193 protein-coding genes, 6 tRNA genes, 1 rRNA gene, 1 pseudogene and 1 riboswitch (1 of these 202 cut by a window edge) are annotated in these 230,686 nt (G+C 55.5%); of the genes and pseudogenes, 86 read left to right on the top strand and 115 right to left on the bottom strand.

All coding sequences use genetic code 11. The features are described 5' to 3' along the window. The 5 genes from PAT9B_RS01005 to pepQ all read right to left on the bottom strand — a co-directional run. Positions 1-356, bottom strand: a 16S ribosomal RNA gene (locus PAT9B_RS01005) (it extends 1,186 nt beyond the left edge of the window). Between the two features lie 381 nt (positions 357-737). Continuing rightward, the gene (hemG, locus tag PAT9B_RS01000; protein ID WP_013507393.1) at positions 738-1,274 is read right to left on the bottom strand and encodes a menaquinone-dependent protoporphyrinogen IX dehydrogenase; all 537 of its coding nucleotides are present in this window, start codon (positions 1,272-1,274) and stop codon (positions 738-740) included. Between the two features lie 17 nt (positions 1,275-1,291). After that, positions 1,292-2,743, bottom strand: a complete 1,452-nt coding sequence (gene trkH, locus PAT9B_RS00995) for a Trk system potassium transporter TrkH (RefSeq protein WP_013507392.1) — start codon at positions 2,741-2,743, stop codon at positions 1,292-1,294. A gap of 14 nt (positions 2,744-2,757) precedes the next feature. Beyond that, positions 2,758-3,390, bottom strand: a complete 633-nt coding sequence (locus tag PAT9B_RS00990) for an IMPACT family protein (protein WP_013507391.1) — start codon at positions 3,388-3,390, stop codon at positions 2,758-2,760. Continuing rightward, positions 3,390-4,721 (bottom strand): Xaa-Pro dipeptidase, encoded by a 1,332-nt coding sequence (pepQ, locus tag PAT9B_RS00985; protein WP_013507390.1) that lies wholly within the window; start codon positions 4,719-4,721, stop codon positions 3,390-3,392. The genes PAT9B_RS00990 and pepQ overlap by 1 nt, the downstream gene beginning before the upstream one ends. A 187-nt stretch (positions 4,722-4,908) precedes the next feature. Here pepQ and fadB point away from each other — a divergent pair, with 187 nt between their 5' ends. Further along, positions 4,909-7,092: a fatty acid oxidation complex subunit alpha FadB gene (fadB, locus tag PAT9B_RS00980; protein ID WP_013507389.1), complete on the top strand. Its 2,184-nt coding sequence runs from the start codon at positions 4,909-4,911 to the stop codon at positions 7,090-7,092. A 10-nt stretch (positions 7,093-7,102) separates the two neighbouring features. After that, entirely contained in the window at positions 7,103-8,266 is a 1,164-nt protein-coding gene (gene fadA / locus PAT9B_RS00975) for an acetyl-CoA C-acyltransferase FadA (protein WP_013507388.1), read from the top strand. A 67-nt stretch (positions 8,267-8,333) separates the two neighbouring features. Here fadA and fre read toward each other — a convergent pair whose 3' ends face one another. The 3 genes from fre to pepE form a co-directional block, all read right to left on the bottom strand. Then, a complete protein-coding gene (gene fre, locus PAT9B_RS00970) occupies positions 8,334-9,035 on the bottom strand; it encodes an NAD(P)H-flavin reductase (RefSeq protein ID WP_013507387.1) in 702 nt (233 codons plus the stop codon). A gap of 47 nt (positions 9,036-9,082) precedes the next feature. Further along, positions 9,083-10,567: a 4-hydroxy-3-polyprenylbenzoate decarboxylase gene (ubiD, locus tag PAT9B_RS00965; RefSeq protein WP_013507386.1), complete on the bottom strand. Its 1,485-nt coding sequence runs from the start codon at positions 10,565-10,567 to the stop codon at positions 9,083-9,085. Positions 10,568-10,640: 73 nt separating this feature from the next. Next, complete coding sequence (gene pepE, locus PAT9B_RS00960; protein WP_013507385.1) at positions 10,641-11,372, bottom strand: dipeptidase PepE; 732 nt, start codon at positions 11,370-11,372, stop codon at positions 10,641-10,643. A 209-nt stretch (positions 11,373-11,581) separates the two neighbouring features. On the opposite strand from pepE, the gene rfaH reads away from it, so the two are divergent. Next, positions 11,582-12,070: a transcription/translation regulatory transformer protein RfaH gene (gene rfaH / locus PAT9B_RS00955; RefSeq protein ID WP_013507384.1), complete on the top strand. Its 489-nt coding sequence runs from the start codon at positions 11,582-11,584 to the stop codon at positions 12,068-12,070. Here the strand turns inward: rfaH and tatD are convergent. The 10 genes from tatD to udp all read right to left on the bottom strand — a co-directional run bounded on the left by tatD (position 12,067) and on the right by udp (position 21,380). Next, entirely contained in the window at positions 12,067-12,849 is a 783-nt protein-coding gene (gene tatD, locus PAT9B_RS00950; RefSeq protein ID WP_013507383.1) for a 3'-5' ssDNA/RNA exonuclease TatD, read from the bottom strand. The genes rfaH and tatD overlap by 4 nt on opposite strands. 91 nt (positions 12,850-12,940) lie before the next feature. Beyond that, entirely contained in the window at positions 12,941-13,711 is a 771-nt protein-coding gene (gene tatC / locus PAT9B_RS00945) for a Sec-independent protein translocase subunit TatC (RefSeq protein ID WP_013507382.1), read from the bottom strand. 2 nt (positions 13,712-13,713) lie between these two features. After that, entirely contained in the window at positions 13,714-14,223 is a 510-nt protein-coding gene (gene tatB, locus PAT9B_RS00940; RefSeq protein ID WP_013507381.1) for a Sec-independent protein translocase protein TatB, read from the bottom strand. Between the two features lie 2 nt (positions 14,224-14,225). Further along, positions 14,226-14,480 (bottom strand): Sec-independent protein translocase subunit TatA, encoded by a 255-nt coding sequence (gene tatA, locus PAT9B_RS00935; protein ID WP_013507380.1) that lies wholly within the window; start codon positions 14,478-14,480, stop codon positions 14,226-14,228. A 110-nt stretch (positions 14,481-14,590) separates the two neighbouring features. Continuing rightward, positions 14,591-16,228, bottom strand: coding sequence for a ubiquinone biosynthesis regulatory protein kinase UbiB (ubiB, locus tag PAT9B_RS00930; protein WP_013507379.1), 1,638 nt, complete (start codon positions 16,226-16,228; stop codon positions 14,591-14,593). Beyond that, positions 16,225-16,830: an SCP2 domain-containing protein gene (locus tag PAT9B_RS00925; protein ID WP_041525885.1), complete on the bottom strand. Its 606-nt coding sequence runs from the start codon at positions 16,828-16,830 to the stop codon at positions 16,225-16,227. Before PAT9B_RS00925 ends, ubiB begins: the two co-directional genes overlap by 4 nt. 12 nt (positions 16,831-16,842) lie before the next feature. Further along, positions 16,843-17,601 carry a bifunctional demethylmenaquinone methyltransferase/2-methoxy-6-polyprenyl-1,4-benzoquinol methylase UbiE gene (gene ubiE, locus PAT9B_RS00920; RefSeq protein ID WP_013507377.1) on the bottom strand — a complete coding sequence of 253 codons (759 nt, stop codon included), beginning with the start codon at positions 17,599-17,601 and terminating at the stop codon, positions 16,843-16,845. Positions 17,602-17,676: 75 nt separating this feature from the next. Further along, positions 17,677-19,191 carry a DNA recombination protein RmuC gene (rmuC, locus tag PAT9B_RS00915; protein ID WP_013507376.1) on the bottom strand — a complete coding sequence of 505 codons (1,515 nt, stop codon included), beginning with the start codon at positions 19,189-19,191 and terminating at the stop codon, positions 17,677-17,679. Positions 19,192-19,273: 82 nt separating this feature from the next. Then, on the bottom strand, positions 19,274-20,542 hold the full coding sequence (locus tag PAT9B_RS00910; protein WP_013507375.1) for a hypothetical protein: 1,269 nt from the start codon (positions 20,540-20,542) through the stop codon (positions 19,274-19,276). A gap of 76 nt (positions 20,543-20,618) precedes the next feature. Continuing rightward, entirely contained in the window at positions 20,619-21,380 is a 762-nt protein-coding gene (gene udp, locus PAT9B_RS00905) for a uridine phosphorylase (RefSeq protein ID WP_013507374.1), read from the bottom strand. 301 nt (positions 21,381-21,681) lie between these two features. Here udp and PAT9B_RS00900 point away from each other — a divergent pair, with 301 nt between their 5' ends. Then, the gene (locus PAT9B_RS00900) at positions 21,682-22,518 is read left to right on the top strand and encodes a dienelactone hydrolase family protein (protein ID WP_013507373.1); all 837 of its coding nucleotides are present in this window, start codon (positions 21,682-21,684) and stop codon (positions 22,516-22,518) included. A 56-nt stretch (positions 22,519-22,574) separates the two neighbouring features. On the opposite strand, the gene metE is transcribed toward PAT9B_RS00900, so the two are convergent. Further along, positions 22,575-24,845, bottom strand: coding sequence for a 5-methyltetrahydropteroyltriglutamate--homocysteine S-methyltransferase (gene metE / locus PAT9B_RS00895; RefSeq protein WP_013507372.1), 2,271 nt, complete (start codon positions 24,843-24,845; stop codon positions 22,575-22,577). Positions 24,846-25,022: 177 nt separating this feature from the next. Between metE and metR the strand changes: the two genes are divergently transcribed. Next, positions 25,023-25,955: an HTH-type transcriptional regulator MetR gene (metR, locus tag PAT9B_RS00890; protein ID WP_013507371.1), complete on the top strand. Its 933-nt coding sequence runs from the start codon at positions 25,023-25,025 to the stop codon at positions 25,953-25,955. Positions 25,956-26,008: 53 nt separating this feature from the next. Then, complete coding sequence (locus tag PAT9B_RS00885; protein ID WP_013507370.1) at positions 26,009-26,488, top strand: DUF1456 family protein; 480 nt, start codon at positions 26,009-26,011, stop codon at positions 26,486-26,488. Positions 26,489-26,616: 128 nt separating this feature from the next. Here the strand turns inward: PAT9B_RS00885 and PAT9B_RS00880 are convergent, their stop codons facing one another. The 3 genes from PAT9B_RS00880 to pldB form a co-directional block, all read right to left on the bottom strand. Next, positions 26,617-27,495 carry a carboxylate/amino acid/amine transporter gene (locus PAT9B_RS00880; RefSeq protein WP_013507369.1) on the bottom strand — a complete coding sequence of 293 codons (879 nt, stop codon included), beginning with the start codon at positions 27,493-27,495 and terminating at the stop codon, positions 26,617-26,619. A 165-nt stretch (positions 27,496-27,660) separates the two neighbouring features. Next, positions 27,661-28,461 carry a sugar/pyridoxal phosphate phosphatase YigL gene (gene yigL / locus PAT9B_RS00875; protein ID WP_013507368.1) on the bottom strand — a complete coding sequence of 267 codons (801 nt, stop codon included), beginning with the start codon at positions 28,459-28,461 and terminating at the stop codon, positions 27,661-27,663. Positions 28,462-28,513: 52 nt separating this feature from the next. Beyond that, positions 28,514-29,506, bottom strand: a complete 993-nt coding sequence (gene pldB, locus PAT9B_RS00870) for a lysophospholipase L2 (RefSeq protein WP_013507367.1) — start codon at positions 29,504-29,506, stop codon at positions 28,514-28,516. A 104-nt stretch (positions 29,507-29,610) separates the two neighbouring features. Between pldB and rhtB the strand changes: the two genes are divergently transcribed. Next, positions 29,611-30,234, top strand: a complete 624-nt coding sequence (gene rhtB, locus PAT9B_RS00865) for a homoserine/homoserine lactone efflux protein (protein ID WP_013507366.1) — start codon at positions 29,611-29,613, stop codon at positions 30,232-30,234. 81 nt (positions 30,235-30,315) lie between these two features. On the opposite strand, the gene rhtC is transcribed toward rhtB, so the two are convergent. Genes rhtC through pldA form a run of 3 tightly spaced genes read right to left on the bottom strand, consistent with a single transcriptional unit; the run spans position 30,316 to position 33,675 of the window. Beyond that, positions 30,316-30,939 carry a threonine export protein RhtC gene (gene rhtC, locus PAT9B_RS00860; protein WP_013507365.1) on the bottom strand — a complete coding sequence of 208 codons (624 nt, stop codon included), beginning with the start codon at positions 30,937-30,939 and terminating at the stop codon, positions 30,316-30,318. A 12-nt stretch (positions 30,940-30,951) separates the two neighbouring features. After that, the gene (gene recQ, locus PAT9B_RS00855; protein ID WP_013507364.1) at positions 30,952-32,775 is read right to left on the bottom strand and encodes an ATP-dependent DNA helicase RecQ; all 1,824 of its coding nucleotides are present in this window, start codon (positions 32,773-32,775) and stop codon (positions 30,952-30,954) included. A 21-nt stretch (positions 32,776-32,796) separates the two neighbouring features. Next, complete coding sequence (pldA, locus tag PAT9B_RS00850) at positions 32,797-33,675, bottom strand: phospholipase A (protein ID WP_013507363.1); 879 nt, start codon at positions 33,673-33,675, stop codon at positions 32,797-32,799. A 189-nt stretch (positions 33,676-33,864) separates the two neighbouring features. Between pldA and PAT9B_RS00845 the strand changes: the two genes are divergently transcribed. Both PAT9B_RS00845 and rarD read left to right on the top strand, forming a co-directional pair. Beyond that, the gene (locus PAT9B_RS00845) at positions 33,865-34,335 is read left to right on the top strand and encodes a thioesterase family protein (RefSeq protein WP_013507362.1); all 471 of its coding nucleotides are present in this window, start codon (positions 33,865-33,867) and stop codon (positions 34,333-34,335) included. A 6-nt stretch (positions 34,336-34,341) separates the two neighbouring features. Then, entirely contained in the window at positions 34,342-35,241 is a 900-nt protein-coding gene (rarD, locus tag PAT9B_RS00840; RefSeq protein ID WP_013507361.1) for an EamA family transporter RarD, read from the top strand. On the opposite strand, the gene PAT9B_RS00835 is transcribed toward rarD, so the two are convergent. The 10 genes from PAT9B_RS00835 to PAT9B_RS00795 form a co-directional block, all read right to left on the bottom strand. Next, positions 35,212-36,264 (bottom strand): AbrB family transcriptional regulator, encoded by a 1,053-nt coding sequence (locus PAT9B_RS00835; RefSeq protein ID WP_013507360.1) that lies wholly within the window; start codon positions 36,262-36,264, stop codon positions 35,212-35,214. The genes rarD and PAT9B_RS00835 overlap by 30 nt on opposite strands. Positions 36,265-36,366: 102 nt before the next feature. After that, entirely contained in the window at positions 36,367-37,320 is a 954-nt protein-coding gene (gene corA, locus PAT9B_RS00830) for a magnesium/cobalt transporter CorA (protein WP_013507359.1), read from the bottom strand. Positions 37,321-37,502: 182 nt separating this feature from the next. Continuing rightward, positions 37,503-37,559: a YsgD/CorL family protein gene (gene ysgD, locus PAT9B_RS31440; RefSeq protein ID WP_367617716.1), complete on the bottom strand. Its 57-nt coding sequence runs from the start codon at positions 37,557-37,559 to the stop codon at positions 37,503-37,505. A gap of 75 nt (positions 37,560-37,634) precedes the next feature. Then, positions 37,635-39,797, bottom strand: coding sequence for a DNA helicase II (gene uvrD, locus PAT9B_RS00825; protein WP_013507358.1), 2,163 nt, complete (start codon positions 39,795-39,797; stop codon positions 37,635-37,637). Between the two features lie 53 nt (positions 39,798-39,850). Continuing rightward, entirely contained in the window at positions 39,851-40,567 is a 717-nt protein-coding gene (gene yigB, locus PAT9B_RS00820; protein WP_013507357.1) for a 5-amino-6-(5-phospho-D-ribitylamino)uracil phosphatase YigB, read from the bottom strand. Beyond that, entirely contained in the window at positions 40,567-41,475 is a 909-nt protein-coding gene (gene xerC, locus PAT9B_RS00815; RefSeq protein WP_013507356.1) for a tyrosine recombinase XerC, read from the bottom strand. The genes yigB and xerC overlap by 1 nt, the downstream gene beginning before the upstream one ends. Beyond that, positions 41,472-42,176, bottom strand: a complete 705-nt coding sequence (locus PAT9B_RS00810; RefSeq protein ID WP_013507355.1) for a DUF484 domain-containing protein — start codon at positions 42,174-42,176, stop codon at positions 41,472-41,474. The genes xerC and PAT9B_RS00810 overlap by 4 nt, the downstream gene beginning before the upstream one ends. Further along, the gene (gene dapF, locus PAT9B_RS00805) at positions 42,173-42,997 is read right to left on the bottom strand and encodes a diaminopimelate epimerase (protein WP_013507354.1); all 825 of its coding nucleotides are present in this window, start codon (positions 42,995-42,997) and stop codon (positions 42,173-42,175) included. Before dapF ends, PAT9B_RS00810 begins: the two co-directional genes overlap by 4 nt. A gap of 30 nt (positions 42,998-43,027) precedes the next feature. After that, a complete protein-coding gene (locus tag PAT9B_RS00800; protein ID WP_013507353.1) occupies positions 43,028-43,231 on the bottom strand; it encodes a lipoprotein in 204 nt (67 codons plus the stop codon). Between the two features lie 121 nt (positions 43,232-43,352). Further along, positions 43,353-45,911 (bottom strand): class I adenylate cyclase, encoded by a 2,559-nt coding sequence (locus PAT9B_RS00795; protein WP_041525718.1) that lies wholly within the window; start codon positions 45,909-45,911, stop codon positions 43,353-43,355. Positions 45,912-46,349: 438 nt separating this feature from the next. Here PAT9B_RS00795 and hemC point away from each other — a divergent pair, with 438 nt between their 5' ends. The 4 genes from hemC to hemY are packed head-to-tail and all read left to right on the top strand — an operon-like array spanning position 46,350 to position 50,384. Next, a complete protein-coding gene (hemC, locus tag PAT9B_RS00790; RefSeq protein WP_013507351.1) occupies positions 46,350-47,291 on the top strand; it encodes a hydroxymethylbilane synthase in 942 nt (313 codons plus the stop codon). Beyond that, positions 47,288-48,028: a uroporphyrinogen-III synthase gene (hemD, locus tag PAT9B_RS00785; protein ID WP_013507350.1), complete on the top strand. Its 741-nt coding sequence runs from the start codon at positions 47,288-47,290 to the stop codon at positions 48,026-48,028. Before hemC ends, hemD begins: the two co-directional genes overlap by 4 nt. Before the next feature lie 23 nt (positions 48,029-48,051). Further along, entirely contained in the window at positions 48,052-49,185 is a 1,134-nt protein-coding gene (gene hemX, locus PAT9B_RS00780) for a uroporphyrinogen-III C-methyltransferase (RefSeq protein ID WP_013507349.1), read from the top strand. A gap of 2 nt (positions 49,186-49,187) precedes the next feature. Further along, positions 49,188-50,384: a protoheme IX biogenesis protein HemY gene (gene hemY / locus PAT9B_RS00775; protein WP_013507348.1), complete on the top strand. Its 1,197-nt coding sequence runs from the start codon at positions 49,188-49,190 to the stop codon at positions 50,382-50,384. 615 nt (positions 50,385-50,999) lie between these two features. Here hemY and PAT9B_RS00770 read toward each other — a convergent pair. The 16 genes from PAT9B_RS00770 to trxA form a co-directional block, all read right to left on the bottom strand. Continuing rightward, positions 51,000-51,076, bottom strand: a tRNA-Pro gene (locus tag PAT9B_RS00770). A 25-nt stretch (positions 51,077-51,101) separates the two neighbouring features. Further along, positions 51,102-51,188 (bottom strand) — tRNA-Leu (locus tag PAT9B_RS00765). Positions 51,189-51,204: 16 nt separating this feature from the next. Beyond that, positions 51,205-51,280 (bottom strand) — tRNA-His (locus PAT9B_RS00760). A gap of 64 nt (positions 51,281-51,344) precedes the next feature. Beyond that, positions 51,345-51,421: transfer RNA gene (locus tag PAT9B_RS00755), tRNA-Arg, on the bottom strand. Between the two features lie 158 nt (positions 51,422-51,579). Beyond that, on the bottom strand, positions 51,580-52,329 hold the full coding sequence (gene wecG / locus PAT9B_RS00750; RefSeq protein ID WP_013507347.1) for a lipopolysaccharide N-acetylmannosaminouronosyltransferase: 750 nt from the start codon (positions 52,327-52,329) through the stop codon (positions 51,580-51,582). A gap of 24 nt (positions 52,330-52,353) precedes the next feature. Next, positions 52,354-53,697: an ECA oligosaccharide polymerase gene (wzyE, locus tag PAT9B_RS00745; protein WP_013507346.1), complete on the bottom strand. Its 1,344-nt coding sequence runs from the start codon at positions 53,695-53,697 to the stop codon at positions 52,354-52,356. Beyond that, positions 53,694-54,764: a TDP-N-acetylfucosamine:lipid II N-acetylfucosaminyltransferase gene (locus tag PAT9B_RS00740; RefSeq protein WP_013507345.1), complete on the bottom strand. Its 1,071-nt coding sequence runs from the start codon at positions 54,762-54,764 to the stop codon at positions 53,694-53,696. Before PAT9B_RS00740 ends, wzyE begins: the two co-directional genes overlap by 4 nt. Next, positions 54,761-56,014 carry a lipid III flippase WzxE gene (gene wzxE, locus PAT9B_RS00735; protein ID WP_013507344.1) on the bottom strand — a complete coding sequence of 418 codons (1,254 nt, stop codon included), beginning with the start codon at positions 56,012-56,014 and terminating at the stop codon, positions 54,761-54,763. Before wzxE ends, PAT9B_RS00740 begins: the two co-directional genes overlap by 4 nt. Further along, a complete protein-coding gene (gene rffA / locus PAT9B_RS00730) occupies positions 56,014-57,144 on the bottom strand; it encodes a dTDP-4-amino-4,6-dideoxygalactose transaminase (protein WP_013507343.1) in 1,131 nt (376 codons plus the stop codon). Before rffA ends, wzxE begins: the two co-directional genes overlap by 1 nt. After that, entirely contained in the window at positions 57,131-57,838 is a 708-nt protein-coding gene (rffC, locus tag PAT9B_RS00725; protein ID WP_013507342.1) for a dTDP-4-amino-4,6-dideoxy-D-galactose acyltransferase, read from the bottom strand. The genes rffA and rffC overlap by 14 nt, the downstream gene beginning before the upstream one ends. A 21-nt stretch (positions 57,839-57,859) precedes the next feature. Continuing rightward, on the bottom strand, positions 57,860-59,119 hold the full coding sequence (wecC, locus tag PAT9B_RS00720) for a UDP-N-acetyl-D-mannosamine dehydrogenase (protein ID WP_013507341.1): 1,260 nt from the start codon (positions 59,117-59,119) through the stop codon (positions 57,860-57,862). Positions 59,120-59,121: 2 nt separating this feature from the next. After that, positions 59,122-60,246 carry a non-hydrolyzing UDP-N-acetylglucosamine 2-epimerase gene (wecB, locus tag PAT9B_RS00715; RefSeq protein WP_013507340.1) on the bottom strand — a complete coding sequence of 375 codons (1,125 nt, stop codon included), beginning with the start codon at positions 60,244-60,246 and terminating at the stop codon, positions 59,122-59,124. 10 nt (positions 60,247-60,256) lie between these two features. Next, positions 60,257-61,306, bottom strand: a complete 1,050-nt coding sequence (gene wzzE, locus PAT9B_RS00710) for an ECA polysaccharide chain length modulation protein (protein ID WP_013507339.1) — start codon at positions 61,304-61,306, stop codon at positions 60,257-60,259. A gap of 27 nt (positions 61,307-61,333) precedes the next feature. Next, positions 61,334-62,410, bottom strand: a complete 1,077-nt coding sequence (gene wecA, locus PAT9B_RS00705; protein ID WP_013507338.1) for a UDP-N-acetylglucosamine--undecaprenyl-phosphate N-acetylglucosaminephosphotransferase — start codon at positions 62,408-62,410, stop codon at positions 61,334-61,336. Positions 62,411-62,685: 275 nt separating this feature from the next. Beyond that, on the bottom strand, positions 62,686-63,945 hold the full coding sequence (rho, locus tag PAT9B_RS00700; RefSeq protein ID WP_013507337.1) for a transcription termination factor Rho: 1,260 nt from the start codon (positions 63,943-63,945) through the stop codon (positions 62,686-62,688). Between the two features lie 347 nt (positions 63,946-64,292). Beyond that, positions 64,293-64,625, bottom strand: coding sequence for a thioredoxin TrxA (gene trxA / locus PAT9B_RS00695; RefSeq protein WP_013507336.1), 333 nt, complete (start codon positions 64,623-64,625; stop codon positions 64,293-64,295). Positions 64,626-64,741: 116 nt separating this feature from the next. Between trxA and rhlB the strand changes: the two genes are divergently transcribed. Next, entirely contained in the window at positions 64,742-66,037 is a 1,296-nt protein-coding gene (rhlB, locus tag PAT9B_RS00690) for an ATP-dependent RNA helicase RhlB (protein ID WP_013507335.1), read from the top strand. A 7-nt stretch (positions 66,038-66,044) separates the two neighbouring features. After that, the gene (gene gppA / locus PAT9B_RS00685) at positions 66,045-67,529 is read left to right on the top strand and encodes a guanosine-5'-triphosphate,3'-diphosphate diphosphatase (protein WP_013507334.1); all 1,485 of its coding nucleotides are present in this window, start codon (positions 66,045-66,047) and stop codon (positions 67,527-67,529) included. Between the two features lie 37 nt (positions 67,530-67,566). On the opposite strand, the gene PAT9B_RS00680 is transcribed toward gppA, so the two are convergent. Both PAT9B_RS00680 and rep read right to left on the bottom strand, forming a co-directional pair. Continuing rightward, positions 67,567-68,685 (bottom strand): hypothetical protein, encoded by a 1,119-nt coding sequence (locus PAT9B_RS00680; RefSeq protein WP_013507333.1) that lies wholly within the window; start codon positions 68,683-68,685, stop codon positions 67,567-67,569. An 18-nt stretch (positions 68,686-68,703) separates the two neighbouring features. Further along, on the bottom strand, positions 68,704-70,725 hold the full coding sequence (gene rep / locus PAT9B_RS00675) for a DNA helicase Rep (protein WP_013507332.1): 2,022 nt from the start codon (positions 70,723-70,725) through the stop codon (positions 68,704-68,706). A gap of 153 nt (positions 70,726-70,878) precedes the next feature. On the opposite strand from rep, the gene ppiC reads away from it, so the two are divergent. Next, entirely contained in the window at positions 70,879-71,160 is a 282-nt protein-coding gene (gene ppiC, locus PAT9B_RS00670) for a peptidylprolyl isomerase PpiC (protein WP_013507331.1), read from the top strand. On the opposite strand, the gene PAT9B_RS00665 is transcribed toward ppiC, so the two are convergent. Both PAT9B_RS00665 and pdeH read right to left on the bottom strand, forming a co-directional pair. Then, positions 71,161-73,221: an AsmA family protein gene (locus PAT9B_RS00665; protein WP_013507330.1), complete on the bottom strand. Its 2,061-nt coding sequence runs from the start codon at positions 73,219-73,221 to the stop codon at positions 71,161-71,163. It abuts the gene before it with no gap. A gap of 62 nt (positions 73,222-73,283) precedes the next feature. Next, positions 73,284-74,057: a cyclic-guanylate-specific phosphodiesterase gene (gene pdeH, locus PAT9B_RS00660; protein WP_013507329.1), complete on the bottom strand. Its 774-nt coding sequence runs from the start codon at positions 74,055-74,057 to the stop codon at positions 73,284-73,286. A 275-nt stretch (positions 74,058-74,332) separates the two neighbouring features. On the opposite strand from pdeH, the gene PAT9B_RS00655 reads away from it, so the two are divergent. Both PAT9B_RS00655 and PAT9B_RS00650 read left to right on the top strand, forming a co-directional pair. Beyond that, positions 74,333-75,265 carry a sugar kinase gene (locus tag PAT9B_RS00655; protein WP_013507328.1) on the top strand — a complete coding sequence of 311 codons (933 nt, stop codon included), beginning with the start codon at positions 74,333-74,335 and terminating at the stop codon, positions 75,263-75,265. Between the two features lie 356 nt (positions 75,266-75,621). Continuing rightward, complete coding sequence (locus tag PAT9B_RS00650; RefSeq protein ID WP_013507327.1) at positions 75,622-76,494, top strand: alpha/beta hydrolase; 873 nt, start codon at positions 75,622-75,624, stop codon at positions 76,492-76,494. 3 nt (positions 76,495-76,497) lie between these two features. Here the strand turns inward: PAT9B_RS00650 and PAT9B_RS00645 are convergent, their stop codons facing one another. From PAT9B_RS00645 to bcsE, 6 genes are all read right to left on the bottom strand, one after another. After that, the gene (locus PAT9B_RS00645; protein ID WP_013507326.1) at positions 76,498-78,006 is read right to left on the bottom strand and encodes a pitrilysin family protein; all 1,509 of its coding nucleotides are present in this window, start codon (positions 78,004-78,006) and stop codon (positions 76,498-76,500) included. A 244-nt stretch (positions 78,007-78,250) separates the two neighbouring features. Further along, positions 78,251-79,537, bottom strand: coding sequence for a dicarboxylate/amino acid:cation symporter (locus tag PAT9B_RS00640; RefSeq protein ID WP_013507325.1), 1,287 nt, complete (start codon positions 79,535-79,537; stop codon positions 78,251-78,253). A 228-nt stretch (positions 79,538-79,765) separates the two neighbouring features. After that, complete coding sequence (gene hmsP / locus PAT9B_RS00635; protein WP_190274648.1) at positions 79,766-81,778, bottom strand: biofilm formation regulator HmsP; 2,013 nt, start codon at positions 81,776-81,778, stop codon at positions 79,766-79,768. Between the two features lie 196 nt (positions 81,779-81,974). Next, positions 81,975-83,630, bottom strand: coding sequence for a cellulose biosynthesis protein BcsG (gene bcsG / locus PAT9B_RS00630; RefSeq protein ID WP_013507323.1), 1,656 nt, complete (start codon positions 83,628-83,630; stop codon positions 81,975-81,977). Further along, complete coding sequence (gene bcsF / locus PAT9B_RS00625; protein WP_013507322.1) at positions 83,630-83,818, bottom strand: cellulose biosynthesis protein BcsF; 189 nt, start codon at positions 83,816-83,818, stop codon at positions 83,630-83,632. The genes bcsG and bcsF overlap by 1 nt, the downstream gene beginning before the upstream one ends. Further along, positions 83,818-85,365, bottom strand: coding sequence for a cellulose biosynthesis protein BcsE (gene bcsE, locus PAT9B_RS00620; protein WP_013507321.1), 1,548 nt, complete (start codon positions 85,363-85,365; stop codon positions 83,818-83,820). Before bcsE ends, bcsF begins: the two co-directional genes overlap by 1 nt. A gap of 197 nt (positions 85,366-85,562) precedes the next feature. Between bcsE and bcsR the strand changes: the two genes are divergently transcribed. Genes bcsR through bcsC form a run of 5 tightly spaced genes read left to right on the top strand, consistent with a single transcriptional unit; the run spans position 85,563 to position 94,891 of the window. Continuing rightward, positions 85,563-85,757, top strand: coding sequence for a cellulose biosynthesis protein BcsR (gene bcsR, locus PAT9B_RS00615; protein WP_013507320.1), 195 nt, complete (start codon positions 85,563-85,565; stop codon positions 85,755-85,757). Continuing rightward, positions 85,757-86,488, top strand: coding sequence for a cellulose biosynthesis protein BcsQ (gene bcsQ, locus PAT9B_RS00610; RefSeq protein WP_013507319.1), 732 nt, complete (start codon positions 85,757-85,759; stop codon positions 86,486-86,488). Before bcsR ends, bcsQ (PAT9B_RS00610) begins: the two co-directional genes overlap by 1 nt. Continuing rightward, positions 86,485-89,094: a UDP-forming cellulose synthase catalytic subunit gene (bcsA, locus tag PAT9B_RS00605; RefSeq protein WP_013507318.1), complete on the top strand. Its 2,610-nt coding sequence runs from the start codon at positions 86,485-86,487 to the stop codon at positions 89,092-89,094. The genes bcsQ (PAT9B_RS00610) and bcsA (PAT9B_RS00605) overlap by 4 nt, the downstream gene beginning before the upstream one ends. 15 nt (positions 89,095-89,109) lie before the next feature. Then, positions 89,110-91,407 (top strand): cellulose biosynthesis cyclic di-GMP-binding regulatory protein BcsB, encoded by a 2,298-nt coding sequence (bcsB, locus tag PAT9B_RS00600; protein ID WP_041525717.1) that lies wholly within the window; start codon positions 89,110-89,112, stop codon positions 91,405-91,407. Then, complete coding sequence (gene bcsC / locus PAT9B_RS00595; RefSeq protein ID WP_013507316.1) at positions 91,400-94,891, top strand: cellulose synthase complex outer membrane protein BcsC; 3,492 nt, start codon at positions 91,400-91,402, stop codon at positions 94,889-94,891. The genes bcsB (PAT9B_RS00600) and bcsC overlap by 8 nt, the downstream gene beginning before the upstream one ends. Positions 94,892-95,681: 790 nt before the next feature. Here the strand turns inward: bcsC and PAT9B_RS00585 are convergent. The 16 genes from PAT9B_RS00585 to PAT9B_RS00510 form a co-directional block, all read right to left on the bottom strand. Beyond that, positions 95,682-96,689, bottom strand: a complete 1,008-nt coding sequence (locus PAT9B_RS00585) for a glycosyl hydrolase family 8 (RefSeq protein ID WP_013507314.1) — start codon at positions 96,687-96,689, stop codon at positions 95,682-95,684. A gap of 9 nt (positions 96,690-96,698) precedes the next feature. Then, positions 96,699-97,145 carry a cellulose biosynthesis protein BcsD gene (bcsD, locus tag PAT9B_RS00580; RefSeq protein ID WP_013507313.1) on the bottom strand — a complete coding sequence of 149 codons (447 nt, stop codon included), beginning with the start codon at positions 97,143-97,145 and terminating at the stop codon, positions 96,699-96,701. Then, positions 97,145-100,948: a cellulose biosynthesis protein BcsC gene (locus tag PAT9B_RS00575; RefSeq protein WP_013507312.1), complete on the bottom strand. Its 3,804-nt coding sequence runs from the start codon at positions 100,946-100,948 to the stop codon at positions 97,145-97,147. Before PAT9B_RS00575 ends, bcsD begins: the two co-directional genes overlap by 1 nt. A gap of 11 nt (positions 100,949-100,959) precedes the next feature. Continuing rightward, positions 100,960-103,485, bottom strand: coding sequence for a cellulose biosynthesis cyclic di-GMP-binding regulatory protein BcsB (gene bcsB / locus PAT9B_RS00570; protein ID WP_013507311.1), 2,526 nt, complete (start codon positions 103,483-103,485; stop codon positions 100,960-100,962). Further along, positions 103,482-105,587: a UDP-forming cellulose synthase catalytic subunit gene (gene bcsA, locus PAT9B_RS00565; RefSeq protein ID WP_013507310.1), complete on the bottom strand. Its 2,106-nt coding sequence runs from the start codon at positions 105,585-105,587 to the stop codon at positions 103,482-103,484. The genes bcsB (PAT9B_RS00570) and bcsA (PAT9B_RS00565) overlap by 4 nt, the downstream gene beginning before the upstream one ends. Before the next feature lie 52 nt (positions 105,588-105,639). Then, on the bottom strand, positions 105,640-106,440 hold the full coding sequence (bcsQ, locus tag PAT9B_RS00560) for a cellulose biosynthesis protein BcsQ (protein ID WP_013507309.1): 801 nt from the start codon (positions 106,438-106,440) through the stop codon (positions 105,640-105,642). Further along, positions 106,431-107,126: a cellulose biosynthesis protein BcsO gene (bcsO, locus tag PAT9B_RS00555; protein WP_013507308.1), complete on the bottom strand. Its 696-nt coding sequence runs from the start codon at positions 107,124-107,126 to the stop codon at positions 106,431-106,433. Before bcsO ends, bcsQ (PAT9B_RS00560) begins: the two co-directional genes overlap by 10 nt. A gap of 473 nt (positions 107,127-107,599) precedes the next feature. Then, the gene (dppF, locus tag PAT9B_RS00550) at positions 107,600-108,610 is read right to left on the bottom strand and encodes a dipeptide ABC transporter ATP-binding subunit DppF (protein ID WP_013507307.1); all 1,011 of its coding nucleotides are present in this window, start codon (positions 108,608-108,610) and stop codon (positions 107,600-107,602) included. Continuing rightward, positions 108,600-109,586: a dipeptide ABC transporter ATP-binding protein gene (gene dppD, locus PAT9B_RS00545; protein WP_013507306.1), complete on the bottom strand. Its 987-nt coding sequence runs from the start codon at positions 109,584-109,586 to the stop codon at positions 108,600-108,602. The genes dppF and dppD overlap by 11 nt, the downstream gene beginning before the upstream one ends. A 12-nt stretch (positions 109,587-109,598) precedes the next feature. Beyond that, the gene (gene dppC / locus PAT9B_RS00540; RefSeq protein WP_013507305.1) at positions 109,599-110,501 is read right to left on the bottom strand and encodes a dipeptide ABC transporter permease DppC; all 903 of its coding nucleotides are present in this window, start codon (positions 110,499-110,501) and stop codon (positions 109,599-109,601) included. Between the two features lie 9 nt (positions 110,502-110,510). Further along, positions 110,511-111,530 (bottom strand): dipeptide ABC transporter permease DppB, encoded by a 1,020-nt coding sequence (gene dppB / locus PAT9B_RS00535; protein ID WP_013507304.1) that lies wholly within the window; start codon positions 111,528-111,530, stop codon positions 110,511-110,513. Positions 111,531-111,731: 201 nt separating this feature from the next. After that, a complete protein-coding gene (gene dppA / locus PAT9B_RS00530) occupies positions 111,732-113,342 on the bottom strand; it encodes a dipeptide ABC transporter periplasmic-binding protein DppA (protein WP_013507303.1) in 1,611 nt (536 codons plus the stop codon). Between the two features lie 653 nt (positions 113,343-113,995). Beyond that, positions 113,996-114,072, bottom strand: a tRNA-Pro gene (locus PAT9B_RS00525). Between the two features lie 124 nt (positions 114,073-114,196). Further along, positions 114,197-115,891, bottom strand: coding sequence for a kdo(2)-lipid A phosphoethanolamine 7''-transferase (eptB, locus tag PAT9B_RS00520; protein WP_013507302.1), 1,695 nt, complete (start codon positions 115,889-115,891; stop codon positions 114,197-114,199). 320 nt (positions 115,892-116,211) lie between these two features. Continuing rightward, positions 116,212-116,640 carry an organic hydroperoxide resistance protein gene (locus PAT9B_RS00515; RefSeq protein ID WP_013507301.1) on the bottom strand — a complete coding sequence of 143 codons (429 nt, stop codon included), beginning with the start codon at positions 116,638-116,640 and terminating at the stop codon, positions 116,212-116,214. Positions 116,641-116,726: 86 nt separating this feature from the next. Beyond that, positions 116,727-117,191, bottom strand: a complete 465-nt coding sequence (locus PAT9B_RS00510; RefSeq protein ID WP_013507300.1) for a MarR family winged helix-turn-helix transcriptional regulator — start codon at positions 117,189-117,191, stop codon at positions 116,727-116,729. Positions 117,192-117,253: 62 nt separating this feature from the next. Between PAT9B_RS00510 and PAT9B_RS00505 the strand changes: the two genes are divergently transcribed. Then, positions 117,254-117,844 carry an HD domain-containing protein gene (locus PAT9B_RS00505; protein ID WP_041525883.1) on the top strand — a complete coding sequence of 197 codons (591 nt, stop codon included), beginning with the start codon at positions 117,254-117,256 and terminating at the stop codon, positions 117,842-117,844. 781 nt (positions 117,845-118,625) lie between these two features. Here the strand turns inward: PAT9B_RS00505 and PAT9B_RS00500 are convergent. From PAT9B_RS00500 to PAT9B_RS00470, 7 genes are all read right to left on the bottom strand, one after another. Next, positions 118,626-118,922: an HTH-type transcriptional regulator gene (locus PAT9B_RS00500; RefSeq protein WP_013507298.1), complete on the bottom strand. Its 297-nt coding sequence runs from the start codon at positions 118,920-118,922 to the stop codon at positions 118,626-118,628. 251 nt (positions 118,923-119,173) lie between these two features. Then, positions 119,174-122,773, bottom strand: a complete 3,600-nt coding sequence (gene uca, locus PAT9B_RS00495; RefSeq protein ID WP_013507297.1) for an urea carboxylase — start codon at positions 122,771-122,773, stop codon at positions 119,174-119,176. Between the two features lie 79 nt (positions 122,774-122,852). Continuing rightward, positions 122,853-123,488, bottom strand: coding sequence for an urea amidolyase associated protein UAAP2 (locus PAT9B_RS00490; protein WP_013507296.1), 636 nt, complete (start codon positions 123,486-123,488; stop codon positions 122,853-122,855). Continuing rightward, complete coding sequence (locus tag PAT9B_RS00485; protein ID WP_013507295.1) at positions 123,488-124,198, bottom strand: urea amidolyase associated protein UAAP1; 711 nt, start codon at positions 124,196-124,198, stop codon at positions 123,488-123,490. The genes PAT9B_RS00490 and PAT9B_RS00485 overlap by 1 nt, the downstream gene beginning before the upstream one ends. 11 nt (positions 124,199-124,209) lie before the next feature. Beyond that, positions 124,210-124,971 (bottom strand): ABC transporter ATP-binding protein, encoded by a 762-nt coding sequence (locus tag PAT9B_RS00480; RefSeq protein ID WP_013507294.1) that lies wholly within the window; start codon positions 124,969-124,971, stop codon positions 124,210-124,212. Positions 124,972-124,981: 10 nt separating this feature from the next. Then, complete coding sequence (locus PAT9B_RS00475) at positions 124,982-125,794, bottom strand: ABC transporter permease (protein ID WP_013507293.1); 813 nt, start codon at positions 125,792-125,794, stop codon at positions 124,982-124,984. 15 nt (positions 125,795-125,809) lie between these two features. Continuing rightward, positions 125,810-126,868 (bottom strand): putative urea ABC transporter substrate-binding protein, encoded by a 1,059-nt coding sequence (locus PAT9B_RS00470; RefSeq protein WP_013507292.1) that lies wholly within the window; start codon positions 126,866-126,868, stop codon positions 125,810-125,812. Between the two features lie 61 nt (positions 126,869-126,929). Beyond that, a riboswitch (guanidine-I (ykkC/yxkD leader) is annotated at positions 126,930-127,024 on the bottom strand. A 459-nt stretch (positions 127,025-127,483) separates the two neighbouring features. Between PAT9B_RS00470 and PAT9B_RS00465 the strand changes: the two genes are divergently transcribed. The 12 genes from PAT9B_RS00465 to PAT9B_RS00410 all read left to right on the top strand — a co-directional run bounded on the left by PAT9B_RS00465 (position 127,484) and on the right by PAT9B_RS00410 (position 141,078). Further along, positions 127,484-128,206 (top strand): FadR/GntR family transcriptional regulator, encoded by a 723-nt coding sequence (locus PAT9B_RS00465; protein WP_013507291.1) that lies wholly within the window; start codon positions 127,484-127,486, stop codon positions 128,204-128,206. Further along, on the top strand, positions 128,203-129,198 hold the full coding sequence (locus PAT9B_RS00460) for an ABC transporter ATP-binding protein (RefSeq protein WP_013507290.1): 996 nt from the start codon (positions 128,203-128,205) through the stop codon (positions 129,196-129,198). Before PAT9B_RS00465 ends, PAT9B_RS00460 begins: the two co-directional genes overlap by 4 nt. Continuing rightward, complete coding sequence (locus PAT9B_RS00455; RefSeq protein ID WP_013507289.1) at positions 129,195-130,256, top strand: ABC transporter ATP-binding protein; 1,062 nt, start codon at positions 129,195-129,197, stop codon at positions 130,254-130,256. The genes PAT9B_RS00460 and PAT9B_RS00455 overlap by 4 nt, the downstream gene beginning before the upstream one ends. 53 nt (positions 130,257-130,309) lie before the next feature. Further along, on the top strand, positions 130,310-131,782 hold the full coding sequence (locus tag PAT9B_RS00450; RefSeq protein ID WP_041525882.1) for an ABC transporter substrate-binding protein: 1,473 nt from the start codon (positions 130,310-130,312) through the stop codon (positions 131,780-131,782). Between the two features lie 17 nt (positions 131,783-131,799). Then, positions 131,800-132,741: an ABC transporter permease gene (locus PAT9B_RS00445; protein ID WP_013507287.1), complete on the top strand. Its 942-nt coding sequence runs from the start codon at positions 131,800-131,802 to the stop codon at positions 132,739-132,741. Positions 132,742-132,743: 2 nt separating this feature from the next. Then, entirely contained in the window at positions 132,744-133,625 is an 882-nt protein-coding gene (locus PAT9B_RS00440; RefSeq protein ID WP_013507286.1) for an ABC transporter permease, read from the top strand. A 9-nt stretch (positions 133,626-133,634) separates the two neighbouring features. Further along, the gene (locus PAT9B_RS00435) at positions 133,635-135,233 is read left to right on the top strand and encodes a gamma-glutamyltransferase family protein (RefSeq protein WP_013507285.1); all 1,599 of its coding nucleotides are present in this window, start codon (positions 133,635-133,637) and stop codon (positions 135,231-135,233) included. 306 nt (positions 135,234-135,539) lie between these two features. Continuing rightward, positions 135,540-136,256: a DUF3053 domain-containing protein gene (locus PAT9B_RS00430; RefSeq protein ID WP_013507284.1), complete on the top strand. Its 717-nt coding sequence runs from the start codon at positions 135,540-135,542 to the stop codon at positions 136,254-136,256. Positions 136,257-136,698: 442 nt separating this feature from the next. Continuing rightward, positions 136,699-138,633, top strand: coding sequence for a PTS mannitol transporter subunit IICBA (locus PAT9B_RS00425; RefSeq protein WP_013507283.1), 1,935 nt, complete (start codon positions 136,699-136,701; stop codon positions 138,631-138,633). A 92-nt stretch (positions 138,634-138,725) separates the two neighbouring features. Further along, the gene (gene mtlD, locus PAT9B_RS00420; RefSeq protein WP_041525881.1) at positions 138,726-139,871 is read left to right on the top strand and encodes a mannitol-1-phosphate 5-dehydrogenase; all 1,146 of its coding nucleotides are present in this window, start codon (positions 138,726-138,728) and stop codon (positions 139,869-139,871) included. 174 nt (positions 139,872-140,045) lie between these two features. After that, a complete protein-coding gene (gene mtlR / locus PAT9B_RS00415; protein WP_013507281.1) occupies positions 140,046-140,591 on the top strand; it encodes a mannitol operon repressor MtlR in 546 nt (181 codons plus the stop codon). Positions 140,592-140,715: 124 nt separating this feature from the next. Next, the gene (locus PAT9B_RS00410) at positions 140,716-141,078 is read left to right on the top strand and encodes a YibL family ribosome-associated protein (RefSeq protein WP_013507280.1); all 363 of its coding nucleotides are present in this window, start codon (positions 140,716-140,718) and stop codon (positions 141,076-141,078) included. 4 nt (positions 141,079-141,082) lie between these two features. Here the strand turns inward: PAT9B_RS00410 and PAT9B_RS00405 are convergent, their stop codons facing one another. Together PAT9B_RS00405 and sodA are read right to left on the bottom strand one after the other, a co-directional pair. Next, a complete protein-coding gene (locus tag PAT9B_RS00405) occupies positions 141,083-142,051 on the bottom strand; it encodes a VirK/YbjX family protein (RefSeq protein WP_041525714.1) in 969 nt (322 codons plus the stop codon). Positions 142,052-142,226: 175 nt separating this feature from the next. Continuing rightward, complete coding sequence (gene sodA / locus PAT9B_RS00400) at positions 142,227-142,853, bottom strand: superoxide dismutase [Mn] (protein WP_013507278.1); 627 nt, start codon at positions 142,851-142,853, stop codon at positions 142,227-142,229. A 499-nt stretch (positions 142,854-143,352) separates the two neighbouring features. Between sodA and PAT9B_RS00395 the strand changes: the two genes are divergently transcribed. Beyond that, a complete protein-coding gene (locus PAT9B_RS00395; RefSeq protein ID WP_013507277.1) occupies positions 143,353-144,183 on the top strand; it encodes a hypothetical protein in 831 nt (276 codons plus the stop codon). 44 nt (positions 144,184-144,227) lie between these two features. Here PAT9B_RS00395 and PAT9B_RS00390 read toward each other — a convergent pair whose 3' ends face one another. Beyond that, entirely contained in the window at positions 144,228-145,568 is a 1,341-nt protein-coding gene (locus tag PAT9B_RS00390; protein ID WP_013507276.1) for an aspartate aminotransferase family protein, read from the bottom strand. Positions 145,569-145,741: 173 nt separating this feature from the next. Here PAT9B_RS00390 and PAT9B_RS00385 point away from each other — a divergent pair, with 173 nt between their 5' ends. Continuing rightward, on the top strand, positions 145,742-146,518 hold the full coding sequence (locus tag PAT9B_RS00385; protein ID WP_013507275.1) for a DeoR/GlpR family DNA-binding transcription regulator: 777 nt from the start codon (positions 145,742-145,744) through the stop codon (positions 146,516-146,518). Here PAT9B_RS00385 and fdhD read toward each other — a convergent pair. Next, entirely contained in the window at positions 146,515-147,255 is a 741-nt protein-coding gene (fdhD, locus tag PAT9B_RS00380) for a formate dehydrogenase accessory sulfurtransferase FdhD (RefSeq protein ID WP_223300490.1), read from the bottom strand. The two genes, PAT9B_RS00385 and fdhD, sit on opposite strands and share 4 nt — an antisense overlap. Positions 147,256-147,485: 230 nt before the next feature. Between fdhD and fdnG the strand changes: the two genes are divergently transcribed. The 9 genes from fdnG (at position 147,486) to PAT9B_RS29555 (ending at position 157,543) form a co-directional block, all read left to right on the top strand. Then, on the top strand, positions 147,486-150,533 hold the full coding sequence (gene fdnG / locus PAT9B_RS00370; protein WP_083810303.1) for a formate dehydrogenase-N subunit alpha: 3,048 nt from the start codon (positions 147,486-147,488) through the stop codon (positions 150,531-150,533). A gap of 11 nt (positions 150,534-150,544) precedes the next feature. Beyond that, the gene (gene fdxH / locus PAT9B_RS00365) at positions 150,545-151,420 is read left to right on the top strand and encodes a formate dehydrogenase subunit beta (RefSeq protein WP_013507271.1); all 876 of its coding nucleotides are present in this window, start codon (positions 150,545-150,547) and stop codon (positions 151,418-151,420) included. Next, the gene (fdoI, locus tag PAT9B_RS00360) at positions 151,420-152,061 is read left to right on the top strand and encodes a formate dehydrogenase cytochrome b556 subunit (protein WP_041525880.1); all 642 of its coding nucleotides are present in this window, start codon (positions 151,420-151,422) and stop codon (positions 152,059-152,061) included. The genes fdxH and fdoI overlap by 1 nt, the downstream gene beginning before the upstream one ends. Beyond that, on the top strand, positions 152,061-152,990 hold the full coding sequence (gene fdhE / locus PAT9B_RS00355; protein WP_013507269.1) for a formate dehydrogenase accessory protein FdhE: 930 nt from the start codon (positions 152,061-152,063) through the stop codon (positions 152,988-152,990). Before fdoI ends, fdhE begins: the two co-directional genes overlap by 1 nt. Positions 152,991-153,031: 41 nt before the next feature. Beyond that, a complete protein-coding gene (locus PAT9B_RS00350; protein ID WP_013507268.1) occupies positions 153,032-153,643 on the top strand; it encodes a glutathione S-transferase in 612 nt (203 codons plus the stop codon). A 12-nt stretch (positions 153,644-153,655) separates the two neighbouring features. Then, positions 153,656-155,035, top strand: coding sequence for an L-seryl-tRNA(Sec) selenium transferase (gene selA / locus PAT9B_RS00345; RefSeq protein WP_013507267.1), 1,380 nt, complete (start codon positions 153,656-153,658; stop codon positions 155,033-155,035). After that, complete coding sequence (selB, locus tag PAT9B_RS00340; RefSeq protein WP_013507266.1) at positions 155,032-156,876, top strand: selenocysteine-specific translation elongation factor; 1,845 nt, start codon at positions 155,032-155,034, stop codon at positions 156,874-156,876. Before selA ends, selB begins: the two co-directional genes overlap by 4 nt. Positions 156,877-156,984: 108 nt before the next feature. After that, complete coding sequence (locus tag PAT9B_RS00335; protein WP_013507265.1) at positions 156,985-157,263, top strand: type II toxin-antitoxin system ParD family antitoxin; 279 nt, start codon at positions 156,985-156,987, stop codon at positions 157,261-157,263. Continuing rightward, positions 157,235-157,543: a type II toxin-antitoxin system RelE/ParE family toxin gene (locus PAT9B_RS29555; protein ID WP_013507264.1), complete on the top strand. Its 309-nt coding sequence runs from the start codon at positions 157,235-157,237 to the stop codon at positions 157,541-157,543. Before PAT9B_RS00335 ends, PAT9B_RS29555 begins: the two co-directional genes overlap by 29 nt. A gap of 50 nt (positions 157,544-157,593) precedes the next feature. Here PAT9B_RS29555 and glyS read toward each other — a convergent pair whose 3' ends face one another. Next, the gene (gene glyS / locus PAT9B_RS00330) at positions 157,594-159,663 is read right to left on the bottom strand and encodes a glycine--tRNA ligase subunit beta (RefSeq protein WP_013507263.1); all 2,070 of its coding nucleotides are present in this window, start codon (positions 159,661-159,663) and stop codon (positions 157,594-157,596) included. Positions 159,664-159,672: 9 nt separating this feature from the next. Beyond that, the gene (gene glyQ, locus PAT9B_RS00325; RefSeq protein ID WP_013507262.1) at positions 159,673-160,584 is read right to left on the bottom strand and encodes a glycine--tRNA ligase subunit alpha; all 912 of its coding nucleotides are present in this window, start codon (positions 160,582-160,584) and stop codon (positions 159,673-159,675) included. 335 nt (positions 160,585-160,919) lie between these two features. On the opposite strand from glyQ, the gene PAT9B_RS00320 reads away from it, so the two are divergent. From PAT9B_RS00320 to PAT9B_RS00275, 10 genes are all read left to right on the top strand, one after another. Beyond that, positions 160,920-161,312: a RidA family protein gene (locus PAT9B_RS00320; RefSeq protein WP_013507261.1), complete on the top strand. Its 393-nt coding sequence runs from the start codon at positions 160,920-160,922 to the stop codon at positions 161,310-161,312. Between the two features lie 9 nt (positions 161,313-161,321). Next, on the top strand, positions 161,322-162,293 hold the full coding sequence (locus PAT9B_RS00315; RefSeq protein ID WP_013507260.1) for a D-2-hydroxyacid dehydrogenase: 972 nt from the start codon (positions 161,322-161,324) through the stop codon (positions 162,291-162,293). 128 nt (positions 162,294-162,421) lie between these two features. Then, on the top strand, positions 162,422-163,315 hold the full coding sequence (locus PAT9B_RS00310) for a transporter substrate-binding domain-containing protein (RefSeq protein WP_013507259.1): 894 nt from the start codon (positions 162,422-162,424) through the stop codon (positions 163,313-163,315). A gap of 33 nt (positions 163,316-163,348) precedes the next feature. Continuing rightward, the gene (locus PAT9B_RS00305) at positions 163,349-164,875 is read left to right on the top strand and encodes an amino acid ABC transporter permease/ATP-binding protein (protein WP_041525879.1); all 1,527 of its coding nucleotides are present in this window, start codon (positions 163,349-163,351) and stop codon (positions 164,873-164,875) included. Further along, positions 164,862-165,914 (top strand): alpha-hydroxy acid oxidase, encoded by a 1,053-nt coding sequence (locus tag PAT9B_RS00300; RefSeq protein WP_013507257.1) that lies wholly within the window; start codon positions 164,862-164,864, stop codon positions 165,912-165,914. Before PAT9B_RS00305 ends, PAT9B_RS00300 begins: the two co-directional genes overlap by 14 nt. Next, a complete protein-coding gene (locus PAT9B_RS00295) occupies positions 165,914-166,840 on the top strand; it encodes an ABC transporter substrate-binding protein (protein ID WP_013507256.1) in 927 nt (308 codons plus the stop codon). Before PAT9B_RS00300 ends, PAT9B_RS00295 begins: the two co-directional genes overlap by 1 nt. After that, a complete protein-coding gene (locus PAT9B_RS00290) occupies positions 166,837-168,213 on the top strand; it encodes a dihydroorotase family protein (protein ID WP_013507255.1) in 1,377 nt (458 codons plus the stop codon). Before PAT9B_RS00295 ends, PAT9B_RS00290 begins: the two co-directional genes overlap by 4 nt. A gap of 14 nt (positions 168,214-168,227) precedes the next feature. Next, positions 168,228-168,983, top strand: a complete 756-nt coding sequence (locus tag PAT9B_RS00285; RefSeq protein ID WP_013507254.1) for a GntR family transcriptional regulator — start codon at positions 168,228-168,230, stop codon at positions 168,981-168,983. A gap of 36 nt (positions 168,984-169,019) precedes the next feature. After that, positions 169,020-170,135: a mandelate racemase/muconate lactonizing enzyme family protein gene (locus tag PAT9B_RS00280; protein ID WP_013507253.1), complete on the top strand. Its 1,116-nt coding sequence runs from the start codon at positions 169,020-169,022 to the stop codon at positions 170,133-170,135. Positions 170,136-170,245: 110 nt separating this feature from the next. Beyond that, positions 170,246-171,241: an acyltransferase gene (locus PAT9B_RS00275; protein WP_013507252.1), complete on the top strand. Its 996-nt coding sequence runs from the start codon at positions 170,246-170,248 to the stop codon at positions 171,239-171,241. Here PAT9B_RS00275 and PAT9B_RS00270 read toward each other — a convergent pair. From PAT9B_RS00270 to xylA, 3 genes are all read right to left on the bottom strand, one after another. Then, complete coding sequence (locus tag PAT9B_RS00270) at positions 171,226-172,158, bottom strand: GlxA family transcriptional regulator (protein ID WP_013507251.1); 933 nt, start codon at positions 172,156-172,158, stop codon at positions 171,226-171,228. The genes PAT9B_RS00275 and PAT9B_RS00270 overlap by 16 nt on opposite strands. A 198-nt stretch (positions 172,159-172,356) precedes the next feature. Further along, complete coding sequence (gene xylB / locus PAT9B_RS00265; RefSeq protein WP_013507250.1) at positions 172,357-173,799, bottom strand: xylulokinase; 1,443 nt, start codon at positions 173,797-173,799, stop codon at positions 172,357-172,359. Positions 173,800-173,816: 17 nt separating this feature from the next. Next, positions 173,817-175,139, bottom strand: coding sequence for a xylose isomerase (xylA, locus tag PAT9B_RS00260; RefSeq protein ID WP_013507249.1), 1,323 nt, complete (start codon positions 175,137-175,139; stop codon positions 173,817-173,819). Between the two features lie 366 nt (positions 175,140-175,505). Between xylA and xylF the strand changes: the two genes are divergently transcribed. The 6 genes and pseudogenes from xylF to PAT9B_RS00230 all read left to right on the top strand — a co-directional run bounded on the left by xylF (position 175,506) and on the right by PAT9B_RS00230 (position 182,004). Then, on the top strand, positions 175,506-176,498 hold the full coding sequence (xylF, locus tag PAT9B_RS00255; protein WP_013507248.1) for a D-xylose ABC transporter substrate-binding protein: 993 nt from the start codon (positions 175,506-175,508) through the stop codon (positions 176,496-176,498). Between the two features lie 20 nt (positions 176,499-176,518). Beyond that, the gene (locus PAT9B_RS00250) at positions 176,519-178,045 is read left to right on the top strand and encodes a xylose ABC transporter ATP-binding protein (RefSeq protein ID WP_041525713.1); all 1,527 of its coding nucleotides are present in this window, start codon (positions 176,519-176,521) and stop codon (positions 178,043-178,045) included. Beyond that, positions 178,038-179,219: a xylose ABC transporter permease XylH gene (gene xylH, locus PAT9B_RS00245; protein WP_013507246.1), complete on the top strand. Its 1,182-nt coding sequence runs from the start codon at positions 178,038-178,040 to the stop codon at positions 179,217-179,219. The genes PAT9B_RS00250 and xylH overlap by 8 nt, the downstream gene beginning before the upstream one ends. Positions 179,220-179,312: 93 nt before the next feature. Next, positions 179,313-180,491, top strand: coding sequence for a D-xylose utilization transcriptional activator XylR (gene xylR, locus PAT9B_RS00240; RefSeq protein ID WP_013507245.1), 1,179 nt, complete (start codon positions 179,313-179,315; stop codon positions 180,489-180,491). Between the two features lie 61 nt (positions 180,492-180,552). Beyond that, positions 180,553-180,647 (top strand) — tRNA-Sec (locus PAT9B_RS00235). Between the two features lie 150 nt (positions 180,648-180,797). After that, a pseudogene (locus PAT9B_RS00230) lies at positions 180,798-182,004 on the top strand (tyrosine-type recombinase/integrase). 41 nt (positions 182,005-182,045) lie between these two features. Here PAT9B_RS00230 and PAT9B_RS00225 read toward each other — a convergent pair. Together PAT9B_RS00225 and PAT9B_RS00220 are read right to left on the bottom strand one after the other, a co-directional pair. Beyond that, a complete protein-coding gene (locus PAT9B_RS00225; protein WP_013507244.1) occupies positions 182,046-183,131 on the bottom strand; it encodes an ImmA/IrrE family metallo-endopeptidase in 1,086 nt (361 codons plus the stop codon). Then, positions 183,115-183,741, bottom strand: a complete 627-nt coding sequence (locus PAT9B_RS00220) for a hypothetical protein (protein WP_013507243.1) — start codon at positions 183,739-183,741, stop codon at positions 183,115-183,117. The genes PAT9B_RS00225 and PAT9B_RS00220 overlap by 17 nt, the downstream gene beginning before the upstream one ends. A 440-nt stretch (positions 183,742-184,181) precedes the next feature. Here PAT9B_RS00220 and PAT9B_RS00215 point away from each other — a divergent pair, with 440 nt between their 5' ends. From PAT9B_RS00215 to PAT9B_RS00205, 4 genes are all read left to right on the top strand, one after another. Then, positions 184,182-185,225 (top strand): retron St85 family RNA-directed DNA polymerase, encoded by a 1,044-nt coding sequence (locus PAT9B_RS00215; protein WP_223300455.1) that lies wholly within the window; start codon positions 184,182-184,184, stop codon positions 185,223-185,225. Beyond that, on the top strand, positions 185,225-186,868 hold the full coding sequence (ptuA, locus tag PAT9B_RS00210; protein WP_013507241.1) for a retron Ec78 anti-phage system effector ATPase PtuA: 1,644 nt from the start codon (positions 185,225-185,227) through the stop codon (positions 186,866-186,868). The genes PAT9B_RS00215 and ptuA overlap by 1 nt, the downstream gene beginning before the upstream one ends. Beyond that, entirely contained in the window at positions 186,868-187,644 is a 777-nt protein-coding gene (gene ptuB / locus PAT9B_RS29550; protein ID WP_013507240.1) for a retron Ec78 anti-phage system effector HNH endonuclease PtuB, read from the top strand. Before ptuA ends, ptuB begins: the two co-directional genes overlap by 1 nt. Before the next feature lie 197 nt (positions 187,645-187,841). Beyond that, positions 187,842-188,690, top strand: coding sequence for an AraC family transcriptional regulator (locus PAT9B_RS00205; RefSeq protein WP_013507239.1), 849 nt, complete (start codon positions 187,842-187,844; stop codon positions 188,688-188,690). On the opposite strand, the gene PAT9B_RS00200 is transcribed toward PAT9B_RS00205, so the two are convergent. Next, positions 188,647-189,045: a helix-turn-helix domain-containing protein gene (locus PAT9B_RS00200; protein ID WP_013507238.1), complete on the bottom strand. Its 399-nt coding sequence runs from the start codon at positions 189,043-189,045 to the stop codon at positions 188,647-188,649. The genes PAT9B_RS00205 and PAT9B_RS00200 overlap by 44 nt on opposite strands. Positions 189,046-189,160: 115 nt before the next feature. Further along, entirely contained in the window at positions 189,161-190,126 is a 966-nt protein-coding gene (locus PAT9B_RS00195; RefSeq protein WP_223300454.1) for an alpha/beta hydrolase, read from the bottom strand. Between the two features lie 247 nt (positions 190,127-190,373). On the opposite strand from PAT9B_RS00195, the gene PAT9B_RS00190 reads away from it, so the two are divergent. Continuing rightward, positions 190,374-191,483: an EpsG family protein gene (locus tag PAT9B_RS00190; RefSeq protein WP_223300453.1), complete on the top strand. Its 1,110-nt coding sequence runs from the start codon at positions 190,374-190,376 to the stop codon at positions 191,481-191,483. 237 nt (positions 191,484-191,720) lie between these two features. Continuing rightward, positions 191,721-192,755, top strand: coding sequence for an acyltransferase (locus PAT9B_RS00185; RefSeq protein ID WP_013507235.1), 1,035 nt, complete (start codon positions 191,721-191,723; stop codon positions 192,753-192,755). A gap of 45 nt (positions 192,756-192,800) precedes the next feature. Here the strand turns inward: PAT9B_RS00185 and PAT9B_RS00180 are convergent, their stop codons facing one another. Continuing rightward, entirely contained in the window at positions 192,801-193,793 is a 993-nt protein-coding gene (locus tag PAT9B_RS00180) for a LacI family DNA-binding transcriptional regulator (RefSeq protein ID WP_013507234.1), read from the bottom strand. Between the two features lie 391 nt (positions 193,794-194,184). Between PAT9B_RS00180 and PAT9B_RS00175 the strand changes: the two genes are divergently transcribed. Next, on the top strand, positions 194,185-195,648 hold the full coding sequence (locus tag PAT9B_RS00175) for a sugar porter family MFS transporter (protein ID WP_013507233.1): 1,464 nt from the start codon (positions 194,185-194,187) through the stop codon (positions 195,646-195,648). A 34-nt stretch (positions 195,649-195,682) separates the two neighbouring features. Here the strand turns inward: PAT9B_RS00175 and PAT9B_RS00170 are convergent, their stop codons facing one another. The 5 genes from PAT9B_RS00170 to PAT9B_RS00150 all read right to left on the bottom strand — a co-directional run bounded on the left by PAT9B_RS00170 (position 195,683) and on the right by PAT9B_RS00150 (position 199,737). Then, positions 195,683-196,816 carry an ROK family protein gene (locus PAT9B_RS00170; protein ID WP_013507232.1) on the bottom strand — a complete coding sequence of 378 codons (1,134 nt, stop codon included), beginning with the start codon at positions 196,814-196,816 and terminating at the stop codon, positions 195,683-195,685. Between the two features lie 116 nt (positions 196,817-196,932). Continuing rightward, positions 196,933-197,673, bottom strand: a complete 741-nt coding sequence (gene dnaC, locus PAT9B_RS00165; RefSeq protein WP_013507231.1) for a DNA replication protein DnaC — start codon at positions 197,671-197,673, stop codon at positions 196,933-196,935. Then, positions 197,673-198,209 carry a primosomal protein DnaT gene (dnaT, locus tag PAT9B_RS00160; RefSeq protein ID WP_013507230.1) on the bottom strand — a complete coding sequence of 179 codons (537 nt, stop codon included), beginning with the start codon at positions 198,207-198,209 and terminating at the stop codon, positions 197,673-197,675. Before dnaT ends, dnaC begins: the two co-directional genes overlap by 1 nt. Positions 198,210-198,311: 102 nt before the next feature. After that, positions 198,312-198,968 carry a hypothetical protein gene (locus PAT9B_RS00155; protein WP_013507229.1) on the bottom strand — a complete coding sequence of 219 codons (657 nt, stop codon included), beginning with the start codon at positions 198,966-198,968 and terminating at the stop codon, positions 198,312-198,314. Between the two features lie 73 nt (positions 198,969-199,041). Beyond that, on the bottom strand, positions 199,042-199,737 hold the full coding sequence (locus PAT9B_RS00150; RefSeq protein WP_013507228.1) for an autotransporter: 696 nt from the start codon (positions 199,735-199,737) through the stop codon (positions 199,042-199,044). A 142-nt stretch (positions 199,738-199,879) separates the two neighbouring features. Between PAT9B_RS00150 and PAT9B_RS00145 the strand changes: the two genes are divergently transcribed. The 9 genes from PAT9B_RS00145 to PAT9B_RS00105 all read left to right on the top strand — a co-directional run bounded on the left by PAT9B_RS00145 (position 199,880) and on the right by PAT9B_RS00105 (position 209,053). Then, on the top strand, positions 199,880-200,440 hold the full coding sequence (locus tag PAT9B_RS00145; RefSeq protein WP_013507227.1) for a DNA-3-methyladenine glycosylase I: 561 nt from the start codon (positions 199,880-199,882) through the stop codon (positions 200,438-200,440). 109 nt (positions 200,441-200,549) lie between these two features. Continuing rightward, entirely contained in the window at positions 200,550-201,212 is a 663-nt protein-coding gene (locus PAT9B_RS00140; protein WP_013507226.1) for an OmpA family lipoprotein, read from the top strand. Positions 201,213-201,366: 154 nt separating this feature from the next. Beyond that, the gene (locus PAT9B_RS00135) at positions 201,367-202,359 is read left to right on the top strand and encodes a LacI family DNA-binding transcriptional regulator (protein ID WP_013507225.1); all 993 of its coding nucleotides are present in this window, start codon (positions 201,367-201,369) and stop codon (positions 202,357-202,359) included. A 66-nt stretch (positions 202,360-202,425) separates the two neighbouring features. Next, positions 202,426-203,451 carry a LacI family DNA-binding transcriptional regulator gene (locus PAT9B_RS00130; protein ID WP_013507224.1) on the top strand — a complete coding sequence of 342 codons (1,026 nt, stop codon included), beginning with the start codon at positions 202,426-202,428 and terminating at the stop codon, positions 203,449-203,451. Between the two features lie 130 nt (positions 203,452-203,581). Then, positions 203,582-204,328 (top strand): sugar phosphate isomerase/epimerase, encoded by a 747-nt coding sequence (locus PAT9B_RS00125; protein WP_013507223.1) that lies wholly within the window; start codon positions 203,582-203,584, stop codon positions 204,326-204,328. A gap of 10 nt (positions 204,329-204,338) precedes the next feature. Continuing rightward, positions 204,339-205,280: a sugar kinase gene (locus PAT9B_RS00120; RefSeq protein ID WP_013507222.1), complete on the top strand. Its 942-nt coding sequence runs from the start codon at positions 204,339-204,341 to the stop codon at positions 205,278-205,280. A 108-nt stretch (positions 205,281-205,388) separates the two neighbouring features. Continuing rightward, positions 205,389-206,669: an MFS transporter gene (locus PAT9B_RS00115; RefSeq protein WP_013507221.1), complete on the top strand. Its 1,281-nt coding sequence runs from the start codon at positions 205,389-205,391 to the stop codon at positions 206,667-206,669. A 68-nt stretch (positions 206,670-206,737) separates the two neighbouring features. After that, complete coding sequence (ghrB, locus tag PAT9B_RS00110) at positions 206,738-207,712, top strand: glyoxylate/hydroxypyruvate reductase GhrB (RefSeq protein WP_013507220.1); 975 nt, start codon at positions 206,738-206,740, stop codon at positions 207,710-207,712. 93 nt (positions 207,713-207,805) lie between these two features. Further along, positions 207,806-209,053, top strand: coding sequence for a valine--pyruvate transaminase (locus PAT9B_RS00105; protein ID WP_013507219.1), 1,248 nt, complete (start codon positions 207,806-207,808; stop codon positions 209,051-209,053). On the opposite strand, the gene PAT9B_RS00100 is transcribed toward PAT9B_RS00105, so the two are convergent. After that, positions 209,050-210,504 (bottom strand): PLP-dependent aminotransferase family protein, encoded by a 1,455-nt coding sequence (locus tag PAT9B_RS00100; protein ID WP_013507218.1) that lies wholly within the window; start codon positions 210,502-210,504, stop codon positions 209,050-209,052. The genes PAT9B_RS00105 and PAT9B_RS00100 overlap by 4 nt on opposite strands. Positions 210,505-210,730: 226 nt before the next feature. Between PAT9B_RS00100 and PAT9B_RS00095 the strand changes: the two genes are divergently transcribed. The 6 genes from PAT9B_RS00095 to PAT9B_RS00070 are packed head-to-tail and all read left to right on the top strand — an operon-like array spanning position 210,731 to position 216,449. After that, positions 210,731-212,197 carry a hypothetical protein gene (locus PAT9B_RS00095; RefSeq protein ID WP_013507217.1) on the top strand — a complete coding sequence of 489 codons (1,467 nt, stop codon included), beginning with the start codon at positions 210,731-210,733 and terminating at the stop codon, positions 212,195-212,197. A 17-nt stretch (positions 212,198-212,214) separates the two neighbouring features. Beyond that, a complete protein-coding gene (locus PAT9B_RS00090) occupies positions 212,215-213,492 on the top strand; it encodes an acetyl-CoA carboxylase biotin carboxylase subunit family protein (protein WP_013507216.1) in 1,278 nt (425 codons plus the stop codon). Then, complete coding sequence (locus tag PAT9B_RS00085; protein ID WP_013507215.1) at positions 213,480-214,187, top strand: class II glutamine amidotransferase; 708 nt, start codon at positions 213,480-213,482, stop codon at positions 214,185-214,187. The genes PAT9B_RS00090 and PAT9B_RS00085 overlap by 13 nt, the downstream gene beginning before the upstream one ends. 5 nt (positions 214,188-214,192) lie before the next feature. Then, entirely contained in the window at positions 214,193-214,993 is an 801-nt protein-coding gene (locus PAT9B_RS00080; RefSeq protein ID WP_013507214.1) for a hypothetical protein, read from the top strand. Between the two features lie 29 nt (positions 214,994-215,022). After that, a complete protein-coding gene (locus PAT9B_RS00075; protein ID WP_013507213.1) occupies positions 215,023-215,523 on the top strand; it encodes a YbaK/EbsC family protein in 501 nt (166 codons plus the stop codon). A 20-nt stretch (positions 215,524-215,543) separates the two neighbouring features. Then, positions 215,544-216,449 (top strand): O-acetylserine/cysteine exporter, encoded by a 906-nt coding sequence (locus PAT9B_RS00070; protein WP_013507212.1) that lies wholly within the window; start codon positions 215,544-215,546, stop codon positions 216,447-216,449. 83 nt (positions 216,450-216,532) lie between these two features. On the opposite strand, the gene ibpA is transcribed toward PAT9B_RS00070, so the two are convergent. Continuing rightward, positions 216,533-216,949 (bottom strand): small heat shock chaperone IbpA, encoded by a 417-nt coding sequence (gene ibpA, locus PAT9B_RS00065; protein WP_013507211.1) that lies wholly within the window; start codon positions 216,947-216,949, stop codon positions 216,533-216,535. Between the two features lie 284 nt (positions 216,950-217,233). On the opposite strand from ibpA, the gene PAT9B_RS00060 reads away from it, so the two are divergent. Further along, positions 217,234-217,593 (top strand): YceK/YidQ family lipoprotein, encoded by a 360-nt coding sequence (locus tag PAT9B_RS00060; RefSeq protein WP_049792194.1) that lies wholly within the window; start codon positions 217,234-217,236, stop codon positions 217,591-217,593. Here the strand turns inward: PAT9B_RS00060 and PAT9B_RS00055 are convergent. The 10 genes from PAT9B_RS00055 to dnaA all read right to left on the bottom strand — a co-directional run bounded on the left by PAT9B_RS00055 (position 217,571) and on the right by dnaA (position 230,189). Then, the gene (locus PAT9B_RS00055) at positions 217,571-218,833 is read right to left on the bottom strand and encodes a DUF3748 domain-containing protein (RefSeq protein WP_013507209.1); all 1,263 of its coding nucleotides are present in this window, start codon (positions 218,831-218,833) and stop codon (positions 217,571-217,573) included. The genes PAT9B_RS00060 and PAT9B_RS00055 overlap by 23 nt on opposite strands. Positions 218,834-218,941: 108 nt before the next feature. Further along, positions 218,942-219,751, bottom strand: a complete 810-nt coding sequence (yidA, locus tag PAT9B_RS00050; RefSeq protein ID WP_013507208.1) for a sugar-phosphatase — start codon at positions 219,749-219,751, stop codon at positions 218,942-218,944. A 90-nt stretch (positions 219,752-219,841) separates the two neighbouring features. Further along, positions 219,842-221,131, bottom strand: coding sequence for an MFS transporter (locus tag PAT9B_RS00045; protein WP_013507207.1), 1,290 nt, complete (start codon positions 221,129-221,131; stop codon positions 219,842-219,844). Then, positions 221,128-221,622 (bottom strand): YhcH/YjgK/YiaL family protein, encoded by a 495-nt coding sequence (locus PAT9B_RS00040; protein ID WP_013507206.1) that lies wholly within the window; start codon positions 221,620-221,622, stop codon positions 221,128-221,130. The genes PAT9B_RS00045 and PAT9B_RS00040 overlap by 4 nt, the downstream gene beginning before the upstream one ends. 114 nt (positions 221,623-221,736) lie before the next feature. Then, a complete protein-coding gene (locus PAT9B_RS00035; protein ID WP_013507205.1) occupies positions 221,737-222,663 on the bottom strand; it encodes a dihydrodipicolinate synthase family protein in 927 nt (308 codons plus the stop codon). Between the two features lie 36 nt (positions 222,664-222,699). Beyond that, positions 222,700-223,899 (bottom strand): PfkB family carbohydrate kinase, encoded by a 1,200-nt coding sequence (locus tag PAT9B_RS00030; RefSeq protein ID WP_013507204.1) that lies wholly within the window; start codon positions 223,897-223,899, stop codon positions 222,700-222,702. Positions 223,900-224,086: 187 nt separating this feature from the next. After that, positions 224,087-226,495, bottom strand: a complete 2,409-nt coding sequence (gene gyrB / locus PAT9B_RS00025; RefSeq protein ID WP_013507203.1) for a DNA topoisomerase (ATP-hydrolyzing) subunit B — start codon at positions 226,493-226,495, stop codon at positions 224,087-224,089. 17 nt (positions 226,496-226,512) lie between these two features. Beyond that, complete coding sequence (recF, locus tag PAT9B_RS00020; RefSeq protein WP_013507202.1) at positions 226,513-227,598, bottom strand: DNA replication/repair protein RecF; 1,086 nt, start codon at positions 227,596-227,598, stop codon at positions 226,513-226,515. A gap of 85 nt (positions 227,599-227,683) precedes the next feature. Then, complete coding sequence (gene dnaN, locus PAT9B_RS00015; protein ID WP_013507201.1) at positions 227,684-228,784, bottom strand: DNA polymerase III subunit beta; 1,101 nt, start codon at positions 228,782-228,784, stop codon at positions 227,684-227,686. Between the two features lie 4 nt (positions 228,785-228,788). Then, entirely contained in the window at positions 228,789-230,189 is a 1,401-nt protein-coding gene (dnaA, locus tag PAT9B_RS00010; protein ID WP_013507200.1) for a chromosomal replication initiator protein DnaA, read from the bottom strand. Between the last annotated feature and the right edge of the window lie 497 nt (positions 230,190-230,686).

Raw genomic sequence — 230,686 nt, 5'->3', positions numbered from 1 at the left:
TGCTGCCTCCCGTAGGAGTCTGGACCGTGTCTCAGTTCCAGTGTGGCTGGTCATCCTCTCAGACCAGCTAGGGATCGTCGCCTAGGTGAGCCGTTACCCCACCTACTAGCTAATCCCATCTGGGTTCATCCGATGGTGTGAGGCCCGAAGGTCCCCCACTTTGGTCTTGCGACGTTATGCGGTATTAGCTACCGTTTCCAGTAGTTATCCCCCTCCATCGGGCAGATCCCCAGACATTACTCACCCGTCCGCCACTCGTCACCCAAGGAGCAAGCTCCTCTGTGCTACCGTTCGACTTGCATGTGTTAGGCCTGCCGCCAGCGTTCAATCTGAGCCATGATCAAACTCTTCAATTTAAGTTTGATGCTCAAAGAATTAAACTTCGTAATGAATTACGTGTTCACTCTTGAGACTTGATATTTTTTAAGTCCGTAGACTTTTGATATCAATCCTGCGAGTGCCCACACAGATTGTCTGATAAATTGTTAAAGAGCAGTGCGAGCAGCGGGTTAACCGTCTGTCGCGAGGTGGCGTATATTACGCTTTCCTCCTTCAGAGTCAATCACTTTTTTCAGCGATTTTCTCTGGCGGGATGAATCACTTCGTCCCTCGCTGACCGTCTGCGTTACCGCTTTGCCGTGTCAGTGGAGGCGCATTATAGGGAGATAATTCTGACTGACAAGCGTTTATTGCAAAAAAATTATCGTTCGGCCTAAATTTCACCAAAGTGGCTTATTTCACAACGATTTGCCTGGTAACTGCACAAAATCCTGGGCAAAAAGCGCGACTTTTTGCCAATCGGTGTATTCCACTTCTTTTGATGTATCCGTTTCCCCACCCGTCATACGCATAATCAACTGAATCATGATGCGATCGAACCAGCGATAGCGCGGATAACGCAGCGCTCCGGCAAACACCGCACAGCAGTCAGGCTGCCAGGGAGACTGGGCCAGAAACTTATGCGTATAAGCATTGGTTTCCGGCGTACATTTATCGGCTTTGCGTGCCGTCAGGTTCACACTAAAGAAACCACTGACACGCTGCTGCAACTCTGCCCGGTGCTGAGTAACAAACTTCATTAATGCCGGATGAAAATGGCCATAGCGGATCGACGCACCAATCAGCACCCGATCATACTGCGCCCAGTCAAGCGTCGCTGCCTGTGATATCTCAATCACATCACACAACTGCTGCGGTGCCAGACTTTGCGCAATGCGTCCGGCAATTTTCTGGGTTTGCCCGTCACGGCTGGAATAAACAATCAACGCTTTCATTACACTATCCCGTGTTTTCACTCGCGCCAGAAGGTCGGGGTGAAGAGAACCAGCAAAGTAAACACCTCAAGGCGGCCAAACAACATGGTCGAAATCAAAATCCACTTCGCCACATCATTCATCGAAGCAAAGTTATCGGCGACCACCCCTAATCCCGGTCCGAGGTTATTGAGGGTCGCGGCAACAGCAGCAAAGGCAGAGAAGTCATCCACACCGGTGGCGATGATTGCCAGCATGCTCACCAGGAACACCAGCGCATAAGCAGAGAAGAAGCCCCATACCGCTTCCAGAATACGCTCCGGTAACGCACGGTTGCCTAACTTAATAGTGTAAACCGCATTGGGATGCACAAGACGCTTCAGCTCACGAGAGCCTTGTTTGCACAGCAACAGAATACGAATGACCTTCAGACCACCGCCGGTAGACCCCGCACAGCCACCGATAAAGGCGGAACACAACAACAGCACCGGCAAGAACAGCGGCCAACGGGCAATGCTGTCCGTGGTGAATCCGGCGGTGGTGGCCATGGAGACCACCTGGAAAAAGGCCTGGTTCAGGGTTTGTAAGCCACTGGAATAAACGTCATGGAACCACAGCACCACGGTGCAAATCACCACCAGCGTCAGCTGCACACCAATAAACATGCGGAACTCAGGATCGCGCCAGTACACTTTCAGGCTACGGCCGCTTAATAAAGAGAAGTGCAAACCGTAGTTACAGCCTGAGATCAGCAGAAATATCGCGACGATGGTATTGATCGTCGGGCTGTTGAAGTAACCAATGCTGGCATCATGCGTCGAGAAGCCACCGATGGCGATGGTAGAAAAACTATGGCCGATAGCGTCGAACACCGGCATCCCCGCCAGCCACAGCGCCACAGCACAGGCCACGGTCAGCAGAACATAGATCAGCCACAGGGTTTTAGCCGTCTCTGCAATACGCGGGCGCATTTTGTTATCTTTCAGGGGGCCGGGCATTTCCGCACGATACAACTGCATCCCACCCACCCCGAGGATCGGCAGAATCGCCACCGCCAGTACGATGATCCCCATCCCCCCCAGCCATTGCAGCATCTGACGATAGAACAGAATCGCTTTGGGTAACGAATCCAGCCCCACCAGCGTTGTCGCACCGGTGGTGGTTAAACCGGAAAAGGATTCAAAGAACGCGTCGGTCACTGACAGGTGTGGCTGCTCGGCAAACATAAACGGCATCGCCCCCACACTGCCCAGCACGGTCCAGAACAGCACCACAATCAAAAAACCTTCACGCGGCTTCAGCTCGGTTTTCTGTTTGCGGTTTGGCCACCACAGCAGTGAACCAATGACGATGGCCATCATAAAGGTCTGACTGAACGCCCGTCCGGCACCGTCACGATAAATTAAGGCCACCAGACCAGGCAGGATCATGGTTACTGAGAACAAAATCACCAGCAGGCCCACAATGCGGGTAATGGCGCGAAAATGCATTCAGCCTTTTCCTTTCAAAGAGATATGCTTGAATTTTCCAGCGGGATGAGCGTCAGCACGCCCCGACTGTAATCAGAGAGGTTTTGCCGAAAGCCATCGATCTGACTATGCGGTAATGCCAGGCGCAGCGTAATGCGATCCAGATAATGGCTCTCTTCGACCTTGCCGTCAAAACGCTGCAACAGGCGCTCAATATCGCTGAGCTGCGCATAGTCGCATTGCAGGGTAAAAGATTGCATCGGCACCTTACGACAACGCACCAGCTGTTTTAATCCCTGCTGCACCCCGCCGCCATAGGCTTTCACCAGCCCGCCGGTGCCCAGCATGATGCCACCGTAATACCGCACTACCACTGCGGTGATTTCACCGACACCGCTGCCCATCAGCTGCGCCAGCATCGGTTTTCCCGCCGTACCCGAGGGTTCCCCATCATCAGAAAAACCCAACTGCTGCGAATCATCGGGCGCGCCCGCCACCCATGCCCAACAATGATGCCGTGCCGTCGGGTGTTCAGCTTTGACCTGCTGAACAAAGGCGCGCGCCGCTTCGACGCCGTCGGTGTGTGCCAACAGCGTGATAAAGCGGCTTTTTTTGATGGTTTCCTCGCTGAGGCTAACCGCCTCAGCGGGAATGTCATAAGCGTCCATCAGGCCAGATGCAGATCGCGCGTCATGTTTTCAATCCGGTTGGCGTGGATGACCACGTTATCCTCAATGCGAATACCGCCATACGGCTTCAGCGCATCAATCGCCTGCCAGTCAAAGTGCGCCTGGTACTTACCAGTACGCAGGGTGGCCAGCAGTGAATCGATAATGTAGAAGCCCGGTTCGATGGTCATCACCATGCCTGGTTCAAGCACGCGGGTGCAGCGCAGATACGGATACTGTGCCGGAGCGGCCAGATGCGTACCGTTATCATCCTGCATAAAACCGGCCACGTCATGCACCTGAAGGCCCAGTGGGTGACCCAGGCCATGCGGCATAAACGGCCCGGTTAAGTCTTCCGCTACCAGCGTCTCTTCGCTCAGTCCTTTCACCAGTTCAAACTTCAGCAGCATACGCGCAATACGTTGATGCATCTGTAGATGATAATCGGTATAACGCACGCCCGCCTTGAGGGTAGCGATCAACGCCAGTTCCTCTTTGTTCATCGTCTCGACCATCTCGGCATAGCGCGATTTCGTCTGCCCGGCATAACTGCGCGTCAGATCGGCTGCATAACCCAGGTACTCGGCACCGGCATCAATCAAAAAGCTGTGGCGTTTCGCGGGCGGCTGATGATCCAGTTTGGTGTAATGCAGCACGGCGGCATGTTCATTCAACGCGATGATGTTGCCGTAAGGCACATCGATATCACGGTGGCCGGTCGCGCTCAGGTAGGCGATATTGATATCGAACTCGCTCATGCCAGAGAAGAAGGCTTCTTTGGCGGCACGGTGTCCCGCCACCGCCAGCTTCTGCGCTTCACGCATACAGGCCAGTTCATAATCGGTTTTGATGCTGCGATGGTAATGCAGGAAATCAATTACCCCTTGCGGGTTGATGCTATCTGCCTTGATACCCAACTGAGTGGCACGCGTCGGTACAGGCCCGATATAGGCCACATTGTCGCGCTGGGCCGGAAGTAGCTGTGCAATTTCATCAGCATTTTTCAGACCGATAACCTCAACGTCACCGGTCCAAAAGCTGTTTGGCAGCGGCTCCACGTTGTGCCAGTAGTCCACCGGCGAATAGAACCACAGTTTCGGTTTATTCACGCCGTCGATCCATAACCAGCAGTTAGGCACCTGCGTCACCGGCACCCAGGCTTTGAACTGCGGGTTAACCTTAAACGGGTAGTCGTGATCGTCGAGGAACACGGTCAGCAGCTCGCCAGAATGAATCAGCATGGCATCGAGTTTAAAACGCGCCAGCACCTGCTGCGCACGCTGTTGCAGCGTATTGATATGCGCATGATACAGGCTTTTCAGTGAATCCATGAACTTGTCTCCAATATCGCGAAAATGGCCGCAGTGTAGCATAGCCGCGTTCGTGATGCCGTGCCCCTGCACGCTGTGATCGCTGTATCAAATAAGCAAACTCTCGTTTGCAAAAAATTAACATGGAACCCACACTCTCGATCATCTGGTATGACCAGATCAACTTTCGCGGTTTCAGGAGACGGACATGCTCTACCAAGGCGATACCCTTTCTGTTCGCTGGCTCGACGATGGCATCGCCGAGCTGGTTTTCGACGCGCCCGGTTCGGTGAATAAACTCGATACCAAAACCGTTGCCTCACTGGGTGAGGCGCTGGGTGTACTGGAGCAACAACCCGCGCTGCGCGGCCTGCTGCTCACCTCAGCCAAGCCGGCGTTTATTGTCGGGGCCGACATCACCGAATTTCTTTCCCTGTTTGATGCACCGGTGGAGAAACTGAGCCAGTGGCTGGCCTTCGCCAACAGTATTTTTAATCGTCTGGAAGATCTGCCCGTCCCTACTGTTTCCGCTATCGATGGTTATGCGCTGGGCGGCGGCTGTGAGTGCGTATTGGCAACCGACTTCCGCATCGCAACGCCGCAACTGCGTATTGGCCTGCCGGAAACCAAACTGGGCATCATGCCGGGCTTCGGCGGCAGTGTGCGTTTACCACGCCTGCTGGGTGCCGACAGCGCACTGGAGATTATCGCCGCAGGTAAAGATGTCGATGGCAACAGCGCCCTGAAACTGGGCCTGGTCGATGCCGTCGTCAGCAGCGACAAACTGCGCAGCGCGGCGTTAACCGTGTTACAGGATGCCATGGTGCAGGGCAGCTGGCAGGCACGTCGCGCTCCGAAACTGGCCCCGCTCAAACTCAGCCCGATTGAAGCAGCAATGAGTTTCACCATCGCCAAAAGTATGGTGCTACAAACGGCGGGCAAACATTACCCGGCCCCGATCACTGCAGTGAAAACCATTGAAGCCGCAGCAGGTCTGGGGCGCGATGATGCCTTGCAACTGGAGACGGCGGCGTTTGTGCCGTTAGCGCAAAGTGATGTAGCACGGGCGCTGGTTGGTATCTTCCTTAATGATCAATATGTTAAAGGCGTGGCGAAAAAACGCGGCAATGCCACAGCGACCCCAACGCAGGCAGCAGTATTGGGGGCGGGCATCATGGGCGGCGGTATTGCGTATCAGTCGGCATGGAAAGGCGTGCCGGTGCAGATGAAAGATATCAATCCACAAGCGCTGGCGCTCGGCATGAAAGAAGCCAGTAAGCTGCTGAACAAGCAACTGGAACGCGGCAAAATTGATGGCGCGAAACTGGCCAGCGTGCTGACCACCATCCAGCCAACGCTGGACTACGCCGGATTTGAACGTGCGGATGTGGTGGTGGAAGCGGTAGTGGAAAACCCCCAGATCAAAGCCAAAGTGCTGGCCGAAACCGAGCAGCATCTGCGCGACGACGCCATCCTGGCCTCCAACACCTCGACCATTCCGATCAGCCTGCTGGCGCAGTCGCTGCAACGACCGGAAAATTTCTGCGGCATGCACTTCTTCAACCCGGTGCCGCGTATGCCGCTGGTTGAAGTGATTCGCGGCGAAAAAACGTCCGAAGAAACGCTCGGTAAAGTCGTCGCCTGGGCCAGCAAGATGGGCAAAACGCCGATTGTGGTCAATGACTGCCCCGGCTTCTTTGTTAACCGCGTGCTGTTCCCTTACTTCGCGGCCTTCAGCCTGCTGTTACGTGACGGTGCCGATTTCCGCCAGATCGACAAAGTGATGGAGAAACAGTTTGGCTGGCCGATGGGACCGGCATGGTTGCTGGATGTAGTAGGGATCGATACCGCTCATCACGCCCAGCAGGTGATGGCACAGGGTTTCCCCTCCCGGATGCAGAAAGATTATCGCGACGCCATCGACGTACTGTACGAAGCCGGACGCTATGGGCAGAAAAATGGCCTCGGATTCTGGCGCTGGACCGAAGATAAAAAAGGTAAAGCGCAGAAACAGGCCGATACCGAAGTGGACACGCTGCTACAGCACGTTTGCCAGCCGAAGCGCGTCTTCAGCGATGAAGAGATTGCTAACCGCATGATGCTGCCCATGCTGAACGAAGTGGTGCGCTGTCTGGAAGAGAAGATTATCGCTTCCCCGGCCGAAGCGGATATGGCGCTGATATACGGCCTCGGCTTCCCGCCGTTCCGTGGGGGTGCCTGCCGTTATATGGATACGCTCGGCAACAGCACAGTGGTTGATCAGGCTAAACGCTACACCGTGCTCGGTCCGCTGTATGCGCTGCCGGAGCTGCTGCTACAGAAAGCCCATCAGCATCAAAGCTGGTATCCCGCAGCTCAACCGATTGATGAAGCCGCGCTGCAAAGTGCCTGAGGATAATAAAATGGAAAATGTCGTTATTATCGATGCCGCCCGCACGCCAATGGGCCGTTCCAAAGGTGGTGCATTTCGCCAGGTACGCGCGGAAGATCTCTCTGCTCACCTGATGCGTGAACTGCTGAGCCGCAACCCGGCGCTTGATCCTGCCTCGCTGGATGACATCATCTGGGGCTGCGTACAGCAAACGCTGGAGCAAGGTTTCAACATCGCCCGTAATGCCGCGCTGCTGGCAGAAATCCCGCATCGTGTCCCTGCCAGCACCGTTAACCGCTTATGTGGTTCATCGATGCAGGCGCTGCACGATGCTGCCCGTGCCATTATGGTCGGCGACGCGCAAAGTTGCCTGATTGGCGGCGTGGAGCATATGGGCCACGTGCCGATGAATCACGGTGTGGATTTCCATCCCGGTCTGAGCCGCACGGTCGCCAAAGCGGCGGGCATGATGGGCCTGACCGCCGAAATGCTGGCGCGCATGCACCATATCAGCCGCGAACAGCAGGATGCCTTTGCGTTGCGTTCACACCAGCGCGCCTGGCAGGCCACCCAGCGTGGTGATTTCAAACGCGAAATTATCCCCACCTATGGCCACGACGCTGATGGCGTGCTGAAACGCTATGATGCCGATGAGGTCATCCGCGAAGACGCCAGTCTGGAAGGGTTGGCGGCGCTGAAACCAGCCTTTGACCCGGTCAACGGCACCGTAACTGCGGGTAGCTCCTCGGCGCTTTCCGACGGTGCGGCCGCCATGCTGATCATGAGCGAAAGCCGGGCGCGCGAGCTGGGCCTGACGCCACGCGCACGTATTCGCAGCATGGCGGTGGTGGGTTGCGATCCGTCAATTATGGGATACGGCCCGGTCCCGGCCAGTAAGCTGGCGCTGAAGCGTGCTGGTTTAACCGTGCAGGATATTGATCTGTTTGAACTGAATGAAGCCTTTGCTGCCCAGACGCTACCGTGCCTGAAAGACCTGGGTTTGCTGGAGTTGATGGACGAGAAGGTCAATCTGAATGGTGGCGCGATTGCGCTCGGTCATCCGCTGGGATGTTCCGGTGCGCGTATCAGTACCACGTTGCTGAATCTGATGGAGCGCCGTGATGCGCAGTTTGGCCTGGCAACCATGTGTATCGGTTTAGGTCAGGGCATTGCCACCGTATTTGAGCGTCTGTAATACGTTGACCACCTGCATGATTTCCCGCCCTTACGGGCGGGCTTTTTTTGCCGATGCACGGTCGTCATTAGATAAACGCGAAGGCATCGCCATACATCTGCGCTTCCAGCGCGCCACGTTCTGCGCAGAAGCGTTCACGGGCAATCTTCGCCATCTCGAAACGACCGGCGATATAGATATCATGGCCACTCAGCGTCGCGTAGTCCTGCATTACCGCCGTCAGCACCGTACCGGTACGGCCCTGCCAGCTCGCCTCGGGCTGCTCCACCACCGGAATCACCTTCAGATGTGGGTGCTTCACCGCCAGCGCATTCAGTTCGTCAAGATCGTACAGATGCGTCAGTTCGCGGCCACCCCAGTAAATGGCGATATCACGATCGGGCTGCTGCGCCAGCGCCGTGAGCAGAATGGAACGGGCGTAGGAGAACCCCGTGCCGCCTGCAATCAGGATGATGGGACGATCGCTCTCTTCGCGAAGCCAGGCATCGCCGTGTGGCATATCCACGGTGATTTCACGTTGGTTCTGGATACGTTCCATCACCGCCATGGCATAGAGATTCAGCTCAGAAGCGCCGATATGCAGCTCAATGATGTCTTTTTCCATCGGCGTTGAGGCGAGGGAAAACGGACGTTTATCGCGCTCATCCATCACCACCATCAGGTACTGTCCGGCACGAAAGCTAAAATTCGCTTCCGGGATCAAACGGACACGGTAGACGGTATCAGTAATCGCTTCAACCGAAGTCACTTTGCAGCTTAACGTTGTCATGCGTTCCCTCTGTCGGGTCGTTTGTTTTTATGGTTTGCTCGCCACCATCAGCGCTGTGGTGGCTCGGCAAAGATGCCTAACTCATCCCAAATGGCGTCAATACGCGCCGTGACCGCCGGATCTTTAACGATCGGGGTGCCCCACTCACGCGTGGTTTCACCCGGCCATTTATTGGTGGCATCAAGCCCCATCTTCGAACCCAGCCCGGAAACCGGTGACGCGAAGTCGAGATAATCGATTGGCGTATTTTCAACCAGTACCGTATCGCGCGCCGGGTCCATACGGGTGGTAATCGCCCAGATCACATCGTTCCAGTCACGCGCATTGACGTCATCGTCACACACAATAACAAATTTGGTGTACATGAACTGCCGCAGGAACGACCAGACACCAAACATCACGCGCTTGGCATGGCCGGCGTACTGCTTTTTCATCGTCACCACGGCCAGCCGATACGAACAACCTTCCGGTGGCAGATAGAAATCCACAATCTCCGGGAACTGCTTAATCAGGATGGGCACCAGCACTTCATTCAGCGCCACGCCCAGCACTGCCGGTTCATCCGGTGGGCGACCGGTATAAGTTGAGTGATAAATCGGGTTACGACGTTGCGTTATGTGCGTCACGGTAAATACCGGGAAGCTATCTACTTCATTGTAGTAGCCGGTATGGTCGCCGTAAGGCCCTTCAGGTGCCATATCGCCGGGTTCGATGTAGCCTTCCAGTACGATTTCAGCGCTGGCGGGCACTTCCAGGTCGTTGGACAGGCACTTCACGACTTCAGTTTTATTGCCGCGCAGCAGACCCGCGAAAGCATATTCTGACAGCGAGTCCGGTACCGGTGTCACGGCACCGAGGATGGTCGCCGGATCGGCACCCAGGGCTACTGCGACCGGGAAACGTTCACCAGGATGGGCTTTACACCACTCCTGAAAATCGAGCGCACCACCGCGATGCGATAACCAGCGCATGATCAGACGGTTTTTGCCAATCACCTGCTGACGATAGATACCAAGATTCTGACGCTCTTTGTGTGGCCCACGCGTCACGGTTAAACCCCAGGTAATCAACGGCGCGGCGTCATCCGGCCAACATTTCATTACCGGGATGCGCGATAAATCGACCTCGTCACCGCTAAACACTTCTTCCTGACACGGCGCATTCCGCAACCGCTTGGTCGGCATGTTCAGTACCTGCTTAAACTGCGGCATCTTGTCGAACAGGTCACGAAAACCTTTTGGCGGCTCTGGCTCTTTGAGGAATGCCAGCAGCTTACCCACTTCGCGCAGCGCGCTGACCTCTTCCTGGCCCATGCCCATGGCGACGCGCTTCGGCGTACCAAACAGATTGCACAGCACCGGCATGTCATAGCCTTTCGGGTTTTCAAACAGCAGCGCCGGGCCACCGGCACGCAAGGTGCGGTCGGCAATTTCGGTCATCTCCAGTTCGGGATCGATCGCCTGAGTGATGCGCTTTAACTCGCCCCGCTGCTCCAGCAGCGTGAGGAAATCACGTAAATCCTGATATTTCATGTAGGGTTAACTTCCAGCCCAGAGGAATCGGCCATTATAGGGCCGATTGTGCGGGCATGTTGAGGTTTCTGCGTCAGGCGGGCTGACAGGAAAAGGGCACCAGTGATTGTAGCGCCAACACGTCATGGAAGGCGGCGATCGGCTCGCCGTGGCGGAATACTTTAAAATCTTCTCCGCGTGCGCTGTAGTAGCGCAGACGATTTTCGCTGACGTGCAGGAAGCTGCCTTCACGCAGCGCAATAACCGACTCATGCGGGTTCACCGCACAGAACTCCGCCAGACGCTCATCACGGGTTTCCCCCATATGACCGCTGACGTGTGCATCGAGATAATGTGGGTTGATTTGCACCGGAAACAGCCCCAGCGCCGGTAACACCACACTGCTCCGCACCGGCATATCATTGGTGGTACGAATCGACGGGGTCGCGACATTACAACCGGCACTCCAGCCGACGTAAGGCACCTGACGTTCGCGCACCGCACGCTGAATCGCCACAATCAGGCCCTGTTCATGCAGCATCTGGTTAAGCAGCCAGGTATTGCCGCCGCTGACCAGAATCAGTTCTGCCTGTTCAATCGCGGCCACCGGCGAAGCGAACTCGTGGACGGTACGCACCTTGATACCGAGCGAATCGCTGAGGTCCTGCGCGCGCTGGGCATGATCACCGCGAATAACGGCGTAAGGCACCAACACGGCGGAGGTAATACCGCGTTGCGCAATCATCGCATGCAGTTGCGGGTGGGCGTAGCTCAACAACGGGGCATCATCAGCCAGTTTGCCATTACTTAACAGGAACAGTTCCATCAGACGGTCCTTTTCATTCATAAGATGGAGAAGGAGTCTGATACAGATTATCGCCAGACGTCAATTTTCTTACGATAAACGACAGTAAAGGGTTAAGACTCAGAAAAATCGTAGTGAAATTTATTTCGCAGCTGCGTTTAGCCGGGTGGATGCGCTATAACTCTGAAAGCAGGTTTGCTATTCTTAGCGTCCATTCTTTGGGAGCAGTTATGGAATCCTGGTACTTACTCTATTGCAAACGTGGACAACTGTTGCGCGCGAAAGAACATCTTGAGCGGCAGGCAGTGAATTGCCTCAGCCCAATGATTGCGCTGGAAAAAATTGTCCGTGGTAAACGCACCACCGTGAGTGAGCCGCTGTTTCCCAACTATCTGTTTATTGAGTTCGATCCGGAAGCGATTCACACCACCACCATCAGCAGCACGCGCGGTGTCAGCCACTTTGTTCGCTTCGGAACAATGCCAGCAACCGTCCCTTACGAAGTGATCGAGGCGCTGCAATGCGACGCCCCACAGATCCTGATCGATCCGGAGACGCCACAGGTCGGTGATGAAGTGATCATCACCGAAGGCACCTTCGAAGGTCTGCGTGCCATTTTTGCCGAGCCGGATGGCGAAACCCGTTCAATTCTGCTGCTGAACCTGCTGAATAAACAGGTGATGCGCAGCGTCGATAACAAACAGTTCCGCAAAGCCTAAGCCAGCCTGAACAACTGACGCGCATTATGATCGACTTGCGCGCCCAGCGTCTCTGCCGCCTCATTACGCCATAACGCCACCTGCTGCACGATGTGCGGCAGAAAGCAGGGTTCATTGCGGCGCGACGTCGGACGTGGATGCATATCGCGCGGCAGCAACCAGGGCGCATCCGTCTCCAGCAACAGGCGTTCTGCCGGGATCAGCGGCAGCAGTTCTCGCAGCTCCATGCCTCGACGTTCGTCGCACACCCAGCCGGTAATGCCGATCGACAAACCCATCGCCAGACAGGCTTCCAGCTCCTCTCGCGTACCGGTAAAGCAGTGCGCCACCGCGCCCACCAGTTTCGGTAACCAGGGTTGCAGGATGGCGGCAAAACGATCATGGGCTTCACGGCAATGCAGGAAAACTGGCAATTGCAGTTCGGCAGCCAGTTGCAGCTGCGCATCGAAGGCGTATTCCTGCTGATCATGCGCCGAAAAGTTGCGGTTAAAATCCAGCCCGCATTCGCCAATCGCCACCACCTGTTCACTCTCCGCCAAACGGCGCAGGGTGTTGGCGGTTTCTGCTGACCATGCGCTGGCATGGTGTGGATGCACGCCCGCGGTTGACCAGCAGTAGCCTGGATGCCACTCCGCCAGTCGTTGCGCCTGTTGGCTTTCCAGTGCGTTGGTGCCGGTGATTAACAGCCCGGTGACGCCCGCGTCGCGCGCACGTGCAACCACCTGCTCTCGATCTTTCGCAAATTGCGTGCTGGTCAGGTTTACACCGATATCAAACATGTTTCTTCCCAAATAAAAAACCGCCCAACTGTCGGGCGGTTCAGATTCATCGTCATCCCGCTCGCACGCGGGATCTGCTGCAAGAAGCGCATCAGGATTCGGTGTGATTTTCCTCATCCACCGATTCTGGTTCCGCCTTGCGTCCTTTCCCCACATAGTAACGGGAGAAGAATACGCCGACTTCAAACAGGCAGTACATCGGAATAGCGAGCAAAGTTTGTGAGAAAACATCCGGTGGTGTGAGCAACATCCCAACCACGAATGCGCCAACCAGAATGTAAGGACGTTTCTTTTTCAGGTCTTCCGGCGTGGTGATCCCGGTCCAGCACAGCAGCACAATCACCACCGGCACCTCAAACGCTACCCCGAACGCCAGGAACAGCGTCATGACGAAGTCGAGATAGTGGGTGATATCGGTAGCGATTTGCACACCTTGCGGCGCGGTTTTAGCAAAGAAACCAAACGCCAGCGGGAACACGACGAAGTAAGCAAAGGCCACGCCGACGTAAAACAGAAAAGTACTGGAGAACAACAGCGGCATCACCAGCCTGCGCTCATGACGATAGAGCGCGGGCGCAATGAAGGCCCATACCTGATACAGAATCACCGGCACGGCCAGAAACACCGACACAATGATGGTGAGCTTGATCGGGGCAAAGAACGGCGACGCAACTTCGGTGGCGATCATGCTGGCACCGGCGGGCATCTGGCTAATCAACGGCTCTGCCACCAAATGGTAGATGTCGTTGGCGAAATAAATCAGTGCCAGAAAGATGACAAATACCGCGATGATGCAGTTTAACAGACGCTTGCGCAGCTCAATCAGATGGCTGATGAGCGGTTGGGTATCTTCAACGGCCATGTTTATCGTTCATCACTTGCGGGAGGAGTTGGCGCGGTGTTGCGCGGCGCGCTGGTGGTATCGGTTTTGTCCACGGCAGACGTCGTTGCTTGCGGTGCCTGCGCCGGGGCGCTGGCCTGATGCTCCGCTGTCGCAGGCGTTACCGGTGGCACCGGGGCAGCAGGTGGCGGCGTATGAATGGTATTGGCTTCATCTTCCGCTTTCTCTACATCGATGCTCTGCTGATAAGAACGCTTCATGGAGTCTGCGGTTTTACGCAACTCTTCCATCGATTCTTTCAGTTCCGGTGACAGCGTGCCACGGCCCGCCTCTTCCACCTTCTTCAGGCTATCCTGCAGCTCCTGCAGTTTCAGTTCCTGCGCCAGTTCATGCTGGACGTTAGCCGCCAGCGAGCGAATCGCCCGGATCCAGCCCACTACGGTTTTTACCGCAACCGGTAATCGTTGCGGGCCGAGAACAATCAGCCCGATAACGAACACCAATACCAGTTCACTAAAACCAATGTCGAACACAGTTATACCTGCTTGTCGTTCCTGGCGTCGTCTTTACTAGCCGAGGTTTGCTGTTTGTCTGCCAGGGTTTTGGCGTTGAAGTCAGCGTCCTGCTCTTTCGGTTGATCCTTTTTTTCGTCCTCATCACTCATGGCTTTTTTGAAGCCGCGAATGGAAGAACCTAAATCCGAACCCAGGTTGCGTAGCTTATTGGTACCGAACAGAAGTACTACAATGACGGCAATGATTAACAATTGCCAAATACTGATACCGCCCATGAGATATGCCTCTAATATTCTGTGAAAAACTGTTGAATGTAACACACAGAAAGCCCATATGATTTCGGGCCTTAGCATGCGACATTACGCGTTTTAGATCTGGCTGACAATCAGTTTGTCTTGCGCCAGCCTATCAACCAGGTCACGATGCCTGCGGCCATTAAAATCGCCGGGAAGAAATCCCAGTCAGGCCGACTCAGCAGCACGGCGGTGCCACTTAATAACAGTGTAGCCCCTACCCCGAACAGATAACGCGCCTGATGATGACGGCTACGTTGCGCGTTCATATCAGTGACCAGTTTATCGACGCTGTGCTGCAACAATTTATGCTGACGCATGCTGTCGTAGAACAGTTCCGGCAACTCCGGCAGTTTTTCTGCCCAGAACGGTGCTTTATCTTTTACCGCGCGCAGTATCGCCGGAATACCGATCTGATCCTTAATCCAGTCTTCCAGGAAGGGCTTCGCGGTTTTCCACAAATCAAGCTGTGGATAGAGCTGGCGACCAATGCCTTCAATGTACAGCAGCGTTTTCTGCAACAACACCAGTTGCGGCTGCACTTCCATATTGAAGCGGCGCGCGGTGTTGAACAGGTTGAGTAGCACATGGCCGAAGGAGATTTCCGCCAGCGGCTTCTCAAAAATCGGCTCACACACGGTACGAATCGCGAACTCAAAATCTTCCACATTGGTATCCGGCGGTACCCAGCCAGAATCCACATGCAACTCAGCCACTTTGCGGTAATCGCGGTTAAAGAAGGCGATAAAGTTCTCCGCCAGGTAGCGTTTGTCCTCTTTGTTCAGCGAACCCACAATGCCGCAGTCGATCCCGATATATTGCGGATCTTCCGGATGGTCATAGCTGACAAAGATATTGCCGGGGTGCATGTCGGCGTGGAAGAAGCTGTCGCGGAACACTTGGGTAAAGAACACCTGTACGCCACGCTCAGCCAACAGTTTCATATTGACGCCATGCTGCTCCAGCGTCGCGACATCAGAAATCGGGATGCCGTAAATGCGCTCCATCACCAGCATCGATTCGCTGCAATAGTCGGAGAAGATCTCCGGTACATACAGCATGCGGCTCTGGTCAAAGTTGCGCCGCAACTGGATGGCGTTGGCGGCTTCGCGCAACAGATTGAGTTCATCAATCAGGGTTTTTTCATAGTCGCGTACCACTTCCAGCGGGCGCAGACGACGGCCATCCGGCAGTAAACGCGGCACCCAACGCGCCAGGCGGTAGATGAGCTTCATATCCGCTTTGATCACCGGCAGGATGTCGGGGCGGATAACTTTGATCACCACCTCGCGGCCATTCTCTTTCAGCGTGGCGGTATGAACCTGGGCAATCGATGCTGACGCCAGCGGGGTGATCTCAAAATCGTCAAACCAGGTTTCCACCGGGCCACCAATCGATTTCTCAATCTGCGCTTTGGCTTTCACACCATCGAACGGCGCAACGCGGTCCTGCAAAATCGCCAGTTCATCGGCAATCGCCGGGGGAAACAGATCTCGGCGCGTTGACAACATCTGACCAAACTTGATCCACACCGGACCCAGCAGCTCCATCGCCAGACGGATGCGCACACCCATTGATTCGTTTTTGTGTTTGTTGGGGAGCCAGAAAATGCAGCGCCGCCATAATCGCAGCGGCAGTGTGATGCGCATGTGTGGGATCAGTTCATCAAGGCCGTAAGTGAGAAAGACCTTAACGATAAAATATAAGCGCCGAATTTCTCCCAGCGTCATTTCGCCTCCAGCTGTGCTAAACGCGCATCGAGCGCATCAAGCGAACGGTCCATCGCTGCCACTTCCTCGCAAAACCACGCCAGTTCCAGCGCACCGGGTGCCAGTCGCCACTCTTCAGTCAGCGTTTGGCCGAGATAATCCTGGCGGCGCGTCACTTCGTGCTTTACAAAACTCAGCGCCCGTTGTGCGGCTTGGCTGATGCCTTGCGCGGCGATATCACCAATCCACGGCGCGAGATATTCCGCCGGGTCCAGCTCCGCCAGATCCATCAGCGCCGAAAATTGCTGCACCACCTGCAAATCGCCCTCCACTGCCAACTCGCCACTGCGAATCAAGCTGGTGAGCTGCTGGCGGTCACGTAATTTCGGCAACGTGCTGAAGCGCAGGCTAACGGTGCAATCGCTGCTGTCCTGCCAGTCACTCAACACATCCAGCTGGTTTTCACTGAACACCAGCACCAGCGGGAAAGAGAGTTCCTGCAAGCGCAGCATCAGTACTTTGCCCGCCAGACGCTGGCGCGCGGCTTTCAGGCTGCGATCGCGGTACAAAACACGATTGAGGGCGGTCTCAAGACCGCCGGTAATCAAAGGAGTGAAAGTCATGGCCATGATGTGTCAGAACTTAAAGCCGCGATGCAGCGCGACAATGCCGCCAGTCATGTTGAAATAAGTGGTATTTTCGAAACCGACGTCGTTCATCATCGTCTTCAGGGTTTCCTGATCGGGATGCATACGGATGGATTCCGCCAGATAGCGATAGCTTTCCGCATCCTTCGCCACCAACTGACCAATGCGCGGCAGAATATGGAACGAGTAAGCATCGTAGGCTTTGCTGAGCGGTTCCAGCAGCGGTTTGGAGAACTCCAGTACCAGCAAGCGTCCACCCGGCTTCAACACGCGGAACATGGAGGCCAGCGCCTTCTCTTTTTCCGTCACGTTACGCAAACCGAAAGAGATGGTAATGCAGTCGAAATAGTTATCCGGGAATGGCAGCGCTTCAGCATTAGCCTGCACATAGCTGACGTTGCCGGAAATGCCGAGATTGCGCAGTTTCTCGCGGCCCATCTTCAGCATCGAGCTGTTGATATCCGCCAGTACCACCTGGCCCGTTTCACCGACCAGACGCGAAAATTTTGCTGTCAGATCGCCGGTCCCACCGGCCAGATCCAGCACGCGCTGACCACGACGCACACCACTGCTGTCGATGGTGAAACGCTTCCAGACACGATGGATGCCAAACGACATCAGATCGTTCATCAGGTCATATTTTGCCGCTACGGAGTGAAACACGTCGGCGACTTTATCTGCCTTTTCGCTTTTCGCGACGGTCTGAAAGCCAAAGTGGGTAGTTTCCTGCTGTGATTCATCTGCCATGGGTTTTACCTGTTCCACAAACAATACTTGGCGAAGTGTATCAGAGTTGCGCTGGCCGGGCACGCGACCGGCGCGTTATTCGTTGATGCGGCGCAGGGAAGCAGCGGAAGAATCTGTTGTTTTTTCATCAGGCTGGTCATCATCGGCCCAATCATTATCAGACTCCTCCGGCTGTGCCTGGGCCACCAGTTGCGGATTAATCGGACGTTTGATCTCGACGCCCAGTGAACGAAACGCCTCACTTTGCGCAATCAAATTGCCACGCCCCTCCGCCAGCTTTTTCATTGCCAGATGATAACTCTGCTGCGCCTTATCGAGGTTGTGACCAATGCCGCTCATGTCATCGACAAACAGGCGCATTTTGTCATACAAGCGCGCAGCGCGATCCGCGATACGTTGGGCATTGCGGCTTTGATGCTCATAACGCCACAGATTATTGATGGTGCGTAGCGCCACCAGCAACGTCGTGGGGCTGACCAGCATGATGTTCTGCTGCAACGCTTCGCTGATCAGTTCCGGCTGACGATCAATCGCCAGCAAAAAGGCCGGTTCAACCGGGATAAACATCAACACATAATCCAGGGAGCGTAAACCGGGCAATTGTTGATAATCTTTTCGTCCCAGCAAGCGAATATGGCCGCGCATCGCGTTGACGTGCTCCTGAATCGCCTGTTCGCGCGTGGCCTCATCATCGGCGTTGAAGTAGCGTTCATAGGCGATCAGCGTCATTTTTGCATCGATCACCACGTCTTTACCCTGCGGCAGACGCACGATCACATCCGGTTGCATCCTGCCTTGCGACTCCAGCTGCACGCTGACCTGGGTTTCGTACTCATAACCCGCGCGCAGGCCGGACGCCTCCAGCACCCGGCTGAGTACCACCTCACCCCAATTGCCCTGAATTTTATTGTCGCCTTTCAATGCCTTAGTGAGGTTGATGGCTTCCTGCGCCATTTGCGCATTCAACTGTTGCAGCTGGCGGATTTCATGCGCCAGCGTGTGACGCTCGCGTGCTTCCTGGCCAAAGCTGTCGTTAACCTGACGGCGGAACCCGTCCAGTTGCTCACGCAACGGACCGATCAGGCTGTTCAGGCTTTGCCGGTTTTGCTCATCAACACGGCGACCGCTGTTTTCAAAGATGCGATTGGCAAGATTCTCGAACTGCGCGCTCAGGCGCTGTTCGCTGTTGGTCAGCAGACGCTGCTTCTCCTCGGCGGCCAAGCGCGTCTCTTCGAGGCGGATGGTGACTTCACGTAACTCAGCTTCCTGCGCGCTGTTCACCTCCAGCTGGTTGCGCAGTTCGCGGCTAAGTTGCTCGCTTTCGCCACGCCAGTAATCGAGTTGTTGCAGGCGTTCCTGCGCGCCACTGAGCGCGCCGTGCAGCTGACGCAGCTCCTGCTCGCGCTGCTGTACCTGCTGCTGCGCCAATTCCAGTTGCTGCTGCTGACGCTGCTGCGCCGCTTCCAATAAACGGCGTTCGGTTAAGAAGCTGGCCTGCTGATGACCGGCACGCATCTGCGCCACAATCCAGCCGATGCCGAAACCGGCCAGCGCCAGCGCGCCGCTGATGATGATAAGTTGCTGCTCCATAATTCCCCCGCGGATCGTCTCGCTGAGGGAAAAGGTAGAGGCGTACTGTATGAATGTCCAGACAATTTTGCCGGATGGCGGCTTATAACGTCTGCACGGTTAACTCACCCGCTCTCCACGCCTCAATCAGGAAGAATGGCATCGGCAGCTCCCATTGGCCGTTGCGTACCCTGGCAGGGTAGCTCCAGCTCTGCCCGGCATAGGTCAGTTCAACCTGCTGCCACTCGGCATCCACCACGCTGGCCTTCCCCGCCATGCTGGAGAATCCGGCATTGCTGCCAACGTGGAACTTGTCCGTCTGCCAGCGGATGGGGGGATGCGCAGGCCACGGCTGGGCGTGATGAAAACAGAAAATAGCGTCGTGATTAAGGATACTGTCGCGCACCGTCGGCCACAGCACCCGTTTGAGGAAGTACTGGTCGGTGAAACGCTCGCTGCCCTGATATTGCGCGATGAAATCACGTATCTGCTGTTCCACCTGACTGAATACGCCATGACAGCCGCCCCACATCCCTGCCAGCAGCAGTTCAGTGTGGGTGAAGTAGTCGCGCATATGGTGGAACCAATACGGTGAGTGCAGCCAGGCTTCGACAGCCGCCACTTCACGCTCGGACAGCAGCGAATCGGCGTCGCGCACGATGTAGCGTTTGACGCTGGCATCGTCGATCACCAGGAAACGCCACAGCGTCGGGAACACCGTTTTTTCCTCTGACATATCCACCAGCTGCACGTTGGGCTGCTGCAAACGTTGCCAGACATGTTGCGGTACGCTGTCATCCAGATAAATGCGGCAGGTCCACGCCGGATAGAGTTCGCGCGCCACCTCAACGTTTTTTATCAGGGTTTCACAATAACGCGGTTGGTTGCCATACAGACTAAAGGCGATGACGTTTTCCAGCGGGTTGCTGGCATCGAAGGCCGGAGGAGCTTCAGTCGGAAACGGGTATTTCTGCCCGCTACTGAACTTCGCGTCAGATTGCTGCAACGATTCCAGCCCGTAACGCACCACTTCATCGGCTTTATGCAGCCAGCCACACACTTCAGCCAGGCCATCGAGCCAGGTTTCAGACGCCTGCGCCCGCTGTTCGGCGGCAGCTTGATAGATTTTCTGGTAGGTCTTGTACGATTTTTGGTAATCACCGGTGCGCATCAGCGTCAGTGCGTAGTCACTCAACACCTGCATGTTATGCGGCATCACGCGTAACACCTCTTCACAGCAGCGACGCGCAGCAGGGTAATCTGCTGCCGCCATCGCCTGACGAAAGCGCGCAGCCGCGCCTTCGACACGGGATTGCATCGCCGCAGGATTGGTCATAAAGGCCGGACGTTGAACAGCTACAGTTTTGCGCATAAAAAGACTCTCAGTAATCCGCTGAACTTGCGCGCATCCTTCACTGGCAGCGGACTCTGGCCCGCTGCCGGGCGCGCTACATTAACCGGCGCGCAGCTTCAACGACAATTTTCACCGCATCGCTTTCGGTTTGTTTCATGGTCGCCGCATCCGGGATCTCCTTCTGCGTCCGGTTCACGATGACCCCCGCCACCATCCCGGCTCGCAGCCCCTGGCTGGCGCACATGGTTAACAGTGTAGCGGATTCCATCTCATAGTTGAGGACACCCATCTGCTGCCACTCTTGCATTGATCCCTGGAAGCGGCTGACGACACGCCCGGAAAAGGTGTCGTAGCGTTCCTGGCCCGGATAGAAGGTGTCTGATGACGCGGTGATGCCAATATGGGTTTTCGCGCCGCACGCTTCTGCCGCTGCCACCAGCGCCGTGGTGCAGGTGAAATCCGCCACCGCCGGGAACTCCATCGGTGCGAAATGCAGGCTGGCACCGTCCAGGCGTACTGACGCGGTGGTGACCAGAACGTCGCCGACATTGATGTCAGGCTGAATCGCACCGGTGGTACCCACACGCAGGAAGGTGCGCACACCGAGTTGCGCCAGTTCTTCAACCGCAATCGAGGTAGAAGGCCCACCGATGCCGGTAGAGCACACCACTACCGGTTTGCCATCCAATTCCGCCAGGTAAGTGGTGAATTCACGGTGCGACGCCAAATGTTGCGGGTTTTCCATCAACGCCGCGATTTTCTTCACGCGCTCCGGGTCACCGGGAACGATGGCCAGTGTGGCTCCTTTCAGGCTGGCTTTGGTGATGCCAAGGTGGAAAACGTCAGACTGGGCCATAACAGACTCCTGGTAGCTATAGGGATATGCGCGCCACTTTACGTCAGCAGTCGCGATAAATATGTGAGTAATTTCACTATAAATAATGAAAATTACATTAACAGAAAATATTTTAGTGATCTAAATCACACATCAGCGGTCTGCCATTCTGAATTGCTACATCCGGTGCTGTGTAAGTTCGGGCGGCGGTGTTAATAGAGAAGAAGAATTCATGCGTATCCCCTCTGAAACCTACACCCGCCCGGCCTCTGCGGCCAGGCTATAGTTACGTGATTGCGCACTTGCCAGCATGGAGAGAACAATGAAAACCGAAGACAATATGGCACAAAAATCTGCAACGGGTGGCTTTGCGGCTGCCGTCCAACCGACCGCCAGCAGCACCATCCTCACCCACAGCGAGGCGATCCATGCCGGGGAGACCTCGGTCCCGAGCCAGGGGGAAAATCTGCCCGCGTTTTATGCCCGCCCGAAAGAGTATCAAGGGACATTGCCGGTGGTGTTAGTGGTGCAGGAAATTTTCGGTGTGCATGAGCATATCCGTGATATCTGCCGTCGTCTGGCACTGGAGGGCTATCTGGCGGTGGCACCGGAACTCTATTTCCGCGAGGGTGATCCGAGCGAATACACCGATATCCCTACCCTGTTCAAAGAGCTGGTCAGTAAAGTGCCGGACTCTCAAGTGCTGTCCGATCTCGACCATGTTGCCAATTGGGCCGCCCGCAACGACGGCGATATTCGTCGCATGGGGATTACCGGTTTCTGCTGGGGTGGCCGTATCAGCTGGCTGTTTGCAGCACATAATCCGCAGGTGCGAGCGGCGGTCGCCTGGTATGGCCGACTGGTGGGGGATAAGACGCTGAAGCAGCAGAAGCATCCGATTGATATTGCGGTTGATCTGAATGCGCCGGTGCTGGGTCTGTACGGTGGTCAGGATGAAGGCATTCCGCTGGAGAGCGTTGAGCTGATGCGCCAGGCGCTACGTGCCGCCAATGCCAAAGCAGAGATTGTGGTGTATCCCGAGGCGGGTCATGCGTTCAACGCTGATTATCGCCCGAGCTACCACGCGGAATCGGCCAAAGATGGCTGGGCAAGGATGTTGGCGTGGTTCCAGCAGTATGGTGTTAAGCCTGAAGCGTGATAAAAAAGGGGGCGCTGATGCGCCCCAACGTGTCAACACAACATATTACACAACGATTACGCCGTTTCACCGCGCAGCTTTTTCGCCGCGGTGACCATGTTTGCCAGTGCCTGACGGGTTTCTGTCCAGCCACGGGTTTTCAGACCGCAGTCCGGGTTAACCCACAAACGTTGTTCCGGGATACTCAGCGCGGCTTTACGCAGCAGATCTTCCATCCATGCGACACTCGGTACGTTCGGGGAGTGGATGTCATACACGCCTGGACCGATTTCGTTCGGGTATTCAAACGCTTTAAACGCATCCAGCAGGTCCATATCGGAACGTGAGGTTTCGATGGTGATCACGTCAGCATCCAGAGCGGCAATCGAGTCCATGATGTCGTTGAACTCGCAATAACACATATGGGTGTGAATCTGGGTGTCATCCTGCGCCACGGCGGCATTGAGACGGAACGCATCCACCGCCCAGGTGAGGTACGCCGCCCAGTCAGACTGGTGCAACGGCAGCCCCTCACGCAGTGCCGGTTCATCAATCTGGATGATACCGATACCGGCTTTTTCCAGGTCGGCCACTTCGTCGCGCAGCGCCAGCGCAATCTGTTTGGCAATGGTTTCACGGCTGACGTCTTCACGCGGGAACGACCAGCACAGGATGGTGACCGGGCCGGTCAGCATGCCTTTCACCGGTTTGTCAGTCAGCGACTGCGCATACTTCGCCCACTCCACGGTAATGGCGGCCGGACGGCTGATGTCGCCGATGATCACCGGCGGTTTCACGCAGCGTGAACCGTAGCTCTGGACCCAACCGTTCTGGGTGAAAACGAAACCGTCGAGATTCTCCCCAAAGTACTCGACCATGTCGTTACGCTCTGCTTCACCGTGTACCAGCACATCGAGGCCGAGGCGTTCCTGCTCGACAATCGCCTGTTTGATGTGTTCAGCGATGCCGGTGCGATAGCGCCCCCCATCAATGTTGCCTTTCTTGAAGTCGAGGCGCAGGCTGCGGATTGCCGTGGTTTGCGGGAATGAACCGATGGTGGTAGTGGGCCATGCTGGCAGATTGAAGCGGTGACGTTGCGCTTTAGCACGTTCGCGGTAGGCGCTATGACGTTCGATGTCGCTGGCCTGAATATGAGCCAGACGCTGCGCCACAGCGGCATTGTGCACCCGGCTGGATTGGGCGCGGGCGCGGATCGGGGCGCTCCAGGCGGCCAGCGATTGCGCATCATTGTTATTCAATGCCTTGCTCAGCAGCGCCAGCTCCGCGCATTTTTGCAGGGCGAAGGCGAACCAGCTTTTGACTTCATCATCCAGACGGGTTTCCACGCTCAGGTCGATCGGGCTATGCAGCAGGGAGCAAGAGGAGCCAATCCACAACTGTTGGCGAAGCCCTACCAGCGGTTGCAGACGTTCAAACCAGCGGGTCAAATCCGCCCGCCAGACATTGCGCCCATTGATCACACCGACAGACAGCAGCCACTCGGCAGGCAGTTGTTGGTTGAGCTGTTGGATATCGTCTTTGCCATGTACCAGGTCAACATGCAGACCCTGCACCGGCAGCGTTTTGATCACATCAAGGTTTTGCCCAATGCTGTCGAAGTAGGTGGTCAGCAGCAGTTTGGTTTTACCCTGTAAGGCGTCGTAAGCGGGTTTGAATGCCGCACGCCATGCCTGCGGCAGTTCCAGCACCAGCGCCGGTTCATCAATCTGTACCCATTCGATGCCACGTTTTTTCAGTTCAGCCAGCACCTGTTGGTAGACCGGCAGGATATCTTGCAGCAATGACAGGCGGTCAAACGGCGTGCCTTTTACTTTACCCAGCCACAGGTAAGTCACCGGGCCGAGCAGCACAGGTTTGACGTTGTGGCCGAGCGCCAGCGCTTCGTCCACTTCGTCCAGCAATTGCGTCCAGGTCAGTTTGAACTGCTGACCCTCGGTGAATTCCGGCACCATATAGTGATAGTTGGTGTTGAACCATTTGGTCATCTCAGCCGCCGCCGCCGGTTCACCGGTCGGTGCGCGGCCACGACCCAGACGGAACAGGGTATCGAGGTCGACTGACCCCTCTTTATTCTGATGACGCGCCGGAACGTTGCCCAACAGTAGACTGGTGGTCAGTACGTGATCATACCAGGCGAAATCGCCCACCGGCAGCAGATCCACGCCCGCCTCTTTCTGTTGTTGCCAGTGACGCGCACGCAGTTCACGGCCCACTGCCAGCAGTTCGTCCTGTGAGCTGTTACCTGCCCAGTAGCTCTCCTGGGCTTTCTTCAATTCACGACGCAGACCGACGCGAGGGAAACCGAGTGTGTGGTTCAGAATGGTCATTTGCTGTTCTCCAGATATTCTTAGCTGTGCAGCACGCGCTTCAAATCAGAGCCAACCCAGGCTGGCTGTTACGCCTGCTGAAGATGTTTAGCCGTCCAGATGTTTACACCGCTATATTCTGCGGGTACTGTATGTTCCTCAAGCGCAAATTGTTCAATCTCGATGTGAAGGATTCTCATGATCGAACTCAAACACCTGCGGACGCTACAAGCGTTAAGGAATACCGGCTCGCTGGCCGCCGCCGCCGCTCAGCTTCATCAAACGCAATCGGCGTTGTCTCATCAGTTCAGCGATCTGGAGCAACGGCTGGGCTTTCGCCTGTTTGTGCGTAAAAGCCAGCCGCTACGCTTTACGCCACAGGGGGAGATCCTGTTACAGCTGGCCGAGCAGATCCTGCCGCAGATACAGCAGGCGTTGCAGGCTTGCCATGAGCCGCACCAAACCACGATACGCATTGCGATTGAGTGTCATAGCTGCATTCAGTGGCTAACGCCTGCGCTGAACAATTTCCGTCAGAGCTGGCCACAGGTGGTGATGGATTTTAAATCTGGCGTGACCTTTGACCCGCAACCGGCCTTACAACAGGGCGAGCTGGATGTGGTGTTGACCTCGGATATCCTGCCGCGTAGCGGTTTGTTCTATTCGCCGATGTTCGATTTTGAGGTGCGTCTGGTGATGGCACCGGATCATCCGCTGGCGCAAGTTGCGCATATTGCGCCGGAAGATTTGGCGGATGAAGTCCTGATGATTTACCCGGTGCAGCGTCAGCGGTTGGATATCTGGCGAAATTTCCTGCAACCCGCCGGCATTAGCCCGGCGCTGAAGAGTGTGGATAACACCCTGTTATTGATTCAGATGGTGTCGGCGCGCATGGGGATTGCGGCATTACCGCATTGGGTGGTGGAGAGTTTTGAGCACCAGGGGTTGGTAGTGACGAAGACGCTTGGCGACGGCTTGTGGAGCCGTTTGTATGCAGCGATGCGTGATGGTGAGCAGCGTCAGCCGGTACTGGAGGCATTTGTGCGTTTTGCCCGCCAGCATGCCTGTGAGCATTTGCCCTTTGTCCGCGATGCTGCACGCCCGGGTTCGTTACAGCCCCTGTCATCCTGAGGTCGCCTGCTCTATAATGCGCCGCCTCAACCCGTGACCAGGAGATTTTCACCATGACCAATAACGATGTACTGCGCAGTGTGCGCTATATGCTGGACCTGAGCGACAGCAAAGTGGTGGAGATTTTTGCCCTGGCCAATTGTGAGGTGCCATCTGAAGATGTGCAGGCCTGGCTGAAGAAGGACGATGACGCCGCCTATCGTCCTTGCCCTGACGTGCTGATGGGATACTTCCTCAATGGGTTGATTTTCTATCGTCGCGGTAAAAGCGAGGATGCGCCTGCACCGTCAGTTGAGCGCAAGATGAATAACAACATTTTCCTGAAGAAACTGCGTATCGCCTTTGCCCTGAAGACCACGGATATTCCCGAGGTCTTGCTGAAGGCGAACTTTAAAGTTTCGCAGGCGGAGATTGGCGCGATTTTCCGTAACCCGGACCATAAGAACTATCGCGAGTGCGGTGACCAGATTCTGCGTAACTTTTTGAAGGGCTTGACGTTAATTCAGCGTCCTGCGCCGGTGAAAAAGGCGTAGTTGCTTTCAGAACGGAGCAGGGTCAGGGAGAGACCGCTCCGATCGCAAAGAGGACCCACATCCCTGTGGGTCGGCCTCATCATCCTGACTCGGACGCTTTGCTCTTCGAAGCGGTCTCCCCCTTCCCTTTAAGCTGTTTCGTTGCTTTTAGAAAAGCGGTGGCCCAGCACCCAGCGTTTATGGACGTAAAGTGACGCAAAAATCACCATCGCCCCGGCGATAAAGCTGGGCCAGTGTGGTTTTTCCTGCCAGATCGCCAGATTGACCAGCAAGCCAGCCGGAACGTGCATATTGTTCATAATGCCCAGCGTTCCCGCATCCACTTGGGTTGCGCCGTAGTTCCACATAAAGTAACCCAACCCGGACGCCGCGACGCCCAGCCACACCAGAATGCCCCATTGCAGCGAGGTGGTTGGCAGCTTGTTGGGGTTACCCCACAGGCTCCAGGCAATCACCGCAATAATCACCGCGCCAAGGTAGAACCAAGAAAACGCGGTGTGTTGCGGCATCGGGCGCGTCTCCTGCAAGCGTTTGTAACCCACCATGCCGATGGCAAAGCAGATATTTGCCGCCTGCACCAACAGCAGGCCAAACCAGAAATGATCGCTCACTTTGTCGTAACGGATAATCGCCGCACCAATCACCGCCAGCATGGCGCTGAAGGCGTAGCCGATGCGCAATGGCCGACGACTGAGCAGATCGTAAATCAGGGTGACATACAGCGGTGTCATCACGGTAAACAGCAGGAATTCCGTCACGCTCAGGTAGAGATAGGCTTCGAAACTCAGCAGGTACATAACGCCCAGTTGCAGCATCCCCACCAGCATATACAGCAGGATGGTTGACGCACGATAGCCACGCCAGCGCAGGAACGGCAGGAACACAATGGCGGCCAGCGCCAGGCGCATCAGCACCGAGAACCAAGAATCCACCTGACCCGCCAGATATTCCCCGATTAAACTAAAGGAAAAAGCCCACAGAATGGTGGTAACGATCAATAACAGCACGGTAACGACCCCAAAATGAACAGTGCCGCTAGTGTAAACAAACTGTCGCTGTCTCGTTGAATTATCTGGTTTACAACCGAATAAAATACAAGCACCCGTAGCAGCGCAATTTGGTGCGCGTTGCAGGAAAAACCCGCGCGATAAATCGCGCCGCCACGGTTCAGCTTATGCCAGGAACAGTTTACGCAGGGTATGCGGCACGGCGTCTTCGGCGTTACTACCGATCACTTCCAGTGCGGGCAACGTGTCTTTCAAACGTTGATGGGCATTACGCATAATGCAGCCCTTACCGGCCATGCTGAGCATCTCAACATCGTTCATACCATCACCGAAAGCGATGCACTCTTTCAATGAATGGCCGAGTTGTTTCGCGACAGCTTCCAGCGCGTGGCCTTTGGAGACGCCACCCGCCATCACTTCGAGGCAGGTCGGCAGCGAGAAGCTGACGTTGACCCGGTCGCCCCAACGCGCTTCGATCGCCTGCTCCATCGGAATCAGATGTTCAGGATCATCGCAGGTAAAGAACACTTTGCTGATGCCATCACTCGGCAGCATACCCGGCTGGTAGACCTGATAGTTAAACACCGATTCGCGGAAATAATCCTGCTCTGCCGGACGGTGACGGCTGATAAACCATTCATCGTCGCGGTAAACGTGGGTCAGGACCTGTTCATCGTGATATTTCAGGCCATACAGGTCCTGGGCGATGTCGGCATCCAGGTTATGGCTGAAGATAAGTGTACCGTCAGCGTTGTGCACGCGAGCGCCGTTGGAGGTAATCATATAAGCCGGGATGCCGAGTTTGTCGCGCATCTGGCCCACATCGATATAGTGACGACCGGTGGCAAAAACGAAATGGACATCGCGTGCGACCAGTTCCTGCAACGTGGTACGGGCGAACGGAGTCAGACGATGGTCCGGGGAGAGCAGCGTGCCATCCAGGTCGGATGCGACGATGTGGTACATGGAAACCTCTGGTATTGATGTCGGTTGGCCGTAGCCGGAAAATAAAAAATCTTTAAACGTGGCGCGCAAAAAAATCCACCACCGCGTTTAGCGCCTGAGCGCGCATCGCGTCTGTTTCAAACAAGATCTCATGGCGCGCGCCCTCAATCACATAAGGCGTGACACCCTCGCAGGGATGTCCTGCTGCTGCCATCGCCTCACAAAACAAATCCTGCGAGCGGTTATCCACCACCCGATCTTCGCTGGCCTGCATCAGTAGCATCGGTGTGGTGATGTTATTCACCTGACTGATGATGCTGCGCCCGGCCTGCACCCCTTCGCGCACCCAATGATAGGTGGGGCCGCCGACGCGAATCGCCGGATCGTCCGCGTAAAACCGCAAATTGCGCTGATAACGTTCCCGGCTGTGGGTCAACTGGTTGATGCCAAAGGGATGGGCACGCCAGCGCCCGGTGCCCAGGGCATAACCATCACGTAATGCGGGCATTTTCTCCGCCCAATCAAGAATACGGTGCGCGAGGAAAGGCGGCAGCGGCAAGGTAATACCAAACATCGGTGCCGCCAGCGCCACGGCATGAAACGCCCGTGGCTGACGCGCCAGAAACAGCGCGAGGATCGCGCCGCCCATCGAATGCGCCAGCGCATAGCGCTGCCGGTAATGACCGCTGACGATCTCTTTCAGGTAGAGCGTTTCCAGATCGTCGACGTAATCATTGAAATCCACCACATGCCCACGGTGGGAATCTTCCAGCAGGCGATCGGAACGTCCCTGACCACGATGGTCAATGATCACCACGTCAAAACCACAATGGAACAAGTCATAGGCCAGTTCCGGGTATTTGATGTAGCTTTCAATGCGTCCGGGAACAATCAGAATGACACGATGATGTTGCGGGGACGTGAAGCGAACATAACGCAGAGTGAGGTTACCGACACCGGTAAATTCACACTCTTCGCGGCGGTGCCAGAAGTCGAGCAGCGGTCCGGTAGCAAAGGAGGCAAACGCCTTTTCACGCCTGAGCCAACTCTGTTTTATCTGCTGCATCCGCCCTCCTGAAAAAAACGTCAACGCCACACGTCCACTCCATAGCGTGCCGCGATTTTCTGGCGTATTGTGTCACACTTCGCTTACATCAGGGAATGTCACACATGACCATTGAATGGTGGTTAACCTACCTGCTTACCACAACCATCCTTAGCCTCTCGCCCGGTTCCGGCGCGATTAACACCATGAGCACCGGCATCAGCCATGGCTATCGCGGCGCAGTGGCCTCAATTTCTGGCCTGCAAATTGGCCTGTCAGTACATATCGTGCTGGTGGGCGTGGGTCTTGGCGCACTGTTTTCCCAGTCGCTGCTGGCGTTCGAAATCCTGAAATGGGCCGGTGCCGCTTATTTGGTGTGGCTGGGTATTCAGCAGTGGCGCTCGGGTGGCGCGCTGGATCTCAACGCTGTCGCCAAAGCAATGCCTCGTCGCCGCCTGTTTAAGCGCGCGGTGTTGGTGAACCTGACCAACCCCAAAAGCATCGTGTTTCTGGCCGCGTTGTTCCCGCAATTCATCCAGCCGCACCAGCCTCTGCTGATGCAATATCTGGTACTCGGTGTCACCACCGTCGTGGTCGATATTATCGTGATGGTCGGTTACGCCACCCTCGCCACCCGGATTGCGGGCTGGATTAAGGGACCGAAGCAGATGAAGGCGATGAACCGGACTTTTGGTGGTTTGTTTATGGCCGTCGGTGCGCTGTTAGCCAGCGCTCGTCGTATCGCCTGATAGTGTTCTGAAGTCTGTAGCGGCGCGATTTATCGCGCGGGTTTTACAGGCGCGCGCAGAATTGCGCCGCTACGGATAAAATTACCGTGAAATGATCAGGTGAATGCCGAATCCGGCAAACAACACGCCTGCCATGCCGTCCACCCACTTCGCCATGCGCTGATATTTGTCACGCATCCACGGCAGGGCAAAAATGGCCGCCACCACGGTAAACCAGGCAAAGGTTTCCACCAGAATCAGCAGGAATAACCCCCAACGTTCCAGCGCACCCACGTCATTGCCGACAAACAGCGAGAACACGCTGCCAAAGTAGATGATCGCTTTAGGGTTGGAAAGGTTGGTCAGTAAGCCTTTCAGGAAGCTCATCCCTCTTTTGGGCAACTCAACCACTGGCGCATCAACCTGCGGCTGCTTATGACGCTGACGTGCCGAGCGCAACAACTGCCAGCCCATCCACAGCAGGTACAAGCCACCACCGACCATAATGATCTGATGCAGCCACGCCATTTTTTCCATGATCAGATGCAGGCCCATCAATGCCACACCGGCCCACACCATCACACCCAGCGTAATCCCCAATACCCCCATCATCGCTTCTTTGCGCGAACGGCTGGCTGCCGTCTGCGAGACAAAAAAGAAGTCCGGGCCAGGACTCATCAGCGCGACCAGATGCACCAGCGCGACGGTGGCGAATAACATCAACATGCTTTTTTTCCTTTACTCTTCATCAAGATGTTCTTTGATCATCACCAGGAACGGCTTACCAAAGCGTTCCAGTTTGCGATGGCCGACACCGTTCACGCTGAGCATTTCTGACGCGCTGACCGGCATCTGTTCCGCCATCTCAATCAGTGTGGCGTCGTTAAACACCACATAGGGCGGAATGTTCTCTTCGTCGGCAATCGCTTTACGCAACTTACGCAATTTGGCGAACAGTTTGCGATCGTAATTGCCGCCATACACTTTTGGCGAGCTGCTGCGCGTTTTCACCGTCACAATACGTGGCACCGCCAGCATCAGTGGCACTTCGGCACGCAACACCGGGCGAGCGGCTTCGGTGAGCTGTAACGCCGAGTGCATGGCGATATTTTGCGTCACCATACCGAGATGGATGAGCTGACGCAGCACGCTGACCCAATGTTCGGTGCTGTTATCACGGCCAATACCGTAAACCGGCAATTTGTCATGACCGTTGTCGCGGATACGCAGGTTACTGGCACCGCGCAAAACTTCAACAATATAGCCCATCCCAAAGCGCTGCCCGGTGCGATAAATGCTGGACAGCGCTTTCTGCGCCTCCACCAGGCCATCGTAACGACGTGGCGGGTCGAGACAGATGTCGCAGTTGTCGCACTGCTGCTGTCGCCCTTCGCCAAAATAGTTAAGCAACACCAACCGGCGGCAGGTTTGCGCTTCCGCAAACGCCCCCATCGCATTGAGTTTATGGCGCTCAATATCCTGCAATGGGCCTGGCGTTTTCTCTTCCAGGCATTTACGCAACCATGCCATATCAGCCGGGTCGTACAGCATCATGGCTTCGGCGGGCAAGCCGTCACGTCCGGCACGGCCAGTTTCCTGGTAATAGGATTCGATGTTGCGCGGGATATCAAAATGCACCACAAACCGAACGTTGGGCTTGTTGATACCCATACCGAACGCCACGGTCGCCACCACGATTTGCAGATCATCGCGCTGGAAGGCTTCCTGCACCCGCGCCCGCTGGGCGCTGTCGATGCCAGCATGATAGGCCCCGACGCTCAGGCCACGGCTTTGCAGGCGTGCGGCGGTGTCTTCCACCTTGGCGCGACTGTTGCAATAAATGATGCCGCTTTTGCCGCGCTGATCCTGTACATAACGCAGCAGCTGCTCGGTCGGTTTAAACTTTTCCACCAGCGTATAGCGGATGTTAGGCCGGTCGAAGCTGCTGATTTGAATCAGGGGGTCATGCATCTGCAACAGATGCGCGATGTCATTACGCGTGGTTTCGTCGGCGGTGGCGGTCAGCGCCATCACCGGCAGCTCCGGGAAGCGCTGGCGTAGCTGGCCCAGCGCACCGTATTCCGGGCGGAAATCGTGGCCCCATTGTGAGATGCAGTGCGCCTCATCCACCGCCAGCATCACCGGATTCCAGTGGTGCAGGCTGTCGAGGAAGTTATCCATCATCAGACGTTCAGGCGCGATATACAGCAGCTTCAGGCGGCCACTCCGGCAATCGGCAAACACCTGTTGCTGTTCTTCACGCGTCTGGGTGGAGTTAAGGCAGGCGGCCGCCACGCCGTTGGCCAGCAATTGGTCGACCTGATCTTTCATCAGTGAGATCAACGGCGAAACCACCAGCGTTAATCCCTCACGCACCAGCGCCGGGATTTGATAACACAGCGATTTGCCACCGCCGGTGGGCATAACCACCAGGCAATCGCGCCCTGCCAGCGCCGTTTCGATGATGGTTTGCTGGCCGGGACGAAATTGCTGGTAGCCGAAGGTATCCTGTAATACCTGCTGCGCCAGCGTTTCCTGATTGAGCACTGCCGATGTTGCCACGGTAATCCTGTTGTTTGCTTATCAGAACAGATCGTTGAGCGTTACGCCGACACCCACGCGCGTCTGGCGGTGGTTGTAGTCGATGAGCGATTCACCATAGCCGCTAAACAGCTGGGTGTAAAAACGCACATGCTCGCTGATGGGATAGCTCCAGGCAAAGGTTGCACCGCCGTAGCCACTGTTCCAGTTGTAATTGCCTTCCACGCTGAAAATGCTTTCGCCGTACATATAGCCCAGCTTCGCGCGGTAATAGCCCATGTATTTGGTGATGTCCGGGTTGTCGTCATTGCTGGCACTTTCCGGAATACGATACCAGGGTTTGATCTCGGCGAGGAAATTACCGTTCTCCGCCATCAGACGCGCATACACACGGTTCCAGCTACGCGAGGTGGGATCGCTGCGACCATTCGATTCATGGTTCAGACCCATCTCCACATCGCGCAGTGTCCAACCGCCCAGCGAATAATCCGTGGCCCAGCCGAGGAAAATCTGCGGCTCATAGTTGGTCTCACGAAACGGTGACGAAGCGCCACGGTTAGAGAGCTGCCACCAGGAACGCTGCGTATAAGACGCGGCCAACACCGAATTGTCGCCCAGAATACCGCGCCACAGCGGAAAGGCCAGACTGAGCTGGAATTTTACTTCATCCTTTTTGGCTTTGTCTGCCCAGTCGTAAGAGGAAATCGCCTCTTTATTCATGTCGCTGGTGTAGGTGTAAAGCAGGTAGTTGTTTTCGTAGGGATAAAGCACGAAAGGGTTATCGTGTTTCTCCAGCAGGTTGGCAATAATACTGCCCCTGACCGCTGGCGCATCGTGAACCTCTTTAATCGTCGCTTCATCCGCCTGCGCCAAAGCAGGAATTAACAGAGCCGCTGCCAGCAAGGCGCGCTGCTTACGCATAGAATTCTCCAGTGGGCACTGCATATCAAAGTCGTTGGGGGACGGTTTAAAAAAGCAGGTCATTCTACACACAAACTTACCCATTGATTAGCGACGATTTCTGAAACTGGAAAGCGGCTCGAACGCGGCATAATATACACAACTCTTTAACATCTATCGCCCCGAACCGGGGGTTTGAAGGCCACCATCATGTCATCACCGATGCTGACACCGCAGGAAGCACGCCGTCTGATTGGCGAAATTTTTGTTTATCATATGCCGTTTAATCAGGCGCTTGGGCTGGAACTGGATCGGCTTGAACCCGATTACGCCGAACTGGGTTTTAGCAATAAAACCATGCTGGTGGGCAATGCCGCGCAGAGTATTCTGCATGGCGGCGTCATCGCTTCAGTGCTGGATGTGGCTGCCGGGCTGGTTTGCGTCAGTCATTCGCTGACCCGGCAGGAGAGTATCAGCGAAGAGGAGCTGCGCCAGCGTTTGTCGCGCATGGGCACGATTGATATGCGTGTGGATTATCTGCGCCCGGGGCGCGGCGAACGTTTTGTCGCCACCAGCAGCCTGCTGCGAGCCGGTAACAAAGTCGCAGTCGCCCGCGTTGAAATGCATAACCAGCAGGGTGATTACATCGCCACCGCCACCGCTACTTATTTGATCGGTTAGGACATCATGGATACACAACACACGCGCCAGGGTATTGGCTATGCACTCGGTGCCTATTTTCTGTGGGGCGTCGCACCGGCGTACTTTAAGCTGGTCAAGGAAGTCCCGCCGACGGAAATCATGACGCACCGGGTGATTTGGTCGGTGCTGTTTATGCTGCTGCTGATCACCCTGAGCCGTAACTGGAACCTGGTGTGCAGCGTGCTGCGTCAGCCCAAAAAAGTGCTGCTGCTGGCCATCACCGCTTTCACCATCGGGGGCAACTGGCTGCTGTATATCTGGGCGGTGAATAATCAGCACATCCTCGAAGCCAGTCTTGGCTATTTCATCAGCCCGCTGTTTAACGTGGTGTTGGGGATGTTGTTTATGCGGGAGCGCTTTCGTCCCCTGCAATGGCTGGCGGTGCTGCTCGCCGCGCTCGGGGTGCTGGTGCAATTGTGGAAGTTTGGTTCAGTGCCGATGATTGCACTCGGGCTGGCACTGACCTTTGCGTTTTACGGCCTGATGCGCAAGAAGATTCAGGTGGATGCGCAAAGTGGCATGCTGATTGAAACCTTGTGGATGTTCCCACTGGCGGTGATTTATCTGTTCGGCTTTGCTGATAGCGCCACCAGCCATCTGAGCGCCAACCCGCTGAGCCTCAACCTGAAGCTGATCGCTGCCGGAATCGTCACCACTGTACCGCTGATGCTGTTTGCCGCCGCCTGCACGCGACTGCGTCTCTCCACCATCGGTTTTTTCCAGTATCTCGGCCCGACACTGATGTTTCTACTGGCGGTACTGTTTTATGGCGAGAGCGTCACGCCAGATAAAATGGTGACCTTCGGCTTTATCTGGCTGGCCCTCGCTTTCTTTATTGTGGATGCCGCGATTGCCTCAGCTCGCACGCGCGTGCGCATAGCGTGAGATAAAACGCGCCAACGCCGGGCCGGTAAGCAGAATGGTGAACAGACGTAAGGTCTGCAACGCCATCACAAATGCAATATCGACCCGGCTGCCTGCGGCAATGATCGCCACCGTATCCAGCCCACCCGGGCTGGTCGCCAGATAGGCCGTCATCAGATCAACATGCAGTACCCGCGTCAACATCCACGCCAACCCACCACACAGCATCATCAGACCAATAATCGACACCACCATTTGCGGCAAGGTACGTAACGCCAGCAGGAAAATGGGGCGGGTAAAACGCAGCCCGACACTCCAGCCAATCAGCGCATAAGCCAGCGCCAGCAACCATTCCGGCACCTGCAACGTCGCCACGCCGGTTCCCTGCAACGTCGCGCCGATCAGCGCCGGTAACAGCAACGCACCCGATGGAATCCGCAGTTTCTGCCCCAGCCAAGCCCCCACCACCATCACCACCAGTGTCAGGAGAAAGCTGCTGTTCAGCGCAGGAAACCACACTAAGTCGGCGTTACCGCCGCTGCTCCCCAGGCCGATACGCGCCACCACCGCCGCCGCCGTAGCGACAAACAGCACGCGCAGATACTGCATAAACGCCACCAATCGCACGTCAGCGCCAAAATCGCCAGCCATCGCCACCATCGCCGACGCCCCTCCCGGGGACGATCCCCAGGCCCCGGTCGGCCCGGGCAGATTACTGAAACGCACCAGCAGGAAGCCAGACAACCCGCTGGCCGCCAGCGTCAGTGCCAGTACCGCCAGCACCACCGGCCAATCCTGGAGCAGTGGTGGCAATATCGCGGGTGACAGGGTTTGTCCGATCATGCAGCCCAAAACCGCCTGCGCCAGCACAAAAAAACGTTTATCGATGCGTACCGACGCGCCAGAGAGTCCCATGACGGTGCCAACAATCATCGGGCCGAGCAACAGCGCCGCAGGCAGGTGAAACAACTGGAAGATAATCCCCAGAATCAGTGAAGCAATCAGCAGAATGGTCCACTGCTGTCGCAAAGAGAGACGTGCCATAAGGTGGGATGCAACGAGTTAGTTAATCAGCTGGAGGCAACAGGTTACGCAGAATTGTGATGTATAGCCAGAAAATCGGGCCGTATAGACGGCCCTGAATCGTTACAACCAGTTTTTACGTTTGAAGTAGAGATAGGGTGCCAGACCGGCGAGGATCATCAGTCCAATCGCGGCCGGATAGCCGAAGCTCCACTTCAGTTCCGGCATAAACTCGAAGTTCATCCCGTAGCTGGAGGCCACCAGCGTCGGTGGCAGGAACACCACCGAGACCACCGAGAAGATCTTGATGATGCGGTTCTGCTCGATGTTGATAAAGCCCATCGCCGCCTGCATCAGGAAGTTCACCTTCTGGAACAACGATTCATTGTGCGGCAGCAGAGATTCGATATCGCGCAGGATCTCACGCGCCTGTTCCAGCTGATTCGCCGGTAAACGCGCTTTACGCACCAGGAAGTTCAGCGCGCGCTGGGTATCCATCAGACACAGACGGACTTTCCAGCCGATATCTTCCAGTTCCGCCAGGCGCGACAAAGCTTCGTCGTACTCTTCGCCCTGCTGCCCTTCCATGATCACACGGCTCAGTTTTTCCAGCGCGCTGTAGATGTTTTCGATCTCATCCGCCAGCTGTTCGATTTTGGTTTCAAACAGGTCGAGCAACAGTTCAAACGCATTACCATCAATCAGCGTTTGGTTACGGGCGCGCATACGGTAGAGACGAAACGCCGGTAATTCACGCTCACGCAGGGTATACAGGCGGTCTTCACGGATGGTAAACGCCACGGTCGAGTTACCGGCGTGATCTTCCGCATCTTCATAAAAGAAGAATGAGTGGATATGCAGACCATCTTCGTCTTCAAAGAAACGCGCCGACGCTTCGATGTCTTCCAGTTCCGGGCGTGTCGCCAGGCTTTGACCCAGCTCGCTTTGTACCCGGTCGCGCTCGCCTTCATCCGGCTCGATCAGGTCTACCCACACGGACGCGTTGAGTTTGTCGTTATGGTCTTCCAGTTCGAGACGCGTCAGGCGGCTGCGATCCAGTTTAAATGCGCTCAGCATAGCAATACTCCCCATTGCAGACTTAATGGGACAAGGCGGTGAACCGTTGCGTTTACGCAGAACGGGCACGGCAAAGCCTGAACACCGAAACTTTCGTTCCAGGGGTATAATCAGTGCTGACTCATGCGACGGGAAAAGGGAGGTCGCTGATAACCGCTAAGGCTACCAGCTAAGAGGTAGCCTTAGATGTTATTCCTGTGAACCAGGGGGTTGAGCCAGCATCGACTGGGCGTGTCCAAGGCGTTGTCCTCTCATGATAATAGTGGGCGCATGTTACGCTGAGACGAAAAAGTCGTCAAGGCAGCGCAACCGTGCTACACCGTTTCCAGGCGGGCATAGGCGGCGACCAGCCATTTGATGCCCTGCCCCTGAAAAGCCACCTGCAAACGGCTGTGTTCGCCGCTGCCTTCGAGGTTGATAATGGTACCTTCGCCGAATTTGGCATGGCGTACACGTTGACCCAGCGCGAAGCCGCTGTCGTTTTGTGCGATCGGCGTCCCCATGCGCTGATGGCTCACCGGCCGACTCACGCTGGCACGCAAACGCACTTCTTCCACGCAATCTTCCGGCAGCTCACCAATAAAACGGGATGGCCGGTGATACACTTCCTTACCATAAAGACGGCGGGTTTCGGCATAGGTCAGCGTCAGTTTTTCCATCGCCCGCGTCACACCCACATACGCCAGACGACGCTCCTCTTCGAGGCGTCCACCTTCGTCGAGTGACATCTGGCTCGGGAACATGCCTTCTTCCATCCCGACGATAAACACCTGACTAAACTCCAGACCTTTCGCCGAGTGCAGCGTCATCAATTGCACTGCATCCTGCCATTTATCCGCCTGGCCTTCACCCGCTTCCAGTGCCGCATGGGAGAGAAAGGCCTGCAACGGCATCAAATCTTCGTCTTCATCCTGGTAGCTGAACTGGCGCGTTGCCGTTACCAGTTCCTCAAGGTTTTCAATACGCGCCTGGCCTTTTTCGCCCTTCTCCTGCTCGTACATCAGCCACAACCCGGAATCCTTGATCACCCGGTCGGTTTGCACGTGCAACGGCAGCTCGGCGGTTTCACTGGCCAGTGAATCGACCAATTCGCAGAAACGTTGCAGCGCCGACGCGGCACGCCCCGCCAGCACCCGGTTTTGCAGCAGTTCACGCGTCGCCTGCCACAAGGTCAGTTGCTGTTCACGCGCCGTCTGACGCACCACGTCAAGGGTACGATCGCCCACGCCGCGCACCGGGGTATTCACCACGCGTTCAAACGCCGCATCATCGTTGCGGTTCGCCATCAGACGCAGATACGCCAGTGCATCTTTGATTTCCTGACGTTCGAAGAAGCGCATGCCACCATAGATGCGGTACGGCATGCTGCCCTGGAGCAGCGCCTCTTCCAGCACACGCGATTGGGCGTTGCTGCGATACAGAATCGCGCAGTCCGCCAGCGCATTACCGTTCTCATGCCAGGCTTTGATGCGGTTTACCACGAAGCGCGCTTCGTCCAGCTCGTTAAAGGCGCAGTACAGGGAGATCGGTTCGCCATCGCTGCCATCGGTCCACAACTCTTTACCGAGGCGACCATTGTTGTTGGCAATCAGGGCGTTCGCCGCTTTCAGGATGTTATTGGTGGAACGGTAGTTTTGTTCCAGGCGGATGGTTTCCGCCCCGGGGAAATCCTGCAAAAAGCGCTGGATATTTTCCACCTGCGCACCACGCCAGCCGTAGATCGACTGGTCGTCATCGCCCACGATGATCACTCGCCCGGTATCACCTGCCAGCATACGAATCCATGCGTACTGGATGTTGTTGGTGTCCTGAAATTCGTCCACCAGCACGTTGCTGAAACGTTCGCGATAGTGATTGAGGATATGCGGTTTATTCAGCCACAGTTCGTGGGCACGCAGCAGCAGCTCGGCAAAATCCACCAGGCCGGCGCGATCGCAGGCTTCCTGATACGCCTGATAAATGCGCAGCCAGGTTTGTTCCACCGGGTTGCCATAGCTTTCGATATGTTTAGGACGCAGACCTTCGTCTTTCTTGCCGTTGATGTACCACATGCCCTGACGCGCAGGCCATTGTTTCTCATCAAGGTTCATCGCTTTGATCAGTCGCTTCAGCAGGCGCAATTGATCTTCGCTGTCGAGGATCTGGAAATCCTGCGGCAGCCCGGCATCAAGATGGTGGGCGCGTAATAAGCGGTGCGCCAGGCCATGGAACGTCCCGATCCACATGCCACCCTGGCTGGTGCCGATCAATTGATCGATACGATGACGCATCTCCGCCGCCGCTTTGTTGGTGAAGGTCACCGCCATAATCGAATAAGGCGAGCAATTCTCCACCGACAGCAGCCAGGCAATGCGATGCACCAGCACACGGGTTTTGCCACTGCCTGCTCCGGCCAGCACCAGCAGGTTGCTGCGCGGTGCGGCGACCGCCTCGCGCTGTTTGTCATTTAAGCCGTTAAGCAGATCAGAAACGTCCATAAGCACCGTTTAAAAAAAGAGGGTCATCCAATATATGGATAAATATACAGCCATTATAGCAGCGAGGTCAGTGATGCCAACCGCGAAATTTCAACGTGCGGCAGCAGGCGCGCATCATCGATGTGCATCAGGTTGCCGTTGCGCAGGTTAATCCAGCATGCCTGCATCCCGGCACGCAGTGAACCGGCGACATCAGTGGTGAGATCATCGCCTACGTGCAGAATGTGTTCCGGGGCGATACCTAAACGTTCAGATGCCAGCTGATACATATCCTGCCACGGCTTAGCACGACCATGCGGTCCGGCGCGCAGCGCAAACTCAAAATAGCAGGAAAGTCCGAGTTTCTCAGGATTGGCATTGCCGTTGGTGATCGCCACCAGCGGGACTTTGTTCCCCAGCGCGGTCAGTGTCGCATGGGTTTCTTCCGGCATGTCCACTTCGCTACGCCAGCGATGAAACACGCTCATCACCTCACTGGCACCGGCGGTGGCTTCCGCCGCGGATAAGCCGACATTGATCAGCGCCAGCTCAACCGAGCGACGACGCCACTCGGACACGTCGTGATAAATCTCCGGCTCGCGTACCAGCAATTCATCACGCAGCGCCTGATAGTCTGCCGGGGTGAAATCACACAACGCCGGATGATAAGCCTGTAACGCAGCATGGGACTCCGCTGTGGTTTTGCGGATCACCGGGTGGTTGTCATACAAGGTGTCGTCGAGATCAAAGGTGATCGCTTTGATCGGACGCAGTGGACGATAAAACTTCATTACGACTTTCCTCGTTTGGCGCGCGGATGTGCGGAATCGTACACCGAGGCCAGATGCTGGAAATCAAGATGGGTATAGATTTGCGTGGTCGAGAGATTGGCGTGCCCGAGCAACTCCTGCACCGCGCGCAAATCGCCACTCGATTCCAGCAAATGTGTGGCAAAAGAGTGACGCAGCTTATGTGGATGGATATGGCTGGCAACGCCTTGTTTGATACCCCATTCGGCAAAGCGTTTTTGCACGTTGCGCGCCGAAATGCGACTGCCACGGCTGGAAACAAACACCGCATCATCCTGGGGGGCAAAGCTGGCGCGCAGCGGCAACCAGTGCTGTAACCAGGTGACGGCAGTACCGCCAATCGGCACGCGGCGTTCTTTGCTGCCTTTACCCAGTACCCAAACTTCACCGGCTTCCAGATCAAGATGGCGGAGATCCATATTCACCAGCTCCGACAAACGTAACCCGCCACCATACATGGTCTCCAGCATGGCGCGATCGCGCACCGCCAGCGGATCGTTGAGGTCAATTTCCAGCAGCTGGTTGACCTCGTCGACATCCATATTTTTCGGCAGATGCCGCGCATTACGTGGCGTAGCAATACCCTTGGCCGGATTACCGCTCAGCATGTCCTGGCTTACCTGCCAATCAAGAAAACTGCGCAGCGCCGACAAGCGCAACGCCAGGCTGCTGGCCCCTAAACCCGCGCGGCGACTGCGCGCGGCGATATTGCGTACCTGCGCCGGTTCCAGCTGAGTCCAGGCGGTGATTTTCATCTCATCAGCCATCGTGATGATGGCCTGCAGTTGACGTGCATAGTTCTGTTGCGTCAACGGGCTGAGCTGGCGTTCGACTTTCAGGTAACGCAGGAAGCCCTCAACGGCGGGGAGCAGCGGGCTGTCGCTGCTCATGCACGTTCGACCCAGCGCGACAGCAATTCCGGCAGCATCAGCGCCAGATGTTGCAGCAACAGCGTTCCCATACCGGCCTGGTAATGCTGGTTGTCACGGCTGCTGAAGATCAATACCCCCAGCTCACCTCGATCGCCCATCAGTGACATCGCGACTGAACCGATGGCTTTCGCCTGCGGCAGCAGCAACAGCAATTCAGGACCATTGAGGTGACCAAGATAATGGTGTTCATCACCGAAGCGCTGAATGCGCAGCGGTTCAAACGCCTGACGCGACAAGCCCAGTTGGGTGAAATCGGACGGCGCACCGATGTGCCATTTATCACTGAACAACCGCACATTGGCACCGGCAAGGCCCAACTCACGTGCCCAGCGATGCAGGCGCGTCAGCATATCTTGCAGGCTGTCTGCGGTGGCGAGATGCCCCTGTAACGACAGCAGGCGATCAAACAGCTGATGGTTGGCGGTTGCCTGCTCCATCAACAGGGTGATCTCCTCTTCCAGCTGCTGGATATGGTTGCGTTGCCGCGCCATATGCCACTCCACCAGCGACACGCTGCCGCGTACCGGATGCGGCACCATCATCTGTTCAACCTGGCGCGCATTGCGAATAAAGAAATCGGGGTTCTGACGCAGATATGCGCTGACCGCCTGATCGTCCAGCAGCACCGCGCTGTCGGTCTGCTCTTCGACATTTTTCATAGATGAATAAACCCATCGTAGACGTGTGTGGCTGGCCCGGTCATAAACAGCGGCTGACCGGCCCCTTTCCAGGCAATATGCAGCGTTCCGCCGGGCAGATCAACGCGGACTTTTTCCGCCAGAATGCCCTGCTGAATACCGCAGGCAACAGCGGCACAAGCGCCACTGCCGCAAGCCTGGGTTTCACCCGCGCCGCGTTCATAAACGCGCAGACGAATGTGTTCTGGATTGACCACTTCCATAAAGCCAACGTTCACGCGCTCCGGAAAACGTTCATGGCTTTCCAGTACCGGGCCAAGCGTTTCCACAGGCGCGGTTTTCACGTTCTCAACCTGGATCACGCAATGCGGGTTGCCCATCGACACGGCACCAAACATCACCGTCTGCTCGGCCACGCGCAGCAGATACAAATTCTCGGCTTTGTTAGCGCGGAACGGCACATGCTGGGGTTCGAAGTTTGGCTCACCCATATTGACGCGTACCAACTCGTCATTGGTGACACTCAGCACCATCCGGCCAGTTTGCGTACTGACGCGGATATCGCTTTTGTTGGTCAACCCTTTCAGGCGCACAAAACGGGCAAAGCAGCGTGCGCCGTTACCGCACTGTGCCACTTCACTGCCGTCAGCGTTGAAAATTCGATAGTGGAAATCAAGATCCGGATCGTAAGGTGGCTCGACGATCAGTAACTGATCGAAACCGATCCCCAGATGGCGATCCGCCAGACGGCGAATCAGCTCCGGCGAAAAAAAGACGTTTTGCGTCACGGCGTCCACAACCATAAAGTCGTTGCCGAGACCGTGCATTTTCGAGAACTGCATTTTCTGCTCCGCCGGATTACTCATGGGAGATTAATTCCCCTGCATGCCTTGTTTGTCGGTGACTAAACCATCCACATCCGCACTTTTCGCTGCTTGCTGCTGCTGTTCAGTGGGCTGGGTGGTGGTTTTTTTCGGTTGATCCGGAGGCGGAAAATACAACGGGCCTTTCAGGCCACAGCCTGCTAAGCCGACCAGTGCCAGCGCCATTCCCAGCTGACGTATCATTTGTCTCATTCTGTCTGCTCTTTCTGTCCTTTCCTGGATGCTTATCATCGCAGTTGACGTTGTAAAAGCAACAGGAAATACCCGCAAACGCGTTACAGGTCTGACACCTGCCGCGCGAGGGCGGGCAGGATCAGTGCATTTGATAGCGCGGCTGGAAATCGCCGTTGTCGTTGTCAGGCTGTGTGGCACACAGTTGTGTGAGTGTCTGGCTGCGGAACGGGATCACCTGGAAGCGATCGCCTGCATTCACAATCTGGTAAAACTGCGGCAAATTGAAGTTGATAAAGCTGGAGCCGTAGGTGAAACGGTCGTGCGATGACGAATAAAAACGGCTGACATCACGTACCAATTCTTCTTTGCTGCCTTCGCAATGGTGATACACCTCAACACGGTTAGTTTCGTCGAGGATATAAATGTTGAAGCCGCGATCATCATTGGTGTCTTCAAAGAAGAACTGAATGATACCTTCGCTGGCATAGCCGTTAACCACCGGCGGCAGCGGCGTCTGGTTCGACTCCACTTTAATCGACAGGCCATGCAACTTGTTGTTGGAAATCGCGCCATAGAACTCGACCGCATTTTCCAGTTTCTGTACCGACACGCTCATGCGTTCAAAGAACAGACCCCAGGTCTGGCCCGCCATGCGCAAGGCTTTAAAGCGACCCGGCTCCTGACGCGTACTGGACAGGCGCAGTTCGATGCATTCCGACACCAGTTGCTGCACGCGGGTACGGATCAGGCCGCGCAAATGCTGGCTATAGCAGAACACCTCCACCGTATCCGGCGGCGCGGCATCCTGATGCATTTTGCCGAGGATAGTTTTCAGCGCTTCAATCATCGCCTGCTCGCCGCTGAAGTGCAGAGTACGTACCTCATTCCACGAGTTGCGGTACAACAGGTCAATGCTGCCAATCAGGCATTGCTGCTGCTGACCGAAGCTGAACACGTCCAGTTTACGGAAGTCGAAATGCACCACCTGATTGCGAAACGCTGAGGTAGGATCGTGTTCGAGGTTGACGATAATCGCCAGGTGACGAATTTCACACGGGCTGTAGAGCGCTTTTGGCGTCGGCGCGGGAACGCGCAGCGGGAAATGATGTGAGACATCATTCACCAGCTCCTGCAAACGCGGCAGATCGCAGAATTCATTACCTTTGATATGCAGACGCGTTTTGCTGGTCAGTAAACCGTTAAACCATGCCCACGCCACCAGTTTGTTCAGGTAGCGGTTATATTCCAGCGGCTGATGGCTGATGATGGAACTCATGTCCGGCGACTGGTTATACAGATACCAGCCCGCGCGATTGGCGCGGCCTGCCGGGACATGGATAAAGGTCAGATTCTCTTCCGACAGGTCAGGCGAAATCTGCGGGTTCACCAGCGTCACCTTGCCCGGCAACGCTTCAAAGGCCGCATACAGTTTACGCGTCAGCACGCCGATATCCTGCGGGCTGGCGCTGACGCTTAAATTGTTACGACGCGCGAAACGGATCAGGTTGCGATAGCTCTGCATCATCGCATCCAGCAATTCATTGTGCGCTTCACGCACGCGTTCGATCTTCCACTGCGCGCGGTTATCCAGCACCGCCAGTTTGTCGTCGTCCCAGCCCCACTCTTTCACCAGCTGCGACAGGATTTCACGACGCCAGCCGGAGCGGTGATGGTTCTCTTCACTGGAGAGTTTTTCACACACTTTGAGGTAGAAGCAGCGACGCACCAGGTCGAGACGCGCCAAATCGTCGATGCTGGTGAGATAACGCGTTACGCGTTCCAGCATCATGCAGTAAGGATCAAGACCGAAACAGACGATTTCGCCGTCGTGCAGGCGCTGCTTGATGTCCATCGCCAGCAATTGCGTATTGGGGTATTCCCAGCTGTAGGCTTCCAGCAGCAAGGTTTTCAGCACCGCTTTGTACGGTGAGTCGATGCTTTTATACAGCTGCCACAGGCTGGCACCAAAGTACTCTTCGGCTGACAGCGTGCCGAGGCCGCCCAGATCGAGCCATTCGTTCGGTGTCAGCACGCCCTGGGCGTACAGTGACATGACGTAATCGTCGTAATGATGCTCTTCTTCACCGGGCACCATGTTCCACAGGATACGTTTACCGGCCATGCGCACGGCAGTGCGGTAAAACTCATCCAGCAGCAAAATATGTTGGGTCGAGCCGCAATCTTCAGCGCCGAGGCTGCCGCTTTCGTTATGGCGGAAGCGGTTTTCATCGATCAGGAAGAAGCTGACCTCTACCCCCATGGAGACGCACCATTTCTGCAACAAGGTACATTTACGTTGCAGGTTGAGACGCTCTTCATTATCCAGCCAGGATTGATGACATACCCAGATATCAAGATCGGAGACGCTGTTCTGGCCGACAGAGGAGGTGCTGCCCATCGAGTAGATGCCGGTGATCGGCATTTCGCCTTTGGCACCGGTGCTGAGATGCAGCGGTTGTTTACCCGCCAGATCCTGCAACAGTTGCTGTTGGTTTTCATCAGGCGTGTAAAAGCTGATGCCATGTGGAACGTTACCCTCAAGGTAACCCGGCATCAGCGGATGATGATAGTGCAGTAATGTTGGCAGCAGACTGTAGACGTGCTGGAAAGCAGGTCCCATCGCAGCCAGCGCGCGATCTACACGCAGCTGGTTGATAGCATCCAGTCTCTGTTTCAGTGTCTCAATGTAGAGGTACAAGACGTTTCGCCTGATTGTCCCAGTGTTAAGCACCCTGTTTCCGAAACCTGCCACTTAATAATAATACCCGTCATAATTCATGCTTGCAGATGCGTTGGCTGCGTGCGCTCACCCCAGTCACTTACCGATGTAAGCTCCTGGGATTCCCGCACTTGCCGCCTTCCTGCAACCCGAATTATTTAGGGTAACGATATCGGGCAAATTATTGCTGGAAACGTGATCAATCTAACACCTGGCAGATTGACCGTAAAGAAAGTTGCGCTACTTAACAGTTTAGCACGTTCCGAACTAACCCCTGCGTTTTCGGACTATGACCTCAGATTATTCCCCGGTGATCGCGACGAAATCTGACATCAGAGCCTTTTCAATCCGTTGAAACTGACAGCATTCCCCTATCGATGGTAGGATATTCGATGAACGATCAAAACGGTTAACAGCATGTTAGACAAAATTTTCAGAATTGCTACAAGACAAAGTCCCCTTGCGCTCTGGCAGGCACAATATGTCCAGCAACGCCTGATGGCAGCGCATCCTGGCCTGCAAGTCGAACTGGTCCCGATGGTCACCAAGGGTGATGTCATCCTCGATACGCCGTTGGCTAAAGTGGGGGGAAAAGGGCTTTTCGTCAAGGAGCTGGAGTTGGCGATGCTGGAAAATCGCGCCGACCTCGCGGTGCATTCGATGAAAGATGTGCCGGTGGATTTCCCTGAAGGACTCGGCCTGGTCACCATTTGCGAGCGCGAAGATCCGCGCGATGCCTTTGTCTCCAATCATTACGATTCAATCGATGCGCTGCCGCAGGGCGCGGTGGTGGGCACTTCAAGCCTGCGTCGTCAGTGCCAGCTCAGCGCACGTCGTCCCGACCTGGTGATTCGCTCGTTGCGCGGCAACGTCGGTACCCGCCTTGGCAAACTGGATGCCGGTGAATATGACGCCATCATTCTTGCCGCTGCGGGTCTGAAACGCTTGGGTCTGGAAGATCGCATCCGCTTTGCGTTACCGGCTGAAATCTCGTTACCGGCCGTCGGTCAGGGCGCAGTCGGCATTGAATGCCGCCTCGACGACGCCGAACTGATTACCCTGTTGCAGGCGCTGAACGACGGCGACACCGCTGTTTGTGTGCGCGCTGAACGCGCCATGAACACCCGCCTGGAAGGCGGTTGTCAGGTGCCGATTGGCAGCTTTGCCGTGCTGGAAGGCGATCAGCTGTGGCTGCGTGGTCTGGTGGGTTCACCGGATGGTAGCCAGATGATCACCGGCGAGCGCCGTGGTCCACGTGATCAGGCAGAACAGATGGGGATTTCGCTGGCGGAAGAACTACTGGATAACGGCGCGAGCGAGATTCTGCGTGACGTTTATCAGGGGCAACCGCCTGCATGACCATTCTCGTGACCCGTCCCGAGCCAGCCGCCAGTGAACTGGTCGCACGTTTGCGAACCCAGGGGAAACTGGCGTGGATCTTACCGCTGATTGAGTTCACACCGGGTCGCGATATTGTTCATTTGCCACAACAGCTTGCCGCGCTGCAACCCGGTGATCTGGTGTTTTTGTTGTCGCAACAGGTGGTGACCTTCGCCCACCCGGAGTTGCAACGTCAGGGTTTCGCCTGGCCCACGCAGCTTGATTACTACGCCATTGGCCGCAGCACCGCGCTGGCGTTGCACACCGTCAGTAATCTGAAAGTAGACTATCCTCATGCGCGGGAAACCAGTGAAGAACTGGTGCGTCTTAACCGCCTGCAACAGGTAAGCGGCAAGCGCGCATTAATTTTGCGCGGCAGTCCGGGGCGTGAGTTGCTGGCCGATACCCTGACGGAACGCGGTGTCGATGTCCGTTACGCGGAATGCTACCAGCGCTGTGAAAAAGCCTATGATGGTGCCACTGAAGGGCGTCGCTGGCGCGATCGCGGAATTACCACGCTGGTGGTGACCAGCGGTGAAATGTTACAACAACTGTTTGCGCTGTTTCCGCCAATCGATCGACGGGAATGGTTATTACACTGTCGGCTGGTGGTCGTCAGTGAACGTTTGGCTACCCTGGCAGCTTCACTGGGCTGGCAGGATATTGATGTAGCCGATGGTGCCGATAACGATGCGCTGCTGCGTGCGTTACGCTGAACTTAACATTGGGATGAGCCGCAATGACGGAACAAAAAGCCTCCTCCGCCGTGGTTGAAGAGACCACGCCAGCGGGCGACAACGCTACTCCTCCAGCTAAAAAATCACCACGCGACACCAAACGCGATGGCAAAGTGCTGGGTGCTGTGGCGATTGTGATTGCGCTGGCGATTGGCGCGGGCCTTTACCTGAATGGGAAACACCAGGCCGATTTACAGGCTCAGACTAACCAAAATCTGAGTGAGCAGCTGAGTGCATTGCAACAGCAACTGGGCAGCGATAAACAACAGCTGACGCAGCAACTGGAAAGCGCCAACAGCGCCTTACAGGAAGCACGTAACCAACAAGACGCCAGCGCCAAAGAGCTGGAAGCCTTACGGCAAAAAGTCGCCACCATTTCAGGTAACGATACCCGCACCTGGCTGCTGGCCCAGGCCGATTATCTGGTCAAACTGGCAGGACGTAAGCTGTGGAGCGATCAGGATGTCACTACCGCCGCCGCGCTGCTGAAAAGTGCCGATACCAGTCTCGCCGAAATGAATGATCCGAGCGTCATGAATGTGCGCCGTGCCCTGACTCAGGACATCAGTTCGCTCTCCGCCGTCAGCCAGGTCGATTATGACGGCATCATCCTCAAGCTGAACCAACTGTCAAACGGCGTGGATAACCTGCGACTGGCGGATAACGACAACGACGATTCACCGATGGATGCTGACAGCAGCGAACTTTCCAGCTCACTGCATGAATGGCGGCAAAATCTGGTAAAAAGCTGGCACAACTTTATGGATGGCTTCATCACCATTCGCCGCCGTGATAACACCGCACAGCCGCTGCTGGCACCCAATCAGGATGTGTATCTGCGCGAAAACATCCGCTCGCGCCTGCTGATTGCCGCCCAAGCCGTGCCGCGCCATCAGGACGAGATCTACAAACAATCGATTGATGCCGTTTCCAGCTGGGTGCGTGCCTGGTATGACACCAACGATGCCGCCACTAAAGCCTTCCTCGATCAGCTGGACGAACTGAGCCAGCAAAGCATCTCGATGGATGTGCCGGATACGCTGGAAAGCCAGCAACTGCTGGATAAGTTGATGCAGACCCGCGTGCGTAATCTGTTAGCGCAGCCCTCGGTTGCGGCTGACCAGCAGGGAGGCTAAGCATGCTAAAAGTATTGGTGCTTTTTCTGCTGTTGATCGCCGGCGTGGTGCTGGGTCCGATGCTGGCTGGCCATCAGGGCTATGTGCTGATCCAGACCGACAACTGGAACATTGAAACCAGTGTGACTGGCCTGGCGATCATCCTGATCCTCAGCCTGCTGGTGATTCTGTTTGTTGAATGGGTGCTGCGTCGCCTGTTCCGCACGGGTGCGCGCACCCGTGGCTGGTTTACCGGCCGTAAACGTCGTCGTGCGCAGCGCCATACCCAAACCGCGCTGATGAAGCTGGCAGAAGGCGATTACAAGCAAGTTGAAAAACTGCTATCGAAAGATGCCGATCACGCCGACCAGCCGGTGGCTAACTATCTGCTCGCGGCGGAAGCGGCTCAGCAACGTGGTGATGAGCTACGCGCGAATCAGCATCTGGAGCGCGCGGCGGAGCTGTCGCAAAACGACACCATTCCGGTGGAAATCACCCGCGTTCGTCTGCAACTGGCGCGTAATGAAGACCACGCCGCGCGACACGGTATTGATCGTCTGCTGGAAGTGGCACCCCGTCACCCGGAAGTATTACGTCTGGCCGAACAGGCTTATATCCGTACCGGTGCCTGGGGCGCGCTGCTGGACATCCTGCCATCGATGCAGAAAGTGCAGATCAACGATGACACCCAGCGCGCGGCGTTACAACAACAGGCATGGCTGGGCCTGATGAACCAGGCGATGGCCGACCAGGGTAGCGATGGCCTGAAACGCTGGTGGCACAATCAAAGCCGTAAAACCCGCCAGGAAACCGCGTTGCAGGTCGCCATGGTGGAGCATCTGATTGAATGCGATGACCCGGATACCGCGCAAGCTATCGTGCTGGATGGCCTGAAGCGCCAGTATGACGATCGTCTGGTGCTGCTGATGCCACGCATTAAAAGTGGCGATCCCGCCGCCCTGGAGAAAGCGCTGCGCAATCAAATCAAACAGCACGGCGCAACCCCGCTGCTGCACAGCACCCTGGGCCAGATGCTGATGCGCCACGGTGAGTGGCAGCAGGCCGCAGAAGCCTTCCAGCAGGCGTTGGCACAGCGTCCTGATGCGTTTGATTACGCCTGGCTGGCCGATGTTTACGATCGTATGCACCGACCGGAAGAGGCGGCGAAAATGCGCCGTGAAGGACTACTGCTGACGCTGAAGAATAATCCCAGCGCCTGATTTTTCGATTGTTATATTTGTGCACGCCGGGCTTGCCCGGCTTTTTTTTGCGCCGAATTCTATCATCAGGCGTGATAAATCACGCCGCTACAGGACGTGCAATGATACGTAGCGGCGCGATTTATCGCGCAGATAAAAAAACACCTGCCAGAGGCAGGTGTAAGATCAGGTCGGTAAGACAACTGATGGTATCCGACTCAACGTAATGTCCTGTTACTGCAATAAGGCTCGCGCGATACTGCCTGGCTGGACAACGGATACCGTAAGGGGCTCTGCATCATTCCCAGGTTTATGCAGCATCAGCAGACATAAGAGGTGGAATGAGCATCTACGCAGAGATTATTGCATAAGGCGTGCCAGGTTTGCAGGTTGCAAATTAAATTGATATTTATCAGATAGTTAATTTTATCGACGTAGTAGAACCCTGCGATGATGTCGGGAAAAAGCGACAAAGCGGCATTAGGTTGTCTCCGTCGAACGACAGGCAATGCAAGGATATGTAAAACAGATATAAATCAGATCGTTACGTGTCTCAGAAAGGAGACAGCGGCATGAAATCACTTTTCTCTGGACGAAAAAAAACCTGCTCTTAGCAGGTTGTTTTTCATATTAAGATGGTCGGCGAGAGAGGATTCGAACCTCCGACCCACTGGTCCCAAACCAGTTGCGCTACCAAGCTGCGCTACTCGCCGATTTTTTTTATCTTAATATTTTGCCTGGTGCGAAGAGAGGGACTTGAACCCTCACGTCCGTTAAGACACTAACACCTGAAGCTAGCGCGTCTACCAATTCCGCCACCTTCGCATGTCCCAGCAAAATCTGGGGTGGCTAATGGGACTCGAACCCACGACAACTGGAATCACAATCCAGGGCTCTACCAACTGAGCTATAGCCACCATAAATCTATTTACTGCCTAACGCGGTATTTAAAACCACCGAAGCTCTTGCGCACAAACTTAATGGCGCGCCCGACAGGATTCGAACCTGAGACCTCTGCCTCCGGAGGGCAGCGCTCTATCCAGCTGAGCTACGGGCGCGTAGCGCCGTTGCGGATGTGCATACTACGGATTTGATATCAGGCTGTCCAGTGCAATTTTAATAAAAAAACGCGTTTGGTTACGCTTTGTGCATTCCGTCGATAAATGCTGCACTTTATCCCTGTCCCCAGCGGAAATTGCTGCATTAATCAGCAATATCAGAGATCACCACGCCAATGGTAGCCTAAATATTTCAGCAACTTTATTTGGCGACGCCAGCGTGAAGGCTGGCGAATCAAACGATAAAGCCACTCCAGACCGAGTTTTTGCCAGCTGCGCGGTGCGCGCGCGACATGACCCGTGAACACATCGTAGGTGCCGCCCACCCCCATATACAGCGCGTCAGGCCAATGGGCGCGGCAATCTCGCATCAGCAGCTCCTGACGCGGCGATCCCAGCGCGACGCTAACAATCTGGGCGTTGCTGGCAGCGATACGTGCAAACAGCGCCTCGCGCTCCTGCGGCGTGAAATAACCGTCCTGGCTGCCAACAATGTTCACATTCCACTGACGACGTAATTTCTCACAGGTTTCCTGCAATACCGTGTCATGGCCGCCAAGCAAAAACACCGGGATACCGCTGCGACCCGCTCGTTCCATCAGCGCCTCCCACAAATCAGCCCCGGCAATCCGGTTGACCTGGAGCTGCGGATATTTCTTGCGTAGCGAACGCACAATGCTGATGCCATCAGCATACTTAAATTCAGCCTGTTCAATCAGCGCCCGCACTTCGGCATCGCTTTCCAGCGTCAGCATTTTTTCGGCGTTGATGGCCACCAGCGTACCGCTGCGTGGCTTTTCATTCGGCAGCAGAAAGTTAAGAAAGGACGCCATATCGTGAAAGGCGTAGAGATCGATACCGCGCAGCGCATAACGCGGCTCCTCTTTTTTTATCGTATTCAACGTCAACCGTTTTCCTGTTAGGCCCGGAGGTTAAAAAGGGCTGGGTAACACTGGCTCGCCGCGTTGCCGGATAAGCCCGGCACGATCCAACAGCCAGTAAAGCAGCTTCGCCACCAATAAGCAGGCGGCAAAAATAACGCAGAAAAACACCACGCGCGATCCGAACGCATCCAGCCCTTCACGCGCCAGCACGATCATGTTAAACACCGCACCAAAACAAAAACTTTGCAAAATGGCCCCATTGTAGCGGTTGCTCTCCTGACGCCCGCGGGCATACAGGTTATCGAAGCCTTTCATTAACAGGCCGACCGCAACGGCACCCAGCGGAATAAACCACACGCCACCCATCACCAACAGCGACCCAAGTAACGTTGGCGAGATCGCCAGCCCGGAGTGGTTATTCAGCACTTCCCAGGTAAAGTAGTTGGCGCTGTTCAGCACCATCGAAGGGCGTCCCGGCCACAGCCAGCTAGGGATAAACACGTAAAAATCACGCCACATCGGTGCCAGCCCCTGGAACGAGATCTTGTCGTAATGCTGCAACAGCAACGCCAGATTTTCCCACGGTGAGAAGGTATCGCGCGTCAGATAGAGGAAGGTATAAAACGCCTCATCCCCCATTACATCGAGGTTATAACGACGCAGTGCCAGCCAGAACATGCCACCGATCGCCATCACCCCTGCGCCGGCCAGCATCCACAGCGTGATCCAGCCACGGGTAATACCGATAAACAGGAACAACGCGAAAGCGATGATGATATTTGCGCGTGTGCCCCCCACCAGCGCATAGGTCAGCAGACCAAAGGCCACTGAAACCAGCAAAAAGAGCAGCCACTGACGCTGAGTCGGGTTGAGGAAATAACGAATCAACATCGCCGGGATGAAGAAGTAGAAGAAGCGTTTGAGCGCCACACCGGACACTTCACTGGAGAAGATCTGGTTATAGGCCGTTAACCGGAACAGCAGCAGGCCATTGTGCATAAAGAACACCGTCACGGTGCCGATCGCCACCAGCGCCAACAGCAGACAGGTGAGATGGGTCTCCACCCGGTTCATCTGCAACCAGGGTTTACGCGGTGGAGCCGTGGCCGGGCGTAAACGAACTTTGTAGCTGACATAATAGATGGCATAGAAACTGGTGGCAGCCAGCAGCGCCTGCAACAGAAATTCCGCCGGCACCACCGCCATATTGAAGCGAAACACCAACACGCTGGTCAGCGGAAAGCCAAAATAAAATGTCAGTAAAAACAAAATGGTAAAGAACAGGTGGAAGTTGAACCGCACCCGCTTAAATTCCCGCCAGGTCAGGGTCAGAATAAACCCCAGCGAGAACAGATACACCACCAGCAGACCGCTGAACTGCATGAGGGTCATAATTTCTCCGTTTCACTCAGAGTGAGCGCCTCGCACCACCCTGTCAGATAGCCAGGAGCAAAAAAAGCGATGCGGGCGGGATCGCACTGCTTCAACTGGCGCTGTGCCTCGGCCACCCGCGTGCTGTCCAGCACATCGTCACTGAACAATACCGGTAACCCCTGCTCGCTGAGATCACGCCAGAACGGGTTTTTGCGGTTGAGGACAAACGGAATGCCAGCCTGAATCAGCAGGCAGAGAGTACCAATCCCCTGCTGGCGTTCAAACATAAAATAGCCCAGATGGCAGCGGCTCAGCAGCGCCAGATAAGCCTCAAAATCGATCTTATCGCGCAACAGCGTGACCTGCCCATCGGGGAACAGGCGTGCAGCCGCCGTGGCAATTTCATTAATATATGCATCATTATTAGTGGGATAGCCAAGCGGCACCACCACCTTTATTTGATCACCGAATTGTGACTTGATCGCCTGCAAACCAGCAATATGCCGGTTACTGCGATCGCCCGAATTGCCCAATAGCACAGTAAAATCATGCTGTTCTGCTGCGCCCGGCACGGCACATTCCGGCATACGCGTAGGAAAATAGAGCAACGACGTCGGCACCCGCGGATGACGCTGCTGATAATGATGCAGATCGCCCCGCGTAGCGAACACACGCGCCATACGGCCCTGCGCGATCCGCCGTAGCAGATAGAACAGCCGGTACTTCAGACCGTTGCCCTCTTCGTACAGGTCTGCACCCCAAACGTGCCAGAACGCCTGATGGCGACGTAACTTACCGTTCAACAACGCCAGCCAAATCCCAGGGTTAAATTGTCCGTGGAAAAAGAAGCGTTGCTGGCGGTCGGCGGCCAGGGCAATGACCGCCCGCGCCAGCGCCTGTTTATCGGGCCAGGTTTCAATTTGCAACGCCGGGTAAGCCTGCAACGCGGCGGGCGTGGCGGTGACCACCATAAATCGACGCGGTGTATCCAACGGCTGTTGCGTGCTGAGCACGTCATTAAAGAAACGCAGCACGGTGTGATTATGATGAGGGATATCCGATCCCAGCACGTGAGTTAACGTCATTTTCTTCGGCAATAAATCGTGAAAGCGCCACAGCAGAGCGCAAAGTAACAAATGTAGGTTGCCATATAGGCTTGTGCAGCACCGACAGTGCCATGTAACGGAATCAGCCAGTGGGAAAACACCATCAGTAAGATGAACTGGCTGACTTCAGTCAGGATATAAAAACGCAACGAGGCTTTGGCGATCACCAGATAGCCGAAAACATAGGCACCGACTTTAAACACGTCACCGCACAGTTGCCAGACAAACAGGTCGCGCATGGCGGCAAACTGGGTGGAAAACAGCAGCCAGATGGCGACATCACGCAGCAACCAGACGCAGAAACTGGCCGCCGCTACCGCTGGCAGCACAAAGCGCAGCGCACGCATAATTTCTCGCGCAATCTGTGGCTTATGTTCCAGACGGGCCAAAGTGGGCAACAACCAGACGCTAAAGGTCGCGGTAATAAATTGCAGATACGCATCGGAAATGCTGGTCACCCCCTGCCACAGCCCTACCTGCGCCCAGCCTTGCTGCTGCGCCAGCAAGTTACGCATCATCACCCAGGCGACCGGCAGCGTCACGGAGGTGATCAACGCCATCAGGGTAAACTTCGCCAGATTACGCGCCAGCTGCGGTTCCCAGACCGGTTTTAACCAGCGTAGCGGCAACACCTGTTGATGACGCCGCAACATCGCCAACGCCGGGACCACCACCAGCGCAGGTACCAGCGCCAGCCCGACCAACGCACCGGCATAGCCACCGATCCACCAGCACAGCACATACGCCACCACGCCGATCAGGCTACCGGCAATCAGCGCCAGCGCATTGCCACGCGCATCGCGAAAGCCTTTCAGCAAGGCCAGCGTCAGATTAGCCCAGGCGATACCAAGCTGGAGAAAGGCGACAATACGCACCACACCCTGATAGTGGTCGTGGCCGAACAGCGCCCGACTGATGGGTGCCGCCGCCAGCAGAAACACCAGCGCCAGCAGCGTGGAGAAAGCCAACACCAGCGCGGATGCCGTGCCAGTGACGGCACGCAGCGAGGCGGGCTGCTGCTGAAATTGCGCCACATAAGTGGTGACGCCGTTAAAGATCCCGGCACCGGCCAACACGCCGAGCACGGTAATCAACTGACGGAAGTTGCCGGCCTGCCCCACGCCTTCCGGCCCGAAGCTGACGGCCAGCAATTTGACCACCAGCAAACCGGCCACAATTTTGACCAGTGTCGACGAGGCGGTCCACACCGAGGCTTTCGCGAGTGACATCAGGCAAAGAAGCTCAGCAGGGAGTTAATCACCGTGCGCTGATTGTTGTCCGACAGGTTGTAGAACAGTGGCAAGCGCAACAAGCGCTCGCTCTCACGCGTGGTGACCACATCGTCGCCGTGGAAACGGCCAAAACGTTCACCGGCCGGAGATGAATGCAACGGAATGTAATGAAAAACGGTGAGGATTTCCGCTTCTTTCATCCAGTTAATCAGCGCCTGGCGATCGTGGCTGTCGCGCAGTTTGATATAAAACATATGCGCGTTGTGACGACAGTTGTCCGATACCACCGGCAAGTCAATACGTCCAGCCGCCGCCAGCGGTTGCAGCGCCGCATAATAGTGATGCCACAAACGTAAACGCTGCTGGTTAATACGTTCGGCCACTTCCAGTTGCGCCCAAAGATACGCGGCCTGCAAATCTGCCATCAAATAGCTGGAGCCGATGTCACGCCAGGTATATTTATCCACCTGCCCACGGAAGAACTGGCTGCGATTAGTGCCTTTTTCACGGATGATCTCCGCACGCTCCACCATTTTCGCGTCATTGATCAGCGTCGCCCCACCTTCACCGCCTGCGGTGTAGTTTTTGGTTTCATGGAAGCTGAAACAACCAATATGCCCGATGGTGCCAAGCGCCCGCCCTTTGTATTGCGACATCACCCCCTGCGCCGCATCCTCAATCACCCAGAGTTGGTATTTGGTCGCTAACGCCATGATGGTGTCCATTTCGCAGGCAACGCCCGCGTAATGGACCGGCACAATGGCACGGGTCTTTTCAGTGATTGCCGCTTCAATCAGGGTTTCGTCGATGTTCAACGTATCAGGGCGCACATCAACAAACACGATAGTGGCCCCCCGCAGCACGAAGGCATTGGCGGTGGAGACAAAGGTATAGCTCGGCATAATCACTTCATCGCCGGGCTGGATATCAATCAGCAGCGCCGCCATCTCCAGCGAAGCCGTGCAGGAAGGCGTCAGCAGCACCTTTTTGCTGCCGAAGTGTTGCTCCATCCACTGCTGACAACGCCGGGTAAAACCGCCATCGCCGCACAGTTTGCCGCTGGCCATCGCCGACTGCATATATTCAACTTCACTGCCCACGATCGGGGGCGCATTAAATGGGATCATGTGCGTTCCTGTAGAACCACCAGGCGGTGCTTTCCAGCCGTGCACCGCTGCGTAAATAGAGGCGCATCGCCGTAAGATTGCTCAGTTGGGTGGCCACGCGCAGCCGATTAAGCTGGCGTACCCGCCCCCAGTCGGCCGCCGCCAGCAACAGGCGCTGGCCGATACCCTTGCCCTGCGCTTCCGGCAGCACGGCCAGCAGCCCAATACGCGCATCGCCCTGCTGTTCGCGTATTGAGACAAAGCCCTGCAAGGCACCTTGTTCATCACAGGCAATCAGGCATTGGTTATCAAAGGTGCCACGCACCGCATTCTCAATCCACTGCGCATAAAAGCGGCTGCTGTCATCGGCCTGATACCAGGGGGTGCGAAAGCGGCTCAGGCTGAACGCACTGGCGGCAGCAGCACGCAGTTGCGGGATCTGGGCTTCGCGCGCGATGCGCACGCCCGTTTGCCGCTCGGTACGTTTGATATTAATAGCGAGATCGGCTTCCCCTTCCACCAGCTGAAAGCGGTGCTGGCTGATGGCATCGATCACATCATGGCGGTCAGCCGCGACCTTGATTTGCCACAATTTATAGGGTTGCTGCAACGCCTGCGCCAACGGTGTGTCACCGTCAATCTCCAGGCGCGCGGTATTCAAGCCAAAAAAGCCACTTTCCCACGCCAGTGGGTTAATACTGACGTGAATCGACATGGTCGCTAACCGAAAAGTATTTCATCGCCAGACCCCTTTAGTATCGACGATCCACGACTGGGTGACCTGTGCGGCATCAATGGCCCGGAACGGTGTGTGATCCACCAGCATCACCAGGATATCCGCCTGTTGCAGAGCGTCTGCGCAGGTCACCAAGGTGGCTTTATGATCCAGCCGTGGGGGAATGGTGTCGATATGCGGCTCTACCACCCAAGTGGTGCCACTGTGCCAATCAGCAATCAACGCTGTCACCGCCATCGCCGGGCTTTCGCGCAGGTCATCGATATTCGGCTTAAACGCCAGACCAAAACAGGCGATGGTCACCTCGCTGGCGCGTTTACCGCTGGCGGTCAGACATTCGGCCAGCGCTTGCTTGACCTGATCCAGTACCCAATACGGCTTGGCATCGTTCACTTCCCGCGCGGTGCGGATCAGGCGTGCCTGCTGCGGGTTTTGCGCCACGATAAACCAGGGATCGACGGCGATGCAGTGACCCCCGACCCCCGGGCCGGGTTGCAGAATATTGACGCGAGGATGGCGATTCGCCAACGCGATCAGTTCCCAGACGTTAATCCCCTGTTCGGCACAAATCAGCGACAGTTCATTGGCAAATGCGATATTGACGTCGCGGAAGCTATTTTCCGTCAGCTTGCACATTTCCGCCGTGCGCGCGTTGGTTTCCACGCATGCGCCGCGCAGGAAGATGCGGTATAGCTCGCTGGCCCGTGCGGAACAAGCGGGCGTCATGCCGCCGATCACACGATCGTTTTCAATCAGTTCCACCATCACTTTGCCAGGCAGCACACGCTCCGGGCAGTAGGCGATCGCGATATCCACCTCATCACCCTGCTGGGGAAAACGCAGGTCCGGACGTGCAGCGGCCAGCCAGCCAGCTAACTGTTCCGTTGTCCCGACCGGGGAAGTGGATTCGAGAATCACTAAATCGCCCGTTTTTAAGACCGGGGCGATTGCGGACGCCGCAGCCTGTACATAGCTGAGGTCGGGTTGGTGATCGCCCATAAAAGGCGTAGGCACCGCGATCAGAAAGGCATCGGCCGCTTCAACCTGCGTCGTGGCACGCAGATAGCCGCGACAAACGGCCTCACGCACCACCTCATCGAGGTCCGGCTCGACAATATGAATCTCACCACGATTAATGGTGTCGACCGCATGGGCGTTGATATCAACGCCCACCACTTTAATTTCCCGAGAAGCAAAAACGGCTGCCGTTGGCAGCCCAATGTAACCCAGTCCAATAACGGAAATGGTGTGAAAACTCATGGTTAAGCTCTGTAATTTTTAAGGACCTGCAAAATGCGCGCGCAGGACTGGCCGTCGCCATAGGGATTGTGCGCATGGCTCATCGCCTGCCAAACTTCATCGTTATTCAGCAGCAGGCTGACTTCTGCCACAATTTTATCCACATCGGTCCCCACCAGCCTGACGGTGCCAGCGGCAACCGCCTCCGGGCGTTCGGTGGTGTCACGCATCACCAATACCGGTTTGCCAAGCGAAGGTGCCTCCTCCTGAATACCACCGGAATCGGTGAGGATCAGCCAGGCGCGATTCATCAACCAGACAAACGGCAGATACTCCTGTGGCTCAATCAACATGACATTATCGATGCCACTCAGGATGCGGTTTACCGGCTCGCTGACATTCGGATTGAGGTGCACCGGGTAGACGATTTGCGCCTGTGGGTGCTGGCGGGCAATCTGCGCCAACGCACTGCAAATGCGCTCAAAACCGTCACCAAAACTCTCGCGCCGATGACCCGTAACCAGAATCAGCTTTTTATCCGCATCAAGGAACGGATAACGCGCCATCAACCGGGCATTCAGATCGGCATCGTCCAGCACGCGATCGCGCACCCATAACAGCGCATCAATCACCGTATTGCCGGTAACGAAAATACGTGAATCCGGCAGATTCTCGCGCAGCAAATTCTCGCGCGAGGTTTGTGTCGGGGTGAAGTGATACGTTGCCAGATGGCCGGTCAGGGTCCGGTTCGCCTCTTCCGGCCACGGCGACATCAGATTTCCGGTTCGCAGGCCCGCTTCGACGTGCCCGACCGGGATTTGATGATAAAACGCCGCCAGGCTGGCAGCCAGCGTGGTGGTGGTATCGCCATGCACCAACACCACATCAGGACGGAAATCGGCCAGTACGGTTTTCATACCCTGCAAAATGCGACAGGTGATTTCTGTCAGCCCCTGCTCCGGACGCATGATATTGAGATCATAGTCCGGTTGCAGATTGAACAGACGCAGCACTTGATCGAGCATTTCGCGATGCTGGGCGGTGACGCACAGGCGCGACTCAAAAGCAGCATCCTGGGCCAATGCCTGCACCAACGGTGCCATCTTGATTGCCTCAGGACGAGTACCAAATACGGTCAGAACTTTCACGCGGCTTCTCTCAATGACTCGTTGGTGACATCGGGCGCGGACGGCGCACCAATGCAACCCCCGCTCCCACCAGCGCGCCGATGACGCCCCACATGATCATCATAAACAGCCGACGCGGACTATCGCGCTTCACCGGTTCTTCGGGGGTGCGCAGATAGCGGTAGGTCTGGAACTGTTGATCCACACGTGGCCCGGCCTGCAATGTACTCAACATCGCTCTGTTTTGATCATAGCTTAAATCGTAAGCAGGTCCGCTGGCCTGCAAGGTATCGAGTTGCGCCTGGAGCATTTGCTGTCCCAGCAGAAAACGATCGCTGTCCGGCAACGTTTCGCCCGCCACCGGCGCGCGATTTTCTTTAATGCCCTGCTGGCTGGCGACTTTCAGTGCCTGTTCGATCCGCTGACGCTGACGCGTGAATACCGCCTGTGCAACGTCTTCCTGGCGTTTCACCTGCGCCTGCAACTGTTCGGCCCGTGCCTGCCAGGCACCTTTCAGCTCCGCATTGAGATGACGTGCAGCCCGCTCACTGGCGTAAGCGATGTACTGGCGCAACAGATTATTGGCATCACTGGCGCTTTCGGCCACCAGCTTGATGCTGTTCAGGGTATTGTGCGCCGGGTCAGCAGGCATGAACTGAATGTTGTTGATCAGGTCGTCGAGTAACGCCGCATCGTTGTGGGCGTTACCACTTTTACGGCTTTTATAGTAATCCGTCTGCGCCCAAAAATCCCGTCGCGTATCCCATGAGGCCAGCTGCATGGTGAACTCCTGATAGACCTCATCCATGACCGTCGGCGCGGGCGTACTCAGGCTCAGGGTGTTGTTACGCACATCCAGGTTATTGAGAAATTGCTGCTGGACGAAGTAATCCCCCAGCATGTTAACCGTGGGTCGATCGGTGATCGCGGTGGTACTCCATACCTGCTTCATCAGCATAGATGCCAACCATGCCAGCAACGCGAACAGCAGCGCCAGACCAATAATCCAGCGTTTGCCACGCCATAACGTGCAGCACAGGCCGCGAATATCCAGTTCGTTCTCCACAACTCCAGAGGTCATAACAAGGGATCCTTTTCTGGGTACAACTTATTTTTTATCATCGCCAGCACTTTGCCAGCGACGTTTGATACGGCGAACTTTGCGCGCTACGCGCCAGGCGTGCTTCAGGCAATAGCCATAGAATAAAAACGCCACCAAAAACAACAACAGCATGACCCACTCCGGAATAAAGGCCAGATACTCGCCCAATACCCCGATACCCGCGAGGATCGCCGCTGCCACGGTAATCAGCAGGAACGCCTGCCGAGAGGTGAAACCTGCACGCATAATCAGATGGTGGATATGCTGACGATCCGCCGAAAACGGACTCATCCCTTTACGCAGCCGGCGATACATGATGGCAACCATATCCATTAAGGGAATGGCAATCAGCCACAGCGCGGTGACGGGGGTAATCGGGTGACTCAACCCCTGGGTGGTTTCCAGCAAAATCCAGATGATGGTGAAACCAATCATGGTGCTGCCCGCGTCCCCCATGAACACTTTGTAGCGTCGCCCGAGGAAGCCGAGGTTGAGCAGGATATAGGGGATGGTGGCAGCAATCATGGCAAAGCACCACATCGCCAGACTGGTTTGCCCATCGAAGTAAAGAATGATGCCCATGGCACCGAAGGTGACGCATGACAACCCCCCCAGCAGGCCATCAATCCCGTCCACCATATTGAAGGCGTTAATGGCTGCCCAGACGGCAAACAGTGTCAACACGTAGCCAAATGGCCCCACGATCAGCTCGACCGGACCAATGATAAACCCGAGACTGAGCAGGTAGAGTTTGGCACCCGCCATCATCACTACCGCGACCAGAGCCTGCACGGCAGCACGAATTTTCACGCTGATATCGAAGCGATCATCCAGCGCACCGACCAGCACCAGCAGCCCGGCACAACCGAGATACAGCAAAGCATGAGGGAGATAGTAATTAGAAATGATAAACGCGAAGCAGATCCCCGCATAAACGGAAATCCCCCCGACGAGCGGGATAGCTCCATGATGGCGTTTTCTGGAGTTTGGCGTGTCAACAAGTCCGATTTTTTTAGCCACTTTGCGAGCAAAAAACAGGAACGCTAAGGAAAACAGGAAAACTATACCAAGCTCAGTACTCATAGTGAGTAAATTCACATTAACGCTCTCAGCTAAAATCGTGGACAACAATAGGCAAATTTTTTGCCTTTGCCGTTCATCCTTAGTCCTAATTCTGCTCCAGAAGTGTGCGATCGGTTAAAAATCCAGCACTTCCGCCACAGTCATTATAAATACTCCCGGCTCGCATAATCCTAATGCCCGAAAATGAAAAACGCCACGTTAAGACGTGGCGTTAGCGATAAATCCTGGCAATTTGTGCGAAAAGAGTAGCTGAGAGACTTTTCGCACCCAACGCGTCAGGAACGCTTCATCATATCGAAGAATTCGTCGTTGGTTTTGGTCATCGCCAGTTTGTTGATGAGGAACTCCATCGCGTCAATTTCACCCATCGGATGGATGATTTTGCGCAGGATCCACATCTTCTGCAGCTCTTCAGAAGAGGTAAGCAGCTCTTCTTTACGCGTACCGGAGCGGTTGTAGTCAATCGCCGGGAACACACGTTTTTCCGCAATTTTACGGGAAAGGTGCAATTCCATGTTGCCCGTACCTTTAAATTCTTCGTAGATGACTTCGTCCATCTTCGAACCGGTATCAACCAGCGCCGTCGCGATGATCGTCAGGCTACCACCCTCTTCTACGTTACGCGCCGCACCGAAGAAACGCTTCGGACGATGCAGGGCGTTGGCATCCACACCACCGGTCAACACTTTACCGGAAGCCGGAACAACGGTGTTGTAGGCACGCGCCAGACGAGTGATGGAGTCGAGCAGGATGATCACGTCTTTTTTGTGCTCAACCAGGCGCTTGGCCTTCTCGATCACCATTTCCGCAACCTGTACGTGACGGGAAGCCGGTTCGTCGAAGGTTGATGCAATCACTTCGCCTTTCACCAGGCGCTGCATCTCGGTCACTTCTTCCGGACGTTCGTCAATCAGCAGCACCATCAGCACGCAATCCGGGTGATTGTAGGCGATGCTCTGCGCGATGTTCTGCAACAGCATGGTTTTACCGGCTTTCGGCGGTGCCACGATCAAGCCACGCTGACCACGACCAATCGGAGACGCCAGGTCCAGTACGCGAGCCGTCAGGTCTTCAGTAGAACCATTACCCCGTTCCATACGCAAACGGCTGTTGGCGTGCAGCGGCGTGAGGTTTTCGAACAGAATCTTACTACGGGCGTTTTCCGGCTTGTCGTAGTTAACTTCATTGACCTTCAGCAGGGCAAAGTAACGCTCACCTTCTTTCGGCGGGCGGATTTTGCCGGAGATGGTGTCACCTGTGCGAAGGTTGAAGCGGCGAATTTGGCTGGGAGAAACGTAGATGTCGTCGGGACCGGCGAGGTAGGAGCTGTCTGCGGAGCGGAGGAAACCAAATCCATCCTGCAGTATCTCCAGCACACCATCACCGAAGATGTCTTCGCCACTCTTCGCGTGCTGCTTCAGAATGGCGAAAATAATATCCTGCTTGCGCATACGCGCCAGGTTTTCCAGCCCCATATTTTCGCCGAGAGTAATCAGCTCAGAAACCGGCGTATTCTTTAATTCGGTAAGATTCATAGTGATGGGTTCTTAAACTCGGGGTAATTCTCGAAATGTTTGTCGTGAATGGTATGGCGAATATTCCATGCCTGTTTAATGGCTCTTTTTCGACTCTGCTCGACGGATATCGTCAGGGATGGCGATAGATAGCGAGGAGACGGTCGATAATGTTGCCAGGGGTACTAGCCGTCAGATTGCCAAACCACGAAAACGTTCAATGCGAATAGGGTCTGACAAGGGAAATCTTTTAGATGCAAACTACAAGGTAAGTGCGTAATGCAGTATTGACAACTTATCACGCTAAAAGGGAGACGTCCAGCAGTGGAGAAAAAATTCGCCACTGCGGACGAAACGCTGCGCCGGGCTTAGCCCAGGTTAGCGTTCAGGAACTCTTTCAACTGGCCTTTTGACAGTGCGCCAACTTTGGTCGCCGCCACCTCGCCGTTCTTAAACAGCAGCAGGGTCGGAATGCCGCGGATGCCGTACTTCGGCGCGGTGCCCGGGTTGTCATCAATGTTCAGCTTGGCGATGGTGAGCTTGCCGTCGTACTCTTCTGCGACTTCATCAAGAATCGGTGCGATCATTTTGCAAGGACCACACCATTCAGCCCAGAAATCTACCAGAGTCACACCTTCTGCTTTCAGCACATCGGTGTCGAAACTGTCATCGGTCAGGTGAACGATTTTATCGCTGCTCATGTTTTACTCCAAAGATTATGCCTGGCGAATTGGCGTAATATTTACCAACGTAGGTTGACTTTATTTCATCGGATACGCTTTCGTAAAGCGATAGTAAGCTGATATTCTACCACACTATGAGCAAAACACACTTAACAGAACAGAAGTTTTCCGACTTCGCCCTGCACCCAAAGGTAGTGGAAGCCCTTGAAAAGAAAGGCTTTCATAACTGCACGCCGATTCAGGCGCTCGCGTTGCCTCTTACGCTTTCAGGGCGTGACGTCGCGGGTCAGGCGCAAACCGGTACTGGCAAAACGATGGCGTTCCTGACGTCAACGTTTCATCATCTCCTTACGCATCCTGCGGCTGAAGGCCGTCAGGTGAATCAGCCGCGCGCCTTGATCATGGCACCCACGCGTGAGCTGGCGGTACAGATCCACGCCGATGCAGAACCGCTGGCAGAAGCCACCGGCCTGAAGCTGGGTCTGGCCTATGGCGGCGACGGCTACGATAAGCAGCTGAAAGTGCTGGAACAAGGCGTGGATATCCTGGTCGGCACCACCGGCCGCTTGATCGATTACGCCAAACAGAACCACATCAACCTGGGTGCCATTCAGGTGGTGGTGCTGGATGAAGCTGACCGCATGTTCGACCTCGGCTTTATCAAAGACATCCGTTGGGTGTTCCGCCGAATTCCTCCGGCAACGCAACGTCTGAGCATGTTGTTCTCCGCGACGCTGTCGTACCGTGTGCGTGAACTGGCGTTCGAGCACATGAACAACGCGGAATACGTGGAAGTGGAACCGGAACAGAAAACCGGCCACCGCATCAAAGAAGAACTTTTCTATCCTTCGAACGAAGAGAAGATGCGCCTGCTGCAAACGTTACTGGAAGAAGAGTGGCCGGATCGCGCCATCGTCTTCGCCAACACCAAGCATCGCTGTGAAGACATCTGGGGTCATCTGGCCGCCGATGGTCATCGCGTCGGCCTGCTGACCGGTGATGTGGCACAGAAAAAACGTCTGCGCATCCTCGACGATTTCACCAAAGGTGACGTCGATATTCTGGTGGCAACCGATGTCGCCGCACGTGGGCTGCACATTCCTGCGGTAACCCATGTGTTCAACTACGACCTGCCCGACGATCGTGAAGATTACGTGCACCGTATTGGTCGTACTGGCCGCGCGGGTGCCAGCGGTCACTCTATCAGCCTCGCCTGTGAAGAGTACGCGCTGAATCTGCCCGCCATTGAAGAGTATATCGGCCACGGTATTCCGGTGAGCAAGTACAACAGCGAAGCGCTGCTGAGTGACCTGCCACCGCCGAAACGTTTGACCCGTAACCGCTCAGGCAATGGCCCGCGTCGTGGTGGCAACAATGCCAACCGTCGCAGTGGCGCGCCGCGCAACAACAACCGTAAACGTTCGGGTTAAGCACACCATGCTAAGCGCATCGTCTCTTTATGCTGCGATTGATCTGGGTTCCAACAGTTTTCATATGTTGGTGGTACGCGAAGTCTCTGGCAGCATTCAGACGGTCGCGCGGATAAAGCGCAAGGTGCGCCTGGCGGCCGGTCTGGACAAAGAGAGCCAGCTCTCGGCGGAAGCGATGCAGCGCGGCTGGCAGTGCCTGAAACTTTTCTCCGAACAACTGCAGGATATTCCTCCTGAACAGATTCGCGTGGTCGCTACGGCCACGCTGCGTCTCGCCACTAACGCGCAAGACTTCCTCACCACTGCGGAACACATCCTCGGTTGCCCGGTCAACGTCATCAGTGGCGAAGAAGAAGCCCGCCTGATTTATCAGGGCGTGGCGCATACCACCGGTGGCTCCGATCAGCGTTTGGTGGTGGATATTGGTGGTGGCAGTACCGAACTGGTGACCGGTGAGGGTTCTCATGCGACAGCGTTGTTTAGCCTGTCGATGGGTTGTGTCACCTGGCTGGAGCGTTACTTCAGCGATCGCCATCTGGCGAAAGAGAACTTTGCCCAAGCCGAACTGGCCGCGCGCGAGATGATTCGTCCGGTTACGCTGGCACTGCGGGAAAAAGGTTGGCAGATTTGTGTCGGTGCTTCCGGCACCGTGCAGGCGCTCCAAGAAATTATGGTGGCGCAGGGGATGGATGAACGCATTACCCTCAGCAAACTGCAGCAGCTTAAGCAGCGCGCCATTCAGTGCGGCAAGCTGGAAGAGCTGGAGATTGAAGGGTTAACGCTGGAACGCGCGTTGGTGTTCCCGAGCGGCTTGTCGATCCTGATCGCTATCTTCCAGGAACTGAACATTGAAAGCATGACGCTGGCCGGTGGCGCACTGCGCGAGGGTCTGGTGTACGGCATGCTGCATCAACCGATTGATCGCGATATCCGCAGCCGTACCCTGCAAAACGTGCAACGCCGCTTCACCATCGATGTTGATCAGGCGGAACGCGTGCGTCAATTGGCTGAAAGTTTTTTCCGCCAGGTCAGTCCTGCCTGGAAGTTGGATCATCGATGTCGTGATCTGCTGCTTAGCGCCTGTTCGATTCACGAAATTGGCCTGAGCGTTGATTTCCGTCAGGCCTCACAACACGCCGCTTATCTGATTCGCCATCTCGATCTTCCCGGATTTACCCCCGCCCAGAAAAAACTGTTGGCCTGCCTGTTGCAAAACCAGACTGGCAGCATCGATCTGGCGTTACTGACGCAACAGAATGCGGTGCCACCGCGTCTGGCAGAGCGTCTGTGCCGTTTGCTGCGTCTGGCGATTATCTTCTCCAGCCGTCGTCGCGATGACACCTTACCGGCAGTACGTTTGCAGGCCGATGATGATGCGCTGCATCTGACATTGCCCGCCGGCTGGTTACAGGCACATCCGTTACGGGCGGAGCTGTTGGAGCAGGAGAGCCATTTCCAGTCTTACGTGCACTGGTTGCTGACGATTTCCTGATGTGTCGTGGCGCGATAAAAATCGCGCCACTATGCTATTAATTTATCAGAAACATCTCTTTGATTGCCGCATTTATTTCATGCATGCTTTTGATAAGGCTGTCAGCAACCTTTGCCTCTTTCAGCAAGTTCATTAGCGTATAATCCTTTCCGGCAACAGTGATTCGGTATTCCGTAATCAGGCAAGGGATTTCAATCCTGACACCATAATCATGATATGTCTGTGTATAATTATTATAATCAACACCCTTATTCATATAAGTATGAGGATTAACCTTTAACTGAATCAGCGCACCCTTCAACACTGACGCAAAATACCCCCCTACTTTCCACAATAAGGCTTCAACATCTTTCAACTTCTCATAAACCTTATCTTTACTTGCATCGTCACTCGGTTGTGCCAACAGGAGGCAATTGACCTCTTTTTTCAAATTAATCAAATCATTGCGCATTGAGTTTAATGTTTTGACTATGTCGCCCCAAAAGACCCCTTTTTTAGGCTGACTGGTATCCCTTACTGGCTCCACTTGGCTATAAACATAGCGTTGCTGTTGTTTTTGCAGTAACTGTGGATTATTTTTAAAATATACTTCTTCAGCCGCAACATATTCCTGGTAGAGTTTTTCTTTTGTTTTTCTGTAGTGGCAATAATATATCGATCCCACTTCACCAGGCTCGCCAAGCCGATTAACTTCTCCTAATATTCGTTCCATTTCACTGGAGAAAAAAAATGGCGTTTTAAAGTCTTGTAAGGGTGTAACAAGCTTAGAATATAGTGACTTAAAGCTTTCATATGACGCATGGGAATTTAATAAGGCATTTCTGATTTCGTTATGTAAATCTCTCACAAATGATAAGTCTGCCGTCATGCCATGAGGCAGAACCTTTTCAGGTTCTGTCCCACTCTGTGCGAGAGATTCAAACTTATCAAAAATACTCCAACTGGATGATATATGCCCGCCGAAAAGCAGCTGAAGCTCAGTACGTTTCATCTCTGGGGTGATGATCAGCGGTGGTGGCGATGTCGTCGCAGACACAGATTGCGAAAACATGCGTGTGAAAGTATTACTTATGCGTCGAAAAAAAAACCTAACAGGTTGGCCAGCAGGTTCGCTCTGCGGGATGGTATTTGAACCGGTAATGTCTATCCGTGGCATATTGTTTCATCTCCCTGATTACTTCCCTTTTGCATTCTCCAGCATCGCCCTTAATCCGGCGACGCGAGTCTGCCCCGTTTTCATCCTTTCCTCGGCGCTCACCACTTTCTTCTCGCGTTCCCATTCAACATCATCCTGCGGCAACTCCAGCAGGAAGCGGCTCGGCTCCGGGCGCACCAACTCACCGTACTGGCGGCGTTCGCGGCACAACGTAAAGGTTAGCTCCTTCTGCGCACGGGTGATACCCACATACGCCAGACGACGCTCCTCCTCAATATTGTTTTCATCAATACTGCTCTGGTGCGGCAGAATGCCCTCTTCCATGCCCACCAGATACACATACGGAAACTCCAGACCTTTCGAAGCATGCAGCGTCATCAGCTGCACCTGATCAACATCCTCGTCGCTCTCACCGCGTTCCATCATATCGCGCAGCGTGAACCGGGTGACCACCTGCGCCAGCGTCATGGGTTCATCCAGCTCACTGCCTTCAAGCATTTCCGTCATCCACTGAAACAACATATTGACGTTTTTCATCCGCATTTCAGCGGCTTTCGGGCTGGGTGAGGTTTCGAACAGCCAGCTTTCATAGTCGATGCCGCGAATCAGATCGCGCACCGCGTTGATCGGTTCGCGCTCGGACAGTTGAATGATCTCATGCAACCAGCCGGTAAAGCGTTGCAGATGCTCCAGCCCGCGCCCGGTCAGAGTTTGCCCCAGCCCCATATCGAAACTGGCGTTAAACAAACTCTTGTTACGCAACGTGGCCCATTCACCCAGTTTTTGCAGCGTGGCGGGGCCAATTTCCCGGCGTGGCGTATTCACAATTCGCAGGAACGCACTGTCATCTGCCGGGTTGGTGAGCACGCGCAGGTAAGCCAGCAAATCTTTGATCTCCGGGCGGGAGAAAAACGAGGTGCCACCCGAGATGCGATACGGAATACGGTTCTGCATCAGCAGCTTCTCAAACACCCGCGACTGATGGTTGCCGCGATAGAGAATGGCGTAGTCCTTGTACTGCGTCTTATTGATAAAGTGATGCGCAATCAACTCACCGGCCACGCGTTCCGCTTCATGGTCCTCGTTGTTTGCCATTAGCACCTTCAGCTCGTTGCCGATCCCCAGCTCAGAAAACAGCCGCTTCTCAAACACATGCGGATTGTTGGCGATCAGGATGTTGGCGGCTTTCAGAATGCGCTGCGACGAGCGGTAATTCTGCTCCAGTTTGACCACTTCCAGCGCCGGAAAATCCTCTTTCAGCAGCACCAGGTTTTGCGGCCGCGCGCCACGCCACGAGTAGATCGACTGGTCATCATCACCCACCACGGTAAAACGCGCCCGTGCGCCCACCAGCAGTTTTACCAACTCGTATTGGCTGGTGTTGGTGTCCTGATATTCATCCACCAACAGGTAACGGATACGCTGCTGCCAGCGTTCCCGCACTTCCTGATTACGTTTCAGCAGTAACGTCGGTAACAGGATCAAATCGTCGAAATCCAGCACGTTGCAGGCTTTCAGGTGTTGATCATACAGTTGGTAGCAATGGGCAAAAATCTGGTCACGCTGGGATTTGGCCCCGCCCACGGCCGCCTGTGGATCGACCAGGTCATTCTTCCAGTTCGAAATGGTCGAAATCAGCTGCTGTAACTGCGTCTTGTCCTCTTCCAGCCACTGTTTGGTCAGGTCCTTGAGCAACGCCAGCTGATCCTGATCGTCGAACAGGGAAAAGGTCGATTTCATCCCCAACGCGGCATATTCGCGTTTGATAATCTCCAGCCCCAGGGTGTGGAAGGTAGAGATCATCAGGCCACGCGCTTCTTTGCGCCCCAGCGTCTGCGCCACACGTTCTTTCATCTCGCGCGAAGCTTTGTTGGTGAAGGTCACCGCCGCGATATGGCGCGCCTGATAGCCGCAGTCGCGGATCAGATGGGCGATTTTATTGGTGATCACACGGGTTTTACCCGAGCCAGCACCGGCCAGCACCAGACAGGGACCGGTGACAAATTCGACAGCACGTTGTTGGCCGGGGTTTAAACGCATAACGGGATTTCACTCATCAGGATCAACATTGCACATGTAGCGGCGCGATTTATCGCGCTCTTTTCAGGCGCATAACACTCGCGCGATAAATCGCGCCGCTACCAATCTGTGCAGGCTATAATGCGCGACGATTATACACAACAGGACCGAATCATGGCGAAAACCGCGGCGGCTTTACACATCCTGGTGAAGGATGAAGCAAAAGCAAAAGCGCTACTGGCGCAACTGGAAAAAGGCGCGAACTTTCAGCAGCTGGCAAAAAAACACTCCACCTGCCCTTCCGGGCGTAACGGTGGCGACTTAGGTGAATTCCGCAAAGGCCAGATGGTCCCGGCCTTCGACAAGGCGGTGTTCAGCTGCCCATTGCTGCAACCCTATGGACCAGTGAAAACCGCCTTCGGCTACCACATCATCAAGGTGCTGTGGCGTAACTGATCATTTCTTCTGCTTCATCTGCTGCAACACGTTGCTGCATTGATTGCTGTCGGTATCGCTGGGTGACACCAATGCCAACAACGCTGCGGCGGGTGCCACTACCGCCCCCAACGCCAGCGCCGCAGCACCACGGGCAATCAGCGGCCCGGCTTTCACCCCGGCATCCGGATTTTTGAAGGTGCCGCGCACATACAACGGCGAGCGCAACGTCATGATGCGGATACCTTTACTCTGCGGATCGATAGTCAAATCGAGCCGTTCATTGGCAAAGTTGGCACTGCCTGACACATTAATCACCGCATTCTCGGTATCGAACACAAACAATTTCGGTGTCGCCAGCCCATTGCGAATGTTGAGATCGGTAGCCGCACAGTTGATGCGGACCTCATCATCACCAAACAGTTTGCCCACCACATAGTTACCGACGTTCAGCCCGGCAATCTCCATCAGGCTGCGGCTAATCAGCCCATCGTTCATCAGCAGCTTCAACTCGCCATCGCTGGTAGCCAGCAGGTCCGCCACTGAATTGCCGGTACCGCTTAACGTCGCATCACCATTCAACTGACCGAGGCTTTTCTGCATCGCCTGCACGTTAGGGAACAGTTGCCGCAACTGAAGTTTACGCACGTGCAAATCCGCCCGGCCACGCATCGGACTGCGATTCCCTTCCAGGTGGATCGTGGAATTCAACGCGCCGCCGGCCATGCCAAAGCGCAACGGATCAAGACGCAGATCCCCCTGATTGAGCTGCAAATGGGTATAAAGATCGCTCAACGGTAGCGAATTGCTGTGTTCGATACGCTTGCCGCTAAACTTCACATCGGCATCCATCGCGCCCCAGCTTTTGGTATCGAACTTGTCGTGCGGCAGAACACGATCGGCAGGTTGTGTTGAGGCTGCACCACGCTGCGCTTTCGCCTGCTGCGTTTTCTCACTGCCCTTACCGGAGTTGACGCCAATCAACGGGCCTAAATCGGCCATGCGCAACTGGTTCGACGAAAGATCGCCGGTCAGGCTTGGACGCGGTTTGCCCTGACGGTAAACCAGCGAGCCATGAATATCGCTGTCACCGATATGACCATTGAATTTTTCGTAACGGAACAGCGCGCCTTTTTCGTCATTAAAACGCGCGATCAGATGCCCATCCGTTTCATATGGCGGCGTATCCGGTAAAAGCACACCGGTCAAACCGTACAGATTCGCCAGGGTGTCGCCGGAGAAACGCAGCCGAACATCCAGCCCCCCGAGGTTGAGCGGGTCCTGCAATGTCCCGTCAACCCGCACCCGCGTGGTGCCATTGCGCACATCAACCTGTAACGGAAAAGGTGTGGTCTGGCTGCGTAGCGACAACATCCCGCCAATTTTACCTTCCCCGTCTAAACGCTGATTGTTATAAGTGCCGCTCGCCTGCCAGCCAAAGACAAAGTCACCGGCACCCTGCTGCTGATCATCCCCTCCAGCCACCTGAGTGTAGGGCACGGGTTTACCCAGCGGATTGATCGTGACGCTGACATCCGCTTGGTTAATTGCATCGCGATAGCGAACCTGCCCTTGATCGAACAGAATATTATCGAGGCGGAACGACCAGGCTGAGGGGGCCGCATTGGCCTCACCGTTGCTGCTGCTGGCGAGGTTGAAGGTCCAGTTGTTGTGTTTATCTGCGGTCTGAACCAACCGCGCATCGGGGCGCTGGAGTTTGATCCACGGCAGATAAACCTGTTTATGCAGCAGTGCCAGCGGCGCTAAGGTCGCCTCTACGCGCTGCAAATGCACCATCGTGACATCAGGAATGGTGGGCGGATTGCCCAGCATAATATCGTCGGCATGTACCTGCGGCCAGGGCACCCAACTGCGCCAGCCAGGTTCATCACGATTACGTACCCAGGCCACGCCAAGATCGCCACGAATGGCGAACGGTCGATTCAGTTCTGCCGAGACTTTCTGGTTGATGGTTGGTTTCAGGCGATTCCAGTCAAACGTCGCGATCACGACGACGATCACCACAACCAACAACAAAAAAATCCCGATAACCCAACTCAGGACTTTTCCTGTTCGTGACATGCTGCTTCCTCCTTGTCCTTCCACGTCTTACTTAAAGATAGACGAGACGTTGAGGAAGGGTATCAGGGAAGCGCCTGTGCCATGTTCTCCAGTTCGCTAAACGGAACCGGGCGGGAGAAGAAATAACCTTGTGCCGCCAGAGCGGGTGAGCTACGCACCTGCTGCCACTCTTCCTCGGTTTCCACGCCTTCCACGATCACTCCGTTGCAATAACGGTTGATCAAGGCCAGCAGCATGGAAAACAGCGTGCGTCCTTCATCGGTGGAACGCAGCAAAATAAACAGTTCACGCGACAGCTTAATGTAGTCATAACGCAACTCGGTCAGGGCAGAGAAATTCGCCATGCCGGAACCAAAATCATCCAGCCATAACGGCCCTAGCTCCGGCATCTGCGCGATCATCTCTTCCTGTGGCAACACATGATGTTCGGTGAGTTCAAAGCGTACCCACGGCAGTTGGGCAATCAGGTTACGGATCTGGGGGTGCTGCTGAATCGCCAGCAACGTCGGGCCATCAATATTGACCGAAGCCACCAACTGACGCTGACTAAAAAGGGTCGACCATTGCATCAACAGTTCCAGCTGTTCCTGCACCACGTCGAGACGCTGCGGGATATCCAGCGCGTCAAAATAGATTTCCGGCGACAGCCTTTTTTCTGGTGCGGATGGGTGTGTCACCGCAGTCAGTAATTCAATAGCCAGTAAGTGGCCCGAGACCTGGTAGATCGGCTGGAAAGTATAGAATCGTTGGCACTGCTGCCAGAAGAGACGCGTTTCCTGTTGTTGCTCCAGTTCAATTGAAGAAGGCAGTCGATGACTAAAATTCTTCATCACCATGGTTTTTTCCTGGTAGGTGGTGAGTGCCTGCAAATAGCATCTCAGCGGCAAGTATCGGTGGATAGCTTTATCAACCTGAGCAGCCACACGAGCTCTTGAGTGTATCAGCGCGCGTCGCGCTTAATCGGTAAAACAAGCAACAATTACGCGGCTAAATTACTCTTGAACACACTGTTTTACACCTTAAGTGGAATTAAAACGCCGTTTTGAAAAACATTGACTGCTGCCATACCAGACGCGAGACTAGGGGCAGAATTCACTACAGGCCGAAGACCATGACGCAGAAAAAAATCGCCATCATTGGCGAATGCATGATTGAGCTGTCCGAAAAAGGTGAGAACATCAAACGCGGTTTTGGTGGCGACACCCTGAACACCGCGGTATATCTGGCGCGCCAGTCTGCCACTGAGCAATTGCGCGTTGATTACGTTACCGCCCTCGGCACCGACAGCTTCAGTGACCAGATGATTGCCGCCTGGCAACAGGAGCAGGTACAGACAGGGTTGATCCAGCGACTCGACAACAAAATGCCGGGTCTGTACTTCATCGAAACCGATGAGCACGGCGAACGTACCTTCTGGTACTGGCGTAGCGATGCCGCTGCGCGCTACTGGCTCGATAGCCCGCAATCCGATGCCATCTGCCAACAGTTGGCCCACTACGATTATCTCTATCTCAGCGGCATCAGCCTGGCTATTTTACCCGCCGCCAGCCGCGAGAAGCTGATGGCCCTGCTCAGCGCTTGCCGTCAGAACGGTGGCAAAGTGATTTTCGATAATAACTATCGTCCACGCCTGTGGGCCGATAAAACCAGCGCACAACAGGCGTATGCTGCCATGCTGCAACATACCGATATCGCCTTCCTGACACTGGATGATGAGCATCTGTTATGGGGTGAACAACCGCTGGAAGCCGTGCTGACCCGCACCCGCAACGCGGGCGTGCAGGAGATTGTCATCAAGCGTGGCGCTGAATCCTGTTTGGTGTCCGTTGGCGCATCACCGCTGTACGATGTCCCTGCCATTAAGCTGGCAAAAGAAAAAGTGATTGATACCACCGCCGCCGGTGACTCCTTCAGCGCAGGCTATCTGGCGTTGCGTTTACAGGGTGCTGCGCCGGACGCTGCCGCCGCACGAGGCCACCTCACCGCCAGCACCGTGATCCAACATCGCGGCGCGATCATTCCTCTGAGCGCCATGCCACAGTAATCCACCTACGCCCTGGCCGCCAGGGCGTATCAATCATCATCCTCGCTAACAAACCACCGCCATAAATTTACCTTAAGGCAGCACTTACTCCCGGCAGTTTCCCCTGCGACCTGCGGAGATCCATTTCCCGGCAAAAACACGTCTGGCTGCTTTAGCCCGGCTTAAGATCTAATTTTAAATTCAACGTGTTATGGCAACAAAACGGTGCGCCAGGCATAGTCCGAATCTGTCGGAATTCACGGTTTTCGGCTGGACGACCGACGGAAAACAGACCATGTTTTAATCAATAACAGCAGGATGCTGTTGATCCGGCCGCGACCACAAAAACGACAACATGATTCGCTCAGGACCGATTTATGCACACAGAAATTATTAATATCTGGCCACACGGCGATGCACCGGGTGCCAGCGACTCACGCGCCCAGCCGCAAATTGTTGACCTCGCCAAAGAGTATGAACCCTATGATCGTGCTGCCACCGGGGTACGCTGCCCGGAGATGGCAATCTGGCACCCCGAGAATTCCAACGGTATCACGCTACTGGTCGCACCCGGAGGCGGCTATCAACGGGTATTGATCGATCGCGAGGGCAGTGCGCTGGCGACCTTCTTTACTTCAATGGGTTACACGCTGGCGGTGATGACCTATCGGTTGCCCTACGACGGCCATCACGAAGGGCCGGATGCGCCACTGGCCGATGCGCAGCGTGCGGTGCGGGTACTGCGCGATCGGGCGCAGCGCGGTATGAACGGCAAGTATATCGTGATGATGGGGTTCTCCGCCGGTGGCCATGTTGCCGCCAGCCTCGGTACGCGTTTCGCGGAAAAAATCTACCCGGTGCAGGATCATGCCGACAGTCTCTCGCCACGACCCGACGCGATGGTGCTGATTTATCCGCTGATCAGCATGCGCGACGGACTGGCGTTGGAAAGCGCCCGTACCCGGCTGCTGGGTGCCTGGCCGGATCAAAAAACCCTTGATGCTTATTCGCTGGAAACCCGGGTGCATAGCCAGACACCGCCGACGCTGCTGATCCACGCGGCAGACGATGAAACCGTATCAATCAATAACAGCATGGTGTTCTTCAGCGCCCTGCGCGAACACAGCGTACCGGCAGAAATCCACTTTTATCAGAAAGGCGGCCACGGATTTGGCATCCGTGGCGTGGCGGATTTGCCCTTAGCCAGTTGGCCGATGCTGGTGACCGAGTGGCTGCGGGCAAAAACCTGAGGCTTAAGACGATGGCGGGGCCAGTTCACTGCTGCTGGCGTTGCCATCGTTTTTGCCATCATCCGGGCTGGCTGGCGCAGTCGGCGTCTCGGGCGGTGCCATCACCTTATCCCAGCCTTCCTGCAACATCTTCACATTGGTTTCCGCCTCACCTTCCGGCTGAATCAGCACCATGGTCAGTTCCTGGGTCAATTGCTGACGCAGTTCCTGGTTGAGCTGATCACGCGTTAAACCGGCGAGAAATGCCTGACGCAGCTTTTGATACTGTTCCGGGGCGATATCTACCACCGCATTTTGCTGTGAACGTAAACGCTGTCCCATCAAAATATCGGTGTCGGTACGTGCGTAGGTGGCGAACAATTTGTTCAGCTCCAGCAACTTCTGCGCCATCAGCGCATCGAACTCATCCTGCGGCAGCCCTTTATCACGTACCGCCGCCAGCTCTTTCGCCACCAGATTCATGTTCTGCGGCAGCGACGCATTCGGGCTGTCCATATTGATGGCGCACTGGGCGCGCTGATACAGCACACGGCAGTCAAAGCCCACCTGTACGCTCTGCGCTTTGCTATCGGCCAGGGCGCGCTGTACATGCCAGAACAAGGCTTCACGCGCCAGATCGCTCTGCCAGTAATGCTCCAGATTCTGTGAATCACGAATCGGCTGCCACGGGCTGTCCCACACCAGTGACAGACGGTCTTGATTCATCGCGCCATTGACCAGATTCACCGGTTGATGCGGCAATGGCGACAGCGTCGGCATTGCCGCTGGCGAAGCCCGTTTACCCTGCAATGGTGCGAAAGCTTTGTTGATCTGCTCCGCCAGACTGCGGCTGTCAACATTGCCGACCACGTACAACGTCATGGCATCGGGTGTGTACCACTGCTGATAAAAACTCTTCAGCTGGGTGATATCGACCGGTGCGCGCGGTTGTTCGCCGGGATCGTGCGCCAGCAGCGTCGAGCCTTTCAGGCGATAGCGCCACCACACATCCTGGGTGTTGGGTGGCCAGGTGGCGATCGGATCAGACGCACTCAGCGCGGTAGCCACTACCTGTTCATTCAGTGTCATCTTGCCTGCGGTCGCCGACAGCCAGTTCAGCGCTTCTTTCAGCAGCTCCGGGCGGTTATTCGGCAGGCTCAGATTGTATTGGGTGAAATCATACGACGAGATGGCAGGCGGCAGCGGACGATGGGGGTCCATCGCCTGTTGCCACAAGGCGCGTTGCTGATTGGTATCGAGCGCGGTGTTATGCACCAACGCCAGACGTGGTAACAAATGGCTGAAGCCGGTTTGCTGTGCACTTTCCACCAGCGAACCGGTGTTAACGATCAGGCGCAGCTCTATACGGTCACTGGGACGCTGCGGCGTAGTCAGCAGTTGCCAGCTAAAACCATTGTCCAGTTTGCCTTCCTGCCAGGCGGGATCGGGTTGGAGTGTTTCGGCCTGTACGCCAAAACCGGATGCTGCCAACAGCAGTCCGCCAACCAAAAGCCGAATTCTGGTGCCCTGCATGTGAACCCCTATCAAACAGATCAACACTCGTTATCACGGCGCGTTCGGTCGCTCAGAGGCTGACCGATGCGGCATTTAGCCGCCACGTTTATTCTTCATCTGACTCTTTGACCACAAGTTGGTCGGGATGTCGCGCAACGAGGTGAAAAACCGGGAAAAAAATCAATGGGGTTTATTATGCAAATGCCCGCTGTGAGGGCAAGTCACAGCGGGCATTTCCCGGAAAATTAACGCAATTGTCGCTTTACAGCGAAGATTCCGGTGCGTTTTTCGCCTTTTTCGATGAAGAAAGCGTCTCATTCAGCTGACGTTCATCCAGCTGACCGACCCATTTCGCCACCACCACGGTGGCGACACCGTTACCTACCAGGTTAGTCAGTGCGCGCGCTTCGGACATAAAGCGGTCAATACCCAGAATCAGCGCCAGACCGGCCACCGGCAGATGTCCCACCGCAGACAGGGTCGCCGCCAGCACGATAAAGCCACTGCCGGTCACCCCTGCCGCACCTTTCGACGACAGCAGCAACACCACCAACAAGGTAATTTGATGGATAACGTCCATGTGCGCGTTAGTTGCCTGCGCAATGAACACGGCGGCCATCGTCAGATAAATCGAGGTGCCATCAAGGTTAAAGGAGTAACCCGTCGGGATCACCAGACCCACAACCGACTTCTTACAGCCGAGCCGTTCCATCTTGTCCAGCATACGCGGCAGCGCCGATTCCGAAGAGGAGGTGCCCAGCACGATCAGCAGCTCTTCTTTGATATACGCCACGAATTTAAAGATGTTGAAACCGGCCACACGGGCAATCAGTCCGAGCACCACCACCACGAACAGGATACAGGTGATATAGAAACAGATAATCAACTGGCCGAGTTGCACCAGCGAACCGACACCGTATTTACCGATGGTGAACGCCATCGCACCGAATGCGCCAATCGGGGCCAGACGCATAATCATGTTGATGATGCCAAAGATGACTTTCGAGAAACTTTCAATCACGTTGAAAATCAACGTACCTTTGTCACCCAGACGATGCAGCGCAAACCCGAACAGAATCGCGAACAGCAGCACCTGCAAAATGTTGCCGCTGGCAAAAGCACCGATCACGCTATTGGGGATCACATCCAGCAGGAAGGCAATCACGCCCTGCTGTTCCGCCTGCTGTGCGTATACCGCAACCGCTTTCGCATCCAGTGTGGCGGGGTCAATGTTCATACCCGCACCGGGCTGAATCACGTTGACCACAATCAGGCCAATGATCAGCGCGATGGTGCTGACAATTTCGAAGTAGAGCAGCGCTACTGCGCCAGTCCGCCCAACTGCTTTCATGCTCTCCATGCCGGCAATACCGGTCACCACCGTACAAAAAATGACGGGGGCGATGATCATCTTGATCAGCTTGACGAAGCCATCTCCGAGCGGCTTCATCTGCGCGCCTAACTCAGGATAAAAATGGCCTAACAGAACGCCGATGCCAATGGCAACCAGCACCTGAAAGTAGAGGCTTTTAAACAGCGAGGTTTTCATAACAGGTGTCCAGTGAAGACGACGGATTTCACCGTCATTGTTGTAATGTTGTGCTTACGATAAGCCCCGCGAAAGGCCTTACCGGTATCGGGGAAAATAACATCCAGTTAACGTGATTAATATAGGCTTACATTCCTTACAAAAGTTACAAAACTCTAACTATGAACTGAAACGCTTCAGCAAACGAGAGTTATGCAATTTCGCAAGGAAAATCAATAAATCAGGTGATTATTTGGTGGGTGATGGCTTGTCAAGCCAGCGTTGATTGAAAACATCCAGTGGCAGGGCTTCCGCATACAGATAGCCTTGCCCGATAGTAATGCCACGCGCCAGCAGCCAGTCGCGCTGCTCGGACGTCTCCACCCCTTCGGCAATGACATCCAGATGGATGATTTCGGCGATGGCAGCCACGATGCGTACCATAGTGTCGTCATCCGGTAACGCGGCAACAAAGCTGCGGTCCATCTTTAACTTGTTGACCGGTAACGCTTTAAACTGATGCAGATAGTTCAGGTTAGAGTAGCCCATACCGAAATCGTCCAGCGCCACCGCGACGCCGGTTTGCTGCAACATCCGCAACAACGCGATCGCCTGCTCGGCATCACCAATCTTGGCGGTTTCGGTGATTTCCAGCACGAAGTTACCCGGCGTAATACGATGCCGCTCCAGCAACCCCTGCAAATGGCTGACCACGCTGGCATCGCGCAGTTGGACCGCCGAGATATTCACGCTCAACGGGATGTTAATGCCCTGCTTCTGCCAGGCGGCGATGATGCGGCACGCTTCTTCAAACACCCAGCGGCCAATCGAGGCAATCACGCCAATCTCTTCTGCGCTGGCAATAAACTCTTCCGACAATCCCCAGCTGCCATCCGGCTGACGCATACGCAGCAAGGCTTCCGCCCCCGCCAGCTCGCCGGTTGCCATATTGATTTGCGGTTGCAGGTAGAGCGCGAACTCCTCATCCTGCAAGCCCTGTAAAATATCGTGTTCCTGGGTTAAACGCTTTTGCGCCCGCTCGGTCAGCGCCGGGTCGAAGAACAGGATCTGATTTTTGCCCTGATGGCGTGCTGACATCATGGCTGAGGTTGCCCGATCCAGTTGCTCGCTGGCGGAAATCGGGGTGTCATCATGCAACGCCAGGCCAATGCTGGCATTAGGACGCAGTTGAAGTTGTTGCAGATTGACCGGCTGATTGATGCGCAGCATCAGGTTACGTGCCAGCCGCATCGCCCTGAAGGGGTTATGCGCACGCTTCATCAGCAACGCAAAATCACTCTGACCGGTTTGCGCCAGCAAAGTATGATCGTCAATGGTGCTGCGGATTTTCTCCACCAGCGTCAACATCAGGGTATCGCGCTGGTCATCGCTCAACACCCCATTGGCTTCCTGTAGCGTATCAATGCGAATCACCATCAGCCCCCAGGGTTCGCTACGATGGCGATGATGTATATGCTGATCAAGTAATGCCAGAAACAGGGTGCGATTTGGCAGGTCGGTAACGGCAAAATGGGTGGTTAATCGACTCATTTCATCATGAATCGACTCCAGCACCTGTTGGTTACGGTTATAGCTGCGAATCAGCATGCCGATCTCATCATCGCGATGATTTTCCGGCAGTGTCAGTTTATGCGTCAGAATGGCCTGTGGCGGCAACTCCTGCAAATCACGCGAGATATTGCGTAACGGATGTACCACCAGCCGATTAATACACCAGCTTATTGATACCGACAAAATCAGCGCCAGCAGTAAATAGGTGGTGATCATGGTGGAGAGCGTACTCAGGATAAACTGATACACCCTTGATGAATCGGCCTGGAGTACCAGATAAGCAATCGGTTTGGGCAGCCCGGTACGCTCAACCGAATACAGCGGCAAGGTAATTTGCACCGGTAGCTCAAACAAACGCGCCACCAGCAGCGGCACCGGCTTCTCTACCTCAAAATCGGCATGCAGCGCCTGGAATGCATTGGGTAGCACCACATCCGCACGCGACAAAATGCCTGCGGGTTTGAGGGTGTTAAGGATATGTTCTGCTTGGGGAATATCGGCTTTTAACACCGCTTCTGACAGCGGCTGACGCACGGTATGCGCCACATTTTCCATCTGCTGGGCGTAGTCAATCCTGCGCTGCTGCACAAAATGAAATAACTGAATGACGATAAAAATACAGATAGTCACTAACGCCACGGTGGAGACTGTGGCCATCTGCTTTATCGTTAAGGAACGACTGACGCGCAACAAAATCTCTCCTGGCAACTCTAAGCCGTGTTATCAGACAGGAAAATGCGCAGCAAGTATATCCCAGATCACGGTTTTTTTTCGCCGGGAGAAAGTCGCAAAATCATCCGTAGCGACGCGATTCATCGCGTGGGTTTTGCTTCACGCGACCAACACATTGCGCGATAAATCGCGCCGCTACGAGTCGTGCCAATAATTACTGTGGATACGCCACCCAATCGCCGCCATTCAGGCGAATCCAGGGTTTGCCCTGATACATCATCACCACGGCGTTATCGTTCTCCGACACCACCGGCGTTTGCGGCAGATTATCGGTCAACGCGGACATGTTCACATTCGGCGCATTAAACACCTGGCCATCGACCACCCGTGAAATGATCTCGGAAAGCGCCAGCATGCTGGTCGGCGTATTGATGGTCAGCGGCTGGCCCTGATGCGGTGCCTTCATGCCGATAAAGCTGATGCCGACGGGAACATGCGTAATCGACGGGCTGGGGATATCGCGCAGGCCAGACATTTGCATCTTATCGCCCTGCAACGCCGCACCGTGTTCCGGCACCACCACCACCATCACGCGACGGCCCGATTTCTGTAGATTGGTCAGGAAGGTATCGAGCTGATCAAACAACATTTTGGCGCGGGGTTGCCAGGCGGCGGTGCGTGTACTGCCCAGCTCGCGCACACCGTCATGCAGTGGAATCAGGTTATAGAAGGTGGCGCTGCGCGCATCGTTGCTTTTGCTACGCTCATCCAGCCAACGCTGTAATAACTGACCATCGTTGTAGATGGGCGAACTGTCAAACGAGGTCAGTTCTGGCGCGATCCCCGCCTGCGACATTAACGGTGCCTGGATATTGCCCTCTTCGCGCATCTCCTTCAGATAGTTGCCGAAGACGCCGTTGTGATCCATTACCAGCTCCTGTTTGAAGCCCAGCTTCGCCAGGTTATCAAACAGATAGCAGCGCTGATCTGCGGGCTTATACAGGTCGCTGTGCGATGTCTGCCCACAGCTGGCGCGCAATAAACGAATCCCTGCCGGACCACTGTAACCGGTGGCGGAGTTGTAGTTATCCAGCATGATGTCGAAGTGGTGCCACAACGGATGATTGCGTAGCTGGGCCACGTCCAGATCCGACCATGACAGCGAACAAATATTCAGCACCAGAATATCAAATGGCTGCGAATCGCCGGGCAGGCTGTCCGGGAAATGCGTCACACGCTGCCGCTCGCTGTCATAAAAGCGGTTGAGCCACGCGGTGAGGTTGGCACTGTTAGGGGCAGCCGATTGATCGAGCGCATCCGGCGTTTTTCCCGCCACCGCAGGTTGATCATTCACCACCACTTCCGGCGTCGCCGCTTTACCTGGCAGCAAATTAAAGGATGGCCCGGCAATCGTGACGATATTCAGCCAAATCAGCGACAGCGACACCAGCACCGTAATGCGAATCCATTGGGCGACAAACAGATACAGCACCAGCAGCACAAAGGCGGCACCGATCATCTCCCAGTTGATAAAGCGATCGACCAAATCCAACAGGTACGCGGCCGAAAACCCCGCGACCTGATCGCCCTGACTGAGAATCGAACTGAGACCGGGCAGCCAGGTATCGTGCCAGAACAGGCCAAAGCCAATCGGTAACGACACCCAGTTGCGCAGCCGGTGCCAGCGCAGCGAAGGCAGTGGAAAAAGCAGCCAGGCAAGGAACACCAGGTTGCTCAGGGCATGAAAGTTCAGGTAGCCATACCACAGCAGCCCAAACTTCAGCAGAAAGTAGAAGTTCCAGCCGCCCAGGCCACGCCACCAGGAGCCGTGCAGCGACCAGCCACTTGCCGAAGATTTTTTATCGCTCATTACGGTTTTTTATCCGTTTTTGTCGTATTCCGTTGCCAAACGCCCTCAGACTTCAGCGCACGAGCCGGAAGCAGGCGCATCAGCAGGCTGTTGCTGCTGCGCGGCAGCCAGCGGGCCAACAGGGATTTGAGAAATAGCAGAATCAGTAGCAGCAGGATGATGACCTGCACCCAATCCATTAGTGTCATCAGGACTGCGCTCCATCAATGTTCAGGGTGATCGACTGAGGACGCCGGGCAACCCGTTCATGGGCTGTTGGGGGCGCTGCCACGGTGGTCAATGTCACGGGTGCCACAGGCACATCATGGTGTATTACCGGAGCCAGTTGGCTGATTTTATTCACTTCAGACACAATCTGGTTGTCTTCAAACCACACCATGCGATTGCTGAACAACTCGTCATGCGGCAGCGAGAAAATGGATTTCAGCGCAATGTCCAAATCGTTAAAACGGCACGACGAGAGGAACAGGTAGAGACGATCGTCCAGCTGCGTCACCAGGTCACCGAAACGGCGCGGCTTACACAACGTCAGTACCTGTTCCGGCTTCAGCTGCGGCACCGGACGTAGCGCCACCATCAAACCTTTATCGTTTTCCGGCAGCAGCGTATTCTTCATCAGCTTCTGGACTGCGCCGCAGAACGCATTCAATGGCAGAAAACCGCGCAGTTGCAACGGTTGCAAAGCCTGCATCAACGCGGGCAGATCAGCCGGCACGTGGCGGGTGAACTGCTGGCCCTGAATGCCCTCCAGCGTGGTGAGAAAGCGCGACAACGTTGCCGCCGTGGGCACGATGGCATTGATGCCACAGGCCAGCAGCAGACGCTCATCGCTGTAACGCAGGCTGGTATTCATCTCGCGCACCACAATCTTTAACGCATTTCCGCGTGAGCGTCGCAAGCTGTGCACCATTTTCGCCAGTGCCTCGATATCATGGTTATTTACCAGGCTAAAAATCACCGTCGCGGCGTTGGCCTGTTGTGCGCGGGAAAACACCCCATCATTATCGCTAAACAATTGCCACTGCGCGGAAAAGGGCGGCGCGCCTTCCAGCACGCTCTGCTCGGCAAGAAATTGATTTTCATCGTTCAGACTGAGCGGGATATTTTGTTCGTCTTCACTGGCCGCAATAAACTGGTTTTCGACAAAACTCAGCCGAATCGCACGGTCCGCTAACAGTTGGTCGGCGGAATACCACCAGTTAATGCGATATTGCCAGCTATCCTGCTGATAATCTAAATGCGCGACACCATCAATCTGGCGAAAATAACGCTGGAGATAATTTCGCAGGTTAATTATTGATGTACCAGACGTTATCAGCAACAGCGTCATGTTTTTTTCAATTAACTGACGGCGCATCCGCTTCAGCCAAATCGCCAGCTCTTGCTGGGATAATTTAACCCAGTGTGCGGCGTTACTATAAAACAACACCAAGCCGCTTCGCTTATTCAATACGCGCGCGAAATCCCCTTGCAGTTGCTGCAAGGCGAGTTTATTGGCTGGCAGCGAAAATAAAGGAATACGTGCCGGTCCGCCGTCTGGATTCAGATCCAATAATTCCTGCGGCTTTCCATCTGAGCTGATCAACGTGACAGCCTGTTGATGGCTTATCACCTGCCGCAAAAACGACCGCGCATCCTCCTGCCGCTGGCAGGTTATCCAGTAAAGACCTGGCGTTTGCAGTGTAATTAATTCCTGTTGAACCTGTTGCAGGCCGAGCGCATAGTGATTTTTCATATTGGATTCGCGATCTGTACAATCCAGGCTAGTTTATTATAGACGGCGACGATTGGAACTGCTGAAATAAAAAACATTGAACTAACTCAAATCGCATTGATCTGTGCGGGTGTTTATCGTTTTCGTCGACGTTAAACTTATATCAATAAATATAATCGTAAACTCTCGATTGTCGTTTTTGGCTGGCAAAAAAAGTAATGAAAACAGAAAATGCCTTTTCGCTGGTTTCACAAACCCGTGAAGAACAGGATGACATTAATACCTTAAGTGAGGCCTTTTCATTGAAGGCGTTTCGCTACATTGATATTGCCCGTGAAGAGCGCCTGAATAGCATTTTATCGAGCTGGCCGCTTTTGCAGGAATTATCCGCCACTCAGGAGCCTGAACGCTAATGCCCTTTATTGCTCTTCAGGGATTGCGCGGCGGCTGCGGGGCCACCGCGCTCAGCGCAGCGCTCGGCTGGGCGCTGAATGCCTTACAGGAATCGGTGCTGATCCTCGATTTTTCCCCTGCCAATCAACTGGCTACCCACTTCAACCTGCCAGTTGATCATGACGCCGGATGGATGCCCGCCCTGCTCAACCAGCAACCCTGGCAGCAGTGCGCGCAACGTTACCGGCCAGGGTTAGATTTCTTACCTTTTGGTGCAACAACCCATCAGCAAGCATTAAGTATTCGTTGTTTCGACGAAAAATTTGCTGAACCGTTACTTAATGCTTTCGCTACGCTCAAATCGCAATACCGTTGGTTAATCGTGGATCTACCGGCAGACCTCGCGTCCTGGCACCTGCCATTCTTGCGCACGGCTGATCGGGTCATTCAGGTATTGACCCCCGATGCCAACTGCCAACTGCGTCTGCATCACCCACGTTTTTTGCCGCATACACTGTTTTTAATCAACCAGTTCAACGCCAACAGCAAGCTGCAGCAGGATCTGCATCAGCTGTGGATTAGCTCGCTGCGCAACCTGATTCCGCAGGTCATTCATCGCGATGAAGCGCTGGCGGAAGCGCTGATGATGAAACAACCGCTGGGTGAATATCGCCCGCACGCGCTTGCCAGTGAAGAGGTGAACACTCTGGCGAACTGGCTGCTGCTGAATGTGGCCGGGGCAGGAAAATGAATCCGCTACGCTGGCTGCTAATCCCGCAGGCGTGGCAGGCGCTGCAACAACGCGCCCGTCAGGCACGTCGCCACGGTGCTCCCTGGCCGACCATTGTCCTGCATCTCACCTGGTGCATCCTCGCTTGGTCACTGCTGCGTCTGGAAACGCCGGGCTGGCAACGCATCCTGCAACATCGCCAGCGTTACTATCCGCAAATATCCCAGCAACGCCCGCGCCCACTCGACCCGTTGCGCTATTTGCTGCAAAGCCTGTGGCTGATGTTGATATTGCCGCTCGATGATAGCGAACGCAGCGAGCGCAAACGCTTTAATAACGCCTTTAAACCGCTGTTTCGCTGGCGTCAGCGCCTCTACCAATGGCTGGGAGCCCTGCCGTTGCAACTGAAAAAACGCGGTGTCATCCGACGCAGTGAGCAACGCCTGCAACGTTTACCGACGCGCGCACGCCAACTGCTGTTTATCGTCGCGGCGATTGCTGCCAGTCTGCTGGCGCTGCTGTGCATCTCCCAGCCGTTTGGCATCATGACGCAGTTTGTCTTCGTGCTGCTGCTGTGGAGCCTGGCGATGCTGGTCCGTCGTGTACCCGGGCGGCTCTCCACCATTATGCTGATTGTGCTGTCGCTGACCGTCTCCTGCCGTTACCTGTGGTGGCGCTACACCGAAACCCTCAACTGGGACGACCCGGTGAGTCTGGCGTTCGGCCTGCTGCTGATTGGTGCAGAAACCTACTCCTGGACGGTGTTGGTGCTGGGCTATTTCCAGACGCTGTGGCCACTCAACCGCCATCCGTTGTCGATGCCAGACGAAATCACCGTCTGGCCGAGCGTTGATATTCTGGTGCCCACTTACAACGAACCGCTTAGCGTGGTGAAACCGACCATCTACGCGGCGATGGGTATCGACTGGCCACGCGATAAGCTGAATATCTATATTCTGGATGACGGCACGCGTGACGAATTCCGCGCGTTTGCCGCCAGCGTCGGCGTGCAGTATGTGGTTCGTCCCACCCATGAACACGCTAAAGCGGGCAATATCAACCATGCGCTGAAAACCCGTTGTCAGAGCGAATATGTGGCGATTTTTGACTGCGACCATGTGCCGACCCGTTCGTTTTTGCAAATGACCATGGGCTGGTTCCTGAAAGATAAACAGCTGGCGATGTTGCAGACACCGCACCACTTCTTCTCGCCCGATCCTTTCGAGCGCAACCTCGGGCGCTTCCGCCAAACGCCAAACGAAGGCTCGCTGTTTTACGGCCTGGTGCAGGATGGCAACGATACCTGGGATGCGGCGTTTTTCTGCGGCTCCTGTGCCGTACTGCGCCGTACCGCGCTGGATGAGATTGGCGGCATCGCCGTCGAAACGGTAACGGAAGATGCCCATACCTCGCTGCGCCTGCACCGTCGCGGCTATACCTCAGCCTATATCCGTATCCCCCAGGCGGCGGGCCTCGCTACCGAAAGTCTGTCGGCACATATTGGTCAGCGCATCCGCTGGGCGCGCGGCATGGTGCAGATTTTCCGTCTGGATAACCCGCTGTTCGGCAAAGGCTTAAAACTGGTGCAGCGCCTGTGTTACGCCAACGCCATGCTGCACTTCCTGGCGGGGATCCCACGGTTGATCTTCCTGCTGGCACCGCTGGCATTCCTGCTGTGCCATGCCTACATCATCTATGCCCCGGCACTGGCGATCGCTATTTATGTGTTGCCGCATATGCTACATACCAGCCTGACCAACTCACGCATCCAGGGCCGCTGGCGTCACTCCTTCTGGAGTGAAGTGTATGAGACCGTGTTGGCCTGGTATATCGCCCGTCCGACGACGGTGGCGCTGTTCAATCCGCATAAAGGCAAATTCAACGTGACCGCCAAGGGTGGCCTGGTGGAGAAACGTCATCTCGACTGGGTGATCACCAAACCCTACATGTTCCTGGTGCTGCTGAATCTGGCGGGGATCGTGATGGCCTTCTGGCGGATGGCTTACGGCCCGTCCAATGAAATCCTCACCATCTGGGTCAGCCTGATTTGGGTGCTCTACAACATGATCATCCTCGGCGGTGCAGTGGCGGTTTCGGTCGAGGCGCGACAGATTCGTGAAGCGCACCGTGTTGAGATCGCCATGCCTGCCGCCATTGCACGTGAGGATGGCCATATGGTGCCGTGCACGCTGCGCGACTACTCGGATGGCGGTGTCGGCGTGGAGCTACGCGAGCCTGACGCGCTGGTCGAAGATGAGCCGGTGTGGCTGCTGCTACGCCGTGGTCAGCAGGAGTTCAGTTTCCCCTGCCAGGTACAGCGTGTATTTGGCCGCCGCGCCGGTATTCGCCTGCATCAGCTTTCCACTGAACAACACATTGAATTTATTCAGTGTACCTTTGCCCGCGCCGATACCTGGGCGTTGTGGCAGGACGGTTTCCCGGAAGACAAACCGGTACAAAGCCTCGCCGACATTATGGTGCTGGGCTTTAAAGGCTATCTGCGTCTGGCGGAATACGGCCCGACGCCGCTGCGCCGTTTATTCAGCCTGCTCACTACTCTGGTGAGCTGGCTGGCATCACTGCTGCCGCAACAACCTGGCCGCGTGAAAACAGAAAACACTCATTAAGTTGATGATATGACCATGACGAGAAAACTGAGTTGGTTCACCGCTCTGCTGCTGAGCACCGCCCCCCTGGCACAGGCCGCCCTGCAACCTGATGCCCCGGTAGCGCCTCAGCAGGCGGCACAAAGTCCCTTGCCGGTGCTGAGTGACCAGTTATTACCTGGTGCACCCTTGCGTGCCAGCCAGTTGCTATTTAACCAGGTCGCACCACCACCGGGCAGCATGACGTTGCGTGGTACTGTGCCGACCGGTCAGATTGAGTTTGGCGTGCGCAGTGATGAAGTGGTGACACGCGCACTGCTCACCCTCAATTATCGTCCGTCACCGGCGTTGATCCCGACGCTGTCGCAGCTCAAGGTCTATCTCAACGATGAACTGGTCAGCCTGATCACCATCACCGCCGATCAGCTCGGCAAAGAGAATCAGACCCAGTTGGCGATTGATCCGCGCTTTATCACCGACTTCAACCGCGTGCGGCTGGAACTGGTGGGCCATTACGCTAACGTGTGTGAAAACCCGGCCAACAGCACCATCTGGCTGGATATCGGTAAAGAGAGCCAGCTCGACCTGACGCTGCAAAAACTGCCGCTGAAAAACGATCTGTCGCACTTCCCGGAACCCTTCTTCGACAGCCGCGACAGCCGTCCACTGCAACTGCCGATGGTGTTCAGCGCTGCGCCGAATCTGCAACAACAACGTGCCGCAGCGATTCTCGCCTCGTATTTTGGCAGCAAGGCGCAATGGCGCGGTCAGACCTTCCCGGTACTGTATAACCAACTGCCGAAAGAGCAGCACGCGGTGGTCTTCGCCACCAACGATCAGCGTCCTGATTTCCTGAAAGAGATGCCGCCGGTACAAAAACCGACGGTGATGATGGTCAGCCAGCCAGACAACCCGTATGAGAAGATGCTGCTGATCCTCGGTCGTGATGATAAAGATTTGCTGACCGCCGTCGAGGGCATTGCGCAGGGTGAACTGCTGCTGCGCGGTGATACATCGACGGTTGATGACGTCAAATTACTGGCACCACGCAAGGCTTATGATGCGCCAAACTGGGTGCGCACCGACCGCCGCACCACCTTTGCCGAACTGACGCAGTACCAGAACCAGCTGCAATCCGACGGCCTGCAACCTAACCCGATCGCCCTGACACTCAACCTGCCGCCGGATCTGTTCCTGGTACGGGCACGCGGCATCGATATGGACCTGATTTATCGCTACACCTCGCCGATTCAACAGGACGGATCGCGCCTGGCAGTACATCTGAATAATCAGTTTATGCAGGATTACCCGCTGATGCCGAAAGACACCGGGGGCAAACAACTGCTACATATCCCGCTGATCCAGGGCTTGCAGGACAGCAGCCGCCAGCTGACCATTCCGGCGCTGCGCCTGGGGGTGGTCAACCAACTGCGCTTTGACTTCGACTACGCCAACACCTTTATTGGTGGCACCGCCGATGGTCGCTGCGAAACCGTCACCGCCGTTGGGCATCACGTGGTGATTGACGATCACTCCAGCATCGATTTCTCCGGCTATCGTCACTACATCGAAATGCCGTCGCTGGCAGCATACGCCAACGCCGGTTTCCCTTATAGCCGCTATGCCGACCTGGCACAGTCGCTGGTACTGGTGCAGCCGAAACCGAGCAACAACGAGGTCACCACGCTGCTGAATGCGTTGGGCAACATCGGCGCACAGACCGGCTATCCGGCGTTGCGCGTGCAGATGAGCGACGACTGGAGCAAAGCCAAAAGCAGTGACGCCGATCTGTTGATGATCGGCAGCATCCCGGCCGATCTGCAGGATGACCGCAAGATCAACGCGCTGGTCGATGCGACGCGCAGTTGGCTCAACAAACCGGCGCGTCCCATCGCTGCGCCGAACGTCCCGGTCTCCGCCAGCGATCGTGCTGTCGAGAGTCAAACCACCATCAGCTCACGTGGCCCGCTGGGGGTGATTGTTGGCTTCCAGTCACCGTTCAATGATCAACGCAGCGTGGTGGCCCTGCTGGCCGACAGTCCGCGCGGTTGGGATCTGCTCAACAACGCGATGCAGGATAGTGGCAAACGTGCCGCGATTTTCGGCTCCGCCGCCATCATTCGCGAATCGGGCGTCTACAGCCTGCGTGTGGGCGATACCTACTTTGTCGGCCATCTGCCGTGGTGGGAGCGCCTGTGGAATATGCTGGCGACCCATCCGGTGTGGCTGGCGGTGTGCGCGACGCTGGTGGTACTGCTGTTTGCTCTGATGGCATGGCGTCTGATGCGCATGGTGAGCCGCCGTCGTCTGGCTGAAGAAGACGACGATGAATAAAGTACGTGCGCTGCGATTCGGGCTACTGTTGAGCAGCACGCTGGGGATGATGGCAGGTTCTGTCGCCGCCCCGGCGGGTCCACAGGTTTCGCCGGTCGAATGGCTGCTGATGCAGATTCGTACCGGCGAATCGACCAACAAGTATGACCTGGTGCAGCAATCGCTCTACCGGCTGGAAAAAATCGATCCGGATAATCCGCAGGTGCTGGCGGCGCAAATCCGCATGGCCCTGCGTCAGGGCGATCTGGCGAAAGCGCAAACGTTACTGGATGAGCTGAAGCATGTGGCACCGCAATCCGCCGCGGCCCATGAATCCGAAGCCGGTATGAAACTGATGTCCGCCGAAGGTCGTCAGCAGTTGCAGCAAGCACGACTGCTGGCGGCCGCGGGCCATGTGGCTGAAGCGAAAGACGCATGGGACGCGCTGTTTCACGGCGTGTTCCCCGATGTGAATACCGAGCTGGAGTACTGGCAACTGGTGGCGCGTCTGCCGGGCCAGCAGCAGACGGCATACCGCCAGCTACAGGCGCTGGAACAACGCTATCCCGGCAATATCGGCGTGGAACTGCAACTGGCGCGCATGGCCTTTGATAACAATCAGCCGGCCGAAGCGCTAACGCAACTGCGCAGCCTTGCCAAACGTGATGGTGGCCGCGATGCCGCCTCGGAACTCTGGCTGCAACAGATCCAGAATCAACCGGTCAGCGATCGCAGCGTCGCCAGCCTGCAACAGTACCTCACCGTATTTACCTCCGGCGATGCGCAACAGCGCGGGCAGGAGGAATTAGCACGACAGCAAAAACTGCTGGCCGATCCGGCTTATCGCCAACGCATGCGCGGACTGGCGCTGGTCGATGCCGGGGGCGGCGCAGGGGCGATCGCCTCCCTCAGCGCAGCGCTGAAAGCTACGCCTGATGATGCCGAACTGATGGGTGCGATGGGCCAGGCTCAGGCACGCGCCAACAACCGTGCTGCGGCCATTATGTGGTTAGAAAAAGCCATCAAACACGGTCAGGCCAGTACCCAGGTGGGGAAATGGCAGTCGTTGTTGCAAACCAATCGTTACTGGCTGGCGATCAACAACGGTGATAACGCGCTGAAAAAAGGCGATCTTAACGGGGCGGAGCGCCAGTACCGCAACGCCCAGGCGATTGATAACAGCGACAGCTGGGCGTTGATTGGTCTTGGTGACGTGGCGCAGGCACGCCATGACCCAGCCCAGGCTGAGCGCTACTGGCAACTGGCGCTGCGTATTGATCGCGGCAACACCACGGCGGTGCGTCGCCTGGCGGGGTTATATCAGCAACAATCCCCGGCCCGGGCGATGGCGTTTATCAACGCCCTGCCCGCCGCACAGCAACGCGGTTTGGCCGACACGTTGCGGACTCTGCGTAGCGATAGCTTGCGCGCCGAAGCCGATGCGTTGGCCGAACAAGGTCAGTGGCATCAGGCGGTGGTGAAGTATCGTCAGGCCGCTCAGGATACCCCTGACGATATCTGGCTGTCGTACCGACTGGCTGGCGCGCTGCGTAACAGCGGTGACGCCGCGCAGGGCCGTGCAGTAATGGAAAGCATGGTGCGCCAGCATCCGCAGGAGCCGAGTGCGTTGTATGCCTGGGCATTGTGGCTGTCGTCCGGCGATGAAGATGACGCGGCGCTGGCGGCGCTCAATCGTCTGCCGCAGGCGCGCTGGGATGACAACATGCATGAACTGGCCGATCGGCTGAATCAGCAGAAGGTCTTTGCCCGTGCTAATGCACTGCGCGACGGCGGTAACGCCGCCGCAGCCATTGCGTTATTACAGCAGCAGCCCGCTTCCCCACGACGGGATATCACGCTGGCTGACTGGGCGTTGGAGCGGGGCGATGCGCGCAGCGCGCTGGCGGGTTACCAACACGTACTCAAGCAGGATGCACATAATAACGACGCAGCGCTCGGTCGTATCGAAGCGTTGCTAGCCCTGAAGCGCCCGCAGGAAGCGCGTCAGGCATTGCAAAGCTTGCCGGACAGTGTGGCGGAAGAGAGCATCAACAGTGGTCGCCGCGTCGCGCTTGCCTGGCAAAACAGCGGCGACCACGCGCGGGCGCAGCAGCTGTTTAACCGGCTAAAAACCCGCGCCGCCCAGGAAGCGCCCTCACAAAGCAAAGCGTTGGTGTATCGCGATGCGGCGCGGCTGGAAACCCAGTTACGCCAGCCGGCACAGGCGCAGCAGGATTACCGACTGGCAATGGCGGCCAGCGGTATCAGTGCAACGGTACCGCAGGATAACGACAGCTACACTTATCTGACGCGTAACCAGCCGCAGGATGACTGGCTGAAGCGCGGCATTCGCAGCGACGCCGCCGATCTTTATCGTCAGCAGGACACCACCGTAACGCTGGAACAGGATTACTCACGCGACAAGGGCACGGGTGGCCGTTCGGATTTCACCGCGCACACCACCATGATGCAGGCAGAAACGCCGCTGGCCGATGGCCGCAGTTTTGTCCGCGTCGATCATGTGCTGGTATCAGCGGGCACTTTTGCCACAGAAAACGGCAGCCACAACGATCGTTTTGGTAGCTGCAACGACGACAACTCTGGCGGTTGTAGTCGCGATTTCACCCAGCGCGACGAAGGTACCTCGATTGGCGTGGGCTGGCATAACGATCGTTGGTCAGGCGATATCGGCACCACACCGCTGGGTTTTGAAGTCACCAACTGGGTGGGTGGCCTGAGCTGGAAAACCGATGTGGATGATATCGGCATGACGCTGACGGCTTCCCGTCGTCCGATCTCCAGCTCGCTGCTGGCCTTTGCCGGCGCACGCGATCCCTCCGCCAACGGCGGCAAAACCTGGGGTGGCGTGGTCGCGACTGGCGGCTCGCTCGGTCTGAGTTACGATCAGGGTGGCGCGCATGGCGTCTGGGCAGATCTCAGCGCCCATCAGCTAACCGGGGAAAATGTCGCGGATAACACCCGTGAACGTTTGATGGCAGGTTACTACTACAAGTTGATCAACGAAGACAACCGCCGCGCCACGGTGGGCCTGAACAGTATGCTGTGGCACTACCAGAAGGATCTCAGCGATTACACCTTCGGTCAGGGCGGCTACTACAGCCCGCAGCAATATCTGTCGTTTTCCGTGCCGGTGACATATCGCCAGCGTACCGAGAACTGGTCATTTGATCTTGGCGGCTCGCTCTCCTGGTCACATTCCAAAACCGATGCGCAGCAGCGTTATCCGGTCAATCCAGGGTTCGAGCTGGCCTCTAATCCGTATTCGGACAGCAGCTCCGGCAGTGGCGTGGGTTATACCTTGCAGGCGATCGTGGAACGGCGCGTAACGCCACATTGGTTTGTCGGAGTGGCGATGGATATTCAGCAGGCGAAAGATTACACCCCAAGCCACGGTTTGTTGTATGTGCGTTATTCGATGGCGGGCTGGAACGGTGATATGGATATGCCACCGCAACCGCTGATTCCCTATGCGGATTTTAAATGATGTGGTGTTGAGGGTTCCGTTCGCTGGCAGCGGTTTAACACCGAGAAGGTTCCGTTCGCTGGCAGCAGCGGGCTGACACCGAGAAGGTTCCGCCCGCCAGACATTGGGGAGTTTCAGCAGCAACGTGCAGGCGGACGGGCAAAGGTCCGAGGGCGCGGACCTTTGCAATCCGCGCCTTGCGGCGTCCTCGCGCAGCGCATAGCGCTGTCCCCTCGCTTATCACTCAGGCCATACGGACCGCGCGGATTCGCCATCCATGGCTCATTCCGCTCTCTCGCCACATCCATGCGGCTCGTCCTGGCCTTCCCTCTGCGCTCGGCGCTGCGGATGCCGCCCACCCCACCGCCTGCAATCCCGCAGAGAAAAAAACTTAAAATTAAAAATAAAAGCGAAAAGGAAAAACAAATAAGTAAAAGACGTGCAGCGGGGGGTGGGGCGCCATCCGGACTCGCTGAGCGAGTGAATGCTGCCAGGATGAGCCGCATGGATGCGGCGAAAGGCGGCGTTGAGCAGGAGCGAATCGCCGCCGGTCCGTCGGCAGCGTGAAAGAGCGAAGGCACCGCGTAGCGGCGAGGGAGGCTGGCGCAGGGCCCGGGATTGCAAAGGGTGCGGCCAGGCACCCTTTGCTCGGTCGCCGCACCGGCGAACTGCAACTGCATCAGCCTGAGGCGAACGAAACCCGCTCAGAGCGAACGAAACCACCTCAGAGCGAACGAAACCACCTCAGTGCGAACGAAACCACCTCAGTGCGAACGAAACCACCTCGGAGCGAACGAAACGCCCCGCTGAATCAGCGCCTTTCCTGATACGCCATCCAGGTCAGCAACTGCAAACTGGCCGAGAAGTAGTTCTGATCGGGTGCCAGCCGATCACTCAAATACCCCGTCTCGCTCAACGTCAAATCCCGGATCGCCAGCAGCCCGCCGTCGAGGTTATAAGGGGCAGGCGTATTCGCCAGCACATCAAACCACGCTGGCGTGGTTAAACGTCCATAGCCCTGCCAGACACGCTGGTACGGCACCAGACGCAGGCTTTGTGGATCGTACCACCAGATATTCAGCGGGATGCGAATCGCGTCATAGCTGAAGCGATTGGAATACCCGACCGCCGGTGCGACCGAACCGTCGGCATTCAGCGCCACCCAATCAAGCGGCAAACCCGTTTTACCAAAATGCATATCGCCCAGCAGGTCCATACCATCTTCGATTAACTGATTCCAGACACGCAAATGGCTTTGCTGTGCAAACTCACGCCAGGCCGGAAACAGGAAATAGGACGGGTTGAGAACGATAAAACTGGTTTTGTTGAAACCCTGCACGCCCGGCAGCATCACGGTGTGCCCGGCATAGGTGATCACGTTGTGCTTCACAATCGCGCGCTGAATACGATCCGACGCCTGCTGGTAGCTGTTAACGGACCACTTCTGCGCACCACGCTGCAACGCCCAGGCAATCAGCACATCACCATCCGACGCGTTATTTTTGTCAGCGATGGGGTCAGACGCACCAGGGGTATAGCGCCAGTAAAACAGATCGTTTTGCGGATTGCGCAGATGGGTCTGCGTCCACTGCCACAGCTTATCAAAGGTCGGGCGATCGTCATTCGCTACCGCCAGCAACATGCCGTAACCCTGACCTTCGGTATGGCTGACATTGTTATTGGCCGTATCGCTGATACGACCATCGCTGCTCATAAAGCGACTCTTAAAGGTACTCCAGCCATCTGCGGCCGCCTGGGCACTAAAAAACATCACCATGAAACAGAGTATCCATTGACGCCAGAACGGCTTAACACTCATCTCAGCTTCCTATTGATATCGGTAGTGCAGCGTGCTGCCGTCGAGCTTTTCCAGCGTAAGCGGAACCTTGGCACTGCCACCCTGGTCCTGAAGCCAGCGGGCATAGACCCCGGCCAGCACCGCGCTGAAGGCCAACTGCCAGCGTTCAGCATCCACCTGGCTATCGCCAGCCGGTAACGCATGGTGCTGAATCAGAATGGCGTTCTCCATCGGCTGTAGCTGAGCAAAACCCCAGCTAAAACGCGCCAGCTGCAAATTGATTTCGCGCTCCAGATCTTGCACGGTGCGCGCCTCCGCCAAAGGATAGCGCGCTGCCAGCGATTCGCCCACCTGGTTGAGGAAACCTTCCGCTTCCTCTCCGGCATTATCCAACATGCCTTCAATCATCACGCTGACCAGATCAAACCAGCCCGGCTGATGCGGATGGTTGACGCGGGCTGCCAATTGCTCACTCATTAGTTGTCTCCGAACATGTAACGGAAGTACAGATTCGCGGTGGTCTCGTTGTAATCACCGAAGGTGTCATAGCCTAACTGACCACCCAGGGTAAGATCTTTATTGATCTTGTAATCCGCCCCGGCATGCAGGTTATAGCCAATGCCGTTTTTGCTGTCGCCATCGTAGTAGGCGCTCTTGACGTAACCCGCATCGGCCATCGCCTGCAACTGCGACTGCAATGACGGATCGTTCGGGAAGTAAGCGCTCTTATCCTGGCTATAGGTTTGATAACCGATTGCACCGCCGATATTCACCTTCAGGTCATCAAAGGTACGCGAGAAATCGACCGGGAACGAGATCGACGCGTAGTTCTGCGGACTGAAATACCCACCCTGACCATAGCTGAAGTAGCTGAGGTTTTTCGAGTAATCCATCCACGACAGGCTCATCCCCACCTTCAGTTCGCGATCGTCGTAATGGAACGGACGCACATAAGCACCCGCGGTGGCCTGCACGCTGTTGTTGCTGGCCACGTTCTCACCGATATAGCTATACGCCCCGCCGCCGACATAGAAACCGGCGTCACCGTCGTCATAGCTCAGCAGTGCGTTACCGCCGTTTTTCGTCACCTGGCCCCATTTCTTACCGCTGGCGCTGTCTTCTGCGCCGACATACGACAGCAGGCTGTCCGTCACCGCACGACGTTCACCGGTCAGGATCAACGTCAGGAAGTCCGTCAGCTTCGGCGACCACTGGATGCCACCCACCATGGTGCTGAGATCCTGGCCGAGCGGCGTACTGCCCAGGTCGATTTTGTAGCTATCGCCACGCAATGCCATGTTCAGCTCAACCCCGTTGCCTTTCTGCGAATTGGTCGAAGAAGAAGGCACATCGGTGACTTCCGCATCGCCCGCCGCGACCACCGCACCCTGAATCAGTGAGTTAGTACCGAAACGACGCCAGGCATCGCCTGCCGCACTGCCCGCCGACAGCGAAATCGGCGTCATAGTGAAGTCAAAGCGCGAATCGCCGAACGGCACGGTGGAGAAGGTCAGCGGGGCTTTGGCTTCGGTCAGCTTACTCAGGCCCGATTCGCCATCACGTCCACGTACCTGCAATTGCCCCTGGGTCCAGGTACCGGTTTTCTCCTGCAAATCGTCCATCATGTCGTCGATCTGCTTCAGAGTACGGCTTTGCTGTACTGCCGGGGTATTGCTCGCCAGCGTCACACCACTGGCGCTGCTGGTGGCATCCGGTGCCGATTGCCACGGCATCACCGCACCGTAGCTGGAAGGCGTCCGCCCGACCGGTGAGGTGCTGCGGTTGATAAACGGGTTATCCGCCAGCGCCAGACCACCCACGGTCGGTACGCTGCCGGTTTGTGCGCCCTGCAAGCCAATCAGCTGACCGCGCGCGGTGCGCAGATAACTCATCGCCTGGCTGTGCTCGCCGTTGGCTTCCGCCACCCGCGCCAGCAGCAGCAGACGGTCTGGCGTTTGCTCATTACGCAGGCCACGCGTCAGGGTATTGGCTCGCTGCACATCGTTCTGCGCCAGCGCCACGTTGATCGCCCCTTCGCGCGCATCCTGAGTCGGGGTGTCCTGCGTCATCAGGTAGTCATACACCACGCCCGCTTCTTTGTTCATCTTGCCGGACTGGTACAGACGCGCCATGGCGAACATCAGATCGCGGTTCTGTGGATCGTGTTGCAGCGCGCCCACCAGCTTGTCATACGCGGCAGCGTACTGTTTCTGCTCACGCAGGCGATCCACTTCGTTGATAACGTAGCCGTTGCGAATCCCTGCCAGCTGAGTTGGCGTGCTGCGTGCCTGCAACTCCGGGCTGCTGAGGAAGCTCTGCGCTTCGGTGGTCAAACCGGCCTGGTTGAGTACCGCCACCTGCGCAGCGTAATCCCCGGCGTTACCCTGCACACCGCGCTGCATATTGCTGCGCACCACCGAGACGGCGGTGGTGAGATCCCCGGCTTTCGCCAGTTTCTGCGCCAGGTTACCGGCATCCACCGGGTTCGACGGCGGATTCGACGCCAGCGCGCGCAGCGTATTCGCCGCCGCCGCATTCGACCCCTGCGCCAGATACTGATCGGCGGTGTTCATTTGCAGGTTAAAGTTCACACGTTGCGCCAGCTCGCGCATATCGCTGCTTTTGCTGCTGTTGGGAATGCGCGCCAGCAGCAGGCTGGCCTGTTGCCACGCCCCGCTTTCGCTGGCGTTCAACGCACCGGCGTAGAGTTCATTGGTGCTGGCACCGGTACGCATCGCCGGCTGCATGATATTCGCCGCCATCATGCTATCGCCCTGGCTACGGTAGATGCGCGCCAGATCGAGACGCAGCCAGCCATCGTTAGGGTTACGCGCGATGCCCTGTTGCAGGGTGGCAATCGCCGCCGTGTTGTTACCTGCCGCCAGCTCACGCTTCGCCTGCTGACGGATGGGATCGGTGCTGCTGCCGCGTGGTGCCACGCTTTGGCGCACGCTGTCCGGCAGTGAGGCCAGCAGGGTATTGGCTTCGGCGCTGCGATTCTGCTGACGCAGCACGTAAAACAACCCTTCTTTCGCGTTACGGTTATCCGGGTCGCTTTGCAGGATCGCACGGTAAGTTTGCTCTGCCTGCGGCAGTTGATTGGTGCGACGCAACACATCGGCACGGAACAGTTTGGCGGAAGTACCTTTCTCGCCTTCGGCCTGGGTCAGCGGTTCGCTCAACGCCAGCGCCTGAGCGCTGTCACCATTCTTCAGCGCTTGCTGTGCGGTCGCCAGTTGCGCATAGAAACGGGCATCGGCGGCCTGTTTCTGGCGTTCTGCGCTCTGATCGCCACCCAACTGTGCAGCACGCGTCAGGTAATCAGCCGCTTCCGAATAGCGTCCGGCGCGTTGTGCCACATACCCCATACCGGCCAGCGCATCCGCATCCTGCGGGTTGGCCTGCAACACTTTCTGGAAATTGTTCTGGGCGCTGCTGACATCCCCGCTATTCAGCGCGGTGAAGCCCGCGCCTTTCTCCGCGCCACCGACATTTTTACGGTAATAATCTATCACCGCATTGTCCTGCGGATGGCGTTGCTGCCAGGTTTGATACAACGATGCATCAGAGGCTTGTGGCCCCAGCCACAGCAGAGCCTGGCGCAGTGAACGGTCAGCGTCTTTGTTGCCATCAGCCATCGTCGCCAGCAAATCGATACCTTCACGACGGGTCGATTCCTGGTAAGTCATGGCTTTGCCCAGCGCCAGTTTGGCACCGGTATCCTGCGGATGCTCCGCAGAGAACTGACGCAACGCTTCAACCGCCTGCGGCAGCATGGCGCGGTCACCGGCCATGGTCAGGTAATATTCAGCCGCAACACTCGGCGGTGGTTCATTGCCGCTAAAGGTATTGCGCCAGGTTTGCAGCGCCGCCGCGATGTTGCCGCTGCGTGCCTGCTGGCGCGCCAGTGATAACTGCGATTGCGGAATGCTTTGCAGCTGACGCGCGTTATCCAGCTCAGTCAGATGCGAATCATTGGGCGACACCTGACTCAGGCGGGCGCGCCATTGCGAGGCAGCCACGTTATCGCCGCTCTGCTGGGCATACAGCGCCAGCAGGTACAGCGCCTGGGTGTTATTCGGTTCCACCATCAGCACTTTTTGCAGCGAAGCCTGGGCTAAATCGTCATGCGCTTTCTGATGCCAGTAAGCCGCCTGATCGAACAGCGCCTGTAACGCAGGATTCGTGCTCTCAGCCGCCAGCAGCGGCTGCGAGAATGTCAGTGCCCCACCCAGAATCAGGGCATGGCGAATACCGGCGCTTAACAGATGTTTTTTCATTATTTTTATCCTTACTTCTTGCCGGGCTTGCTATCACCTTGCGGGTTGAGACGACGCCATGCATGACGTCTCAGCATCACCCACGCGCCACTGCCCACCAGTGCTGAAACCAGCAATGCGGCCAACGCCATCAGCACCGAGTGCTGGTTGGCATACCACACCACCATCATGTACCAGGGCATTTCACCGCTCGGGAACTGCGGCCCGACGCGGAAGCTGCGGATACCGTTTTCATCAGTGATGATGGCGGTATCGCCACGAATACCGGCGTTGATACGTGCTGAGTTCAAATCGTTGTGCAGACGCAGCAACTGGTCATCGCTGGTTGCTACCGTCATCACCACCAGGCGATCCGGGTTCCACGGTGAGCGATAGCTGACAAAACCGCGCCACGCCTCGTTGGAGGAGAAGTAACGATCGGCATCCAGCTGTTGCCGATACCAGTCGCCGGTCAGCCAGCCGCGCAGCTTGTCCCAGGTCGTCGGATCTTTCACGCCCAGCGTATTACCGCTGGTTTCATACGGTGTGCCCGCCAGCATCGCCTGATTAAAGGCGCTGTTTTGCGTGGTACTGACGGCCAGCAGGTCGCTCTGCTCCAGGCGCGCCAGGTTGGTGCCGCCATTTGGCATGCCGAACAGCACCTGGTTTTGCGCCAGCGGTACGCCCGTGGCATTACCGGCACGCGCGGCCATATCCAGCAATGTGGAGATCTCGGCATCGCTCGGTTTTTCCGGCAACACCAGCGCCGTCTGCGAGAAATCAGCCAGACGGGTGAACGGGAAGGAAGCCCCGACGAAGTACGACAGGTTCGGCAGCATGGTGAAATGACGCGTATGGCTCAGGTCGATTGACGAGTCATCCTCAATGCGGCTCTTGATGTTGTTGTTCAGCAACACGCCGCAAGGTGCATCGGCTTTCGGCTTGATGTTGAAGTAGAGCGCCAGCTGGTTATCACCGTAAATCAGATAGGGATCGAGCTTCAGGGTGTAATTTTCCTGACGCGCGTCGCCGCCCAGACGGTGCCATGCGCTTTCCAGCAAACCGACTTTATTAACCGTCAGGTTACGCAGGAAGGTGCCGTTCAGCATTACGTTAAGGAACGAGTTGTTCTCGTCAATCCAGCTCTCAGACGGGAAACGGTAATGCAGGTTGACCGGAATGGTGTCGCCATCCCACATAAACAGATCCGGTGCTGCGCGGAAGTTCACGCTCAACGCATCGTGCCAGATGCCGGTGGTGGTCAGGCTTTGATCTTTACGCAGCAGCTCGCTCAGACGTACCGGACGGCTGGTGTTAATCCAGCGTGGTGCGTCATACGGCTTACGCAGCGCAATCGGCTGCGGCTGCACGTTCAGGTTGCTGGCATCGGTGGTCAGCGGCTGCGTGGTCAGACGATTGGCCGCCTGACGCAGTTGCGCATCATCAGCACCGCTCACCAGCAGCAGTTTATACACCGGGTTAATCGGGTTATCGACCATCTGCAACGTCGGGCCGTTGGCCGCCGGGAAGGTCAGGGTACCAATTTTATCGCCAGGATGGCCGAACAGAATACCGTTGTGCTCCGGCAGATCGCCACGCACCACCGGGAAACGGATACCACGGTAGTCTGACTGAATCCCCAGCCAGGACGCCACCAACGCTGCGGCGCTAACGGTATCCGGCGTCACGTTTGACGCAAAACCAATGGTGACGCTGGCCGGGGTCATGCGTAATGGATCGAGAAACGGACGCGGGAAGTTACGCAGGCTGGTACCGATGTTCAGCTGCTGACCTTCCATGCTCAGCGTGGTTTTCGGCAGGATCGTCACCTGATATTGCTGCGCGCTCTCTTTTTCACACAACAACTTGTCGGCATCGTTGATTTTAAAGCTCAGGTTGTTACTGGCAACCACCATCGCTGCCGGAATATCCAGCTGATAATCGCTGGTATCGCTGTCGGTAGAACCGAGCGGCAGCGTACCCAGCGGCTGGCCGTTGAGCATCAATTGCAGCGAAGTATTACGCGACGCCAGCGCGGCAGAAACACGTAGCGACAGGTTCAGGCGCGCATTGGTGATCACCTCATCACCCGGCAGCGTAAACACGATACCGGACTGGAGCTGACCGCCGGTTAACACGATGCCCTGCTTCTGGCCCATCTGTGCCACCGAAATCACGGTGCTGACCGGCTGATTGAGCGGCGCAGCGACCACCGGTGTTGGCACCGGGGTCGGTATCGGTGTCGGTGTCGGTGTCGGCAACACCATCTCAGGTGCCGGAGCCTCGCTGGCAGCGGCGGGCGCATCATTTTCCACTGCGGGAGCGCTTTCAGCAGGCACACTGGCCGCAGGGGTGGTTTCTGCTGGTGTATAAGGCGTGCTGCCTGCCGCTTCTTTCAGTTGTGCGTCAGCATTGGTATCCAGCCCCTGTGGCGGCGGGACCTGTCCCAGCGCGGAGCTGTCCTGCGTCACTGTCGCGGGCGTTTCCGCCCAGGCGGGCACGAGCAACAGCGCGGTTGCCAGCGAACTCGCCAGCAACGTTTGCGTCAAATTCTTCATGCGGCGCTGTCCTCTTTGACGGCAGGCTGAGCATCTTGCTTGCCTTTATTACGACGATCTTTCCATGTCAGCCAGAACAGCTCGAAGACGGTGCGCACAATGGTGCCCAGCGACAACAACGGGTTATCCTGCTTGTACTGCGGCTGAATCCAGGCATCGGCACGCGCCAACACCACGCGCACCAGCTCGCGGCGACGCGACAGCGGCATGGCTTCGAAACGCAGACGAATGGTTTCGTCATCGCCGGAGATTTTGCTCACCGGAATGGTGATGGCACCCGATTTCAGCAGCAGATCGATCTCTTCGATTTCATCGTACTCATGACGGCCATCCGGTGCGTCGAGTTGCGCTCCCCCCATCGACAGGTCGCTGGTCATGGTGCGCGATGAGATGCCGCTGGCGTAATGAATAATCGCCGGAATCTGCACTTCAATACGGATGGTTTTACGCACCTGCTTGGTTTCGCGCGCCACGGCAATCGCCGCCATCAGGATAATCAGGCTAAATACCGCCCAACCGACGTTGAGGGCAATAACGTAAGGGTCTACGCCAAAATAGTCATGCATGGTGGCGCGCACCACACCCGCCACGATGCCGATGGTCAGCAGCGCCGCCACAATCACATGCGGACGCACGATGTGGAAATCGAAGAAGCCCTGATCCAGTACCCCACCTTTATCTGTCACGTTGAACTTGCCGTGTTTCGGCGAAAACATGGTCAGAATGGTCGGGATCACCAGGTGGAAACACATCACCGTTTCATAAATCTCACCCCAGAAGGTGTAACGGAAACGGCCATTCATGCGTGAGTTGACGTACAGCGACATCACCAGGTGCGGCAGCACGTAGGCGAAGATCAACGATGCCGACGAATGAATGATGTTGAGGTTAAACAGCAGGTACGCCAGCGGTGCCGTCAGGAACGCCACACGCGGCAGACCAAACTGAAAGTGCAACATCGCGTTGAGGTAACACAAACGTTGTTGCCACTTTAGCCCACGGCCAAACAGCGGGTTATCAACACGGAAAATCTGCGTCATGCCACGCGCCCAGCGGGTACGCTGAATGACGTGCAGGCCCAGACGTTCAGTCGCCAGACCGGCGGCCAGCGGAATCGACAGGAAGGCAGAGCCCCAGCCAAGACGCTGCATTTTCAGCGCGGTGTGAGCATCTTCGGTAACGGTTTCCACCGCAAACCCGCCAATCTCCTCCAGCGCACTACGACGAATCACCGCACAGGAGCCACAGAAGAAGGTGGCGTTCCAGTTATCGTTACCTTGCTGCACCGGGCCGTAGAACAGCGAACCTTCGTTCGGGATGCTGCGCGCAGCGCGCAGGTTACGTTCGAACGGGTCTGGCGAGTAGAAGTAGTGCGGCGTCTGTAACAGCGCCAGTTTCGGATCTTTCAGGAACGGGCCAACCGTCGCTTGCAGGAAGGTACGGGTCGCCACGTGGTCACAGTCGAACACGCAAATCAGCTCACCTTTGGTGATTTTCATCGCATGGTTGAGGTTACCGGCTTTCGCATGGCGGTTGTCATCACGGGTGATATAACCGACACCGACATCAGCGGCAAACATAGCAAACTCGCTGCGCTTGCCGTCATCCAGCAAGTAGATTTTCAGCTTGTCGCGCGGATAATCAATACACTGCGCCGCCAGGACGGTATCGCGTACCACGTCCAGGCTTTCGTTATAGGAAGGCACATACACATCGACCGTCGGCCACAGGCTGGTATCGTCCGGCAGCGGTTCAATGGTGCGTTTTAATGGCCAGGTGGTTTGCAGGAAGCCCAGAATTAAGATCAGCCAGACGTACAGTTCCGCCAGATATAAGCCGATTCCGAGAATGGCTTCAATTTCGGAATTAAACTGCAACGTTTCCGTGGTGCGCCACCAGATATAGCGGGTCGACATCAGGGCGGAGAGGATGACCATCACCACCGTTATTTTACGGCTTTTGCTTAAGCCCATTAAAAACAGCATTCCGATGCTGATTAAGCCAAAGATATATTGTTTCTGGCTATCCATCGGCGTAATGATGATTACCGCTGCGACCGGTGCAAGCACCAGCAGCAGCAGGTAAAACGCGAGTTTACTCATGATTCACCTGCGGAGCTGTGTTGTTATTATTCGGTCCGGCAACACCAGACTATTAATAATGACTGCGGATGGGCGCCTGAACTTCACCGTTGCCCACGGTGATATTCAGAATATTGGAGACTCGCTTGGCAACCAGCTCAATATCAAACGCTGCCGCAGATGCAGGGCTGAAATCAAAAACAGATTGCTGAGACGCATTGGCTTCCGCGACGCTTTCATCCCGGTGCACCACACCCAATAAATTGTCCCCCAGACGCTGCTGCATAAAAGCGGTGACATCACGGCTGATATTGCGGCGGTTATCGCTCTGGTTGAGTACAAAATAGTGTCCACGTTTATTATTCAGTGGCTGACCTATCATGCGGTCGTTTTCAATCTGTGGCAGCAGCGAAACAGACGCGGTATCGGCCAGCATCACCACTAAATGCATATCGGCAAGTGCCGTCATTGCCTTTAATGCCGGGCCTGGCCCTGGCGGAAAATCGGCAATAATCACCAGACCGGGATAATTCAGCACCGTATCCAGACCCCGCTTCAGGAAATGCGGATCTTTACTCAGGTTCTCTTCAAAACGTTCGCGCTGTTGCTCAGTGACATCACCATAAGGCATGACAAAAATATTGCCGCCGGTGGTGAGAATGGACTGGCTCCAGTCGGCCTGTTCTTCCGAACGCGCCACAAAACCGCGACCATCATGCAGCGGAACACCAAAATGCAGGCGCAGCGCATTTTGTACGTCAAAATCAATTGCCAAAACTTTGCTGCCTGCGCGGGCCAGACTCCAGGCCAGGTTGGCTGCCATTGTGGTCTTCCCTACTCCCCCTTTAGGCGAGCACACACAAACTAACGGCATAGCGCAATCTTCTCCAGTAACGGTTTCAGTAATGTCTCTTTCGACAGGGTCACAGGCTCAGCCGGCCTTGAACGGAATAATGCGCCAAAGCGTGACGGTGCCGCTGCGGGTGGAACCGGTGCGACAGGTGGAGCAAATGAAGGGGTTGGGGTCGGAGCCGCCACAACCGGTGTCGCCACCGGCGCGGGGGCTGCTGCTACCACCGGCTCAGGTGCCACGACCGGTGCGACAGGCGCTTCAACCGGTTTCGGTGGCGGTGGTGGAAACAGCGACGTTGTCGCCTGACGCTCCACATGCGTTGCTTTCGGTGCCACCGGCGTCACGGACGGTGTGGCTTTAGTCGGTGCCGGAGGAAACAGTGATGATACCGCCGCCGGGGCTTCTGCCGCGACCGGCGTCGCCGCCAGGCTATCCAGAATCGATCCCCGGACACTACTGGCGACAGGAGCGACCTGCGGTTGCTGTGGCGGGGCATCGAATTCATTGCCACGAATCGGCTGAGGTTGCGGCAGATCAATACGCTGGCCGCCACCTAAGGTTTCCTGTTCATCATCCGCCGCCAGTTGACGGATGATCGCCCACTGACTCTGGTCGGCTTCCTGCGCTTGCCCGGACATATCCTTGAAAGCGATATCCAGCGTCTGCGTTTTTTCCTTAAAACGCTGCAAATCGTCGTAGTTCTTCATGACCAGGGGCCTGTAAAAGGAGGGGGGGAATTTTTCGCGAATATATCACATACATTAAAACACAGTGAGAGAAATCTGATTATTAAAACGCCGTATTCAATAAAAGAGTTTTATCTTTGTGATTGAAAAAAGGGTGCAAAATAACGCTCCTTCTGTTTATGGACCGAAATTAATTAATATCGGTTAACTGAAATAATCACGCCGCTTATCTTTTCATAACTCACTGAAAAATCTCCAACCCTCTGCAAGTAACGGATTTTTCACCCGTGTGATTAATCTCACACAAATTTGACAAAATTCGGAATTTGTCTTAACAGACGAAACAATTTTTAATACCAGCGAAAGACAGATGCAACCGGGTAATGAATTCCGCACAGGGTTTGAAAACAGGCTGTCAGTCGTTAATTTTTTTGAAGTATAGTCCAGCAAATGAAAAAGGCCCCGATTGGGGCCTTTTTTCTCAACAACCTGGCTTATGCTCCGGCAATCGGCTGGTTCTCATCCTGGTCCACCGCAAAGCAGGCTATTTGCTGCTCGCCATATGTTTTCAGCTTCGGCTGCAACTGCACGCAGGTGCCGAAGCGGCGGCGACAGCGCGCGTTGAAGGCGCAACCCGGCGGCGGGTTCAGCGGGCTGGGCAGCTCGCCGGTCAGCTTGATACGCTCACGACGTTCATCCGGGTTGAGGCGGGGCGTGGCCGACAGCAGCGCCTGGGTATACGGATGGCGCGGATTGCTGAAAATCGCTTCTTTACTGCCCTTCTCCACGCAGCGGCCAAGGTACATCACCATCACTTCATCAGCGATATGTTCCACCACCGACAGATCATGGGAGATGAACACGTAGGACAGACCGAGATCCTGTTGCAGGTCCATCATCAGGTTCAGCACCTGCGCACGCACTGACACGTCGAGCGCCGAAACCGGTTCATCAGCGATCAACACATCCGGGTCCAGCATCAGACCACGGGCAATCGCGATACGCTGACGCTGTCCGCCGGAGAACATATGCGGGTAGCGATCGTAATGTTCAGTTTTCAGGCCAACCTTCGCCATCATCTCCAGCGTTTTTTCCCGACGTTCCGCCTTGGTCAACGTGGTGTTGATCACCAGCGGTTCTTCCAGAATCTGGCTGATTTTTTTACGCGGGTTCAGTGAGCCATAGGGGTTCTGGAACACAATCTGAATTTTCTGCCGACGCAGCTTCTGCGCCTGCGGATCGTGCTTCAGCAAATCCTGACCATGCCAGTACAGCTCGCCCTCGGTCGGGGTTTCAATCATGGTCAGCAGACGGCCAAGGGTGGATTTACCACAGCCCGACTCCCCAACCACCGCCAGCGTTTTGCCGCGCTCCAGATTAAACGACACGCCATCCAACGCTTTGACCAGGCGCTCCTGGCCGAACAACCCTTTCTTCACCGGGTAGTGTTTTTTCAGGTCAATCGCCTGCAACAGGTAATCCTGCTGTGTATTTTCATGACTCATAAGTCGGTCTCCCGGCATCATCCAGTGGGAAGTGACATTTGGACTGACGGCCCGGAATGTCGCGCAGTTCTGGCTCTTCGCTACGGCAACGGTCAGTCACGTAGGGGCAGCGCGGATTCAACAGGCAGCCGGTTGGGCGATCGTATTTGCCCGGCACCACGCCAGGCAGCGAAGCCAGACGTGCTTTATCCGCCGCGAACTCCGGCAGCGCGCGCAGCAGCGCCTGGGTATACGGATGACGCGGGGCTTTGAAGATATCCGCCGCTTTGCCACTTTCCACCACTTGTCCGGCATACATCACGATGATGTGTTGTGCCGCTTCCGCCACCAGCGCCAGGTCATGGGTGATCAGGATCAGCGCCATGTTCTCCTGCTTTTGCAGCTCCAGCAGCAGCTCAATGATCTGTGCCTGGATGGTCACGTCGAGCGCAGTGGTCGGTTCATCGGCAATCAACAGCTTGGGTTTACAGGCGATCGCCATGGCGATCATCACGCGCTGGCTCATCCCCCCCGATAACTGATGCGGATAAACATCCAAACGTGAAGCCGGATCGGGAATTCCCACCTGTTCCAACAGGTCAATCGCGCGCTGACGGCGGGTACGGCGGCTGCCACCCTGATGCACTTTCAGCGCTTCCATAATCTGAAAACCCACGGTGTAACAAGGGTTGAGGCTGGTCATCGGGTCCTGGAAGATCATCGCCACTTCCGCTCCCACCAACTGGCGGCGCTCCTTTTCGGAGATGCGTTGCAGATCGCGCTGGTTGAACTCCAGCTTTTCTGCCATCACCCGACCGGGATAATCAATCAGACCCATAATCGCCAGCGAGCTGACCGATTTACCGGAGCCAGACTCACCCACAATGCCGACCACCTGGCCCTGCTCAACCTGATAGCTGATGCGGTCAACCGCACGAAACGGTGTTTTTTCGTCGCCGAAATGCACCGACAGTTTTTCTACATTTAATAACGCCATCTCGGTGCCTCTTTACTGCTTGAGTTTCGGGTCGAGTGCATCACGCAAACCATCGCCCATGAGGTTGAATGCCAGAACCGTGAGCAGGATGACCACTCCGGGGAAGGTCACGACCCACCAGGCACTTTGCGCGTACTGCAACACGTCGGAGAGCATGGTGCCCCACTCCGGCGTCGGCGGTTGCGCCCCCATACCGAGAAAGCCCAACGCCGCCATATCAAGGATGGCGTTGGAGAAACCTAACGACGCCTGCACAATCAGTGGCGCCAGGCAGTTAGGCAGAATATTGACGAACATCTGGCGCAGCGTACCGGCACCGGCCACGCTGGAAGCCGTGACGTAATCGCGGTTCACTTCCACCAGCACCGCAGCACGCGTCAGACGGATATAGTGCGGCAGCGCCACGAAGGTTAATGCCAGCCCGGCGTTGACAATCGACGGACCAAAAATCGCCACCAGCACCAGTGCCAACAGCAGGCTGGGCAACGCCAGCATAATATCGACCAAGCGCATAATGGTGGCATCTACCGCACCACCGAGGTAACCGGCCATCAGACCAAAAACCACCCCGAGGATCAGCGACAGTACCACCACCAGACAGCCCACCAACAGCGACAGACGTGCGCCATACATCAGGCGCGACAGAATATCGCGGCCAACATCATCGGTGCCGAGGATAAACTTCCAGCTGCCCCCCTCCTGCCACACCGGCGGATGCAGCAACGCATCGCGGAACTGTTCAGCAGGGGCGTGCGGCGCAAGAAACTCAGCGAAGATGGCGATCAGCAGCATCAGAATGATGAACACCAGGCCAATTACCGCGCCTTTATTACGTTTGAAGTAGTGCCAGAATTCCTGAATCGGGGTCATCGGCTTGGGTGCAGCGCTTACGCTTGCGGGATCAACAGCAGACATGATGCCCCCTTATTTCTTATGACGGATACGTGGGTTAACCACGCCGTACAACAGATCAACCAACAGGTTGACCAGGATGATCAGAATCGCCACCAGCAGCACGCCGCCCTGCACCACCGGATAATCGCGGCGTTGCAGCGCTTCAATCAGCCAGCGCCCAAGGCCCGGCCAGGAGAAGATGGTTTCTGTCAGGATGGCCCCGGCCAGCAGCGTACCGACCTGTAAGCCGATAACCGTCACGACCGGCAGCATGGCGTTACGTAAGGCATGCACCACGATCACACGCATACGCGTTAACCCTTTGGCACGCGCGGTACGGATGTAGTCTTCGCCCAAGACTTCCAGCATCGAAGAACGTGTCATACGCACAATCACGGCCAGCGGGATGGTACCCAGCACGATGGCAGGCAGGATCATATGCATCACCGCATCTTTGAAGTCGCCCGGTTCGCCCCAGATCAGGGTATCGATCAGCATAAAGCCGGTCAGCGGATGACTGTCGTCGAGGAAGATGGTGTCACTGACACGCCCGGAGACCGGCGTCAGGTTGAGCTGCACCGATACCAGCATGATCAGCATGATGCCCCACCAGAAAATCGGCATCGAGTAACCGGTGAGTGAAATGCCCACGGCGGTATGATCGAACACTGAGCCGCGTTTGACCGCCGCCAGCACCCCGACCGGAATACCCACGGCAACGGCGAAAATCATCGCACAGATGCCCAGCTCCAGCGTGGCTTTAAAGCGCGGTACGAATTCGTCCCACACCGGAATGCGGCTTTTCAGCGAGATACCTAAATCACCGTGCAATACGCCGTTGATGTAGGTGAGATATTGTTTCCACAGGGGTTGGTCAAGACCAAACATCGCCATCAACTGGGCATGGCGTTCTGGCGAAATACCACGCTCGCCCGCCATGATCAGTACCGGGTCGCCGGGGATCAGGTGGACAAACGCAAAGGTCAACAGGGTAATACCGATAAACGTTGGGATGACAAGGCCCAGACGTCGGAGTATGAACTGCAGCATAAGCCGTACTCTCAGTCATTTCCCGCAGCGTTGCCGCCGGGGACTACATTGCTCAAAACATGCATCCGGCACATAGCCGAACGCGACGCCAGAAGCGCTTCAATAAAAAGAAATTAGCCGGAAAAAAAGTGCGGAGTGCGGGCGGCGAAGAAGCCGCCCGAGGGCCGACGGCGTCGGCCCTGACCGCCATAATCCGAAAGGTTATTCCTGGATATCGACGTTTTCGAAGTGATGTTTACCTAACGGGTCAACCACATAGCCGGTCACTTTCTTGCTGACTGGCTCATACACAGTCGAGTGCGCAATGATCAGAGCCGGAGCCTGGTCATGCATAATCACCTGTGCCTGTTTGTAGTACTCAATACGTTTGTTGTGATCGGCTTCAGCACGCGCTGGCTGAATCTGATCCTCAAACGGCTTGTAGCACCAGCGTGAGTAGTTAGAACCGTCTTTCGCCGCTGCACAGCTGAACAGGGTAGCGAAGAAGTTATCCGGATCCCCGTTGTCACCGGTCCAGCCCATCATCACGCTCTGATGCTCACCCGCTTTGGCGCGCTTCAGGTACTCGCCCCACTCATAGGTAACGATGTTGGCTTTGACACCGATTTTCGCCCAGTCAGCCTGAACCATTTCCGCCATACGACGGGCGTTCGGGTTGTAAGGACGCTGTACCGGCATCGCCCACAGATCGATGGTGAAACCATCTGGCAGGCCCGCTTCTTTCAGCAGCTCTTTGGCTTTCGCCGGATCATACGGATAATCCTGCACCGCGTCGTTGTAACCCCACATGGTCGGTGGGATCAGGTTTTTCGCGGCCTGGCCAGCACCCTGATAAACCGCATCAATGATGGCTTTCTTGTTCACCGCCATGGTCAGTGCCTGACGCACTTTCACGTTATCCAGCGGTTTTTTCTCGGTGTTGAACGACAGGTAGCCGACGTTCAGACCCGGTTGTTCCATCAGATTGATGTTTTTGTCTTTCTTCATGCTGGCGATGTCAGCCGGGTTCGGGTACGGCATCACCTGGCACTCGCCTTTCTGCAACTTGGCGTAACGCACGGAAGCATCTGGCGTGATAGAGAAGACTAAGCGATCGATCTTCGGCTTGGTGCCCCAGTAGTCCGGGTTCGCTTTGTAGAGGATGCGCGAGTCTTTCTGGTACTGCAGCAGCTGGAACGGACCGGTACCCACCGGGTTCAGGTCCACTTTTTCCGGCGTACCGGCTTTCAGCATGTTATCCGCGTACTCTTTCGACAGGATAGAAGCGAAGTCCATCCCGAGGTCAGCGAGGAACGGAGATTCCGGACGGGTCAGCACGAAGCGCACGGTGTTGTCGTCCACTTTCTCGATTTTGCTGATCAAGTTCGGCATGTCCATGCCTTCGAAGTACTCGTAGCTGCCGCCAGAAACGCCGTGGTACTTGTTGTTTTTATCGAGCTGACGCTCGAAGGAGAAAATCACGTCATCCGCGTTGAAGTTACGCGTCGGTTTGAAGTCTTTGGTGGTTTGCCACTTCACGCCTTTGCGCAGATGGAAGGTATAGGTTTTGCCGTCAGCGCTCACATCCCACTTCTCGGCCAGGCCCGGTTCCACTTCTGTGGTGCCGATTTTGAATTCAACCAGACGGTTGTAGATCGGTACGGAGCTGGCATCGTAGGTAGTACCAGAGGTGAACAGCTGAGGGTTAAAGCCTTCCGGCGAACCTTCTGAACAGTAAACGAGGGTTTTCGCCTGGACACCCGCGGCAACGGTCATAGCAATCAGGCTCAGACCGACCTTCAGCATCCTGGATTTAGCCAGGGAGTTGATCATGTTTTGCTCCATTGTGATGTGATGTTGTGTGCGTTGCGCCTGACCTCTGATTTTTTTGTGCGGTTCAGGCAAGTCACTTTTGTGACCAAAATGCGAGTCGTTGTTTTTGTTGCGCTGGCACCGTGGAATCTGCCAGACGCGTCGGACTCTGCATCTATTGACGCATCAATTTGTCAACAGTTGCAAAGAACGTCAATACAAGGTGGGGTTATTTACAGAGAGTGTGAGTAACCGCAAGCAACGATAAAAAACACCCTTCAACCGGTAAGCCAATATTTAAAAAGGTGATAAAGCGCGCTATGCCGAGTGATTATCTGGCTATATAGCCAAATGACAGTGATTATCACCGCTAAAAAACATACAAATATTACCGGTAAATGTTGAATATATGAACGATTCCCCGTGCGCTATGACGTTCAGGCAGCGAAATATGCTGCACTAATGGCATAAGAAATCAGCAAAAAGCAAAAAGCGGTCATAAGAAGAATGTGTCGCGAATTAAGCGGCGAGCTGAGAAGTGGCAAGGGATTGATAGCGGCGAACAGGAATAATGACGACTAACGGGCGATCGGCGGACGTAAGGGGTGAAAAGTTAACTTTTGGTAAACGACAGGCGAAAAAAAACCTGCTTTTACAAGCAGGTTTCTTCAATTTGGTCGGTGAGAGAGGATTCGAACCTCCGACCCCTTCGTCCCGAACGAAGTGCGCTACCAGGCTGCGCCACTCACCGATGGGGGCGCATCTTACTGCGCTGCTCCAGGAGCGTCAATCCCTTTTTGTGCAAATCCATGCGATCGCCTGGAAAGCAGGCAGCGGAGAAAAAGCCCTCGCTGCTCAACAGGTTCAGGCAAAAATTACAGCGGTTTGGCCTCAGAGGTCGCCGCCGGTGCCTGGCACCAGTTATTCGCGGCTTTAATGCCGCCGTCCGGCGAGCTATAGCCCAGGCAGCCAAGAATGGTGTCAAACAACTCGACGTGGCGATGCGTCTTGCCTACCCGCTGCTGCGCCTGTAACCGCTCGAAATTGCTGCGATTGGTGGGATCGGCCAGATACTTATCCGAGGCCCATACCATCATCGGCACCCGGAACTGCTCCGGGGGAGCCATCTCACGCGGCGTACCGTGCAGATGCATATTCTCACTGATTGACTCACCGTGGTCGGCGGCATAAAACACAATCGCCTTCTTGTCACGCAGCTGATCAAACACGCTATCGAGCATGGTATCGACATATAAAATCGAGTTGTCATAAGCGTTAATCAACTGCGCTTTGCTACAGGTTTCATCCACCCCCATACACTCCGGCTGGTAGCGGGCGAAGCTGCGCGGATAGCGCTGTGAATACAGATAGTGCGAACCTTTGGTATGCAGCACCACCAGATGCTTGCCTTGCGGAAAACGTTCCAGCGAGGCCTGTAACTCCGGCACCAGCAGCATATCGTCCACCGGTTTTCCCTGATTACGCTTCTCAGAACCAATTTGTTCGCGGAAAGAGAAGTTATTCACATCGGCGTTATCGTAGAACCACACCTCACTCTGCATGGCGAACAACTCGGAGGTGAAACCTAACTCTTTCAGCACCGCAAAAATGTTCTGCTCTTTCAGGGTACGGCCCGGATTATCCATCGTGCCACCTTCGCGCACGAACATGCAGCGCAGCGACAGTTTGGTGGCGGTATCGCAAGACTCGCCACGGAACGCCACCAGGTTCTTCTCTTTCGACAGTTTTGGTGTGGTATCGCGCTGATACCCCAACAGTCCCATATGATCCCAGCGCGTGGTTTCACCAATCACAAACACCACGTAGGTATCATCAATCCCCGCCGGAGCCACGTAGGTGAACTTTTTCGCCGGGTCCAGCAGCTCCTGACTATCGACCTTTTCATCCAGTTTGGTCCAGGCAAACAGCCCTAACGCGGCAATCCAGTTTGAAGGCAGATAAGAGTGCGCCACCACGCCGCCGTAGCTGGGCAGATCGATATTGGTGATCTCTTCGTTGGCTTTTTGCAACTTGTCAAAATAGCGGATCGGCAACCATACCAACGCGACGCTCAGCAGCAGAATCAGGGTCGGCTTGATGCGTTGACCCGGTGTTTTCAACTGCTCAATCAGCGTTTTGCTCAGGTTATTGCGCCAAATCATCAGCAGTGGCAAGGCGCTGACCAGCACCATCCACACCACAAAATGCAGACCGATGACTTCTTTTGACAGGTCAACATCGGTAGTCATCACCGAGGCGACAATGCCGTAGCCAATCACCACGTTAAAAAACGCCATGTAATAGGCAGCAGCGACCGAAATCACCACCAGCAGACTGGCGAGCACGCGGTAAGCCCATTTGCCACCGAGCGACAGCAGCCGCATCAGGAAGAAGGTCAGCAACACTGCGGCTACCACTTCGACCAGCGCTGAGGTCCAATTTATGAGTGAGGATTTCGTCAAAAAACCGTCAAAGCGGCGATAAAAAATCGGCAAATTCAACAAGATGCCGATATACAGCGCGAGCAACAGTGACAGCTTCTGCTGCGTTAAGGTTTTAATATAATTCATGAATTTATTGATTCCCGGCTGGTGTCGGAGCTTTAACCCTAAAGTGGGACTGTGTAAAGACAATAGAGTTCGCTTTTGCCGCAGAAAAGCGTGATGCAACGAACTGTTCGGGAGGAATCTGAACCGAGGGCATAGCGATTTTGCGAAGTGGCTCAGTAAAACATGCGTTAAGAAGTGTGACCAGACAAATCTTGTCATCGGTCCGGGTTGAGCATTTTTTGCACACATCAAAAAGTAACGTATCTCGTAGCGAGCGATTTATCGCGCTGTTTTCAAAAGCGCGCGATAAATCGCGCCGCTACGTATCAACACGCTCTGGCTTAATTGATGATATTCAGCGTCACATCAATATTGCCACGCGTGGCGTTGGAGTAAGGACAGACGATATGCGCGGCGTCGACCAGTTTCTGCGCTTCAGCGGCATCCATCCCCGGCAGATGAATATTCAGCTTCGCTTCGATGCCGAAGCCGTTGGGGATCGGGCCAATACCCACTTCACCTTCAATCCACGCATCTTTTGCAATGGCAAACTTATCGCGCGCAGCAACAAACTTCATCGCGCCAAGGAAGCAGGCAGAATAACCGGCGGCAAACAGCTGCTCCGGGTTAGTCACTTCACCGCCCGCGCCGCCCATCTCTTTTGGCACACCCAGTTTCACATCCAGCACACCATCAGAAGAGGTGGCACGGCCATCACGACCACCAGTGGCTTTGGCTTTTGCGGTATAAACAACTTTCTCTAAAGACATGATAACCTCACTAATTCGCTATTTTATCGTGCGCTATCTATCTGGCGCAGCCTGATACGACACAGGTGCAGCGCACCCGCAGTTAATTACTTCGCGCGATTCAGATTATCGCGCAGATCGTCCAACTGGTTTTTCAGCGCCAGCAGCGTTTCATCATCACACGCCGCAGCGCATTTGATCGCTTCCGGAATGGATTCTGCTTTCTGGCGTAATGCCCTTCCCTCGTCGGTCAGGGTCACGACAACCTGACGTTCATCCTGACGCGAACGCGCACGGCGCAACAGCCCGGCGCTTTCCAGCCGTTTCAGCAACGGCGTCAACGTAGCGGAATCGAGAAACAGCTGCTCGCCGATCTCAGACACCGTCACATCATCTTGCGTCCACAGCACCAGCATCACCAGATATTGCGGATAGGTGATTTCCAGCTGTCCCAACAGCTGACGATAGACCTTGTGCATCGCCAGGTTCGCCGAATAGAGGGCGAAACAGAGATGCTGATCCAGCTTGAGTGGCGTCTGCGACACTTTTTTGTCATCTTGGTTACTGTTCATGCGATTTAATATAGATAGCGCGCTAGACAATTGCAAGCTACTTTTTCCCGGAGCAGACCATGATGCGGGATTCACTGGAAGACCAGGCGCGCCGCTATGCCACCCAGGCCCACGCCGAAGCCGGACAGCGTCGCAAATACACCGATGAACCCTATATCGTCCATCCTGCGGCGGTGGTCGAGCTGGTACGCAGCGTCACTGATGACGAAGCGATGCTGGCGGCGGCGTGGCTGCACGACACGGTGGAAGATACGGCCAGCACCCTGGAGGACATCGCCAGCCGCTTCGGCCCACGCGTGGCTGAACTGGTGGATATGCTCACCGACAGCGCCCAGCCGCAGGCGAAAAACCGCGCGGCACGTAAGCTGGCGCACTTCCGCCATACCGCGCAGGCATCCCCCGAGGCGCAAACCATCAAACTGGCGGACATCATCGATAATACGCGTGCCATTGTGCAATTCGATGCCGATTTCGCCCGGGTTTATTTGGTGGAAAAACAGATACAAATTCAGCTGTTACATGAAGGGGATAAACATCTTTGGCAGCAGGCGGATAGTATTATTCGTCAGGGGTTGGCCCAGTTGGCGCAACCGCCGCATAGCGTTCCGGAGAGTTGGTTTGTGAAGCAGGCGGCTAAGTATGGGGTGGCGTGATGTTCAGCCCGCCAGACGGCAGCGGTTTAGCTCTGAGGAGGTTCCGCCCGCTGGCTATGAGAAGGTTCCGCCCGCCAAACATCAGGGAGTTTCAGTTGTAACGTGCAGGCGGACGGGTTAAGGCCCGAAGGCGCGGGCCTTAACAATCCGCGCCTTGCGGCGTCCTCGCGCAGCGCATAGCGCTGTTCCCTCGCTTATCACTCAGGCCATACGGACCGCGCGGATTCGCCATCCATGGCTCATTCCGCTCTCTCGCCACATCCATGCGGCTCGTCCTGGCCTTCCCTCTGCGCTCGGCGCTGCGGATGCCGTCCACCCCACCGCCTGAAAGACCGCAGGAAAAAACAGAAAGCTAAAAATAAAAATCAAAAGCGAAAAGAAATAAACAGATAGGTAAAAGGCGTACAGCGGGGGGTGGGGCGCCATCCGGACTCGCTGAGTGAGTGAAGGCTGCCAGGATGAGCCGCATGGATGCGGCGAAAGGCGGCGTTGAGCAGGAGCGAATCGACGCCGGTCCGTCGGCAGCGTGAAAGAGCGAAGGCACCGCGCAGCGGCGAGGGAGGCTGGCGCGAGGCCCGGGATTGCAAAGGGTGCGGCCAGGCACCCTTTGCTCGGTCGCCGCACCGGCGAACTGAAACTACATCAGCCCGAGGCGAACGAAACCCGCTCAGTGCGAACGAAACCACCTCGGAGCGAACGAAACCACCTCGGAGCGAACAAAACCACCTCAGTGCAAAAAAAAACCCGCCATCAAGGCGGGTCAGAACCGAATAGTCGGTGTTTACTCAAGTAGTTGTCGACCCAGATAGGGATTGGCCTGCAGCAGCTTCATCAATTTACGTGCCGTAGCGGAAGGGCGCGTGCGTTGCGCCTCCCAGCTTTTCACTGAAGAGACGCTCACCCCCATCACGCGGGCAAATTCATCAACCTGCATGCCGGTCATCTCTCGTAAACGCTGTGGCTCGGGAACTGATGCCCTTTGCAGGGCGATTTCAGATACAGAAGGCTGTGCATCACGTGTCAAAACAATCTGCTCAAGACTACTAAGTAACTCGACCATTGGATCTTTTATTTCCATAGAGAACTCCTTAAAACTCACTATGAATCACGTGAAAGTAGAGAGGTAAAGCGTCCACAGACGCTGAAACCGGCCAGTTCAGGCTGCATCCCGCAGCGGTTTAAGAAGAGTTGTTGTCAAACCGTTACGGGACACAGCCTGTTGCACACTGCGAAAAGATGTCAGAGCAATGCAACAATAGGCCGGGTTTCTAAGTATGGGTCAGATCCCCGGCTTTGCTGCCTTATTTCCTGAGTATTTTTTAATCTTTCTTATACCGCAGCAGGCTCAATCACCATAAGTAACTGTCCTGCCTGTACTTGCTGCCCGGCCTGCCGTTGCAGACTATGGATTTTTCCGCTAACCGGCGCGACGATCGGGATTTCCATCTTCATTGATTCGAGAATACCAACGGTCGCTCCCGCTTCAATGTCACTGCCAGGTGTGACCAGCCACTGCCAGACGCTGCCTGCCACCTGACTCTCCACACCACAACAATCAGCCGGGATGCTGGTCTCCTCATCGACGGACTCCGGCAATTGGCTATCAAAGGTAAACTGCCCTTCTGCGCGCCAGCGTGCCAGTTCGCTATCGAACGCCTGCTGACGTTGCTGCTGGAAGCGGTCGATTTCCGTGGCTTGCTCTGCCAGTAGCGCCTGATAATCGGCGAGACGGAATTCCCCCTCTTCCATCCGCAAGGGGTAATCCCCCCATGGGAAACGATCGCGAATCTGTAACAGCTCGTCGGCACTCACCGGATAGAAACGGATCTGGTCGAAGAAGCGAAGCAGCCAGGGTTGGGTAAACGCTGACGTTTGGCGGTCGCGGTTCCACATCTGCAAAGTGCGCCCGACAAACTGATATCCCCCCGGTCCTTCCATGCCGTATACGCACAGATAGGCACCACCGATCCCCACCGAGTTCTCCGCCGTCCAGGTACGCGCCGGATTATATTTGGTGGTCACTAAGCGATGACGCGGATCGAGCGGAGTCGCTACCGGAGCGCCGAGATACACATCGCCCAGCCCCATCACCAGATACGCGGCGCTGAACAGAATCTCTTTCACCGCCTCAACGCTTTCCAGGCCGTTGATACGACGGATAAATTCAATATTGCTCGGACACCAGGGCGCATTAGGGCGGACAGACTGGCTGTAGCGTTGGATCGCGATACGGCAGGCTTCATCATCCCAGCTGAGCGGCAGCCACACGGTGCGCGAGGGCACGGCGGCATCAGCTAAGGTTCCCAGTACCTTATCAGCGTGCAAAATGTGCGCCAAAAGCTCACTTCTTGCACACCGCTGCGCGTCATAATGGACCTGTAAAGAACGGATGCCCGGCGTCAATTCGAGCTGACCCGGCAGCGGATGGGCCTCCAGCCACTGCATCAACGCATGAACACGAAAACGCAGCGCGATATCTAACAGAAGATCGCCATACTCCACCAACAAGAAACGGTCACCGGCGGCGCGCACGCACAGCGATGGCAGCACCCCGGATGCTGCATGTTGGTGCAACACGGGATCAATCAGGGGCAGCGCTGCGCTTACCGTTAACGGTTGAGGTTGCAGGCGGGCGATCTCTTCACGCTGCGCCTGCGCCAGTTGATCGGCACTCGCCAGATCGATCGGCAGAAACTGCACCCGATCCCCGGCTTTCAACTGACCCAGTTTCCACAGATCGGCCTCGATCACGGTGGCCGGACACACGAACCCGCCAAGTGACGGACCATCCGGACCAAGGATCACCGGCATATCACCGGTAAAATCGACGGTGCCGAAGGCATAGGCATTGTCATGGATATTGGAGGGATGCATCCCCGCTTCGCCACCATCGCTACGCGCCCAGGTGGGTTTCGGCCCGATCAGGCGAATACCAGTGCGGCTGGAGTTGTAGTGCACCTGCCACTCGGCGGCAAAGAATTCCCGGATATCCTCGTCGGTAAAGAAGGTCGGTGCACCGTGCGGTCCGTAAATCACCCGCAACTGCCAGTGCCCGCTCAACTCAGGCAACAACGCCTGCGGCAGTTGCGCCGTCGGCAATTCAGCCGGTGCCGCCAGATGCAGCACGTCCCCCGCCCGTAGCGCACGCCCGGCATGGCCGCCAAATTTGCCCAACGTAAAGGTGCTGCGGCTGCCAAGGTAGCGCGGCGTATCCAGCCCACCGGCCAACAGCAGATAACTGCGGCTGCCGTTGCTGACTTCACCCAGCGTCAGGGTTTGCCCGGCCTGCGCGGTAAGCACCTGGTTCATCGCAACCACTTGCTGATCGAGCTGTGCCGTCAGCACCGCACCGGTCAGGACAAAACTACAACCTTGATTGAAACGTAAGGTGGGACCGCGCAGGGTGATCTCCAGACCGGCCGCCTGAGGATCATTAGCCAACAGGCGGTTACCCAACTGGAAGGCTCGACTGTCGAACGGCCCGGATGGCGGGACGCCGACATGCCAGTAGCCGGTGCGCCCCGGTGCATCCTGCACCGTGGTCAGGGTGCCGCCGCTGATAATATCCAGCGTCGGCGGTTGCCACTGCACGCCGCCAAGGGTGGCGGTGATGATGTGTCCCTGCTGTACCTCCGCGAGAGTCAGCAGATGGCGCAGCCACAGCAGATTGGTTTCGATGCCGTACAGCTCGGTCACATTCAGCGCCTCGGTCAGTCCGGTCAGCGCCTGGTCGCGATCTGCACCATGCACAATCACCTTCGCCAACATCGGATCGTAGAACGGCGAAACCTCCATGCCACTCTCCACGCTGCTGTCGACGCGCAGCGTAGCGTTGTCCAGTTGTTCAGGAAACGCCACCTGACTGAGCAAACCCGCGCTGGGCTGGAACTGCTTCGCCGGATCTTCGGCGTACAGTCGCACCTGAATGGCGTGACCATGAGCCAGCGGCTGCAAACTGGCGAGCGGCGGCAACGTCTGCTGTGCCAGCTGTACCATCCAGCGCACCAAATCCACGCCATATACCATCTCAGTGACGCCGTGTTCCACCTGCAAACGGGTGTTCACTTCCAGGAACCAGAACTGCTGGCTGCCCTCGTCATAAACATATTCCACTGTCCCGGCGCTGCGGTACTGCACCGCACGTCCCAGCCGCACCGCTGTCGCCTGCAATTCTGCGCGTACCGCGTCACTCAGGCCCGGTGCCGGGGTTTCTTCCATCACTTTCTGGTTGCGACGCTGCGCCGAGCAATCACGCTCGCCCAGCGCGATCACCTCGCCAGCACCATCGCCAAAGATCTGCACTTCAATATGACGCGCCCGGGCGATAAATTTCTCTAAAAATACGCCATCGTCGGCGAAATTGTGGCCTGCCAGCCGTTTTACGCGGGTAAACGCATCGGCCAACTGCTGCGCATCATCACAACGTTGCATACCTATGCCGCCGCCGCCCGCAGTGCTTTTTAGCATCACCGGGTAGCCGATCTCGCTGGCGGCGACCTGCGCCTGCTCCAGCGACGTCAGCAACCCACTGCCCGGCAGCAGCGGCACATTATTTTGCTGCGCCAGCGCACGGGCGCGGTGCTTCAGACCAAAGGCCGCCATCTGCTGCGCGTTCGGCCCGAGGAAATGCAGGCCCGCCGCCTCGCAGCGATTCACAAAATCGGGGTTTTCACTGAGAAAACCGTAACCGGGGTGCAGCGCCTGCGCGCCGCTCTCGGCGGCAATCGCCAGCAGTTTGTCCTGGTTCAGATACGTGTCGCGCACCTGGCCTGCACCCAGCGACCAGGCCTCATCCGCCAGTCGCACATGGCGCGCATGACGATCGGCTTCGGCATACACCGCGATCGCCTTAATATTCATCGCTTGTAAGGTGCGGATAATGCGCACCGCAATCGCGCCACGGTTGGCAATCAATACACGCTCAATCATGACTTCTACTCTCTTTCCGGCAGGTCGTCCTGCGCTGGCATTGACGGCAGATAACGGGTCGTCCCGTTGCGTCAGAAGATCACCACACGCTGACTAAAATCGGCGTGGGGTTGTAACCGTTGCAAGGGTTGTTGAGCTGCGGGCAGTTGGAGATCAGCACCAGGATATTCATCTGCGCCACCAATTCGACATACTTACCGGGCGCGGAGATTCCGTCCGCGAACGTCAGTCCCCCCTCGTGCGTCACCGGCACGTTCATGAAAAAGTTGATGTTGTGGGTGATGTCGCGGCGCGTCAGGCCGTATTCCGGGTGCTCAGCCACCGCCAGCATCCAACTGTCGCGGCAGGCGTGCATATGCCGCTTTTCAAGGTCATAGCGCACGGTGTTGCTCTCGGTGGCGCAGGCACCGCCAAGGGTATCGTGGCGGCCACAGGTGTCGGCGACAATGGTCAGCATTGGCCGATCGTCATTGGAACGCAGCACGCTGCCTGCGGTGAGGAACACGTTGTGCTGGCCGCGCAGCGTGTCACTCATGCTGTAGCGCTCGGCGGTGTCGTCAGCATTGAAGAACAGCGTATCCGCCGCCTGATTGCCTTCCAGATCGGTGATACGCAGCGTCTGGCCCTTTTCGATGCGATGTAGCCAGTAATCCCCGGCACCAATCTGCTGCTGAAAATGTGCCTCCGCCGGATTGCGTAAACTTTCTTTGATCATCACCACTCTCCCTGCAATTGATAAAGGGCGTTATTGCGCAGGCCGCGCTGGTTTTCCGCACGTTGCAGGCAAATCTCCGGCAGCGGCGCACGTTGCGCATCGATGTGTATTCCCAGCGGCTGACGCGGATAGTCACCGGCTGGCGTCAGCGGATGTGGGCAGGTATGCAGCAGCACCAGTGTGTCCATCGCGAAACGCAACCGGACCTCGGCCCCTGTAGCGCCCTGTTGCTCGCGTTGCAGCGTGCCGTTGTCATCAGCGCGTACCCGGGCAAAAAAGTTGATGCAGGCCGCCATGTCTCGCTTGCCAAGACCGTATTTCGCCAGCTCGACGAGGAAACTGTCGTAGCCGTTCTGATGGCGCTGGTTACGTGCCTGCTGATAATCGCTGGCACCAAATAACGCAGCGGTTTGCTGCGCATTAAGCGTGCCACACACGCTCTCGTGCCAGCCGAAGCTGTCGGCTTCGATGCCGCAAAAGATGCGCCCCATGTCGGAATAGAGGCAGTGCCCGGCGGTCAGGCGAAAGGTGTGCTGGCACTTGAGGGTGTCCGGCGCATTGTAGCGCTCCAGCAGGTTTTCCGGGTTGTAGAACAACATGCCAACATTGGCACCCCCTGCCACATCGGTGAGGGTCAGTGCACTGCCACTGCGCATCACAAACGACCAGTGACTTCCGGCAGGTAATTGGGTTTGATACGACGTCGTCATCATTCTCTCCTTCAGGCAACCTGCGATTCTGGCAGCGCTGCATCAGCAGGCCGCTGCCGATCGAGCGGCAGGTCGTAAGTAATGGTTGCGCCCCAGGCTTCCGGCGCGTGCGGATCGTGGCGCAGTTTGTCGAACACCAGCAGACGGGAGGCGAGACTGAAGCCCTCTTTCAGATCGTGGGTGATCATGAAGATGGTCAGGCCGTGCTGCTGCCACAGCTGCGTGATCAGCTGGTGCATCTCACTACGGATACCCGGATCGAGCGCACCAAAAGGTTCATCCAGGAGCAAGATACGTGGTTGCTTCATCAACGCCTGCGCCAACGCCAGACGCTGCTGCATGCCGCCGGACAACTGGTGCGGATACTTGCTCTGCGCGTGTTCAAGCCCGACCTGCGCCAGCATCGCCCGCGCGCGCTGACGGATTGCCTGGCGCTTGCGCCCCCAGACGCGTCCCAGCCAGCGTGCGGTACTGAACTCTTCCGCCAGCATCACGTTGCCAAGCACCGTCAAATGCGGGAACACCGAGTAGCGCTGAAATACCACGCCACGGTGGGCATCGGGTTCATCGGGGATCGGCTCGCCGTCCAACAGCAATTGCCCTTTGGTGGGCGCTTCAGTGCCCAACAGCATATTGAGGAAGGTGGTTTTACCGCAGCCGGACGCGCCAACAATGGCGACAAACTCCCCCGGTTCCACGCTGATATTCAGACGTTCCAGCACCACTTGCTGGCCGTAGTGCTTCTCAAGATTTTTCAGTTGCAGTAGCGGCATGTTGCGCTCCTTATTTGGCGTAGTACCACGGCCAGCAGCGACGGCTAATCAGCCGCAGCAGCAGGTCGAGGGCAAAGGCCAGCAGGGTGATCCAGGCGACATAAGGCAAAATCACGTCCATCGCCAGATAGCGACGCATCAGGAAGATGCGATAACCGAGTCCCTCGGTGGCAACAATGGCTTCTGCGGCGATCAGGAACAGCCACGCCGAGCTGAGTGACAGGCGCACCGCATCAAACAGGCGCGGCATCAGCTGTGGCAGGATCACCCGCCACAAAATCTGCGCACTGTGGCCGCCCAGCGTCTGCGCTTTTACCAGCTGCTCACGCGGGATTTTCTCCACCTGAAGTTGTAAATCGCGCGCAATCAGCGGGGTGATGCCGATAACAATCAGCACCACTTTCGACACTTCGCCCAGACCAAAGCAGATAAACAGAATCGGCAGAATCGCCAGCGGTGGCACCAGCGCGAACAGCGTCACCAGCGGGGCCAGCACCGCGCGTACCACCGGTAGCGCGCCGGTGAACAGGCCAAGCGCCAGCGCCAGCATGGCGCTAATCAGCACACCACTCAGCAGACGTATCAGGCTGGCGGCGGTGTCGGTCCATAACAGATATTCGCCGGTGCGCGGGCTGGGCTGAAACGCCATCCGGTTGATAGCGTCGCCCATCGCGTTAAAACCCGGCAGCAGCTTATCCGCCGCATTCAGGATTAAACGCGCATCCGACGCGAACAGATAGACCAGCAGCACCGCCAGCAGCGGCAGCACACCGAGCAACAGGCGGCCCATCGGCAGCGGTTGGTAGTTAATCAGTTTACGCATCGGATTTGCCCCCGCTTACAGCTGGCCTGCGGCCGCCAGTTTGGTGTACGCATCGGTAAAACGCAGTTTGATGTTGCCCGCGTTACCCCAGTTACCGGCCGGTGTCTCTACGCCCACCACATCCGCGCTCGGCGCAGCCTCACCCAGCAAACCGTGTTTGAAGGAGAACTCTGCAACCAATTGCATGGTGGCTTTCAACTGCGGGCTGTCGACGAAATCGAGGGTGGTTTTGGCATCGCTGAACAGATGGGTCGCGGCCAGTTGCTGGTCAAATCCGGCCAGATCGGTGCCGGATGCCTGCGCCATTTGCGTGCGTGCCGCGACGGCGGTGGCACCCGGGCCAGACATGTTTTGCAGGGTTTCATACCAGGCACCAGTCAACGCTTTGCCCAGCTGTGGGTACTTCTTCAGGGTGTTGGTGTTGACCACCAGCAGGTCGAGGATCTCGCCCGGGATCTGTGCTGAGGAGAAAATCAGGTGGCTGTTCGGCACCTTCTTCGCTTCCGCCAGCAGCGGGTTCCAGGTGACGATGGCGCCAACGTCCGGGGTGCCAAACGCCGCGACCAGATCGGCATCCGCAGTGTTGACCACCTTGACGTCTTTCTCGCTCATACCGGATTTTTCCAGGGCGCGCGCCAGCAGGTAATGCGACACCGACAGCTGCACCAGGTTAATCGGCTTGCCTTTCAGCGCCGCCACGCTATCCGCGCCTTTCAGCAAGATGCCGTCGTTACCGTTGGAGTAGTCACCGACGATCAACGCCGTGCTGTCGACGCCACCGGTGGCCGGAATCGTCAGCGCATCCATGTTGGTCATGGTGCAGCCATCAAAGCCGCCTGCGGTGTATTGGTTGACTGACTCGATGTAGTCGTTGACCTGCACAAACTGGATGTCGATGCCGTATTTATCGGCCCATTTTTTCACGATGCCGTTCTGTTGGGCGTAATCCCACGGCATCCAGCCTGCATAAATGGACCAGCAAATCTTGAAGGAGGGTTTAGCGGCAGCCAGCGTGTTAACGCTGAACAGCGCGATGGTGCAAAGCAACAGCAAACGAAGGCAGGCTTTGATCATGGTGGTTCCTCTGACGTTAGCGGACGAATAAAGCAGGAGGCGGCGAGTAACGATCTCGCTTTCCTCCCGGGCTTTTATCCCGCCGTGTAACCGTCAGAGGACGGTCGGTCACTCTCGGACCAGCATCTCGCGATCGGAACCCTAGTGACCCATTGCAAATTGTCTGGCGACATCGGTTACCCGCTATCGCTCCTGCATCTGGCAATAGTCAGGCAAAAAAAGTGCCAATATTTTATAGCATTGAAATATATGAATTATTTATAAAACCCTCCACCTGGACCCGCGCAGAATGCACAACCATGCAGCAATCGCGCACCAGGATGTTGCAGGCAAGCGGACAAGAAGTTGATGCCCTTCTCACTTTTCACCTGGCACGAAAAAACTTTTTCTTAACGATCATAGGGTTATTTCTTCATCACTGAACCAATTAAATATTGGTTCACTTCTTGCCTAAGCTGATAACAGCAATCCTCCCGTAGCGGCGCGATTTATCGCGCAGTTTGGTCAGGCCGGTATCCCTCACCCCAGCCCTCTCCCGCAAAACGAGAGAGGGAGACGTGCCATGCCGGGATCCCGTGCAGATCTATTTTTGATGAATAAACAGGCGAACCAATTATGAATGACACGCCAAAACCTGCCATCAACTCCAGCTCCGCGCTGGAGCAGTTGCGCCAGCTGATTCAGCAGCAGGAGCACACGCCGGATCGCGCACTACCGACCGAGCGTGAACTGGCCGAACGCTTTGGCGTGGGTCGCCGCGAGATCCGCCGCGCGCTGGATGTACTGGAAGAAGAAGGCCGTATCTGGCGTAAACAGGGCAAAGGCACCTTTGTCGGCCCGTCCGCGCCGGTACAGCCGCTGGCGTTGCACGACCTGCCACAGCAGTCGAACCTGCTGGAAGTGATGGAAGCGCGTCTGCAACTGGAACCCGGCCTCGCGCGTCTGGCCGCACTGCGCGCCAGCAAAGAGCAGATCGCCCTGATGAAGCGGCTGATTGAACGCATGCAAGGCATTGTCGCGCCGGAAGATGGCGACCAGCACGAGTTGTGGGACAGCGCCTTCCACCGCGCCATCGCCGAAGCCGCAGGCAACCGTCTGATGCTGGGTCTGTTCGATGCCATCGATGCCGTGCGGCGCGATCCTGGCTGGCAGCATCTGCGGGTGCAGGCGCGTACCCCGGCACGCCTTGATAACTACGACAACCACCATCAGCGTCTGCTGAACCATATCGCCAACCGCCAGCCCCATGAGGCCGCAGCGGCGATGCGTGAACATCTGCTGGCGCTACAACAGGCGCTGATGGAAACCCTGTATACCGGCCATGAGGAGACGCCATGAGCGCTCAACCTGTGTTAGCGGTCAGCAACCTGCGCGTGCAGTTTCGCGGCTCGCCGGTGACCGTGCTGGACGACATTTCCCTGACGCTGCACGCCGGAGAAACCCTGGCGCTGGTTGGCGAATCGGGCTGTGGCAAAAGTATCACCTCGCTGACGCTAATGGGCCTGCAACCCGGCAGCGCGCAGATTTTACAGGGTGAGATGCAATTTGCTGGCCGTGACCTGCGCGCCCTCAGCAGCAGCGACTATGCCAGCCTGCGCGGCAATCAGCTGGCGATGATTTTTCAGGAACCGATGACCTCGCTAAACCCGGCCTTTACGCTCGGCGATCAGCTGAGCGAAGCGGTGATGCGCCATCGTCAGGTCAACCGCCGCACCGCAATGGAAGCCGCGTTGTTGATTCTGCAAAAGGTACAGATTCCGGCAGCAGAAATGCGCCTCAAGGCTTATCCACATCAGCTTTCGGGCGGCATGCGCCAACGCGTGATGATTGCCATGGCACTGATTAATCAACCGAAACTGCTGATTGCTGATGAACCCACCACCGCGCTCGACGTCACCATCCAGGCGCAAATTCTCGACCTGCTCAACACCCTGAAACAGGAAACCGGCACGGCGGTACTGATGATCACCCACGACCTCGGCGTGGTGGCGGAAGTGGCGCAGCGCGTGGCGGTGATGTACGCCGGACAGGTCGTAGAGAGCGGCACGGTGGAGGCGATTTTCAACGATCCACAACACCCCTACACCATCGGGCTGATGGGGTCGATTCCCAGCCTGAGCGCGCGCAATGGCGCGCTGGCGACCATTCCCGGCGCGGTGCCGCTGCCAGAAAACATGCCTGCGGGCTGCCGCTTCGCTACCCGCTGCCCGTTTGCGGAAACGCGCTGCCATCAGCACCGCCCGGCGCTGCGCGCGCTGGCAACCGATCATCAGGTGGCCTGTTTTCGCGCCCCACTGGAACAACACGTCACGCCGGGAGAGTGGGCATGAAACCAATTTTAGAATGTCGTGACCTGAGCAAAACCTTCGCTGGCCCCAATCGTCTGTTTAAACGCAATCGTGGCGTCACGGCGGTGGACCGCGTGTCATTGCAGGTGATGCCGGGCGAGACCCTGGCGATTGTCGGCGAGTCCGGTTCCGGTAAATCGACGCTGGGGCGACTGCTGCTGCGCCTGCTCGCTGCCAGTAGCGGCGAAGTGATGTACGAGGGCGAAAGCATCACCCACGCCAGCGGTGCGCGCCTCAACCAACTGCGCCGCGAATTACAAATTATTTTTCAGGATCCGTTCGCCTCACTCAACCCCCGCATGACGGTGCAGGAGATTGTCGGCGAACCGTTGTGGTTGCACGACAAGCTGAGCCGCGAGGCGCGCCATGCGCGTGTAGCAGAGCTGCTGCGCACCGTCGGCCTGCCTGCCGCCTGGGCCGAACGTTATCCGCACGAATTTTCCGGCGGCCAGCGCCAACGCATCGGCATTGCCCGCGCCCTCGCCTCGCAGCCGAAACTGCTGCTGGGTGATGAGCCCGTGTCGGCGCTGGATGTTTCGGTGCAGGCGCAGGTGGTGAACCTGCTGGAGAGCCTGAAGCAGCAATTTGGTCTGACGATGATCATCGTGGCGCACGGCCTGGCGGTGATCCGCCATATGAGCGACCGCGTGGCGGTGATGTACCTCGGCCAGATTGTCGAGCTGGCAACCGTCGATGAAATCTTTGATGCTCCGCTGCATCCCTATACCCAGGCATTGATCGCCTCTGCACCACAGATGCAACCGGGGGCCAGCCGCACTATCCCGATGTTGCAGGGCGATCTGCCCAATCCGGCCAATCCCCCTGCCGGATGCCGTTTCCACACCCGCTGCCCGTGGGCAACCGCCGAATGTCGCCAGTTTGAACCGATCAGTCAGGTTCTGAGTGGCGGACGGCAGATCGCCTGCCACCGCTGGCAGGAGATTAACCGCGACCGCAGCGCCATTGTGATTGCGCCGCCGTCAGCCGCCTTTTTACGTCGCCGCGCGCTGTTTGAGCAGGCGGTCAATCAACAAGCCTAACCCTCTGGAGATAAGCCGTGAAGAAAGCGTTATTAACTGCCCTTGGTGGTCTGATGTTGCTGGGTGCCAGCGCGCAAAGCCACGCTGAAAGCGTGATTCGTATCGGCCTCGGTGCCGACCCGGATATGCTCGATCCGCATCTGGCGCGCACCTATTACGGGCGATTTGTGTTTGCGGCGATGTGCGACCGTCTGGTTGATGTCGATGAAAACCTGAAAGTGGTACCGGGCCTCGCCACCGACTGGGCGTGGAGCGACGACGGCAAAACCCTGACCATGAACCTGCGGGATGGCGTAACCTTCCACGATGGCGAAAAATTCGATGCCAACGCAGTAAAATTCAATATCGAACGCGCGCTGACGCTGCCAGGTTCCCTGCGTAAAAGCGAAATTTCTTCGATTCAGAGCGTCGAAGTGACCGGGCCGTTGCAGGTCAAATTTCACCTGAAAACCCCGGACGCCGCGCTGCTCAGCCAACTGACCGACCGCGCCGGGGCGATGCTGGCCCCGGAAGCGGCGAAAAAGCCCGATTTCGCCACCCATCCGGTCTGCTCCGGCCCATACCAGTTTGAAAGCCGTGTGCAGCAAGATCGCATCGTGCTGAAACGCTTTGATCAGTACTGGAACAAAGGCGCGTACCACTTCGATAAAGTGATTTTCCTGCCGATTCCTGATGCCTCGGTACGCCTCGCCAACCTGCGCGCGGGCGACCTCGATCTGACCGAAGGGGTCGCCGCCAGTGATGTGAAAACCGTCGAAAGCGACAGCAAACTGGCGCTGGCGAAAGTCACCGGCCTCGGTTACCAGGGCATCACCTTTAACATTAATAACGGCAAAGTCGATGCCAACAGCCCGCTGAAAGATCCGCGCGTGCGTGAAGCCTTCTCGCTGGCGATTGACCGCGATGCGCTGAATCAGGTGGCCTTTGAAGGCTTGTACACCCCGGCAAACCAGGCGTTTTCTCCGGTCAGCCCGTATCACGTCAATATTCCCACCCCGGCGCGTGATGTGGAGAAAGCCAAAGCGTTGTTGAAAGCCGCAGGTGTCACCACCCCGCTGAATCTGACGCTACTGGTCACCAACAACCCTACCGCGCAGCAGGTCGGCCAGGTGCTCCAGGCGATGGTGGGTGAAGCCGGTTTCAACCTCAACCTGCAAATGAGCGAGTTCGCCACCCTGCTGGATCGCCAGCAGCGCGGCGATTATCAGCTCAGCCTGTCCGGCTGGTCGGGCCGCCCGGATCCCGATGGCAGCATCTATTCGTTTATCAACAGCAAAGGCACCCTTAACGATGGTCGCTACAGCAACCCGCAGGTGGATGAGTGGCTGAACGCCGCACGTTTGACCAACGATCAGGCGCAGCGCCAGGTGCTGTACACCAAGGTCGTGAACCAACTGCAAACCGATATGCCGATTGCCTACCTCTACTTTGAGCCGCGTATTTTTGGCATGACGAAAAAATTGCAGGGCTTTAAAGCCTGGCCAGACGGGCTGGTACGCCTGGCTGGTGTGAGCATGGCGCAGTAAACCGCTAAGGAGCGATGATGCTGGAACTGATTGTTAAACGGCTGCTGCTGGCTATCCCGACCCTGTTGCTGGTGAGCATGATGGTGTTCGCGCTGCAAAAGCTGCTGCCGGGCGACCCGGTGCTGGCGATGGCCGGTGAGGAGCGCGATCCAGCGGTCATCGCTCAGCTACGCGCCGAATACCATCTCGATGACCCGCTTCCCTCGCAATATTTCGCGTGGATTGGCAATGCGCTGAAGGGCGACCTCGGCATGTCGCTGCGCACCAAAGAACCGGTCACCTCGTTGATCGCCAGCAAACTGCCGGTCACGCTGGAGCTGTCGTTGCTGGCGATGCTGATTGCGTTGTTGATTGGCATCAGCATGGGGATCATCGCGGCGGTGCGTAAGGACAGTTGGGTGGATCACACCACCAACTTTGTCGCGCTTTCAGGCATCTCGGTGCCGCACTTCTGGCTGGGGATTCTGCTGATTCTGTTGTTCTCGGTGCATCTGCAATGGCTACCGGCGTCCGGTTTTGTGCCGGTGAGCGAAGATATGGCGCAGAACCTGAAAACCTTGCTGCTACCCGCCCTGGTGCTCGGCACCGGCCTTGCCGCCACCCTGATGCGCCATACCCGCGCCTCAATGATTGCGGTGCTGAAAGCCGACTACATCCGCACCGCGCGCGCCAAAGGGCTACTGGCCCCCAAAGTGGTGTTGAAACACGCTTTCCGCAACGCGTTGATGCCCATCGTCACCCTCACCACCCTGCTGTTTGGCGAGTTGTTGGGGGGCGCGGTGCTGACCGAGCAGGTTTTTACCCTGCCCGGCTTCGGCAAGATGATTGTCGATGCGGTGTTTAACCGCGATTACGCCGTAGTGCAGGGCGTGGTACTGGTGGTCGCCATCGGTTTTCTGCTGCTCAACCTACTGGCTGACGTTTTGTATCTGTTAATCAACCCGAAAATGCGAGGCTAACCATGAGCGAGGTGTTAACCGCTGGCGCAGTCCCTGCCGTCGCCAGGCCGAATCGCCGGGTACTGAAGAAGTTTCTGCGCAATAAAAGTGCGCTGATCGGCGCGGTGATTGTGGTGCTGTTTGTCGCGGTGGCGTTACTGGCCCCGTGGCTGGCCCCCTTCGATCCGATCAAAGCCAACTTCCTGGCGGTGCGTAAAGCCCCCTCGGTGCTGTACTGGTTCGGCACCGATGAGCTGGGACGCGATATTTTGTCGCGGCTGATTTGGGGGGCGCGAACCTCACTGTTGGCGGGCTGCATCTCGGTGCTGATCGCCATTTTAATTGGCGTCCCGCTCGGGCTGATCGCCGGTTACTGGCAGGGCTGGTGCGACGGCATTATCTCGCGCTTTATCGAAGCACTGCTCGCCTGCCCGTTTCTGATTCTGGCGATTGCCCTCGGCGCATTCCTCGGCCCCAGCCTGTCCAACGCGATGATTGCTATCGGCCTGTCGGCGATGCCGATTTTTGCCCGCCTGACGCGCGGCCAGGTGATCGCCATTCGCCATGAAGAGTATATCGACGGCGCACGGGCTATTGGCCTGCCGGATCGCTGGATCATCCTGCGTTACGTGCTGCCGAATGTGCTGTCGCCGATTCTGGTACAGGCCACGCTGGCGATTGCTTCGGCGATCATCACCGAAGCCAGCCTGTCGTTTCTCGGCCTCGGCCAGCAACCGCCATCGCCCTCGTGGGGGGCAATGCTGAACACCGCCAAAGGTTATCTGGAACAGGCTCCGTGGATGTCGATTTTCCCCGGTTTGGCCATTTTTCTCACCGTGCAAGGCTTCAACTTGCTGGGTGACGGACTGCGCGACGCGCTCGATCCGCGCAATGACTCACATTAAGGAAAGGTTATGAGTGAACTGGATTTTAACGTTAGCTACGCCTCACACCGTGCGCCGATGATGGGACGCAACGCGGTCGCCACCTCGCAGCCACTGGCGGCGCAGGCCGGTATCCGTATGTTGCAGTTGGGTGGGAATGCCGTCGATGCCGCGATTGCCACTGCAATGGCGCTGACGGTGCTGGAACCGACCGGCAACGGCCTTGGCAGCGATGCCTTCGCCATTATCTGGGATGGCAAAGAACTGCATGGCCTGAATGCCTCCGGTCGCGCCCCGGCGGCGTGGAACCCGGAGCGCTTTGCCGGACAGAAAACCATGCCGGAAATTGGCTGGGAAGCGGTCACCGTACCGGGTGCGGTCTCCGCCTGGGTAGCACTGGCGGAGCGCTTTGGCACCCTGCCGCTCACCACGCTGGCGCAACCGGCGATTGAGTATGCGCGCGATGGCTTTCCGGTTTCGCCGTTGATTGGTCAGCTGTGGCAGCGCGGCTACAACAAACTGAAAGATCAACCTGGCTTCAGCGCCTGCTTTGCCCCGGATGGCCGCCCTCCGCGCGCCGGTGAACTGTTCCGCAATCCGGCACAGGCCGCTACCTTGCAAAAAATCGCCGAAACCCAGGGTGAAGCCTTCTATCGTGGCGAACTGGCGCAGCAGATGGCCGCCTTTGCCGCCGAACACGGCGCGGCGCTGACGCTGGAAGACCTCAACCTTCATCGTGCCGATTGGGTGCAACTGCTGTCGCAGCCGTTCGCTGGCGGGTCGGTGCAGGAACTGCCGCCCAACGGTCAGGGGATTGCCACGCTGATTGCTCTTGGCATTCTGGAGCATTGCGACATTGGCCGCTACACGCCGGACAGCGTGCCATGGCTGCATCTGTCGATTGAAGCGATGAAACTGGCGCTGGCTGACCTCGAACGCTATGTCGCCGATGAGGACCATCTGGAGTTCCCGGCGGAGCTGCTGCTGAGCGACAGCTACCTGAAGCAGCGTGCCGCCCTGATTGACCCGCATAAAGCGGGTGATTTTACCTACGGCTCCCCGCAGCAGAGCGGCACGGTGTATCTCTCCACCGCTGATGCCAGCGGCATGATGGTGTCGTTTATTCAGTCTAACTTTATGGGCTTCGGTTCTGGCGTCGTGGTACCGAACACCGGCATCAGCCTACAAAACCGCGGTGCGGGCTTCTCACTCGATCCGCATCACCCCAATGTGGTGGCTGGCGGCAAACGCCCGTTCCACACCATTATTCCGGCGTTTGCGCTGGATGGTGACGGAAAGCCGCTGATGTCGTTCGGTGTAATGGGCGGCCCGATGCAGGCGCAGGGGCATTTGCAGCTGGCGCTGCGCATCATGCTGCATAAGCAAAACCCGCAAGCGGCGATTGATGCCCCACGTTGGCGCGTGGTGCAGGGACGCGAAGTGGTGGTAGAAGCCGGGATGGATCGCAATGCGATTGCGGCACTGCGCGGCATGGGCCATCAGATTGTGGTGGAAGACCCGTTGCAGGGCTACAACTTCGGCGGGGCACAGGCGATCGTCCGCGATGCGCAAGGGTTCTATATCGCCGCCACCGAAAGCCGTAAGGATGGGCAAGCGTTGGTGTATTAACGCCAGCCCTGCAAAACCTCGCGCAATAAATTGCGCCGCAACGTGCACTTAAGCGTCGCGGCGCGATTTATCGCGCAGTTTTTACCTCACCCCGCCGTTGTGCGCACCAGGCCATTGTTCTATCCTTTAGGACCTTTCCCATCGAATTGAATACATCCCGAATAATTCGGGTTGCAGCAAGGCGGCAAGTGCGGGAATCCCCAGGAGCTTACACCAGTAAGTGACTGGGGTGAGCGCACGCAGCCAACGCAGCTGCGGCACGAAGTATGAAGGGATAAGCCATTAGGTGACTTACAGGAGTTGAATATGGCGTCAGGAATTTCCCGCATCTGGATGCGTAGCGGCATGCTGGTCGTTACGCTACTCGCAGTGCTGCAACTTACCGCCTGTGGCGACAAAGAGGGCGATCAACGTAAAGCCTTTACTGATTTTCTGCAGAACACGGTGATGCGCAGCGGCGAGCATCTGCCCAGTCTAAGCGAAAACCAGAAGCAAACTTTCGGCAACTACGCGAGTGATTACGCCATTCTGTATGGCTTCTCCCAGCAGGTAAATCAGGCCGTGGAGCAGGGTATGCGCCCGGTGGTCGACGAACTGGCGGCCATTCGCGTTCCGCAGGATTACCTGACGCGCCGCGATACGCTGCGCCAGGCCAGCGGCAATCTGAGCGTGCTGACGCAGCAAATTCAGAGCGCCAAAATGCAGGCTGACAGCAGCCATGCCGCGCTGAAACAGCCGGATGATCTGAAAAAGGTGTATGACAGCGTCTTTGCCAAAGTGGTCACCCAACCGGCCAGCACCCTGATCCCTCTGCTGCCACAGTTGCAGGCGTTGAGCCAGGCCGCTGTCCAGACCGGTGATTACCTGCAATCGCAGGGAACGCGTGTGACCTTCAACGACGGTGGCGTACAGTTCCCGACTCAGGATCAGGCCACGCAGTACAACACCTTGATGAGCACCCTCTCCAGCAACGCCCAGGCTCTGACCCAGGCGCAGAATACCGTTCAAAGCGGTTTTCAGTAATTCCTCAGGCGGGTAATCATGGATTACCCGCTTTTCAGACTTTTGTCACTTCCTTACATCGCGCTTTTCTGATCCTTGCTGACCCGGCATAGTGTGATCTGACGCATTTTCGACCAAAGATTGTTTGTGATCCTCATCACATTTATGAAACAAACCACATAAGTAAAAAAGTGATTGTCATCACATTTACACCCCTGATTTGTCTAATTATTCAGCATCGTACTTTTCTTACACGCCTTTTTTGTGATCTGAATCACCTAATACCACCCCGACCACCCCAACTTAGCGTGATCTGCATCACACTTATTCCGCGCGCTACGCAGCGTCATAAACTAGTGCTAGAGTCCGCCTGCATACAGTAATGCCACGGCCCCCGCCGTAACGTCTTAACAAAAACAAACGCGCTCTCTTATTGCAGCGCGTCTCAATAAGGGGTGGGTTTATGTCCTCATCAGTGAAGGTCAAAGTTCAGAGCTTTGGTCGCTTTCTGAGTAATATGGTGATGCCTAACATCGGTGCGTTTATCGCCTGGGGTATCATCACTGCACTGTTCATTCCAACCGGATGGATTCCTAACGCGACGCTGGCGAAACTCGTTGGCCCGATGATTACCTACCTGCTGCCGCTGTTGATCGGCTTCACCGGTGGTCGTCTGGTGGGTGGCGATCGCGGTGGCGTGGTTGGCGCAATCACCACCATGGGTGTGATTGTCGGTGCGGATATGCCGATGTTCCTCGGCTCCATGATTGCGGGTCCGCTGGGCGGCTGGGCGATCAAACGCTTTGACCGCGCCGTTGATGGCAAGATCAAAAGCGGCTTCGAGATGCTGGTTAACAACTTCTCAGCCGGTATCATCGGTATGCTGCTGGCGCTGCTGGCGTTTATCGGTATCGGTCCGTTGGTGGAAGGCCTGTCCCACATTCTCGCCGCTGGCGTGAACCTGATGGTGCAGAACAACCTGCTGCCGCTGACCTCAATCTTTGTTGAACCGGCGAAAATCCTGTTCCTCAATAACGCCATCAACCACGGTATCTTCTCTCCGCTGGGTATCCAGCAGGCAAGCGAAGTGGGCAAATCGATCTTCTTCCTGATCGAAGCTAACCCAGGCCCGGGTATGGGCGTACTGGTCGCGTATATGATTTTTGGTCGCGGTAGCGCCAAACAATCCGCTGGTGGTGCCGCTATCATCCACTTCCTTGGTGGTATCCACGAAATTTACTTCCCTTACGTGCTGATGGCTCCGCGCTTGCTGCTGGCGGTTATCCTCGGTGGTATGACTGGCGTGTTCACCCTGACCGTCCTGCACGGTGGCCTGGTTTCTCCGGCTTCTCCGGGTTCTATCCTGGCCGTGCTGGCGATGACGCCAAAAGGTGCTTACTTCGCTAACGTCACCGCGATCATCGCTGCGTTTGCTGTCTCTTTTGTCATCTCTTCTATCCTGCTGAAAACCAGCAAAGTGAAAGAAGAGGACGATATCGAAGCGGCCACCAAACGTATGCAGGACATGAAAGCACAGTCCAAAGGCCAGAGCGTAGCGGGTGCACCGGTTGCCGGTGATGCCATGAGCGTTGACCTGAACCACGTGCGTAAAATCATCGTTGCCTGTGACGCCGGTATGGGTTCCAGTGCCATGGGTGCAGGTGTGCTGCGTAAGAAAGTTCAGGATGCCGGTCTGAGCAACATTTCGGTGACCAACAGCGCCATCAACGCCCTGCCGGGTGATGTGGACCTGGTGATTACCCACCGTGACCTGACTGAACGTGCGATGCGCCAGGCACCACAGGCTCAGCATATTTCGTTGAACAACTTCCTCGACAGCGCACTGTACACCAATCTGACCGAGCGTCTGGTGGCGGCCAACCGCAGCGAAGCGCATCGCGAAACCGTGCAGACCACGCTGGCTGACAGCTTCGACGCCGGTAACGCCCATCTGTTCAAACTGGGTGCGAACAACGTGTTCCTCGGCCTGAGTGCCAGCAGCAAAGAGCAGGCGATTCGCTTTGCGGGTGAGCAGCTGGTGAAAGGCGGTTACGTGCAGCCGGAATACGTGGATGCGATGCTGGAGCGTGAAAAGCTGACCCCGACTTACCTCGGTGAGTCGATTGCTGTGCCGCACGGCACCGTGGAAGCAAAAGACCGCGTGTTGAAAACCGGCGTGGTGTTCTGCCAGTATCCGGCAGGTGTGCAGTTCGGTGAAGAGTCTGACGAAGTGGCTCGCCTGGTGATTGGTATTGCTGCGCGCAATAACGAACACATCCAGGTGATTACCAGCCTGACTAACGCGCTGGACGACGAAAGCGTGATTGAGAAGCTGGCGAACACCACCAACGTGCAGGACGTACTGGATTTGCTGTCCGGTAGCAAAACCACCGCCTGATCACGTCGTTAAAATCCCTGGGGCGGGTATGCCCGTCCCCACTTTCCGGGGCGGACATGCCCGCCCCATCGTCATTTGATATGGGTCAAATTATGAAAGCGTTACATTTTGGAGCAGGTAACATCGGCCGTGGTTTTATCGGTAAGCTGCTGGCTGATGCCGGTATCGAACTGGTGTTTGCGGATGTGAATCAGGTGGTTCTTGATGCCCTTAACGCCCGTCATGAGTATCCGGTTCATGTGGTTGGCGAGCAGGCGAAAGTCGAGATTGTGAAAGGTGTCAGTGCCGTGAACAGCACCAGCGATGACATCGTGGCGCTGATCGCTGAGGTTGATATCGTTACCACGGCGGTTGGTCCGCAGATTCTGGAGCGCATCGCCGGTGGCGTCGCCAAAGGTCTGGCCTGCCGCCGCGATAACGGTAATGTCCGTCCGCTGAATATCATTGCCTGCGAAAACATGGTGCGCGGCACCAGCCAGTTAAAACAACACGTCCTGAAAGCACTGCCAGAGCAGTACCACGCCTGGGTTGAAGCACACGTTGGCTTTGTTGATTCCGCAGTGGACCGCATCGTGCCGCCGTCAGAAGCCGGCAGCAATGATCCGCTGGAAGTCACGGTTGAAACCTTCAGTGAGTGGATCGTCGATAAAACCCAGTTCAAAGGCGAGCTGCCAAACATTCCGGGCATGGAACTGACCGACAACCTGATGGCGTTTGTCGAGCGTAAGCTGTTCACCCTGAACACCGGTCACGCCATCACCGCCTACCTCGGCCAGCTGGCCGGTCACGCCACCATCCGCGATGCCATTCTTGATCAGAAAATCCGTGCCGTCGTGCAGGGTGCCATGGAAGAAAGCGGCGCGGTGCTGATCAAACGCTACGGCTTCGAGGCGGATAAACACGCCGCCTATATCCAGAAAATCCTCAGCCGCTTTGAAAACCCGTATCTGAAAGATGACGTGGAACGCGTAGGTCGTCAGCCGCTGCGTAAACTGAGCGCCGGCGATCGCCTGATCAAACCGACGCTGGGCACGCTGGAGTATCAGCTGCCGCACGCCAACCTGGTGCAGGGCATTGCTGCCGCGATGCATTACCGCAGCGCGCAGGACCCACAAGCGCAGGAACTGGCCGCGCTGCTGGCGGAAAAAGGCCCACAGGCCACCCTGGCGCAGATTTCCGGGCTGGATGCCAATAGCGAAGTGGTCACCTCGGTGGTGAGCGCCTATAACCGTAAATAATTCAGGTTGCAGGAAGGCGGCAAGCGAGTGAATCCCCAGGAGCTTACTGTAGTAAGTGACTGGGGTGAAAGAGCGCAGCCAACGCACATGTAACTTGAAGTATGACGGTTATACAACGCGATGGCATAATGCGCGCCACGTAGACTCATCACGCCCGACGGCGGTAGCTGAACGATGCAGGCAATAATGGAAGAGAAGCAAGCTTTTGAAAACCGGGTGCTTGAGCGCCTGAACGCCGGTCGTTCGGTGAGAAGCTTCCTGATCGCCGCCGTTGAGCTGTTGACCGAAGCGGTTAACCTGCTGGTTTTGCAGGTTTTCCGCAAGGATGATTACGCCGTGAAATACGCCGTGGAGCCGTTGCTGCTGGGCAACGGCCCGCTCGGCGAGATGTCAGTACGGCTGAAGCTGATCTACGGTCTTGGCGTGATCAATCGCCATGAATATGAAGATTGTGAGCTGCTGCTGGCGCTGCGCGAGGAGTTGAATCACGACACCAATGAGTATCGTTTTACCGACGATGAAATCCTCGGCCCTTTTAGCGAATTGCACTGCGTCGCGGCCTGGCCGCCAAAACCCGACTTTACCCGTGATGATGACGAACTGCGTGCCATGCAGCAGCAGCGTTATTTGCAGATGGTCCGTTCGACCATGGTGTTGTCACTCACCGAACTGATTTCCCGCATCTCCCATAAGCAGGCGTTTAAAAAACCCGCGGTTTGAGGCAAAAATCCTGCGCGATAAATCGCGCCGCTACAGCGCGAAATCCGTAGCCGCGCGATTTATCGCGCAACAGCCGTGTCGTTATGGTGTATCCTTTCCCTGTTTTCCTTAACGAGTTTCCCCAATGAAAGAACAAGAAAAAGCTGAGATCAAACGCCTGAGCGATCAGCTGGATGCCCTGAACCGCAAAGAACCGCAGCTGCTGGAAGCCGGTGATGCCGAAAAAATCGGTGCACTGCTGAAAGAGAAAGAAGCGCTGGTGGTCGAAATTGAGCGCCTGCGTGGCGTGCGTGACGAGAAGTTAAGCAAAGAAGCGCAGCAGCTCCAGAAGCTGCCGTTCAGCCGTGAAATCACCAAAAAAGAACAGGCTAATATGGGTGCGCTGAAGAAAAGCGTGCGCGGCCTGGTGGTGGTACACCCGATGACCGCGCTCGGACGTGAAATGGGTCTGAAGGTGATGACCGGCTACGCGAAGCAGCCGTTCTGATTGCTTACGCGGCGTGTGACACGTCGCGTACTTCTGCCACACCTGCCGCCAGCAATACCTGCTGCGTCAGGTTATCCAGCAATTCATAACGACGGCGATATTCCGCACGTTTTTTGCTGGCGATCTCGTCCAGCGATTTACGCGCCATCTGCAATGGCAAGGTAAATACGCCATCTGCCCGCGCTTCCCCGCCCAATGACTGCCAGAATTCACTGTAGCTGGCAAAGAAGTGGTCGCCCTTGCTGTGCCGATAGCGCAGACTGCGAAAGACATGGGTGGTATCCCCCACCGCACTCATCGCCTGAACCCCACACTGCTGAGCCAGAATAAACACCGCTTCCATCAACAAACGTTTCGGGAATAAACCGTGCGCGGCTTTGGTGGCATCACGAATCACATCATTAGAAATATGTTTTCGCGGTCCCTGCAATCCACCAATTAATAAGCATCTTTGTTGGTTCTGATTAAAAATAGAGAATGACAACGAGGCGATCAATTTCTCTTCATAGCGCAATTCCAGCGTAATTTCGCCTTCACGGTCAAAACGCCCTGGACAGCAGTGAATCACAAATGATTCGTCATTTTTACCTTTAAAGCGGGTCAGCAGATTATCGCCCGGACTTTGCAGCAACTGACGCAGGGTGGCGTTTTCCAGCTCAGCCATCAGGTGATAATGGTCGAGAATCGCCTGCGCGCGTTGCGCCACGCTGAAGCCAGCGCACAGATACGGACGATGCGGTTTGGCAGGCAGCAACCCCTGTACCGTCAGCATTTGCGGCAGCTGCGGCAACGCGGCCAGCTGATTCAGGTAACGGTGAGTAGTAACAGGATAAACCAGTGTTCGTAACGCAAATTTAAGCCGGAAACTTTTGCTACGCCACAATTTATTTGGCACAAACTTTCCAGTTATTAACTGAAAAAACAGCGATGTGGACGAATCATTATTCGTCACTGAAGTTGTTATCATAGACATAATTATTTTTTTCGCCAAAGAAAACTGGCGCAACTATATGCCCCAAATTATCAACGACAGGTTAATAAGTTAGCGGCTGAGGGTTTGACGGGCGGGGATAAGTGGTTTGTTTAGATTTGGTTTAAAAAAAACCGGCGGAACCTGTCCACCGGTTGCTGTCGTGCAGAATGTCGACTTACTTGGCTGACGCGAAACGTGCAGCAGCTTCGTCCCAGTTCACCACGTTCCAGAACGCTTTGATGTAATCAGGACGTTTGTTCTGATATTTCAGGTAGTAAGCGTGTTCCCACACATCCAGACCGATGATCGGGAAGCCAGAAGCGCCAGAGATCGCTTCACCCATCAGCGGGCTGTCCTGGTTCGCAGTAGATACCACCGCCAGCTTGTCGCCTTTTTTCACCAGCCACGCCCAGCCAGAGCCAAAGCGGGTGGTAGCGGCTTTCTCAAACTCTTCCTGGAATTTTTCCACGCTGCCGAAATCTTTCTCAATGGCAGCTTTCAGTTCACCCTGCAGGGTGGTGCCGAGTTTCAGACCTTTCCAGAACAGGCTGTGGTTCGCGTGACCACCGGCGTTGTTACGCAGTGGGCCTTTTTTGTCTGCTGGCAGTTTGTCCAGTTTAGCGATCAGTTCTTCAACCGGAATACCGTCGAATTCGGTGCCAGCCAGTGATTCCAGCGCGGCATTGGCGTTGTTTACATAAGCCTGGTGGTGTTTAGAGTGATGGATTTCCATCGTCTGCTTGTCGAAGTGCGGTTCCAGTGCGTCGTAGTCGTAAGGCAGGGATGGCAGTGAATAACTCATGTTCTTCCTCTCCATTAGTGTTTGAGCAGCACAACCTCGCTGGCGTGCCGCGTAAGCAGTTGGATCATTATAGTTAAAATCATGATCTGGAAAAGGGTTATCAATGCCTTAGTAATGATAAGGATTTGAAGAATCTGGCAAAAGGTGCGCACGTAAGGTGAGGAAGCTGACCTCTACCGACGCATTGTTGTGCGGATCTGGCATAACGGCCTTGCGGGATCGCCAGGTAGCCTTCGGTGAAAAAAGTTTTACATCAAAAAATCCATAATATTTCAGAATTCATTTCAGGTTAAAAGTGAATGATATTGACTCATCCTGAATAAATCTCTTTTATCATTACCCTAATCATACCCACCCTCATGAAAATAAAATCCAAGCATATCCTGACAAGATGATTACAGCCTCAATTCAATAAAAAATTAATCTAAGTCAATAAAATGGCAACGATATTCGTTTCTGATCGTCATCGCTTAATAATAAAAATTCGAGGTTATATTTTATGACTATTTCTATCCATGGAAGATTCAATCAATGCCAGAACGCCATTACTACTGACACGATTAATAGCAACAAACCACTATTAGCCAAGGATATAAAGGGTGTTAACAATATTCAAAAAGAAATATCTTCCAACAAAACATGGAAAACCGTTGCAGCAATATCCGGGACCGTGTTACTTGGTACGGGAGTTTTCACTTTAGTATCCTGGCTCGCGCCCGGCAGCACAGCGCTGGTCTCTGCCAATGGCACAAATGCTGAAAATACATTGATAAACAATGCAATATCCCATGATGCGTCACCCAGGAATCCGCTATGGGATCACGTCGATAACATAACAGGAATTGAGTTAAATATCGTAACCAGTAAAAATGAAACCTTCTCGGACAATTTAACTATTGAGCCTCACAGGATTTTCACAGCTGCCACCAGCTTCAGAGACTCAGTGAGAGCAATGTTATTTAATGATTATATGAAATTGGTATCAACTGCAGGTGCTGGTGGGATAAATCGTCACTTTTCCCATTCACTGGAGATGGCGATATCGAAGGGAGAGAAAGTCGCAAATCTTTTTAACCGTCTGGTGATAAACAACGCGCGTTCCGAAGAATTTTCACCACAAAATATAGATGCAATGAAAAAAATTGTGGATCGGTTAATGGATGAAGTTCAGCACCTTAAAGAATATAAGGGTAACATGGATAACAGAATTAAAAAAAGAATCAAATTTGACCAAGACACGGCAAAAGAATGGCATGCCTATTTTCAATCTTCTTTTAACAAAATTGATGAAATGATTAATGCTTTATTAGAATTTAAGCACGGACATTAACCGCACCCAAGGTGCGCAATGCTATGCATTGCGCACCTTTCACTTTAGCGACCCAGCTCAGTCAACGATTTATCCAGCGCACCGACCAGCCAGTCGATATCGCTTTCCTGGAATGCCAACGGTGGACGCAGTTTCAACACGTTACCGTAGGGACCGGCCACCGAGGTCAGCACGTGGTGGTCACGCAGCTTCTCGATTAAATCCAGCGCCAGTGCCTTGTCCGGGGTTTTGCTGCTGCGATCGGCCACCAGCTCGAAACCAATAAACAGACCGGCACCGCGCACATCGCCAATCGCCTCGTGCCTTGCCATCAGTTTTGCCAGCTCAGCCTGCAATTTGGCACCCACTACGCGGCTGTGTTCCTGCAAGCCCTCTTCCTTGATCACTTTCAGCACCGCCTGCGCCGCGGCCATCGCCACCGGGTTGCCACCAAAGGTGTTGAAGTAAGGAATCTCGTCGCTGAACGCGGCCAGCACATCACTTTTCGCCAGCAGACCAGAAACCGGAATACCGTTGCCCATCGGCTTACCGGTGGTTACCACGTCCGGCACTACGCCGTGACGGGCAAAGCCCCAGAAAGCATCACCGGTACGGGCAAAGCCTGGCTGTACTTCGTCGGCAATAAAGATACCGCCGTTGGCATGCACCACATCCACCGCTTTTTGCAGGAAGCCCGGCGGGTTCGGCAGTACTCCATCGGAGGAGAAAATCGAGTCGGCAAGGAAACCGGCGAACTTAATACCGTGTGCCTTCATGTCGTCGATTTGCTTCTGGATTTCATTAGCAAACCACTCGCCCAGATCAGGCGCATTAACGCGGTAATGATCTGGCGGCGGCACCAGACGGGTGGTCGGAGCCAGCGGCTGGCCGGTGCCCAGCGCCGGAGACGCGCCAGACGTCAGGTCGCTGGTGCCGTGGTAAGCCTCCTGCGACACGATAATGCCGGTGCCGCCGCTGAAAGCGCGCGCCACGCGGATCGCCAGGTCATTGGCTTCCGAACCGGTACACATATACATCGCACGGTCGATGGCGTCCGGGGTGGTTGCCAGCAGTTCTTCGCTGTAATCGAGGATACGTTCGTGCAGATAACGGGTATGGGTATTCAGCATCTTCATCTGCTGATTCACCGCCTCAATCACCGCCGGATGGCAATGGCCAATGCTGGCCACGTTGTTGTACACGTCCAGATATTTGTTCCCTGCGGCGTCCCACAGATACTGCCCTTCACCGCGCACCAAATGCACTGGTTTACGGTAGAACAGGCGATACGACTCGCCCAGCACTTTGCTGCGTTTATCCGTCAGTTTGCGCGTATCGGCGTCCAGACCGTCGGCGTGCTCAGCACGAAAACTGTTGGTATCCATGATGGTGGAACGTGTAGCCATGATAACTCCCGTTGCGAGGTGAAAGGGGTGCATGCGTAATAACCGTCTGCTGATATCATGCCGGTTTTTACGACAAATGCAACCAAATACACAAATACAACCAAATACACATGACGGAATGATGAAGCTCAGGTAATCTTAGGCCCACGCTGAACTCGCTACAGGGAAATGTCATGTTGCAGGAAACCCGTTTACATCGCATTCGTGCGCTGCTGACGACACATCATCAGGTCAGTACCGAACGCGTCATCAAAGAGCTGGGTATTTCGCGGGAAACGGCACGGCGCGACATTATCGAGCTGGAAGCACAGGGTGTGGCACGACGCGTCCATGGTGGCCTGGTGGCGGTCGACAGCCAGCCAGAAGCGCCGCTCCGCGTGCGCCGCAGCGCGCAGGCAAAGGAGAAACGCGCCATTGCCGTGGCGGCGGTACAGCATCTGCAACCGGGCCAGACGCTCTTCCTCGATTCCGGTACCACCACCACCCTGCTGGCCGAGGAGCTGCGCACCATGTCCGGGCTGACCATCATCACCAACAGCCTGCAAGCCGCGCTGGCGCTGAGTGCCGCTGAAGAACATGAGCCGCTGAATAATCAGGTGATTTTACTGGGTGGCATGATGTCTGCCGGGGCGCAACAGACGCGTGGTGAAATGACGGTGGGCGAGATTTATCGCTATCGGGCCGATGTGGCGTTGCTGTCACCGGTCGGGATTGAGGCCAAACACGGTGCCACCAGTTTTCACCCGCATGAAGCGGCGATTGCGCGCGCTATGGTGCAACAGGCCAGCCGCACCATTCTGCTGGCGGACCACAGCAAACTGGGCGTGGTCAGCCGCACGCAATACGCACCGATTGCCGAGATTGATCTGCTGATCTGCGATGCGGGCCAGGCAAAACCCGGCGCGCTCAGCGCACTGCAACAGGCGCTGGCACAGGTGCAGGTGGTTTAACGCAACCGCTGTGGATGGGTATAAATGGTGGCACGCCCCGGTTTACTGAAGCCGACCAGCGTCAGGTTGCTGCGTTGCGCCACCTCCACCGCCAGCTGCGTTGCCGCCGATACCGCGAACAGAATCTCAACGCCACACATCGCTGACTTCTGCACCATCTCATAACTGGCGCGACTGGAAACCAGCACTGCGCCCTGCTGCCAGTCGGCCTTGCTGCGATAGCCCAGTAACTTATCCAGCGCCACGTGGCGGCCAACATCTTCACAGCCGCCGCGCAGCTCGCCCTGTGGCGACATCCAGGCGGCGGCATGAGTGCAACCGGTCAATTCACCCACCGGCTGGAAGTCGCGCAGACGCGCCAGGCCGGTATCGAGATGCTCAAGGGAAAACGTCTGGGTAAAGGGCAGCGGCGTAATCGGTTTGCCAATCTGGTCCAGCTGCTCCACCCCACAGACGCCACAACCGGTGCGACCCGCCATCGCCCGACGCTGTTCTTTCAGCGCCATAAAGCGGCGGCTGGAGAGTTCGATTTGTACTTCTATGCCGTTGCAGCCCGCGACCACATCAAGACCAAATATCTCCTGCGGCGCGTCGATAATGCCTTCGGACAGTGAAAAGCCAACGGCAAACGCCTCCAGGTCATTGGGCGTCGCCATCATCACCACGTGGGAGATGCCGTTGTAGACCAGGGCCACCGGGACTTCCTGCGCCAGCCAGTCCGGCTCCGCATGGGCCATGTCACGCCGCTGCCAGACCTGGGCCTGGCGCGCACCTGAGATCTCACTCACATTACCGGGACTTACCTGATCTTTCTGTGTCACTTTGTTCGCCTCGCACAACAACCTTACAAAAGCAGTGGTAATATTTAGCCGCTATACTCGCTTTTTTAGTTGGGTCATTTTGAACCCTTAGCCAGTGCACCGCAAAAAAATAAACGTGAGTAATGTCGAACCAAGGATTATCTCCCATGAACGTCAGCAGAAGAAAATTCTTCAAAATCTGCGCAGGCGGTATGGCGGGGACCACGGCAGCCCTGCTCGGTTTTACCCCCGAGCTAGCGCTGGCGGAAACGCGACAGTACAAATTGTTGCGCGCCCGCGAAACCCGTAATACCTGCACCTACTGCTCCGTCGGCTGTGGCCTGTTGATGTACAGCCTCGGCGATGGCGCAAGAAACGCTAAAGAAACTATCTTCCATATTGAAGGCGATCCGGATCATCCGGTCAGTCGTGGCGCGCTGTGTCCGAAAGGCGCGGGCCTGCTGGATTTTGTCCACAGCGACAGCCGCCTGCACTACCCGGAATATCGCGCACCCGGTTCTGATCACTGGCAGCGCATCACGTGGGACGATGCCTTTGATCGCATCGCGAAACTGATGAAGGCGGACCGCGATGCCCACTTTGTGGCGCAGAACGCCGACGGTGTCACCGTCAACCGCTGGCTGACCACCGGCATGCTGTGCGCCTCGGCCTCCAGCAATGAAACGGGCTATCTCACCCAAAAAATGACCCGATCGCTCGGTATGCTGGCGGTCGACAACCAGGCACGCGTCTGACACGGACCAACGGTAGCAAGTCTTGCTCCAACATTTGGTCGCGGTGCGATGACCAATCACTGGGTCGACATCCGTAATGCCAACCTGATTGTGGTGATGGGCGGTAATGCGGCTGAAGCGCATCCGGTCGGTTTCCGTTGGGCGATGGAAGCCAAAATCTTCAACAAAGCCAAACTGATTGTCATCGATCCGCGCTTTACGCGTACTGCATCGGTGGCGGACTTCTATACGCCAATTCGCTCCGGTTCTGACATCGCTTTCCTGTCGGGCGTGCTGCGCTGGCTGATGGAAAACGACAAAATCCAGCACGAATATGTGCAGGCGTATACCAACGCCAGCCTGATTGTGCGCGAAGATTATCACTTTGAGGATGGCCTGTTTAGCGGCTATGACGCGGACAACCGTAAGTACGATAAAACCAGCTGGAACTACGAGCTGGGTGAGGATGGCTTCGCCAAACGCGACGACAGCCTGAGCCATCCGCGTTGCGTATGGAACTTGCTGAAGCAGCATGTCAGCCGCTATACGCCGGAGATGGTCGAACGTATTTGCGGCACACCCAAAGCCGATTTCCTGCATGTCTGCGCACTGATCGGCGAGACCAGCGCGCGCGATCGCACCACCTCGTTCCTCTATGCCCTTGGCTGGACGCAGCACTCCATTGGTGCGCAGAACATCCGCACCATGGCGATGATTCAGCTGCTGCTCGGCAACATGGGGATGGCGGGCGGCGGCGTCAATGCGCTACGTGGTCACTCCAATATTCAGGGACTGACCGATCTCGGCCTGCTGTCACAAAGCCTGCCGGGCTACATGACGCTACCGTCGGAAAAACAAACCGATCTGCAAACCTATCTCAACGCCAACACGCCAAAACCGGCGCTGCCCGGCCAGGTGAACTACTGGGGCAACTACCCGAAATTCTTCGTGAGCATGATGAAAGCCTTCTTTGGCGACAAAGCGCAGGCGGAGAATAGCTGGGGCTTTGACTGGCTGCCGAAGTGGGACAAAGGCTACGACGTGTTGCAGTACTTCGAGATGATGTCGCAGGGCAAGGTGAACGGTTACCTGTGCCAGGGCTTCAATCCGGTGGCATCGTTCCCCAATAAACGCAAAGTGATTGATTCACTGTCGAAGCTGAAGTTCCTCGTCACCATCGACCCGCTCAACACCGAAACCTCGACCTTCTGGCAGCATCACGGCGAGTTTAACGATGTTGACCCGGCACAGATTCAGACCGAGGTATTCCGCCTGCCCTCCACCTGTTTTGCCGAAGAGAACGGATCGATCGTTAACTCCGGCCGCTGGTTGCAGTGGCACTGGAAAGGCCAGGATGGCCCGGGTGAATCGCGCAACGACGGCGAAATCCTCGCGGGTATCTACCTGCGGCTGCGCGAGATGTATGCGCGTGAAGGCGGGGCCGCGCCGGAACCCGTGCTGAACATGACCTGGAACTACCTGACGCCAGAAAACCCGGCGTCGGAAGAGGTGGCGATGGAGAGCAACGGCAAGGCGCTGGCAGATATCATGGATGACAAAGGCACCCTGCTGGTGAAAAAAGGTCAGCAGCTTAGTACCTTTGCGTATCTCAAAGATGACGGCACTACCAGCAGCGGTTGCTGGATTTTCGCCGGGAGCTGGACCGCGGAAGGCAACCAGATGGCGCGCCGCGATAACGCTGACCCATCCGGCTTGGGTAACACGCTGAACTGGAGTTGGGCATGGCCGCTCAACCGCCGCATCCTCTACAACCGCGCGTCTGCCGACCCGCAGGGCAACCCGTGGGATGCCAAACGTCAATTGCTGAAATGGGATGGCAGTAAGTGGGCCGGGATGGATATCCCGGACTACAGCACCGCCGCACCCGGCAGCAACGTTGGGCCGTTTATCATGCAGCCCGATGGTTTGGGCCGCCTGTTCGCGCTCGACAAAATGGCGGAAGGCCCGTTCCCGGAACACTACGAACCGTTTGAGACACCGATTGGTACCAACCCGCTGCATCCTAATGTGGTGTCAAATCCGGCGGCACGCGTGTTCAAAGATGATCTGGCGGCCATGGGCCACGCCGCTCAGTTCCCGTATGTCGGCACCACCTATCGCCTCACCGAGCATTTCCACTTCTGGACCAAACACGCGCGGCTCAACGCCATCGCGCAGCCGGAGCAGTTTGTGGAGATTGGCGAAGTGCTGGCGAATAAGCTGGGTATCGCGCAGGGCGACACGGTGAAAGTCAGCTCGAATCGCGGCTATATCAAAGCCAAAGCGGTGGTCACCAAACGTCTACGGCCGTTGCAGGTGGATGGCAAAACCGTGGATACCATCGGTATCCCGATTCACTGGGGTTATCAGGGCGTGGCGAAAAAAGGCTTTATCGCCAATACCCTGACGCCGTTTGTTGGCGACGCCAACACGCAAACGCCGGAGTTTAAGGCATTCCTGGTTAACGTCGAGAAGGTGTAAGGAGAACGAAGATGGCTTATCAATCGCAAGACATTATCCGCCGCTCCGCCACCAACGGCGTGACGCCACCGCCGCAGGCACGCAACCATCAGCAGGAGGTGGCGAAACTGATCGACGTCACCACCTGCATCGGCTGCAAAGCCTGCCAGGTCGCCTGTTCCGAGTGGAACGACATCCGCGATGAAGTTGGTCATAACGTCGGGGTGTATGACAACCCGGCGGATTTGACCGCCAAATCCTGGACGGTGATGCGGTTTTCTGAAGTCGAAGAGAACGGCAAGCTGGAGTGGCTGATCCGTAAGGATGGCTGCATGCACTGCGCCGATCCGGGTTGTCTCAAGGCCTGTCCTTCAGAAGGGGCGATCATTCAGTACGCCAACGGCATTGTCGATTTTCAGTCTGAGCAATGTATTGGCTGCGGCTACTGCATCGCCGGTTGCCCGTTCGACGTGCCGCGCCTCAATAAAGAGGATAACCGCGTATATAAATGCACCTTGTGTGTCGATCGTGTCACCGTCGGTCAGGAGCCGGCCTGTGTGAAAACCTGCCCGACCGGAGCCATTCATTTCGGCAGCAAAGTGGATATGCAAACCCTGGCCGGAGAACGGGTGGAGGAGCTGAAAACACGCGGTTACGACCATGCCGGATTGTACGATCCGGCTGGCGTCGGCGGTACGCATGTGATGTATGTGCTGCATCATGCCAACAAACCGCAGCTGTATCACGGCCTGCCGGAAAACCCGAGCATCAGCTCCGCCGTCACCTTCTGGAAAGGTATCTGGAAACCGCTGGCGGCGGTGGGCTTTGCCGCCACCTTTGCGGCGGCGGTGTTCCACTATGTCGGTGTCGGGCCAAACCGGGTCGACGATGACGAGGAGCAAAAATGATGAAAAAGCGCGATCGCCTGATTCGTTATAGCGCCCCGGAACGCATCAATCACTGGATTGTGGCGTTTTGCTTTGTCTTCGCCGCCCTCAGCGGATTGGGTTTCTTTTTCCCGTCATTTAACTGGCTGATGCACGTACTGGGCACACCGCAACTGGCGCGCATTCTGCATCCTTTTGTCGGCGTGGTGATGTTTGCTGCCTTTTTAATCATGTTCTTACGCTACTGGCGTCAGAATCTGATCAACCGCGAGGACATTTTGTGGGCAAAAAACATCCATAAAATCGTGCGCAATGAAGAGGTCGGCGATACCGGCAAATATAATTTCGGGCAGAAGTGTGTGTTCTGGGCTGCTATCATCAGCTTAGTCATGCTGCTGGTGAGTGGAATTGTGATTTGGCGGCCGTACTTTGCCGCTGCCTTCTCCATTCCATTGATTCGCGCCGCACTGGTGGTGCATTCGGTCTCAGCCGTGGCGCTGATTATCGTGATTATGGTGCATATCTACGCGGCCTTGTGGGTCAAAGGCACCATTACCGCGATGGTTGAAGGCTGGGTCCCTGCCGCGTGGGCGAAGAAACATCACCCACGCTGGTATCGCGAGCAGCGCCAACGCCAAACACAACAGGAAAAACGCCCCTGATGAGTATTCGCATTATCCCGCAGGACCAGCTGGAGAAAAGCGATAAGAAAACGGCGGATAACATTCCGCCGTTACTTTTCCCCCGGCTGAAAAACTTATATAGCCGTCGGGCCGCCCGTTTGCGCGAGCTGGCAGCGAAAAATCCGCTCGGTGATTACCTGCGCTTCGCCGCAGTGATCGCCCAGGCGCAGGAAATCGTGCTGTATGACCACCCTCTCCAGATCGATTTGCACGCGCGCCTGGCGCAAAGTGCCGAACAGGGCATTCCTCCGCTGGATATTCACACTTACCCCCGCGACGCCCACTGGCAGCGACTGCTGCATTCGCTGATCGCCGAACTGAAACCGGAGATGAGCGGTCAGGCGCTGGCGGTGCTGGAAAATCTGGAGAAAGCCTCGGCCACCGAACTGGAAACGCTGGCGACGGCGCTGCTGGAAGGCAACTTTGCCCAGGTCAGCAACGACAAGTCGCCGTTTATCTGGGCGGCGTTGTCGATCTATTGGGCGCAAATGGCAGCACTGATTCCGGGTAAAGCCCGAGCCGAATATGGCGAACATCGCCAGTTCTGCCCGGTTTGCGCCAGCGTGCCGGTGACCAGCGTGGTGCACATGGATGTTGGCCAGCAGGGTTTGCGTTATCTGCATTGCAATCTGTGCGAAAGTGAATGGTATGTGGTACGCAGCAAATGTTCTAATTGCGAGCAGACGCGTGATTTGCATTACTGGTCGCTGGATAGCGAGATGGCGGCGGTCAAAGCCGAAAGCTGTGGCGATTGCGGTACTTACCTGAAGATGCTCTACCAGGAGAAAGATCCCGCGGTGGAACCCGTGGCCGACGACCTGGCTTCGCTGGTATTGGATGCGCGCATGGAGCAGGAAGGGTTTTCTCGCAGCAGTTTGAATCCGTTTTTGTTTCCAGGCGAAGGATGATCGCGCAACACGCATATTTCATGTAACCACGGAGGCGTTCGATGAAACTGATTGGCAGCTACACCAGCCCTTTTGTGCGTAAAATTTCAGTGATCCTGCTGGAAAAGGGCATCGTCTTCGAATTTGTTAACGAATCACCGTGGAACGCGGACAGCCACGTGCCGCACTACAATCCGCTGGGCAAGGTTCCGGCGCTGGTGGATGACAACAAGCTCACCTGGTTTGACTCGGCACTGATTGCCGAAGCCATTGAGCTGCGCGGCGAAGCCCCGGCGTTATTGCCTGATGACCGCTTGCGGGCGCTGCAAATCCGCCAGTTGGAAAAACTGGCCGATGGTATCAGCGATGCGGCCCTGGTGATTGTACGTGAGCAAATGCGCCCCGGAGACCTGCAATCCGAGGAGGTCTTGCTGCGTAACCGGGAAAAAATCCTGCGCGGACTGGATGCGCTGGAAATCGCTGCGGCTCAGGGCGATTTACTCAACAGCGACACCCTCAATCTGGCGGATATCGCCACCGGCTGCATGATTGGCTACATCAATTTCCGCCGCGTGGTGCCGAACTGGTGCGTCAATCGTCCGGCACTGATCAAACTGGCGGAGAAGCTGTTTAAGCGGGAGAGTTTTGCCCGTACTGTCCCAGCCTCCAGTTAAAAGTTCTGCTTAATGAAAAATCTGTTTAGTCAGCTGCCTGCCATTGATAGCCTGCTGCGCGACCCCGCGTTGCAGTCTTTAATTGATGATGCAGGCACCGCTTTCGCCACCCGTCAGCTACGCGCCATGCAGCAGGAAGCGCGTGACTGTATCCAGCAACATCAGAGACTTCCTGCCTGGCATGCCAATTGGCCGGGTGAAGCGCTGCGCCGAAGTGCGCAGCAGAGTCAAAGCGCATTGCGCCCGGTATTTAACCTGACCGGCACCGTGTTACACACCAACCTGGGCCGCGCCTGTTTAAGCGATACGGCGATCGCAGCGGTGGTCGCCAGCCTGCGCCAGCCGGTGACGCTGGAATATGCGCTGGATGATGCCGCTCGCGGCCACCGCGATCGCGCCGTTGCCGCCCTGCTGTGCGAACTGACCGGTGCGGAAGATGCCTGTATCGTCAACAACAACGCGGCGGCGGTGCTGCTGATGCTGGCCACCCTGGCACCGGGGCGTGAAGTGGTGGTCTCGCGGGGGGAACTGGTGGAGATTGGCGGTGCGTTCCGCATTCCAGACGTGATGCGCCAGGCGGGATGTCGTCTGGTGGAGGTGGGCACCACCAATCGCACCCATTTGAAAGATTATCGCGCCGCAATCACCGCTGATAGCGGGCTGTTAATGAAAGTTCATACCAGTAACTACCAGATTCAGGGCTTCACTCATGCGGTTGGCGAGGCCGAACTGGTCACGCTGGGAGAAGAACATCAGTTGCCGGTGATTACCGACCTCGGCAGTGGCTCGCTGATCGACATGACGGCATACGGCCTGCCTGCTGAACCGATGCCGCAGCAGTTGATTGCGGCAGGCGTCAGCCTGGTGAGTTTTTCCGGCGATAAGCTGCTGGGTGGCCCGCAGGCGGGGATCATCATTGGCAAAAAAGCATTGATTGACCAGCTCCAGCAACATCCGCTGAAACGTGCGCTGCGCGTCGACAAAATGACGCTGGCGGCGTTGGAAGCGACGTTGCAACTCTATCGTCACCCGGAACATCTTCAGGACGCGCTCCCCACGTTGCACCAGCTGACGCGCCCCGCAACGGACATCCGACAGCAGGCTGAACGGCTACTGCCGGCGCTGGATAAGGTGTTTGGCGATGATTTTTCGCTGGCGATCGCTGCTTGTTCGTCACAAATCGGCAGCGGATCGCTACCGGTAGAACGTCTGCCCAGTTTTGCCATTACCTTCAGCCCACGCGATGGTCAGAGTGGCACGCTGAACGCGCTGGCACAACGCTGGCGCGCCCTGCCGCAGCCGGTTATTGGCCGCTTCAGCGCGGGTAAGCTGTGGCTTGATCTACGCTGTCTTGACGATGAAACTGCCTTGATGCGGAACCTGCTGCCATGATTATCGCCACTGCCGGGCACGTTGATCACGGCAAAACCGCGCTGCTCCAGGCACTGACCGGCATCAATGCCGATCGCCTGCCCGAGGAACAACGGCGTGGCATGACTATCGACCTCGGCTACGCCTATTGGCCGCAACCTGATGGTCGGGTGATGGGTTTTATCGATGTGCCCGGACACGAGAAATTTCTCGCCAATATGCTGGCGGGGATTGGCGGCATCCATCATGCGCTGCTGGTCGTCGCCTGTGACGATGGCGTGATGCCGCAAACCCGCGAACATTTGCAGTTGCTCAGCCTTGCCGGACAACCGCCGCTCAGCGTGGCGCTAACCAAGGCCGATCGCGTTGATAGCGCACGCATTGACGAAGTGCAGCAGCAGGTCGCCCAGTTAACGCAACAGCTGGGCTGGGCTGATGTCGCGCAATTTGTTACCAGCAGCACCACTCTGCAAGGCATTGAGGCCCTGCGCCAACACCTGACCAAGCTGCCTGAACCCGTTTTTAATCCACAGCAGCGTTTTCGCCTCGCCATCGATCGTGCTTTTACCCTGAAGGGCACCGGACTGGTGGTAACCGGCACCGCGCTGGGCGGGGAAGTCAGCATCGGCGCTACCCTGTGGCTGACCGGCGTCAACCAGCCGGTACGGGTGCGCGCCCTGCATGCGCAGAACCAGGCCGTCGCCCGCGCGCAGGCCGGACAGCGCATCGCGTTGAATATCGTCGGGGAGGTGGAGAAAGCACAAATCACCCGTGGTGACTGGCTACTGAGCCAACCACAGGAACACGGCACCACCCGGTTAACGCTGGCGCTTAGCCTGCTGCAACCGCAAAAAAATGCGTCGCAGCCGGTACACATTCATCACGCCGCCAGTCACGTGACCGGGCGTTTAACCGTGCTCAGCGATCAATTGGGTGAACTGGTGCTCAGCTCGCCGTTGTGGCTGGCGGATAATGACCGCCTGATCCTGCGTGACAGCAACGCACAATCCACGCTGGGGGGCGGGCGGGTGCTACTGCTGAACAGCAAAAAACGCGGTAAACGCCACCCCGATTACCTGGCCTGGTTGCAGCAACTGACGCTGGCGACGGATGATGAAACCAACCTGCGCGTCCACCTCAGGCAGCAACCTGCTGACTACAGTGAATTCGCCTGGGCGCGCCAGCTCACACCCACGGCAATGGATGCCCTGCTCGCCAGTATTGCCCCGGTGCGTTTACATCATGCGCTGCTGGACCCGGTCCAGGTCAGCCGCTGGCAGCAGCAATTACACGACGCGCTGGACCATTTTCATCAGCAGCACCCGGAACAGCCGGGTATCGGTCACGATCGCCTGCGCCGCATGGCGCTGCCACAGGCTCCGGCAGAGTTAGTGCTGGCACTGACCGATCAGATGCTGGCACAGGGGCTAATTCAGCAACGCCACGGCTGGTTACATCTGGCGGACTTCAAGCCACGCTTTAACCCGCAGGAAGAGCGACTGTGGCAGCAGGCAGGACCGCTGTTTGGTGACCAGCCTCTGTGGGTGCGGGACATGGCCAGCGCGCTTCAACAAAATGAACAGACGGTGCGCGAGCTGTTGCTGACAGCAGCACGGCTTGGACATATCACCGCGATCGTGCGCGATCGCTACTACCGTAGTGAGCAGATCCAGATCTTCGCCGATCTGATTCGCCAGCGTGCTGCCCTCGGTGGCAGCACCACCGCTGCCGATTTCCGCAACCAGCTCGGCACCGGGCGTAAAGTGGCGGTGCAAATTCTGGAATTCTTTGACCGCAGCGGTTTTACCCGCCGACGCGGCAATGAACACCTGCTACGCGATCCCCGGCTGTTTGTACGCTGATTTTCACGTTACCTCGCAATTGTCTGTGCAACTCCTGTGCAACAACAGTTCATCGTTGAACCAAAACATGCCAAGATGTAAGAATATTTCTTACATCAGGTAACCGCTATGGCACGGACTATGACGATCGATTTGGGTGATGAACTGCGCGAGTTTGTTGAATCTCTGGTTGCCTCTGGCGACTATCGCACGCAAAGCGAGGTGGTCAGGGAGTCGTTGCGTTTGCTGCGTGAAAAGCAGGCAGCATCGAAACTGGAAAAGCTCAGAGCGTTGGTGAAGCAGGGTCTTGAGAGCGGTGAGGGGCAAGAATGGGACAGGGAAGCCTTTCTTAGGAAAGTCAAAGCCAGGGTAGGCATAAATGAAAAGGACGATAATAGTACAACCTGAAGCACAGGAAGATCTCAGCGATATCTGGATTTATGGTTATCGGAACTTTGGCGAAGACCAGGCAAATTTATATAATCTAAAGTTTGATAAAATTTTTTCCAGGCTTGTTTCAAATGAATTAGGCCGCAGACGATATGAAATAGGAAATAAAGTTTTTTCAATACCTTGCGGCCAACACGTTATTTATTACAAAACTGAAATAAACGATATTTTTATTGGCCGAATATTGCATCATTCACAAGATACAGCAGCGTTCATTTTTGATAATCAACTTTTCTAAAAAACAAAAGGGACGATTTCTCGTCCCTTTCAGCTACTGCCTGGTGCGTGTTACTGCAACAGCGAAATATCCGCCACTTGCAGGAACAGCTCGCGCAGTTGGGCCAGCAATGTCAGACGGTTAATACGTACCGCCTGGTCATCCGCGTTTACCATGACTTTGTCGAAGAAGTTATCGACGGACTCACGCAGTTGCGCCAGTTCAATCAACGCATCCTGATAGCGACCTTCTGCGAAGTACGGTTGCAGCTTGCTGCTCAACGCCGTCACGAAGGTGGCCAGCTGGATCTCTTCGTTCTCTTTCAGCAACGAAGCCTGCACGCTGTCGTTCAGCGTTTCGGTCGATTTCGCCAGAATGTTGGAAACACGCTTGTTAGCGGCGGCCAGGGTGGTTGCCGCTTCCAGGGTACGGAAATGCGAAACCGCCTTCATACGGGCATCGAAATCAGCCGGACGGGTCGGACGACGCGCCAGCACCGCCTGAATGGTGTCCACGCTGTGGCCTTCTTCCTGATACCAGGTACGGAAACGACCCAGCATAAAGTCGATGACATCATCCACAACATTGCCGTTGCTCAGCTTGCTGCCGTACAGACGCACCGCTTCCTCGGTGAGGGTTTGCAGATCAAGCGGCAGGTTCTTCTCAACGATAATACGCAGCACACCCAGCGCAGCGCGGCGCAGCGCAAACGGGTCTTTATCGCCTTTCGGATGCTGACCAATCCCGAAGATGCCCGCGAGGGTATCCATCTTGTCAGCAATCGCCACAGCACAGGCAACCGGGTTAGACGGCAGCGCATCACCGGCAAAGCGCGGCTGATACTGTTCGTTCAGCGCCACCGCCACATCTTCCGCTTCACCATCATGACGCGCGTAGTGCATGCCCATCACACCCTGGGTGTCGGTGAACTCGAACACCATGTTGGTCATCAGGTCACATTTGGACAGCAGACCAGCACGGGTCGCGTGATTGACATCGGCACCGATTTGCGCGGCAATCCAGCCAGCCAGCGCCTGAATACGGTCGGTTTTATCACGCAGCGTACCCAGTTCTTTCTGGAACAACACGGTTTCCAGACGCGGCAGGTGATCTTCCAGACGCTTTTTGCGGTCGGTGTTGAAGAAGAATTCGGCATCTGCCAGACGCGGACGTACCACCTTCTCGTTACCGGAGATGATCTGCTGCGGATCGCTGGATTCGATGTTGGCAACGAAGATAAAGTTCGGCAGCAGTTTGCCGTCGTTGGCGTAGACCGGGAAGTATTTCTGGTCACCTTTCATGGTGTACACCAGTGCTTCTGCCGGTACGGCGAGGAATTTCTCTTCGAAAGTGGCAGTCAGTACTACCGGCCACTCCACCAGCGAAGTCACTTCTTCCAGCAGGCTGTCGCTCAGGTCAGCATTGCCGCCGAGTTTCAGCGCCGCTTGCTCAGCATCAGCTTTGATCTGTGCTTTACGGGCAGCGTAGTCCGCCACCACTTTGCCGCGTTCCAGCAGCAGTTGCGGGTACTGGTCGGCATGGTCGAGGGTGATTTCCGGCTCGCCCATAAAGCGATGACCACGGATCACGCGATCCGACTGAATACCGAGGATGGTAGCCGGAATCAGCTCATCACCCAGCAGCAGCGTGACGGTATGGACCGGACGCACAAACTGCACGTCGCTGGCACCCCAGCGCATCAGTTTTGGAATCGGCAGCTTACTCAACGCAGTGGCGATCATCGCGGGCAGCAGGGTCTGGGCGCTCTCGCCTTTCACCTGTGCACGATACACCAGCCATTCGCCTTTATCGGTGCTTAAACGCTCGGCCTGATCAACGGTAATACCGTTACCCCGCGCCCAGCCTTCAGCAGCTTTGGTGGCGTTGCCGTTAGCATCAAACGCGGCAGCGATAGCCGGGCCACGTTTTTCAACTTCGCGATCCGGCTGTGCGGCCGCCAGGTTTGCCACTTTCAGCGCCAGACGACGCGGTGCGGCGAACCAGTTCACCTCACCATGCGCCAGGCCAGCGGCATCCAGTTCAGCGGTAACCTGGGCAGCAAAGGCTTCCGCCAGGCTGCGTAGCGCTTTCGGAGGCAACTCTTCGGTGCCAATTTCCACCAGGAAAGTTTTATCGGTCATGGCTGCCTCTTACTTGTTGTTATTGCACATCGGGAAGCCCAGCGCCTCACGGGAGGCGTAATAGGCTTCTGCCACGGCTTTGGTCAGGGTACGAATGCGCAGAATGTAGCGCTGACGTTCGGTAACCGAGATCGCCTTACGCGCGTCCAGCAGGTTAAAGCTGTGCGCGGCTTTCAGGATGCGCTCGTATGCTGGCAATGGCAGCGGCTTTTCCAGCGCCAGCAGGTGCTGCGCTTCTTTCTCGTACTGCTCGAAGCAGGTGAAGAGGAAATCGACATCCGCGTATTCGAAGTTGTAAGTCGACTGCTCAACTTCGTTCTGATGGAACACATCACCGTAAGTCGTTTTGCCCAGCGGGCCGTCGCTCCAGGTGAGATCGTAAACGCTGTCCACGCTCTGGATATACATCGCCAGACGCTCCAGACCATAGGTGATCTCGCCGGTCACCGGCTTACACTCCAGGCCGCCCACCTGCTGGAAGTAGGTGAACTGCGTCACTTCCATGCCGTTAAGCCATACTTCCCAGCCAAGACCCCAGGCACCCAGTGTCGGGTTTTCCCAGTTGTCTTCCACGAAACGAATATCGTGTACGGTCGGATCGATACCCAGCTCTTTCAGCGACCCGAGGTACAGCTCCTGAATGTTGTCCGGTGAAGGTTTGATGATCACCTGGAACTGGTAGTAGTGCTGTAAACGGTTCGGGTTTTCACCGTAGCGTCCATCGGTGGGACGACGTGACGGCTGCACATAAGCGGCAGCGATGGGCTCCGGCCCTAATGCGCGCAGGCAAGTCATCGGGTGAGAGGTGCCAGCGCCCACTTCCATGTCCAACGGTTGGACGATGGTGCAGCCTTGACGCGCCCAGTAATCCTGCAAGGTCAGGATCAGGCCCTGAAAGGTCTTGGTATCAAACTTTTGCATGTTGAATTCGCACGCGATACGGGTGGATTAAAAAAGAGTGCGACAGTATACCCTTTGGTCGCGCAATGTGCAGCCGGAAATCCTGACGGCGCTGGTACGGGCAAAAGTGGGCAAAACACAACAATAAGAAAATCGTATACGATTTCGAACACATCGCTACGCTTCAGTTCATTAAGGATTTTATTTATTTAAAATCATAAAGATAAATAAAATAACCTTCCACGCACATTCGTGACACAAATCACCTTTTTTACCCTATGGTCAAAAATCGCACATTGACACTTGTATAATCGTATACGAAATTGCGGTGAAACAAATTTGACGAGAATTTGACCATGAAAACCGCCATTGCCTATCCCGGTATGAATGCCAGCGACCGTCCAATGGGACCGGCACCGCTCTCTGCCGCCGTCTTGCACGAACCCATGCTGTTTATCTCCGGCCAGGTCGCCATTGACCCCTATAGCGGCCAGATTATCGGCAACGATATTGCCAGCCAGACGCGTCAGGTACTGAAGAATGTTGGCGACCTGTTAAGCGCAGCGCAGATGACCTTCGACAATGTGGTGCGCGTGACCATTTATCTGACCGATCTCAGCACTTTTGCCGCGATGAATGCGGTGTACAGCGAATTTTTCTCGTTCCCGTTCCCGGCACGCGCCACCGTCGGCATTCAGCTCAACCATCCTGACCTGTTGGTCGAGATGGAAGTCACGGCAATGCGTTAAGGAGTCGCGATGCATATCCATATTGAGAACGACGCCAACGGCCCGGATGCCCTGCAACTGCCTGCTGAACTGTTGCGTCAGCGGCTGGAGACGCATCCGCAGCTGCGTAGCCATTTCACGCTGAGCGACAACCGCAGCGCAGCGCAGAGCGCCAGCTTCCTCGCAAACTGCGACATCCTATGGGCCGGACGCAAACTGGCGCTGGACCAGTTCACGACGCCCCGCCTGAGCTGGGTACAAGTGATGTCAGCAGGCGTCGAGCAGTGGCTGCCCCATTTACCGCAAGGGGTGACCCTGACCAACGCTTCGGGCGTACATGGCGACAAAGGGGCGGAATTTATTCTGATGGCGGCGCTGATGTTTAACTTCGGCATCCCCGGTTTTCTCCAGGATCAGGCTCAACGCCTGTGGCGACCGAGTTTCGGCGGCTGTGCGCGTGACAAAACCGTGCTGCTGCTGGGTGTCGGCGGCATTGGCTCCGCTGCGGCACAACGCCTGACAGCGCAGGGTTATCGCGTGATTGGCGTGACGCGCAGCGGCGAGTGTAGCGCCCCGGTAGAGCGCTGTATCAGCATCGATGCCGTCGATGACGTGCTGCCGCAAGTGGATGTGCTGGTATCAACGCTGCCGCTGACACCACAAACCCAGCGCCTGTTTGATCGCCGTCGTCTTGATCTGCTGCCGAAACGCGCCGGGATTGTGATTGTCGGCCGCGCCGATGTGTTTGATTACGACGCGATGCGCGAAAAGTTGAACGCGGGCGAACTGGCGGGCGCGGTACTGGATGTCTATCCGCAGGAACCGCTGCCGACAGATGACCCGCTGTGGCACACCCCCGGCGTAGTGATGACGCCGCATTGTAGCCTCGACGATCACGCTGCCTACCTTGAGGGTTGCCTTGAGGTGTTTATCGATAACCTGGTGCGCTTCCGCAGTGGTCGGGCGCTGCGTAATCAGGTGGATATCGCGCGCGGGTATTAATTAGCGCATTTCGTGTTTGAGCACCACCGGTATTGCGCCATTTATGGCGATCAACAAAAAGCACCAAAAAGTTCATAAATCAGAAGGTCATCGCTTAACCATTCACCATGCACCAGGGGAACCTTATTATGAAATTTGCACGCCTCGCTTTGTTGTTATCTGGCCTCTCCGGCACCATGCTGGCTGGCCTGTCCAGCGCCCATGCGGCCACCGATCCGATCACACCCACCGCCAGCGACTTCGCCGCCATGGCGCAGTGCAAAACGCTGCAAACCAAATATCCGTCGCTGAAAGGCAAAGATCTGGTGGTTGGCCTCGGTGGCTACACCAAAGGGTTTGAAGCGCCGTCAGAGAACGATCCCAGCATCATTGAAGGTCTTGATCCTTCACTGTTCGAACGTATCAGCAGTTGCCTCGGAGCGAAGCACAGTTACCAGAACGGTTCGTTCAACGTACTGCTGACCTCCATCGCCAGCGGTCGTGCCGATATCGGCCCGATGCTGTATGTCACCGATGAGCGCCTGAAGCAGATCGCCTTCGTCGCGTCGGTCCAGGTGCAGGATGGTTCCGTGGTCGCCAAAGGCAACCCGAAGAAAATCAACAGCGTTGATGACCTGTGTGGCAAAACCGTTGCCGCTGCCGCCGGCACTTACGAAGCCAACAAACTGGTGCCAGAGCAGAGCGCCAAATGCAGCGCCGCCGGTAAGCCGGAAGTCAGCATGCTGATGGTGCAGAACACCGACAACAGCATCCAGGCAGTGAAAAGTGGTCGTGCCGATGTCTACCTGACCGAAGCCGGTTCAGCCCGCGCTATCGCCAAGGCTGACGGCACGCTGGACAGCGCCTTCACCGTGGACCTGCCGATTATGGTCGGTTTTCCGATTGCCAAAGACAACGCCACGCTGCGCAGCGCGGTGCTGGATGCCATGAAGGTGATTCAGGAAAGTGGCGCACAGAAAAAACTGCTCGATTACTGGGGCCAGGGCGGCAGCGCTGAACGTCCGGTAGTTGCTCGCGGTTAATTACGTTCCTGAAAGCCTGCCGGAGATAATGTGGTGGATGATTTCTTAAAATATTTAACCCTGCCTTATCTCTGGCAGGGCGCCGTGATCGCAGTTGAACTGCTGGTCGGCGCGTTAGCGGGCGGCATTCTGATTGGTTTTTTTCTGGCGCTGGCCAGCACCTCTAAGTATCTGTTTATCCGCTTACCGGTGAAGATTTATATCTATACCCTGCGCGGCACCCCGGTGCTGCTGCAATTGATTCTGCTGTACAACGTGCTGCCGGAATTTGGCCTGCGCTTCAGTCCGTTCACCAGTGCACTGCTGGCCTTGATGATTAACGAGACCGCCTTCTGCGCCGAAATCATTCGTGGCGGCATTATGGCGACCGATCGCGACCAAAGCATGGCGGCGCAGGCGTTTGGCTACTCGCGCACCAAAGAGATGATCCATGTGGTGATCCCGCAAGCGTTGCGCGCCATCCTGCCAACCATGGGCAACGAAACCGTGGGCCTGCTGAAATCCACCTCGCTGGCCTCGGTGGTCGGTGTCAATGAACTGACGATGCGCGGCCAGGCGATTGTGTCGCAAAACTTCCTGTTTATCCCGGTGCTGGTGGCCTCCGGCGGCATCTATCTGATCCTTTCCACGTTGCTGGCCGGGGGGCAGTGGTGGATGGAGAAATTCTATAACCTCGACGAACGCGCCCGTCGCGCTCGTGCCCGGCTGGCATTACTGCCGCAGGAAGCCGACATCACCCCGATGCACCTGCCGAAACGCCGCTGGGACACGCAGACCGCCGCGCCGGTACTGGAAATCGATAATTTGTGCGTTGAATACGCCGGTAAAACCGTCCTCAACAATCTGTCGCTCACCGTGCGACGTGGCGAAGTGGTGGTGCTGCTCGGCCGTTCCGGTTCCGGTAAAAGTACGCTGCTGAAATCGATTCTGGCGCTGACGCCGCGCCTGAAGGGCACCATTCAGACCGAAGGGCATTTTATGGGCACCGATGCCAACGGCAAGCCGCTGGCACAGCGTCACCTGCCCGTTAACCGCGCCAAATCAGGTATCGGTATCGTGTTTCAACACTTCGCGTTATTTGATCACCTGACCGCGCTGGAAAATGTGATGAGCATTTTGCTGCGCGTACAGGGTGCGCAGCCAGAAGTGGCTCGTGCCAAAGCGATGCGTGCGCTGAAGATGGTCGGTCTTGGCGATTTCGCCGCCTCGCTGCCGCATGAATTGTCGGGTGGACAGAAGCAGCGTGTCGGCATTGCCCGCGCGCTCGCCGCCGAACCACAAATTCTGCTGTTTGATGAACCCACTTCGGCCCTCGATCCTGAACTGGTCCGCGAGGTGAACCAGACCATGCGCAGCCTGGCGCAAACCGGTATCACCATGATCATCAGTACCCACGATATTGCTTTTGCCGCTGGCGTCGCTGATCGCGTGGTGTTTCTGCAAAACGGGGCGCTGATTGAAGAAGGACCACCAGCGATCCTGAAAAACCCGACCACACCAGCCTTTGCCACTTTCCTTGAACACGAAAACGCCACGGAGGCGCAGCATGCTAACGCCTGAGTTACCGTTTGAACGCGCGGCGCGCGAGCGCCTCGGTGAACCGCTGTTTCGCTATATGCAGGGGCTGCCAGCTGATGCCTTGGGCGACGAAAATGATGCCAACCATCTGGCGTTGCGCCGTTATCGCCTGTTGCCGCGCGTGTTACAGGGCAATGAGACCATCGACACGCACACCACCCTGTTGAACCAAACCTGGGCGGCTCCTATCGGCGTTGGTGCCTTCGCCGGAGACCGTATTTTCCATGACGAGGGTTTGCTGCCGATTGCCCGCGCCTGCAAACGCCTGCAACTGCCACTGGTGATCTCCGAAGAGACCGTGACACCGCTGGCGCAGATTGGCGCGACATATGACCGCTGCTGGCTGCAACTGCGCGCGGCGGGTGAGGTGGCACGCATTAAAGCGTTAATCGACCAGGCAGCAGCAAGCCAGTTTAAAGCGATCGTGCTGACAGTATTAGCGCCGGTCCATCCGGTTGCGGGCCTGCAACCGGGCGGGTTCTCGGTGGGCGACGCGCTGAAACAACGCGGCTGGCATACCATCGGCGGCACACAACCCGGGGTGGAGGCGCTGCCTGCGTTTCCGGTGTGGCGTTGGCAGCAAATTGATGAAGTCGCAACGCACTGCGCCGATCACGGTCTGCCGCTGTTACTAAAAGGCGTGCTGCATCATGATGATGCCGCCCCGGCAGCAGCGCATGGCGTGAGTGGCCTGATCGCCTCCAACATCGGCCTGCGCCAGAGCGCGCGCTGGGTGACACCGGTCGACCAATTGGCCGATTTGCAGGCGGTCACCCGTCTGCCGCTACTCTTGGATGGCGGCATTCGTAGCGGCAGCGATGCCGTGGTGGCACGCTGCCTCGGTGCAGCCTTATCACTGAGCGTGCGTCCGGTCATCACCGCGCTGGTTACCGGGGGAGAGGCAGCGGTGTTTGACCTGCTTTCCGGCTGGATCAACGCCATCAGCGCCATCAGCCACTGGTGTGGTGTCAGCGACATGGCCGCGCTCAATGGCAGCTTTGTCATGGAGGCGCGCGGCTGATGCATCACTTAATTTTCAATCAGGGCGATGCCAGCGAATCACGTATTTATTACTGTGCCCACTATCTGGCAGAAAGCCTCGGCCTGTACGCCGCGCAACGGCTGAACGTCTCCTTTACCACCAGCGAATCCGGCGGACATACCATTCAGGGCGGTCAGGTGCCTGCGGTGCTTAACCGCGAGGCCGATTTAACCCTCGGTGGCCCGATGGTGGTGATGAAGCATTACCAGCAACACGGTGCGGAATTGCAGTGCTTTTGCGCCTCGGTCGCCGCTAACCCCTGGTTTCTGGCGGCAGCCCAACCACAGCCTGATTTTCAACTGCGCGATCTGCGCGGCAAACGGGTGCTGGATGTGGGTAACGTTGGCACCGCCAGCCTGACCTTCCGCTGGCTGCTGGCCCAACATGGCCTGCAGGAAGATGTCTGCATCCTGCCCAGCAGCGGCAATACCGAACATGACTTTGCGGCGGTGGCTGCGGGTGAGGTGGATTACGCGTTGCATGCCATGCACGCGTTGGCCCCGGCTATCAGCGCCGGGCAGTTAGCCAGCGTCACCAGTCTGGCGAGCCTGTGCGGCAGGGTGCCGTGGAGCGCCTATATCGCCCGTGCCGATGTGTTGCGCGAAAAAGCCGCGGCCTTTGCCGCCTTTAGCGTGGCGACACAACAGGCGCTGGCGTGGATCGCGCAGCATGATGCCACTCGCCTCGCTGAACGGGTGAAGCCCTGGTATCCCGATTATCGCTTCGATGCGCTGGTCGCCGGGCTGGCGGCCTATCAGCAGGCTCAGGTGTTTGCGCCGGACAGCCGCATCCCACGTGGCGAATTTGACCACTTCAGCCAGTTGCTTGCGGCCATTGGCTGGCTCGATCCTTCTCAGCCCGTGCCTTATGACGCGCTGGTAACCCAAGCGGGAGCCGAATCATGAAACAGTTAATTATCAACGGGCTGGTGGTAACGGAAAGTGGTGCCGCACCGGCAGACCTGTTAATCGAAGCGGGAAAAATCAGTGGCATTCTGACGCCTGGCGCTTACGACGGCACGGTGGATAACCTGATTGATGCCAGCGGCTTGATCGTGCTGCCGGGGGCGATTGACGTGCATACCCACTTTACCGGCTCGCACGATTTCCCTGAGCAGGAACTGCGCGAAGGCACACGCGGCGCGGCGGCGCATGGCGTGACCACTATCGTCGAAATGCCCCATTCGTTACCACCCGCCACGTCGCTCGCCAGCTTTACTGCCAAACGCAGTTGGCTGGCTGAGAACTGCTCAGTGGATTACGCCATGTGGGCCGGGCTGGATGGCCGCAACGTTCACGAACTGGCAGCACTGGATCAGGCCGGTGCCGTGGCATTCAAAGCCTTCCTGTGTAGTGGCGCACCGAATGGTGACGCCACTGATGCCAAAGGCTTACCGCGCCTTGATGATGATGGCCTGCTGCGCGCCATGCGCGAACTGGCGACCTTCGATGGTTTGATCGGCGTGCATGCTGAAAACCACGACATTCTGATTGGCGCAGGTAGCGAACTACGCCGGGCCGGGCGAAAAGATATCCGCGCTCACGCGCTGGCCGGGCCAGAAATTGCCGAGATTGAAGCGGTGGGACGTGTGCTGGCGATAGCCGCCGAGACCGGCGCACGTTGCCATATCGTCCATGTCAGCTCAGCACGCGCCGCCGAAACCATCATCGCCGCGAAAGAGACCGTGCGCGCCAGCTTCGAAACCTGCCCGCACTACCTGATTCTGGATGAGGAAGACCTGGTACGTATTGGCCCGAATGCCCGCTGCGGCCCGCCGATCCGTCCACGTCCGGTGGTCGATGCGCTGTGGCAGGTGCTGCTGCGTGGCGATATCGACATGATCGCTTCCGACCATTGTCCCTACACGCCAGAACAAAAGCTGGCCGGTGAATTCAGCATCTGGGACGCCGGTATGGGCCTGACCGGGGTGGAAACCCTCAGCCCGATGTTCTTCAGCACCGCGCATATCGATCGGGGTCTGTCGCTGACAGAATTTGCCCGTATGACCGCCAGTGGTCCGGCCAAAGCCTTCCGTCTGTGGGGCAAAAAAGGGGCCATCGCGCCGGGCTTTGATGCCGACCTGGTGTTTTACGATGCCAGCCAGAGTTGGACGGTGACGGGTGAAAATTTCCAGGGGCTGGGCAAATGGAGCGCATTTGAAGGCATGCGCTGTCAGGGTAAAGTGGTGCGCACGCTTATTCGAGGCGTCACCGTTTACCAGGATTCCCGGATACAGGTTGAACCTGGCTTTGGTCAGTTCGTGACCCGTCAGGCATAAACAGGATGATTACCATGGCAGGAAAGTCGACCCGTAGTAAAAACAGCGCCCCACTGGCGCTGGAAGAACAGACCGAAAACAGCTGGAACGCGGCGCGCCCGCGAACCCTGGTCGATCATGCAGTAGATGCCATTCTGAGCGCCGCCTCACGCGGCCTGATTCTGCCCGGAGATCGTATTGCCGAGCCAGATCTGGTCGCGAAACTCGGTATGAGCCGCGTGCCGATCCGTGAGGCGCTGCGCATTCTCGAAAGTCAGGGCATCGTTACCAGCGAACCTTATAAAGGCATTCGCCTGATGGAGATCTCCCATCAGCGGCTGGAACAGATTATTGATGTGCGTATCCCACTGGAGACGCTGGCCTGCCGCCGCGCGATTGAAGCCGGACGCAACAGCGCCACGCAGCTCACCCAGTTGTACCAGGGCGTTGCCGCCATGCAGATGATGATGCAGCGCGAGGATGTGTATGGCTTTGCCTCAGCGGATACCGATTTTCATCGCACGCTATGCAGCTTTGCCCACAACCCGGTGTTGAGCAATTTGTGGGAGTCGATTGCACGCCAGCTAACGGTGATTTTCGGCCTGTCCACCATGGGCAAATCGATGAGTGACATTATCGAAGAACATCAGCGGCTGATTAACGTTTTCGCGGAAGGCGACATCGTCAAAATGACCGACGAGATTGAAAACCATATCCGCATTCAGGCTCTGGATGTGGACTACGAAACCATTATTTCGCAGCGCCGACAGCAACGCTCCAGCGCCGGTTGACGCCTTTTTTCTTGCTTTTACACCAGGATAACCTCGATGAAGATCACCAACGTCGAGGCGTTTTACCTGCGCCTCCCGGTCATTGAACAGCGCACCGACAGTTCACAGGATGCGTTGTTGATTAAAATCACCACCGATGCCGGGATTACCGGTTGGGGTGAAGTGGATGGCAGCCCTTATGTCACCAAAGCCATCATCGAAGCCCCCTATTCCCACACCATGGTCACCGGCCTGAAATCGCTGCTGATCGGTGAAAACCCGCTGGAAACCGGGCGGCTGTGGAAAAAAATGCACCGCGCCACCATCTACTATGGCCGCAGTGGTGCGGTGTTGCAGGCGATGGCGGGGATTGATATCGCGCTGTGGGATATAAAAGGCAAAGCGCTGGGCAAACCGATTGTCGAGCTACTGGGCGGGGCGCTGCGCGACAAAATGCGCGTCTACTCCTCCAATATGTTCCAGTTCAGCGTGACCGACACTGTCGCGCGCGCGAAGCACGCTATCGATACCGGTCATACCGGGGTGAAATTTGGCTGGGAGCCATTCGGCACCGATGAAGCGCTGGATTTACGTTATCTGGAAGCGCTGCGCCGCGAGATGGGCGACAGCGTGGATCTGATGCTGGACGTCGGTCATGTGTGGGATGCCAAAACCACCATCCGGCGCAGCCAGCGTTATGAACATCTGAACCTGTTCTGGATTGAAGAACCCCTGCACCCGGATAACTACGCGGGCTATGGCCAGGTCTCGGCAGCCTGCCAGCAACATATCGCCGCCGGTGAACAGGAGTGCTCGGTAGTGGGCTTCCAGCGCCTGATCGACGAAGGCGGTATCGATATTGTGCAGATTGACCTGACGCGCACCGGTTTCACCCAAGCGATGGAAATTGCCAGCTATGCACACAGTCGCGGTCGCAAGGTGTGTAATCACAACTTCACCACCGATATCAACACCGCCGCCTCGCTGCATTTCCTCTGCGCCATTGAGAATGCGCTGGTGATGGAATATTGCGTCGAGCCGGGTGAAATCAGCCGCTCGCTGGCGAAGAATCCGGTACGCATCGCTGATGGCTACGCCTGGCTGCCTTCCGAGCCCGGCCTGGGAGTAGAACCGAACGAAGCGGTGATCGAAAAATTCCTCGTGCGTGATTAACCACCTACGCGCCAACAGCCAGATGGCTCTGAATTTCAGGCCCAAAGGTTGTTGGCGCGCCTCTCGCTGACTACCCTTCTCCACCAGGACGTCCTGCGCACGGGGAAGCTATGTCGCAAAAAATTTACTGGATCGACAACTTACGTGCCATCGCCTGCCTGATGGTGATCGTCATTCATACCACCACCTGGTACATCACCGGACCGCTGGCGGTGACCGGCATCAGTTGGGACGTGGCCAATGTGCTCAATTCCGCATCGCGTGTCTGCGTGCCGCTGTTCTTTATGATTTCAGGCTATCTGTTCTTCGGCGAACGCAGCGCACAGGGGCGGCATCTGCTGCGTATCGTGCTGTGTTTGCTGTTCTACAGCGCGGTGGCGCTGGCGTATATCACCTGGCTGACGCCGATCAGCGAAGGGCAGTCACTGCTGAAATTGTTGCAGAAACCGGTGTTTTATCACCTGTGGTTTTTCTTTGCGATTATCGGTATTTACCTGCTGTCACCGTTAATTCAGGTGAAACAGGTGCCACCACGCTATGTCGTGCTGCTGGTGGTGGTACTGGCGGTGCTTGCCAATCCCAATACCATCAGTCAGTCGGTCGGCCCGTTTCACTGGTTGCCGGTCAATTTGTACGTCAGCGGCGACAGTATTTATTACCTGTTATACGCGCTGTTGGGGCGGGCGATTGGCGGCATGGACACGGAAAAACCAGGCATAGCATGGCTGGCCGCGCTGGCGTTTATCGCCTGTGTGGCGGGTATTGCACTTGGCACCAAACAGATGCTGCTGATCAACGGCGCATTCAATGATACCTGGTATCTCTACTGTGGACCGCTGGTGTTTATTGCTGCCATCAGCTTACTGATACTGAGCAAACACGCGCTCAATCACCGCACGTTACCGATGTTAGCAACCATTTCACGTTATTCCCTGCCCATTTACGGCTTTCATGCGCTGTTTATCCATTTCCTGCGTACCAACCATTACGATGACATGGCAAATCCGTGGATCGACTTGCCATGGGTGTTTGGTGTGACGCTGCTCGGCAGCTTAGGCCTGGCGATGCTGCTAAAACGGGTGGATAAACATCATCTGGTGAGTTGATCATCCCAACGCTGCTTCGCGCGGCGCAACTGGCGTGCGGAGGAGAAACCTGCGGCCAGCGCGGCTTTTTCCGCCGCTTCGCCCTGCTGCTGACGCTGGCGCGCAATCACCAGCCGCAGTTGCTCGTGATATTCGCGCACACTGATGCCGAGATGCTGGCGGAACAGACGCGTCAGATGTCGCTCGCTGACGTGAGCACGCTCCGCCAGAGCAGGCAACGACCAGTCATATTCAGGGTGCGCAATCATCACATCCTGCGCGCGGTGAATCGCCGGGTGCAGGTGATTACGGTAACGCAGCCACGGCGAGAGCTGCGGATCATCGCCGGAACGACGGAACCACACCACCATCTCGCGCGCCACTGCCAGTGCCTGGCGCGCGCCACACAGGCGGTTAATCAGGTGCAGCGCGAGGTCGATACCGGCGGTGATCCCGGCGCTGGTCCAGATGCCGTTATCCTCCACAAACACCCGGTTCTCTTTGACCTGCGCCGCCGGAGCCGCCGCCTGCAAACGCGGCAACACATCGTGATGAGTGGTGCACTGCACACCATCCAGCAATCCCGCCTGCGCTGCCAGCAACGACCCCGAACAGACGCAGACCAGCGTAATGCGCTGTGACCGAATATCCGCCTGTTGCTGACGCAACCACGCACGGGCGAGCGTCGCCGCCGGGGTGTCATAGCAGGTACGTGAATCATGCACGCCGGGCACCACCAGCAGGCTGTTAGCCGGTAGCCGTTCGGGCAGTGGCGCGATATCGCCAATGGTCATATGCGTGGAGCCGATCACACGGGCTTCCGGGCCAATGTAATGTAGCGAGAAGTGGCCGCCAGCCAACTGGAAGGTTTCGGCCGGGCCGGTGAGGTCGAGCACCATGACGCCGGGTAACGTCAGGAAGAAGATGGGTTGCGGCATGGGTATACTCCGGTTGGTTCCGTTTACGTCCCGCATTAAACCCGTAGCGGCGCGATTTATCGCGCATTTCCGAACACGCTGTCGGTAAAACGCGCGCGATAAATCGCGCCGCTATGGAAAGACGAACGCGACGCCAGAGCCTATCTTAGCTGACTTTACTGCCGGGCCCATGCCAATTCCGGCCATCCTGCTGACGTATCAGGACATCAACGGCTGCAATTGCTGATACAACCGGGCGAACACCTCACGCTGCGGTTGATAGGCACGATGGCGGGCCGCATCCGGCTGATGCCGCTGCGCCAATTCCGGTGTCGGCAGATCGCTGTTGGCATCGACGGCCAACTGCGCCAGACGGGCCGCCCCGAGCGCAGGGCCGACTTCACCACCGTGACAATAATCCAGCGTCAACCCACTGATATCCGCCAGCATCTGCCGCCAGTACGCGCTGCGCGCACCACCGCCAATTAGCATCACCGTCTTCGGCTGGACGCCACATTCGTGCACCGCATCCATGCCCTCCGCCAGCGCAAATCCCACCCCCTCCAGCACCGCACGCGCCAGTTCCGGCCGCCCATGCTGATGGGTCAGGCCAAAAAATGCCCCCTGCGCCTGGGGATTGTTGTGCGGCGTGCGCTCACCCGAAAGATAAGGTAAAAACCAGACCGGCGAGGCATCGCTGCTCGCCCGTTCAGCTTCCGCCAATAGCTGAGGTACATCTTCACAGCCAGTCAGTTTGGCCGCCCAATCCAGACAAGACGCCGCACTGAGGATCACCGACATCAAATGCCAGCGCTGCGGCAATGCGTGACAAAAGCTGTGCACTGCACGTTGTGGATTGCTGAGATAGCCGTCGCTGACCAGGAAATAGACCCCCGAAGTGCCCAACGACAACATGCCCTGGCCCGGCTCGACCATACCAACACCCACCGCCCCGGCGGCATTATCACCGCCACCGGCCACCAGCGGCACGGGTTGCATCCCCCAACGCCGGGCGATATCGGGCTGTAGCGTACCGGTGATCTGATTGCCCTCGAACAGTTTTGGCATCTGACTGCGGTCCAGGCCACAGGCGCGCAGCAATGCATCACTCCAGTCGCGCTGCGCCACATCCAGCCACATCGTCCCGGCCGCATCGGACATATCCGTGGCGAAATCGCCGCTTAAACGCCAGCGCAGATAATCTTTTGGTAGCAACACCTGAGCAACGCGGGCGAAAATTTCCGGCTCGTGTTGCTGTACCCATAACAACTTGGGTGCCGTGAAACCGGGCATCATCAGGTTACCGGTGATGGTGCGTGCATCCGGCACCTGCTGCTCCAGTTGGCGGCACTGTTCGCCGCTGCGCCCGTCGTTCCACAGAATCGCCGGGCGTAGCACCTGGTGCTGTGCGTCCAGCAACGTCGCACCATGCATCTGACCGCTCAGACCTATCGCCTGCACATTACCGAGGTCATGTCGCTGCGCCAGTGCCTGCATGGCCTGATCGGTCGCCAGCCACCAGCTTTCGGGATCTTGTTCGCTCCATAAAGGATGCGGCCGCGACACCTGCAATGGCGCACTTTCCACGGCGAGCACCCGTCCTTGCGCATCCAGCAACGCGACCTTAACGCCTGAGGTGCCCAAATCGATCCCGATAACCATGCTGCTCTCCTGAAAGGTTAAAAATCAAAAAGGTAGTGATTCACCAGGTTTTCCAGCTGCTCCTGGCGTCCACTGCGGTGCTGTGGATTGAATTGCTGCTGCTGCGCCTGCTGTGCCAGCGATGCGAGGGAGAATTCCCCTTTCAGGATTTGCTGCCCAAATTCACCGTTCCAGCCGCTGTAGCGCTGCGCCACACGCTTATCCAGCTCGCCATCGGCCACCATCCGTGCTGCCACTTTCAATGCCAGCGCCATCGTATCCATCGCGCCAATGTGACCGTAAAAAAGATCGTATTTGTCGGTGCTTTGACGCCGCACTTTGGCATCAAAGTTTAAGCCGCCGGTGGTGAATCCGCCCGCTTTGATAATCTCGTACATGACCAGCGCGTTTTCTTCAACGCTGTTCGGGAACTGGTCGGTATCCCAGCCACACTGGATATCTCCCCGGTTGGCATCCACCGAACCAAAAATTCCCAGCGCGATGGCGGTGGCAATTTCATGGTGGAACGAGTGACCAGCCAGCGTGGCATGGTTGGCTTCCACGTTGACTTTAATCTCTTTCTCCAGGCCAAACTGCTTCAGGAAGCCATATACCGTTGCCACATCATAATCATATTGATGTTTGGTCGGTTCCTGCGGTTTTGGCTCAATCAGCAACATGCCCTGGAAGCCAATTTTGTGTTTATGCTCTACCACCATCTGCATAAAGCGGCCAATTTGCTCACGTTCCTGGCGCAGATCGGTATTCAGCAGGGTTTCATAGCCTTCACGGCCACCCCATAACACATAGTTTTCGCCACCAAGGGTTTGCGTGGCCTGCATGGCGCTGCACACCTGACTGGCGGCCCAGGCAAAAATTTCCGGGTCCGGGTTGGTGGCGGCACCCGCGCCATAGCGGGGATGGGTAAAGCAGTTGGCAGTACCCCACAACAGCTTCACCCCGGTTTCCTGCTGTTTTTCCAGCAGTTTATCGGTCATCACCGCAAAGTTGTCGCGATAGGTTTTCAGCGAGTCACCTTCCGGTGAAACATCAACATCATGGAAGCAGTAGTAAGGCACATTCAGCTTATGAAAAAACTCAAAAGCCACATCTGCCTTCTGTTTCGCCAGCTCAAGCGCATCACCATTCTTCTGCCAGGGGCGATCAAAAGCGCCGACACCAAACATATCCGCACCGTTCCAGCAGAAGGTATGCCAGTAGCAGGCGGCAAAACGCAGATGCTCGGCCATGGTTTTGCCGAGGATCACTTCATCAGGATTGTAGTGACGGAACGCCAGAGGATTGTGGGTGTTGGTCCCTTCATAGCGAACGCGATCAAGCTGGTCGAAATAGGCGTGCATGTTTTGCTCCTTAGCATGAGGACCCGAATGGTCAGCTGTGAGCCATTATTGTGGTAATGCGTTCTGCCGCTTCTCAATTACGATATTTCACACTTAACTTAAGATAATTATTATTTGTGCGTCAGCTCGCAAAACGATGTCATTATTACATTCCATCCGCACTCGCAATCCCACTGCAATTCACTTTTCCGAAAACCGCCAAATATCGATCGCGCTCAAAAAATCACAAATAAACCAAAAAACGTAATGGCCGGATAAAAATCAGTAATTGATGTTGCCGGAAACTCAGGTCAACAATTCAACCGCCTTGTTCATAGCCTTAGACCAACAACCACGACAATAGCCTCCACCTACAGGATGAACACCATGAACATGAAGAAAACGCTGTTAGCCGTCTGCGCGGCACTGGCACTGATCAGCCACGCTGGCGTGGCAAAAGAAGTAAAAATCGGTTTGTCGATGGATGATTTACGTCTGGAGCGCTGGCAGAAAGACCGCGATATCTTTGTTAAACAAGCGGAATCTCAGGGTGCTCAGGTGTTTGTACAATCCGCTAATGGCAACGAAGAAACCCAGATGTCGCAAATTGAAAATATGATTAACCGCGGCGTCGATGTATTGGTGATCATCCCGTATAACGGCCAGGTATTAAGTAACGTGGTAGCAGAAGCGAAGCGTGAAGGCATTAAAGTGCTGGCTTATGACCGCATGATTAATAACGCTGACATTGATTTTTATATCTCTTTTGATAATGAGAAAGTCGGCGAACTTCAGGCCGAAAGTATTGTGCAACAGGTACCAAAAGGGAATTATTTCCTGATGGGTGGCTCGCCGGTAGATAATAACGCCCGCCTGTTCCGCGCCGGTCAAATGAAAGTCTTAAAACCTTACATTGATAACGGCAGCATCAAAATTGTGGGTGATCAGTGGGTTGATGCCTGGTTACCGGAAAATGCGCTGAAAATTATGGAAAACGCCTTAACCGCGAACAGCAACCATATTGATGCGGTGGTGGCTTCTAATGATGCCACTGCGGGTGGTGCGATTCAGGCGCTGAGCGCGCAGGGACTGGCGGGCAAGGTGGCCATCTCCGGTCAGGATGCCGACCTCGCCGCAATCAAACGCATCGAGAATGGTACGCAAACCATGACGGTGTACAAACCGATCACGCAACTGGCGACCGAAGCAGCGAAAATCGCCGTGGACCTCGGTGACGGCCAGACTCCCGCCAGCAACGGCAAACTGAATAATGGCCTGAAAGATGTGCCGTCACGCCTGCTGACACCGATTCAGGTGAACAAAAACAATATCGAAAGCACCGTCGTAAAAGACGGCTTCCACAAGCAGAGCGAACTCTAAGCGCCACCCGCGAAGGAGAGATGTCGATGTTGCTGGAAATGAACCATATCACCAAGCGTTTCGGTGCGGTGAAAGCAGTTGATGACGTTAGCCTGCGGTTGGATGCGGGCGAAGTGATGTCGCTGTGCGGCGAAAACGGTTCGGGAAAATCGACACTGATGAAGATCCTGTGCGGGTTATACCCGCATGGTGACTTCGACGGCAGCATCCATTTTGCCGGTGACGAGATTCAGGCGCAGACCATCCGCGATACCGAACGCAAAGGGATTGTGATTATCCATCAGGAACTGGCGCTGGTGCGGCAGTTGACGGTGATGGAGAACATTTTTCTCGGTGCCGAGCTGGGGCGTTTTGGCATGGTGGATGATGAAACCATGACATTGCGCTGCCAGCAGTTGCTGGAGCGGGTCAAACTCAATGTGTCGCCAGACACGCGCGTGGGCGATCTGGGGTTGGGCCAGCAACAACTGGTGGAAATCGCGCGCGCACTGAATAAACAAGTGCGCCTGCTGATTCTGGACGAACCCACCTCGTCGCTGACCGAGCAGGAAACTGAGGTGCTACTCAGCATTATCAAAAACCTGCGCGAACACGGCATCGCCTGTATCTACATCTCGCACAAACTCAACGAGGTGAAAGCGATTTCTGACACCATCTGCGTGATCCGCGACGGCCAGCACATCGCCACGCGGGCGGCGGCCGGACTGAGCGAGGATGACATCATCACCATGATGGTTGGCCGCGAGCTGACCGCGCTCTACCCGCACACCCCGCATGAAATCGGCGAGACGATATTGCAGGTGGATAACCTCACCGCCTGGCACCCTGTCAATCGCCATGTTCGCCGTGTGAACAACGTCTCTTTCCACCTGAAGCGCGGTGAAATTCTTGGCATTGCGGGGCTGGTCGGCGCGGGTCGCACCGAAACCGTTCAATGTCTGTTTGGTGTCTGGCCCGGGCGCTGGCAGGGCGACATTACCCTCAACGGTAACAAAATTCAGATTCGCGACTGCCGGGACGCTATTGCGCATGGCATCGCAATGGTGCCGGAAGATCGCAAAAAGGATGGCATCGTGCCGCTGATGGCGGTAGGCAAAAACATCACTCTGGCGGCGCTGGATCAGTTCAGTCAGCGTCTCTCCACGCTGGATGAGGCACGCGAGCAGCACGCCATTAACGACGCCATTGCCCGGCTACGGGTCAAAACGTCCTCGTCAGAATTACCCATTGGTCGCCTGAGCGGGGGTAATCAACAGAAGGCCATTCTCGCCAAATGCCTGCTGCTTAATCCTCAAATTCTGATTCTCGATGAGCCCACACGCGGCATCGATGTTGGCGCACGCCAGGAGATCTATCTGTTGATCAATGCGCTGGTGCAGCAAGGGATTGCCGTGATTGTCATTTCGTCCGAGCTGCCCGAGGTACTGGGCCTGAGCGATCGGGTTTTGGTGATGCATGAAGGACAAATCAAAGCCGATCTGATTAACGATAACCTGACTCAGGAGCAGGTGATGGAAGCCGCCCTGCGGAGTGAACATTATGCTTAAGACCGAAAGTACGCAACGCGGCCTGACAACACCGGGTAAAGGTGCGGCGGGTAAATTCCCGCTGCCGAATTTGCAGGTGTTGGTGATGTTGGGGGCAATTGTACTGATTGCCCTGTTCTTTACCTGGACCACCGACGGCGCCTGGCTCAGCCCACGCAACGTTTCCAACCTGCTACGCCAGACCGCGATCACCGGCATCCTCGCGGTCGGCATGGTATTTGTCATTATATCAGCGGAGATTGATCTCTCGGTCGGTTCAATGATGGGCCTGCTCGGCGGTGCGGCGGCCATTTTCGATGTGTGGCTCGGCTGGCCGTTGCCCTTAACCATTGCGGTGACGCTGGTGCTGGGCTTGCTGCTTGGCACCTGGAACGGCTGGTGGGTGGCCTATCGCAAGGTTCCTTCGTTTATTGTCACGCTGGCGGGCATGCTGGCCTTCCGCGGCATTCTGGTCGGAATCACTGATGGCACCACCGTCGCACCGACCAGCCCGGCGATGTCGCAAATTGGTCAAAGCTATCTGCCTGGCGGGGTGGGCTTTGGTTTCGGCTTCGTCGGTCTGGCGCTGTTTATCCTCTGGCAATGGCGGTTGCGCCTGCGCCGCCAGCAACTTGGCTTGTCTCAACCCGCTGCGGGTGGCGCGGTGGCGCGTCAGGCCATCACCGCAGTTCTGGTGTTGGGGGCCATCTGGCTGTTGAACGATTATCGTGGCGTGCCAACGCCGGTATTGTTACTGGCGCTGCTGTTGCTGGGTGGGATGTTTATGGCAACGCGTACCGCCTTTGGTCGCCGTATCTATGCGATTGGCGGCAACCTGGATGCGGCGCGGCTCTCCGGCATTAACGTGGCACGCACCAAGCTGGCAGTGTTCGCCATCAATGGTGTGATGGTCGCGATTGCGGGTTTGATCCTCAGTTCACGCCTTGGCGCGGGTTCGCCTTCGGCGGGCAACATTGCTGAACTGGATGCCATTGCCGCTTGTGTCATCGGTGGTACCAGCCTGGCGGGCGGTGTCGGTTCCGTCGCTGGCGCGGTGATGGGCGCGTTTATTATGGCGTCGCTGGATAACGGCATGAGCATGATGGATGTGCCCACCTTCTGGCAGTACATCGTCAAAGGGGCGATTCTGTTGCTGGCAGTGTGGATGGATACCGCCACCCGGCGTCGGGTGTAATCGCGTGGGCGATCACAATGTGGCGCAAATTCTTTCTGCTCCTCAGCCAGCCGTGCTATGCAATGCGCTGGGGGTTTAAGGGAGCGCGCCACTATGCATGAGAAACGATTTCGCATTACGTTACTTTTCAACGCCAATAAGGTGTATGACCGCCAGGTGGTCGAAGGCGTTGGCGAATATTTACAGGCGTCGCAAACGGACTGGGATATCTTCATTGAAGAGGATTTCCGCTGTCGCATCGACAATATTCGCGAATGGCTGGGTGATGGCGTAATCGCCGATTACGACGACAGCTCGATTGAAAAACTGCTGGCAAATGTGCAGGTGCCGATTGTTGGTGTGGGCGGCTCTTACCATCAGCAACAGGACTACCCACCGGTGCATTACATCGCCACCGATAACGCCGCACTGGTTGAGAGCGCCTTTTTGCATCTCAAAGAGAAAGGGATAAATCGCTTCGCCTTCTATGGCCTGCCGGCTTCCAGCGGTAAACGTTGGGCGCAGGAGCGGGAACATGCTTTTCGCCAGTTGGTGGCACGCGAACGGTATCAGGGGGTGGTTTATCAGGGCATGGAAACCGCACCGGAAAACTGGCAGCACGCGCAAAACCGGCTGGCCGACTGGCTGCAAACGCTGCCACAGCAAACCGGCATCATCGCCGTTACCGATGCACGCGCCCGCCATCTGTTGCAGGCCTGCGAATATCTGAAGATTCCGGTGCCGGAGAAACTCACGGTCATCGGCATCGACAACGAAGAACTGACGCGCTATCTGTCACGCGTGGCGCTCTCATCAGTGGCCCAGGGAACGCGTCAGATGGGCTATCAGGCTGCCAAACTGTTGCATCGGCTGCTGGATAAACAATCCCTGCCGCTACAACGTATTCTGGTGCCGCCGGTTAAAGTGATCGCCCGCCGCTCCACAGATTTCCGCTCGCTGCGCGATCCGGCCGTGATTCAGGCCATGCACTACATCCGCTTTAACGCCTGCAAAGGCATCAAGGTTGAACAGGTGCTGGACGCCATCGGTATCTCACGCTCCAATCTGGAAAAACGCTTTCGCGATGAAACGGGCGATACCATCCATGCCATGATCCATCGCGAGAAACTGGAGAAAGCGCGCGAGCTGCTGGCCAGTTCTTCGTTAAGTATCAATGAGATTTCCCAGATGTGCGGCTACCCTTCGTTGCAGTATTTCTATTCGGTGTTTAAGAAGAGTTACGCCACCACCCCGAAGGAGTACCGGCAACATTACGGCGAAAACGTGCTGTGACGCACGGGCAAGATCAACAACTTCACACCGTTTGCCGCTATAATTCTGCGGCTGCGGTAAAGGAAGATCGTCGTCTCCGGTGAGGCGGTCGGATTTCAAATCCGATTGGGGCCGCCAGCGGTCCCGGGCAGGTTCGACTCCTGTGATCTTCCGCCAAATTGCCTCTCCTGAACTCCACTGTCTCAAGTAAATAACCTATAATATTCGAAATTACTGCTGATTATGTTCTCCTGAGGTCAACTGTCTCCACCAGAATCAAGTGCATTCTGGGGGCATGATTTATAGCCCCACTTTGATATGCCCCCAATGAAGCTAACAGTCAGACAAATCGTCACAGCCAAGCCCAAAGAGAAGCCGTACAAGCTTTCTGATGGTGGAGGCCTCTACCTTGAAGTAACCACCAACGGCTCACGCTACTGGCGTTTAAAGTATCGTTATGCGGGTAAAGAAAAGCGCCTTACTTTCGGCGTTTATCCTGAAATTTCTCTCGCTCAAGCCCGTGAAAAGCGTGATACGGCTAAGAAGGTTCTGTCTGCGGGGGTGTGATCCAGGAGAGTTAAAGAAAGCAGAGAAAATTGCTCAAAAACTAAACTATGAAAATACCTTCGAAGCTATTGCCCATGAATGGCACCAGATATGAGCGGATCGTTGGTCATTACGTTATCGCGATGAAATTATTGATACCTTTGAAAAGGATATTTTCCCCTACATCGGTAAGCGTCCCATAGCTGAAATTAAGCCCATGGAATTGCTGGAAACCCTTCGCCGGATGGAAAAACGTGGTGCTTTAGAAAAGATGCGTAAAGTAAGACAGCGCTGCGGGGAGGTTTTCCGTCACGCAATCGTGACCGGACGTGCTGAATACAACCCTGCTCCCGATCTCGCTATAGCCCTCGCAACACAAAAGAAAACGCATTTTCCTTTCCTGACAGCCGAAGAACTCCCTCACTTTCTGAAAGATCTTGCCGGATATACCGGTAGCGTTATAACCAAGACCGCGATTCAAATCATCATGCTTACTGGAGTACGAACTCAGGAGTTACGTTTTGCCCGTTGGGAGGATATCAATTTTGAAAAGCAGCTCTGGGAGATCCCAGCCGAAGTGATGAAGATGAAACGGCCACATATCGTTCCGATGTCGGATCAGGTTGTCGCACTCTTTGAGTCACTGAAGTATATTACTGGGCTATATCCGCTGGTATTCGTCGGACGCAATGGTCGCACGAAGCCGATTTCTAAAGAAAGTGTTAATCAGGTGATTGAGTTGTTGGGATATAAAGGAAGACTGACAGGGCACGGTTTCCGCCACACTATGAGTACCATTCTGCATGAAGAAGGCTTTAACTCAGCGTGGATTGAAACGCAGCTTGCGCATGTGGATAAGAACGCGATACGTGGGACATATAATCATGCGCAGTATCTGGAGGGGTGGCGAGAGATGATGCAGTGGTATGCCGACCATATATTCCACATGCCACAAAATTATATTTTTCCAACAAAAACAGCTTCTTAATTAAGTATGGCTGAGTTACGAATCTGCTCAGCCACCGCTGATTAATTTACCAATCGTAAATGCTGATTTTGCGTACCAAGTGAGTACAACTGGTTAACCTCGGGTAAAAACAGGTTGAATATAGATGCGAGTTCATTCTGATCATAACCAAGCTCTTCTTTAGCATGATCAATGATGGCATTCAGTAAAGTGGGTTTTTCCCCATTTACATCCAGTTTTACAGGCTCATCAACCTTATAGCGTTTGATAGACATCTGTCTCCAGATCCAATCGCTCTGGCCTGCTGTAATAGCATTTAACGTTTTGGCTCTGTAGAACAATGCAGCCATTGAGGTTCGCCAGAATGGTTTAAGCGCGGCGGCCCTCTCAATACTTACATTTCTTAAATCATTATAAATATCGGAAGCTGGCATAAGCAATTCTGCTGCAAATGAGTTAGCCTCCTCCTCCATCTCAGGTGTAGGAGCACGGTGCATAACTAGATGACCCAATTCATGTGCCAAGGTAAATCTATAGCGGTCCATCGGCTGATTTTTATTAATCAAAATTAACGGCGGTAGGCCCGAAAGGTTATAGCTGAGTCCAGAGAGACTTGTATCTTCCATATCACAATCGATGATTATAACCCCTGCCCTTTCTAACGCTTCGACAAGATTTTTTATCGGTCCACGCGGAATGTGCCATGCTGTACGAACGTTGCGAGCAATTTGCTCAATGTTATCTTCGTAATCATCAGGGTCATAGTACGGAAGTTCATATTCAGGTTCGAAATCAACGAACTGCAAAAGTTTTCTAAGGTGGGCTATACGGACATTTACTTCCGCAACAAGCTTGTCCAGTACTTTCATACTGACCGATGCTTTTTTACGATACATAGGATTTGCACTTATTGGTCCACCGTAAAGGCGTTCAGACATCATGAAAAACTCAACGGGGCAGTTAAGCGCATTTGCGATGTTTTCAATTTGGTCGTCAGTAGCTGGTTTAAGACCCTGCTCAATCTTAGACAACGTCCCTTGAGAAATGGCGATAATCTGAGCCAATTCTTTCTGGCTCAGACCCAACATTTTCCGACGCAATTCAATCATCTCTGGACGAATTGCTGCTGACTTAATCTCCGCGACCATTTTCTACCTTCGGTTCTGCCTTTCTAGCCCGTCTTGGCTTCACAACACTTTTTGCTGGAGAAACCGTCTTAACAGGCTGGGATTGGGGTATGTTAAATTCAAGCTCAGATACAGGCATTTCGTATAGATTTGCATCTGTTAGATCAATTGCCCAAGCAACAAACTTGCCATTGCGCTGCGTAAGAACAATTTTATCAATTCCTACGCCATCATCACTAAGTATGTAAAGTAACTCTAAACGAACCAGCCCACCAAACATGTCCATTTCAGGATTATGAAAATCTATAGCTCTTTGAGTAGGGTAGTTGGAAGAACGAAGGCTCTTGTCACCTTTCTTAATCCTCACAAAGTATCGATCCTGAATGAGAAAACCAACCTGATATGGCATTTTTACATATTTGATCCCTTCAAGATTAGAGGTTTCAATACTGTTTTTGAGGAAAAATAAAGCATCATTACGAAGAACAGCTGAACGCACACGCTTATCAACTAAGCGGCGTGCAACATCGTTCTGAAGCCAGTTTTTCCAAACATTATCGAAAACAGAAGTCAGGGTGTTGTAGTAAGGTTGACAGACTGAGTGAGCTTCTTCTTTATTAATCAAAGACATATGTGATCTCTAGAAAATTATTGTTGTGAAATGTCATTTAGAAGAATAAATCTCAACCACATTATTTACAACAAAATATTCATAAAAATATTCCAAGAATCAATATCCATATGATTTTATTCATCTTTATTACCTTAAGAATTGTTGAGCGTAACTTTTGGTACGCATAGTCTCATTGTTGTGCCCTATCAGCTCTCGAAAGCATCAGCATTTGCGAATTTTAAAAATATGGGCTTTCTTGCTGGCCGGGAAGCGTGCTGATATGCTTAGATTGCTCTTTAGCTTATGGCTCGGTTTACAAGCCTTGTCGGGCGCTTCGCCAGACACCAACTTATTGAACGACATTGTGGTTGCGAAAGTCTCGCGACCCAAGCTCGTTAACTCACTTAGGTCGCGAGACTTTCGCTTCCTCTAGTAAAGAGCGTAACAATGCCCTTCTTATGAAGGGCTTAAATTTTAGAGTCAATAAAATGACAACTCTAAGACAACATCTACTAACCAGCGCTTTAGTTTCAGAACAGGCCTTTAGTCTGCTATCTAATGCATCACAAAAGGTAACCAAGCAGGATGTGGACAAGTGGCTCATTGCGTCACTTGCAAAAGTGATTACCTCCGGCCCCAAAATGTATAGAGTTTATACAATCCCTAAAAAAAATGGTGGTAAGCGCACGATTGCGCATCCATCAAAAGTGCTAAAAGTGTTTCAAAGGGGACTAGTTGAGTTTTTAGTTAACAAATTACCTGTGCATGATGCAGCTTATGCATATAGAAAAAATATCAGTATTAAAGATAATGCGCTTCAACATGTAAAAAATTCTTATTTTTTAAGAATGGATCTCGCCGATTTTTTTAATAGCATAGATGCCAGTCTTTTTGAAGAACAGCTTAAAAAAAATAAAATTCAATTAAACGAATCGGATAAATCATTACTTCGTCGTTCTGCATTTTGGAGTCCAAAGAAAATTAACTCTGGAAATCTCATTTTAAGTGTTGGTGCACCTTCATCTCCAATAATATCTAACTTCATAATGTTTTCTTTTGATGAAACAATTACTTCTATATGCACCCCCCTGGGAATAAAATATACACGCTATGCTGATGACTTATTTTTCTCAACTCCGCACAAAGATGTCTTATTCAAAATGCAAAATTTAATTCAATATGTTCTTGTAAGCGAGTTTGGAAAAAAAATAACGATTAACGAAGTTAAAACTAGTTTTTCATCAAAAGCACATAACCGACATATTGCAGGAATTACAATTACAAACAATGATAGTCTATCATTAGGGAGAGAACGGAAACGAATAATATCTGCAATGATCCACAAATATTCATTAGGTAATTGCACTGATTCAGAATTAAATAAACTACAAGGTCTTTTGTCATTCTCAAAGCATATTGAACCTTTATTTATTGAGAGAATGAAAAAAAAATACTCAGTTTCTTTAATTGATATGATAATTTCTGGCCAGTGGAGGAAATAATGCAAGGAAAGAAAAGGAAACCAACCAGAACTGTAGCTGAAAAAATCGAAGGGGCAGATAAAGGACATTTAGGCGATATGTTTGAGGTCGCAGAATGGCTTGAAACAGGGCGCTATTCTCTTGATATTAATGAACAGAAAGCATCTGAATATTACAGCCGTATAGATGAAGCCCTTCGTGAAAAAAGGCCATTTTTTTCCACTTTAGAATTAGTAAATTACAAAGGAATAAGAAAAACCGTCAAGAAGATCACTTTTGATCCACATTTAAATATTTTTGTTGGTGTAAATGGCAGCGGCAAAACCTCCATTATTGAGTCTCTAGTAAAGGCCTCAACATGGCTAGTAAATGGTATTAGGAATAGAGCCAACGGGAAGGGAATTGATCTAATAGAAATAAATAAAGCTGAAGACTCTAAAGATTGTGCCATTACAACAACGTTATCTCTTGATGAAAAATCTACATTTACACTAGAGCTATACAAAAATAAAAATAGCAAAGGTAAAAGTAGAGGATCATTAAGTGAGTTTAAGAACTTAGCTGAAATGTACTACTCACATAATAGCAATAGTCAAGGCTTAGCCTGTCTTCCTCTTTTTTGTCACTATTCTGTCAGTCGTGCATTAGAAATCAAATCAGATGACCAAAAAAATAATAGCGAGATTTACGCTTTTAGTAATTTAGATGGCTATAACTCTTCATTTGAAGAGTCTAAGAATTTCGGGCAATTGCTAAAGTGGATGTTATTTTGTGGCGCTCAAAACAATGGCGAGCTAGATGATATTAAAAACACACTTAGATCATTGGAAGTTAAATATAACACTACTTTTGATATATATAATTTTTTAGCAGAAGAAACAAAAGAAAACTCTCAAATAGCAGAAAAAATACGAAATGAACTAGATTCTCTTCGTTCAGAAATAAAAGAACTTCAAATAACACTGAAAACTGCCGATAGTAATATTGTTACTATTGTCAAAGAAGCTATTTACAAGTTTATGAATATTGACAATATAAGGATGAAAGTTGATAAAACCAGTGTTTCAATTTTGCTCGATAAAAATGGCATAACCATTTCAGCCACAGATCTTTCTCAAGGTGAAAAGGCTCTATTTTCTTTAGTGAGTGATATTAGTCGGAGATTGATACTGCTCAATCCCGATAAGGGAATTGATGCTTTGAATGGTTATGGCGTGGTGATAATTGATGAAATTGATTTACATCTGCATCCTAAATGGCAACAAGAAATTGTTGGAAATTTACGAGATACATTTCCTAACGTCCAATTTATATTAACAACTCATAGTCCACAAGTCTTATCAACTGTTCCCAATCATTGTATTAAAATTCTACGCAATGACGAAAATGGAATGCTGAGTATAGATGAGGCAGAGTTTTCACTTGGTTCAGAATCAGATATGATTCTTGAGGATATATTTCTTGTTAAATCTCGTCCCGAAAATATTGAACAAGTCAAAATGCTTAATCGATATCAGGAATTGGTTGTTAACGAATTATGGGATACAGATGAAGCGAAAGAATTAAAAACCCAACTGGAGGAATGGGCAGGTAAGCATGATCCAGTTATGAAAAAAATCCAGATGGATGTAAGGCTCCGCGAATTTAGAAGAGGGAAGAATTAATGAAAAAAATAAAGAAAGGAAGTGAACCCAGACTCTTATCTGAATATAAATTAGCGAATCCCACTAGTAGCTGGAAAACGGGCTTCAGACAGAACGCTGGACCTGAAGCAATTAAATCCGTCACTGATAACCTTAAAAATCAACAGTTTGGACTTTGCCTTTATTGTGAGATCGACCTCAAAGATGCGGAAGGGATTGGATTCGATGATTTTAGGGTAGAACATTTCTTTCCTGAAAACCCCAAAAAAAATGAGTCAAGAAATGATGGGATTAATTATGCTTTGCATTGGCCAAATTTATTTGGTTGCTGCACTGGAGGAAATACACCATATGTAGTAGACAAAGAGGAAAGGTATAGCAATCCAGAAACTCATTGTGACGTGCCAAAATCGAACAATGACTGGACAGCAATCATTCTAGATCCAACTGTTGATATACCTGCTTTTCCGTCACTCTTTCAGTACACCGAAGGTGGTACTATTTTGGTATCAAGTCAATGTCCTGTAGAAAAGATAGATAGAGCTAATAATACCATTGAACATTTGAACCTTAATTCGAATAAAATTAAACGCTTTAGAAGTGCAATAATAAGTAAGATAAGGGATGAATTACTTTTATTTACTGATAATAACTTGCAAGATGGATTAAAAGAACTATCTAATGTTTATCTTTTACCCGATAATGAACATAGACTATCTCCTTTTTTCTCAGCGATACGATGGTACTTAGGCCCAGCAGCAGAAGGAGTTTTACAAGAAACTGAATATGATGGTTGACATATTGCAAATGGTTTTTTATTCCTAAATTTTCACAAATTGTTAATACCATTACTAATATCTGGTATTAAATGATTTTTAGGGAGATATTCCTCCTTGCATGACTTGCCTCTAAAATTACATCCAACGCTCAATTAGTAATGTCGACTCCTGTGATCTTCCGCCACCTTGCTCATGCCAGGCATTCAGGAAAACGCATGTTAATCAATCCATCCGACAATATCCCTTTTGCTGGTGACCCGCGCAGAGATGAGTTACTTCAGCGGTTGCTGGCACCCAATGCGCCGAAGGTGATTGCCGTGTCGTTGTCCAAAGAGTTGGCTCGGGAGAGACATACACATCGCCATGCCGCCGGACAACTGTATTGCCTGAAACAGGGGCTGATGACGGTTAACACGCCATCCGGTATCTTCGCCAATCCACCACGTTTAGTCGGTTGGGTTCCGCCACATTTTGAACACGCGATTGTAGGACCGGGTCAGGTGCAGGGTTGGACGGTGCTGATTGATGAAGTTCTCGCCGCGCCATTGCCTGATCATCCGGTATTGATGTCCTGCCCGGCAGTGCTGGAACTCCTTGCCGAAAGGCTGGCGACCTTAACACCAGCGTTATGGGGAAGTGAACGTTATCACCGGCTGGGGCAGGTATTCCTTGATGAACTCTATGAAGCGACTGTCCAGCCGCTCACGCTGCCTTTGCCGGAAGATCCGCGGTTGCTCCAGATCGCGCGTCTGCTGATCGACAGCCCATCTGACATGCGAACCGGCCCCGAGTTAGCCCGCTGGGCAGGTTTTAGTCCCAGAAGTCTGAGCCGCCACTGGGCCAGCGCCACAGGGATGAGCCTGACAAAATATCGCCAGACCTCGCGGTTATTGAAATCGCTGGAGGGATTAGCGGCGGGCAACAGCGTGCAGCAGGTCGCCTGGCAGGTTGGATTCGAGAATGTCAGCAGCTACATCAGTGCGTTTCGTCATGCATTCGGCTCGACACCGGGCAAATATTTTACGGCTGCGGCTGACCATGCGGACGCAGCATCAACAGGCTAGCCGGTCCATCAATAGGCGGCAGGCTGTGCTGATACTTACGGCGGAAGGCACCTGGCGGCAGGTTAAACATACGGCGAAAGGTGCGGCAGTAGGTCTGCTGTGAATCAAAGCCAAACTGCAACGCAATATGCATCAGAGGAGTGTTGTCGGTTAACAACGCTATCACCGATGCCGTTAACTTCCTTTCGCGAATATAGCTTCCCAGCGCAATGCCGGTATAGCTACGGAACAAACGTTGCAGATGCCACTGCGAATACCCCGCCCGCTGAGCAACAGTTTCCAGAATCAGTTTTTGCTCGATATTCGCTTCAATCCAGAGCAGCAACTGATGTATGAAGGCCACGTTGATATCCATAATTCCTCCTGATGCGGTCAGTCAGGAGGATTATAAAAAGTCGGCAACTGGCGATGTTGCTGCTTCAGGCCAATCAATGTCGATAACTCGCCAAATTTCCCCGGCGGGTGGTGAGTTAGGGTTGCTTCACCAAACTCGCCTGCCAGTCACTAAACAGCGTCGGCCAGTTTTTTGCCGGAATATCCTGTTTCTTCACGATACCGAAACCATGGCCGCCCTGTTGGAACAGATGCAGCTCCACCGCCACCTTGTTTTTACGCAAAGCTTCAAACATGCGCAGTGCGTTCTGCGGCGAAGCGGTGCCATCATTGAGCGCCTGAGCAAGAAAAGTGGGCGGCGTATTGGCTGTTACGCGGTCTTCCTGCGAGAAACGTTGTTTGATGTCATCGCTAATATCTTTGCCAAACATTGCTGCACGCGTGCCGTTATGGGTGATGCCGTCTTTCAGCGACACCACCGGGTAGATCAACGCAGCAAAATCAGGACGGGCGGGAACCTTATCCGCGTTATCTTGTGGCGGATAATTGGAGGCATCGGGATCGTTACTGACGTTTGCCGCCAGATAGGCACCAGCGGAAAAGCCCATCACCCCAATCTGGTCCGGGGCAATACGATATTGGCTCGCACTGGCGCGAATCAGGCGCATAGCGCGCTGAACATCAGCAAAAGCATTATTACGATTAACCTCAGAACCGCCGCGCGGCATACGATAAAGCAATACAAAAGAGGAATAACCTTTTTTACTCAGAACCTTTGCGACATCCAACCCTTCCAGATCCTGCATAATATAAGAAAAGCCACCACCGGGAATGATTAGCACCGCCGAATGGTTATTTTTTCCGGTGGGCGGGACATAAATCATTTCTGGAGAATCCACTTTGGTGACAGCACGATTATTATCTGCCGGATTTTTACTAAAATTAATAACTGTATTATTTCCTGACACTTCATTTGGCCAGATAGGAATTTCCTTATTGGCAAAAGCACAAGGAAGATAAAACAGGAAAATCAATGCAGATAAAAAAGGTGACTTCATCTCTCTGGCTCCAAATCCTGAGTAAAAACAATGATAAACATTCATGGTGAGTGCCGCTACGGCACAACATTCTGCATCAGAATCCTGCCCCAGAAGAAAAACCTGACATTATAATAAGTCCAATCGAACCTGTAGAGAAAGGTAGCAAATAATCATCCTCTTTTTCACTCAATATAATACCGGACCAGAAAAAATTAGACTTTTCTCATGTTTACGTTAACAACACCCTATGTTATAAGTAAATTTTAAACTATAAGAATCTGTGACCATGGGAATTTACTGGATCATAAGCTTGAGTTTGACCTTCATTGCAATAGTTGAAGTCATGCTTAGTAAAGATGAAAACACAGCGCGAATCCGATTATATCTTTATTTTGTTGCCGTGGTCGTGCTTTTTACCTTTGGCGGAATTCGTGGTCTTGGCACGGGTCTGGATGATTTTCAATATCGCCAGTTCTTTTCTCAATTCATCGATCAAATTGTTATCGAAGGATTCTGGAATGCCGTTATCAACTTCCGCTATGAACCGGCCATTTATGCCATTGCCGGTTTCACCAGAATATTTACCGCTAACCCCGATATCTTTATCTACGTCTTTACTATGATAGCGGTCTGCGTTAACGCGCATTATTTCCGTAAGTTGACACCGTTACCTTTAGTTGCCCTTGCCGTTTATTCTGCACACTTATTTATCAACAAAGATATGAACCAGATTCGCTTTGGTTTGTGTTCAGCGTTTCTGATGGGCTTTGTCTATCATTTCGCTCGCAGAAGTAGGCCGGGGATGATCACCACCTTCATCCTGTCTTTTATCAGCCATGCTACGGGTATTGTTGCACTGCTGATCCCGATGGCCTTGATCGTAAAGAAAAACAAGTACATTCCGATACTTATCGTGGTCGCCAGTCTGCCGCTCGCCTTTATGGGCAGCTCGGCGTTGATTTCGCTCATCTCCAGCCATATTGGTTCATTGGGCGACAGGGCAATGGGCTATGCCAACCAGGATTCCGCACAGGAACAAGGTATCATCACGCTGTCCAACCTGAAAAATATCGGTTTCGTCTTTATCTTTAGCTTTATGCTGCTGAGTGACAAGATTAAGAATTTCGACGAAGAGAAGTTTCGCCTTTACTACATTCTGGTTATTACCTTTGCGATTGGTAGTGGTTTAAGGATGGCATTGCAGGATTACGCCTCGGGTGGCCGCCTGGCAAACTATCTGTTGCAGGTTGAACCGGTGCTTATTTCCCTGTGCATCTGGGAAACCAAAAAAGTAATGAAATTGCTGGCAGTCGGCGTGACGGTTTTAATGGTGCTCTATTATCTTTATTACAATACTATTTCAAGCAAACAGTCGATAACCGGTTACGAAGTGTCACGGACTTTCCAGTTGTTCCGTTAATCAACCATGCGCTGGCCTCTGCTGCCAGCGCGTTATTTATATTTAAGAATCGCCCGATAGACACATAAGGAAAATCCGAATATCTTTCCTGATCGGGGCTTAGCTTGCTTTTTGAATATTTTAAAACTCTAATAGAAGTACATCTGCGTCAGCAGTGATCGGAATATTCCTAACAACTCATGTAAAATCTATTAACGGTTTTACTGGCGCAACGTCACTCAATGAAAGAATGCAGATATGAACGAAAAAAATAACTTCGACATCGTCCGACTATCGCTCGCCTTTATCGTGTTACTGGTGCATTCAGCCGAAGTGACGAGAAATGCTGACATTCGTTTCCTGTCGCACTTCCTGAATGGGGATTTTGCCGTAAGGGGATTTTTCGCAATAAGTGGTTTTCTTATTGCTCAAAGTTACTTGAGAAGTAAATCACTCACCTCCTATTTTATTAAACGCGTACAACGCATTTTCCCTGCTTATATTTTTGTGGTGATTATGTGTTTTGTGATTGGGATGTGCGTCACTACTCTGCCCATCGTCGATTTTCTGAAGAACAAAGAAACTATTAAGTATCTGATCGCGAATTTTTCGTTCCTCAACTTCATCCAACCTTCGCTCCCTGGGGTATTCACCGATAACCCCAACCAGCCAATGGATGGTTCGCTGTGGACGATTAAGGCTGAGCTGACGCTTTACGTCCTGCTGCCTTTTGTCCTGCCGCTGATGAAGAAAAGCCCGCTGAAAGTCTGGATAGCGATTTTCATCATCTCCAGCCTGTGGTTCTTCTATTTCTCGATGGTGTATACCGGTCCTAAAGCCGATACCCTGGCGAAACAGTTTATCTCACTCGCCTCTTACTTCTTCTTTGGTAGTCTGCTGGCGACGTATCAACCTGCCTTTGATCGCCTGAAAGAAATCACCATTGTGTCGCTGGTGGTGTTTCTGTTGTTCAAAAACACCGACTACACCTTCCTTATCGCGCCCATCGCCTTCTCTTCCGTGGTGATTCTGTTCTGCACCAACCTGTGCAGTGAGATCAAAATCAGCCAGTACGGTGACCTGTCTTATGGCATGTACCTCTATCACTGGCCGATTATTCAGTTGCTGCAACATTTCGGCGTGTTCAGCGCCAACGCCTACCTCGGCGTACTGCTGACGATTGTTATTACTCTGGCGCTGGCCTATACCTCGTGGAATTTGCTGGAAAGCCGCTTCCTGAAGCGCGCGCACCACACGCCGCCACCGATTGCTGGCAACACCGCACGCGATTAGCGGTAAACAAAAAACCCGTTCAGAAATGAGCGGGTTTTTTGTTTTTCAGATGGTGGCTCCCATCGACAAGCGATAGTGCAGATTGACCTGTTCGATGGTCGGCAGGTGGTTAATCTTTTTAATGACGATCTCGGTCGCCACCTTACCCATTTCGAAACGTGGCGTGATAACACTCGCCAGCCGGGGCGTGGTGACCTGACCAATTTCCAGCCCGTGAAAACCGGCTATCGCCATCGACTGCGGCACGGCAATGCCCGCCGCATGGCACTCCTGCAACACCCCTACCGCCAGATCATCATTGGTGCACAGAATCGCGTCCATATCCGGGTAGAGTTGGCGTGCCAGCGTCATCATGCCAGTGCCAATCGACACCGAGGAAACCTTGTTCGGTACGATGCGCCCTTCTGGCAATCCCGCCGCTGACACCGCATCACAGTACCCGGCATAGCGTTGTTCATCGCGGCGATCCGACATGGAGCCAAAGTAGATCACGCGCTTTTTGCCGCTCGCCAGTAGCATCGCCGTCATGTCGTACCCGGCACGATAGTTATCAAAGCCCACATTGATGCGATCGCGCGCCTCGGTCAGCCCCATGACTTCCGCCACCGGGATGCTGGCGGCTTTCAGGTATTTTTCGGCGCGTACCGTGTGCACCGATTCGGTGAGGATCAGCCCTTTAATATTCAGCGCCAGCACCGTGGCGATTTGTTCTTCTTCCCGCTGCGGGTTGTAGTCATAGTTGACCACCAGCGTTTGGTAGCCCTGCGCGCTGGTCACCGACTCGATACCCGCCAGCAGATCGGCAAAGATTTGATTATTAAAGGAGGGAATAAGCACACCAATGCGCGGTGGGCTGGAGCTGGTCTGGGCAAGGTTGTCAGGATCGGGCGTATAACCAATCTCGGCAATCACGCTGGCAATTTTGTCGGCCGTTTCCGTTTTTACTTTTTCCGGCGTGCGTAAATATCGGCTCACCGTCATCTTGGTGACCCCCGCCAGGGTGGCAATATCATCCAGGGTGATGCGCTGCGTTTTCATCGCGATGTCCGCAAAGACGGCCTTTCAATCAACGTATTATGCCTGCTGCCCGGAAAAAAATGAAACCAAGCCGTGCCAGGGTGATAACCCGTTATTTTCCTGTCATTTCAGAATGAAAATTCCAGAGAAAAGCAAGTTGTGCAATGCTCCGCTCTGGCAGCAATGACAAAAAACCTATCATTTCATCTGGATAAACTTTAACCCACTTAACCCAAACCGCAATTTTCGCAACATACCTCACACATTTTGGAAAAAATGATCCAAAAATATCCATTTAGAAAATATATTCCAATATGAGTACCCTGTGCGAATTAACGGAACATCGACAACCTACAACATTCCTCTTTCTGGACAAGCAACGTTCAGGCGGTAGAGACAAGGGGCTATAACAATGAATACCAGGCAAAAGCGCTACAACATGAAGTATGTCATTCTCTGTTGCACCGTCGCCGCATTTGGCGGGCTGCTGATGGGCTATGACTCTTCCATCATCTCCGGTGCTATCGAACCGTTAAGTGAATACTTCCAGCTGACTCCGGCAGAAACCGGCTGGGCCGTGTCTAACATTCTGCTCGGCAGTCTGGTCGGCTGCTTTATCGCGCCACGTTTGAGCGATGCGCTGGGGCGAAAAAAATCCCTCGCCATTACCGCGTTACTGTTTACCGTTTCGGTCATTGGTACCGCCATTGCGCATAACTTCACGGTGTTCGTCCTGTTCCGCATGATTGGTGGACTGGCGATTGGCCTCGCTTCCGTGATTTCCCCCATTTATCTGGCCGAGTTGTCGCCTTCAAAGTTTCGTGGCCGCACCACCGCACTGTACGCGGTATGTTGTGTCGGGGGACAATCGGTGGTGTTGCTGACCAACTACTTCATCACCAAATCGATGCTGCCGGAAGCGATGATCGCAATGGGATGGCGTTATATTCTGGCAACGGCGCTGGTGCCGTGTGCGCTGTTTATCTTCTTTATCGCTTTTATCCCGGAATCACCGCGCTGGAACGTGCTGAAAGGCAAATATGATGCGGCGCTGGATACGCTGACCAAAATCTCCAATCGCGAACACGCGGAGAGCGTCTTTAGTGAGATCAAACACTCGTTCTCTGATGAAACCGCGCGCCAGCATAAGGCACGCTTTCGTCTGGATAAAACCACCGTGCCTTTGCTGGTGATCGGCATCGGTCTGGCGGTCGGCAACCAAATCAGCGGCATCAACGTGATTCAGTATTTCGGGCCGACGCTGCTGAAGAATGTCTCCGGCAGTGTCGATTCGGCGCTGTTGCAAACCTTCTGGCTGTCGGTTTGCCAGTTTATCGGTGTGCTGGCCGGGATGACGCTGATCGATAAAGTGGGGCGTCGCAAACTGCTGCTGCTGGGTGCTATCACCTCTTGTATCTTCCTCGCCTACTCGTTCATCGCCTTCTACTATCACCTGCCCGGCCTGCTGCCGGTGATCGGCCTGTTCGCGTATATGATTTTCTTCGGCATGACCTGGGGACAGATTGTCTGGACGGTGCTGGGTGAAATCTTCCCGACGGAAATTCGTTCCATCTGCGTGGGGATCTCGATCTGCGCGATGTCGATGGCAAACTTTGTCATCAGTACCACCTTCCCGATCATGAACAGCAATCCACTGCTGATCGACATGTTCCACGGTGGCTTCCCGCTGCTGCTGTTCGCGATTTTCTCGCTCGGTATGTACTTCTTCACCTTCCGTTATTTACCGGAAACTGCCGGGGTATCGCTGGAGAAAATTCACGGTCTGGTACTGGAGAAGTTTAATGTTGAGGCAGATCTGCCAGCCAGCACCGGCAGTGCAAAAACCAGTGAATCACTGAATATTCCGCGTCACTAGCATCACCCCGGGTGCGCGTTGATGCGCACCCTTTTCATCCCATCCGCTGCTCATACTGTTCAATCACCGCCAGTGCTAAACCGTTGGCGGGATCGATGCGCTGCGGCAGAAAATGCAGCGCGGTATGCGCGAAGGTAAATTCCAGCGTGCTCGCTCCGGCGGCCTGCTGCACCGCCTGAATAAAGGTGGGAGAGGCATTCCACGCAGCATCAATCATAATGCTGGCCGGGTTAAGTAACAGCATTACCTGACTCAGTGCGCTCCCGAGCTGCGCGCCCGCTTCGCCCATCACCGCGTCGACAATTGCCGGTTCGCTGTCACGCTGCTGCCAGCGCAGACCCGGTTTACGTCGCGTCAGCTGTTGTTGAATGGCGGGCTGGCTGACCAGGGCTTCCAGGCACCCCAAACGTCCACAGCTACAGCGAGCGCCGTTGGGTTGAACCGTCAAATGCCCCACCTCACCCGCAGTCCAACTGCTGCCGGTAAACACTTCACCGTGCTGCACTAACGCACCGCCAATCCCTTCGGCAATGCGCAAATAGAAATGGCTTTGGCTTTTATCCAGCGCCAGTTGCTGCACCGACAGCAACGCCGCCGCTTTGACGTTATTCATGATACGTAATGGCAGATCAATCCCGCGTCGCAACGGCGTCAGCAAATCCACGTCCTGCCAGCCAAGATGGGAAGAGAAATGCATCCAGCCACGCAACGGATCGACGATGCCAGGAAAACCCATCGCAACACCAATCAGTTCAGGATGCGCTGCCCGCAAGGCCTGGCAGCACTCTACCAGCTCCTGGAGTAGCGCTGCTGGGTCGCTGGTGTCGGTGCGCCAGGTCTGCTCGGCAATCACCTGGGAGAAATAGTCGCAAACCCGCCAGTGTATGGCCTGACGTTCCACCATTATGCCTGCACTTTTGAGCTTTTCTGGACGTAACGCGATCTCAATTTTCGGTCGCCCGGCAGCCGCGACGCTCACCGGCCCCAGCTCATTGATCAATCCCTGCGCCAGTAAGTCATCCACAATCAGCGAAACGGTATTTTTGCTGAGGGTTAATGCCTGGGCTAAATCCTGGCGGGAGGTCACTCGGGTATGACGCAGCTGCGTCATCACCCGCTTCAGGTTATTCAGTCGTAATAACGCTGGCCCTTTGCCCATCGCTTTCATGACAACCTCAACCGGCAGAATGGAAGAGGTTCAGTGTAGCAGTGTCCGGGTGCGCTTTATCTCAGACTTTGTTGCCATTTTTGACGTGGCGCACCAGGTAAAATGAGGTTGGATAATTAATACTCATCGCCGCGCACGCGGCTGCGGTAACTTTCCCAGTCGAAGCGCACCCACAAGCTGTTGCCAAGGCGCATACGGTCCATCACGCGTTCTCCCAGCAGCGCATTCATGCCCGCCGGATCGAGGTTCGACAACATGCCCGTCGGGCGTTTGGAGGAGGAGCGGCGATCAACAATCTGATTGATGATCACTTTTTCATAGCGTGATTCGCTCTGCATGCCGATCTCATCGATCACCAGCAGATCAACGGTGCTGAGATCCTGCAACAGGCGTTCTTCGGTGATATCGCTCCCGCCGCTGAAGGTGCCTTTCATGCTCGACATCAAATCCGCCACCGTGACAATCAGCACGCTCTTGCCGCGAATAATCAGGTCATTGCCGATTGCCGCCGCCAGATGATTTTTACCGGTGCCGGGGCGACCGGAAAACACAAAGCTGGAGATACTGTTGTCAAAGCCTGCGGCGTATTCCCTCGCCAGGCTTAACGCCTTGCGTTGCCCTTCATTTTCCACCCGATAGTTGTCGAACGAGCAGTTCATATGCAGCTCACGGATGCCGGAACGACCCATAATACGCTGCATTTTCATCGCACGGTTTTCACGCACAATCGCCTCAGAACGCAGGCGGCCCTGCTCCTGGTTCCAGGCCAGCAACTCTTCACCACTGGTGAATTTTGGCTTTACATCTGCCGGCATCAGTTTTTTCAGACGGTTGAATAGATCGTTCGGCGTTTTCATCACTCACCTCGGAAACCATCGGGAATATCATAATCAGTATTGCTGATCTGCGTGATATCACGCTTCGGCTGCCCACCATTGGCTGCCCGGTTCATTTGCACGCTGCGCGCTAACTTCTGCTGCCACTGCACATGATGGAACAATCGCCCTTCCGCCTGCCAATAAGCGACAAAAGTCGCCAGCTCAGCCGGGGTTACCGGTTCGCTCAGCGCCACGCCCCAGATGGCCGCCTGGCGTTGAAAATCGGCATCCGGCTGCCAGCCCGCATACATGGCGAATTTCCCAACCGGAGCCGCTATCGGCGGAAGCGAAGTATCAAACAAGCTGTCATCCAGGGTGACATCGCTGGGTTGCTGCGCGGCGGCTTCCAGCGCCAGCAATTGTGCCAACCGCTGTGGCGTCAGCGCATAAAACGCCGGTGCATTATGATGCAACACCGCCAGCGTGCCATTTTCTGCCTGTTGCAGCACCGTGAGCGGGTCCTGGCAAAAGCCATCCAACCCGACCAGCGTAGAAGTTAAGATTTTGACTGACATGAAGAAACCTGACGTTGACAAGCCCAGTGCGCCGAACGGGGTATCCCGCCCGACGCTAAGGTTGCAGTGTACCTGTTTTAGCGCGCAGGATCGCCAAAAAGGTTAGCGGGTCACGATCTGTGGCTGGATGTGTTCCGCGCGGGCGGCCGCTGGGACACTGACGGGTTGCGGGCGGGTTTGCCACAAATACCGCACCGAGGCGATCAGACAGAGGCTGTAACCCAAAAGCTCACTGCCCTCTTCAGCCATGTTTTTCACCACCCGGTTGTAGCCATCCAACATCAGATGCTGCCACAGCTGGTGCATCCCAAACAGACGTGAGAACACCAGCACAATCAGCAGGCCACTGGCCATCATCTGCCAGCTACGATGCTGAACCAGCGCCACCAGCCCCGGCAGAATGGCTTTAGGATGGCGTAACGCCAGCGCCAGTGAAGCCGCTGCCATCGCCAGCGCAAACCACACCCAGCATCCCAGCTCGATCATATCGAACAGGAAATCCAGTTCACGGATAAGCATGCAGGTGAAGAAGCCACCGACCAGGATCAGAGCCGGGCGTTGGCGTGAAGCATAGAAAAACAGACCCGCAATCACCGCCAGCATGGCTTCCTGTGTCAGTTCGGTGAAAGACGTTTCATGTAGTGCATCATTCATCCAGTTGACGTCGATGTAGACCATCGCCAGCGCCAAAACCAGAACCGCTCCACTGATGATAAATGCCGTAAGCTCACGGCCAAGAATAATTAAATTTTCGCGCATTTTATTACCATGATAATGATTAGCGCGCTTATTATATTTTTCTCACTGCATCCAGCTTCTCATTTTATGCCGATTAAAAACTGGCGCTGACGCCCAGGCTATAAATGAACTGCTCACCGCTGCTCATGGCTCCGGTTTGCGAAAATGAGGCAAACGCCGACAAATGTTGCCCCAGTGGCATATTGGCACCGACGCTCACATCCATCCAATTGTTCTCTCGTGTGATTCCGTCATCACTGCGCGGAGTAAAGCTCATCTCCCCCAATTGGTGGCTGTAACTTATCTGTGCGTAGGGCGCTATCCAGCCAAGACTGGAATCAACGCGCCACCCCAGCGATGCGATGTGATCATCTTTGCTGCGATCGACCAGTTCACACTGCGGGCAACTCAAGGGCGATGGATCGACCGCGTATTGCGCCACCGGCCCGGTGGTCATCGTCTCATTAACCGGCAATTGCCAGCCTGCTGACAATCGGTTCGTAAAGGGGCTGGCACCGACGCTGGCCGCTTCGGTGTGGATGTTGACCATCGCCTCGCCCGGCGGGTTCAGCGCGGCATCCATCAGATTATTCGCGCTATTTTCTGTCAACATTAGGTGATTTTGGGAAATTTTTTCGGCAAGTATGGCGTTGTAATCCGGCGAAGCCACCGGTTGGCCCTGGCTGGTCTCATCCCAGGCCAATACCGGGCAGGACACGGCAAATAGCCATGCACTACCCATCACCAGCGCAAGATTGTGCTGGCCTGACCGCTGACTTTTCTGCAACATGAAAGACTCCTGACGAGCCAGATAGGAACCGGGCGTTTAGGTATTGGATACAACAGTTATCGGCGCCCATTGCTTAACTATTAACCGATTATTGAATACGTCAAGGGAAACGAAGTATTTTCCTCATTAAAGGAGTGATGCAATGCAACGTTGTGGCTGGGTAACACAGGATCCGCTCTATCTGACGTACCACGACACCGAGTGGGGAGTGCCGCAAACTGATAAGCGTGCCTTATTTGAAATGCTGTGCCTTGAAGGGCAGCAGGCCGGATTATCATGGATTACGGTGTTAAAAAAACGCGCAAACTATCAACGTGCATTTCATCAGTTTGAGCCGTCAATCGTCGCGCAGATGGATGAGCAGGATCTCGATCGCCTGATGCAGGATAGCGGGTTAATTCGCCACCGCGCCAAACTGGCAGCGATTATGACTAATGCGCGCGCTTATCAGGCAATGGAAGCCAATGGAGAGGACTTTTCTCGCTTTATTTGGGAATTTGTCCACCACACGCCAATTTTACACAACTATGCGGATTACAAGCTGGCCCCGACCACCTCTGAACCGGCTATCGCGCTGTCAAAAGCGCTCAAAAAGCGTGGCTTTAAATTCATCGGCCCAACCATTTGCCACTCTTTTATGCAAGCCTGTGGCCTGATTAACGATCACCAAACCGATTGTTTCTGCCATCCCGCTCACCAGTAAGGCAATTCTTTACAATTTAAGACTTATTCTCACGTTTTTTCCCACGATTTGACGGCATAATCAGCACCGTTTTGGGGTTTTTCCCCCACTTACATCTAAGGGACTTTTAATGAATAAGCACACTGTTGCACTTGCCTTGTTACTGAGCGGCAGCCTGGCATTGGCTGGCTGTACCACTAACCCCTATACCGGCGAATCACAGGCCGGCAAATCCGGCATTGGCGCGGGTCTTGGCGCGGTGCTCGGCGCTGGGGTGGGGATGATGTCGTCATCGAAAAAAGATCGCGGTAAAGGCGCACTGATTGGTGCAGCGTCAGGCGCTGCGCTGGGCGGTGGTATTGGTTATTACATGGATGTGCAGGAAGCGAAACTGCGCGACAAAATGCGCGGTACCGGCGTCAGTGTGACGCGCCAGGGCGACAACATCGTGCTGAATATGCCGAATAACGTGACCTTCGATTCCAGCAGCAGCAACCTGAAACCGGCAGGGGCCAACACACTGACCGGCGTAGCAATGGTGCTAAAAGAGTATCCGAAAACTGCGGTCAACGTGACCGGCTATACCGACAGCACCGGCACGCGCGCGCTGAATATGCGCCTGTCGCAGCAACGTGCTGAGAGCGTGGCCAGCGCGCTGATTGTGCAGGGCGTTGAAGCCAACCGTCTGCGCACCCAGGGTCTGGGGCCGGATAATCCGGTTGCCAGCAACAGCACCGAGGCCGGTAAAGCACAGAACCGCCGCGTTGAAATCACCCTCACCCCGCTGGGATAATAATCAATGGGCCTGCATTGCCAGGCCCATGCTGCCTGTTTTTACGCCACTTTTGGCGCTTGCTGCTACCCAATGCTGTCAAATATGATCAAGCCATAGAGCCGCCGATTTCTTTATGTTAGCTTGATCAAAAATTGATCAGTGGAAGCCCATCATGTCGCTGAAAGCCATCGCCTCCGTCCTCGGACTTTCTGTTACGACCGTGAGTCGTGCCCTGAATGGCTATGATGATGTGGCTGAAGTCACTCGGAAACGTATCGAAGAAGAAGCCAGCCGACGTGGTTATCGCCCCAATGCTGCCGCCCGCCGTCTGAAAACCGGCCGCGCCAACACCGTGGGGTTGGTATTTCCTGACAGTTCCCTGCCCCTGAGTGACAGCCATTTTATTGAAATGCTGCAAACACTCGACCAACGCCTTGCGCGCGATGAAATCGACCTGCTGATGCTGGCTGACAAACCGCAGGACCAGCAGCGCACCCTGCGTATGCTGCGCAGCGGTGCCATCGATGCGTTGATTGTCACCCATGCCATGCCACAGGACATTCGCCTGCAACGCCTGCAACAAAAGGGGTTCCGCTTTCTGTCACTGGGCCGCAGCCAACTGCCACAACCCTACGCCTGGTTTGATTACGATAACCATGCCGGGGTGAAGCTGGCGACCGATCACTGCCTGGCGACCGGGCTGACCCAACTGGCGTGGCTTGGCGGCAATGAACCCAGCAGTTTTGTCCGCGATCGTCGCCGGGGATTTCTTGACGCCATCACCCAGCATCAGCCGCTGCCGGTTCCGCTGATGGCTGCCGTTCCCCCCTCGCGCCGCGCGGGTTATCAGCAAACGCTGGCCTGGCTGGCAGAGGGGCATGTGCCGCAGGCAATCATCACCGATTGCAGTCCGCTGGGAGAAGGGGCCGCTATTGCACTGCAACAGGCCGGACGGCTCAGTGGCCCGCAGGCCATTTCGTTGTTTGTCTACGACGGGCTGCCGCAAGATTCCATCATCGACCACCCGGTCAACGCCATCCTGCAATGTTCGCAGCAACATGTGGGTGAAAAACTGGCGGAAATGGTACTGCAATTGCTGGATGGCACACCGCTTAATCAGCTACAAACCCTGTGGCAACCGCGTCTGCACCTCACTTCTGACTAGCAGATTCTTGCAGCACGGTGTTCCTGTGGTAGTCTTCGCCTGTTTCTTTTGATTCAGGTACATGCAATGAAGACCAGGCCGCCCCGCGCGACTATCAGCGATGTTGCCCGCACGGCAAAAACCGGTAAAACCAGCGTTTCCCGTTATCTGAATGGCGAACAAAATTTGCTGTCGCCCGATCTCAAAGCCCGTATTGAACGCGCGATAGCCGAGCTCGACTATCGCCCGAGCCAGATGGCACGCGGGCTGAAACGCGGTCGTACCCGTCTGATTGGCCTGATCATTGCCGACATCACCAATCCCTACTCCGTTGATGTGCTGAGCGGTATCGAAGCCGCCTGCCGCGCCCATGGCTTCACCCTGCTGATGTGTAACACCAACAACGAAGTAGACCTGGAGCAACATTACCTGCAATTGCTCAGCAGTTATCAGGTTGAAGGCATTGTGGTGAATGCCGTTGGTATGCACGAAGACATCCTCAAGCGCCTGCAACAGTCGATGCTGCCGATGGTGCTGATTGACCGCAAAATTCCTGATTTCGCCTGCGATGTGGTAGGCCTGAATAACCCGGAAGCGGCACAGCTGGCAACCCAACATCTGCTGGATAATGGTTACGAGGCGCTGCTGTTCCTCAGCGAACCACTGGGTAGCGTCAATACCCGGCGCGAGCGTCTGGCATCGTTCTTCAGCACCGTGGCAAGCCAGCCCGCAGTGCAGGCAGAAAACACCGAAGTGGCCCTGCATCAACCCGCACAGATGGATGCGGCGCTGCGCGATTTCCACCAGCGCCATGCCGGAAAGCGCTGTGCGGTCATGGCGGCTAACGGCGCGTTGACCTTGCAAGTGGCGCGTGCGCTGCAACGTCTTAACCTGAGCTGGGGCGAATCCATCGGCCTGCTCGGCTTCGATGAGCTGGAGTGGGCTGCACTGGCGGGTGTGGGCATCACCACCCTTAAACAACCTACCTGGCAAATTGGTTATGCCGCGCTGGAGAAGGTCATTGCGCGTATCGAAGGCGATGACCACCCGATCTCTGAACAGGTCTTTTCCGGCGAACTGATCGTGCGTGGCTCCAGCCAACCGTTGAACTGATTAATCCCCAGTCCCATGGCTCACTTCGTGAGCAGGATCATACTTCCGACGTCTGCATCTTTTCTTTGGAACCGGTTCCATCTAACGTTTTTATAACGTTTGGAAGGCCGTGGGTGCCCGGAGAGATGAGATGAAACCAGAAATCATTGTTGTGACCGCTGCTTACGGCAGCAGCAAAGTGGCAGAACTCGGTGGTCAGTCAGCGCTGCTTCCATTGATTAAACAGGCAGGAGCGGATGGCGTGGAAATTCGCCGCGAGCTTTTTAGCGCTGACGATTTTCAACAGCTTTCCGCGCTGGGCGAAGCCCTGACCCATCAGGGATTGAGCGCCTGCTATTCGGTACCGGAAACCCTGTATCTGGCTGACGGCGCGCTGAACCCCCATCTGACGCAGTTCCTGAGCGAAGCACAACAACTTGGCGCGCGACGACTGAAGCTGTCGCTTGGCCACTTTACCGATCTGCATACCAACACCTTAGTCGCCGTGCTGGCCACATCCCCGGTCAAACTGGTGGTCGAGAACGACCAAACCACCGACTGCAAACTGGCCCCGATGCAGCGTTTTTTCCATCAGGCGCACGATGCGGCGCTGCCGCTGGAGATGACGTTTGATATGGCGAACTGGCGCTGGACCGCTGAAGACGCGATGCAGGCAGCAGAACGCTTAAGTCACTACGTCGGTTACGTCCACGTCAAAACCGCAGTGCCACATGGTGACAGCTTCCGCGCTGTCGCGCTGGATGATAGCCCGGAGGACTGGCGCACTCTGCTAAATGCACTGCCTGGTGATGTGCCACGCGGCATTGAATTTCCACTGGAAGGTGAAGATCTGCTGGCAGTAACCCGCCATTACGTTGACCTGCTGCGCGCCCAATAAGGAGCTGCTGATGACCACCCAACTTGATGTCGTCACCATTGGCGAAGCGATGGCGATGTTTATCGCTCAGCAGAGCGGCGACCTGGCCGCCGCTGACAACTTTATCAAACGTATTGCCGGTGCCGAGCTGAACGTGGCAATTGGTCTGGCCCGCCTCGGCTTACAGGTGGGCTGGGTCAGCCGCGTCGGCGATGACAGCTTTGGCCGTTTTACCCTGCAACAGCTGGCAAAAGAGGGCGTGGATCACCGCTGCGTCACCATCGATGCCCGCTATCGCACCGGTTTTCAGCTCAAATCGCGCGTTGATGATGGTTCCGATCCCGAAGTGGAGTATTTCCGCCGTGGCTCCGCCGCCAGCCATTTGTCACCGGATGATTTCAACGCCGATTACTTTGGCAACGCCCGCCATCTGCACCTGAGCGGCGTAGCGGCAGCGATTTCCGACAGTTCGCTGGCGCTGAGTAAACATGCCGCCAAAGAGATGCGCGCACGCGGCAAAACCATCTCGTTCGATCCTAATCTGCGCCCGGTGCTGTGGCGCAGCGAAGAGGAGATGCGCAAGCAACTCAACCTGTTGGCGGAATATGCCGACTGGGTGCTGCCGGGCGAGAAAGAGGGGCGGATTCTGACCGGCTACCACCAGCCGGAAGCCATCGCTGATTTCTACCTCGATAAAGGGGTCAGAGCGGTAGTGATCAAAACTGGCAGCGACGGTGCCTGGTTCAAAACCGCCGAAGGCGACAAAGGCCTGGTCGCCCCGATTCGCGTCGAGAACGTGGTCGATACCGTCGGTGCCGGTGACGGTTTTGCCGTCGGCCTGATCAGCGCACTGCTGGAAGGAAAAACTCTGCCGCAGGCGATGCTGCGCGGCAACAAAATTGGTTCGCTGGCCATTCAGGTGGCGGGCGACAGCGAAGGGCTGCCAACGCGCGCCACGCTTGGCGATTACTAATTCCGTCACGGTAACCTCCCTCTCCCTTATGGGAGAGGGCCGGGGTGAGGGTCATCAACCGCAGAGGAGCACGCGATAAATCGCGCCGCTACACTTGAGGATAATCCTATGAAAACGCAGACAATCGCACCAAGACGCTGGTGGTTTATCATGCCCATCGTGTTTATCACCTACAGTCTGGCGTATCTGGACCGGGCGAACTTTAGCTTCGCCTCCGCCGCAGGGATTAACGACGATCTGGGCATCACCAAGGGCATGTCATCGCTACTCGGTGCCCTGTTCTTCCTCGGCTACTTCTTCTTCCAGATCCCCGGCGCGGTGTATGCCGAACGCCGGAGCGTGAAGAAACTGATTTTTTGCTGCCTGGTGCTGTGGGGGTTATGTGCCTCGCTGACCGGGGTGGTCAGCAACATCCCGATGCTGGCCGCCATCCGTTTTGTGCTCGGCGTGGTGGAAGCGGCGGTGATGCCGGCGATGCTGATCTACATCAGCAACTGGTTCACCAAAGCGGAACGTTCGCGCGCCAACACCTTCCTGATCCTCGGTAACCCGGTGACGGTGCTGTGGATGTCAGTGGTATCCGGCTATCTGATTGATTCCTTTGGCTGGCGCGAGATGTTTATCATCGAAGGGATCCCGGCGGTGATTTGGGCCGTTGCCTGGTGGTTTTTGGTGCAGGACAAACCGTCTCAAGTGAAGTGGATGAGCGATGCCGAGAAAGCGGCGTTGCAGGCACAATTGCAGAAAGAACAACAAGGAATCAAAGCGGTACGTAACTACGGTGAAGCCTTCCGTAACCGCAACGTGGTGCTGCTGTGCCTGCAATATTTTGCCTGGAGCATCGGCGTCTATGGTTTCGTGCTGTGGCTACCTTCAATCCTGCGTAACGGCACGCAGATGGGGATGGTGGAAGCAGGCTGGCTGTCCGCCGTGCCGTATCTTGTCGCCACCATTGCAATGATCGTCGTCTCCTGGGCATCGGATAAGATGCAGAACCGCAAACTGTTTGTCTGGCCGCTGCTGCTGATTGGTGCGCTGGCGTTCCTCGGCTCCTACCTCGTCGGTTCCAGCCATTTCTGGCTGTCTTATGCGTTGCTGGTGATTGCCGGTGGTGCGATGTACGCCCCGTATGGCCCCTTCTTCGCCATTATCCCGGAAATGCTGCCGCGTAATGTCGCCGGTGGCGCGATGGCACTGATTAATAGCATGGGCGCACTGGGTTCCTTCGTCGGATCATGGATAGTAGGCTATCTTAATGGCGCAACCGGCAGTCCGGCAGCGTCTTACATTTTTATGGGCGCAGCATTGCTGGCATCGGTGTGGCTGACGTTGATCGTCAAACCCGCCGAAAATAAAACGTCGCCGCTGCACGGGGCAAAACACGCCTGAAAGCGTAAGCGAAAATGACTTTTCCGGGCGACGCTGTCGCCCGTCACTCGTTCTACAGGGAGCAAAAGATGAAACCTGCTGTGATTCTTTACAAGAGCCTGCCGGATGACCTGCGTGCCAAACTGGACGCGCATTTCACCGTGACCGAAGTCAGCGATATTTCGCCAGAAAGCGTCAAACAGCATGCGGCTCAGTTTCAACAGGCGCAGGGTCTGCTGGGTTCTGGCGGTAAAGTGAATGGTGATTTGCTGGCACAAATGCCAGCGCTGCGTGCCTGTTCTACCGTCTCGGTTGGCTACGATAATTTTGATGTCGCGGCACTCAGCCAACGCGGTGTGGTGCTGATGCACACGCCAACGGTGCTGACCGAAACCGTGGCCGATACCCTGATGGCGCTGGTGCTGAGCAGCGCGCGCCGCGTCACCGAGCTGGACGCCTGGGTGAAAGCCGGCGAGTGGAAAAGCAGCATCGGCCCGCAACATTACGGGGTGGACGTTCACCACAAAACCCTTGGCATTCTTGGCATGGGCCGCATCGGTATGGCTGCGGCGCAACGCGCGCATTTCGGCTTTGGTATGAAGATCCTCTATAACGCGCGCCGCCAGCATAGCGAAGCAGAAACGCGTTTCGGCGCACGCGCCTGTGATTTAGAGACCTTGCTGAAAGAGAGCGATTTTGTCTGCGTTATCCTGCCGATGACCGAACAGACGCACCATATGATTGGCGCGGCGCAGTTAAAACTGATGAAACCGAGTGCCATTTTGATCAACGTTGGCCGTGGCCCAGTGGTGGATGAGCAGGCGCTGATCAGCGCGTTGCAGGACGGCACCATCCACGCCGCCGGTCTGGACGTGTTTGAGCAGGAGCCGGTGCCTGCCGATTCTGCGCTGCTGAAGTTGCCGAATGTGGTGACGCTGCCGCATATCGGTTCCGCCACCCATGAAACCCGCTACGGCATGATGAGCGATGCCGTGGACAACCTGATCGCGGCATTAACCGGCAAAATCGAGAAGAATTGTGTCAATCCCGAGATTGTGAAATAAGGCTTTGCACCTTTTCCCCGCCTGACCATTGCGCCTGCCAGTTGCGGGCGCTATGGTTGTCCCCAATCTGCCATCACAAAGTTTTAACCTGCTATGTCTTTTTCACAGTTCGGCGACAAATTTACGCAACATTCCGGTATCTCACGTCTGATGGAAGATATGGGTGAAGGGTTGCGTACCCCCGGCACCATCATGCTCGGCGGCGGTAATCCGGCGCAAATCCCGGAAATGAATGACTATTTCCACCAGCTTTTGCAGCAGATGCATCAGGAAGGCAAACTGAGCGAAGCGCTGTGCAACTACGACGGCCCACGCGGCAAAGCGCTGCTGCTCGACGCGCTGGCAACCATGCTGCGCGAGGAGTTTGGCTGGCCGCTCACCGCGCAGAACATCGCGCTGACCAACGGCAGCCAGAGCGCGTTTTTCTATCTGTTTAACCTGTTCGCCGGACACCGCGCCGACGGCAGCAAAAAGCGCGTGCTGTTCCCGCTGGCACCGGAATATCTCGGTTATGCAGATGCCGGGCTGGAAGAGGGGCTATTTGTTTCCGCCAAGCCGAACATCGAATTGCTGCCGGAAGGCCAGTTCAAATACCACGTCGATTTTGACCACCTGCCGCTGAATGACGATATCGGCCTGATTTGCGTTTCGCGTCCGACCAATCCCACCGGTAACGTCATCACGGACGACGAGTTGTTGCAGCTGGATGCGCTGGCGCAGCAACATGAAGTCCCATTGCTGATCGATAACGCCTACGGTGTGCCCTTCCCCGGTATTATCTTTAGCGAAGCGCGCCCGCTGTGGAATCCCAACATTATCCTGTGCATGAGCCTGTCGAAACTCGGCCTGCCGGGCGCACGTTGTGGCATTATCGTCGCCGATGAGCACACGATCAGTGCCATTGGCAACATGAACGGCATCATCAGCCTTGCGCCTGGCAGCATTGGCCCGGCGATGGCCAACGAGATGATTGTGCGCGGCGATTTACTGCGTCTGTCAGAACAGGTGATCAAGCCGTTTTATCAGCATAAAGTCAGTGAAACCATTGCCATCCTGCGCCGCTATTTACCGGAAGATCGTTGCTTAATCCACAAACCGGAAGGCGCGATTTTCCTCTGGTTATGGTTCCGCGATCTGCCGATCAGTACCGAAGCGCTGTATCAACGGCTGAAGGCGCGTGGCGTGCTGATGGTGCCCGGCCACTTCTTCTTCCCGGGTCTGGAGCAAGAATGGCCGCACACCCATCAATGTATGCGCATGAACTATGTCCCGGATGCGGACAGCATTGAGCGTGCGGTACAGATTCTGGCGGAAGAGATCGAAGACGCCTGGCGCGCCTAATCCTGCTTCGCTTCCACTAACGACAGCTGGCACCACTGTGCCAGCTGGCGAATCGCCTGCTCCACTTCCTCATTCCAGCCAAACCCGGCGTTCAGTCGGAAGCAGTGATCGTAGCGGTGATCGGTGGCAAAAATATGCCCCGGCGCAATACCAATTCCGGCATTACGCGCCTTGAGAAACAACGCACGCACGTTCAACGCCTGCATCGGCATCTCCACCCACAGCACGTAGCCGCCTTCGGGGTCTGACACCCGCGTGCCCGCCGGGAAATAGCGCAGCACGGCCTGGCGCATATGATGAATCTGATTCGCCAGTTCGCGGCGCAGTTTTCGCAAATGGGCATCGTAGCCGCCATTGCGCAGCAGCTCGGCAATGGCCGCCTGTGACAGCACCGAGGTGCCCATGGTTGAGGTGTATTTTAACGAGGCGATTTTGCGCATGTAATTGACACTGTGTACCCAGCCAATACGGATGCCAGGTGCCACCGTTTTCGAGAAGCCGCTGCACAGAATCACGTTCGGGCTGAAGGCGCGCATCGGGAACGGGCGGCGTTCGCCAAACGCGGTATCACCGAAGATATCATCCTCAATAATCACCACATCGTTTTCGTCAGCCTGACGTGCGATGTAAGCCTTCTGTTCGTTGGGAATGCTTTTACCCAGCGGATTATTGATGTTGTTGAGGCTGAGATACGCCTGCACCACTTTGCGCTGGAACAACCGGGTCAGTTTTTCCACGTTGACGTACCCTTCCGGCCCGGCCTCCACTTCAACCACCCGCAGATTAAGGTTATGCAGCATCTGCAACAGCACGAAATAGCAGGGCGATTCCACCGCCACGATATCGCCGGGGCGAGTGGTGGCACGTAGCGACAGCGAGATCGCTTCAATGCAGCCGTTGGTGATCAGGATGTCGTCCGCATTGATATTGCAGCCATAATCCACAGCCCGTCGGGCAATTTCCGCCTTCAGCGGCGCGTAGCCGGTGCCCTTGACGGTGTTGCCGAGCAGCGCCGGTTTGCTGTAGCCCATCTGGCGCATCAGCAGACCAATTTTCTTTACCGGATACAGCGAGATATCACCATTTGCCAGGTCCAGCCTGACCCGACAATCCGAGCCGACCATCGCCAGATGCAGTTCGGTCTGCTCATCCAGCGGGGCGATTTCACGCGGCTGCTCGTGGCTGACCATGGGCAATTTCTTGTCTGCCTTACGCGGGGCCACAAAAAAGCCGGACTTAGGACGCGCCACCGCATAGTGTTCATCCTCAAGCGTGCGTAATGTTTTTAGCGCGGTGGTCATGCTGACGTGATACTGCGTAGCCAGCGTGCGCACGGAAGGTAAGCGACTGTCTGGCGGCAGCGATCCGCTGTGAATCGCCTGTTTGATCTGTTCTGCTATTTGACGGTAACGACTGCTCTGACTCTCCTGTTCTTCCGTCTCACCCGCCATCTGTTCCACCCCATATCGTGCTGATCTGTGCGTATCCATCAGATTACATTCAAAGTAGTTTAGGCTGCATCTGTTAAATCAAGAACTCTGCGTATCGGTGGCTGGCACACAGCCGCGCAGCACAAGACTGAGACATTCATTCCCAAGCACCTTCGTGGCCCGTTACCCGCAATATTGCCGTGTTGATGGCAATAGCGATTTTATTAGCCAAAGGAAAAAGTGAAAAATGAATAATCTGTCCACCATGATGAGAGAAATTGAAGGATATCTATCCCCCGCCATTCTCGCATCTGCCCAGGCTTGTTCCCGTCGTTTGCTCGCCGCCTTACCCGATACGCATCATCCCGAAAATAACCGTGTGCTGCTCGCCTATGGCGGCGGCAAAGACAGCAGCTATATGGTGGCGTATGTTCGCTACATTCAGGGGCTGATCTGGCAACAACGCGGCACGACCTTCCAGCTTCGTATCAGCACCAACCGCCATGCGGCAATGAACGACAGCGTGATGGAGAATATTGATCGCGTCTATCGCGCGCTGCATATCCACCATGATGACTTTACCGAATGTCTGGTGACCGACGGATTACAGATTCGCCCTTTTTCCCGTCATTTACCCATGCCGGAAGCGGTACGCCAACAGAACCGCAGCGATGTGCTGATGAACGGCCACCGCTTCCGCGCCGATGCACGTTCTACCTTCTGCAACGCCTGCAACCTCAGCATGGTGAACTCCTTTGGCCTCGCGGCGCATTTCGATGGCGGGGTGGATATGATCATCACCGGCGATTCGCCACAGGAACAAACCGCTTACCTCGCCTGGGCGCGTCATCTCTCCCGGCTGTTTCATGCGCCGGTGGCGGATAAATCACGCGGCTTCAGCGGTTTTCTGCAAACCCTGGATGGTGTGGCGGAACGTTACTTTAGCGATGTCTACGGAGCTGATCAGGTTACCCCCGCGCACCGCATTACCTGGCAGCTGGCCCGCGATCCGCTGTTCTTCAATATCTATCAGGACACGGCTTACGAAGCGGGCGCACACTGGACGTTGCTCACCGAATTTATGCAGTTCCGCTTCGATGAACTGATGTTCAGCTTCTCGGAATCAGACTGCGGCAATCCAACCTTAATGGCACATATTCGCGGCCTGCGTGCGGAAACGCTGTTGCAGCGTAGCTACGCCGAAGGGGTACGCGAATATGCGCGCTTTGCGCTGGGCTTGATGCAGCAAAAGGATTTCCCACCGCAGCTGATCAGCGAAATGGCGGCGCGTTATCAGGACGATGCGGCCATTATGCGGGCGCGCCAGCGGGCGGCGCAGTTTGCCGAGCAGGCATTTGGTCTCGATGAAACCCAACTGGTATGCATGATCTATTCGCCGTTTATCGCCGGTGGCCGACAGCTGAAAACCTGGCTGCAACAGCTGCCGTCCGCGCCGGAAGAACGTGCGGTGCGCGCCTTACTGGAAGGCAGCAGCGACGATCTGCTGCTGGCACAACAACTGGAACAACTCTCCGGCCTGACTATCGCGCAGATGCGTCATTGCTGGCGTAGCGCACAGGTGAGTTCGTTGCTGGATAACCAGCAGCAGGATGCCCTGTCACGCGTACTGCGCTTCGACCCGCACAAAGCGGTGATCCAGGTTAACAATGGTGTCCTGCAGGACATCGTCACAGAAGTGATTTCCGGGCGTTGACCCGGTAAGGCTAAGCGATGAGAAAAATTTTCCTGCAGATTGGTGCCACCCGCGACGGACAAAACCCGTACTGCGCGGTGGCAAAGCGCGAAGGTTATTTCACCGTCCTGGCGGAGATGGGTGACTTTGTCGATTACCAGTCGCTCAACATGACCCTGCCATTCGACCTGATTGTGCGGCTGGATCGACCGGAAAACCCCTGGGATGTGTTGCAGGCATGCCTGCATGCCGGGTTACTGGAACATCCGCAGGTGGTGCTGGCAGGCTTTGAAGCCTACAACTTAGCGGCCTGTCGGGTACGTGAGATGCTGGCGGGTCCGGATGCCGGTCCCTGCTTTATCGCACCGGACAAATACGCGCAACGCATGGCGCTACGTAAAGCCTGGCCACGCTTCCCACAGCCAGAGTTTCGTTTTTTTGCCTCTCCGCTCAGCATCCGTGACGCACGTGACGCGTTGCTCTATCCCTGCGTGATCAAGCCAGTCGATGGTGGCGGCGGCCTCGGTATCTGGCTGGTCGAAGAGGCCGGTCAACTGGATGCGGTGATCAACAAGCTGGTCGACACCATGAACTATGGTGGGCGCGGCTTTTCAGGGTTTATCGTCGAAAGCTGGCTGTGCGGCGACGAATATTCGCTCCAGGGCGTGGTGGATAACGGTCATGCGGTTGCACTGACCTGTTGCCAGAAGGTGATTGAGCATCACAGCGATGCCGAGGGCAGCATCAGCTTTTACGAGTCCGGTCATGTCGCCATGGCCGCGCAGCAACTGCCTGCCGCCTTTGCCAGCCTGATGAGTTTCTGCTGTGAAACCTTTGGCTACCGCCAGGGCGCGTTTCATATCGATTTCATCGTGGTCAACGGCGAACCGCATTTTCTTGAAATGGGTTTCCGCCTGTCAGGCATGGGAGTAGTGAACCTGGTCGAGGAAGTGACCGGCATCAATTGGGCAGAAGTGGCGTTCCAGATCGAAGCTGGACAAGGTCTGCCCGAACTGCACTTCAGCCAACAGACACCGGCGGTGGGGCGTCTGCGTCTGCGCAAACCGCTGCAATATCAGCAGGCTGAGAGTTGGATCGCGCAGCAACAACGTGGTCAGTTGCTGCCACCACTGAATCTGCCTGCGCTACAGGTGTCGCCGCGCTCCTCGCTGTATGCCGATTTAACCCGCCATGCTGGCATCCTCGCCACCTTTCGCCTGGCAGGTAACAGCCGTGACGACATTCTGGCGACCTTCCACCAGATCCTTGAGGTTCCATCCTTTGCCACGCGAGGGGATTTACTATGTGCAGAATGATTCTGGCGCACGGTCAATTTGATGCCGCAACGGTGCTGGAAGCGGCACGCGCCATGAGCTGCGGGGAAACCGCCACCCATGATGGCCCCATCAAACAGCATCCAAACGGTTGGGGGGTTTTATGGCTGGAGCAAGGGAAAATCCATACGCTACACGGCACTGGCCCCTTTGCCGATGCGCTACCGGCTATTGATGTCGATCGCCTGCGTGGCCGTTTTCTCGCGGTGCATGTGCGTCATGCCACCTTGAGCAAAAACCATGGGATCGAATTCTCGCATCCACTGTGGCGAACCAGTGGTCAGACGCACTGGTACATGATGCACAACGGCTTTTTACCCACCGTTTACCAGCAGCTCGGCATGGCCGAGTCGCGCTTTGACTCGGCGGAATACCTTGAATACATCGTCGAGCGGGCGACGCCCGCTGATTTCACGCGGGATTATCTGCGCAACAAGATGGCACAGGTTGCACCCGGCGGTAGCGCGGCCAATGCGATTTTTGTTACCCGCGAAAAAGCCTGGGCGTGGCAATGGCATCCTGACGATACCCCTTATCCCGATTACTTCACCCTGCACCACTGTCAGCATAACAACAGCACTTTTATCTCTTCTGAACCCATTGCAGCACTGGGCACGGCGTCAGACTGGCGTCGTATGAGCAACCATGAACTTCATGAAATTCCTTTGTCGGAGTGAACAGCATGGCCATTTTCAATCAGATACGCGTTATTAGCCCCAAAATGTTTGTGGAAAGTACCTGGCTGGATGACATTGTGACTGCACGCGTGCCGCTGCTGGTACTGCGTAATTTCCTGGCCCCGGAAGTGCGTGAAGCGGTGGTTGAGGATCTACAACTATGCCGCGAAAAGGTGCGGGTATCACACTATCCCAATGGTGCGCTGACCACCCTTGGCCCCTATCTGGCCAAGCACACCGCTGCGCCGGAAAACTATTTCACCGAATTACGCGATATTCAGCCCGCGTTGCCACCGTCGCTGCCCTGCCTGCGTGACCAGGTTTACAACTGGGTGAAGCACGCCTTGCGACTGGAGAGCCTGAAAACCGCCACCGATCCGCAACACGGCGACTACGCCGGTTCAATTGTGCGTTTCCATGCCAACGGGGTCGCCAATCCCCTGCATAACGACAACATCGTGCGCGATGCGGCCGGTAGCGGCCTGGCAGTGACGGAGATTTTACATCAGCTGAGCTGTGTGGTGTGCCTGCAAGAGTGCAACGCCGGGGGCGCACTGCGCATCTTCAATAAGAAGTGGCAACCGGTGGACGAGCGCTTCAAAACGCCCGGCGAACTTGGTTACCAAAGCGGTGTGATTGAGCACTGCGAAATCTGCGAATTTTCACCGCGTAGCGGTGATATCTATCTGTTTAACCCAGCTTTTTATCATGAAATTGATCGGGTGGAAGGCGATACACGCATCACCATGGGCTTCTTCTTTGGTCTGACCGACAAAAAGATGAAGCACGCGATTGCCTGGAGTTAACCCGTGGCCCGTCATACGAGGAGATGAAGATGACAACCTATGAAAAATTAATCGCCCTGCTGGAGCAGCATCAGGCGCATTTCCGTGTGGTCGAGCATGAGGCAATCGGTCAGACCGATGTCATCAGCGAGATCCGCGGTAACGACCTGAATCAGGCGGCAAAAGCGATGGTGCTGGAAGTGACCATGCCGGAAGGGGCGGAGCCCCGTTACCTGCTGGCGATCGTACCTGGTGATTGCAAGATTAACTTTAAAAGCGCGGCACGTGCCATCGGCGGCAAGAAATCGAGCTTCGCCGCACCGGAGAAAGCCCAGGAGCTGACGCAGTGTGTGATGGGCGCAGTACCACCGTTTAGTTTTGATGACCGGTTGGCGCTGCGGGTTGATGCACGCCTGCGCGATGTCGGCACCCTGTGGTTTAACGCCGGTGAACTGGAACGCTCAGTGGCACTGGATGTGGATGATTATTTTCGTGTAGTGGGCGATGCATGCTGTGCAGAGATCGCCACCCCCGTGACGGCGACCGCCTGATCGCGGCAGAAGGAAGCGTTATGTCAGTCAAAGATCTATTATTAGCCCTGTGTGTCGTCTTGGCCTGGGGCGTCAATTTTGTGGTGATTAAGTTGGGGCTGCACGGCATGCCCCCGTTTTTACTGGCGGGTTTGCGTTTTACCCTGGTGGCATTCCCGGCGATCTTCTTCGTAAAACGGCCTGGCATCCCACTGCGCTGGTTGGTGGTGTATGGCATGACCATCAGCTTCGGTCAGTTTGCGTTTCTGTTTCTTGCTATCAAGCTCGGCATGCCCGCCGGGCTGGCGTCGTTGGTGGTACAGGCACAGGCGTTTTTTACCCTGTTACTCGGCGCGCTGTTGTTGGCGGAAAAGCTACGCTGGAACCACATCGCCGGGATCGTGGTCGCCACGCTTGGGATGTTTATGCTCGCCACTGCGGGTATGGAGGGGCAAACCACCGCAGGGATTACGCTGACCACCCTGATGCTGACGCTGGCTGCCGCGCTGTCGTGGGGGTTAGGCAATATCACCAATAAGATTATTCTGCGTAACCGCAAAGTGCCGGTGATGTCGCTGGTGGTGTGGAGCGCGCTGGTTCCCATGGTGCCGTTCTTCGCCTGCTCCTGGTGGTTTGAAGGGCAAGAAGTGATCGTCAGCAGCTTGCTGAATATTTCCCTGCAAACCGTGCTGGCGCTAATTTATCTGGCGTTTGTCGCCACCATTGTCGGTTATGCCATCTGGGGTAATTTGCTCAGCCGCTACGAAACCTGGCGCATCGCACCGCTCTCGTTGCTGGTACCGGTGGTCGGAATATTGAGCGCCGCGCTGATTTTGGGAGAAACCCTGTCGATGCAGCAAATGTTAGGTGCCTCGGTGATTATTCTTGGCTTGTTGATTAATGTGTTTGGCGGGATGGTGAGTCAGCGATTTCTGGTGAGGACATAAACGAACATATTCGGTAACGGTGCGATTTATCGCGCCGCTACCCATAGATGAAAAAGCCGCATTGCTGCGGCTTTTTCACGTGGTTATTTCAGAATTTCAATCCGACGCGGTTTCGCCTCTTCGGGGACGATGCGTTCCAGATCGATGCTTAACAAACCATTTTCCAGACGCGCATCGCGCACCACGATATGGTCAGCCAGCTGGAATTTACGCTCAAAGTTACGCTCGGCGATGCCCTGGTACAGGTATTTGCGTTCCTGTTGTTCTTCAGGATGCGCGCCACGCACCACCAGCATGTTGTCATGAGAGGTGATATCTAACTCGCTCTGGGCAAAGCCCGCAACGGCAATGGTGATACGGTAGTGGTTTTCATCTACCAGCTCAACGTTATACGGAGGATAGCCACCATTGGCCTGGTTCTGATTCGATTCCAGCAGGTTAAACAGACGATCGAAACCAATTGCAGAACGATAAAGCGGAGAGAGATCAAAATTACGCATATTAGGACTCCTGAAAATCAGCAAGTTTTGGCAACCTTCCACTATGGACAGGTTGTACAGCCCGCTGCGATTCCTGTCGGCAAAAGCAGCGTGACCGTTCCTTAAAAGTGGGCGCTTTTTTTTCGCTTTCAAGGCTTCACAAGGAATTTCTTACAGCAATTTTGATGAAATAGCATACACTCAGGAAATTATTCGCCTGGACAGAAAGACATCAACTCAGAGTGATGCTTAATCAGGTGACACACTCCAGCCAGGGCCATGCCATGACTGAAGGGATGAAGATGATGAAATTGATGAACCGTTTTTCGCTGCCAGGCCTGTTGGTCTGCTGCGCATGTACCACCTCCGGTTGCTCCAGCGTTATGTCTCATACTGGTGCCAGCCAGGGTTATTATCCCGGCACTCGCGCCAGCGCAGAGATGCTGACGGATGACCACACCAGCTGGGCGATGAAACCACTGGTGGCTATCGATTTGCCGTTCTCCGCAGTGATGGACACCCTCCTGCTGCCGTGGGACTACTTCCGCCACGACGATGACAAATCAATCGACTCGCCACGCGAACGCGTCCGGCAAAGTGAGAAGCTGACCGGTACTCAGGCCAGCCTGGCAACCGCCGCGTCTATGCCTGTGGAGTCGCACTGACGCAGAATAGCTGCCGCCAGCCGTTCACGTCACGCATATAGGCGATCTTTGCGCCATCCGGCGACCAGACCACCGCATCACCGGACGGCGGCTGGTCACTGCGTTGTGTCAACCGGGTACATTTGCCACTCGTCAGTTCACAACGCATCACGCTGTTGTCACACACAAAGCTGATGGCGTTGCCGGAAGGCTGCCAGCTAAAGGCTGACTGAATGCTGCTGGTAAGCTGTGTCACCTGGCGTGGTGCGCCACCGTTAGGCGAAACCGTCCAGAGCTGCACCACCCCATTGTTGTCCGCCATTAAAAACGCGATCGCGCTGCCATCGGGTGCGGCACGTAACCAGTGGCGTGGCTGGAGCGCCAGCCCGTGCGTATGGGTAACACGCCGCTGCTGCACCCCTGATGGCGGTGCTGGCAATTGGTCTGGTGTTCCCTGTATAGGGGCGTCCCCTGATTTCGCGTAATCCGCCAGCGCAGTCGGCAAATCCACCACAAACACTTCCGGGACTTTTTCGCCGTTGGCCGAGCGGGTATCACCCATAAACGCGATGGCCCAGCGCTGCCAGCTGCCGTCCGGCTTTTGATAACCGCGATCGCCAATCCAGCACTCCTCATAGGCACGGTCGATTTGGTCGCTGCCCGGTTGGGGATCTCGCTGTGTGTGGCTAACCAGCACACAATAATGACTCCCCTCATATTCACGTGGATGTCGTTTTGGCGGGCATACCGGATGTAGCGGTACGGCGACACCCACGTTACGCAGGTCTTCACTCACCGCTTTTTCATGCATCACATGATCGTTGTAGGTAAAGCTCAGACGCGAACCGTCCGGGCTGAATACGTGGACATGCGAACCGCCGCGCAGCGCACCGGGCGTATAGGGGGCGGTGATATCGCAAGCATCCAGGTTTTCCGCGATGCCTTGCTGCACAATCACACCGCGTCGATGATGAAAATCGTAATGCCAATGCGCATCGGGATGTTCCGGGCCATGGATACAGACATAACGTGGCGGGAGATCCGGGCTTACAGTGACCACGCCAACATGTGCGCCATCACGAGCCTGATACAGCAGCTCAATCGCGCCGCTGTTAACGTTGACCCGTTCAATGGTCAGACTGGTAAAGGAAGCGCCGGAAGGTCGGACATCAAACGCCAGCCACTGGCTGTCGGCAGTCCAGACATTGATATTGGTCAGCTGATGATGACGTTCTGCAAAGGTGAGTTGTTTTTCTGCCATGGGGGCAACCTTTATATCCCGTAGCGCCGCGATTTATCGCGCGTATTTTTACTGAGCAACGCGCGATAAATCGCGCCGCTACGGGTGGGTGGAGAGATAAAAGAAAGGTTACAGCACCAACTCTTCAATCGCGTAAGCCACGCCATCTTCTGCGTTGGTTTTGGTGATGAACTGCGCGATGCTTTTTACCGAATCAATCGCATTGCCCATTGCCACGCCGGTTCCTGCGTACTCGATCATCGCCAGGTCATTTTCCTGGTCACCAATCGTCATCACTTCTGCCGGTTGCAGGCCAAGTTTTTCCGCCAGCATTTTCACGCCATAGCCTTTGTTGACGCGCGGGTCGAGAATTTCGAGGTAGTAAGGCGCACTTTTCAAAATGGTGTAGCTGTCGCGGGCGCGGACCGGAAGTGCCGCGATCGCTTTATCCAGCAACGCAGGCTTGTCGATCATCATCAGTTTCGGAAAACGGGTAGCCGGGTCCATCTCAGCCACTGCGCGATATCGCACCGGAATGCCGGTCAGGCTGGCTTCGTGGATGGTGTACTCACTGATATCTTTGTTCGGGGTATACAACGAGGCATGGTCAAAGGCATGGAAATGAACGCCGAGTTCACGCGCCAACTGTTCGACATAGAGGAAATCATCAAAACTCAGCGTGACTTCCGCTACGCTTTCACCCGTATCAGCACGTTGTACCAGCGCACCGTTATTGCTGATGCAATACTGGCCCGGCTGCTGTAAATCCAGCTCTTGCAGGTAGCGTTCGACGCCAACAAAGGGGCGGCCAGTTGCCAGCACAATGGCGACACCTTTATCGCGTGCGCGCGCAATCGCGGATTTCACTGCCGGGGTGATCTGGTGGTAAGGATTAAGCAGGGTGCCGTCCATATCGATCGCAATCAGTTTTATCGCCATAACATCCTCGTTAATTCAGAGTTTGCATCCATGCTAGCGCGATTCAGCTCACATTGACCAGTTTATCGACATCAGACGACACCTTGCGTATCAATTTGCCTGTAATGGCTTGCGCACAAACAGACCGTAGCTCAGCGCACCAATCATCAGCAATCCTGCGCCCAACAGGAACACATTGGTGAACTTGCCGGTAGTATCGAGAATGATACCGGTGACGATCGGTGCCATCGCCGCGCCGAGGAAACCACCGAAGTTCTGGATCGCACCCAATGAGGCCACCTGGGATTTTGGTGCGATATCACTCGCCAACGTCCAGAGCGCACCCTGTGGCATCTGCGAACAGAAATACCCGAGCGCCAGCAGGCCAATCGCCAGCGGTGTGCTATCGACAAACGGAATCGGTGCGACAAAACAGGCCGCCAGCGCCGCGCCGGTCACGATAGGGATTTTACGCGCGGTAATGGCACGCACACCGCTACGCACCAGGCGGTCTGACAGCATACCGCCCACCAGCACGCCCAGAATGCCGCACAGGAATGGAATCGAGGCGATCCAGCCGGTGGCTTTCAGGCTGAAGCCGAGGGATTTTTCCAGATATCCCGGCAGCCAGGTGAGGTACACCCAGATGGTGAACATGATGGAGAAGTTACCGACCACCATAAACCAGGTGGTACTGTGGCGGAACAATGCGCCCCAGCTCGCCTGCGCGCGATCTTCCGCAGCAGCAACGCTGCGCTGTCCGGCATGCAGCAGTGCATCTTCACGCGCATCCGGGTCACGATAGAATTTCCACCATGCCAGCAGCAACGGAATCCCCATCAGGCCAATGGCAACGAACATACCGCGCCAGCCAAAGGTCAGCAGCAGCACGGTAAGAATCGGCGGCGCGACGGCGTTAGCGATTTGCGAACCGGTATTGATGATCGCCGTCGGCAGACCACGTTCGTTATCACCAAACCAGCGATGCGTGATTTTGATGCCAGAGGTAAAGAACGGCGATTCCGACACGCCCAGCAGCATACGCAGGCCATAGAAGAAGCTATAGCTGTTTACGAAAGCTGCCAGCACGGTAAAGCTGGACCATAATCCCAGCGCCCAGGAGAACATTCTCTTCGGACCAAACTTATCTACCAGCCAACCCGCAGGCAGGTTCGCCAGCGCATAAGGCCAGAGAAATGCCGACAGCAGCAGGCCCATTTCGGTTTGCGAGAAACCAAACTCCGCCGCGATGGTGGTGTTGGCGATACTCAGATTGGCACGATCGAGGTAGTTCACCACCGCTGCCAGCAGCAGGATCGTGATGATACCCCAGCGTAATTTGCCCACCAGAGTGGGCTGCGCCACCGCAGCGCCAGACAAGGTATTCACCGAGGTTTTCATTGGCTTGCCCCCACGGCGTTGAACAGGCTGAGGTTGATTTTGATCACGGCTTTACGGATCGGCTGTACATCGGGCGCGGCACAGCAGGGACGATGCACGTCATGCGGGAAAAACAGCGCGAACATGCCCGGCGTCAGGGTGATCATCGATTCATCAATGGTGTCCTGATAAAACACCACGTCGCGCTCGGCGCGCAGATCTTCGGTGATGACATGTTGCGGATGCGCTCGTGCCACGCCAATGTTCTCGCGTCCGGCCAACAGGTACTGAATATCCACGTAGTTAAAATGCGACTCGGCGCGGCGTGCACTGGCCGGTTCGGTGTCCATCTCCTGCACCAGGCAGAACATCTGGTTATCCGGCAGCAAGTCATACTTGCCGGTAGCGAGTTGGCTGAAATCGGTGTCGGCTATCCAGCGTAACGCCTGGTCGACGATGGGGTGGAAGGCATGGCGCTCACGCGCCCAATCCTGGCTATCACATACAATCATGGTGTTTTCCCTGTCGTTATCGTTAGTGGGTTCAGGTACAGCCGTAGCGGCGCGATTTATCGCGCGGGTTTTGTCGAATAGCAGCGCGATAAATCGCGCCGCTACACATTCTTCTCAGAAGTTTTCGATGCGTTGCTGCCAAATCTGGCTGCCATCACGGATCTGGTCGAGCAACACGCCCAGTCCCCAGAATTTCTCCAGCACGTTGTCTTTGTTAACGCGGCAGTGCTCGCTGCCGAAGGTGCCGAGGCGTTGATGGTAGATTTTGGCGTTTTTCGGATAGCCGAGGGTTTCCGTCACCGCGCTGAGTGACAGGAACAGCGAAAGCTCGTGGGCTTTCTCCGCCTGCTGTGCGCCCTGGTGGTACAGCCAGTGATACAGACCCGGATGGAAGTTGGTGAAGACGCCACTGAACCCTTTGGAACCGGCCTGCATGGCGGGCCAGGCGATGGCGGCATTGGCGTTGATCACCGCCAGCGGCGTGCCTTCTGCCAGTTGCACACGGCGCTGTACCGTCGGCAGATCGCAGCTCACATCTTTCAGCACCACGAAGCGGCCACTGTTGGCACAGAAGCTGAACTCTTCATCACTCAACAGACGACGGTACGGTGCCGGGCATTCATACAGGCCCAGCGGCAGGGTGGCAGGTAGCGCATCCAGCAGGTGATTGAGGTGCGCGTAGAAGGCCGCGCTGCCTTCATTTTTCGGGTCGAGGTGATTGGTAACCAGCACCAGCGCATCAATGCCGGTGTTAGCCATCGCCTGCAACTCAGCAGTTTGCTGCGCCAGATCGTCGCTGATATGGCCGGACGCAATCACCGGCACCTGGCCTTGCACTTTTTCCACCACAAACTTCGCCAGCGCCACGCGCTCCTCAAGGCTGAGGAACTGCATCTCGCTCGACTGACATACCGCAAACAAGGCATCGACACCTTCGGCCAGATACCAGTTAATCAGGCGCTCCAGTCCCGGGTAATCCACTTGGTTGTCGGCGGTAAACGGTGTCAGCATAACCGGCACAATGCCTTCGATTTTTTTCATGTTCTCTCCTGCCAGCGGTTCCACCGCTGTGATTTGTTATCGTTGATGAAGTCGGGCTATAACCTGTTGGCGATCCGGCATATTGCTGGCACCTTCGCGTTCTACCGCCAGCGCGGCAAACGCTGATGCCCAGGTGGCGGCCTGTAACAGGCTTTGCCCCTGCGCCAGTGCCGCAGCCAGCGCACCGTTAAAGGCATCGCCTGCGCCGGTGGTATCGACGCTCAGCGCCGGGAAGGCCGGAATATGATGAAATTGTTGGTTATCAAGCAGTAACGCACCACGTGATCCCATGGTGATAATGACGCGCCGCGCGCCCAACCCGACGATGGCCTGCGCCGCAGCGCGCGCACTGGCTAAATCGATGATTTCGATTCCAGACAGCAGCGAGGCTTCCGTTTCATTCGGGGTGAGTACGTCGATCATCGCCAGGCAACTCAGCACCTCAGCGGAAAAAGGCGCGGGATTCATAATCACCCGCACACCCAGCGTATGAGCAAGACGAATCGCGCTGCGCGTGGCCTCAAAGTTGTTTTCCAGTTGCAACAGCAACACGCTGGCATCCGACAACTCGTGGGTCATCTCGGCGATTTCGTCGTCGGTAAAGGTTTTATTGGCACCGGAATAGATGGCAATCATGTTCTCGCCATTCTCCTGCGAGACATAAATGATGGCGCTGCCAGTTGGCTCGCTGTCCGTCTGGTACAGACGGAACGAGTGGATGCCTGAGGCCGACAGATGGTCGAAGGCAAACTTGCTGAACTGATCGGTGCCAACTTTGGCGACAAAATGCACCCGCGTACCGGCACAGCTGGCCGCCATCGCCTGGTTGGCCCCTTTTCCACCCGGACCGAGGGTGCTGCCCAGCGCCAGCAGCGATTCGCCACCACGGGGAAAACGTGCGACTTTTGCCACAATATCGACGTTGAAAGCACCCAGGATGCACACTTTGCCGCTTTTGGCCGCCGTGTTCGCTGTGGTTCGACGCGCCTGCAACCGCTCCAGCAATACCTCAAAATTGCCGCCGCTTTCGCTGATCAGCTTTTCCTGAAGGTTGCGACGTAAGGCAATTGCCCCGCCATAGCAGCGTTGCACCAATCCCTGACGCGCCAGCGCGCTGAGATCGGTACGAATGGTTTCGCGTGTTACGCCGAGCTGACTTGCCAGCCCGTTAACCGTTACGCGCTCCTGCTCATCCAGCCATTTAAGTATTTGATTACGTCGTTCTTCCAAAAACATGCGTCATCCCCTCCGCTTCGCCCAAAGCGTAAGGGAGTGGGCAACAGATGTAAGTGACACGGATCGCAGCGCACGGGAAAAAACGGAAGCAAACAAAAGCTAACGCAGATGTTTTTTAAGCAAAAAAGGAAATGTCAGGCGGGTAACAAACAAAAAACCCTTCCCGATTGGGAAGGGTTTTGGCACATCAGATGTCGATGTTGGCGGCTTTCAGCGCGTTCTCTTCGATGAAGGCACGGCGCGGTTCAACCGCATCGCCCATCAGCGTAGTGAACAGCTGGTCGGCAGCGATGGCGTCTTTGATGGTGACGCGCAACATACGGCGGCTGTCCGGGTCCATCGTGGTTTCCCACAGCTGTTCCGGGTTCATCTCGCCCAGACCTTTGTAGCGCTGGACTGACAGACCACGGCGGGACTCTTTCACCAGCCAGTCAATTGCCTGCTCGAAGCTGGCGACCGGCTGACGACGCTCGCCACGCTCGATAAACGCATCTTCTTCAATCAGGCCACGCAGCTGCTCACCCAGCTCGCAGATTTTGCGGTATTCCGGGCCAGCGATAAATTCGCTGTCCAGTGGATAATCGGTATCGACCCCGTGGGTACGCACACGCAGCACCGGCTCAAACAGGTTCTGCTCACGGTTAGCCTGTACCTGAGCAACGTAGGTGCTGCCGTGCGCTTCGCGCTCGGTCAGATAGGCCACCAGCCCATCCAGCCAGCCTTGCACCGCCACTTCATCGCTGAGATCGCTCAGGGTTGGATGGTAAATCAGCGCGCGCAGCAGCGCGAGCGGGTAGCGGCGCTCCATACGTTTGATCATACGCTGGGTGCTGTTGAAGTTCGCCACCAGGCTCTCCAGCGGTTCGCCACCCAGGGCCGGAGCGCTGGCGTTGGTGTGCAAGGTTGCGCCATCAAGGGCGATCGCGATCTGATACTGATCCATCGCTTCGTCGTCTTTGATGTACTGCTCCTGCTTGCCTTTCTTCACTTTGTACAACGGCGGCTGTGCGATGTAGACGTGACCACGCTCCACGATTTCCGGCATCTGACGATAGAAGAAGGTCAACAGCAGAGTACGGATGTGCGAGCCATCGACGTCCGCATCGGTCATGATAATGATGCTGTGATAACGCAGTTTGTCCGGGTTGTATTCATCGCGGCCAATGCCGCAACCCAGCGCAGTGATCAGCGTCGCCACTTCCTGTGAAGAAAGCATCTTGTCGAAACGCGCTTTTTCAACGTTGAGGATTTTACCTTTCAGCGGCAGAATCGCCTGGTTCTTACGGTTACGTCCCTGCTTGGCCGAACCGCCTGCGGAGTCACCCTCCACCAGGTAGATTTCGGACAGCGCCGGGTCGCGTTCCTGGCAATCCGCCAGTTTGCCCGGCAGGCCCGCCAGATCCAGCGCACCTTTACGGCGTGTCATCTCACGCGCACGGCGAGCTGCTTCACGCGCACGTGCCGCGTCAATAATTTTGCCAACCACGATTTTCGCGTCAGACGGATTTTCCAGCAGGTATTCCGCCAGCAGTTCGTTCATCTGCTGTTCAACCGCCGATTTCACTTCTGAGGAAACCAGCTTGTCTTTGGTCTGCGAGGAGAATTTCGGGTCCGGTACTTTTACCGAAACGACAGCGATCAGGCCTTCACGCGCGTCATCACCGGTCGCGCTGACTTTGGCTTTTTTGCTGTAGCCTTCTTTGTCCATGTAGGCATTCAGGGTACGCGTCATCGCTGCACGGAAGCCCGCCAGGTGCGTACCACCATCGCGCTGTGGAATGTTGTTGGTAAAGCAGTAGATGTTTTCCTGGAAACCATCGTTCCACTGCAATGCCACTTCCACACCAATGCCATCCTTCTCGGTAGAGAAGTAAAACACGTTCGGGTGAATGGGGTTTTTGTTGCGGTTGAGATACTCAACAAACGCCTTGATGCCACCTTCGTAGTGGTAATGATCTTTTTTGTCATCACGCTTGTCTTCAAGGCGAATTGACACACCGGAGTTGAGGAACGACAGCTCACGCAGGCGTTTTGCCAGGATGTCGTACTCAAATTCGGTCACATTGGTGAAGGTTTCATGGCTCGGCCAGAAACGCACGCGCGTACCGGTAGCATCGGTATCACCCACCACCGCCAGCGGTGCCTGCGGCACGCCGTGGACGTAGGTTTGCTGATGCACTTTGCCATCACGACGAATGGTCAGTTCCAGTTTCTGCGACAGGGCGTTAACCACGGAAACACCCACGCCGTGCAGACCACCGGATACTTTATAGGAGTTGTCGTCGAACTTACCGCCCGCGTGCAGGACCGTCATGATCACTTCTGCCGCTGACACGCCCTCTTCCGGGTGAATACCGGTCGGGATGCCACGACCATCATCCTGTACCGATACAGAATTATCGGCATGAATGGTGACCACGATGTCACTACAGTAACCGGCGAGCGCTTCGTCGATGGCGTTATCCACGACCTCGAATACCATGTGATGCAGACCGGTGCCGTCATCCGTATCGCCGATATACATGCCAGGGCGTTTGCGTACCGCATCAAGCCCTTTCAGAACTTTGATACTTGAGGAGTCATAAGAATTCGACATCAACGTTTCTCGCTCATTTAATCTTCAGGTTGAACTGCTATTTTACCCTGTTCCACGCGGAACATCTTGCCCTTTTCGTCACTCATGTCGATTACATGCTCGACACCAATGGCACTGACAAACACCTGCGCCTGCGTGGCTTTTAATCGCTCCGCTAACAGGCGGCGACGCACGTCATCCAGTTCTGAAGCAAAGTCATCAATCAGGTAGAGGCAACGACGCCCACTGCTGCGCGTCAGGTATTCCCCCTGCGCCAGGCGCAGTGCGCACATCAGCAATTTTAACTGGCCGCGTGAGAGTAAATCTTCCACCGGCGTACCCTCGGCACGAATACGGAAATCCGCTTTGTGCGGGCCGCTGGCGGTGTAGGTGAGCGCGCGATCGCGCTCGAAATTGCGTTCCAGCAGTTCGCCGTAGTCGCTTTCCTTGTCCCAGCCGCGCTGGAAGGAGAACGCCAACTCAAACTCCGGTAAGAACTGGGCGCAGGTGGCGGTGATTTCGCTGCAAATGGCGTCACTGTATTCCGCACGCCAGGCGCTGATTTGCTCGGCCAGCGGCACCAGCTCCTGATCCCACGGGCGAATCTGGCTGTAACGCGTCACCTGGCGCAATGCGGCGTTGCGCTGCTTCAGCAAACGGCGCAGGTTACTCCAGGCGTTGAAAAAACCGGGGGCAGCATGAAAGCAGCCCCAGTCGATATAGGCTCTACGGTATTTGGGGCCGCCGTTGAGTAAAGTAAACCCCTCGGGGGTGATTAACTGCATCGGTAACAACTGCGCCAGCTCGGCGACTTTATGGCCGTCGCTGCCATCGATACGTACCTTGCTTTCACCGGCACGATTTTTCGTCAGCCCGACCGCCAGCTCACGCTCGCTACCTTCGATACGGCCATGCAGCACAAAGGCTGGTTGATCATGGCGGATGACCCGTCCGGCCTGCAAACTGCGGAAGGCGCGGCCATGTCCGAGGGTGTAAATCGCTTCCAGCACGCTGGTTTTGCCGCTGCCATTGGCACCGACAAGGAAATTAAAACCCGGCGCTAAGCTCAGATCGGCTTGTTCGATGTTACGAAAATCTTTAATCAGGAGGCGGGTTAAAGCCATGAAGTGGTCCGGGGATCAACTTAGGGGAGCCATTAATGGCTCCCGGGATGGTGCAAACATCGGCCAGGTCGGCATAAATGCCGCCCTACAGTCTCATAGGCATAACAACATAGGCCGCCGCGGGACTCGCAACATCTTCGATCTGCACACTGGAAACGGAATCCGTCAGCAGCAGGCGGACGTTTTCGCACTTCAGCGCATTCAGCACATCCAGCACATAGCTGACGTTGAAACCGATCTCCAGCTCGCTGCCGTTGTAGCTGACATCCAGCATCTCTTCCGCTTCTTCCTGTTCCGGGTTGTTGGCGGTAATTTTCAGCTGATTTTCAGTGATATAGATGCGCACGCCACGGAATTTCTCATTCGACAGAATGGCCGCGCGGGCAAACGCCTGTTTGAGCAGATCACAGCCCGCTTCCAGCGCTTTATCGGGGTTCTTCGGCAATACGCGGCGATAATCCGGGAAACGGCCATCAACCAGTTTCGAGGTAAAGATAAAATCACCCACGTGGGCGCGGATATTGCTGCTACCAATCTGTACCTGCAACGGGGTTTCGCCGCCGTCGAGCAGACGTACCAGCTCAATCACTCCTTTACGCGGCACGATCACCGAATGGTTGGGCAGTGCCTGACCAATCGGCATCGAGCAGACCGCCAGACGGTGACCATCAGTCGCGACGGTACGTAATTCTTCCCCTTCGGTTTCAAACAGCATGCCGTTGAGGTAGTAACGCACGTCCTGATGCGCCATCGAAAACTGCGTGGCTTCGATCAGACGCTTCAACGTCGCCTGCGGCAGCGTGAACTCCACTTCGCTCTGCCAGTCATCCAGATTAGGAAAGTCACTGGCAGGCAGCGTGGAGAGCGAGAAACGACTGCGGCCAGAGCGCACCAGCATTCTGTCGCCTTCCAGGGTCAGAGTGATTTCTGCGCCATCCGGCAGACCGCGACAAATGTCGAGGAATTTACGCGCCGGAACGGTGGTCGCGCCAGGTTCATGCGGCTGCGTTAACGCCACGCGCGCCACCATTTCCATTTCCAGATCGGTGCCGGTCAGCAGCAAAGTGCCTTCGTTAACCTGCAGCAGCAAATTTCCGAGGATCGGCAGCGTAGGACGCCCACCAAGCGGGCCGCTGACTTGTTGCAGCGGTTTCAGCAACTGCTCACGTTCAACAATAAATTTCATAGCGTCAGGAAGATAAAGTTCGAATGAGGTTAGAGAAATCTTCTTTGATGTCGTGGCTCTCTTCACGCAGCTGCTCGATTTTACGACAGGCGTGAAGCACGGTGGTATGGTCGCGACCACCAAACGCATCACCAATTTCCGGCAGGCTATGGTTGGTGAGCTCTTTCGCCATCGCCATCGCCATCTGACGTGGACGTGCTACCGAGCGCGAACGGCGCTTGGACAGCAGATCGGCCACTTTAATTTTGTAATACTCCGCCACCGTTTTCTGAATATTGTCGATGGTGACCAGTTTTTCCTGCAACGCCAGCAGATCGCGCAGCGCTTCACGCACGAAATCGATGGTAATGGCGCGACCGGTAAAGTTGGCGTTGGCAATCACGCGGTTCAGTGCGCCTTCCAGCTCACGGACGTTGGAACGCAGACGCTTGGCGATAAAGAACGCCACTTCACCCGGCAGGCGAATGTCGTTTTCATCGGCTTTCTTCATCAGGATCGCCACGCGCGTCTCAAGTTCTGGCGGCTCGATCGCCACAGTCAGTCCCCAGCCAAAGCGGGACTTCAGACGATCTTCCACGCCGTTGATCTCTTTGGGGTAACGATCCGAGGTCAGGATGATCTGTTGATTGCCTTCCAGCAGCGCATTGAAGGTGTGGAAAAATTCTTCCTGCGATCGCTCTTTATTGGCGAAGAACTGGATGTCATCGATCAGCAACGCATCGACGGAGCGATAATAACGTTTGAACTCTTCAATGGCGTTGTTTTGCAGCGCTTTAACCATATCCTGCACAAAACGCTCGGAGTGCATATACACCACTTTGGCATTGGGCTTGCGCGCCATGATGCCATTGCCGACCGCGTGTAACAGGTGGGTTTTCCCCAAGCCCGTACCGCCATAAAGGAACAACGGGTTATAGGCACCACCCGGATTATCCGCCACCTGACGTGCCGCCGCGCGCGCCAGCTGGTTAGATTTACCTTCAACAAAGTTGTCAAAGTTATGGCGGTTATTCACATTGGAGCGGTAGGTGACATCAGCCGGAGCAGGCACCGAGTCCCAGCTTGGACGCAGCGTTTGCGCCGGAGCCGGACGGCTTTGCGCTGGGGCCGGCGCGCTCACGCTGGCCATAGCAGGCTGGCTGGTCGCCACTTGTGCCACCGGGCGCGTGCCCACTTCAAAACGCAGCAACGGCACATCCGCACCGCAGAATTCATTCAGCAGCCCATTGATACTGTTGAGATATTTATCCCGAACCCAGTCGAGTACAAACCGATTTGGTGCATATAAGGCCAGCGTATTGTCGTTCAATTCAGCCTGTAGCGGACGAATCCACATGCTGAATTCGGTGGCAGGAAGCTCATCCTGCAAACGGGCAAGACACTGTTGCCAAAGCGTAAGTGACACGGCGGACTCCACTCGTACAAAATCGATAAGAATTTTAGGCGCTAATAAAAGAAACGTTCGTTTTTTGACACAGGCGATCAGAAAGCGCCTGCGACCGCTATCCGCGGTAGTCTCCCTGTGATCTCGGTGTGGATCATCAGCGGAAGGGCGGATCATAGCGCAAAGCGGCCGAGAGATCTTCCCTTTCTACACAGTTTTGATCCAATTTATCCACAGGATGCGGAAGCGCTAAAGAGTTTACGCCTTCTGGCGAAAAAGCGAGCGGGGATCAGGATGAAAGCTGCAAATTTTCTGGCGGTGTCTCGTTTTCCAGATAAAAAATCCGCCGATCGATCGCAAGAAGATCCTGCTCGATCCTTGCGCTTTAACGTATAGCCCGTATAATTCTCCACCCCGGCGTTGTCGCGTTCAGCCCAATGCCCGGAATCAGCGGGCTGTATCCGGGTTTTCCTGGTACCGCGACCAGCGAAGTAAATTGACTCTGGACTGTACAATTA

The sequence above is a fragment of the Pantoea sp. At-9b genome, assembly GCF_000175935.2.
Lineage (GTDB): Bacteria > Pseudomonadota > Gammaproteobacteria > Enterobacterales > Enterobacteriaceae > Pantoea.
The sequence above is the reverse complement of the archived record's forward strand: the minus strand, read 5'-3'. Positions and strand labels throughout refer to the sequence as shown.

Bases quoted from the DNA above. Each gene is read 5' to 3' on its own strand.
- hemG (WP_013507393.1), bottom strand. From the start codon at position 1,274: ATGAAAGCGTTGATTGTTTATTCCAGCCGTGACGGGCAAACCCAGAAA.
- trkH (WP_013507392.1), bottom strand. From the start codon at position 2,743: ATGCATTTTCGCGCCATTACCCGCATTGTGGGCCTGCTGGTGATTTTG.
- PAT9B_RS00990 (WP_013507391.1), bottom strand. From the start codon at position 3,390: ATGGACGCTTATGACATTCCCGCTGAGGCGGTTAGCCTCAGCGAGGAA.
- pepQ (WP_013507390.1), bottom strand. From the start codon at position 4,721: ATGGATTCACTGAAAAGCCTGTATCATGCGCATATCAATACGCTGCAA.
- fadB (WP_013507389.1), top strand. From the start codon at position 4,909: ATGCTCTACCAAGGCGATACCCTTTCTGTTCGCTGGCTCGACGATGGC.
- fadA (WP_013507388.1), top strand. From the start codon at position 7,103: ATGGAAAATGTCGTTATTATCGATGCCGCCCGCACGCCAATGGGCCGT.
- fre (WP_013507387.1), bottom strand. From the start codon at position 9,035: ATGACAACGTTAAGCTGCAAAGTGACTTCGGTTGAAGCGATTACTGAT.
- ubiD (WP_013507386.1), bottom strand. From the start codon at position 10,567: ATGAAATATCAGGATTTACGTGATTTCCTCACGCTGCTGGAGCAGCGG.
- pepE (WP_013507385.1), bottom strand. From the start codon at position 11,372: ATGGAACTGTTCCTGTTAAGTAATGGCAAACTGGCTGATGATGCCCCG.
- rfaH (WP_013507384.1), top strand. From the start codon at position 11,582: ATGGAATCCTGGTACTTACTCTATTGCAAACGTGGACAACTGTTGCGC.
- tatD (WP_013507383.1), bottom strand. From the start codon at position 12,849: ATGTTTGATATCGGTGTAAACCTGACCAGCACGCAATTTGCGAAAGAT.
- tatC (WP_013507382.1), bottom strand. From the start codon at position 13,711: ATGGCCGTTGAAGATACCCAACCGCTCATCAGCCATCTGATTGAGCTG.
- tatA (WP_013507380.1), bottom strand. From the start codon at position 14,480: ATGGGCGGTATCAGTATTTGGCAATTGTTAATCATTGCCGTCATTGTA.
- ubiB (WP_013507379.1), bottom strand. From the start codon at position 16,228: ATGACGCTGGGAGAAATTCGGCGCTTATATTTTATCGTTAAGGTCTTT.
- PAT9B_RS00925 (WP_041525885.1), bottom strand. From the start codon at position 16,830: ATGACTTTCACTCCTTTGATTACCGGCGGTCTTGAGACCGCCCTCAAT.
- ubiE (WP_013507377.1), bottom strand. From the start codon at position 17,601: ATGGCAGATGAATCACAGCAGGAAACTACCCACTTTGGCTTTCAGACC.
- rmuC (WP_013507376.1), bottom strand. From the start codon at position 19,191: ATGGAGCAGCAACTTATCATCATCAGCGGCGCGCTGGCGCTGGCCGGT.
- PAT9B_RS00910 (WP_013507375.1), bottom strand. From the start codon at position 20,542: ATGCGCAAAACTGTAGCTGTTCAACGTCCGGCCTTTATGACCAATCCT.
- udp (WP_013507374.1), bottom strand. From the start codon at position 21,380: ATGGCCCAGTCTGACGTTTTCCACCTTGGCATCACCAAAGCCAGCCTG.
- PAT9B_RS00900 (WP_013507373.1), top strand. From the start codon at position 21,682: ATGAAAACCGAAGACAATATGGCACAAAAATCTGCAACGGGTGGCTTT.
- metE (WP_013507372.1), bottom strand. From the start codon at position 24,845: ATGACCATTCTGAACCACACACTCGGTTTCCCTCGCGTCGGTCTGCGT.
- metR (WP_013507371.1), top strand. From the start codon at position 25,023: ATGATCGAACTCAAACACCTGCGGACGCTACAAGCGTTAAGGAATACC.
- PAT9B_RS00885 (WP_013507370.1), top strand. From the start codon at position 26,009: ATGACCAATAACGATGTACTGCGCAGTGTGCGCTATATGCTGGACCTG.
- yigL (WP_013507368.1), bottom strand. From the start codon at position 28,461: ATGTACCACATCGTCGCATCCGACCTGGATGGCACGCTGCTCTCCCCG.
- pldB (WP_013507367.1), bottom strand. From the start codon at position 29,506: ATGCAGCAGATAAAACAGAGTTGGCTCAGGCGTGAAAAGGCGTTTGCC.
- rhtB (WP_013507366.1), top strand. From the start codon at position 29,611: ATGACCATTGAATGGTGGTTAACCTACCTGCTTACCACAACCATCCTT.
- rhtC (WP_013507365.1), bottom strand. From the start codon at position 30,939: ATGTTGATGTTATTCGCCACCGTCGCGCTGGTGCATCTGGTCGCGCTG.
- pldA (WP_013507363.1), bottom strand. From the start codon at position 33,675: ATGCGTAAGCAGCGCGCCTTGCTGGCAGCGGCTCTGTTAATTCCTGCT.
- PAT9B_RS00845 (WP_013507362.1), top strand. From the start codon at position 33,865: ATGTCATCACCGATGCTGACACCGCAGGAAGCACGCCGTCTGATTGGC.
- rarD (WP_013507361.1), top strand. From the start codon at position 34,342: ATGGATACACAACACACGCGCCAGGGTATTGGCTATGCACTCGGTGCC.
- PAT9B_RS00835 (WP_013507360.1), bottom strand. From the start codon at position 36,264: ATGGCACGTCTCTCTTTGCGACAGCAGTGGACCATTCTGCTGATTGCT.
- corA (WP_013507359.1), bottom strand. From the start codon at position 37,320: ATGCTGAGCGCATTTAAACTGGATCGCAGCCGCCTGACGCGTCTCGAA.
- uvrD (WP_013507358.1), bottom strand. From the start codon at position 39,797: ATGGACGTTTCTGATCTGCTTAACGGCTTAAATGACAAACAGCGCGAG.
- yigB (WP_013507357.1), bottom strand. From the start codon at position 40,567: ATGAAGTTTTATCGTCCACTGCGTCCGATCAAAGCGATCACCTTTGAT.
- xerC (WP_013507356.1), bottom strand. From the start codon at position 41,475: ATGAGCAGCGACAGCCCGCTGCTCCCCGCCGTTGAGGGCTTCCTGCGT.
- PAT9B_RS00810 (WP_013507355.1), bottom strand. From the start codon at position 42,176: ATGAAAAATGTCGAAGAGCAGACCGACAGCGCGGTGCTGCTGGACGAT.
- dapF (WP_013507354.1), bottom strand. From the start codon at position 42,997: ATGCAGTTCTCGAAAATGCACGGTCTCGGCAACGACTTTATGGTTGTG.
- PAT9B_RS00800 (WP_013507353.1), bottom strand. From the start codon at position 43,231: ATGAGACAAATGATACGTCAGCTGGGAATGGCGCTGGCACTGGTCGGC.
- hemC (WP_013507351.1), top strand. From the start codon at position 46,350: ATGTTAGACAAAATTTTCAGAATTGCTACAAGACAAAGTCCCCTTGCG.
- hemD (WP_013507350.1), top strand. From the start codon at position 47,288: ATGACCATTCTCGTGACCCGTCCCGAGCCAGCCGCCAGTGAACTGGTC.
- hemX (WP_013507349.1), top strand. From the start codon at position 48,052: ATGACGGAACAAAAAGCCTCCTCCGCCGTGGTTGAAGAGACCACGCCA.
- hemY (WP_013507348.1), top strand. From the start codon at position 49,188: ATGCTAAAAGTATTGGTGCTTTTTCTGCTGTTGATCGCCGGCGTGGTG.
- wzyE (WP_013507346.1), bottom strand. From the start codon at position 53,697: ATGACCCTCATGCAGTTCAGCGGTCTGCTGGTGGTGTATCTGTTCTCG.
- PAT9B_RS00740 (WP_013507345.1), bottom strand. From the start codon at position 54,764: ATGACGTTAACTCACGTGCTGGGATCGGATATCCCTCATCATAATCAC.
- wzxE (WP_013507344.1), bottom strand. From the start codon at position 56,014: ATGTCACTCGCGAAAGCCTCGGTGTGGACCGCCTCGTCGACACTGGTC.
- rffA (WP_013507343.1), bottom strand. From the start codon at position 57,144: ATGATCCCATTTAATGCGCCCCCGATCGTGGGCAGTGAAGTTGAATAT.
- rffC (WP_013507342.1), bottom strand. From the start codon at position 57,838: ATGTCGATTCACGTCAGTATTAACCCACTGGCGTGGGAAAGTGGCTTT.
- wecC (WP_013507341.1), bottom strand. From the start codon at position 59,119: ATGAGTTTTCACACCATTTCCGTTATTGGACTGGGTTACATTGGGCTG.
- wzzE (WP_013507339.1), bottom strand. From the start codon at position 61,306: ATGACCTCTGGAGTTGTGGAGAACGAACTGGATATTCGCGGCCTGTGC.
- wecA (WP_013507338.1), bottom strand. From the start codon at position 62,410: ATGAGTACTGAGCTTGGTATAGTTTTCCTGTTTTCCTTAGCGTTCCTG.
- rho (WP_013507337.1), bottom strand. From the start codon at position 63,945: ATGAATCTTACCGAATTAAAGAATACGCCGGTTTCTGAGCTGATTACT.
- trxA (WP_013507336.1), bottom strand. From the start codon at position 64,625: ATGAGCAGCGATAAAATCGTTCACCTGACCGATGACAGTTTCGACACC.
- rhlB (WP_013507335.1), top strand. From the start codon at position 64,742: ATGAGCAAAACACACTTAACAGAACAGAAGTTTTCCGACTTCGCCCTG.
- gppA (WP_013507334.1), top strand. From the start codon at position 66,045: ATGCTAAGCGCATCGTCTCTTTATGCTGCGATTGATCTGGGTTCCAAC.
- PAT9B_RS00680 (WP_013507333.1), bottom strand. From the start codon at position 68,685: ATGCCACGGATAGACATTACCGGTTCAAATACCATCCCGCAGAGCGAA.
- rep (WP_013507332.1), bottom strand. From the start codon at position 70,725: ATGCGTTTAAACCCCGGCCAACAACGTGCTGTCGAATTTGTCACCGGT.
- ppiC (WP_013507331.1), top strand. From the start codon at position 70,879: ATGGCGAAAACCGCGGCGGCTTTACACATCCTGGTGAAGGATGAAGCA.
- PAT9B_RS00665 (WP_013507330.1), bottom strand. From the start codon at position 73,221: ATGTCACGAACAGGAAAAGTCCTGAGTTGGGTTATCGGGATTTTTTTG.
- pdeH (WP_013507329.1), bottom strand. From the start codon at position 74,057: ATGGTGATGAAGAATTTTAGTCATCGACTGCCTTCTTCAATTGAACTG.
- PAT9B_RS00655 (WP_013507328.1), top strand. From the start codon at position 74,333: ATGACGCAGAAAAAAATCGCCATCATTGGCGAATGCATGATTGAGCTG.
- PAT9B_RS00650 (WP_013507327.1), top strand. From the start codon at position 75,622: ATGCACACAGAAATTATTAATATCTGGCCACACGGCGATGCACCGGGT.
- PAT9B_RS00645 (WP_013507326.1), bottom strand. From the start codon at position 78,006: ATGCAGGGCACCAGAATTCGGCTTTTGGTTGGCGGACTGCTGTTGGCA.
- PAT9B_RS00640 (WP_013507325.1), bottom strand. From the start codon at position 79,537: ATGAAAACCTCGCTGTTTAAAAGCCTCTACTTTCAGGTGCTGGTTGCC.
- bcsG (WP_013507323.1), bottom strand. From the start codon at position 83,630: ATGAGCGATAAAAAATCTTCGGCAAGTGGCTGGTCGCTGCACGGCTCC.
- bcsF (WP_013507322.1), bottom strand. From the start codon at position 83,818: ATGACACTAATGGATTGGGTGCAGGTCATCATCCTGCTGCTACTGATT.
- bcsE (WP_013507321.1), bottom strand. From the start codon at position 85,365: ATGAAAAATCACTATGCGCTCGGCCTGCAACAGGTTCAACAGGAATTA.
- bcsR (WP_013507320.1), top strand. From the start codon at position 85,563: ATGAAAACAGAAAATGCCTTTTCGCTGGTTTCACAAACCCGTGAAGAA.
- bcsQ (WP_013507319.1), top strand. From the start codon at position 85,757: ATGCCCTTTATTGCTCTTCAGGGATTGCGCGGCGGCTGCGGGGCCACC.
- bcsA (WP_013507318.1), top strand. From the start codon at position 86,485: ATGAATCCGCTACGCTGGCTGCTAATCCCGCAGGCGTGGCAGGCGCTG.
- bcsB (WP_041525717.1), top strand. From the start codon at position 89,110: ATGACGAGAAAACTGAGTTGGTTCACCGCTCTGCTGCTGAGCACCGCC.
- bcsC (WP_013507316.1), top strand. From the start codon at position 91,400: ATGAATAAAGTACGTGCGCTGCGATTCGGGCTACTGTTGAGCAGCACG.
- PAT9B_RS00585 (WP_013507314.1), bottom strand. From the start codon at position 96,689: ATGAGTGTTAAGCCGTTCTGGCGTCAATGGATACTCTGTTTCATGGTG.
- bcsD (WP_013507313.1), bottom strand. From the start codon at position 97,145: ATGAGTGAGCAATTGGCAGCCCGCGTCAACCATCCGCATCAGCCGGGC.
- PAT9B_RS00575 (WP_013507312.1), bottom strand. From the start codon at position 100,948: ATGAAAAAACATCTGTTAAGCGCCGGTATTCGCCATGCCCTGATTCTG.
- bcsB (WP_013507311.1), bottom strand. From the start codon at position 103,485: ATGAAGAATTTGACGCAAACGTTGCTGGCGAGTTCGCTGGCAACCGCG.
- bcsA (WP_013507310.1), bottom strand. From the start codon at position 105,587: ATGAGTAAACTCGCGTTTTACCTGCTGCTGCTGGTGCTTGCACCGGTC.
- bcsQ (WP_013507309.1), bottom strand. From the start codon at position 106,440: ATGCCGTTAGTTTGTGTGTGCTCGCCTAAAGGGGGAGTAGGGAAGACC.
- bcsO (WP_013507308.1), bottom strand. From the start codon at position 107,126: ATGAAGAACTACGACGATTTGCAGCGTTTTAAGGAAAAAACGCAGACG.
- dppF (WP_013507307.1), bottom strand. From the start codon at position 108,610: ATGAGTCATGAAAATACACAGCAGGATTACCTGTTGCAGGCGATTGAC.
- dppD (WP_013507306.1), bottom strand. From the start codon at position 109,586: ATGGCGTTATTAAATGTAGAAAAACTGTCGGTGCATTTCGGCGACGAA.
- dppC (WP_013507305.1), bottom strand. From the start codon at position 110,501: ATGTCTGCTGTTGATCCCGCAAGCGTAAGCGCTGCACCCAAGCCGATG.
- dppB (WP_013507304.1), bottom strand. From the start codon at position 111,530: ATGCTGCAGTTCATACTCCGACGTCTGGGCCTTGTCATCCCAACGTTT.
- dppA (WP_013507303.1), bottom strand. From the start codon at position 113,342: ATGATCAACTCCCTGGCTAAATCCAGGATGCTGAAGGTCGGTCTGAGC.
- eptB (WP_013507302.1), bottom strand. From the start codon at position 115,891: ATGAATTATATTAAAACCTTAACGCAGCAGAAGCTGTCACTGTTGCTC.
- PAT9B_RS00515 (WP_013507301.1), bottom strand. From the start codon at position 116,640: ATGTCTTTAGAGAAAGTTGTTTATACCGCAAAAGCCAAAGCCACTGGT.
- PAT9B_RS00510 (WP_013507300.1), bottom strand. From the start codon at position 117,191: ATGAACAGTAACCAAGATGACAAAAAAGTGTCGCAGACGCCACTCAAG.
- PAT9B_RS00505 (WP_041525883.1), top strand. From the start codon at position 117,254: ATGCGGGATTCACTGGAAGACCAGGCGCGCCGCTATGCCACCCAGGCC.
- PAT9B_RS00500 (WP_013507298.1), bottom strand. From the start codon at position 118,922: ATGGAAATAAAAGATCCAATGGTCGAGTTACTTAGTAGTCTTGAGCAG.
- uca (WP_013507297.1), bottom strand. From the start codon at position 122,773: ATGATTGAGCGTGTATTGATTGCCAACCGTGGCGCGATTGCGGTGCGC.
- PAT9B_RS00490 (WP_013507296.1), bottom strand. From the start codon at position 123,488: ATGATCAAAGAAAGTTTACGCAATCCGGCGGAGGCACATTTTCAGCAG.
- PAT9B_RS00485 (WP_013507295.1), bottom strand. From the start codon at position 124,198: ATGACGACGTCGTATCAAACCCAATTACCTGCCGGAAGTCACTGGTCG.
- PAT9B_RS00480 (WP_013507294.1), bottom strand. From the start codon at position 124,971: ATGCCGCTACTGCAACTGAAAAATCTTGAGAAGCACTACGGCCAGCAA.
- PAT9B_RS00475 (WP_013507293.1), bottom strand. From the start codon at position 125,794: ATGCGTAAACTGATTAACTACCAACCGCTGCCGATGGGCCGCCTGTTG.
- PAT9B_RS00470 (WP_013507292.1), bottom strand. From the start codon at position 126,868: ATGATCAAAGCCTGCCTTCGTTTGCTGTTGCTTTGCACCATCGCGCTG.
- PAT9B_RS00465 (WP_013507291.1), top strand. From the start codon at position 127,484: ATGAATGACACGCCAAAACCTGCCATCAACTCCAGCTCCGCGCTGGAG.
- PAT9B_RS00460 (WP_013507290.1), top strand. From the start codon at position 128,203: ATGAGCGCTCAACCTGTGTTAGCGGTCAGCAACCTGCGCGTGCAGTTT.
- PAT9B_RS00455 (WP_013507289.1), top strand. From the start codon at position 129,195: ATGAAACCAATTTTAGAATGTCGTGACCTGAGCAAAACCTTCGCTGGC.
- PAT9B_RS00450 (WP_041525882.1), top strand. From the start codon at position 130,310: ATGTTGCTGGGTGCCAGCGCGCAAAGCCACGCTGAAAGCGTGATTCGT.
- PAT9B_RS00445 (WP_013507287.1), top strand. From the start codon at position 131,800: ATGCTGGAACTGATTGTTAAACGGCTGCTGCTGGCTATCCCGACCCTG.
- PAT9B_RS00440 (WP_013507286.1), top strand. From the start codon at position 132,744: ATGAGCGAGGTGTTAACCGCTGGCGCAGTCCCTGCCGTCGCCAGGCCG.
- PAT9B_RS00435 (WP_013507285.1), top strand. From the start codon at position 133,635: ATGAGTGAACTGGATTTTAACGTTAGCTACGCCTCACACCGTGCGCCG.
- PAT9B_RS00430 (WP_013507284.1), top strand. From the start codon at position 135,540: ATGGCGTCAGGAATTTCCCGCATCTGGATGCGTAGCGGCATGCTGGTC.
- PAT9B_RS00425 (WP_013507283.1), top strand. From the start codon at position 136,699: ATGTCCTCATCAGTGAAGGTCAAAGTTCAGAGCTTTGGTCGCTTTCTG.
- mtlD (WP_041525881.1), top strand. From the start codon at position 138,726: ATGAAAGCGTTACATTTTGGAGCAGGTAACATCGGCCGTGGTTTTATC.
- mtlR (WP_013507281.1), top strand. From the start codon at position 140,046: ATGCAGGCAATAATGGAAGAGAAGCAAGCTTTTGAAAACCGGGTGCTT.
- PAT9B_RS00410 (WP_013507280.1), top strand. From the start codon at position 140,716: ATGAAAGAACAAGAAAAAGCTGAGATCAAACGCCTGAGCGATCAGCTG.
- PAT9B_RS00405 (WP_041525714.1), bottom strand. From the start codon at position 142,051: ATGTCTATGATAACAACTTCAGTGACGAATAATGATTCGTCCACATCG.
- sodA (WP_013507278.1), bottom strand. From the start codon at position 142,853: ATGAGTTATTCACTGCCATCCCTGCCTTACGACTACGACGCACTGGAA.
- PAT9B_RS00395 (WP_013507277.1), top strand. From the start codon at position 143,353: ATGACTATTTCTATCCATGGAAGATTCAATCAATGCCAGAACGCCATT.
- PAT9B_RS00390 (WP_013507276.1), bottom strand. From the start codon at position 145,568: ATGGCTACACGTTCCACCATCATGGATACCAACAGTTTTCGTGCTGAG.
- PAT9B_RS00385 (WP_013507275.1), top strand. From the start codon at position 145,742: ATGTTGCAGGAAACCCGTTTACATCGCATTCGTGCGCTGCTGACGACA.
- fdhD (WP_223300490.1), bottom strand. From the start codon at position 147,255: ATGGCCCATGCGGAGCCGGACTGGCTGGCGCAGGAAGTCCCGGTGGCC.
- fdxH (WP_013507271.1), top strand. From the start codon at position 150,545: ATGGCTTATCAATCGCAAGACATTATCCGCCGCTCCGCCACCAACGGC.
- fdoI (WP_041525880.1), top strand. From the start codon at position 151,420: ATGAAAAAGCGCGATCGCCTGATTCGTTATAGCGCCCCGGAACGCATC.
- fdhE (WP_013507269.1), top strand. From the start codon at position 152,061: ATGAGTATTCGCATTATCCCGCAGGACCAGCTGGAGAAAAGCGATAAG.
- PAT9B_RS00350 (WP_013507268.1), top strand. From the start codon at position 153,032: ATGAAACTGATTGGCAGCTACACCAGCCCTTTTGTGCGTAAAATTTCA.
- selA (WP_013507267.1), top strand. From the start codon at position 153,656: ATGAAAAATCTGTTTAGTCAGCTGCCTGCCATTGATAGCCTGCTGCGC.
- selB (WP_013507266.1), top strand. From the start codon at position 155,032: ATGATTATCGCCACTGCCGGGCACGTTGATCACGGCAAAACCGCGCTG.
- PAT9B_RS00335 (WP_013507265.1), top strand. From the start codon at position 156,985: ATGGCACGGACTATGACGATCGATTTGGGTGATGAACTGCGCGAGTTT.
- PAT9B_RS29555 (WP_013507264.1), top strand. From the start codon at position 157,235: ATGAAAAGGACGATAATAGTACAACCTGAAGCACAGGAAGATCTCAGC.
- glyS (WP_013507263.1), bottom strand. From the start codon at position 159,663: ATGACCGATAAAACTTTCCTGGTGGAAATTGGCACCGAAGAGTTGCCT.
- glyQ (WP_013507262.1), bottom strand. From the start codon at position 160,584: ATGCAAAAGTTTGATACCAAGACCTTTCAGGGCCTGATCCTGACCTTG.
- PAT9B_RS00320 (WP_013507261.1), top strand. From the start codon at position 160,920: ATGAAAACCGCCATTGCCTATCCCGGTATGAATGCCAGCGACCGTCCA.
- PAT9B_RS00315 (WP_013507260.1), top strand. From the start codon at position 161,322: ATGCATATCCATATTGAGAACGACGCCAACGGCCCGGATGCCCTGCAA.
- PAT9B_RS00310 (WP_013507259.1), top strand. From the start codon at position 162,422: ATGAAATTTGCACGCCTCGCTTTGTTGTTATCTGGCCTCTCCGGCACC.
- PAT9B_RS00300 (WP_013507257.1), top strand. From the start codon at position 164,862: ATGCTAACGCCTGAGTTACCGTTTGAACGCGCGGCGCGCGAGCGCCTC.
- PAT9B_RS00295 (WP_013507256.1), top strand. From the start codon at position 165,914: ATGCATCACTTAATTTTCAATCAGGGCGATGCCAGCGAATCACGTATT.
- PAT9B_RS00290 (WP_013507255.1), top strand. From the start codon at position 166,837: ATGAAACAGTTAATTATCAACGGGCTGGTGGTAACGGAAAGTGGTGCC.
- PAT9B_RS00285 (WP_013507254.1), top strand. From the start codon at position 168,228: ATGGCAGGAAAGTCGACCCGTAGTAAAAACAGCGCCCCACTGGCGCTG.
- PAT9B_RS00280 (WP_013507253.1), top strand. From the start codon at position 169,020: ATGAAGATCACCAACGTCGAGGCGTTTTACCTGCGCCTCCCGGTCATT.
- PAT9B_RS00275 (WP_013507252.1), top strand. From the start codon at position 170,246: ATGTCGCAAAAAATTTACTGGATCGACAACTTACGTGCCATCGCCTGC.
- PAT9B_RS00270 (WP_013507251.1), bottom strand. From the start codon at position 172,158: ATGCCGCAACCCATCTTCTTCCTGACGTTACCCGGCGTCATGGTGCTC.
- xylB (WP_013507250.1), bottom strand. From the start codon at position 173,799: ATGGTTATCGGGATCGATTTGGGCACCTCAGGCGTTAAGGTCGCGTTG.
- xylA (WP_013507249.1), bottom strand. From the start codon at position 175,139: ATGCACGCCTATTTCGACCAGCTTGATCGCGTTCGCTATGAAGGGACC.
- xylF (WP_013507248.1), top strand. From the start codon at position 175,506: ATGAACATGAAGAAAACGCTGTTAGCCGTCTGCGCGGCACTGGCACTG.
- PAT9B_RS00250 (WP_041525713.1), top strand. From the start codon at position 176,519: ATGTCGATGTTGCTGGAAATGAACCATATCACCAAGCGTTTCGGTGCG.
- xylH (WP_013507246.1), top strand. From the start codon at position 178,038: ATGCTTAAGACCGAAAGTACGCAACGCGGCCTGACAACACCGGGTAAA.
- xylR (WP_013507245.1), top strand. From the start codon at position 179,313: ATGCATGAGAAACGATTTCGCATTACGTTACTTTTCAACGCCAATAAG.
- PAT9B_RS00225 (WP_013507244.1), bottom strand. From the start codon at position 183,131: ATGGTCGCGGAGATTAAGTCAGCAGCAATTCGTCCAGAGATGATTGAA.
- PAT9B_RS00220 (WP_013507243.1), bottom strand. From the start codon at position 183,741: ATGTCTTTGATTAATAAAGAAGAAGCTCACTCAGTCTGTCAACCTTAC.
- PAT9B_RS00215 (WP_223300455.1), top strand. From the start codon at position 184,182: ATGAAGGGCTTAAATTTTAGAGTCAATAAAATGACAACTCTAAGACAA.
- ptuA (WP_013507241.1), top strand. From the start codon at position 185,225: ATGCAAGGAAAGAAAAGGAAACCAACCAGAACTGTAGCTGAAAAAATC.
- ptuB (WP_013507240.1), top strand. From the start codon at position 186,868: ATGAAAAAAATAAAGAAAGGAAGTGAACCCAGACTCTTATCTGAATAT.
- PAT9B_RS00205 (WP_013507239.1), top strand. From the start codon at position 187,842: ATGTTAATCAATCCATCCGACAATATCCCTTTTGCTGGTGACCCGCGC.
- PAT9B_RS00200 (WP_013507238.1), bottom strand. From the start codon at position 189,045: ATGGATATCAACGTGGCCTTCATACATCAGTTGCTGCTCTGGATTGAA.
- PAT9B_RS00195 (WP_223300454.1), bottom strand. From the start codon at position 190,126: ATGAATGTTTATCATTGTTTTTACTCAGGATTTGGAGCCAGAGAGATG.
- PAT9B_RS00185 (WP_013507235.1), top strand. From the start codon at position 191,721: ATGAACGAAAAAAATAACTTCGACATCGTCCGACTATCGCTCGCCTTT.
- PAT9B_RS00180 (WP_013507234.1), bottom strand. From the start codon at position 193,793: ATGAAAACGCAGCGCATCACCCTGGATGATATTGCCACCCTGGCGGGG.
- PAT9B_RS00175 (WP_013507233.1), top strand. From the start codon at position 194,185: ATGAATACCAGGCAAAAGCGCTACAACATGAAGTATGTCATTCTCTGT.
- PAT9B_RS00170 (WP_013507232.1), bottom strand. From the start codon at position 196,816: ATGAAAGCGATGGGCAAAGGGCCAGCGTTATTACGACTGAATAACCTG.
- dnaC (WP_013507231.1), bottom strand. From the start codon at position 197,673: ATGAAAACGCCGAACGATCTATTCAACCGTCTGAAAAAACTGATGCCG.
- dnaT (WP_013507230.1), bottom strand. From the start codon at position 198,209: ATGTCAGTCAAAATCTTAACTTCTACGCTGGTCGGGTTGGATGGCTTT.
- PAT9B_RS00155 (WP_013507229.1), bottom strand. From the start codon at position 198,968: ATGCGCGAAAATTTAATTATTCTTGGCCGTGAGCTTACGGCATTTATC.
- PAT9B_RS00150 (WP_013507228.1), bottom strand. From the start codon at position 199,737: ATGTTGCAGAAAAGTCAGCGGTCAGGCCAGCACAATCTTGCGCTGGTG.
- PAT9B_RS00145 (WP_013507227.1), top strand. From the start codon at position 199,880: ATGCAACGTTGTGGCTGGGTAACACAGGATCCGCTCTATCTGACGTAC.
- PAT9B_RS00140 (WP_013507226.1), top strand. From the start codon at position 200,550: ATGAATAAGCACACTGTTGCACTTGCCTTGTTACTGAGCGGCAGCCTG.
- PAT9B_RS00135 (WP_013507225.1), top strand. From the start codon at position 201,367: ATGTCGCTGAAAGCCATCGCCTCCGTCCTCGGACTTTCTGTTACGACC.
- PAT9B_RS00130 (WP_013507224.1), top strand. From the start codon at position 202,426: ATGAAGACCAGGCCGCCCCGCGCGACTATCAGCGATGTTGCCCGCACG.
- PAT9B_RS00125 (WP_013507223.1), top strand. From the start codon at position 203,582: ATGAAACCAGAAATCATTGTTGTGACCGCTGCTTACGGCAGCAGCAAA.
- PAT9B_RS00120 (WP_013507222.1), top strand. From the start codon at position 204,339: ATGACCACCCAACTTGATGTCGTCACCATTGGCGAAGCGATGGCGATG.
- PAT9B_RS00115 (WP_013507221.1), top strand. From the start codon at position 205,389: ATGAAAACGCAGACAATCGCACCAAGACGCTGGTGGTTTATCATGCCC.
- ghrB (WP_013507220.1), top strand. From the start codon at position 206,738: ATGAAACCTGCTGTGATTCTTTACAAGAGCCTGCCGGATGACCTGCGT.
- PAT9B_RS00105 (WP_013507219.1), top strand. From the start codon at position 207,806: ATGTCTTTTTCACAGTTCGGCGACAAATTTACGCAACATTCCGGTATC.
- PAT9B_RS00100 (WP_013507218.1), bottom strand. From the start codon at position 210,504: ATGGCGGGTGAGACGGAAGAACAGGAGAGTCAGAGCAGTCGTTACCGT.
- PAT9B_RS00095 (WP_013507217.1), top strand. From the start codon at position 210,731: ATGAATAATCTGTCCACCATGATGAGAGAAATTGAAGGATATCTATCC.
- PAT9B_RS00090 (WP_013507216.1), top strand. From the start codon at position 212,215: ATGAGAAAAATTTTCCTGCAGATTGGTGCCACCCGCGACGGACAAAAC.
- PAT9B_RS00085 (WP_013507215.1), top strand. From the start codon at position 213,480: ATGTGCAGAATGATTCTGGCGCACGGTCAATTTGATGCCGCAACGGTG.
- PAT9B_RS00080 (WP_013507214.1), top strand. From the start codon at position 214,193: ATGGCCATTTTCAATCAGATACGCGTTATTAGCCCCAAAATGTTTGTG.
- PAT9B_RS00075 (WP_013507213.1), top strand. From the start codon at position 215,023: ATGACAACCTATGAAAAATTAATCGCCCTGCTGGAGCAGCATCAGGCG.
- PAT9B_RS00070 (WP_013507212.1), top strand. From the start codon at position 215,544: ATGTCAGTCAAAGATCTATTATTAGCCCTGTGTGTCGTCTTGGCCTGG.
- ibpA (WP_013507211.1), bottom strand. From the start codon at position 216,949: ATGCGTAATTTTGATCTCTCTCCGCTTTATCGTTCTGCAATTGGTTTC.
- PAT9B_RS00060 (WP_049792194.1), top strand. From the start codon at position 217,234: ATGAAATTGATGAACCGTTTTTCGCTGCCAGGCCTGTTGGTCTGCTGC.
- PAT9B_RS00055 (WP_013507209.1), bottom strand. From the start codon at position 218,833: ATGGCAGAAAAACAACTCACCTTTGCAGAACGTCATCATCAGCTGACC.
- yidA (WP_013507208.1), bottom strand. From the start codon at position 219,751: ATGGCGATAAAACTGATTGCGATCGATATGGACGGCACCCTGCTTAAT.
- PAT9B_RS00045 (WP_013507207.1), bottom strand. From the start codon at position 221,131: ATGAAAACCTCGGTGAATACCTTGTCTGGCGCTGCGGTGGCGCAGCCC.
- PAT9B_RS00040 (WP_013507206.1), bottom strand. From the start codon at position 221,622: ATGATTGTATGTGATAGCCAGGATTGGGCGCGTGAGCGCCATGCCTTC.
- PAT9B_RS00035 (WP_013507205.1), bottom strand. From the start codon at position 222,663: ATGAAAAAAATCGAAGGCATTGTGCCGGTTATGCTGACACCGTTTACC.
- PAT9B_RS00030 (WP_013507204.1), bottom strand. From the start codon at position 223,899: ATGTTTTTGGAAGAACGACGTAATCAAATACTTAAATGGCTGGATGAG.
- gyrB (WP_013507203.1), bottom strand. From the start codon at position 226,495: ATGTCGAATTCTTATGACTCCTCAAGTATCAAAGTTCTGAAAGGGCTT.
- recF (WP_013507202.1), bottom strand. From the start codon at position 227,598: ATGGCTTTAACCCGCCTCCTGATTAAAGATTTTCGTAACATCGAACAA.
- dnaN (WP_013507201.1), bottom strand. From the start codon at position 228,784: ATGAAATTTATTGTTGAACGTGAGCAGTTGCTGAAACCGCTGCAACAA.